Origin of the sequence: Rhodococcus sp. AD45-ID, from assembly GCF_003023755.1 — a bacterium.
GTDB classification, from domain to species: Bacteria; Actinomycetota; Actinomycetes; order Mycobacteriales; family Mycobacteriaceae; genus Rhodococcus_F; species Rhodococcus_F globerula.
Genome location: NZ_PYHL01000001.1, coordinates 2,891,513 through 3,122,198, shown reverse-complemented (window position 1 = coordinate 3,122,198; position 230,686 = coordinate 2,891,513). Strand labels below are relative to the sequence as shown.

General features: G+C 61.4%; 208 protein-coding genes, 3 tRNA genes and 2 pseudogenes (1 of these 213 only partly in view). 98 read left to right on the top strand and 115 right to left on the bottom strand.

What is annotated here, in order from left to right; all coding sequences use genetic code 11:
- From C7T36_RS14355 to C7T36_RS14345, 3 genes are all read right to left on the bottom strand, one after another.
- Nucleotides 1–1,369, bottom strand: the start of a protein-coding gene (locus C7T36_RS14355; protein ID WP_033235397.1) for a carboxyl transferase domain-containing protein. 1,817 nt of this gene lie to the left of the window's left edge; only the first 1,369 of its 3,186 coding nucleotides appear in the window; it begins with the start codon at nucleotides 1,367–1,369; the stop codon falls past the left edge of the window.
- A gap of 81 nt (nucleotides 1,370–1,450) precedes the next feature.
- The gene (locus C7T36_RS14350) at nucleotides 1,451–2,131 is read right to left on the bottom strand and encodes a class F sortase (RefSeq protein WP_080711780.1); all 681 of its coding nucleotides are present in this window, start codon (nucleotides 2,129–2,131) and stop codon (nucleotides 1,451–1,453) included.
- A gap of 98 nt (nucleotides 2,132–2,229) precedes the next feature.
- On the bottom strand, nucleotides 2,230–3,702 hold the full coding sequence (locus tag C7T36_RS14345) for a hypothetical protein (RefSeq protein ID WP_051730604.1): 1,473 nt from the start codon (nucleotides 3,700–3,702) through the stop codon (nucleotides 2,230–2,232).
- Between the two features lie 640 nt (nucleotides 3,703–4,342).
- Here C7T36_RS14345 and C7T36_RS14340 point away from each other — a divergent pair.
- A complete protein-coding gene (locus C7T36_RS14340; RefSeq protein WP_045066225.1) occupies nucleotides 4,343–5,698 on the top strand; it encodes a M20/M25/M40 family metallo-hydrolase in 1,356 nt (451 codons plus the stop codon).
- A complete protein-coding gene (locus C7T36_RS14335; RefSeq protein ID WP_033235396.1) occupies nucleotides 5,695–7,257 on the top strand; it encodes a YfcC family protein in 1,563 nt (520 codons plus the stop codon). Before C7T36_RS14340 ends, C7T36_RS14335 begins: the two co-directional genes overlap by 4 nt.
- A gap of 7 nt (nucleotides 7,258–7,264) precedes the next feature.
- On the opposite strand, the gene C7T36_RS14330 is transcribed toward C7T36_RS14335, so the two are convergent.
- The gene (locus C7T36_RS14330) at nucleotides 7,265–7,852 is read right to left on the bottom strand and encodes a DinB family protein (RefSeq protein ID WP_033235395.1); all 588 of its coding nucleotides are present in this window, start codon (nucleotides 7,850–7,852) and stop codon (nucleotides 7,265–7,267) included.
- Nucleotides 7,853–7,944: 92 nt separating this feature from the next.
- On the opposite strand from C7T36_RS14330, the gene C7T36_RS14325 reads away from it, so the two are divergent.
- The 3 genes from C7T36_RS14325 to C7T36_RS14315 all read left to right on the top strand — a co-directional run bounded on the left by C7T36_RS14325 (nucleotide 7,945) and on the right by C7T36_RS14315 (nucleotide 9,960).
- Nucleotides 7,945–9,159: an ABC transporter permease gene (locus C7T36_RS14325; RefSeq protein ID WP_033235394.1), complete on the top strand. Its 1,215-nt coding sequence runs from the start codon at nucleotides 7,945–7,947 to the stop codon at nucleotides 9,157–9,159.
- An 82-nt stretch (nucleotides 9,160–9,241) separates the two neighbouring features.
- Nucleotides 9,242–9,679 (top strand): DUF6325 family protein, encoded by a 438-nt coding sequence (locus C7T36_RS14320; protein WP_033235441.1) that lies wholly within the window; start codon nucleotides 9,242–9,244, stop codon nucleotides 9,677–9,679.
- Nucleotides 9,676–9,960, top strand: coding sequence for an SHOCT domain-containing protein (locus C7T36_RS14315; RefSeq protein ID WP_033235393.1), 285 nt, complete (start codon nucleotides 9,676–9,678; stop codon nucleotides 9,958–9,960). Before C7T36_RS14320 ends, C7T36_RS14315 begins: the two co-directional genes overlap by 4 nt.
- 74 nt (nucleotides 9,961–10,034) lie before the next feature.
- Here the strand turns inward: C7T36_RS14315 and C7T36_RS14310 are convergent, their stop codons facing one another.
- The 4 genes from C7T36_RS14310 to C7T36_RS14295 all read right to left on the bottom strand — a co-directional run bounded on the left by C7T36_RS14310 (nucleotide 10,035) and on the right by C7T36_RS14295 (nucleotide 14,363).
- A complete protein-coding gene (locus C7T36_RS14310) occupies nucleotides 10,035–11,132 on the bottom strand; it encodes an NAD(P)-dependent alcohol dehydrogenase (protein ID WP_033235392.1) in 1,098 nt (365 codons plus the stop codon).
- 75 nt (nucleotides 11,133–11,207) lie between these two features.
- Nucleotides 11,208–12,044, bottom strand: coding sequence for an SDR family oxidoreductase (locus C7T36_RS14305; protein WP_033235391.1), 837 nt, complete (start codon nucleotides 12,042–12,044; stop codon nucleotides 11,208–11,210).
- Between the two features lie 59 nt (nucleotides 12,045–12,103).
- A complete protein-coding gene (locus tag C7T36_RS14300; protein WP_033235390.1) occupies nucleotides 12,104–12,895 on the bottom strand; it encodes a maleylpyruvate isomerase N-terminal domain-containing protein in 792 nt (263 codons plus the stop codon).
- A 13-nt stretch (nucleotides 12,896–12,908) separates the two neighbouring features.
- Nucleotides 12,909–14,363 (bottom strand): aldehyde dehydrogenase, encoded by a 1,455-nt coding sequence (locus tag C7T36_RS14295; protein ID WP_045066833.1) that lies wholly within the window; start codon nucleotides 14,361–14,363, stop codon nucleotides 12,909–12,911.
- 115 nt (nucleotides 14,364–14,478) lie between these two features.
- On the opposite strand from C7T36_RS14295, the gene C7T36_RS14290 reads away from it, so the two are divergent.
- Nucleotides 14,479–15,483 (top strand): AraC family transcriptional regulator, encoded by a 1,005-nt coding sequence (locus C7T36_RS14290; protein WP_033235388.1) that lies wholly within the window; start codon nucleotides 14,479–14,481, stop codon nucleotides 15,481–15,483.
- Nucleotides 15,484–15,546: 63 nt separating this feature from the next.
- On the opposite strand, the gene C7T36_RS14285 is transcribed toward C7T36_RS14290, so the two are convergent.
- From C7T36_RS14285 to C7T36_RS14265, 5 genes are all read right to left on the bottom strand, one after another.
- Nucleotides 15,547–16,524 carry an ABC transporter substrate-binding protein gene (locus C7T36_RS14285; RefSeq protein ID WP_033235387.1) on the bottom strand — a complete coding sequence of 326 codons (978 nt, stop codon included), beginning with the start codon at nucleotides 16,522–16,524 and terminating at the stop codon, nucleotides 15,547–15,549.
- Nucleotides 16,521–17,315 carry an ABC transporter ATP-binding protein gene (locus tag C7T36_RS14280; protein ID WP_033235386.1) on the bottom strand — a complete coding sequence of 265 codons (795 nt, stop codon included), beginning with the start codon at nucleotides 17,313–17,315 and terminating at the stop codon, nucleotides 16,521–16,523. Before C7T36_RS14280 ends, C7T36_RS14285 begins: the two co-directional genes overlap by 4 nt.
- Entirely contained in the window at nucleotides 17,312–18,379 is a 1,068-nt protein-coding gene (locus tag C7T36_RS14275) for an iron ABC transporter permease (RefSeq protein ID WP_045066224.1), read from the bottom strand. Before C7T36_RS14275 ends, C7T36_RS14280 begins: the two co-directional genes overlap by 4 nt.
- A gap of 84 nt (nucleotides 18,380–18,463) precedes the next feature.
- A complete protein-coding gene (locus C7T36_RS14270; RefSeq protein ID WP_045066223.1) occupies nucleotides 18,464–19,705 on the bottom strand; it encodes an MFS transporter in 1,242 nt (413 codons plus the stop codon).
- A gap of 31 nt (nucleotides 19,706–19,736) precedes the next feature.
- Nucleotides 19,737–20,669: a hypothetical protein gene (locus C7T36_RS14265; RefSeq protein ID WP_045066221.1), complete on the bottom strand. Its 933-nt coding sequence runs from the start codon at nucleotides 20,667–20,669 to the stop codon at nucleotides 19,737–19,739.
- Between the two features lie 54 nt (nucleotides 20,670–20,723).
- On the opposite strand from C7T36_RS14265, the gene C7T36_RS14260 reads away from it, so the two are divergent.
- The gene (locus C7T36_RS14260) at nucleotides 20,724–21,362 is read left to right on the top strand and encodes a TetR/AcrR family transcriptional regulator (protein ID WP_033235382.1); all 639 of its coding nucleotides are present in this window, start codon (nucleotides 20,724–20,726) and stop codon (nucleotides 21,360–21,362) included.
- On the opposite strand, the gene C7T36_RS14255 is transcribed toward C7T36_RS14260, so the two are convergent.
- The 3 genes from C7T36_RS14255 to C7T36_RS14245 form a co-directional block, all read right to left on the bottom strand.
- The gene (locus C7T36_RS14255; protein ID WP_045066218.1) at nucleotides 21,363–21,803 is read right to left on the bottom strand and encodes a PAS domain S-box protein; all 441 of its coding nucleotides are present in this window, start codon (nucleotides 21,801–21,803) and stop codon (nucleotides 21,363–21,365) included. It lies immediately after the preceding gene.
- Nucleotides 21,804–21,912: 109 nt separating this feature from the next.
- Nucleotides 21,913–22,653: an ABC transporter ATP-binding protein gene (locus C7T36_RS14250; RefSeq protein ID WP_033235380.1), complete on the bottom strand. Its 741-nt coding sequence runs from the start codon at nucleotides 22,651–22,653 to the stop codon at nucleotides 21,913–21,915.
- Entirely contained in the window at nucleotides 22,650–23,696 is a 1,047-nt protein-coding gene (locus tag C7T36_RS14245; RefSeq protein ID WP_045066832.1) for an ABC transporter permease, read from the bottom strand. Before C7T36_RS14245 ends, C7T36_RS14250 begins: the two co-directional genes overlap by 4 nt.
- A gap of 114 nt (nucleotides 23,697–23,810) precedes the next feature.
- Here C7T36_RS14245 and C7T36_RS14240 point away from each other — a divergent pair, with 114 nt between their 5' ends.
- From C7T36_RS14240 to C7T36_RS14225, 4 genes are all read left to right on the top strand, one after another.
- Nucleotides 23,811–25,013: a sensor histidine kinase gene (locus C7T36_RS14240; RefSeq protein ID WP_045066216.1), complete on the top strand. Its 1,203-nt coding sequence runs from the start codon at nucleotides 23,811–23,813 to the stop codon at nucleotides 25,011–25,013.
- Complete coding sequence (locus tag C7T36_RS14235) at nucleotides 25,010–25,627, top strand: response regulator transcription factor (RefSeq protein WP_033235378.1); 618 nt, start codon at nucleotides 25,010–25,012, stop codon at nucleotides 25,625–25,627. Before C7T36_RS14240 ends, C7T36_RS14235 begins: the two co-directional genes overlap by 4 nt.
- Nucleotides 25,628–25,697: 70 nt before the next feature.
- The gene (locus tag C7T36_RS14230; protein ID WP_045066212.1) at nucleotides 25,698–27,038 is read left to right on the top strand and encodes an HNH endonuclease signature motif containing protein; all 1,341 of its coding nucleotides are present in this window, start codon (nucleotides 25,698–25,700) and stop codon (nucleotides 27,036–27,038) included.
- Between the two features lie 80 nt (nucleotides 27,039–27,118).
- A complete protein-coding gene (locus C7T36_RS14225) occupies nucleotides 27,119–27,934 on the top strand; it encodes a siderophore-interacting protein (RefSeq protein WP_045066210.1) in 816 nt (271 codons plus the stop codon).
- 9 nt (nucleotides 27,935–27,943) lie between these two features.
- Here C7T36_RS14225 and C7T36_RS30555 read toward each other — a convergent pair whose 3' ends face one another.
- Complete coding sequence (locus C7T36_RS30555; protein WP_239654670.1) at nucleotides 27,944–28,402, bottom strand: hypothetical protein; 459 nt, start codon at nucleotides 28,400–28,402, stop codon at nucleotides 27,944–27,946.
- A gap of 116 nt (nucleotides 28,403–28,518) precedes the next feature.
- Here C7T36_RS30555 and C7T36_RS14210 point away from each other — a divergent pair, with 116 nt between their 5' ends.
- Nucleotides 28,519–29,460 (top strand): proline dehydrogenase family protein, encoded by a 942-nt coding sequence (locus C7T36_RS14210; RefSeq protein WP_045066206.1) that lies wholly within the window; start codon nucleotides 28,519–28,521, stop codon nucleotides 29,458–29,460.
- Nucleotides 29,461–29,505: 45 nt separating this feature from the next.
- Here C7T36_RS14210 and C7T36_RS14205 read toward each other — a convergent pair whose 3' ends face one another.
- From C7T36_RS14205 to C7T36_RS14195, 3 genes are read right to left on the bottom strand one after another with little or no spacing between them, the layout of a single operon-like run.
- Nucleotides 29,506–29,949, bottom strand: a complete 444-nt coding sequence (locus C7T36_RS14205; protein ID WP_045066205.1) for an SRPBCC family protein — start codon at nucleotides 29,947–29,949, stop codon at nucleotides 29,506–29,508.
- An 8-nt stretch (nucleotides 29,950–29,957) separates the two neighbouring features.
- The gene (locus C7T36_RS14200) at nucleotides 29,958–31,511 is read right to left on the bottom strand and encodes a succinic semialdehyde dehydrogenase (RefSeq protein WP_033235373.1); all 1,554 of its coding nucleotides are present in this window, start codon (nucleotides 31,509–31,511) and stop codon (nucleotides 29,958–29,960) included.
- Nucleotides 31,512–31,544: 33 nt separating this feature from the next.
- Entirely contained in the window at nucleotides 31,545–32,870 is a 1,326-nt protein-coding gene (locus C7T36_RS14195; RefSeq protein WP_045066202.1) for an MFS transporter, read from the bottom strand.
- Between the two features lie 70 nt (nucleotides 32,871–32,940).
- On the opposite strand from C7T36_RS14195, the gene C7T36_RS14190 reads away from it, so the two are divergent.
- Nucleotides 32,941–33,912, top strand: a complete 972-nt coding sequence (locus C7T36_RS14190) for a GlxA family transcriptional regulator (RefSeq protein WP_045066200.1) — start codon at nucleotides 32,941–32,943, stop codon at nucleotides 33,910–33,912.
- A gap of 31 nt (nucleotides 33,913–33,943) precedes the next feature.
- Complete coding sequence (locus tag C7T36_RS14185) at nucleotides 33,944–34,321, top strand: DUF5313 family protein (RefSeq protein ID WP_045066197.1); 378 nt, start codon at nucleotides 33,944–33,946, stop codon at nucleotides 34,319–34,321.
- 31 nt (nucleotides 34,322–34,352) lie between these two features.
- Here the strand turns inward: C7T36_RS14185 and C7T36_RS14180 are convergent, their stop codons facing one another.
- The 5 genes from C7T36_RS14180 to C7T36_RS14160 form a co-directional block, all read right to left on the bottom strand.
- Nucleotides 34,353–35,561: a lipase family protein gene (locus C7T36_RS14180; RefSeq protein ID WP_371851343.1), complete on the bottom strand. Its 1,209-nt coding sequence runs from the start codon at nucleotides 35,559–35,561 to the stop codon at nucleotides 34,353–34,355.
- Between the two features lie 46 nt (nucleotides 35,562–35,607).
- Entirely contained in the window at nucleotides 35,608–36,432 is an 825-nt protein-coding gene (locus C7T36_RS14175; RefSeq protein ID WP_033235369.1) for an ABC transporter ATP-binding protein, read from the bottom strand.
- Entirely contained in the window at nucleotides 36,429–37,349 is a 921-nt protein-coding gene (locus C7T36_RS14170; protein ID WP_239654669.1) for an ABC transporter substrate-binding protein, read from the bottom strand. Before C7T36_RS14170 ends, C7T36_RS14175 begins: the two co-directional genes overlap by 4 nt.
- A 146-nt stretch (nucleotides 37,350–37,495) precedes the next feature.
- Nucleotides 37,496–38,416, bottom strand: a complete 921-nt coding sequence (locus C7T36_RS14165) for an ABC transporter permease (protein ID WP_084702584.1) — start codon at nucleotides 38,414–38,416, stop codon at nucleotides 37,496–37,498.
- Nucleotides 38,413–39,159 carry an SDR family NAD(P)-dependent oxidoreductase gene (locus C7T36_RS14160; protein WP_033235367.1) on the bottom strand — a complete coding sequence of 249 codons (747 nt, stop codon included), beginning with the start codon at nucleotides 39,157–39,159 and terminating at the stop codon, nucleotides 38,413–38,415. The genes C7T36_RS14165 and C7T36_RS14160 overlap by 4 nt, the downstream gene beginning before the upstream one ends.
- A gap of 301 nt (nucleotides 39,160–39,460) precedes the next feature.
- Here C7T36_RS14160 and C7T36_RS14155 point away from each other — a divergent pair, with 301 nt between their 5' ends.
- The gene (locus tag C7T36_RS14155; protein ID WP_045066189.1) at nucleotides 39,461–40,813 is read left to right on the top strand and encodes an aspartate aminotransferase family protein; all 1,353 of its coding nucleotides are present in this window, start codon (nucleotides 39,461–39,463) and stop codon (nucleotides 40,811–40,813) included.
- Nucleotides 40,810–42,069, top strand: a complete 1,260-nt coding sequence (locus tag C7T36_RS14150; RefSeq protein WP_045066188.1) for a Glu/Leu/Phe/Val dehydrogenase — start codon at nucleotides 40,810–40,812, stop codon at nucleotides 42,067–42,069. The genes C7T36_RS14155 and C7T36_RS14150 overlap by 4 nt, the downstream gene beginning before the upstream one ends.
- Here C7T36_RS14150 and C7T36_RS14145 read toward each other — a convergent pair.
- Nucleotides 42,059–43,570: a PLP-dependent aminotransferase family protein gene (locus C7T36_RS14145; protein ID WP_052683446.1), complete on the bottom strand. Its 1,512-nt coding sequence runs from the start codon at nucleotides 43,568–43,570 to the stop codon at nucleotides 42,059–42,061. The two genes, C7T36_RS14150 and C7T36_RS14145, sit on opposite strands and share 11 nt — an antisense overlap.
- Nucleotides 43,571–43,653: 83 nt before the next feature.
- On the opposite strand from C7T36_RS14145, the gene C7T36_RS14140 reads away from it, so the two are divergent.
- Together C7T36_RS14140 and C7T36_RS14135 are read left to right on the top strand one after the other, a co-directional pair.
- A complete protein-coding gene (locus C7T36_RS14140) occupies nucleotides 43,654–44,373 on the top strand; it encodes a TSUP family transporter (protein WP_045066186.1) in 720 nt (239 codons plus the stop codon).
- A gap of 120 nt (nucleotides 44,374–44,493) precedes the next feature.
- Nucleotides 44,494–45,948 (top strand): histidine-type phosphatase, encoded by a 1,455-nt coding sequence (locus tag C7T36_RS14135; RefSeq protein ID WP_045066183.1) that lies wholly within the window; start codon nucleotides 44,494–44,496, stop codon nucleotides 45,946–45,948.
- On the opposite strand, the gene C7T36_RS30780 is transcribed toward C7T36_RS14135, so the two are convergent.
- Nucleotides 45,894–46,157, bottom strand: coding sequence for a helix-turn-helix transcriptional regulator (locus C7T36_RS30780; RefSeq protein ID WP_353805919.1), 264 nt, complete (start codon nucleotides 46,155–46,157; stop codon nucleotides 45,894–45,896). The genes C7T36_RS14135 and C7T36_RS30780 overlap by 55 nt on opposite strands.
- On the opposite strand from C7T36_RS30780, the gene C7T36_RS30550 reads away from it, so the two are divergent.
- Nucleotides 46,101–46,286 (top strand): hypothetical protein, encoded by a 186-nt coding sequence (locus tag C7T36_RS30550; protein WP_045066180.1) that lies wholly within the window; start codon nucleotides 46,101–46,103, stop codon nucleotides 46,284–46,286. The genes C7T36_RS30780 and C7T36_RS30550 overlap by 57 nt on opposite strands.
- 127 nt (nucleotides 46,287–46,413) lie before the next feature.
- Here C7T36_RS30550 and C7T36_RS14125 read toward each other — a convergent pair whose 3' ends face one another.
- The gene (locus C7T36_RS14125) at nucleotides 46,414–46,872 is read right to left on the bottom strand and encodes a hypothetical protein (RefSeq protein ID WP_033235361.1); all 459 of its coding nucleotides are present in this window, start codon (nucleotides 46,870–46,872) and stop codon (nucleotides 46,414–46,416) included.
- Nucleotides 46,873–47,025: 153 nt separating this feature from the next.
- On the opposite strand from C7T36_RS14125, the gene C7T36_RS14120 reads away from it, so the two are divergent.
- The gene (locus C7T36_RS14120; protein WP_033235360.1) at nucleotides 47,026–47,922 is read left to right on the top strand and encodes an oxygenase MpaB family protein; all 897 of its coding nucleotides are present in this window, start codon (nucleotides 47,026–47,028) and stop codon (nucleotides 47,920–47,922) included.
- Nucleotides 47,923–47,989: 67 nt separating this feature from the next.
- Here the strand turns inward: C7T36_RS14120 and C7T36_RS14115 are convergent, their stop codons facing one another.
- Nucleotides 47,990–48,286, bottom strand: coding sequence for a putative quinol monooxygenase (locus C7T36_RS14115; RefSeq protein ID WP_033235359.1), 297 nt, complete (start codon nucleotides 48,284–48,286; stop codon nucleotides 47,990–47,992).
- A gap of 133 nt (nucleotides 48,287–48,419) precedes the next feature.
- Here C7T36_RS14115 and rraA point away from each other — a divergent pair, with 133 nt between their 5' ends.
- Entirely contained in the window at nucleotides 48,420–48,896 is a 477-nt protein-coding gene (gene rraA, locus C7T36_RS14110) for a ribonuclease E activity regulator RraA (RefSeq protein ID WP_033235436.1), read from the top strand.
- A gap of 15 nt (nucleotides 48,897–48,911) precedes the next feature.
- Here the strand turns inward: rraA and C7T36_RS14105 are convergent, their stop codons facing one another.
- Nucleotides 48,912–49,139, bottom strand: coding sequence for an RNA-binding S4 domain-containing protein (locus C7T36_RS14105; RefSeq protein WP_033235435.1), 228 nt, complete (start codon nucleotides 49,137–49,139; stop codon nucleotides 48,912–48,914).
- An 87-nt stretch (nucleotides 49,140–49,226) separates the two neighbouring features.
- Between C7T36_RS14105 and lysX the strand changes: the two genes are divergently transcribed.
- The 3 genes from lysX (at nucleotide 49,227) to C7T36_RS14090 (ending at nucleotide 54,407) form a co-directional block, all read left to right on the top strand.
- On the top strand, nucleotides 49,227–52,583 hold the full coding sequence (gene lysX, locus C7T36_RS14100) for a bifunctional lysylphosphatidylglycerol synthetase/lysine--tRNA ligase LysX (RefSeq protein WP_045066178.1): 3,357 nt from the start codon (nucleotides 49,227–49,229) through the stop codon (nucleotides 52,581–52,583).
- Nucleotides 52,584–52,594: 11 nt separating this feature from the next.
- A complete protein-coding gene (locus C7T36_RS14095; RefSeq protein ID WP_084702579.1) occupies nucleotides 52,595–53,467 on the top strand; it encodes an alpha/beta fold hydrolase in 873 nt (290 codons plus the stop codon).
- Between the two features lie 61 nt (nucleotides 53,468–53,528).
- On the top strand, nucleotides 53,529–54,407 hold the full coding sequence (locus C7T36_RS14090) for a hypothetical protein (RefSeq protein ID WP_052683485.1): 879 nt from the start codon (nucleotides 53,529–53,531) through the stop codon (nucleotides 54,405–54,407).
- Here the strand turns inward: C7T36_RS14090 and C7T36_RS14085 are convergent.
- The gene (locus C7T36_RS14085) at nucleotides 54,382–55,653 is read right to left on the bottom strand and encodes an HNH endonuclease signature motif containing protein (protein WP_239654668.1); all 1,272 of its coding nucleotides are present in this window, start codon (nucleotides 55,651–55,653) and stop codon (nucleotides 54,382–54,384) included. The genes C7T36_RS14090 and C7T36_RS14085 overlap by 26 nt on opposite strands.
- A gap of 200 nt (nucleotides 55,654–55,853) precedes the next feature.
- Between C7T36_RS14085 and C7T36_RS14080 the strand changes: the two genes are divergently transcribed.
- Both C7T36_RS14080 and C7T36_RS14075 read left to right on the top strand, forming a co-directional pair.
- The gene (locus C7T36_RS14080; RefSeq protein ID WP_204368967.1) at nucleotides 55,854–57,608 is read left to right on the top strand and encodes a glycoside hydrolase family 13 protein; all 1,755 of its coding nucleotides are present in this window, start codon (nucleotides 55,854–55,856) and stop codon (nucleotides 57,606–57,608) included.
- Nucleotides 57,574–58,173, top strand: coding sequence for a histidine phosphatase family protein (locus tag C7T36_RS14075; protein ID WP_045066172.1), 600 nt, complete (start codon nucleotides 57,574–57,576; stop codon nucleotides 58,171–58,173). Before C7T36_RS14080 ends, C7T36_RS14075 begins: the two co-directional genes overlap by 35 nt.
- A gap of 6 nt (nucleotides 58,174–58,179) precedes the next feature.
- Here C7T36_RS14075 and C7T36_RS14070 read toward each other — a convergent pair whose 3' ends face one another.
- From C7T36_RS14070 to C7T36_RS14045, 6 genes are all read right to left on the bottom strand, one after another.
- Nucleotides 58,180–59,169 (bottom strand): ABC transporter ATP-binding protein, encoded by a 990-nt coding sequence (locus C7T36_RS14070; protein ID WP_033235355.1) that lies wholly within the window; start codon nucleotides 59,167–59,169, stop codon nucleotides 58,180–58,182.
- On the bottom strand, nucleotides 59,169–60,266 hold the full coding sequence (locus C7T36_RS14065) for an ABC transporter ATP-binding protein (protein WP_033235354.1): 1,098 nt from the start codon (nucleotides 60,264–60,266) through the stop codon (nucleotides 59,169–59,171). Before C7T36_RS14065 ends, C7T36_RS14070 begins: the two co-directional genes overlap by 1 nt.
- Nucleotides 60,263–61,357, bottom strand: coding sequence for an ABC transporter permease (locus C7T36_RS14060; RefSeq protein ID WP_230590249.1), 1,095 nt, complete (start codon nucleotides 61,355–61,357; stop codon nucleotides 60,263–60,265). Before C7T36_RS14060 ends, C7T36_RS14065 begins: the two co-directional genes overlap by 4 nt.
- A complete protein-coding gene (locus C7T36_RS14055; protein WP_033235352.1) occupies nucleotides 61,350–62,306 on the bottom strand; it encodes an ABC transporter permease in 957 nt (318 codons plus the stop codon). Before C7T36_RS14055 ends, C7T36_RS14060 begins: the two co-directional genes overlap by 8 nt.
- Nucleotides 62,307–62,417: 111 nt before the next feature.
- Nucleotides 62,418–64,034: an ABC transporter substrate-binding protein gene (locus tag C7T36_RS14050; protein WP_045066168.1), complete on the bottom strand. Its 1,617-nt coding sequence runs from the start codon at nucleotides 64,032–64,034 to the stop codon at nucleotides 62,418–62,420.
- A 192-nt stretch (nucleotides 64,035–64,226) separates the two neighbouring features.
- On the bottom strand, nucleotides 64,227–65,822 hold the full coding sequence (locus C7T36_RS14045; protein WP_045066167.1) for a Na+/H+ antiporter: 1,596 nt from the start codon (nucleotides 65,820–65,822) through the stop codon (nucleotides 64,227–64,229).
- A 46-nt stretch (nucleotides 65,823–65,868) separates the two neighbouring features.
- On the opposite strand from C7T36_RS14045, the gene C7T36_RS14040 reads away from it, so the two are divergent.
- Nucleotides 65,869–66,189, top strand: a complete 321-nt coding sequence (locus C7T36_RS14040; protein ID WP_033235431.1) for a UBP-type zinc finger domain-containing protein — start codon at nucleotides 65,869–65,871, stop codon at nucleotides 66,187–66,189.
- 99 nt (nucleotides 66,190–66,288) lie between these two features.
- Here C7T36_RS14040 and C7T36_RS14035 read toward each other — a convergent pair whose 3' ends face one another.
- Nucleotides 66,289–67,911: an ABC transporter substrate-binding protein gene (locus C7T36_RS14035; RefSeq protein ID WP_033235349.1), complete on the bottom strand. Its 1,623-nt coding sequence runs from the start codon at nucleotides 67,909–67,911 to the stop codon at nucleotides 66,289–66,291.
- Nucleotides 67,912–68,085: 174 nt separating this feature from the next.
- Complete coding sequence (locus C7T36_RS14030) at nucleotides 68,086–69,711, bottom strand: ABC transporter substrate-binding protein (protein ID WP_045066166.1); 1,626 nt, start codon at nucleotides 69,709–69,711, stop codon at nucleotides 68,086–68,088.
- A gap of 132 nt (nucleotides 69,712–69,843) precedes the next feature.
- Between C7T36_RS14030 and C7T36_RS14025 the strand changes: the two genes are divergently transcribed.
- On the top strand, nucleotides 69,844–70,749 hold the full coding sequence (locus tag C7T36_RS14025) for an SDR family NAD(P)-dependent oxidoreductase (RefSeq protein ID WP_045066165.1): 906 nt from the start codon (nucleotides 69,844–69,846) through the stop codon (nucleotides 70,747–70,749).
- 22 nt (nucleotides 70,750–70,771) lie between these two features.
- Here the strand turns inward: C7T36_RS14025 and C7T36_RS14020 are convergent, their stop codons facing one another.
- The gene (locus C7T36_RS14020) at nucleotides 70,772–71,476 is read right to left on the bottom strand and encodes a hypothetical protein (RefSeq protein WP_045066162.1); all 705 of its coding nucleotides are present in this window, start codon (nucleotides 71,474–71,476) and stop codon (nucleotides 70,772–70,774) included.
- A gap of 107 nt (nucleotides 71,477–71,583) precedes the next feature.
- Nucleotides 71,584–72,258 (bottom strand): hypothetical protein, encoded by a 675-nt coding sequence (locus C7T36_RS14015; protein ID WP_239654667.1) that lies wholly within the window; start codon nucleotides 72,256–72,258, stop codon nucleotides 71,584–71,586.
- On the opposite strand from C7T36_RS14015, the gene C7T36_RS14010 reads away from it, so the two are divergent.
- Nucleotides 72,251–72,517, top strand: coding sequence for a hypothetical protein (locus C7T36_RS14010; protein WP_239654666.1), 267 nt, complete (start codon nucleotides 72,251–72,253; stop codon nucleotides 72,515–72,517). The two genes, C7T36_RS14015 and C7T36_RS14010, sit on opposite strands and share 8 nt — an antisense overlap.
- Here the strand turns inward: C7T36_RS14010 and C7T36_RS14005 are convergent, their stop codons facing one another.
- From C7T36_RS14005 to C7T36_RS13995, 3 genes are all read right to left on the bottom strand, one after another.
- The gene (locus C7T36_RS14005; RefSeq protein ID WP_033235346.1) at nucleotides 72,518–73,414 is read right to left on the bottom strand and encodes a cutinase family protein; all 897 of its coding nucleotides are present in this window, start codon (nucleotides 73,412–73,414) and stop codon (nucleotides 72,518–72,520) included. It abuts the gene before it with no gap.
- Between the two features lie 66 nt (nucleotides 73,415–73,480).
- Complete coding sequence (locus C7T36_RS14000; protein WP_045066160.1) at nucleotides 73,481–74,533, bottom strand: 2,3-butanediol dehydrogenase; 1,053 nt, start codon at nucleotides 74,531–74,533, stop codon at nucleotides 73,481–73,483.
- Complete coding sequence (locus C7T36_RS13995) at nucleotides 74,530–75,696, bottom strand: LLM class flavin-dependent oxidoreductase (protein ID WP_033235345.1); 1,167 nt, start codon at nucleotides 75,694–75,696, stop codon at nucleotides 74,530–74,532. Before C7T36_RS13995 ends, C7T36_RS14000 begins: the two co-directional genes overlap by 4 nt.
- Before the next feature lie 87 nt (nucleotides 75,697–75,783).
- Here C7T36_RS13995 and C7T36_RS13990 point away from each other — a divergent pair, with 87 nt between their 5' ends.
- The gene (locus C7T36_RS13990; RefSeq protein ID WP_045066158.1) at nucleotides 75,784–76,548 is read left to right on the top strand and encodes a helix-turn-helix transcriptional regulator; all 765 of its coding nucleotides are present in this window, start codon (nucleotides 75,784–75,786) and stop codon (nucleotides 76,546–76,548) included.
- A gap of 84 nt (nucleotides 76,549–76,632) precedes the next feature.
- Here C7T36_RS13990 and C7T36_RS13985 read toward each other — a convergent pair whose 3' ends face one another.
- Both C7T36_RS13985 and gltB read right to left on the bottom strand, forming a co-directional pair.
- The gene (locus C7T36_RS13985) at nucleotides 76,633–78,084 is read right to left on the bottom strand and encodes a glutamate synthase subunit beta (protein ID WP_045066156.1); all 1,452 of its coding nucleotides are present in this window, start codon (nucleotides 78,082–78,084) and stop codon (nucleotides 76,633–76,635) included.
- Nucleotides 78,077–82,675, bottom strand: a complete 4,599-nt coding sequence (gene gltB, locus C7T36_RS13980; RefSeq protein ID WP_045066155.1) for a glutamate synthase large subunit — start codon at nucleotides 82,673–82,675, stop codon at nucleotides 78,077–78,079. Before gltB ends, C7T36_RS13985 begins: the two co-directional genes overlap by 8 nt.
- Nucleotides 82,676–83,160: 485 nt before the next feature.
- On the opposite strand from gltB, the gene C7T36_RS13975 reads away from it, so the two are divergent.
- Nucleotides 83,161–84,606 (top strand): NAD(P)/FAD-dependent oxidoreductase, encoded by a 1,446-nt coding sequence (locus tag C7T36_RS13975; protein WP_045066154.1) that lies wholly within the window; start codon nucleotides 83,161–83,163, stop codon nucleotides 84,604–84,606.
- On the opposite strand, the gene C7T36_RS13970 is transcribed toward C7T36_RS13975, so the two are convergent.
- Nucleotides 84,585–86,399 (bottom strand): TerD family protein, encoded by a 1,815-nt coding sequence (locus C7T36_RS13970; protein WP_052683445.1) that lies wholly within the window; start codon nucleotides 86,397–86,399, stop codon nucleotides 84,585–84,587. The genes C7T36_RS13975 and C7T36_RS13970 overlap by 22 nt on opposite strands.
- Nucleotides 86,400–86,422: 23 nt before the next feature.
- Nucleotides 86,423–86,905, bottom strand: coding sequence for a hypothetical protein (locus C7T36_RS13965; protein ID WP_045066151.1), 483 nt, complete (start codon nucleotides 86,903–86,905; stop codon nucleotides 86,423–86,425).
- Between the two features lie 404 nt (nucleotides 86,906–87,309).
- Between C7T36_RS13965 and C7T36_RS13960 the strand changes: the two genes are divergently transcribed.
- Together C7T36_RS13960 and C7T36_RS13955 are read left to right on the top strand one after the other, a co-directional pair.
- A complete protein-coding gene (locus tag C7T36_RS13960; protein ID WP_045066148.1) occupies nucleotides 87,310–88,752 on the top strand; it encodes a phenylacetate--CoA ligase family protein in 1,443 nt (480 codons plus the stop codon).
- A complete protein-coding gene (locus tag C7T36_RS13955) occupies nucleotides 88,752–89,852 on the top strand; it encodes a ThiF family adenylyltransferase (protein ID WP_045066145.1) in 1,101 nt (366 codons plus the stop codon). The genes C7T36_RS13960 and C7T36_RS13955 overlap by 1 nt, the downstream gene beginning before the upstream one ends.
- A gap of 17 nt (nucleotides 89,853–89,869) precedes the next feature.
- On the opposite strand, the gene C7T36_RS13950 is transcribed toward C7T36_RS13955, so the two are convergent.
- On the bottom strand, nucleotides 89,870–91,129 hold the full coding sequence (locus tag C7T36_RS13950) for a TetR/AcrR family transcriptional regulator (protein ID WP_045066143.1): 1,260 nt from the start codon (nucleotides 91,127–91,129) through the stop codon (nucleotides 89,870–89,872).
- 221 nt (nucleotides 91,130–91,350) lie between these two features.
- Here C7T36_RS13950 and C7T36_RS13945 point away from each other — a divergent pair, with 221 nt between their 5' ends.
- Both C7T36_RS13945 and C7T36_RS13940 read left to right on the top strand, forming a co-directional pair.
- On the top strand, nucleotides 91,351–91,629 hold the full coding sequence (locus C7T36_RS13945) for a LuxR C-terminal-related transcriptional regulator (protein WP_045066140.1): 279 nt from the start codon (nucleotides 91,351–91,353) through the stop codon (nucleotides 91,627–91,629).
- Between the two features lie 117 nt (nucleotides 91,630–91,746).
- The gene (locus C7T36_RS13940; RefSeq protein WP_106939724.1) at nucleotides 91,747–92,124 is read left to right on the top strand and encodes a hypothetical protein; all 378 of its coding nucleotides are present in this window, start codon (nucleotides 91,747–91,749) and stop codon (nucleotides 92,122–92,124) included.
- A 13-nt stretch (nucleotides 92,125–92,137) separates the two neighbouring features.
- Here C7T36_RS13940 and C7T36_RS13935 read toward each other — a convergent pair whose 3' ends face one another.
- The 3 genes from C7T36_RS13935 to C7T36_RS13925 form a co-directional block, all read right to left on the bottom strand.
- Nucleotides 92,138–93,466 carry a hypothetical protein gene (locus C7T36_RS13935; RefSeq protein WP_146153438.1) on the bottom strand — a complete coding sequence of 443 codons (1,329 nt, stop codon included), beginning with the start codon at nucleotides 93,464–93,466 and terminating at the stop codon, nucleotides 92,138–92,140.
- A 77-nt stretch (nucleotides 93,467–93,543) separates the two neighbouring features.
- Nucleotides 93,544–94,983: a hypothetical protein gene (locus C7T36_RS13930; protein WP_045066133.1), complete on the bottom strand. Its 1,440-nt coding sequence runs from the start codon at nucleotides 94,981–94,983 to the stop codon at nucleotides 93,544–93,546.
- Nucleotides 94,980–96,506 (bottom strand): hypothetical protein, encoded by a 1,527-nt coding sequence (locus C7T36_RS13925; RefSeq protein WP_045066132.1) that lies wholly within the window; start codon nucleotides 96,504–96,506, stop codon nucleotides 94,980–94,982. The genes C7T36_RS13930 and C7T36_RS13925 overlap by 4 nt, the downstream gene beginning before the upstream one ends.
- 339 nt (nucleotides 96,507–96,845) lie before the next feature.
- On the opposite strand from C7T36_RS13925, the gene C7T36_RS13920 reads away from it, so the two are divergent.
- Nucleotides 96,846–97,502: a hypothetical protein gene (locus C7T36_RS13920; protein WP_146153437.1), complete on the top strand. Its 657-nt coding sequence runs from the start codon at nucleotides 96,846–96,848 to the stop codon at nucleotides 97,500–97,502.
- Nucleotides 97,503–97,504: 2 nt separating this feature from the next.
- Nucleotides 97,505–100,069: a tetratricopeptide repeat protein gene (locus C7T36_RS13915; protein WP_045066129.1), complete on the top strand. Its 2,565-nt coding sequence runs from the start codon at nucleotides 97,505–97,507 to the stop codon at nucleotides 100,067–100,069.
- Nucleotides 100,070–100,088: 19 nt separating this feature from the next.
- On the opposite strand, the gene C7T36_RS13910 is transcribed toward C7T36_RS13915, so the two are convergent.
- On the bottom strand, nucleotides 100,089–100,811 hold the full coding sequence (locus C7T36_RS13910; protein WP_084702573.1) for a CHAP domain-containing protein: 723 nt from the start codon (nucleotides 100,809–100,811) through the stop codon (nucleotides 100,089–100,091).
- A gap of 178 nt (nucleotides 100,812–100,989) precedes the next feature.
- On the opposite strand from C7T36_RS13910, the gene C7T36_RS13905 reads away from it, so the two are divergent.
- The 4 genes from C7T36_RS13905 to C7T36_RS13890 are packed head-to-tail and all read left to right on the top strand — an operon-like array spanning nucleotide 100,990 to nucleotide 104,941.
- The gene (locus C7T36_RS13905; RefSeq protein ID WP_239654665.1) at nucleotides 100,990–102,846 is read left to right on the top strand and encodes an AAA family ATPase; all 1,857 of its coding nucleotides are present in this window, start codon (nucleotides 100,990–100,992) and stop codon (nucleotides 102,844–102,846) included.
- Entirely contained in the window at nucleotides 102,825–103,499 is a 675-nt protein-coding gene (locus C7T36_RS13900; RefSeq protein ID WP_045066125.1) for a 4Fe-4S single cluster domain-containing protein, read from the top strand. The genes C7T36_RS13905 and C7T36_RS13900 overlap by 22 nt, the downstream gene beginning before the upstream one ends.
- A complete protein-coding gene (locus C7T36_RS13895) occupies nucleotides 103,496–103,987 on the top strand; it encodes an FHA domain-containing protein (RefSeq protein WP_106939723.1) in 492 nt (163 codons plus the stop codon). Before C7T36_RS13900 ends, C7T36_RS13895 begins: the two co-directional genes overlap by 4 nt.
- A 30-nt stretch (nucleotides 103,988–104,017) precedes the next feature.
- Nucleotides 104,018–104,941, top strand: a complete 924-nt coding sequence (locus C7T36_RS13890) for a hypothetical protein (protein WP_045066120.1) — start codon at nucleotides 104,018–104,020, stop codon at nucleotides 104,939–104,941.
- A 5-nt stretch (nucleotides 104,942–104,946) separates the two neighbouring features.
- Here C7T36_RS13890 and C7T36_RS13885 read toward each other — a convergent pair whose 3' ends face one another.
- Genes C7T36_RS13885 through C7T36_RS13875 form a run of 3 tightly spaced genes read right to left on the bottom strand, consistent with a single transcriptional unit; the run spans nucleotide 104,947 to nucleotide 108,558 of the window.
- Entirely contained in the window at nucleotides 104,947–106,602 is a 1,656-nt protein-coding gene (locus C7T36_RS13885; protein ID WP_045066118.1) for a serine/threonine-protein kinase, read from the bottom strand.
- Nucleotides 106,595–107,365, bottom strand: a complete 771-nt coding sequence (locus C7T36_RS13880; RefSeq protein ID WP_239654664.1) for a PP2C family serine/threonine-protein phosphatase — start codon at nucleotides 107,363–107,365, stop codon at nucleotides 106,595–106,597. Before C7T36_RS13880 ends, C7T36_RS13885 begins: the two co-directional genes overlap by 8 nt.
- Entirely contained in the window at nucleotides 107,362–108,558 is a 1,197-nt protein-coding gene (locus C7T36_RS13875; RefSeq protein WP_045066117.1) for a hypothetical protein, read from the bottom strand. Before C7T36_RS13875 ends, C7T36_RS13880 begins: the two co-directional genes overlap by 4 nt.
- Before the next feature lie 202 nt (nucleotides 108,559–108,760).
- Between C7T36_RS13875 and C7T36_RS30125 the strand changes: the two genes are divergently transcribed.
- Together C7T36_RS30125 and C7T36_RS13865 are read left to right on the top strand one after the other, a co-directional pair.
- Entirely contained in the window at nucleotides 108,761–109,312 is a 552-nt protein-coding gene (locus tag C7T36_RS30125) for a DUF6226 family protein (RefSeq protein WP_181317473.1), read from the top strand.
- Nucleotides 109,313–109,382: 70 nt separating this feature from the next.
- The gene (locus C7T36_RS13865; RefSeq protein ID WP_084702695.1) at nucleotides 109,383–110,054 is read left to right on the top strand and encodes a DNA alkylation repair protein; all 672 of its coding nucleotides are present in this window, start codon (nucleotides 109,383–109,385) and stop codon (nucleotides 110,052–110,054) included.
- A gap of 66 nt (nucleotides 110,055–110,120) precedes the next feature.
- Here C7T36_RS13865 and C7T36_RS13860 read toward each other — a convergent pair.
- A tRNA-Leu gene (locus C7T36_RS13860) sits at nucleotides 110,121–110,206 on the bottom strand.
- Nucleotides 110,207–110,460: 254 nt separating this feature from the next.
- On the opposite strand from C7T36_RS13860, the gene C7T36_RS13855 reads away from it, so the two are divergent.
- The 7 genes from C7T36_RS13855 (at nucleotide 110,461) to pknB (ending at nucleotide 120,166) form a co-directional block, all read left to right on the top strand.
- Complete coding sequence (locus C7T36_RS13855; RefSeq protein ID WP_033235337.1) at nucleotides 110,461–111,873, top strand: DUF3662 and FHA domain-containing protein; 1,413 nt, start codon at nucleotides 110,461–110,463, stop codon at nucleotides 111,871–111,873.
- Nucleotides 111,874–112,061: 188 nt separating this feature from the next.
- Complete coding sequence (locus C7T36_RS13850) at nucleotides 112,062–112,526, top strand: FHA domain-containing protein (protein ID WP_033235336.1); 465 nt, start codon at nucleotides 112,062–112,064, stop codon at nucleotides 112,524–112,526.
- Entirely contained in the window at nucleotides 112,523–113,971 is a 1,449-nt protein-coding gene (locus tag C7T36_RS13845; protein WP_045066110.1) for a PP2C family serine/threonine-protein phosphatase, read from the top strand. The genes C7T36_RS13850 and C7T36_RS13845 overlap by 4 nt, the downstream gene beginning before the upstream one ends.
- Complete coding sequence (locus C7T36_RS13840) at nucleotides 113,971–115,422, top strand: FtsW/RodA/SpoVE family cell cycle protein (RefSeq protein ID WP_033235334.1); 1,452 nt, start codon at nucleotides 113,971–113,973, stop codon at nucleotides 115,420–115,422. The genes C7T36_RS13845 and C7T36_RS13840 overlap by 1 nt, the downstream gene beginning before the upstream one ends.
- The gene (locus tag C7T36_RS13835) at nucleotides 115,419–116,885 is read left to right on the top strand and encodes a penicillin-binding protein 2 (protein ID WP_033235333.1); all 1,467 of its coding nucleotides are present in this window, start codon (nucleotides 115,419–115,421) and stop codon (nucleotides 116,883–116,885) included. Before C7T36_RS13840 ends, C7T36_RS13835 begins: the two co-directional genes overlap by 4 nt.
- Before the next feature lie 3 nt (nucleotides 116,886–116,888).
- Entirely contained in the window at nucleotides 116,889–118,238 is a 1,350-nt protein-coding gene (locus C7T36_RS13830; protein WP_045066107.1) for a protein kinase, read from the top strand.
- Nucleotides 118,235–120,166 (top strand): Stk1 family PASTA domain-containing Ser/Thr kinase, encoded by a 1,932-nt coding sequence (gene pknB / locus C7T36_RS13825; RefSeq protein ID WP_033235331.1) that lies wholly within the window; start codon nucleotides 118,235–118,237, stop codon nucleotides 120,164–120,166. Before C7T36_RS13830 ends, pknB begins: the two co-directional genes overlap by 4 nt.
- Before the next feature lie 15 nt (nucleotides 120,167–120,181).
- Here the strand turns inward: pknB and C7T36_RS13820 are convergent, their stop codons facing one another.
- A complete protein-coding gene (locus C7T36_RS13820; RefSeq protein WP_045066105.1) occupies nucleotides 120,182–120,853 on the bottom strand; it encodes an aminodeoxychorismate/anthranilate synthase component II in 672 nt (223 codons plus the stop codon).
- Between the two features lie 22 nt (nucleotides 120,854–120,875).
- On the bottom strand, nucleotides 120,876–121,517 hold the full coding sequence (locus C7T36_RS13815; RefSeq protein ID WP_080711785.1) for a DUF881 domain-containing protein: 642 nt from the start codon (nucleotides 121,515–121,517) through the stop codon (nucleotides 120,876–120,878).
- Between the two features lie 222 nt (nucleotides 121,518–121,739).
- On the opposite strand from C7T36_RS13815, the gene crgA reads away from it, so the two are divergent.
- From crgA to C7T36_RS13800, 3 genes are all read left to right on the top strand, one after another.
- Nucleotides 121,740–122,003: a cell division protein CrgA gene (gene crgA, locus C7T36_RS13810; protein ID WP_033235329.1), complete on the top strand. Its 264-nt coding sequence runs from the start codon at nucleotides 121,740–121,742 to the stop codon at nucleotides 122,001–122,003.
- 107 nt (nucleotides 122,004–122,110) lie between these two features.
- On the top strand, nucleotides 122,111–122,602 hold the full coding sequence (locus C7T36_RS13805; RefSeq protein WP_033235328.1) for a PH domain-containing protein: 492 nt from the start codon (nucleotides 122,111–122,113) through the stop codon (nucleotides 122,600–122,602).
- Between the two features lie 9 nt (nucleotides 122,603–122,611).
- Nucleotides 122,612–123,199 carry a TetR/AcrR family transcriptional regulator gene (locus tag C7T36_RS13800; protein ID WP_051730599.1) on the top strand — a complete coding sequence of 196 codons (588 nt, stop codon included), beginning with the start codon at nucleotides 122,612–122,614 and terminating at the stop codon, nucleotides 123,197–123,199.
- On the opposite strand, the gene C7T36_RS13795 is transcribed toward C7T36_RS13800, so the two are convergent.
- Together C7T36_RS13795 and C7T36_RS13790 are read right to left on the bottom strand one after the other, a co-directional pair.
- Entirely contained in the window at nucleotides 123,192–124,040 is an 849-nt protein-coding gene (locus tag C7T36_RS13795; RefSeq protein WP_045066100.1) for a TauD/TfdA family dioxygenase, read from the bottom strand. The two genes, C7T36_RS13800 and C7T36_RS13795, sit on opposite strands and share 8 nt — an antisense overlap.
- Before the next feature lie 107 nt (nucleotides 124,041–124,147).
- Nucleotides 124,148–125,584 carry an FAD-binding oxidoreductase gene (locus tag C7T36_RS13790; RefSeq protein ID WP_371851342.1) on the bottom strand — a complete coding sequence of 479 codons (1,437 nt, stop codon included), beginning with the start codon at nucleotides 125,582–125,584 and terminating at the stop codon, nucleotides 124,148–124,150.
- A gap of 61 nt (nucleotides 125,585–125,645) precedes the next feature.
- Between C7T36_RS13790 and C7T36_RS13785 the strand changes: the two genes are divergently transcribed.
- Nucleotides 125,646–127,511, top strand: coding sequence for a GAF domain-containing protein (locus C7T36_RS13785; protein ID WP_045066095.1), 1,866 nt, complete (start codon nucleotides 125,646–125,648; stop codon nucleotides 127,509–127,511).
- On the opposite strand, the gene C7T36_RS13780 is transcribed toward C7T36_RS13785, so the two are convergent.
- The 8 genes from C7T36_RS13780 to C7T36_RS13750 form a co-directional block, all read right to left on the bottom strand.
- Nucleotides 127,502–128,845 (bottom strand): MFS transporter, encoded by a 1,344-nt coding sequence (locus C7T36_RS13780; RefSeq protein ID WP_045066093.1) that lies wholly within the window; start codon nucleotides 128,843–128,845, stop codon nucleotides 127,502–127,504. The two genes, C7T36_RS13785 and C7T36_RS13780, sit on opposite strands and share 10 nt — an antisense overlap.
- Before the next feature lie 132 nt (nucleotides 128,846–128,977).
- Nucleotides 128,978–129,931, bottom strand: coding sequence for a rhomboid family intramembrane serine protease (locus C7T36_RS13775; RefSeq protein WP_045066090.1), 954 nt, complete (start codon nucleotides 129,929–129,931; stop codon nucleotides 128,978–128,980).
- Between the two features lie 17 nt (nucleotides 129,932–129,948).
- Nucleotides 129,949–130,476: a peptidylprolyl isomerase gene (locus C7T36_RS13770; RefSeq protein ID WP_033235424.1), complete on the bottom strand. Its 528-nt coding sequence runs from the start codon at nucleotides 130,474–130,476 to the stop codon at nucleotides 129,949–129,951.
- A 95-nt stretch (nucleotides 130,477–130,571) separates the two neighbouring features.
- Nucleotides 130,572–130,760 (bottom strand): hypothetical protein, encoded by a 189-nt coding sequence (locus C7T36_RS30120; protein ID WP_155276690.1) that lies wholly within the window; start codon nucleotides 130,758–130,760, stop codon nucleotides 130,572–130,574.
- Between the two features lie 69 nt (nucleotides 130,761–130,829).
- Complete coding sequence (hydA, locus tag C7T36_RS13765; RefSeq protein ID WP_045066088.1) at nucleotides 130,830–132,227, bottom strand: dihydropyrimidinase; 1,398 nt, start codon at nucleotides 132,225–132,227, stop codon at nucleotides 130,830–130,832.
- The gene (locus C7T36_RS13760; RefSeq protein ID WP_033235322.1) at nucleotides 132,224–132,610 is read right to left on the bottom strand and encodes a gamma-glutamylcyclotransferase; all 387 of its coding nucleotides are present in this window, start codon (nucleotides 132,608–132,610) and stop codon (nucleotides 132,224–132,226) included. The genes hydA and C7T36_RS13760 overlap by 4 nt, the downstream gene beginning before the upstream one ends.
- A gap of 32 nt (nucleotides 132,611–132,642) precedes the next feature.
- Complete coding sequence (locus C7T36_RS13755) at nucleotides 132,643–133,818, bottom strand: FAD-binding oxidoreductase (RefSeq protein ID WP_239654663.1); 1,176 nt, start codon at nucleotides 133,816–133,818, stop codon at nucleotides 132,643–132,645.
- Nucleotides 133,808–134,776: a dihydrodipicolinate synthase family protein gene (locus tag C7T36_RS13750; RefSeq protein WP_045066086.1), complete on the bottom strand. Its 969-nt coding sequence runs from the start codon at nucleotides 134,774–134,776 to the stop codon at nucleotides 133,808–133,810. Before C7T36_RS13750 ends, C7T36_RS13755 begins: the two co-directional genes overlap by 11 nt.
- Before the next feature lie 158 nt (nucleotides 134,777–134,934).
- On the opposite strand from C7T36_RS13750, the gene C7T36_RS13745 reads away from it, so the two are divergent.
- The 5 genes from C7T36_RS13745 to C7T36_RS13725 all read left to right on the top strand — a co-directional run bounded on the left by C7T36_RS13745 (nucleotide 134,935) and on the right by C7T36_RS13725 (nucleotide 139,076).
- Complete coding sequence (locus tag C7T36_RS13745; RefSeq protein ID WP_045066085.1) at nucleotides 134,935–135,957, top strand: LacI family DNA-binding transcriptional regulator; 1,023 nt, start codon at nucleotides 134,935–134,937, stop codon at nucleotides 135,955–135,957.
- Nucleotides 135,958–136,175: 218 nt separating this feature from the next.
- On the top strand, nucleotides 136,176–137,036 hold the full coding sequence (locus C7T36_RS13740) for an ABC transporter substrate-binding protein (protein WP_045066083.1): 861 nt from the start codon (nucleotides 136,176–136,178) through the stop codon (nucleotides 137,034–137,036).
- 76 nt (nucleotides 137,037–137,112) lie between these two features.
- Nucleotides 137,113–137,853 (top strand): amino acid ABC transporter permease, encoded by a 741-nt coding sequence (locus C7T36_RS13735; protein ID WP_045066081.1) that lies wholly within the window; start codon nucleotides 137,113–137,115, stop codon nucleotides 137,851–137,853.
- A complete protein-coding gene (locus tag C7T36_RS13730; RefSeq protein ID WP_045066079.1) occupies nucleotides 137,850–138,635 on the top strand; it encodes an amino acid ABC transporter ATP-binding protein in 786 nt (261 codons plus the stop codon). Before C7T36_RS13735 ends, C7T36_RS13730 begins: the two co-directional genes overlap by 4 nt.
- 12 nt (nucleotides 138,636–138,647) lie before the next feature.
- Complete coding sequence (locus tag C7T36_RS13725) at nucleotides 138,648–139,076, top strand: hypothetical protein (RefSeq protein ID WP_033235316.1); 429 nt, start codon at nucleotides 138,648–138,650, stop codon at nucleotides 139,074–139,076.
- A gap of 64 nt (nucleotides 139,077–139,140) precedes the next feature.
- On the opposite strand, the gene C7T36_RS13720 is transcribed toward C7T36_RS13725, so the two are convergent.
- The 14 genes from C7T36_RS13720 to dnaA all read right to left on the bottom strand — a co-directional run bounded on the left by C7T36_RS13720 (nucleotide 139,141) and on the right by dnaA (nucleotide 157,007).
- Nucleotides 139,141–140,418 (bottom strand): lipase family protein, encoded by a 1,278-nt coding sequence (locus tag C7T36_RS13720; RefSeq protein ID WP_045066077.1) that lies wholly within the window; start codon nucleotides 140,416–140,418, stop codon nucleotides 139,141–139,143.
- Nucleotides 140,419–140,546: 128 nt separating this feature from the next.
- Nucleotides 140,547–142,214, bottom strand: coding sequence for an alpha/beta-hydrolase family protein (locus C7T36_RS13715; protein WP_033235315.1), 1,668 nt, complete (start codon nucleotides 142,212–142,214; stop codon nucleotides 140,547–140,549).
- 130 nt (nucleotides 142,215–142,344) lie between these two features.
- Nucleotides 142,345–142,417 (bottom strand) — tRNA-Ala (locus C7T36_RS13710).
- Between the two features lie 175 nt (nucleotides 142,418–142,592).
- Nucleotides 142,593–142,666, bottom strand: a tRNA-Ile gene (locus C7T36_RS13705).
- A 75-nt stretch (nucleotides 142,667–142,741) separates the two neighbouring features.
- Nucleotides 142,742–143,986: a DUF3566 domain-containing protein gene (locus tag C7T36_RS13700; protein WP_045066074.1), complete on the bottom strand. Its 1,245-nt coding sequence runs from the start codon at nucleotides 143,984–143,986 to the stop codon at nucleotides 142,742–142,744.
- Nucleotides 143,986–146,517 (bottom strand): DNA gyrase subunit A, encoded by a 2,532-nt coding sequence (gene gyrA / locus C7T36_RS13695; RefSeq protein ID WP_033235313.1) that lies wholly within the window; start codon nucleotides 146,515–146,517, stop codon nucleotides 143,986–143,988. The genes C7T36_RS13700 and gyrA overlap by 1 nt, the downstream gene beginning before the upstream one ends.
- Nucleotides 146,518–146,610: 93 nt before the next feature.
- On the bottom strand, nucleotides 146,611–148,647 hold the full coding sequence (gene gyrB, locus C7T36_RS13690) for a DNA topoisomerase (ATP-hydrolyzing) subunit B (RefSeq protein ID WP_033235312.1): 2,037 nt from the start codon (nucleotides 148,645–148,647) through the stop codon (nucleotides 146,611–146,613).
- Nucleotides 148,648–148,844: 197 nt separating this feature from the next.
- A complete protein-coding gene (locus tag C7T36_RS13685) occupies nucleotides 148,845–149,768 on the bottom strand; it encodes an alpha/beta fold hydrolase (protein WP_045066071.1) in 924 nt (307 codons plus the stop codon).
- A 27-nt stretch (nucleotides 149,769–149,795) separates the two neighbouring features.
- Entirely contained in the window at nucleotides 149,796–150,815 is a 1,020-nt protein-coding gene (locus tag C7T36_RS13680) for a PDR/VanB family oxidoreductase (protein WP_267951286.1), read from the bottom strand.
- Between the two features lie 104 nt (nucleotides 150,816–150,919).
- Nucleotides 150,920–151,813, bottom strand: a complete 894-nt coding sequence (locus C7T36_RS13675; RefSeq protein WP_045066069.1) for a metal-dependent hydrolase — start codon at nucleotides 151,811–151,813, stop codon at nucleotides 150,920–150,922.
- An 87-nt stretch (nucleotides 151,814–151,900) separates the two neighbouring features.
- Nucleotides 151,901–152,434, bottom strand: coding sequence for a DUF721 family protein (locus C7T36_RS13670; RefSeq protein WP_033235309.1), 534 nt, complete (start codon nucleotides 152,432–152,434; stop codon nucleotides 151,901–151,903).
- On the bottom strand, nucleotides 152,427–153,665 hold the full coding sequence (gene recF, locus C7T36_RS13665) for a DNA replication/repair protein RecF (protein WP_045066067.1): 1,239 nt from the start codon (nucleotides 153,663–153,665) through the stop codon (nucleotides 152,427–152,429). Before recF ends, C7T36_RS13670 begins: the two co-directional genes overlap by 8 nt.
- Nucleotides 153,666–153,687: 22 nt before the next feature.
- Nucleotides 153,688–154,872, bottom strand: coding sequence for a DNA polymerase III subunit beta (dnaN, locus tag C7T36_RS13660; protein WP_033235307.1), 1,185 nt, complete (start codon nucleotides 154,870–154,872; stop codon nucleotides 153,688–153,690).
- Between the two features lie 581 nt (nucleotides 154,873–155,453).
- Complete coding sequence (gene dnaA, locus C7T36_RS13655; RefSeq protein WP_033235306.1) at nucleotides 155,454–157,007, bottom strand: chromosomal replication initiator protein DnaA; 1,554 nt, start codon at nucleotides 157,005–157,007, stop codon at nucleotides 155,454–155,456.
- Nucleotides 157,008–157,823: 816 nt separating this feature from the next.
- Here dnaA and rpmH point away from each other — a divergent pair.
- The 6 genes and pseudogenes from rpmH (at nucleotide 157,824) to C7T36_RS13620 (ending at nucleotide 161,792) form a co-directional block, all read left to right on the top strand.
- Entirely contained in the window at nucleotides 157,824–157,967 is a 144-nt protein-coding gene (rpmH, locus tag C7T36_RS13645) for a 50S ribosomal protein L34 (protein ID WP_003942540.1), read from the top strand.
- A 26-nt stretch (nucleotides 157,968–157,993) separates the two neighbouring features.
- Nucleotides 157,994–158,374 (top strand): ribonuclease P protein component, encoded by a 381-nt coding sequence (rnpA, locus tag C7T36_RS13640; protein WP_045066064.1) that lies wholly within the window; start codon nucleotides 157,994–157,996, stop codon nucleotides 158,372–158,374.
- A complete protein-coding gene (yidD, locus tag C7T36_RS13635; RefSeq protein ID WP_045066062.1) occupies nucleotides 158,371–158,724 on the top strand; it encodes a membrane protein insertion efficiency factor YidD in 354 nt (117 codons plus the stop codon). Before rnpA ends, yidD begins: the two co-directional genes overlap by 4 nt.
- A gap of 4 nt (nucleotides 158,725–158,728) precedes the next feature.
- Nucleotides 158,729–159,844: a membrane protein insertase YidC gene (yidC, locus tag C7T36_RS13630; protein WP_033235304.1), complete on the top strand. Its 1,116-nt coding sequence runs from the start codon at nucleotides 158,729–158,731 to the stop codon at nucleotides 159,842–159,844.
- 20 nt (nucleotides 159,845–159,864) lie between these two features.
- Nucleotides 159,865–160,437, top strand: coding sequence for a protein jag (locus tag C7T36_RS13625; protein ID WP_033235303.1), 573 nt, complete (start codon nucleotides 159,865–159,867; stop codon nucleotides 160,435–160,437).
- Nucleotides 160,438–160,830: 393 nt separating this feature from the next.
- Nucleotides 160,831–161,792, top strand: a pseudogene (locus C7T36_RS13620) (IS481 family transposase).
- A 13-nt stretch (nucleotides 161,793–161,805) separates the two neighbouring features.
- On the opposite strand, the gene C7T36_RS13615 reads toward C7T36_RS13620, so the two are convergent.
- Nucleotides 161,806–162,441, bottom strand: a complete 636-nt coding sequence (locus C7T36_RS13615; protein WP_045066059.1) for an SMI1/KNR4 family protein — start codon at nucleotides 162,439–162,441, stop codon at nucleotides 161,806–161,808.
- A 328-nt stretch (nucleotides 162,442–162,769) separates the two neighbouring features.
- Between C7T36_RS13615 and rsmG the strand changes: the two genes are divergently transcribed.
- From rsmG to C7T36_RS13595, 4 genes are all read left to right on the top strand, one after another.
- Nucleotides 162,770–163,450, top strand: coding sequence for a 16S rRNA (guanine(527)-N(7))-methyltransferase RsmG (rsmG, locus tag C7T36_RS13610; RefSeq protein ID WP_033235301.1), 681 nt, complete (start codon nucleotides 162,770–162,772; stop codon nucleotides 163,448–163,450).
- A 60-nt stretch (nucleotides 163,451–163,510) separates the two neighbouring features.
- Entirely contained in the window at nucleotides 163,511–164,566 is a 1,056-nt protein-coding gene (locus tag C7T36_RS13605) for a ParA family protein (RefSeq protein ID WP_233363932.1), read from the top strand.
- A gap of 1 nt (nucleotide 164,567) precedes the next feature.
- On the top strand, nucleotides 164,568–165,656 hold the full coding sequence (locus C7T36_RS13600; protein WP_045066057.1) for a ParB/RepB/Spo0J family partition protein: 1,089 nt from the start codon (nucleotides 164,568–164,570) through the stop codon (nucleotides 165,654–165,656).
- A gap of 256 nt (nucleotides 165,657–165,912) precedes the next feature.
- Nucleotides 165,913–166,596: a hypothetical protein gene (locus C7T36_RS13595; protein WP_033235299.1), complete on the top strand. Its 684-nt coding sequence runs from the start codon at nucleotides 165,913–165,915 to the stop codon at nucleotides 166,594–166,596.
- A 12-nt stretch (nucleotides 166,597–166,608) separates the two neighbouring features.
- Here C7T36_RS13595 and C7T36_RS13590 read toward each other — a convergent pair whose 3' ends face one another.
- From C7T36_RS13590 to nox, 5 genes are all read right to left on the bottom strand, one after another.
- Nucleotides 166,609–167,796 (bottom strand): N-acetylmuramoyl-L-alanine amidase, encoded by a 1,188-nt coding sequence (locus tag C7T36_RS13590; RefSeq protein WP_033235298.1) that lies wholly within the window; start codon nucleotides 167,794–167,796, stop codon nucleotides 166,609–166,611.
- A 128-nt stretch (nucleotides 167,797–167,924) separates the two neighbouring features.
- Nucleotides 167,925–168,248, bottom strand: coding sequence for a thioredoxin (gene trxA / locus C7T36_RS13585; protein WP_033235297.1), 324 nt, complete (start codon nucleotides 168,246–168,248; stop codon nucleotides 167,925–167,927).
- A gap of 38 nt (nucleotides 168,249–168,286) precedes the next feature.
- A complete protein-coding gene (gene trxB, locus C7T36_RS13580) occupies nucleotides 168,287–169,294 on the bottom strand; it encodes a thioredoxin-disulfide reductase (protein WP_045066055.1) in 1,008 nt (335 codons plus the stop codon).
- A 110-nt stretch (nucleotides 169,295–169,404) separates the two neighbouring features.
- Nucleotides 169,405–169,986 (bottom strand): TetR/AcrR family transcriptional regulator, encoded by a 582-nt coding sequence (locus C7T36_RS13575; protein WP_033235295.1) that lies wholly within the window; start codon nucleotides 169,984–169,986, stop codon nucleotides 169,405–169,407.
- Between the two features lie 56 nt (nucleotides 169,987–170,042).
- Entirely contained in the window at nucleotides 170,043–171,227 is a 1,185-nt protein-coding gene (gene nox / locus C7T36_RS13570) for a 4,4'-dithiodibutanoate disulfide reductase (RefSeq protein ID WP_045066053.1), read from the bottom strand.
- Between the two features lie 98 nt (nucleotides 171,228–171,325).
- On the opposite strand from nox, the gene C7T36_RS13565 reads away from it, so the two are divergent.
- On the top strand, nucleotides 171,326–171,889 hold the full coding sequence (locus C7T36_RS13565) for a helix-turn-helix domain-containing protein (protein WP_045066051.1): 564 nt from the start codon (nucleotides 171,326–171,328) through the stop codon (nucleotides 171,887–171,889).
- A 1-nt stretch (nucleotide 171,890) separates the two neighbouring features.
- Here the strand turns inward: C7T36_RS13565 and C7T36_RS13560 are convergent, their stop codons facing one another.
- From C7T36_RS13560 to C7T36_RS13540, 5 genes are all read right to left on the bottom strand, one after another.
- Nucleotides 171,891–172,601 (bottom strand): hypothetical protein, encoded by a 711-nt coding sequence (locus C7T36_RS13560; RefSeq protein ID WP_045066049.1) that lies wholly within the window; start codon nucleotides 172,599–172,601, stop codon nucleotides 171,891–171,893.
- Nucleotides 172,602–172,664: 63 nt separating this feature from the next.
- Entirely contained in the window at nucleotides 172,665–173,246 is a 582-nt protein-coding gene (gene sigM, locus C7T36_RS13555) for an RNA polymerase sigma factor SigM (RefSeq protein WP_033235291.1), read from the bottom strand.
- A 49-nt stretch (nucleotides 173,247–173,295) separates the two neighbouring features.
- Nucleotides 173,296–177,204: a murein biosynthesis integral membrane protein MurJ gene (locus C7T36_RS13550; RefSeq protein ID WP_045066047.1), complete on the bottom strand. Its 3,909-nt coding sequence runs from the start codon at nucleotides 177,202–177,204 to the stop codon at nucleotides 173,296–173,298.
- Complete coding sequence (locus C7T36_RS13545; RefSeq protein ID WP_375128916.1) at nucleotides 177,201–179,540, bottom strand: DUF6049 family protein; 2,340 nt, start codon at nucleotides 179,538–179,540, stop codon at nucleotides 177,201–177,203. The genes C7T36_RS13550 and C7T36_RS13545 overlap by 4 nt, the downstream gene beginning before the upstream one ends.
- Nucleotides 179,541–179,542: 2 nt before the next feature.
- A complete protein-coding gene (locus C7T36_RS13540) occupies nucleotides 179,543–180,022 on the bottom strand; it encodes an NUDIX hydrolase (RefSeq protein WP_080711774.1) in 480 nt (159 codons plus the stop codon).
- A 192-nt stretch (nucleotides 180,023–180,214) separates the two neighbouring features.
- Between C7T36_RS13540 and C7T36_RS13535 the strand changes: the two genes are divergently transcribed.
- Nucleotides 180,215–181,660 carry a CCA tRNA nucleotidyltransferase gene (locus C7T36_RS13535; protein ID WP_045066042.1) on the top strand — a complete coding sequence of 482 codons (1,446 nt, stop codon included), beginning with the start codon at nucleotides 180,215–180,217 and terminating at the stop codon, nucleotides 181,658–181,660.
- Between the two features lie 2 nt (nucleotides 181,661–181,662).
- Here C7T36_RS13535 and C7T36_RS13530 read toward each other — a convergent pair whose 3' ends face one another.
- From C7T36_RS13530 to C7T36_RS13520, 3 genes are all read right to left on the bottom strand, one after another.
- Nucleotides 181,663–182,958: an MFS transporter gene (locus C7T36_RS13530; RefSeq protein ID WP_045066039.1), complete on the bottom strand. Its 1,296-nt coding sequence runs from the start codon at nucleotides 182,956–182,958 to the stop codon at nucleotides 181,663–181,665.
- A 26-nt stretch (nucleotides 182,959–182,984) separates the two neighbouring features.
- Complete coding sequence (locus C7T36_RS13525) at nucleotides 182,985–183,419, bottom strand: SRPBCC family protein (protein ID WP_033235285.1); 435 nt, start codon at nucleotides 183,417–183,419, stop codon at nucleotides 182,985–182,987.
- A 100-nt stretch (nucleotides 183,420–183,519) separates the two neighbouring features.
- A complete protein-coding gene (locus tag C7T36_RS13520; protein ID WP_045066038.1) occupies nucleotides 183,520–184,461 on the bottom strand; it encodes an NAD-dependent epimerase/dehydratase family protein in 942 nt (313 codons plus the stop codon).
- A gap of 153 nt (nucleotides 184,462–184,614) precedes the next feature.
- Here C7T36_RS13520 and C7T36_RS13515 point away from each other — a divergent pair, with 153 nt between their 5' ends.
- Together C7T36_RS13515 and C7T36_RS13510 are read left to right on the top strand one after the other, a co-directional pair.
- A complete protein-coding gene (locus C7T36_RS13515; RefSeq protein WP_045066036.1) occupies nucleotides 184,615–185,310 on the top strand; it encodes a TetR/AcrR family transcriptional regulator in 696 nt (231 codons plus the stop codon).
- Between the two features lie 12 nt (nucleotides 185,311–185,322).
- Nucleotides 185,323–185,928, top strand: coding sequence for a YqgE/AlgH family protein (locus C7T36_RS13510; protein ID WP_033235282.1), 606 nt, complete (start codon nucleotides 185,323–185,325; stop codon nucleotides 185,926–185,928).
- Between the two features lies 1 nt (nucleotide 185,929).
- Here the strand turns inward: C7T36_RS13510 and C7T36_RS13505 are convergent, their stop codons facing one another.
- Entirely contained in the window at nucleotides 185,930–186,910 is a 981-nt protein-coding gene (locus C7T36_RS13505) for a bile acid:sodium symporter family protein (RefSeq protein WP_033235281.1), read from the bottom strand.
- 4 nt (nucleotides 186,911–186,914) lie between these two features.
- Complete coding sequence (locus tag C7T36_RS13500) at nucleotides 186,915–188,048, bottom strand: MFS transporter (RefSeq protein ID WP_308811199.1); 1,134 nt, start codon at nucleotides 188,046–188,048, stop codon at nucleotides 186,915–186,917.
- A gap of 175 nt (nucleotides 188,049–188,223) precedes the next feature.
- Between C7T36_RS13500 and C7T36_RS13495 the strand changes: the two genes are divergently transcribed.
- Entirely contained in the window at nucleotides 188,224–188,892 is a 669-nt protein-coding gene (locus C7T36_RS13495; RefSeq protein WP_045066034.1) for a FadR/GntR family transcriptional regulator, read from the top strand.
- On the opposite strand, the gene C7T36_RS13490 is transcribed toward C7T36_RS13495, so the two are convergent.
- On the bottom strand, nucleotides 188,889–189,845 hold the full coding sequence (locus C7T36_RS13490; RefSeq protein ID WP_045066032.1) for a DUF1648 domain-containing protein: 957 nt from the start codon (nucleotides 189,843–189,845) through the stop codon (nucleotides 188,889–188,891). The genes C7T36_RS13495 and C7T36_RS13490 overlap by 4 nt on opposite strands.
- A 5-nt stretch (nucleotides 189,846–189,850) precedes the next feature.
- Nucleotides 189,851–190,330 (bottom strand): SdpI family protein, encoded by a 480-nt coding sequence (locus tag C7T36_RS13485; protein ID WP_045066030.1) that lies wholly within the window; start codon nucleotides 190,328–190,330, stop codon nucleotides 189,851–189,853.
- A 102-nt stretch (nucleotides 190,331–190,432) separates the two neighbouring features.
- Between C7T36_RS13485 and leuS the strand changes: the two genes are divergently transcribed.
- The 8 genes from leuS (at nucleotide 190,433) to C7T36_RS13445 (ending at nucleotide 200,097) form a co-directional block, all read left to right on the top strand.
- On the top strand, nucleotides 190,433–193,279 hold the full coding sequence (gene leuS / locus C7T36_RS13480; protein ID WP_045066028.1) for a leucine--tRNA ligase: 2,847 nt from the start codon (nucleotides 190,433–190,435) through the stop codon (nucleotides 193,277–193,279).
- A gap of 265 nt (nucleotides 193,280–193,544) precedes the next feature.
- Entirely contained in the window at nucleotides 193,545–195,050 is a 1,506-nt protein-coding gene (locus C7T36_RS13475; RefSeq protein WP_045066027.1) for an MFS transporter, read from the top strand.
- A 63-nt stretch (nucleotides 195,051–195,113) separates the two neighbouring features.
- The gene (locus tag C7T36_RS13470; RefSeq protein WP_045066026.1) at nucleotides 195,114–195,794 is read left to right on the top strand and encodes a hypothetical protein; all 681 of its coding nucleotides are present in this window, start codon (nucleotides 195,114–195,116) and stop codon (nucleotides 195,792–195,794) included.
- 65 nt (nucleotides 195,795–195,859) lie between these two features.
- Entirely contained in the window at nucleotides 195,860–196,234 is a 375-nt protein-coding gene (locus tag C7T36_RS13465) for a nuclear transport factor 2 family protein (protein WP_045066025.1), read from the top strand.
- A 1-nt stretch (nucleotide 196,235) separates the two neighbouring features.
- Entirely contained in the window at nucleotides 196,236–197,192 is a 957-nt protein-coding gene (locus tag C7T36_RS13460; protein WP_045066024.1) for an alpha/beta fold hydrolase, read from the top strand.
- 33 nt (nucleotides 197,193–197,225) lie between these two features.
- The gene (locus C7T36_RS13455) at nucleotides 197,226–198,182 is read left to right on the top strand and encodes an SMP-30/gluconolactonase/LRE family protein (protein WP_045066023.1); all 957 of its coding nucleotides are present in this window, start codon (nucleotides 197,226–197,228) and stop codon (nucleotides 198,180–198,182) included.
- A 56-nt stretch (nucleotides 198,183–198,238) separates the two neighbouring features.
- Nucleotides 198,239–199,306, top strand: a complete 1,068-nt coding sequence (locus C7T36_RS13450; protein ID WP_095888072.1) for a Dyp-type peroxidase — start codon at nucleotides 198,239–198,241, stop codon at nucleotides 199,304–199,306.
- Complete coding sequence (locus tag C7T36_RS13445) at nucleotides 199,303–200,097, top strand: family 1 encapsulin nanocompartment shell protein (RefSeq protein ID WP_033235271.1); 795 nt, start codon at nucleotides 199,303–199,305, stop codon at nucleotides 200,095–200,097. The genes C7T36_RS13450 and C7T36_RS13445 overlap by 4 nt, the downstream gene beginning before the upstream one ends.
- Here C7T36_RS13445 and C7T36_RS13440 read toward each other — a convergent pair.
- The 6 genes from C7T36_RS13440 to C7T36_RS13420 all read right to left on the bottom strand — a co-directional run bounded on the left by C7T36_RS13440 (nucleotide 200,086) and on the right by C7T36_RS13420 (nucleotide 203,947).
- Nucleotides 200,086–200,421 (bottom strand): hypothetical protein, encoded by a 336-nt coding sequence (locus C7T36_RS13440; protein WP_045066820.1) that lies wholly within the window; start codon nucleotides 200,419–200,421, stop codon nucleotides 200,086–200,088. The two genes, C7T36_RS13445 and C7T36_RS13440, sit on opposite strands and share 12 nt — an antisense overlap.
- Nucleotides 200,418–201,242, bottom strand: coding sequence for a DUF692 domain-containing protein (locus C7T36_RS13435; RefSeq protein WP_045066022.1), 825 nt, complete (start codon nucleotides 201,240–201,242; stop codon nucleotides 200,418–200,420). The genes C7T36_RS13440 and C7T36_RS13435 overlap by 4 nt, the downstream gene beginning before the upstream one ends.
- A complete protein-coding gene (locus tag C7T36_RS13430; RefSeq protein WP_045066020.1) occupies nucleotides 201,239–202,114 on the bottom strand; it encodes a TIGR04222 domain-containing membrane protein in 876 nt (291 codons plus the stop codon). Before C7T36_RS13430 ends, C7T36_RS13435 begins: the two co-directional genes overlap by 4 nt.
- The gene (locus C7T36_RS13425) at nucleotides 202,111–203,010 is read right to left on the bottom strand and encodes a TIGR04222 domain-containing membrane protein (protein WP_045066018.1); all 900 of its coding nucleotides are present in this window, start codon (nucleotides 203,008–203,010) and stop codon (nucleotides 202,111–202,113) included. The genes C7T36_RS13430 and C7T36_RS13425 overlap by 4 nt, the downstream gene beginning before the upstream one ends.
- A complete protein-coding gene (locus C7T36_RS30115) occupies nucleotides 203,007–203,156 on the bottom strand; it encodes a hypothetical protein (RefSeq protein ID WP_162487729.1) in 150 nt (49 codons plus the stop codon). Before C7T36_RS30115 ends, C7T36_RS13425 begins: the two co-directional genes overlap by 4 nt.
- A gap of 116 nt (nucleotides 203,157–203,272) precedes the next feature.
- Nucleotides 203,273–203,947: an SDR family oxidoreductase gene (locus tag C7T36_RS13420; RefSeq protein WP_045066016.1), complete on the bottom strand. Its 675-nt coding sequence runs from the start codon at nucleotides 203,945–203,947 to the stop codon at nucleotides 203,273–203,275.
- A 77-nt stretch (nucleotides 203,948–204,024) separates the two neighbouring features.
- Here C7T36_RS13420 and C7T36_RS13415 point away from each other — a divergent pair, with 77 nt between their 5' ends.
- Genes C7T36_RS13415 through C7T36_RS13405 form a run of 3 tightly spaced genes read left to right on the top strand, consistent with a single transcriptional unit; the run spans nucleotide 204,025 to nucleotide 206,612 of the window.
- Nucleotides 204,025–204,948: a metal ABC transporter substrate-binding protein gene (locus C7T36_RS13415; protein WP_045066015.1), complete on the top strand. Its 924-nt coding sequence runs from the start codon at nucleotides 204,025–204,027 to the stop codon at nucleotides 204,946–204,948.
- Entirely contained in the window at nucleotides 204,945–205,676 is a 732-nt protein-coding gene (locus C7T36_RS13410) for a metal ABC transporter ATP-binding protein (protein ID WP_033235265.1), read from the top strand. The genes C7T36_RS13415 and C7T36_RS13410 overlap by 4 nt, the downstream gene beginning before the upstream one ends.
- A gap of 3 nt (nucleotides 205,677–205,679) precedes the next feature.
- On the top strand, nucleotides 205,680–206,612 hold the full coding sequence (locus C7T36_RS13405) for a metal ABC transporter permease (protein ID WP_204368964.1): 933 nt from the start codon (nucleotides 205,680–205,682) through the stop codon (nucleotides 206,610–206,612).
- On the opposite strand, the gene C7T36_RS13400 is transcribed toward C7T36_RS13405, so the two are convergent.
- From C7T36_RS13400 to C7T36_RS30375, 4 genes and pseudogenes are all read right to left on the bottom strand, one after another.
- Entirely contained in the window at nucleotides 206,536–207,219 is a 684-nt protein-coding gene (locus C7T36_RS13400) for an ABC transporter ATP-binding protein (RefSeq protein ID WP_033235264.1), read from the bottom strand. The genes C7T36_RS13405 and C7T36_RS13400 overlap by 77 nt on opposite strands.
- Entirely contained in the window at nucleotides 207,216–208,346 is a 1,131-nt protein-coding gene (locus C7T36_RS13395) for an ABC transporter permease (RefSeq protein ID WP_045066014.1), read from the bottom strand. The genes C7T36_RS13400 and C7T36_RS13395 overlap by 4 nt, the downstream gene beginning before the upstream one ends.
- A gap of 143 nt (nucleotides 208,347–208,489) precedes the next feature.
- The gene (locus C7T36_RS13390; RefSeq protein ID WP_045066818.1) at nucleotides 208,490–209,206 is read right to left on the bottom strand and encodes a cyclase family protein; all 717 of its coding nucleotides are present in this window, start codon (nucleotides 209,204–209,206) and stop codon (nucleotides 208,490–208,492) included.
- Nucleotides 209,207–209,608 (bottom strand): annotated as a pseudogene (locus C7T36_RS30375) (TIGR03668 family PPOX class F420-dependent oxidoreductase); the annotation flags it as partial.
- Nucleotides 209,609–209,668: 60 nt separating this feature from the next.
- On the opposite strand from C7T36_RS30375, the gene C7T36_RS13385 reads away from it, so the two are divergent.
- Nucleotides 209,669–210,670 (top strand): PHP domain-containing protein, encoded by a 1,002-nt coding sequence (locus tag C7T36_RS13385; protein WP_045066013.1) that lies wholly within the window; start codon nucleotides 209,669–209,671, stop codon nucleotides 210,668–210,670.
- Between the two features lie 88 nt (nucleotides 210,671–210,758).
- Here the strand turns inward: C7T36_RS13385 and C7T36_RS13380 are convergent, their stop codons facing one another.
- Nucleotides 210,759–211,472, bottom strand: coding sequence for a YoaK family protein (locus C7T36_RS13380; protein WP_080711773.1), 714 nt, complete (start codon nucleotides 211,470–211,472; stop codon nucleotides 210,759–210,761).
- 63 nt (nucleotides 211,473–211,535) lie between these two features.
- Nucleotides 211,536–213,131, bottom strand: coding sequence for a hypothetical protein (locus C7T36_RS13375; protein ID WP_045066011.1), 1,596 nt, complete (start codon nucleotides 213,129–213,131; stop codon nucleotides 211,536–211,538).
- A 287-nt stretch (nucleotides 213,132–213,418) separates the two neighbouring features.
- On the opposite strand from C7T36_RS13375, the gene C7T36_RS13370 reads away from it, so the two are divergent.
- Nucleotides 213,419–214,801, top strand: coding sequence for an MFS transporter (locus C7T36_RS13370; RefSeq protein ID WP_045066009.1), 1,383 nt, complete (start codon nucleotides 213,419–213,421; stop codon nucleotides 214,799–214,801).
- Nucleotides 214,802–214,803: 2 nt separating this feature from the next.
- On the opposite strand, the gene C7T36_RS13365 is transcribed toward C7T36_RS13370, so the two are convergent.
- Nucleotides 214,804–216,501 (bottom strand): CdaR family transcriptional regulator, encoded by a 1,698-nt coding sequence (locus C7T36_RS13365; RefSeq protein WP_239654662.1) that lies wholly within the window; start codon nucleotides 216,499–216,501, stop codon nucleotides 214,804–214,806.
- Nucleotides 216,502–216,674: 173 nt separating this feature from the next.
- Here C7T36_RS13365 and C7T36_RS13360 point away from each other — a divergent pair, with 173 nt between their 5' ends.
- The 8 genes from C7T36_RS13360 (at nucleotide 216,675) to C7T36_RS13325 (ending at nucleotide 223,548) form a co-directional block, all read left to right on the top strand.
- Nucleotides 216,675–217,121: a heme-binding protein gene (locus C7T36_RS13360; protein ID WP_033235260.1), complete on the top strand. Its 447-nt coding sequence runs from the start codon at nucleotides 216,675–216,677 to the stop codon at nucleotides 217,119–217,121.
- Between the two features lie 136 nt (nucleotides 217,122–217,257).
- A complete protein-coding gene (locus C7T36_RS13355) occupies nucleotides 217,258–217,977 on the top strand; it encodes a TenA family transcriptional regulator (RefSeq protein WP_045066006.1) in 720 nt (239 codons plus the stop codon).
- A gap of 87 nt (nucleotides 217,978–218,064) precedes the next feature.
- On the top strand, nucleotides 218,065–218,415 hold the full coding sequence (locus C7T36_RS13350) for a Rieske 2Fe-2S domain-containing protein (protein WP_033235258.1): 351 nt from the start codon (nucleotides 218,065–218,067) through the stop codon (nucleotides 218,413–218,415).
- The gene (locus C7T36_RS13345) at nucleotides 218,412–219,653 is read left to right on the top strand and encodes an NAD(P)/FAD-dependent oxidoreductase (RefSeq protein WP_045066004.1); all 1,242 of its coding nucleotides are present in this window, start codon (nucleotides 218,412–218,414) and stop codon (nucleotides 219,651–219,653) included. Before C7T36_RS13350 ends, C7T36_RS13345 begins: the two co-directional genes overlap by 4 nt.
- A complete protein-coding gene (locus C7T36_RS13340) occupies nucleotides 219,653–221,092 on the top strand; it encodes an aldehyde dehydrogenase (RefSeq protein WP_045066003.1) in 1,440 nt (479 codons plus the stop codon). Before C7T36_RS13345 ends, C7T36_RS13340 begins: the two co-directional genes overlap by 1 nt.
- A gap of 38 nt (nucleotides 221,093–221,130) precedes the next feature.
- Entirely contained in the window at nucleotides 221,131–221,520 is a 390-nt protein-coding gene (locus tag C7T36_RS13335; RefSeq protein WP_033235411.1) for a Rieske 2Fe-2S domain-containing protein, read from the top strand.
- A complete protein-coding gene (locus tag C7T36_RS13330; RefSeq protein WP_045066002.1) occupies nucleotides 221,517–223,106 on the top strand; it encodes a gamma-glutamyltransferase family protein in 1,590 nt (529 codons plus the stop codon). The genes C7T36_RS13335 and C7T36_RS13330 overlap by 4 nt, the downstream gene beginning before the upstream one ends.
- On the top strand, nucleotides 223,099–223,548 hold the full coding sequence (locus C7T36_RS13325; RefSeq protein ID WP_258190609.1) for a RidA family protein: 450 nt from the start codon (nucleotides 223,099–223,101) through the stop codon (nucleotides 223,546–223,548). The genes C7T36_RS13330 and C7T36_RS13325 overlap by 8 nt, the downstream gene beginning before the upstream one ends.
- Before the next feature lie 46 nt (nucleotides 223,549–223,594).
- Here the strand turns inward: C7T36_RS13325 and C7T36_RS13320 are convergent, their stop codons facing one another.
- The gene (locus tag C7T36_RS13320) at nucleotides 223,595–224,506 is read right to left on the bottom strand and encodes a cation transporter (protein ID WP_033235253.1); all 912 of its coding nucleotides are present in this window, start codon (nucleotides 224,504–224,506) and stop codon (nucleotides 223,595–223,597) included.
- A 127-nt stretch (nucleotides 224,507–224,633) separates the two neighbouring features.
- On the opposite strand from C7T36_RS13320, the gene C7T36_RS13315 reads away from it, so the two are divergent.
- The 3 genes from C7T36_RS13315 to C7T36_RS13305 all read left to right on the top strand — a co-directional run.
- Nucleotides 224,634–225,971 carry an amylo-alpha-1,6-glucosidase gene (locus C7T36_RS13315; RefSeq protein WP_045065999.1) on the top strand — a complete coding sequence of 446 codons (1,338 nt, stop codon included), beginning with the start codon at nucleotides 224,634–224,636 and terminating at the stop codon, nucleotides 225,969–225,971.
- 62 nt (nucleotides 225,972–226,033) lie between these two features.
- Entirely contained in the window at nucleotides 226,034–226,780 is a 747-nt protein-coding gene (locus tag C7T36_RS13310) for a glycoside hydrolase family 25 protein (RefSeq protein WP_045065998.1), read from the top strand.
- A gap of 967 nt (nucleotides 226,781–227,747) precedes the next feature.
- Nucleotides 227,748–230,686 (top strand): isopeptide-forming domain-containing fimbrial protein (locus C7T36_RS13305; protein ID WP_258190608.1); only part of this gene is annotated, 2,939 nt, incomplete at its 3' end.

Genomic DNA, 230,686 nt, shown 5'->3' with positions numbered 1-230,686 from the left:
CGATATCGACGACGCCGTCACGGAAATCCTTCTCCGACAGGATCGCCCGCAGGAAAAGAAGGTTGGTCGCAATCCCTTCGATCGCAAACTCGTCGAGTGCGGCAATCGACTTGCGCACCGCCGCAGCAAAATCTGCCCGACGGGTGTGTGTGATCACCTTCGCCAGCAAGGAGTCGTAGCGGGCACTCGGCGACAAACCCGCCGCACCGAAGGTGTCGACTCGAACTCCCGGTCCGCTCGGCGGCGCAAACACGTCAAGCGTTCCGGTTTCCGCGCGCGCACCGCCGTCGCGCGTCATGGTTTCCATGTTGACCCGCATCTGGATTGCGATACCCGACGCCGCCGCAACGGTTCCCTGATGCCCAGGAACTCCTGCTGCACAGGTAATCCCCTCAGGAAGATGCAATGATTCGAAACTCACGCCGTCGGCGATCATCAACTGCACGGCAACCAGGTCGACACCGCTCACCTCTTCCGTGACGGTGTGTTCCACTTGGATACGCGGATTGACCTCGAGGAAAACGAATCCTCGCTCCTCCACGAGAAACTCCACTGTTGCGATCCCACGGTAACCGACCTCCGCACACAACCTCGCCGCGGCGGCATGCAAACGCTCGCGCAGTGGTTCGGAAAGACCTTGCGCGGGAGCAATTTCGACAAGTTTTTGATGCCTGCGCTGAACGCTGCAATCGCGATCTCCCAGTGCCGTCGCACAGATACCCGCCGCGCCGGGCGCCGACACAACCTGGACCTCGATATGGCGAGCACGTTCACTGAGCACCTCGGCAAACAGTTCGGCACTGCCGAAGCCGGCCCGAGCCTCCGCCGCACACACGCGGTAAGCGTCGTCGAGCGAGGGCAGATCGCGCACGACACGCATGCCCCGACCGCCGCCACCCGCAAGTGCCTTGATCATGATTCCCCGCGAATGCCGCGCGAAGAACTCCCGCACCTCGTCGAGGCTTGCATCGCCCGCCGTGGCCGGCAACACCGGAACGCCGGATTCCACAGCAGCGCCGCGCGCGCGTGACTTGTCCCCGAAGATACGGAGCACCTCAGCGCTCGGACCCACGAATACAAGGCCCGCACTGGCACACGCCCGTGCGAAATCCGGATTCTCACTGAGGAATCCGTATCCGGGATGGATATGCGTGACCGATGAATCGAGGGCGATCGACAACAGCGAGTCTTGATCCAGATACGCAGACGCGCCGCTGCCTGGCAGTGGAAACGACTCTGTCGCAGCTTCGACGTGTGGGCTTGTTGCGTCATCTTCGGCGTAGACCGACACGGTCTCGATCCCGAGTTCGCGGGCTGTTCGAATGATGCGCAGAGCAATCTCGCCTCGATTGGCGATCAGCAGTCTCATTCCGAGGTTTCGCAGTCAGTCACCGCCACAGTGTGTTTTGACGTTGACGTCAATGTCAAGCATGGGGGATCGCCCGCGCCACTAGATCACGTCGGCGTAGAGATACACGTTGTCCTGGTAGTTGCCGACCCCGTCCGAGAACTCCAGCTCCCCACCACACGTCACCACGGCAAGCTTGCGCGGACCGTCCGGCCCGGCCAGAACACTCTCCTCGATTCCGTCCGCCTTGGCTCGCGACACCACCGCCGTCACCCGCCACCGTGTGCTGTTCCCAGCGGCATCCGACGTACGGATCTCCTGCCCAGGCTCGACTGTCCCGAGATCGAACAACGCACCGTTACCCTGACCGGCAAGATTCACATGCCCGGCGATCAGTGTTGTGCCCGTCTGCGAATCCAATGGCGCACCGTCCAACCAGATGCCGACCTCGCTGACGTCGCCGGGAGGGGTCAAGGCTCCATCGATGACACTCGCGTCGACGATCGGTGCCTGCACCCCGAGCGGATCGAGGGACAAAGTAGCAGGCGACATCTGCGCATCAGCAGTAGCGAGCACCGCCGGCGCCGATTGGCCGGCCGTGGGCGCCGGCGGTATCGCCGTACTCTCACCCGACCGAGAGCCGAGGTATGTCATGAGTAAGCCCACAGTTACCGCGATAATTATTGCCGCAGTAGCAAATACGCGAGACTTGCGCCTGCGCACAGGTTCCGCGGAACTGGTGCCTGGCTCGTCCGGTACGGGATTCGGATTCATCGACGTCATCAGAGATGTTCCTTTGTCGTGAACGAGCATCGTCCGGTGCTGACGGGGAGAGTCGGCACCGGACGCTGCTCGATCGAAACTGGTTCAGATTTCCGCTGCTACGAGCGGCGGCGGCGGACGGCGATTGCTCCGCAGGCAGCCAGCCCGATCAGGCCGAGTCCCGCAATCGCAATTCCGACGTGCGGACCTGCAGTCTCGTCAGCTGCGCCACCGTCGATAGAGGTCGGACGCTCACCCGTCGGAGCCTTCGGGGTCGTTTGCGTGACCACACGCGGGGTGGGTACCGCAACCGTGGTCGGAGCGGGAGCAACCGGCACTCCGGGGATCACCGGAATGATCGGGATAATCGGAATGATCGGAACGATCACGTTGGGCTTGGTGGTTGTCGTCGGAACAGTCGTCGACGGCGTCGTGGTCGGAGCTCCCGGCGTCGTGGTCGGAACAGTCGTGGACGGCGTTGTCGTCGGAGCCGCATCGAAGGTCACCGTCGCATCACCCTGGAGCTTGGCCGGGGTGACGGTGTTGAACGTTGCAAAAACCTGGCACTCGGCGCCGGCGTTGTTCCAGTGGATGCTTTCGAACGAGCTGGGTGCGCCGGCGACGGATACCTTGACCGCGCCTGCACCCGGGGACGTGACGCACAGCGCCACGTCAGTCGGATCATTGCCCTCACCGGTGACAACCAGGGTGTTTCCGGTCAGCTTCACATTTGCGTTCGGCTCACACAGTTCCAGAGTTGCGCCTGCGGGAGCGCTCACGGTGAGTGGCTTGCCGTACATGTTGGTGGACACCGTGAACGTTGCCTTGCCGCCGCTGGCGAGAGTGCCACTGGCCGGGTCTGCGAGCGAAATACTCAGGGCGGGTGTCACATTCATGACCCCGAGAATCCGAGCCTGCTCAGCCGGACCGAGATCGGCGTCGCAATCGACTACGGCGTTCGTTTCCTCGAGATAATCCTTGTCCGATACACACCAGATAAGAAGCTGACGATTTACCCTGTTCGCAGCCGTCGAATCATCAGCGACGCCACCCGGCGTGAACGGGTGGGGATTCTGAATCAGGTAGCTGATGAGCAGTTCCTGTTCCTGAGTCAGACGATCGTTGCCGCCGACCGGAAGCGTCGGTCCTACTACGTTGAACTGCCCGCCATCGCTGTAGCCAGGCTCGCCATCAGGCGAGATCTCATCACACGTCTCTTCCTTCATGTCGGTGCAGTACATCCACTCCGACTGTGGACCACTGGCCTCGGGGACGTCGCGCACACCACAGATAGGCGCAGGTGACCGCTGGTCGTTGTTGTAGTACAGCGGCACCACATTTCCGGCGTTGTAGTAATCCAGGCGCACACCATCGATAACCATGTCGTCCGCGTAGGGATAGTCAGCGGACGTCTGCGTGCCTTCGCACATCGGCGCAGTGAAGGCGGCCGCCGACGCCGGCGCAGCTGTTGCCGGCCCTGCCAAACCGGCGACAATTCCACCGACCAATGCAAGCGTCGACACAGCGGACACGGATGCCAGCCCGACCTTTTTCCGCCGCACCACGGCTGATGACGATGACGATGTGTTCATGGACGATCTCCTCGAGAAGTAACAGTTGGGGCACCCAGCAGGCCAACATGGCATTAGCCATGTGATTGCCAACACAGTTCGACGATTGAAACTTGCTGCGCGCTTGCTGTCAAACGTCACTATTCGGCGGAAAGCGCTCATAGCGTCGCAAAACAGCCAAAAGGTTTGTTATGTGACACTCTGTCACAGATACACGGAGAAACCGGCGATAAGCTGCGCATTTATCCACAAGGTCGAACAGTTCCCGAAACGATTTGCCGACCCGGAAGAAAATCGTCACAAATTCAACAATCGGCACAGTTACAAGACGATAGCTGTGCGTACTGATAGCTGAATGGTGACAAATCAACCAAACGACTATCTGTTGATCGACACCCGGCACGTCGCGATCCCATAGCGCACGCGGCCCGAGAATGAATGGAATCACGCAATTCGACCCGCACCATTCGCGTGCTGCCGCCCGGTACCGACGTGCGCAATGTCTACGCCGACCGCACGAAATCAACCAGACAACCGTAATCTTTCCGACTAAGGACTGACCGGTCTGAAGGGTGCTCGGCTCGACTTGTCGCAGAGCTAGGTACCCACTGTCCACTTTGCTCCAGAAGGAGATCAAGCGATGCCCGAAAACGCTGGGCCAATGACGCCTCTTCAGATCAAGAACGCTGCGGCAGATTTGATGCCTGCGCTTCGATCGGAATTGATCGAACTGGTACGAATACCGTCGATCGCGACCGATGGCTATCCCGCAGCACCACTCTTCGAAGCCCACGATTTCATCGTGTCGCTCTTGGAGAAATCCGGGGTCACCCAGATCGATCGTCTCGAAATTCCGGGTAAGACGGCACCTGTCATCATTGCGACCATTCCGGGTCCGGTCGGGACGCCCACGGTCCTCATGTACTCGCATTACGACGTCGTTCCCGCCGAAGACCTCGAACTGTGGGACACACCGCCCTTCGAGCCCACCGAACGCGACGGCGCGCTCTACGGCCGCGGGACGGCGGATTCCAAGGCAAACGTGATCGGCATGATCGGGGCGCTTCGCGTCTTCGACGGAAAACCGCCTGTGACAGTCAAACTCGTCATCGAAGGCCAGGAAGAATTCGGCAGCCCCTTCGACAATTATCCGCCCGAAGCCCCGGAACTCTTCCAGTCCGACGCCATGGTGATCGCCGATGTGGGAAGTGTTCGCCCCGGATCACCCACCCTGACCGTCGCATTGCGCGGATCCGCCCAGGTGATCGTGGAACTGACCACTCTCGGAGCCGACAAACACAACGGCCTCTACGGCGGCGCCGCTCCCGACGCGCGCCTCGCGCTCATCCGCGCACTGGCATCGCTGCATGACGACAACGGTGATGTCGCCGTCGACGGTCTGCTGCGCGAGGAATGGACGGGAAGCAGCTACACCGACGAAGAATTCCGCACCCTCGCCGAAGTACGTGACGGACTCCCCCTCCTCGGCACCGGCGGAATCGGTGAACGAATCTGGTCCGGTCCGGCGATCACCGTCACCGGAATCGACGCACCGCCCGTCGACGGCGCAGTCAACGCCGTCGCGAGCACCGCACGCGCAGTGATCAACCTGCGCGTGCATCCGCGTCAGCCTGCATCCGAAGCGCAGACAGCACTGGTCCGGCACTTACAGGCACTACGCCCGTTCGGCCTCGAACTCGACGTCAAAGCCGGAGAAACCGGGGACGGCTTTGCTGCAGAACAGGGCGGCCCCGCATTCGACGCGGCCATGTTCGCGCTCTCGGAATCCTGGGACGGCGAAGCCGGACAGATGGCCGGCGGCGGTTCCATCCCGATCGTGATGGCTCTCGACACTGCCGTGCCCACCGCCGAGAAACTGCTCTTCGGCGCAACCGACGGGTACGCAAACATTCACGGCCCCAACGAGCGTGTGCTTCTCGACGAATTCGAAAAGGCCGTTGTCGCGAAAGCTCTGTTCTTCCAGGAGTACGCCCGCACATTCGAAGGAAAGAAATGAGCACCAAGACCGAAGAAGGCGCCGCGCACACCCCGGCGAAGAAGAAGTTCGAGTTTCCCGGCGCCGTCACGATGCTGGCCATCGTCACGGTACTGGTATGGATTGCCGCGCTGTTCATTCCGGCCGGACGCTTCGGTGTCGACGTCGACGGATCACCCGTCCCCGGTAGCTTCGAAACCGTCACGTCCCCGCTGACTTTCTTCGAACGCATCCAGCAGCTGATTCTCTCCCCCGTCAACGGCCTCTACGGTGTTCAGGATCCACTCACGGGATTTGTCGACACCGATAACATCGGTCGGCTTTTCGGATCTGTCGGTGTCGTTCTGTTCATCATGGCCCTCGGTGCATTCATCTCCGTCAGTTTCGCCACTCGCAGCCTCGAAACCGCTGTCTCGCAACTAGCTACCAAGCTCAGCGACAAGGGTTGGCTGCTCATCACCGTCATCATGGTGCTGTTCTCGCTGCTCGGATCGACCATGGGGTTCTCCGTCGAGACGTTCGGCTTCTACGCGCTCCTCATCCCCCTGATGACGGCTCTCGGCTACGACCGCATGGTCGCGGCGACGATGATCATCCTCGGCGCACTCGTCGGCAATATGGCGTCGACCGTCAACCCGTTCTCGATCGGCGTCGCGTCCGGTGAAGCCGGCGTCTCCATCGGCGACGGTATCGTCCTGCGCGTCATCCTGTGGATCGTATTGACCGCAGTGGCAGTGGTATTCGTACTTCGCTACGCCGCCAAGGTGAAGAAGGATCCGGCCACCTCGCTCGTCGGATTCGACATCGACGACGACGAGGAAGAAGAGGCAGCACCACCTGTCGACATCGACAGCAAGCTGACCGGAATTCAGAAACTGGTCCTCGTCATCACCGGACTCACCTTCGGTTTGATGATCTTCTCCGTCATCCCGTGGTCGAGCATCTTCGGCGGTACCACCGGGCCGGCCGAGTACGACGCGTACCACGTCACCGCCACCGAGCCATACTGGTTCGAATTGAACTGGTGGTTCCCGCAACTGGCGATGCTGTTCATCCTCGCAGCCGTCCTCGTCGGCATCGTCGCCAAGATGGGCGAGAAGAAGACCGTCTCACTGATCACCCGTGGCGCCGGCGACATGGTGGGGCCCGCCATCGTCATCCTGCTCGCGCGCGGCGTCTCCGTGATCATGACCAACACCGAAACCCTCGACACCATCCTCAATGCGATGGAACAGTTGGTGTCCGGCGCGTCCGCGGGTGTGTTCGCGATCCTCGTGATGCTCGTGAACATTCCACTGGCCTTCCTGATTCCGTCCAGCTCCGGACACGCCACCCTCGCAATGCCACTGCTGGCACCGCTGGGTGATTTTGCCGGAGTCAGTAGGTCTTTGGTGATCACGGCCTTCCAGATGGGCCACGGCCTGATGCTGATGGTTGCACCCACCAACGTCGTCGTTGTCGGTGGACTCGCAATGGCCAAGGTCGGTTACGACAAGTTCCTGCGCTTCGTCTGGCCGCTACTGTTGATCAACTTCGTGATCGTGGTCGTCGTGATCGGCGCCGCCGCGGTTCTCGAGTAGAAATGGGTCAGGCGTGGTCGGCGCTGCGCGCTGCCTGTTCGAGGCGGTCTCGATATTCGGCCCACCACGCCTGATCACCCGGCGCCACGTTGGCGTTGTCGGATCGCAGACCTGCAGCGCCGTCGATCATTTCGCGCACGATGTCGGCGTGGCCGACATGACGATGAATTTCCGTGACGACGTGCACGAGTACCTGGTGCAGGGTGACGTCACGGAGTTTCAGCGGCCACGTCTTCACCTCCCCCGCTGCATCCAGATCCAGATCATTGATCGTGGCATCCGAAAAGACCCAGGTGCGACGGTACGTGTCGAGTATGAAATCCCTGGATTCGTCTGCGCGGGCCCACATATCGACATTGGGCTCGTCCGAGCGCAACCACTGCGGCAGGTCCGGCACCCGGCGTCCGAACACCGGGCCGAAGTACCCGAGTTCCACGCCGATCATGTGCTTGACCAACCCCAGCAGGTTGGTGCCTGTATGCGTCATCGGTCGCCGGATCTCGTACTCCGACAACCCTTCGAGCTTCCAGAGCAAGGCGTCCCGTGCCGACTGAAGGTATCGCTGCAGATCGTCCTTGTCTTGCGCGCTTGTCATGCCTGTCAGTGTTGCACCGATGCCTGCCCTTGCGTGAGATAGTGCGCAGGAGAGCTGATTTCCCCATAACAACTACCGAGTGGAGTGAGCAGTTGACCGCGGTCGAAGATCTGGCCGAAGTGGCGTCGCGGGCCCTCGCGGCCGAAGCCGAAGTACGTTCGGTCCGATGGCAGAGCCGAACTGCAGTGGAAAAGGCTGCGATCGGTGCCCGGGATGTGTTGGACAAGGATCGAGCGGCACTGAACCAACCGACGTACAGCGGCCTCTCGCCGTCACCGCACATGGCCCGCCAACTCGAACTGATCACCCGCCTTCAGCCACCCCTGCCGGCCGACGCCAGCATCGGCGCTGCAGCTCAAGCAGAAGCTGACGCGGTAGCAGCGGTCACCACCGCCCGGATTGCGCTCGAAGCAGCACATCTCGCAGTTCTCGAAGCTCGTGTCGCCGCCCTCGATGCCGGCGACAGTGACGACGTTGCCGCTGCGATCCGCGGCTATGTCCCGCTCGCGGCCGGTAACCCCGCGGTTCGGCACATGCAGGACCTCGGCAGCCGTATTCGCGAGGAATTCCGACACGTATTCAACGGGAAACCTCGATCCATTGCGTTCCGTCTGGGCCTGAGCCTCGGGCTAGGGTTCGCGTATCTGGCGTTCATCCGACTTTTCCAGTGGGACAGCAAGGAAGACCGACTGCCCTATCTGGCTCTGTACGCATTGTCAGGGGTCATCGGCAGTGTGGTCTGCACCAATGCACTGAGCTTCGACGCCGGTCGGGTGCGCGCCGCGCTCTCCGGTGGTACCCGCCTGTGGCATGTGCTGGTCGCCAAGAACATCGTGATGCTGATCCTCGTCGGCGCCGCCGGCTTTGTTCTCAGCGTCGTTCTGTCATGGCGCGCCGGAAACAGCACCGAATTGTTGAAAGCCTGCGGGCAGGTCCTGACCATGATCCTGCTGTGGCTCGGAGTCGCCAACGTCATGTCGGTGAGCTTGCCGTTGCGCGCCGAACCGATTCTCGAACGTCGCTACGACGGCACGTGGAAACCCTTCATGCTCTCCTTCGCCATCTCGTACGGTGTCGGGTTGGTCGTCAATCTCATGCTGTACTGGCGTGTTTGGGCCAAGACGACGCTGCTCGAGCAGATGGGTGGGCCGTGGATTCCGGTGCTCATGCTGGTTGCGAGCGCCGCCGCGACGTGGTTACTCCTGACGGTGCTGGCAGTGCTGCTGGCCGAGCAGCCGCGGTTCCGTCGTGCGTTGCAGCGCGAGATGATCGTCTATCGCGACGCTGCCGAAACCGTGAAAGCGTAGAAACCAGACAGTCGGACTAAAGTTGCAGATGATCATTTCACCAGGCCGGAACACCGACCTCGAAGAAGGAACAAGAGAACTGATGGCCAGTCAAGACCAGTTCGGTCCTATCGAATATGTTGCCGTCGAGTTTCCCGATGGCGCAGTAACTGCCGACGGTTTCGAGCAGTTGCTCGAGATCGTCGACAACGGAACCATCCGCATTCTCGATCTCGAGTTTGTTGTCAAAGCTGCGGACAACTCGCTGCGCGTGGTTCCGGCATCCACGTTCGACCTCGCAGACTTTGATCTGTCCCAGTTCGACGGTGCCGCGTCCGGATTGCTCGACGCCGGCGACATCGCCGCCGTGGGCGAGGACATCGCCGCCGGAAGTGTTGCAGCGGTTCTCGTCTACGAGGAGTTGACTGTGCTCCCCGTTCTGGATGCGTGGGTTCGCAGCGGTGCCCGAGTGATCACCGAAGGTCACATTTCAGTCGACGAACTGGCCGATGCCTTGAATGAAACGGAGAACAACGAATGAGCTTCCTCAGGCGGGCCAGCCGAGTAGCTGTCGCGAGCTCCATCCACGGAAATGTTCAGCGCCGCCAGCGAACTCGCTGGGCAGCAGAAGATCAGGCCAAGGCAGCAGCACAGGCTGTTCCACCGATCCCGGATCTGCCGCCGCTGCCGCCTCAGGTTGCGCCGGCAGCATCGATGGACGCGAAGATCGAACAACTCACCAAGCTCGGCGAGCTCAAAGCCGCCGGCATCCTCACCGACGCCGAGTTCGACACCCAGAAGGCCCGGGTTCTCGGGAACTGAGCGTCATCGTGCTCATCCCCGCCGATTGCGGGGATGAGCACAGCCCTTACTTCGAGACCTTATGCGCGAGCGAACTAGATGCCCGGGAGAAGTATCGGTTTGACGATTTCCCCCGCGAGAGCGCGCTTTTCGGCGGCATTGATCTCGGAGAGAGGGAAAGTAGTGACGAGGCGGTCGAAGGGGAATTGTCCGGCCCGCCACAGTGCGATCAGGGTGGGGATGAAGGTGTGCGGGTTGGCGTCACCTTCGAGGATGCCGGTGATGGTGCGACCGGCAGTCAGAGCAAGTGGTGCGATCATCAAATCGCCCTGTTGCACGCCGACCAGTCCCAGAGTGCCGCGCAGAGCAAGGGCATCAAGGGTAGCCGCGATGACGGTGGGTAGCCCGGTGGTGTCGAGGCCGTATCGGACTCCGGCCGGAGCAATCGCGCGGATCTGTTCTGTCAGATCACCCACTCCGGGAACGATCGTGTCCGTGGCACCGAGTTCGCGGGCCAGTTCGAGCCTGTCGCTGTTCAAGTCGACAGCGATGATCGGTCCGGCGCCGGCGACCTTGGCGGCCATGACCGCGGACAGGCCGACTGCACCCGCGCCGACGATGACGATGCCTTCACCGGGACGCACCTGGAGCACTTCGAGGACTGCACCGGCGCCGGTTTGAATTCCGCATCCGAGGGGGCCGAGCAATTCCAGCGGCAGTTCTTTGTCGACGACCACGGCGTTACGTGCGTCGACGACCGCGTGGGTGGCGAAGGACGACTGACCGAACCATCTTCCGGCGACGGGTTTTCCGGCGGTGTCGGTCAGCGGGGTGGAGCCGTCGAGGGCGTTGCCGACGAGATTGCGGGCCAGGAAGGTGTCGCAGTACGCCGGGTGAGCGTCAAGACAGTTGGCGCAGGTGCCGCAGGAGTCGAAGCTCAGGACAACGTGGTCACCGACTGCGACGGTCTGCACCGCGGATCCGACGGCTTCCACGATTCCGGCGCCTTCGTGTCCGAGAACAATCGGTGGGGTTCCGAACCCTGCTGCGGCCCTGGGTAATACATCGGTGTGGCAGTGGCCGGCACCGACGATCCGGACAAGGACCTCATGCGGGGTCGGGTCGGCCAACTCGAGGTCCTCGATACTGAAGGGGGCTTCTTCGCCACGGAGGACGGCTGCTTCGATTTTCATTGCTTTCCTGCGTCTTTCGAGTCAGTGACAGTGGTGAGACAGATCGATTTGGTCTGTCGGCGTTGTGAGCGCCCGTCAGTACAAGTAGTCCTCGCCGCTGGCGCGGACGGTAATGTCACTGATGCTGATGCCCCACGGTTGATCGATGACGTGAACAACAGCATCGGCTAGATCGTCGGGCTTGATGAGCCAGTATTCGATCGAGTCGACGTCCTTCTGCTCGGGACGCATGGTGCCCTCGGTCAGGTGACCGACGTTCTCCATGTAGATGCCGGCGCGCTGACCGGTGAGCCCGAGGATCGCTTTCTCGTTGACGATCCAGCTCGCCAAGTTGGTGCCTGTCACGCCAGTTGGCTTGACCGTGGTGACCTTGATCTTGCCCTTGGCCTCGATTCGCAGCGAATCCGAGATCGTGGTGACTGCAGCCTTTGTCGCACTGTAGACGCCGGATCCGTCGATGCCCGCGTTGCCGAAGATCGACGAGATGTTGACGACCTGGCCACGACCCTGTTCGATCATCTGGTCGTAGACGGCGGAGATTCCGTTGACGACGCCCTTGATGTTGATGTCAATTGCCTTGTGCCACTTCTGCCATGCACGCTCGTGGTCGGCAAAGTAGGCGAGAGGCATAACCCCGGCGTTGTTGACAAGTACGTCGAGCGCTCCGAATTCCGCAATTCCGTGCTGTGCTGCAGCAACGACCTGGTCCATATCGGTGACGTCGGCAACCTTGTAGGTGCCAGTGAACCCCGCTGCCGCGATACCGTCGAACACAGCCTTCAAGCCGGCTTCGTTGATGTCGACGCCGACGACCTTGGCACCCTGCGCTGCCACCTTCTCGGCGATGAGCTGACCGAACCCCCCGCCCGCGCCGGTGATGAGAATGACCTTGTCCTGCAAGTATTGAGACATAATTTTCCTGTTCTTCGAAATTGAGTTCTCTGTGGATCACACCGAAAGTTCTGTGTGGATCACACAATGTTGATGGCATCGAGGACCGCCGCGACGGTCCTCCGATCGCCGGAAACATCGACCGCGGACCGCCATGCAGATCGGGTGGTCCCCCATCGCAGGAAATCGGTGGCCTGGGTCGTCGCGATGTTCTCGGGCACGTCACCGGTTTCGGTGACGGTGACTCCTTCGCCGCCACGAGCCAGGACGAAAGTGCGCTCGGTGGCACCAGTAAGTCGAAGTGCCACAGGCGATGTCAATGCGGCGGCGACGGCTTCGCCGCACATCTGTGGGAGTCCTGAGACCATCCAGTCGATCGCCGGGTCGATAGCAGCCGCCACGTCGACATCCCCGCGAGAGATCGGTCCGAACGGTGCCAGAAGATCCGACGTCAGATGAACGAGATGGTCGAACGACACCGCATCGCTGAGCTGATGCAGACGATAGGTCCCGAGGTCGAGCATCTCGAGTGTGTTGTTGCGAAGCTCTTCGCCCTGCAGCGCGGCTAGCGTCGCGAGACCTGCTGCGGACTGTTCCCGGTAGTAGTCCAGAATCTGCTCGTGCGGTAGATCTGCGCGCTCGCGAACAGCAGCGTCGTTGAGCCGCTCGGACATTCCACTGGGGTTCGGCGGGAACACGAGGTCCGGATCGGCGATGAAGTTGAAGAAGAACGCCATGTGGCCAACGAGGTCGTGAACGCGCCAGCCGTGGCACGCACTGTCGGCTTCCCATTCGGCGGTCCCGAACTGCTCGGCGATTTTGACTGTGTTTTCTGCCAGCGCGCGGGCGCCGGCGAGTCCTGCGTCGGACATGGTGACTCGATTCTCAAGAGGATGCGAGGAAGATGGATTTGAGCTGCTGGTACGACGCGAGTCCTTCTGGACCGAGTTCGCGGCCCACACCGCTGGCTTTGACTCCACCGAACGGTGAACCCCAGTCGAGGTTGAAGGTGTTGACGCCGAACGAGCCTGTCTCGACGCGTCGGGCAATTTCGATTCCGCGTTCCTCGTCGGAGGTCCACACCGTCCCACCGAGGCCGTACTCGGAATCGTTGGCAAGTGCGAGCGCATCATCGACGTCGTCATAGGAAATGACGGACAGCACCGGCCCGAAGACCTCCTGCCGTGCGATTGTGCTGGCGTTGTTCACGTCGGCGAACACGGTGGGCTCCACAAAGAATCCCGTGTCGAGGTCGGTAGGACGTCCACCACCGGTTGTGATGGTTCCGCCCTCGGAACGACCCTGCTCGATCAAGGACAGCACGCGATCGCGTTGCCTAGCGCTCACCATCGGGCCGACAAAGGTCGACGGGTCCATCGGATCGCCGACCTGCAGGCCCGCCGCCATGGCAGTGATGGCATCGATGTAGGTCCGACTGTGGCTGCGCGGGACCAAGATTCGAGTCGACATGTAGCAGGTCTGCCCGCTGTTGAGCAAAGATGCCGTCGCGAGACCGGTTACCGTCTGCTCGACATCCGCGTCGTCCAGAACCAGGGCTGCCGACTTACCGCCCAACTCCAGGGTGACGGGGCGAAGCATTCCGCCACACACCTCGCCGATGTGTCGACCGGCTGCGGTGGATCCGGTGAACGCGACCTTGTCGATCCCAGGATGCGCCACGAGATACCGGCCGATCTCCGGTCCACCCGTCACGACGTTGATGACGCCCGCAGGAAGATCGGCCGCAATGGCAGCTTCAGCCAATACGTAAGAGTCCAAAGTTGTTTCGGGCGACGGTTTCAATACGACGGTGCAACCCGCCGCTAGAGCCGGAGCGATCTTGAACATCGACAGCACCGCAGGGAAGTTCCAGGGCGCGATGGCAGCGACGACGCCGATGGGCTCGCGTCGCACGATCGTCGTGCCCGGCATCGGTTGGCTGACGCGTCGTTCCTCGGGGGGCGTCGACTCGGCGAGGTTTGCGTAATAGCGCAAGAGTTGGACGGGTGCGGCGCCCTCGGCGAATCGGGCAAGCTCGATGGGCATGCCGTTCTGGTGAGTGACCGTCGTCGCGCGATCCTCGGCTCGTTTCTCGAGTTCGTCGGCGAATCTGCGAATGGCGTCTGCACGTTCGGTGGGGGAAAGTTCCGCCCAGTCGCTCCGCCGCAACGCGTTTCGAGCCGATGTCACCGCCGCGTCGACGTCCGTCGTCGTGGATGCGGGGAACGAACCTATCTCCTGCTCGGTGAGAGGTGAGACAACCGGGATGGTTTCCGAACTGTCCGGTGTCCTCCACGCTCCGTCGATGAACAGAGCGGTGTGGTCGGTGCGCGATGTCATTTTCTGGCTCCTCCGAGGATGGCGTTCGACGCTGAACAAGTCATCTGTGTCGATCATCACTGCCCACGCGAGGATTAAATTGACTTCACGCGCCAATTTATTTACATTTCGACACATGGCGGATCTCATCAGTGCTTCGTCGTTGACGCGATTGCCCGAGTTGATCTCCGAACTCGGGGGTGATCCCCACGAGTTCTGTGACCGCGTGGGCATCGATCCGGCCATGATCGGCACCTACGACAGCTTCGTTCCGTTCAGTGCGTTGTCCACCTTGCTCGGACAATGCGCACAGGAGCTTGGGGTTCCGGATTTCGCCCTCAGGCTTGCGAGCAGACAAGACCCGGACATCCTCGGTCCGGTGGCCATCGCGGCCCGCAGTGCCGAGACGATCGGCGACGCGTTGCACGACGTCGCCCGCTATGCCCACGTGTACAGCCCGGCGTTGGCCGTCGATCTGACGATCGGCGACACCGACGTGTCCTATGGACTCGACACCGTGCTGCATCGACTGCCGTACCGTTCGCACGTCGTGGAACTGGCGATGGGAGTGACGCTCCAGACGTTCAGGATGATGGCGGGCCCGGATTTTCATCCGACGCACATCTCATTCCAGCATCCGCGCATCTCCGAACTACACAGGTACATCGAATATTTCGGGTGCTCGGTCGAGTTCGGCTCAGACCGGAATCTGTTGACCTTTCCGCGCGGAGTCATGCATCGTCAGCTGCCCCGGGTGGATCCGTTGGCGTACGGCGTTGCTGTGCGGTTCATGGCGGGTCGAGATCCGAATGTGGCGTTTTACGACGCGGTGTCCGCGTTGATCGTGCGGTCTCTGCCCGCAGGCGTGGCCACACTGAAGCAAGTCGCGACATTGATGATGCTGCACCCGCGAACACTGCAGAGACGGCTGGCCTCTGAAGGCAGAACTTTCGAATCACTCGTCGATGATTCGCGGCGCGAACTCGCTCTCAGCCTTCTCGCCAACCCGAACGTCCCGGTCTCCGCAGTGTCACGGCAACTTGGCTATTCCGAACCGAGCACCCTGACCCGGAGCTGTAAGCGGTGGTTCTCCACAACGCCACTCGCGAAGCGGAGGGAATTGACCGGGCGCAGCAGTTGATTGCGCGAAAATATGCACGTAGGCAACATGACGACGTCGACCCACTCGTGCGCGATCATGGACTCACGAACCCGGGTGCAGCAGGCGAGACACCTCGGCGGCCCCGTCAATTGAAGCAAGTTCACCGGCGAACCACGCCTCCGGAACAGCAAAAATCGCGTTCGACGTCGCGGCCGGAGTCCCGGCAAATGCCGTGCGGGCAGCCTCGAGCGTGGATTCGCGAGTCGACTCGGTGGAGTAGACGACCAAGATTGCCTGCGGCAACTTCGCCAGGACCGATTCCGTGGCTACCTGGCCGAAGTACTTGCCGTCGGGTAGGTCGTCCTCGAAGAGGTTGCTTCCCCCTGCAGCCTCGAGCACGCTGCTGTACAGCCCCCTCGCCAATGCGTAGGACTGCCCCTCCGAAACCTGAACCATCACCGTAGGAACCGGAGCCTTTCCGGCCACGAATACCTCGGTGGCCGTCAGTGACTTCTTGCCGCCAGCCACCAATGTCGCTGCCGCGTCACTTGTTCCGGTCAGGGCACCGAGACCGTCGATGTCGGACCAGACGTCGTCGATCCTGCCCTCGGTGACTGCCTTGTGGCAGTAGCCACTGTTCACGAAGATCGGGATGCCGAGATCACGCAACTCGTCCATGGTCTGTAGCCGGTCACCGTCGAACCAGTACTCCCCGTCGGAGACGATCAGATCCGGCCGGGCGTCGAGTAGCGCTTCCTTTGCCGGCACCCCAGTGCTCAGAACCGGCACGGCTGCAAACTGCTCCGCAAGCTCGGGATCAGGCGGTGACAGGTCGGTATTTGATTGTCCGACAATACGGTCCGCGGCACCGAGCTGAATCAGCAGTTCCGTCATCGACGGATACAGCGAGACAATCCGTTCCGCCGCCTTGGGCAACGTGACGTCCCGATCGCAATTGGTGACGGTGATCGCGCCCGAGGACGCTGCCGCCGAATCCGCAGTCGAGTTTCCGCACGCGGTCAGCACTGCAGTGGCGACGGCCGAGCACAACAGTGCGGCAGTACGTATCGAGGTTTTCACGTCACAGCTTCTTTCGTATGGGTGAGCGGAGGGGCAAACGCGAGCAGCGGTCGCCCGGTCAAGGGGTGCGTTCCGAGATGCACCCGGACTCCGAATACTTCGGACAACAGGCCCTCGGTAAGAACTTCGGCCGTGGGTCCTGATGCGACGACGGCTCCATCAGAGAGCACGCAGACGTAGTCGCAATACGCAGCGGCCAGCGCAAGCTCGTGGATCGCGACAACGGTCGTGGTTCCGAGTTCGGTTACCAGTTCCATCAATTCGAGTTGAGCACGGATGTCGAGGTGGTTGGTGGGCTCATCCAGCACCAGCACCGACGGCTGCTGGGCGATCGCCCTGGCCAACATCACCCGCTGCTTCTCCCCGCCCGACAGCTCGGCGAAGAGTCGTGATCCGAAGCCCTGCATACCGGTTCGCGCGAGTGCGGCGTTGACGATGTCCCGGTCGATCTCACCGAGTCGCGAAAACGCGCCATGGTGCGGTGTCCGGCCCGTTGCCACCACCTCGCGGACAGTGAAGGAGAAGTCCGAGGAATGTTCTTGCCCCACAACGCCGATGATTCGTGCCGCTGATCGGGGCGAGAGATCGTCCCACACGTTCACCTCGTCCACCCGCACGATTCCGCTGCTCGGTTTTCCGGAGCGATACAGCGCCCGCAGAAGCGAGGACTTTCCGCTACCGTTCGGTCCGACGAGCCCGACCACGCTTCCCGCGGGTGCTTCGAGATCTACGCCTGAAACCACCAGGCGTCCGCCTCGAACGACGTGAATTCCACTGGCCGACAATCTCATGACTGCGTTCCTCCGTCGCGGCGCAGTAACCAGAGGAAGAATGGGGCGCCCAATCCGGCCGTGATGATCCCGAGCGGCAATTCGTTGGGAGCATCCAACATTCGAGCCGCAAGATCGACAATCACCAAGAAGGTTGCGCCGACGAGCGCGGTCGTGGGGAGAAGTTTGCGGTGATCGGATCCGACCACAAGCCGTACCGCGTGAGGGACAAGCAATCCCACAAAACCGATCCCGCCGGCCACGGCTACGACAACCGCAGTCAGCAACGACGCGATCACCAGCAACAGCAATCTGGTGCGGCGCACGTCGACGCCCACCGATTGTGCACTCTCGTCCCCCATTGCCAGGGCATTGAGTTGGCGGGACTGCGTCAACAGCACACCCGCGCACACGGTGATCACCGCGGCCGGAATGCCGAGGTCCGACCAACTTGCCCCACTCACCGAACCGAGCAACCAGAAGAGCACGCCCGAAAGCTGACTCGGGTCGGCGCGCAACTGTACAAAACTTGTTGCAGCCGAAAGCAAATAGCCGATGGCCACACCAGCGAGGACCATGCGCAGCGGGACAAGCATGCCCTCTCGCCTGCCCAGGACCAGGACTGCGATCAGGGAGACCATCGCTCCCAGGAAGGCTGCCACCGGGACTCCGATCGACAGACCGGTTCCGACGCTGGTTGTCATGATCAGCACCGCACCGAAGGACGCTCCCGAACCGACACCCAGGATGTACGGATCGGCAATCGGGTTGCGTACCAACGCCTGCAGCACGGCGCCGGCCAGTGACAACCCGGCACCCGCCATGGCCGCGATCAGAATGCGCGGGACCCGCAATCCCCACACGATCCGGTCGAGCAGCGGATCGACCGGCGGACCACCGACGTGCGCATACAGCACCGCGAAGACGTCACCGACGGATACCGACGCGGCACCCGACCACACCGCGACGACGGACACCGAGGCAAGACAAACCGTCGTAACCACGAGAAACGGGACGTACCTGCGGGAGTCGACGGGATGCGAACGTGTCTGCGCGTCAGGTGCTGCTTCGCCGGTCAGCGTCATCGCACTCCTGATCCATTGGGGTCCACGTACATGAACACACGCATTTAAGCATAACGACAGTCGTTTTCATTAATAGCGAAGTGCTTATCTATGGGGACACGGATCGGTCCGCAGGGCGCTCACCCACGCGAACACCGCCGAGACCAGCGCAAAGGCGCAAGCAACGAGGTAGGCCGCACCGACGTCCCAGCTCCCCGCGATCGCTCCCGCAACCAAGGCGCCGACCGGTGAACCGCCCCAGGCCACCATCCTCGCCGTCGTATTCACACGCCCCTGAAGATGATCGGGAGTCAGGCGCTGACGCGCACCGATGCCGTTGAGGATGGTGATCGTCGCACAGCCCGAATAGACGCCCAGCGCAGCAATTGCAACAACGGTGCTCTCGGTGGTCGCCACGAGGAACAACACCACCGGGGCGACGGTCAGCGAGCCGATCGTAATCGACCCGACCGGCCACTGCGCCGGCAAGCGTGGGAGCACGACGGCACCGACAACCCCACCGATGGAGACGGCCGTCCACAGTGCGCCGATCATCGGACTCGACGTCGAAATCCCCAACCTCTCGGACGCGTAGACCACCAGGAGTGCCGTAACAGCGCCCTGCGTCAGGGAATTCACGAAGCCGACACCAGTCAAGGCTCGCAAGAGCCGCGACCGCCAGAGGAAGGTCAGCCCCTCCCGGATATCACGTGCGATGCTGGATCTCGAGGTTGCGCTCGCCACCGGCGTGACCGAAAACGACGCACCGATCGAGCCCATCGCCAATGCCGCCACTACATAGGCCAGTGCGTCGGCCCCCAAGGCATAAGCGGGGCCGATCGACGCCACGAGCACCCCGGCGACCGCCGGGAACGCCACGTCGATCAAGGTGCCCGCCGTCCACAGAGCACTGTTGGCGGCCGGTATTCCCTGCCGACCTACCAAGGCAGGCAATGCGCCGAATGCTGCGGCGTCGAACCACACGAAACATGTTCCGATGCAGATCGATACGCCGACGGCGTGCCAGGCAGTCAATACGCCTAGCGACTGCGCCGCCGGAATGCTCGCCAACGCGATAGCGGCTAAAGCCTGCGCACACAGGATGACCGTCCGCCGATTGACACGGTCGGCCACGGCGCCCGCCACCAAGCCGAACACGAGATAGGGCAGGACTGTTCCGGCGGCCGAGAGCGAGGTGAGAAACGGTGACCGACTGATGTCGAACACCAGAACGGGCATCGCTACGCCGGTGACCGCCGCACCCGCGACTGCAACAGTGCGGGCCGTGAAGAACAGCCGAAAGGACCTGTCTCGAAATACATGTCGGTGCGTGTCTGAAGTTTGCACAGCGACATAGTAATGGAAATCATTTCCATTACTATGTCTGCCTGACCACCAATGCTGGAATACCCGCCTGTAGCGACTCAGTCGACTCCACCGAATGAAGCCACGTCGGTCGCGCAATCGGAGACTGACGAATGACGTCCACGGCGCGCGCAGCGATCATGGCTGTCGCAGCCGATTGACTCCGGCCGGACGCCCACAGCGTCGGGCCGGTTTCGGTGCGGGCCATGACAATCCAGCGATCCGAACCCCACATCTTCTTGGGAACTACTTTCTGCAAGGGCGGTGCCCACGTCATCGCGGCCAAACCGAGCGTCGCCGCCGAGGTATCCAGACGCAAGTAGGTTCTCACCGACACGCCGAGATCACGCGTCAAAGCATGTTGATCGGAGAAGTCCGCGCGCACCGCTGGACCCTTGCGGTAGCCAGGCGCCTCGGCCGGGACGTCGAATACCTTCATTCCCGTGTAGTTGCGGACGAGTTCACCGCTCGGATCACGAAACCTGGTGCCCAACATTCCGTACGTCCACGCCGTGGCTGCAGGGCCGTGAAGTTCGCCGCCGCCAAGACCTACCATGATGTCCACCGGTCCGCTGCCGAGTCGATGTGCCTCCGCCGCAAGAACACTGGTCAATCCCGGCGCTAATCCGACACCCAGCAGCACGGGACCGTCGACGTTTTCCAATGCATCGCAGTACGCCGACGTCGCGGTGATGTCCACAAACGTAGCTCCACCGCGAACTGCTTGCTGCGCCAACCGGACGTCTTCGAATCCCGACGCGTTGACCACCACGTCGTAGCCCGATACGGCCCGAGAGTAGGCGTCCTGATCGGTCAGATCGACAGCCACGTCGGCGCGAGCGGCGTTGCGCCCGGCAGAAAACGCTGACACGGCGGGGTCCGTACGGAACTCCTCCATCAGCGGGACACCCACTGCGCCATAGCCGCCCAGAACCAGGACCTTCATTTTCTTGTTCCCTCCGAGTAGCTGGAGCTTCACTCTAGAGCTAAACTCCAGCGCATGGTGGGGGTAGAAACAGTGGCACAGGCGACCGCACGATCGAAGATCATCGCGGCGGCGCGGCATGTCTTCGTCAATCCGGGATACGCGGCAGCGACTATCAAACAACTGGCCGATGCGGCCGACGTTTCGGTCCAAAGCGTCTACTTCGTGTTCGGCAACAAGCCGAGCGTATTGTCGGCGCTGCTGGAAGTCGAGGTCGCCGGCGACGAGGCTCGGATAAGCACTCTGGATCGGCCGTGGGTGGCGGCGGCACTCGGTGCGCCACATCCCCTCGGACAACTACGCATTCAGGTTCATCACGGGCGACTCATCCTCGAACGAACCGCAGACATCCTGCTGGCCTTGCGCGCCGCCGCATCCGCTGACGAGGACGCGGCACTGCTGTGGCAAACCAATCTCGCTCAGCGGAGAACCGTGCAACAGCACCTCATGATCGGGCTCGTGGAGAAGGACCCGTCCGTCGATCTCGAGACCGCGATAAACGTCGCGCTCACTTTGACGAGTGCCGAAACCTATACCGATCTCGTGGTCGAGTCGGGGTGGACCGGCGAGCAATACGAAGAATGGGTGGTCGGCACACTTGCCTCCACCCTCGGCCTGGACCAAGCGAAGAAGTCCAGGCCGCGCCGCGTGTGATCAGGCGTTTGGTTTGTCCAAGGTATGACGCGGGTTGTTCCACAATCGCTCTGTCAGGTCGTGGAAAACTGCCAGAGTGATTGTGTCGTCGTCACGCCGAAGCAACGATTGACTGACCGTCGCGCGAACCAAAGTGCTGTCGGCGTGGACAAATTCCTTGATCGAACCCGGCTCGGAACTCAACTCGCGGTGAGCCTGCTCCGCACTGACGTCGTCGGCATCCTTGTCGTACATGATGTCCTGCAGACGCAAGGCGGCGACGGCTTTCTTCGGGTAGCCGAGCATGTCGGCAAAGGACGGATTGGCAAAAACAATGCTGCCGTCGCGGTGCACGGCCATCACCGGGACCGGCAATCTGTCCAGCAGGATCAACGGCGGCATCTGCTCGAGATCTGCGATCGGTGATTGCGTCGGCGGCGCAACATTGCGGCGGCGTTCCATAACACGTCCTCTCATGTTGCCCAGTCGCAACAGTCTAGCGTCCCAGCTAATCGTCGGTTGACTTCCGGTTGGGGAATTTCGACGGTCACTGGAGACCACGCCCCCGCAGTCAGGCCGCGAATACCTCCCGATCGACTGTCAAGGATCCATCAACCACACGATAAACATTATCCATCCGATGCAGGTGTCCGCGGTCGTGTGTCACGAGAAGAGTTGCAGCATTGTGTTCTCGCACGACTCCGATGATCAAATCCATGACCGCCGCGCCACGTTCCTGATCCAGCGCGCTCGTGGGCTCATCCACCACCAACAGTTGCGGATCGTTCATCAAGGCGCGCGCGAGATTCACCCGCTGACGCTGACCACCGGACAGTTGCCCTGGACGCTTCCCGCTGTGATCTGCCAATCCAACCGCATCGAGCAAATCCATCGCTTTCGCTTTCGCGGCTTTGCGACGCGCCCGCGACGTGAACACGGACTGCCCCAGATGCGCCATCACCTCGAGCTGTTCGAGGGCGGTCAACGACGACACCAGATTGGATTGCTGGAACACGATGCCGATGGACGTGCGTCGAAGTTCGGACGCGTCGCGGCGGCCGAGTGTCGCAAGATCCGTGGCTTCGCCGCCGGTGCGCAGGTAGACATGGCCCGAGTCCGGGCGAATAAGCGTCGACGCCACCGCGAGCAGGCTGGACTTTCCCGAACCCGACGGGCCGGTGATCGCGGCAATCTCCCCGCGATCGAGTCGCAGGGACACGTCGTCGAGAGCTGTGACGCGGGATTGTCCGTCGGGAAATGTCAGGTTGACGTTTTGGATGTCGAGAACGGTGCTTCCGGCTGCAGAGGTCATCGCGAACTCCCTAGTGCTGTGAGCGGATCAGTGGTGAAGAGGAATCGAAGAGCAAACGCGGCGCCGAGCAGGCCGAGCCCGATGAGCGCCACTGCGGGCACCAGAGTTGTGGACGCGTCCAATACGAAAGGCATCGAATCGCCGATCACCGAACCGGCGATCGCAGTCAAGCCGATTCCGAGCGAAACGCCGACAACAAGCACGATGAACGCCTGGCCGAGCGCGTCGCGGACCAAGGAACCCGACGTCGCGCCGAGCGCTTTCAACGTTGCGATATCCGGCATGCGCTGGATCGTCCACACCGTGAAGAATGCGCCGATCACGAGAGCCGAGATCGCGAGCAACATCACCGTCATCAAGGTCAACGACCCGTTCTCGGACTTGTACGACCCGATGGCATCGAGCGAGCCGGTCACCGTCGTCGACGTGGTTGATGCCGCATCGTCGATTGCCGAAGGATCCGACGCGCCGGATACAGCCAGAATTGTTGCTACCCCGCCGCGCGGATTCAGGTCCTGCCAATCCGCGAGTGTCGTCCAGACGACGGGAGTGTGGCTGTACCAGTCATCGCCGCGAACTGCGGTGACGGTGAACTCCTCCGAGCCGATGCTGACTCGGTCACCGTCGGCTGCGCCCAGTTCCCGGGCGGCGCCCTCGCTGAGGACCACCGTTCCCGGAGCGTCGGGCGTCCGGTTGCCGAAACCGCCGTCAGCGCCGAACAGCGCCACCGACTTCTGGTTCGAGCCCACCACACCGGCCTTACCGCGGCCGATGCCGACGGGATCCACAGTCTGTGCGCCTGCCGTCCAGGCCGCGAGTTGATCAGCGGTGAGTGCCGACTCGTCGAACGACGCACCCGCCCCGGTATCGGCGAACACGACGGTATCCGCCGTCATCGACTCGATGGCAGAAACATTCTGATGGCGTAGCCCGGCGGTCAAACCGCTGAGAAAGCTGACCAGCAGTGCAACCAACAGAACCACCGCCGAGATCAGCGCGAAACGACCTCGCGCTGCCCGTAAGTCCTTCATTGCGACAAACACTGTGAATTCCTTTCCTGTGCTTGCCTCTACACTCCCGCTGATCCACACTCTTTCCATCGCACCTCGGACGGACATCGCGGCCAACCGAAGTAGGACCCGCGATTACAACTTTTGATGGATGGCGCGGCGCCGAACCTGGTTAAGCTGGGCGAGATGCACCGATCACCGCTCACACCTGTCTTTGCCGGCCTCCAACTCGGCCTGCACATACTGGTTGTCGCGCTGGCCGGCGTTGTTTTCCTGAGGGCGATCGTCGACGAAACCGCGGCGACGCCGTACATCATCGCCTTGACGGTGATCTTCACCGCGATCTACCTGTTCGGGGTGGTCAAGCGCCTGCGCGGGAATGCCGCGCGCTGGTGGCTGGCCCTACTGAGCCTGGTGTGGGTAGTTCTGATGGCGTTGTCCGCCGAGGCGGCCTACCTCGTTTTCGGTCTGTTCTTCCTCTACGTTCATCTGCTACGACGCCCGTGGAGCCTGGTAGCGGTAGTGACCGCGACGTCGGTCGCGGTGATCGGAACAGGTCTGCACCGGGGATGGTCCATCGCGGGGGCCATCGGGCCGATGATCGGTGCCGCTGTCGCGGTTGCCATCGGACTCGGCTATCAAGCGCTGTACCGGGAGGCCGCCGAGCGCGGTCGCCTGATCGACGAGTTGATGAACACGCGTGAGGAATTGGCGTCGACGTCACGAGATGCCGGCAAACTTGCAGAACGCGAGCGACTGGCCGCCGAAATTCACGACACTGTTGCACAAGGTCTTTCGAGCATCCAGATGCTGCTGCACGCCGCAGAACGCGCCGATCCGAACAGTCCTGCCGTGCGTCAGATCAGCCTCGCCCGCGAAGCTGCAGCAGACAGCCTTGCCGAAACCCGGCAACTGATAGCGGAATTGACACCCGCAGCGCTGGATGGTCAGTCGCTGTCCGACGCCCTTGGCCGAATCTGCGAGCGCGCGTCCAGCGCTCACATCGAGGCCCGTGCCGTAGTCGAAGGCGAGCCGATCGCGCTACCGATGCCGCTCGAGGCAACCCTCGTCCGGATCGCTCAGGGCGCGGTGGCGAACGTTCTGCGCCACGCCCACGCCACTCGAATGGCCGTGACACTCACGTATTCCACGGACACCGTCAGCCTCGACATCGTCGACAACGGTGTCGGCTTCGACATCTCGGTCCTGGATCGCGGGCCCGCCGAATCTTTTGGACTCAATGCAATTCGGCGACGTGTCCAACTGCAAGGCGGCACTTTCGACATCGAGTCGGAGCCAGGGCACACTGCAGTCACCGTGACCTTCCCCCTCGAGATCGGCGACGAATGATCCGTTTACTGCTGGCCGACGATCACGCCATCGTACGAGCCGGTTTGCGCGCTCTCCTCGAGAGTGAACCCGACATCGAAGTAATCGGCGAAGCGGGAACAGCCGAAGAAGCCATCGCATTCTGCGCCACCACACCAGTCGACTTGGTACTCATGGATTTACGGTTCGGCCCTGGAAAATCAGGCGTCGACGCCACCCGAAGCGTCTGCGCACTGCCTGACCCGCCACACGTACTCGTGGTGACGAATTACGACACCGATGCAGATATCCTCAGCGCCGTCGAAGCCGGAGCCAGCGGATACCTACTCAAGGACACTCCGCCGCCAGAACTCCTCGCGGCGGTCCGCTCTGCCGCTGCGGGCGACAGCGTTCTTTCTCCCGCAATCGCATCCAAGTTGATGACCCGGGTCAGAAAACCCGAAACCAGCCTCAGCCCACGAGAAATCGAGGTTCTGAAGCTGGTAGCGGCCGGAAAGTCGAACCGCGAAATCGGCAAGGAACTGTTCCTCAGCGAGACTACGGTCAAATCTCACCTGGTCCACATTTTTGGCAAGCTGGGCGTGAAGTCACGAACCTCCGCGGTCGCCCGGGCTCGGGAGTTGGGCTCGATCTAACCTGTCCGAAATGCCTCTTGATTCGAATAGGTGTTCGAGTATAATTGAGGTCACGGGTGGGGAGGCCTTGATGCCGACGGTTTTCGATTCAACTGTGGTGGGGGATGTTGTAGCCGGTCCGGCGGCGGGTGTGCGTGGCAGGTTGTGGCGGTTGCGTCCGTCCGAGGTTCGTGACGTTGCAGTCTGTGTTTCGGCGGAAATTCTTCGGTTGGAAGCGATTCGGGTTGCCGCAGTCGACGAATTGGCACTCAACCCGGACGAGCAGGTGCTGTGCTACCGCGGTGTGGGTCGGTGGTTGGCGGCGAACACGATGCTGCAGAACGCGGCCGGTAACAAGGTCGCCGCACTCGGTGCCGCACTGCGGGTATTCCCGGATATAACTGCCCAATTCGAGGCCGGTGATCTCTCGCTCGACCATGCGGCAATAATTGCCGCATTCTGTGAATCTCCACCAAAAGGCATGCCTGACAGGGCGTTACCGTCCTGCATGAAGACTCTGTTGGCTGCCGCATCCGGGGTGGAGGCGACCACTATCAAACTCCGCTACGCGATTGCAGTTCTGGAGCGGATTTTCGAATCCGACCAGGCGCCGCCCGGTGAGGATGATGACCTCAATGTCTTGCGGATTGCTCCGACGCTCAACGGTCGGGTGGCGATCAAGGGTGATTTCGATGCACTCACTGGTGAAATGTTGTTGTCGGCTCTGTCGGGTTTGTCGATGCCGAAACCGGCTGCTGACGGGACCCCGGATCAGCGGTCGGCTGCCAAACGCACCGCCGACGCCTTCACGGAATTGATTCGCCGGTATCTCGACAATGCCATGACCGGTGTTGATGGCGGTCAGCGTCCGCACGTGAATGTGCATATCACCGCGAAAGATCTTGCCGAGCATCGGGAATGCGCCACCATGCGTAGCGATGTCGCGGCGGATTTCGATGAGCCTGATTTCGAGGATCTTGACGTCGGGTACATGCCCTGGATGGGGCCACTCAGTGTGAGCCTGACCCGGATGCTCGCGTGCGACTGCATGCTCTCCACCGTCCTGATGGACGGCAACGGCGCACCGCTCGATGCGACTCCACATAAACGCCTCGTCACGCCAGAACAGCGAACGGCACTGATCGCCCGCGACAAAGGCTGCGCCTTCCCCAACTGCGATGCCGTACCTGCTTGGTGCGACGCCCACCATATAAAACCGTGGTCGGTCGGTGGACTGACGGTGATGGACAACCTCACCCTCCTCTGCCGCAACCACCACCGATTGATCCACAGCACCAGCGGGTTCCGCGGTATCTGGGAAGTCAAGATGGGCGATGATCACAAACCGTGGTTCATCCCACCGTCCGCGATCGACCCGAAACAGCGTCGCCGCCGCTCCACCACCCGCCAGGGCCCCGTCCACCGAGACTGAACCCGATAATCGCGGGATTGTGTCCTCCTTGCGACAGCATCTGTCCCCACATCGACAGGCCGAAACCCTATGGTCGAAGCATGTCTTTCTGCGAGCCCGCCCGCGTCGTATCCGTCGTGTCCCTGACTCCGCACATGCGACGGATCAGCATCGAGGCCGAAGGCGACTGGCATTGGCCGACCGGCGGGCAGGGTGACGAGCGAATCGACCTCGCCTTCCCCAAACCCGGCGAAACAGAGGCGAATTACGAATTCTTCAACAATCCCGACTACGGCAAAGCCGAACTGGGGACCGAGCCGCCGTGGCGGCACTACACAGTGCGCAAAGTGCACGACGGCGGTCGACGTCTCGACATCGACTTCGTCGTGCACCCTGGCGGTATTGCTGCGGATTGGGCCCTGCGGGCCGAACCCGGACACCTACTCGGCGTTTTCTGGTCCGATAGTTCGCGCTCTCATTACCAAGCCCCGGCCGGCCCACGCTGGCAACTGCTTGTCGCAGACGCAACGGGACTCCCGGGTTTGGGCAGGATTGTCGAAGAACTCCGCGAAGGCGATGTCGCACACGCGATCATCGAGGTGGAAACGGAAGACGATCGACAGGAATTAGTCACTCGCGGCGAAGTCACGTACACGTGGCTTACGGGGAGTGGTCTCGGAAAGGCGCCGAGCGCACTTTTCGATGCTGTCGAGAAGGTGGAGTTCCCTGACTCCGATTCAGAGAATACCTACGCCTGGGTGGCGTGCGAAAGCGCAACAAGCCGACGAATTCGTAAGCATCTGAGGGAAGTTCGTGGAATCGCCCGCGACAAGCACAATGTTGTCGGTTATTGGCGAGAGGGCGCCGACGGTCATGTCTCCGGCATGAACAGCGAGGACGTTACCGTCGGCGCCTGAGCGCGGTGATCACTCTGCCGAAGTCTCGGCAGATTCTTCAGCGGACTCACCGGTAGATTCTTCAGCGGGCGCTTCAGCCGGCTTCTGGGCCAGCAGTTCGAACAGCGCGCGTCGCGCCTCAGCAAGAATCGCCTGCGCCTGAGCTACCTGCTCGGGTGTTCCGCCAGCGGCTACCGCAACTACGGCGCCTCGGAGAAGACCCGTCTCAGTGCGAAGTGCGGCACTTGCCTCGGTGAACTCCGGGCGTCCGCCACGGCCGCGTCGGCCTTCAGGATTTCGGCCGCGTCGGCCTTCAGGATTTCCGCCGCGTCGGCCTTCGGGACGACCTTCAGGCCAGCCTTCGGGGCGACCGCCGAATCCGCGACCTTCACCGAATCCGCGGCGTTGACCGCGATCCCGGCGCTGGTGTCCACGTCCGCAGTCTTCGCGGCGTTCTTGCATTTCTGGGTTGTTGTGTGGGGCGTACATGTTGTCCTCCTGGACTGTTTGTGTTTGTTTGACGTATCGACGATATATCGACAATAGATCGAACGCAAGGGTTTGAAGAAAAATTCCTGCGACGTCCGGGAACGTAGGCTGACATCGTGAATCCCGACCCCGCAGCCCAGGCCGCCGACGTACTCCGACGGATGGCCCTCGACGAAACACTCAAAGAGCGCACGATGGCCGATCCGGCATCCGCAGCAATTGCGCGCAGAGTCGCCGATCGCTACATCGGTGGCGAAACGATGGACGAAGCCTTCGATCGCCTGCCGGCGATCTTTGCCCGTGGGCATAAGGGCAGCATCGAATACACCGGGGAGAGTGTTCGTGACGCTGATGTCGCGAACGCCGAAACCGACGTGTTCGTCGAACTGGCGGAGCGCATCGGCAAGACGGGCGTCGACAGCACGGTGTCATTCGACCTATCGCACATCGGTCTCGTCGTCGATCCGGAGTTGTGTTACCGCAACGTCGTTCGGCTCGCCGAAGCAACCGAGCGTGCCGGAGCCGAACTGATGATCTCGGCCGAAGGCTCCGACCGTACCGATCTTGTACTCGACATTCACGGCCGACTAGCGGAACGGTTCACTCACGTCGGTGTCACCGTTCAGGCGAGACTGCACCGGACGGCGCAGGACATCGCAACACTCCTCGATCGGCCCGGGCGCATCAGACTGGTGAAAGGCGCGTTCCTGGAACCGGATTCAATTGCATACCCACGCGGAAGTGCCGAGTTGCAGGACGCATACCTGACGTACGCGTCGAAGATCGTCAAGGCCGGACATCTCGTAGCGATCGCAACACACGACCGCGACATCCTCGAAACACTTCGAGCAGAACATGGTTCGGCATTGGCTGCGGAACACGTCGAGTTCGAGATGCTGCTCGGCTTGGGAACCGAGCAACTGGACGCTTTGCATGCCGACGGTTTCACCACTCGCGAATACGTGATCTTCGGGACCGAGTGGTGGCTCTACGTCCTCAATCGCATTGCCGAGGAACCAGCGCGCGTCTACACAGCAATTGCCGACGCCGCAGTCTGATCAAAACATGCAGTGGGGCCGCACTGGCCCCACTGCATGTTCTCCCTACTGCTCGAGATGCATCTTGATACGCGCGAGGGTGGTGTCGATCCCGGCCGCGATGATCTGATCTCGGCCGCGGCCGAGAACTCCACTGCCGGACAGAATCCGCACATATCGGGGCGCAGCCGCAAAGATTTCACGAGTCTCGGTGAGCAGAGTCCCCGTTCCCGACGGCTCGACCAGAAAGCTCCATCGCGCCTTCGACTCAGCTACTTCGAAGGCGAACTTCTGCCCACCAACAACTTCGGTAATGGTGCAGCGGGTACTCCACCGCACCAGACCATGCTTGTTGGTGCCCTTGAATGTTGCGCCCACCGTACCCGGCTTTCCGGAAGTCCAGGCACCACCGGTATTTTCGGGACTGAAACGACCCATCCCTTCGAGGTCGCTGACCAAGGTCCAGACGGAGTCGGGCGTGGCTTCGATGTACGCGCTCGAGCGATCCACCTGGACGCCTACCGACCCGGAACCCAGGACATGATCTTGATGGCATGGGGCATGATCTTGGCCCACAGCTTGGCCGGAACTCCGCGTGGCCCACCAAGATTCATGACCCGAGTGGTCGCAACCGTCTGCGGCTCGGTGTACTTGATCAGACCTTCGGCACCGTGACGGCGTCCGACGCCCGAAACTCCCATGCCGCCCATCGGCGCAGCGGTGCTGCCCCAGGTAGGTGCGTAGCCCTCGTCGACGTTGACGGTTCCGGCGCGGACTCGTGCGGCAATCGCTTCACCGACGGCCTTGCTTCCCGCCCACACACTGGCATTGAGACCGTACTCGGTGTCGTTTGCAGCGGCGATTGCCTCTTCGGCGTCCTTGACGGGGTAGATCGAAACGAGGGGACCGAAAGTCTCGTCGCGGTAGCACTCCGCATCCTCGGGCACACCGGTGAGGAGTGTGGGCTCGTAGAACAGCGGTCCGATATCCGGGCGCGCCTTTCCACCGGCAATGACGGTGGCGCCCTTCACCACAGCGTCGTCGACATGCGAGGAAATAGCCTTGACCTGGGCTTCGGAGACGAGGCTGCCCATCTCGATTCCGAATTCGTACCCGGCGCCGATGTTCATCTTCTTGACGCGGTCACCGAACATCCGGATGAACTCGGGTGCGATGGACTCTTCGACGTAAATGCGCTCGATGGAAATACACAACTGGCCGGAGTTGGAGAAACACGCGCGCACCGCTGCGTCGGTGACCTCACGCAGATCTGCGCCGGCCAGAACGATCATCGGGTTCTTGCCACCGAGTTCTGCGGAGAATCCGATGAGACGGCGGCCGGCCTGCTCGCCGAGTAACTGTCCGGTGGCAGTGGAACCAGTGAACATGAGGTAGTCGGTGTTCTCGACCAGCGTTGTTCCGACAACGCCGCCCGGCCCGGGAACAACGGCGAAGAGATCGCGGGGAAGCCCTGCCTTGTAGAGCAATTCGACGCAGGCAAGAGCGCAGTACGGAGTCTGGCTGTCGGGCTTGAGAACAACACCGTTACCGGCGAGAAGCGCGGCAATGGCGTCGGACACCGCCAGCGTCATCGGGTAGTTCCACGGCGAGATGACGCCGACAACACCCTTGGGCTGGTAACGCACAACCGTCTTGGTCAAGCCGGGCAGCATTCCGGATACTCGGCGCGGACGCAGCAGCTTCGGGGCGACGCGCGCGTAGTGCCGCGCCGTCATCGAAATGTCGAGAACTTCTTCTTGCGCAGCCGCGCGGGACTTGCCGGTCTCCGCCTGTGCCATGTCCATGAGTGCGTCGCGGTTCTCGAGGATGAGGTCGCGGTAGCGATGGAAAATCGCGGCACGCTCGAGGACGGGGCGCTTTGCCCACTCCTTCTGCGCGACGCGGGCGCGAGCGATAGCGGCAAGTGCGTCGTCGGCGGTGCCCACGGGGATGGTCGCCAGCTCCTTGCCGGTGAACACCTCGGTGATGGACTTCGTCGGGCGATCGGCAGCATTGTCGATGGCGATCAGTTCGGCGAGCCGCGAGAAGGTCGCAGCGGACGGAGCTGGCATTTCGGTACCCCTACTGGTGAGTAGTTCTTGGAGTTACGTATAACTTACCCCGTCGGTGGTGCCGATCACAGTACGGCGTTTTGCAATCGTCAGCGACATCACAGCGGCGATCGCGCACAGAGCGCCTGCCACGTAGAAGGCCGCGTCGTACGAGCCGATCTGATCACGGACCAGGCCCGCCAGGAACGCCACCAGGCCGGCACCGATCTGGTGCGACGCCAGCACCCAACCGAACACGATGGGAGCGTCGGCGCCGAAGTGCTGACGACACAGCGCGACGGTCGGCGGAACCGTCGCCACCCAGTCGAGTCCGTAGAAGATGACGAAGGCGATCATCGGCGGGTTCACCGTGTTCGCGAGGAGCAGCGGCAGGAAGAGCAGCGAGATTCCGCGAAACAGGTAGTAGATGCCGAGCAGTTTCCGCGAGTCCACCCGGTCGGTGAACCACCCCGACGCGATGGTTCCGACCATGTCGAGGATTCCGATCAACGCCAGCAGAGACGCGGCCGTGGTGATCGGCATGCCGTGATCGTGCGACGCCGGGACGAAGTGCGTGCCGATCAGGCCGTTGGTGCTCGCGCCGCAGATCGCGAAAGTGCCCGCAAGAAGCCAGAACACCTTGGTCTTCGAGGCCATGATCAGCACGGAGATTGCACGACCCCCGGCGCCGCCACGCTGATGAACCGGCGCAGCGGGCGCGACGTAATCGGCGGGTGCACCGTACGGCGTCGTCCCGACGTCCGACGGGTAGTTGCGCAGGAACAACAGCACAAACGGCACGACGGCCAACGCGGCGAACGAGACCGTGAAGGCGACGCTCTTCCAGTCGTAAGTTTCGGCGATCTTTGCCAGGACGGGCAGGAACACCAATTGGCCGGCCGCACCACCGGCTGTCAGGATGCCGGTGACGAGCCCACGCTTCTCGACAAACCAGCGGTCGACGACGGTGGCGACAAAGGCCAGTGCCATCGATCCGGTCCCCAAGCCGACAAAGACGCCCCACAGCAGGATCAACTGCCAACTCGACGTCATGAAGATCGTCAAACCACTGCCGAGCGAGATCAACGCCAGCGCGGAGGTGACAACAGCGCGGATACCGAAGCGCTCCATCAGGGCCGCCGCGAACGGCGAGGTGAGTCCGTACAGGACCAGGTTCACCGATACGGCAGCCGAGATACTGGCACGTGACCAGCCGAAATCCTCATGTAGGGGGTCGATCAGAATGGATGGTGCCGCTCGGAAACTGGCAGCACCGACCAGCGCCAGGAAGGCCACGATCGCCACCGACCAGGCACGGTGAAAGCGCGGCGGGCGCACCCGCTGTCGGCCCGATTCAGGGAGAGCGATCTCAGAAGTCACAAGAGGATTCTGCTGTACATCGCCAACCCGCGACAGTGGCCAGATTGCCAATATATGAAAGAATCAGGCCATGAGCGGACCGCATCGCGTTGTTGTCCTTGCCCTCGACGGTGTCATTCCCTTCGAGCTCGGCATCCCGGCGCGTATCTTCGGACGCGCGGTCGACGCCGAGGACAAGCCTCTGTACGAGATCCTCACCTGCACTGTCGATGGCCGGCCCGTGCGAACGGATGCCGATTTCAGCATTACGGTCGACCACGGCAGTGAACTACTCGCCACAGCGGACACCGTCGTCATTCCGGCGTCGTACGAACTTGGTCCCGCCTACGAGGACGGTTACCTCTCCCCCGAGTTGGCGGCGGCATTCGAACACATCCGCCCCGGGACGCGGCTTGTGTCGATCTGCACCGGCTCGTACGTTCTGGCTGCGGCCGGCCTGCTCGACGGCTTGAGGGCCACCACTCACTGGCGCAACACTGATCACTTCCAGCGCATCTACCCCAAGGTGAAGGTGGACCCCGACGTCCTGTTCGTCGACGAGGGCCACATTCTGACCTCCGCCGGAGTGGCCTCAGGAGTGGACCTGTGCCTACACATCGTGCGGCGTGATCACGGCATGGAAGTGGCGAACACCGTCGCCCGGCGATGCGTCGTACCGCCGTGGCGCGACGGTGGGCAAGCCCAGTACATTCGACGCCCACTTGCCGACAAACCTTCCGAATCGACTGCCGCCGCTCGGCATTGGGCTCTCGAGCATCTCCGGGAACCGATCACTCTGACGGACCTGGCGAATCGCGCCAACATGAGCGTCCGCACCTTCAGTCGCAGATTCCGCGACGAGGTCGGGACAACACCGAACCGCTGGCTCACCGCTCGGCGTATCGATCACGCCCGCGAACTACTCGAAGAAACCGATCTCTCGATCGACACGATTGCGACGCGCACCGGATTCGGGACCGCCACATCGATGCGTCAGCACCTCAGTGACACGCTCGGCGTCTCGCCGAGTGCCTATCGCCGCACTTTCCAGGCACCGGGGTAAATCTGCCATTCCCGGCAACTACCCTGGAGGTATGGCTGAATCGACCCGCCCGAATTTCCTCCAGTACTGCGGCTACCTTCTGGGCAAGACACTCCCTGACAAGTACCAGGATTGGGTTCGGAACGATCTGGTCGGACCGGGCGCCCAGGTTCGCTACATCGTTCGTTTCACGGTGCCGGCGACGCTCATCCTCCTGCTGTTTCTCCTGATTCCGGGACCCATTTGGATCCCTCTCGCCATGATGGCGCTACTGCTCATCCCGCTGGCCTATTTTGTCGTGGCGCTCGGCAACATCTACCGCCGTCACCGCCTTCAGAGTCACGGCCTCGATCCCGACCTGATGAACGAGAAAGCCCAGCGCCGCGCCGATCGCACCCGCGAGGACTACGAAAAGCGTCACGGCCGCTGACAGCCTCACGAGTGCGATCGGCCTAGCGAGGTCAACAAGCCCCGGGGTTCACCTCTCCGCCCGCGAGCATTCTTGTCGTGAAGTCCATCGCGTCGTTGTAGGACGCCGCGATTGCTCCGCGGTGATCGGCACCCTCGTAGGTCTTGAACTCGATGTCCGAGCCCTTGGCGCAGTAATCCTTGACTGCGCCGGACGTACTCGCCACCGAGACAAGAACATCCGTGGTTCCCTGCGCGAACAAGGTGGGCACCTTCGGGGTTACGGTCGACAGTTCCTGCTCGTTCAGGTTTGCTGTCAACGCCGTCAGATCTGCACCCTCACGGAAGATCTGATCAACGGGGACAGTCGGTACCGCACGCACTGCCGCCAGGCACCCCGTCCGGGCAGCCTCGAGGAGCGGCTGGGCCTGATCCGACAGCAAGTCTTCAGGAACTACAGACGGATCAACTGCCTGTACGCCCAGCAGGATGACCGGAACAAACGGCACTCCCCCTGCCATAGCCTGATTTCCCGTAGCAACCATTGCCGGAATCTGGGCCGTGCCGTTTCCGGGAGCTATCGATACCGCACCCTTCAGATTCAGTTCCGGTGCGCGGTCCTTGCCGATCTGCGACGTGAAAGCGGCTGCCTGCCCACCTTGGCTGTGGCCCATCGCAAACCAGTCCTTGCCAACCTGATCGTCCACCTGCCGAGCGGCTCGAACGATATCGGTCACGGTATTGGCAGCGCTGGTCCCGTTCATGTACGAGTGACCGCCGGGGGTACCGAGACCCTCGTAGTCGGTTTGGACCACAACGTACCCACTGCTGACCCACTGGTCGAGAGTTTGATCGACCACCGACAGGTAGTCGTGAACCGGACCGGCGGGAGTATCCGCCGACGGCGCACAGGCGTCGGCAACTCCGGTTGTGCCGTGTGCCCAACTGATCACCGGCCAACCACCTGCCGGGGCAGGCGTCTTGGGGATAGCAACAACTCCAGAGACGAGAATCGGTTCACCTGAGGCACTTTGGGACATGTAGGTGATGCGTTCGTTCTTCGCCGCGCTGGGCAGCGCGGCAGATTCCGTGAGATTGTGCGCGGTGATCAGAGTTCCCGGCGACAGTTGTGGTGCCTGCGGATCTCCGAAGGACAATGACCCTTCGGCCGACGCCGGGGCAGCAAAAGCTGCTACTGATGCAGCCGCACACAGTGCCAGAGCTCCACTGGACACTCGGATCAGACGCTTCTTGCGGTCGATCTTCACGAAAACTCCTCCAGATGAGTGAAAGTCAGTGCAGTGAAAGTCAGTGCAACGCAACCGTTGCACCGATCAAACCTTGTGCCTCGTAGATCTTGGCTGCGACTTCGTCTCGCATAGCCACGAACTCGGGGGTCGAACGGACAGCGGTGTCGACGGGTTCGCGATTGTCACCCTTGAACCACACCTTGCGGTCGTAGATGACGCGACCCGGCCTGGCGCCCATCACAATCACTCGGGTTCCGAGGAAGATCGCCTCTTCCACACTGTGAGTGACGAAGAAGACCGTCTTACGACGCTCGCGCCACAAGTCGAGCAGTTCGAGCTGCAACTTCTCGCGGGTCATGGCGTCGAGTGCACCAAAAGGCTCGTCCATCAGGATAATTCGCGGGTCTGTGATAAGTACACGCGCAATCTGGCAGCGTTGCTGCTGGCCACCGGACAGCTCGTAGGGCTTACGGTCACCATACAACTCCAAGCCGACCATTTCCAGCATCCGATCGGCCTCGGCGGCACGCTCGGCGCGAGGAACTCCCCGCATCTTCAGCCCGAACTCGACGTTCTTCCGCACCGACAACCACGGGTACAGATTTGCTTGCTGGAACACCACACCACGATCCGGGTCCGGCCCCTTGATGTGAGTGTTCCCGACCATGATGGTTCCCTCGGTCGGCGCTTGGAAACCGGCAAGCATTTGGAGGAGCGTCGTCTTGCCACAACCGGACGGTCCGACTACGCAGACAAATTCTTCCGGTTCGAAAGTCAAGCTGGTGGGGGCCAGCGCGAGTACCGATTCACCTGCGGTGACGTACTCCTTCCGAACTTCGGTGAGTACGACGCGAGTGCTGAGGTCTGTAGCCGTGCTTGTCATGACTGGCCCACTTTCGTCACGGCGTCCGTGTAGATTCCCTCGGCGTAGGTGCTGCTGGGGCTTACTGCGTCGATGTTTCCCTGCTGAAGCAGGAATTCCGCAGTGCCGAAAAGACTTTGAGTGAACTCGCCGCCGAGGAAGGCGGGGCCGGCTTGCTCCGCCGCCGAGAGGTACGTGTAGCCCGCCAACTGCGGCTTGACGACGTCGGGGGCAATACCCAGTTGAGCAGACATCGATACTGCGGCACCAGTGGGATCGGCATTGATCCGGCCGCCTGCGTAGTCCTGCAGCTTGGTCCACATGAGCATGAATTCCGGATTGGCGGAGACGAATTCAGTGGTAGCACCCGAGAGATCGAACGTCGGCGCGCCCTGTGCCGCAACATCAGCGCTACTCATGATGATGTGACCGTCGGCCGTCAGCTTCGACAGCGTCGGATCCCACACCCAGGCCGCATCGATCTGTCCACCCTGCCACGCTCCGAGCATTGCGTCCGGTTTCAGGCTCATGAGGGTGACATCAGCAGTCATGTTTGCCGCTCCGAGGGCTGCAAGCAGACTGTAGTGCGACGTACTGCCGAACGGTGTCGCGATTTTCTTGCCCTTCAACCCTTCCAAGGTATTGATCGACGGGTCTTTGACAACGAGCGACTCGGCTTCGCCGATCACGTCCTGGATCCAGACGACCTGCATGGGGATATTCAGCGGTGCCGACAACGCCATTGTTGCCGGACTCGACCCCAAAGTTCCCAGATCCAGGCTTCCGGAACCGAAGGCCTGCACTACATCCTGCCCCGAACTGAACTTGCTCCACGTGATATCCGCATTGGGCATGCACGCCTCGAGCAGCCCCTGATCCTTGACGATCAGGTCACCGTTCGGAATGTCCTGATACCCGATCCGTGCCGACGTAGTCACCGATTCATCCACTGTGACAGGACAACTCACTGAGCTGTCCATCGAGCGGCTCATCTCACCTCGACCCGTTTCCACACACGCGGTCAAAGTTGTCCCCAGAGTTGCAGCGGAAACCACCGCGATTGCAATTCGCCTCGACTGACCGGTCATGCTTTACCCTTCCATGGTGCTACGAGTGTTCCGATTGCCTTGATCGCGGAGTCGAGAACAAGTGCGGCGCAACCTATGACGATGATGCATGCGATTGTGAGTGGTGTATTGAGCTGCGTGCCGGCAAGATAGGCCAACCCGCCGATACCGGGTATGCCGTTGTTGAGTTCCGCGGCCACCACGGTGGTCCACGCAAAGCCGACCGCGATTCGAATACCGTTGATCACTTCCGGCAGCGTCGACGGAAAGACCACATTGGTCAGTACCTGAGTTCGGCTCGCACCCAGAGCTCGAGCGGCGTTGATCTGATCGACCTTCACCGAGGTGACGCCGTTGAGTGTGGCTATCGCGATCGGCGGGAAGGCAGCGAGGAACAGCAGCCAGATCTTGGAGGTGTCACCGATACCGAACCAGACGATCAGCAGGCCGATATAGCCGAGTGGCGGCAACGCACGCAGAAAGTTCAGGTACGGCTCCACGAAGGTTCTGATCGGGACGGACATTCCCATCGCAAAACCGATCAGCGGACCCACGATCACGGCCGCGCCGACGCCTGCCGCTATGCGCTGACCGCTGGCGATCAAGTGTTCCCAGAGAAAGTAATTCTGTTCGCCGAGCACTTCGCGGTCGACACCGGGCGCCACCTGATGCCAGGTGTTGGCCCGAATGAACGCATCCCACACCGAACCTGGTGAAGGAAGGAATAATTCGTCGATAACACCGGCTGCGGTAATACCCCACCACACCACGAGGAACGCAACCAGAGCCGCAATCCGGACTCCGATGGAGCGCACCCGTTCCGGTGTGAAAATCGGTGTGCGCTTCTTCGCGGACACTGCGGGCGGAGGAGGGGGCGCTGGCGCGACTTCGGTAGAACTTGCTGAAACAGTTGAACTCGGTGAAGCAGTGGTGGTCATGCCGTCCTCCTGTGCACTCGCTGAGCTGAGGTCTGGTCGCGAGCCAGTACAAGCATCGAGTCGACGTTGACTCGGCTCGGGCGGGTCACAACCCAGGCAACGCATTCCGCGATGTCGTCCGCGGTCAACGGATCGGCGCCGGCGTACACCGCATCGGCGCGCTCCTTGTCGCCACCGAAGCGCACCATGCTGAACTCCGTCTCCACCATGCCTGGGTCGATCTGGCAGACACGGATGGGTTCACCGAGCAGTTCGAGGCGAAGAACCCGAGTGAGCGCTGTCACAGCATGTTTCGCGGCGTTGTACCCACCACCGCCGAGGTAGGGCTCGCGTCCGGCAATCGACCCGATGGTGACGACAGTAGCGTTTCCGCTCTCACGAAGGCGCGGGAGAAGCCGCTGTGTGACGCGCAGTACACCGAGCACGTTGACGTCGAACATCGCGGACCAGTCGGCTTCGTCGGTATCGGCGATACTGTCGGCTCCCAATGCGCCGCCGGCATTGTTGACCAGCACGTCACACCGCTCGATCGACGCGCAGAAGGCGTCGACCGATTCGACGTCCGTCACATCGAGAGACAGAGCGCGAGCACCTGTTTCGCGCGCCAACTCCTCGAGTCGATCCATTCTGCGTGCACCCATCACCACGTCGAAACCCTCTTTGACGAGGTGGCGCACCGTAGCGGCACCGATGCCGCTGCTGGCCCCGGTGACCACGGCAACTGGAGCTTTCATGACGGACATAGTTGTGAACTCCTCGATGAATGATGTTTCGGCCCTGAGAGATCCGCAGACACGAGATCCCGACGGCGGTGAATGAACTGCTCACCAGTGTGCTCGTGATCTGGCCCCCACTCCAGTGCCACCTGCGTGGTGAATTTCTCGGGCCAGTCGTAACGTAGCCGTCTCGTGTTAACGCGAAGGTTCCATCGTGTAACTGGCCCCAGGAGATGCCCTCGAATCTGGATCTGGCGCAGGACCACAGCCATTCCCCATCCTTGAGTGGACTGAAGAAGTTCCAACCCTCGATCAGGAGGTTTCTGCCATGGCAGCTCCCGCAATCAGCACGTCACAACGCACGTACGAGTTGGATCGCGCACACGTCTTTCACTCATGGTCGGCACAGAAATCCTTGCAGCCCATGGTGGTCGAGCGCACAGACGGCTGCTACCTTTGGGACGGCGACGGCAAGGAATACCTCGATTTCTCGTCGCAACTCGTGTACACGAACGTCGGTCACCAGCATCCCAAGGTTGTCGCGGCGGTACAGGAGCAGGCTGCAAAGCTCTGCACCATCGCGCCGGCGCACGCAAACGAGGCTCGGTCCGAGGCAGCGCGTCTGATCGCCGAGATTTCACCCGAAGGAATGGACCGGGTGTTCTTCACCAGCGGCGGCGCAGACTCCAACGAGCACGCAATTCGCATGGCGCGCTTGCATACCGGTCGCTACAAGATCCTTTCGGCGTACCGCTCGTACCACGGCGCTACTGCCGAGACGATCAACCTGTCGGGCGATCACCGCCGGTGGCCGAACGATTACGGAAACTCGGGCGCCGTTCATTTCCACGGACCTTTCCTGTACCGATCCGAATTCCGTTCCGAGACAGAGGAACAGGAATGTGAGCGAGCTCTCGAACATCTCGAAACTCTGATCCGCTTCGAAGGTCCGGCCGCGTTTGCCGCGATCATCGTCGAATCCGTTCCCGGCACCTCCGGAATCATGCCGCCGCCGCCCGGATATCTGAAGGGGGTCCGTGACATCTGCGACCGATACGGCATCGTCATGATCTGCGACGAAGTCATGTCCGGCTTCGGCCGCACGGGCGCCTGGCTGGCAATCGACCATTACGACGTTGTCCCCGATCTCATCACGTTTGCCAAGGGTGTGAACTCCGGTTACGTGCCACTCGGCGGAGTCATCGTCGGCGAGAATATCTACAACTCGTTTGCCGAGCGTCCGTACCCCGGCGGCATGACGTACTCCGGCCACCCGCTCGCCTGCGCCGCAGCAGTGGCCACCATCACCACGATGCATGAGGAGCGCATAGTCGAGAATGCCGAGTTCATCGGTCGCACGTCACTCGGACCGGGCCTACGCGCTCTCGCGGACAAACACCCGAGCATCGGGGACGTCCGCGGTCTCGGAGTCTTCTGGGCACTCGATCTCGTGACGAACCGCGAGACGCGCGAACCCCTGTCACCGTATGGCGGCACCAACGCCGCGATCGGCCAGACGATGGCCGCCGCCCGCGACGCCGGACTGCTCGTCTTCAACAACTACCACCGCATCCACGTCGTCCCGCCGTGCACCGTGACGCCGACGCAGGTCGACGCCGCACTCGCCATGCTCGACACTGCCCTCGACGTGGCCGATTCCTATTACGACGGTCCCCGGTGACAGCCTCGGCCGTCCACGCCAGTGCGCTCGACGACGCGCGCACGCAACTCGCAGAGGCAGTGGCGGCCCTGGGCTACCCGGACGGCCTGCACCGCATCCTCGGGTCCGCCAGACGTGAGACGACGGTCAGCGTTCCGCTGGTCCGCGACAACGGCGACGTTGAAGTGTTCACCGGATACCGCGTGCAGCACAGCATCGCGCGCGGACCGGCGAAGGGTGGGATCCGGTACAGCGCCGGAGTGAATCTTGACGAAGTGCGGGCTCTCGCAATGTGGATGACGTGGAAATGCGCGCTCCTCGATATTCCGTACGGCGGGGCAAAAGGTGGGGTGGACGTCGATCCCCTGACTCTCTCCCCGGCCGAACTCGAACGACTGACCCGGACGTACACCCAGGGAATCTCACCCGTCATCGGGCCGGACAACGATATTCCCGCTCCGGACGTCGGCACCGACGAGCAGACGATGGCCTGGATGATGGACGCCTACTCCGCAACTCGGGGCCGTGGTGTCCCGGGCGTGGTGACGGGCAAGCCGCTTGATCTCGGCGGTTCGCTCGGCCGCCGGACGTCAACCTCACGCGGTGTTGCGCACATCGCGTTATTGGCTCTGAAAAAGGCAGGCATAGAACCGAACTCGGCCACCACCGTTGTCCAGGGATACGGCAAGGTGGGAGCCGACGCTGCCGACTACCTCGCCGACGCGGGAGTCCGGATCATCTCTGTCAGCGACAGATTCGGCGCGGTGCACAACGCCGACGGATTGAACCTGCCCCTTCTGCGAGCCCACGTCACCGAGCACGGTTCCGTCGCAGGCTTCCCCGGAGGTGAGCAGATCGAACCCGCTGCCGTTCTCGAACTGGATGTCGACCTCCTGGTTCCCGCTGCGGTTGAAGGAGTTATCCACGGCGGCAACGCACATCGCATCCAGGCACGTATTGTCGTGGAGGGTGCAAACGGGCCAACCACCGCCGAGGCCGACGCCGTACTCGAGCGGGCGGGAGTGTTGGTGGTCCCGGACATCCTGGCCAACGCCGGCGGAGTGGTCGTGTCCTACTTCGAATGGGTTCAGGCACAACAGGGTTACTGGTGGACTCTCCCCGAAGTAGAACGGGGACTCGATGATCGGATGACTGCAGCCTGGGCTGCGGTACTGGATCAGGCTGGTGCTACCGGCACCACGCTCCGACGCGCCGCAATGACCCTGGCAGTCGGTCGCGTCGCTCGGGCCCACCGCGCGCGGGGCCTCACTCACTGATCCGGCGAGACTCATCCAGTAGTCGGTGAGCAATTCCTCCAAGCAGTGCGATGCCCGGTTCGATCGAATTCTGATCTATCGAACCGAAGCCCAGTCGCAGGCAGTTTCGGGAGCCTGTCCCTGGAAAGAAGTAGCGGGAGCCGTCGGCCACCAGGATCCCTTGCAGGGCTGCACGTTCCGTGAGTTCGGCAGCGTCAAGATCCTCCGGGCCGGTGTACCAGACACTGACACCGCCCGGAGGAAACGACGGCGTCTCAACTCGTGGCATGTACTTGTTGATCGACTCGGTAATGATTTCCCAGTTCTGCTTGAGTCGGCGACGATGCGAGCGCAACACCTTGTGGTAATCCCCGGACATGACGAACAACGCCAGCGACCGCTGAATATGCCCCGGAAGATGTTTGGTTCGATGGTGCCGTTCCGCTCGAAGTGCCGCAATGACAGGCGGATCCGCCACGATGTACCCGATGCGCAGGCCGGCCGAGAGAAACTTCGAGAAGGAACCGAGGTAGATCACCCGGCGGTTGTCCCCCAAGGATTTGAGGGACGGAGTCGGCCTCCCACGAAAGCGGAATTCGCTGTCATAGTCGTCTTCGATCACAAAACCGTTTCTCTCCTCCAATAATTCCAGGAGCAGTTTGCGGCGAGGCAAGCTCAATGTGACGTTGGTGGGGTGGTGATGACTCGGCGTGAGATACATGGCGTCGAAGACAGTCGATCGGTCGAACACCGCCCCACGCCCGTCAACGGGAATGGGAGACAGTTCCACACCGGAGCGCTTGAAAATGTGCATAGCGTCGAGGTATCCGGGGTTCTCGAAGCCCATGATCTTGTCGGGTCGCAACAGGACGTCGGCAATCAACGACAAACCCTGCTGGGTTCCACTCGTCACCAAGATCTCGTCAGCCGCTGCTTCGATGCCACGGGACGGAAGAATCTCCTTGCGCAGCGCCTCCACCAGCAGCGGATCGTCCTGATCGACGGCGTCACGCACGCTGTATCGCAGATGCGGGCCCGTCATCGCCTCACTCGCCGCGCGCAACCAACCGCGGACCGGGAAGGAGCGCAGTTCGGGCTGAGAACTGATGAACGGATACGGATAGTCGAAGGCGTCGGGATGGCCCAGAGTTCGGGTGAACTCGACGCTCTCGCGGGGCTGTAGCAATGTCGACCAGTCAACTGGCGGAGCGGGTGGCGACGACTCTGCAGAAGGTGTTCGAGTGAGCGGGGCTGCCGCGTAAAGACCACTGCGAGGACGACTCTCGATAACTCCGAGCGCAATCAGCTCGTCGTAGGCCGCTGCCACCGTATTTCGGGAAACGCCAAGTTCCTGCGCCAAGTAGCGCGTCGACGGCATGGGTCGACCACCGTCGAACACTCCACGTGCAAGCAGGTCTTCGAGCATGGCCCGCACGCGCCGGTACATCGGCGTGTTGGTGGCCGAGTCGAGATACGCCGACCTGCCCTCGAGGAACTCTCCGAGATTTTCGTGTGATCGCAACCTGCTCCTCCTGATTCTGGCCCCATTAATGCTCCCACGATCTGGATCTTCCGTCAGTGCCAGATCGCCCAGAGAATGGGATTGTGATTCTTCTCCTGGTTGCCTGCGTACTTGTTGCCTCCTCGGCGATTCAATCGGCAACCGGCTCGGGTTTCGGCTTGATCGCCGGACCCGCCCTTATTCTGATTGCCCCGTGGCTTGTTCCAGCCCCGCTACTGATTCTCACCATTCCGATGATGCTGATGGTGGCGGCGCGAGAACGCGGGCATTGCGACACACGCACGGTCGGAATCGCGACCGCCACAATGATTCCCGGTATCGCCGCAGGCCTGTGGGTCATACAGCGCGTTGAAACGGCGTCCGTTCAACTCCTGGTGGCCGTTCTCGCGCTGGCAGCAGGGGCGGTGATGCTCGCGGGTAAGTCCGTGACCGGATCACGGCGAACCCTGGCCGGCGCCGGGGCCGCGGCCGGGTTCATGGGCGCATTGGCCGCGATGCCCGGCCCACCGCTGTCGCTGACCTATCGGCCGGACGATGCTGCCGCCCTGCGATCTACGTTGTCGACGATCTTTCTTGTCATGGCTGCGGCGACGCTTATGGCACTCCAGTTCCAGATCGGTGTTACCGGAAGCGAATTGCTTGCCGCACTCGCATTGTCTCCACTGCTGGTGTGTGGACACCTGCTCGGCTCGTACCTGGCGCGGCGGATCTCCCTGGCGGTCTTGAGTCGCACAACCACCTACATCATCCTCGCCGCGGCAACCGTGCTGTTGGCCAAAAGCGTAGCCGGACTGGCCATGTGAATCCGAGTTTTAACCCTGCGGCCACCTGGACGTCTGTCCTATGGCCACCTACGGACGCTTAGCCGATCTAACTTCCTGTTCGTCGTGCCATTTCGGCGCGAGCAGAAAGGACTCATCACCATGCGAAGCCCCCGCTTCGGATTGCTGGCGGCCGCAGGCGCTGTCGGACTCATGCTTGTCACGACCGGCACCTCTGCCGTTGCCGACGCATCACCATTCAGTTCATTCGACACCGGTTCTCTCGACACCGGTTCTCTCGGGGCCCCGGGCACACCTGCCGTCGGGGGCTTCACGTCCAAGACTCCGTATTCACCCGGCCAGGCCATTGGCGGACTCCAGGCCGTGCCCGCCGGTTTCACGCCCGTGTACACGGAAAACGTTGCACGTCATGGTTCCCGCGCGCTCTCGAGCCTGAAGTACGACGACCTGAGCCTGCAACTCTGGGAGATCGCCGAAGCCGAGAACGCTCTGACTCCCGTCGGCAAGGAGTTCGGCCCCGTACTTCGTGAACTCATGGCGGCCAACCAGACGTTGGGCTACGGCAATCTGAGCGGCCTCGGCATTACCGAGCATCGCGAGATGGGTGCCCGTGTGACGGAACGCCTTCCGCAGCTGTTCGACGCAATTGCCAAGCAGGACGGCTCGATCACCCTGACGTCCTCGGGTGTGGACCGCGCAGTGGACAGTGCCGCCAACTTCGCCCAGGGCGTGAGCACCGCATTCCCGGCGATCGCCGGAAATATCGGAGCTGTCACGTCTGATCCTGACGTCCTCTACTTCCACGATTCCGATCTGAACGCGGACTACAAGGAATACGAGGATTCCGATCCTCGCCTCGAAGCCGTGGACGAGCAGATCGAGAACCTGCCTCGCACTCGCGACGTGTCACGTCACATGATGGAGAAGCTGTACTCGAAGAGCTTTGTGGATCGTCTTGTCGCCGGCGAGTTCTCACTCGTCGACCGGGGCAAGGGCTCGGAAGAGATCAACAACGAGGTCGACGCCGCGTACATGCTTTACAACACGTACATCATCACCCCGGGTATGTCGGAGGAAGGTGACTGGAATTTCGGTCGCTTCATCGACCAGGACGACGCTCAGTGGCTGGCGTACACCAACGACGCAGAGGACTTCTACGCCAAGGGACCGGGATTTGCCGGTGAGGACGTTACCTACCGGATGGCGACGGTGCTCCGCGACGAATTCCTGGCGGGGCTGAAAGAACATTCAGGTGCAGATTCTTTGCCCGGGGCCGACTTTCGGTTTGCGCACGCCGAGACGATCATCCCCTTTGCTGCACTGCTGAAGCTGCCCGGCAGCACGGTCGCACAGCCTGAGGGCACCTTGTACACGTATGACAACAACCCGTGGCGCGGCGAGCAGGTCAGCCCGATGGGCGCCAACATCCAGTGGGACGTCTTTGCCGGACCGGACAACGCGCAGCTGGTTCGCATGCTCTACAACGAGCGTGAAACCGCGTTTGCAGCGCCCTGCACGCCGGTAGCAAGCGGAAGCTTCTTCTACACGCCGGCGGAACTCGAGCGCTGCCTGCCGGAAATCTCCCCTATAGCTTGAGGCCGGGCCCCCGGACGACGCGGACGCGCCCATGCTTGGTGCAACGCCAGCATGCGCGCTTTCTCGTCGTCTTCCATCAACAATGCATCGCAGATACGAACCATGACCCGAGACGAAACACCCACGGACGTACCCTGTTCCAGCCTTTGATAGTGATTGAAACTGATGTCGGCGATCTGCGCGACCTCACGTCTACTGAGGCCGTGCATGCGACGAGCACCCTCGCATCGAATACCGACCTTCTCGGGCGCAAGGCTATTGCGCTTCTCTACGAGCAGCCGGCTCATCAACTGACGTGCACTCGACCCGTTCACGCCGCAGCCTCCTCCCTCACCTGAAATATACTTTTACCGAACATGTTTCAGAATATGGGACAGCAAGGTCGTGGCGGTATCTCCGAGATGACAGATAATCACGCGATACCGCCACTGCTGCGGCGTCAGGCTAGAACATCAGGCCACAAAGTCAGGCTATGAACCGTCCAATCGTCGGATTGCTTTGGCAGATAGGGCTACTGCCCCAGTTGATGGAACCGAAAGCGGTCGCAACAACGTTGCCGACACCGGTATTCACCGTCGCCGACAGATAGGGGTACGTCCCCATCAGATCGACGATTCCGGCCTTACCGGTGTCGGTGTTGACCCACGCGACCGTGACCTGCCCGGCGGCCGGTATCGGTGCTGCCGCCGGAAAGGACTCGAAGCGTATGTCACCCTTGGCAATCGGCGGATTCGCTTCAGGCCCGGACTGCCCGGTGAGGCCGGTCATCGACGCCAGTGACCCCTGATTGGGACAACCGATGGTCACTGCAGCACCACCGAACGGATGGGGTGGATCCGCCGAAGCGGTGCCCACGTATGCGAGTGACGCAACGATCGGCAAACCTACGGCTGCCAGGATTCGGGCAGTACGGGAGATACTCATTGAAACTCCTCGGGTCGACAACTCCCTGATCGGATACCCCTGGTACAACACCCGAAACGACCGAACAGTGGCAATTCGACACCTCTAGACAACATGCGTTGTCAGAACTACTCTCGGTGGCACAGCTCACACCGAAGCCATGGGAGTGTTCACATGAAGCGCTACGACCTTCGCGCGCGCACAGATCAGCTCGATCCCGAGACCGACTACGAAGAGATGTCTCGCATTCTTGCTGCTCAAGAGTTTCCCTGGGACATCAACCAGGCCCTCAGTTTTGCGCTGTTCCGCACCTATGCGGTGCCGTCGATCGGCAAACTGCTCTTCTCCACGGGTGAATTCACCGACCGGGTCCAGAAACGGTACGACGACACCAGCCTCATTCTCGACGCCGTCCTCGAACACGGCCTGGGCAGCGACCAAGGTCGATCGAGTGTTCGCCGGATGAACCAGATGCACGGCTCGTACGACATCTCCAACGACGACATGCGATACGTGTTGGCTACTTTTGTCGTCACTCCGGTGCGCTGGCTCGAATCGTACGGTTGGCGCCCGTTGACGCCCAACGAAATAGCCGGATCCACCTTCTATTACCGCGAACTCGGCCGTCACATGAACATCAAGGACATGCCAACGACCTACGACGGATTCGCGAAGCTCTTGGACGAGTATGAGCGCGAACACTTTTCGTTCGATCCGGGTGCCAGGGCGGTTGCCGACTCCACACTGGAACTCATGTGCACGTTCCCGCCCAACAACCTAGCGCCGAAGCCCCTGATCAAGGCATTCGCCTACTCACTCATGGACGATCACCTTCTCGAGGCGTTCGGGTACAAGCGCCCACCTGCGGTGGTTCGTGCGCTCTCCAGGGGCGCACTCAAAGCACGCGGCCGCCTGCTGCGATTCTTCCCACCGCGCACCGCCCGGAAATTCGCCCGCGATCTTCCGAATATCCGCAGCTACCCAGCCGGCTACAAGGTCGACCAACTGGGAACCTTTCCCACGGGGTGCCCCGTCAAGCACGTGAAGCCGAGTGAACAAGCCCAAGCGTGACGTGGCGGTAAGACAAGAATGGGGCGCTTCCTTCGGCACAGTTCGCGAAGGAAACGCCCCGAAAAAATCAGATCGCGGATTCCAGTTCGTACTTACCCAGACCGGGCGCACCGGCAAGAAGTGGTCCCAAATCCTTGATAGCTCCCGGACCCGCGCGCCATTCGCGGTAAGCGGCATCAGCCTCGGCAGACGCCCACTTCTCGACGCACAACCAGTGCGTTTCGTCCTCGGCATCGATCACCACGTCGACGCCTTCGCAACCCTCGAAAGCACGGGTTTCAGCCAAAACTCGCCCGAACACCTCGCGCGCGGTATCAAGGCTCTCCTTCTTCAACCGCACATCCAAAATCGCGAAAATCGTCACAGAACACTCCTAGTCGTCAACTGCAGTGAATCGAATAATTCAAGGCCACGTTATCGGAAGCACATTCCGCTGACGGTGTGATCGCGTGAAGTTGAAGGAAGCTTTTGTCGCTCTGCCGACTATTCTGTCGTGCATGACCGAGCCTGTAGCCACTGCTGACCTTGCCGACGAAATTGGACCAGACATCCGTAGCTGCGACACGCAGTTCACTGCGTTCGGTGGGCGTGAGGTTTTTGCCGGCCCCATCACCACGATCAAGTGCTTCCAGGACAACCTGCTGGTGAAGCAGACCCTCAGCGAACCGGGCAACGGCGGTGTCCTCGTCGTCGACGGTGATGCGAGCATCCACACCGCACTGGTCGGCGACATCATCGCCGGACGCGGAGTCGACAACGGCTGGGCCGGAGTGATCGTCAACGGCGCCGTCCGTGACTCCGCAATCCTGCGCACCCTCGACATCGGCGTCAAAGCGCTCGGCACCAACCCACGCAAGAGCACACAGACCGGTTCCGGCGAGAAGAACGTGCCCGTCGAAATCGGCGGCGTCACCTTCAATCCCGGTGAGATCGTCTACAGCGACCAGGACGGGGTAGTCGTCCGCGAAAGCTAGAAGTGGAGCTCGAGATCAGGCGGGAGCTTCCACCTTGGCGGCCATCCCGCCGATCTCGACTACATCACCGTCGCGCAGCTGACGACCACGACGGTCCTCCACCTCCCCGTTGACCGACACCATGCCGTCGGCGATGACTTCCTTGGCTTCTGCGCCGGATTCGATGAGGTTGGCGAGCTTGAGGAACTGGCCGAGACGGATCATTTCGTCGCGGATCGGTACTGCGGGGATGTTGGCGCTCATGGCAATCATTCTGCTCCTCGCACAAAACCGGACACGAACGGCCACACTGAACAGTGAGACTGATCGACCGGTATGGGAGGACGCTCGATGGCACCTATCAGCGAGATAACGGATACAACCGCGGAGTTGGTTGAAACTCCGCCGGAGAATCCGCGAAAGGCACGCCGCTTCCAGTCGGGGCGGCTGAGCCAGGTCCCGCATATCTCGGGCTTGATCCTCGGAGTCTTCTCCGTCCTCGTCTTCTTGTGGAGCCTGTCGCCGACGCTGCGTCATATCGTCCGGGTCCCACGCGAATACATCGACAACTACTACTTCGACGCACCGGATACGAGCTTGTCGTGGGCGCTCGTCGTCGGTCTTCTTGCTGCCGCACTAGCCAGCCGCAAGCGCATCGCGTGGTGGCTGTTGACGGTCTACCTGTCCGTGATCGCTCTGAGCAACATCTTGTTCACGTTCACCGACAAAAATCCGAATAATGCCGTAGCTGCTGTCGTACTGCTGGTCGTCATCGGAATTCTGATCGCGGCCCGTCCCGAGTTCTACACCCGCGTACGACGCGGAGCCGGCTGGAAAGCTCTCGGCGTACTGATCGGCGGGTTGGCGATCGCCACCCTGTTGGGCTGGGGACTGGTCGAACTTTTCCCAGGCACACTTCCGGAAGATCAGCGTTTTGCGTGGGCGCTCAACCGTGTCACCGCTGCAGCGGCGGTCGACAACGAAGTCTTCGACGGTCATCCGCATGCCTTCGTGAACACGATCCTCGGTCTCCTCGGTGCTATCGCACTCCTCGCTGCCGTCATCACGCTCTTCCGCGCCCAACGTTCCAACAACGCACTCACCGGCAACGACGAGTCGGCGATCCGCGGGCTCATCCAAGGTTTTGGCGCCGACGATTCCCTCGCCTACTTCGCCACCCGACGCGACAAAGCCGCGATCTTCGCTCCGAGCGGCAAAGCCGCGGTCACCTATCGCGTCGAGATCGGCGTCTGCCTGGCCAGCGGCGATCCGATCGGCGACCCCGAAGCCTGGCCGCACGCCATCGAAGCGTGGCAGGACCTGGCCTCGAAGTACGGCTGGGCAACAGCCGTCATGGGTGCCAGCGAAACCGGTGCAACCGCCTACAAGCGGGCCGGACTCAACGTCCTGCAGCTCGGCGACGAGGCCATCCTGCGTACCCGCGAATTCAATCTCAACGGACGCGACATGCGCCCCGTTCGACAGGCAGTCACTCGCGTACGACGCGGCGGCGTGACCGTCCGGATGCGACGCCACCGCGACGTGCCCCAGGTCGACATGTCCGCCGCCATCGTTCGCGCCGACGACTGGCGCGACACCGAAACCGAACGCGGCTTCTCCATGGCACTCGGCCGACTGGGCGATCCACTCGACGGCGACTGCCTCCTCGTAGAAGCCGTGATGGACGAAGGTACCGACGACGAGTCCGTCGTCGGCATGCTGTCGCTCGTCCCGTGGGGGGCAAACGGAGTCTCCCTCGACCTGATGCGTCGTAAGCCGACGGCACCCAACGGTGTTGTCGAGTTGATGGTCTCCGAGCTTGCCACGCGCTCCGACGAATTCGGCATCGTTCGGGTCTCACTGAATTTTGCAGTGTTCCGCTCCGTATTCGAGGAGGGCTCGCGCATCGGCGCCGGACCGATCCTGCGTATCTGGCGATCGGTGTTGGTCTTCTTCTCCCGTTGGTGGCAACTCGAGGCTCTGTACCGCTCCAACGTGAAGTATCAGCCGGACTGGGAACCACGCTTTTTGTGCTTCGAGGACAATCGCGAACTCCCGCGCGTCGGATTCGCGTCGGCGATCGCCGAGGGTTTTGTTGTTCTCCCCACCTTCAGTCGCAGATCGAGCAAAGCCACCAAGCACACCGGAATTCACGAAACACTGCCTGCGGCACTGGTCACCGCCGAAGGCATTCACGCCGACGGCAGCCTGCCGGACTCCGCACCGGCGATGGCAGCACCGGGACCGCGGCGACCCGAGCAGGTTCGCGTGCGAATGAACAAACTGGCGACGCTCGAGGGCGAAGGCATCAGCGCATATCCCGTCGCCTACCCTCCGACTCACACGATCGCCGCGGCAGCACAGTCACCGGAAGGCACCCGCGTACGCATTGCCGGACGAATCCTGCGGGTCCGCGACTACGGCGGTGTTGCATTCGCCGACGTGCGCGACTGGTCCGGCGACATTCAGGTATTGGTGGACCAGGATCACGTCGGGCGCGAGAAGTTGACGGAGTTCGCTGCCGAATTCGATCTCGGCGACCTGATCGAGGTCAGTGGAACCATTGGTCGCAGCCGTAAGGGTGAACTGTCGCTGATCGCGCTCGAATGGCGCATGAACGGCAAGTGCCTGCATCCGTTGCCGGACAAGTGGAAGGGCCTGTCGGATCCCGAAACTCGCGTTCGTCAGCGGTACCTCGACATCGCCCTCAACCCGAAGGCCCGCGACCTACTCGAAGCCAGAAGTGCCGTCGTCAAGTCGCTGCGTGATTCACTCGGCAACCGTGGGTTCCTCGAAGTGGAGACGCCGATCCTGCAGCAGGTTCACGGCGGCGCCAACGCCGCACCGTTCCTGACGCACATCAACGCGTACAACCTCGATCTGTACCTGCGCATCGCGCCCGAGCTGTACCTGAAGCGGTTGTGCGTCGCCGGTATGGAGAAGGTGTTCGAGATCGGTCGCGTGTTCCGCAACGAAGGTGTCGACTTCAAACACAACCCCGAATTCACGATCCTCGAGGCGTACGAAGCGCACAGCGACTACGAGGGCATGATGCGGATGTGCCGCGAGCTCATCCAAGCTGCGGCTGTGGCGGCTTTCGGGCGCGAGATCATCATGCGGCCAGGACCCGACGGCGAACTGGTCGAGGTCGACATCTCCGGCGAGTGGCCCGTCAAGACGATGCACGGCGCCGTTGCCGAAAAACTCGGCGTCGATGTCTCTCCCGAGACAAGCCTCGAAAAGCTGCAAAAACTGTGCGACGACAACGAAATCCCGTATCAGTCCAACTGGGACGCGGGCGCCGTGGCACAGGAAATGTACGAGCACCTGGTCGAGGACTTCACCGAGTTCCCGACGTTCTACACCAATTTCCCCACCTCGATGTCGCCACTTACCCGTCCGCACCGCAGCATTCCCGGTGTCGCCGAGAAGTGGGACCTGGTGGCGTGGGGAGTGGAACTCGGCACGGCATACAGCGAGCTGACGGACCCCGTTGATCAGCGCAATCGCCTCACCGAGCAGTCGATGCTCGCGGCCGGCGGCGACCCGGAGGCCATGGAGTTGGATGAGGAATTCCTCCAAGCTCTCGAGCACGCAATGCCGCCGACGGGTGGACTCGGAATGGGTGTCGACCGTGTTGTCATGCTGATCACCGGCGGCAGCATCCGCGAAACCTTGGCGTTCCCCCTCGCGAAACCACGCCAGTAATCGAGGCACTGATGCCGGGACTGTTCCACGTGAAACCACCGGGCGAGTTGATGACGGTCGGCGGGGACAGCCTGCATGTGCTCGTGGAGGGCGACGGACCTGCCGTCGTCCTCTGCGGCGGACTGGCCGGCAACTGGTTCGACTGGGACGACTGCGCGCGCAACCTCAGTCTCGACCGCACCGTAGTCCGGTTCGATCGGCCCGGCTTCGGACTCAGCGAGCCTTCGGCCCAAATCCCAAGCGTTCGCGGCGAAGCGCAGCGTATCGCCGACGTTCTCGATGCCGTGGGAATCACTGAACCAGCTGTGGCAGTGGGTCATTCGATAGCCGGTTTCTATGCCGAGGGTTTTGCGAGGCTGTTTCCCGAGCGAGCAGCGGGCATCCTGCTCCTCGATTCTAGCGCCGAGAAAAACCCGAAGCGGCTCGTCCCGCGCAACCTCTTGCTCACGGCCTCACACCTGGCCGCTGCAACCGCCAGTATCGCTGGGCTGCAACGACTTCTGGGCACCACCACGCGAAAGATCCTCAACCAATCCGTGCCCCCGACAGGCCCGTCTCACACAATGGCCGAATGGGTTGGGCACATCTACCGCGAACCGCACTATCTCGAAGCCGCCATGATCGAATATGTCGCCTACACCGATATGGCGATGGAGCTCAACAAGTTACGCGAGTCCGAGGATCACCGACTGCCGGACATCGGCATCAGCGTCGTAGCTGCTCACACCGGCCACTCGACCCCGTGGTCGGTGTCCTGGATGGCCAAACAACAGCGGCTCGCAACATACCTGGGCGGGCGCTTCCACGTCCTGCGTCCCGCCCACCATCACGCGATGATCGATCAGCCCGAAAAACTGGCGGAGCTGATCCGGTCCGTCACATGAGAATGATATTCTCATTTTCATGGTCCTCGCGAACGGCTCGTCGCCACAGGTGCTTGCAAGCATGAAAACCTTCACCTCCGACTTCGGGCTGGCCTCGTTCCAGCCGACGCGGGAGCGCTCGCTGATGCGCGCCGATCTCACCGACAAACTGCGGTCACACGGGGGCCAGGCTTCCCTGGGAGTCCTGGTCACCGTGGCGGATTATGTGACCTCCGACCCGGCATTGGTGGCCTGTCGGCCCGATTGGACTGCAACCCAAGATCTCTCACTTCATTCGGCCGGTCCACTCACCGAGGGGCCGATCGTCGTCGACAGTAACCTCGTGCGCATCGGCAAGAAGACGATCATCGTCTCCGCCGATGTCTACGACGGCCACGGCCTTACCGACCTCCGTGAGTTGGCCGACGCAATCGACTCGGGCAGCGGTCCCACCCTCGCAGCTCGCGGACTCGTCACCTTTGCCCGCATTCCTCGTTCGGCCGCTGGGGACGCGGATTCGTACACCCCGGACCAGTGGATCGGCACACTCAGGGAGCATCCGACCCAAGCGGTCGAGGGAACGATCTACTCCCGATTGGGAATGCGGGTCATCGATGCTTCGGCCGGCGTGCTCGAACTCGAACTCACTCCGTTTGTGGTCAATCAGATCGGCACGATCATGGGCGGCGCGCAGGCCCTGCTCGTAGAGTCGGCGGCCCAGGCCATGCGGCCCGAGCTGGTTGCAACAGATATGCAGATGCACTACCTGTCGCAAGTCCGAACTGGACCAGCGCGGTCCTACGGCACGGTGATCCGCGACGCCGCGGATCACGCAGTACTGAGCATCCAGCTCGTCGACGCCAGTGCGGACGACCGGCTGCTGGCATTGGCAACGGTGACGCTCCACAAGCCGCTGCATACGCAGCCCAACCGTCTTACGCAGCCCAACCGTCCAGAATGACGCTGACTGCGTGATTCAGGCGGAGAGCGTCGCCGCCCCAGTCGGGCACTATCGCATCGTCGGCGATCTCACCGCTGAGCAATCGATCCGCGAAACCCACTGACGGCGGCGCCGGTTCCATCACCGAACCGCCACGAAGCCGGAACTCGAATTGTTGCTCTCCAATCGCAGTAATCATGAACTCATCGCGGTGCAACGCCCGATGGCACGTGCCGCACAACATGATCAGGTTGTCGAGATCCGTCTTCCCACCAGCACGCCAGAATCGAACGTGATGAGCGTGTAGGAAGCGCGTGCGTCCGCATCCTGGTGTGCGGCAACACCCGTCGCGGTACATGAGCGCAGTCATCTGCTTTGCACTGGTAATGCGGGTGCGCCGACCCAGACTGAGCATGCACCCCTGCTTGGTGGTTGCGGCCCGCACCCGTGCGTCGCACAGCACTTCGTCGGCGTCAGCGTCCTCGAGCGCGGGCCCACCGGACACGCGTACAACCTTCTCCTCACGTAGAAACACCACTTCGGCTGGGCGGGTACGTTTGCCGGCATCCGTTGCTACCGCGAGGATGTCAGCCATTGCGACCAGCGCCGGACCGATGTTGCGCAGTGGGCGCCGCACCGTATTGGCAACCTGTGGTTCTTGTGGTTCTTGTGGTTCCCCAGCTGCTTCCGTCGTGCGCGTGCGATCTCGTTCCGCATTTGTCAACGCCGCCAATACCTTTGCACCGTCTTGCGCTGCGAGGCGTCCCTGGAAAACGAAGTCGCCAGTATCCGGATCCCAGTGCCACCGGGTTTCGAACCGGTCCAGTTTCGGCTTGCCCTGATCATCGCTCGTTGCCTTACGTAAGCCGGCAACAAGACGGTCGATCTGGCCGGACGGAGCACTCGTGCCGAGGCGCACCATCTGTTTGTCGTTGAGCGGCGTGGCGACACGAGTCAAAGATCGGACTTTGGAATAGGACAAGCGACCTTCTTCAAACGCAGCACGCATGTTCGGCAGCGTGGTGAGAGCTTTTGCAACCCGGACATATTCGCGCCCGGTATGCTGGCTGAGCCCACACTTCCAGGACAGCCAATGGGCGCACGAATGCAGGCCAGGCCCCGTCCAGCCGCGAGTCTCGTCGAATCGCGCCACCAAAGTCAGAAATCTGGCGGTAGCTGCCGCAATGTGCCCGGCAAGTGCGCAGATTTCGGTACCGAGCCGGTCGGCTGTATCCCTATCTGTTGCCGCAACACTATCCCTGGTCACGCCACTATCCCTGGTCACGCCTCTGTCTGTTTTCGTCATGATGTCCCCCCACCGTTACGAATGTGCGTCGACAGTAGACGCGGGTACCGACAGGTTTGCCGAAAACGTCCCCGCGGGGACGTCTCGACCTCGAAACCTCGAACTTCTCACTCAACAAGACTGCCGAAATTTGGCCGCACTCAACCTGTTAGAACGGAAGGGTGCCCCACGAATCCCCGAATCTCACCCTGCCCGACAACACCTTCCGCGACAACGAATGGTGGCGCAGCGCCGCGATCTACCAGGTGTACATCCGCAGCTTTGCCGACGGCAATGGTGACGGCGTCGGCGACATCGCCGGAATCCGAAATCGCTTGAGCTATCTGGCAGAGTTGGGCGTCGATGCCATCTGGGTCAACCCGTGGTACCCGTCGCCGATGGAGGATGCGGGCTACGACATCTCCGACTACCGCAGCATCGAACCGTCATTCGGCACGATGGAACAGGCCGAGGCCATGATCGCCGAAGCCCATGATCTCGGGATGCGCGTCATCCTCGACCTGGTGCCCAACCACGTCTCCGAGGCGCATCCGTGGTTCCAGGAAGCCCTGCTCGCGCAGCCCGGATCGGCCGAGCGCGGACGGTTCCACTTCCGCCCGGGCAAAGGTGCGGCAGGCGACGAGGCACCTAACGACTGGGTCAGCTCCTTCGGCGGTCCCGCGTGGACGCGCGTCAAGGATTCGGACGGCAATCCAGGTGAGTGGTACCTACACCTCTTCACACCCGGACAGCCGGATGTGAACTGGCGCAACGCGGATATCCGCGGCGACTTCGAGACGACGTTGCGGTTCTGGTTCGACCGTGGTGTCGACGGATTCCGCATCGACGTCGCCCAGTCACTGTGCAAAGACGCGGATCTGCCCGACCTGAACGGGCTGACCTACCCCACGCCGGTCCCCGCCGACGGTTCCGAACCGGTGGAGCATCCGCACTTCGACCGCGACGAAGTCCACGACATCTACCGTTCCTGGCGAGCGGTGGCCGACAGTTACGATCCGCCGCGCGTATTTGTCGCCGAAGCCTGGGTGGGCAACCCCGCACGCCTCACCCGTTACCTGCGCCCGGACGAACTCCACAGCGCCTTCAACTTCAACTTCCTGCTCGCGCCGTGGAACGGAGCGACGCTACGCAGCGTCATCGACACAACGATCACGTCGCATGCTGCAGTGAATGCATCTCCCACCTGGGTACTGTCCAACCATGACGGCGTCCGTCATCTTTCCAAATATGCGAGGCCGCAGACAGATTCGCGCACCTGGTTCCTCAGCCAGATCCGCGACATCCCCGGCGACTTCGAACTCGGCGAGCGGCGGGCACGCGCCGCGGCGATGCTGATGCTTGCACTCCCAGGCGGGGTTTACATCTATCAGGGCGAAGAACTCGGCCTGGCCGAGGTGGAGGACATCCCGGACGATCAGTTGCAGGATCCGATCTGGGAACGGACCGGGCACCGCGAGCGTGGCCGCGACGGCTGCCGAGTTCCGCTGCCGTGGTCGGGCGACACCGCCCCATACGGCTTCAGCCCCCCGAACGCCAACCAGGCTCCCTGGCTGCCACAGCCGCAGGGTTGGAGTGAGCGCACCGTCGAGTTCCAGACGGGCAAGGCCGACTCCACTCTCGAGCTCTACCGCAGCGCGCTGTCCCTACGCCGCAGCCTGTCGGCGCTGGCCACCGAGCCGCTGACTACCGCGACGCTGACCTGGATGAGCGACGACAACGATCAGGTGCTGGACTTCCGGCGCGGCAGTGCGCTGCGCTGCGTCGTCAACACGTCTTCCAAGCCAATCGCGCTTCCCGACGGTGACGTTCTGCTTGCCAGTGGTCCACTACCCGGCAACGGCACGATCCCCGCCGACACGGCCGTCTGGCAAGGTGTCCCGTGTGCAACTACTCCTGATCCGACACGCGCTCCCTGAACTGGCAGAGGTCACCGAGGGTCGTGCTGATCCCGCGCTGACAGACGAGGGCCACGCCCAGGCACACCGACTGCCTGCGGCGTTGGCCCCGTACCGGATCACGGGGCTGTTCAGCAGCCCACAAAAGCGCGCTCTGGAAACCGCGGCTCCCGTATCGAAAGTTCTAGGACTCCCGGTCACCGACCTTGCGGGTCTGGCCGAGTACGACGCCGAGCAATCCCACTACATTCCGATGCACCAGGTCTTGGAGCGAGCACCACAGACCTACGAGCGCATCAAAGCCGGTTGGCTACCCGAATCGATCGACGCCGACGCATTCCGCACTCGTGTCCTCGGAGCGATCGACGACATCGTGGCGTCAACGGACAACGACGCCACCGTGGCGGTGTTCTGCCACGGCGGCGTCGTCAATATCGTTCTGCAGGAGTTACTCGGCCTGGAGCGTCCGCTGACGTTCCCGATCGAGTATGTCTCCGTCACTCGTATTCTCGTGTCCCGCAACGGTAATCGACGGGTTGCGTCGGTCAACGAAACAGGTCACGTCCGAAACATGTTGCGCGTCTAGCTCAACTCACACGTTGTGGCACGCCACCTGGTGTCCGCCGTCGACGAGTCGTAGCTCCGGAACTTCCTCGGCGCAGCGATCCGTGGCGAGAGGGCACCGGGTGCGGAACCGGCAGCCGCTCGGCGGGTTCAGCGGCGACGGAAGCTCCACGACCTTCTGGTCGACGTTCTGCGCCGCAGTCACCGTTGCGTCGGGATCGGGGATCGAGGACAGCAGCAACTGCGTGTACGGATGCAGCGCACGGTTCTGCATGTCTTCTGCGGGAACGATTTCGCAGACGCGGCCCAAGTACATGATCATCACGCGGTCGCTGATGTTCTTCACAACGGCCATGTTGTGCGCGATGAAGAGCAGTGACAGCCCGTGCCGCCGCTTGGCATCCTCGAGCAGGTTGAGGATCTGTGCCTGCACCGAGACGTCGAGACTGGAGACGGGTTCGTCGCAGATCAGCACCTTGGGATCGAGCATCAAAGCTCTTGCGATGCAGACACGTTGGCACTGACCGCCCGACAATTCGCGAGGGGTGCGATCCCAGACCACGTCGGGGTCGAGGCCGACCTCGGCAAGGACGGCGCGAGCGCGGGCCTCGATTGCGGCCTTGTCCTCACCACCCCAGATCGACGGTCCTTCGGTCACGAGCGCCTTGACCTTGCGGCGCGGGTTGAGCGAGGAAATCGGATCCTGGAAGATCATCTGCAGCTGAGTACGGCTGCGACGCAACTCTTCCGATCCCAGCTCCGTCATCTCCACGTCACCGAGCCGGATGGACCCCGATGTCGGCGAGGGCAACTGCATGATGGCTCGCCCGGCGGTCGATTTACCGCAACCGGATTCGCCCACCACGCCGAGGGTTTCACCCGCAGCGACGGTGAAGCTGATTCCCGAGACGGCGTGAACTGTCTGTCCCTTGCCGACATTGAACTCGACAACCAGATCTTCGACCGTCAATGCGTCGTCGAGCTTTACCGGCTTCTTGGTATCGGTTGCTGCAGTCATCAGACCATCTCCTTCACTGCGAGCGAGAGGCCCGCTGCGGTCTTGCCGGCCTTCTCGTTGGCTACCAATGCCGCTGTGCCCTCAGGGGTGTCGACGGGGAAATGGCACGCAAACGAGTGGCCGTCGGACGTGTTGTCGCCCGGTCCGCCGAGCGCGAGTGCCGGGTCGCCGGTCAGGCAGTCGTCCTGCGCGTACTTGCAGCGAGCTGCAAAGCGGCAACCGGTCATCGGCTTTGTCATGTCCGGCAGTCCGCCCGGAATGGTTTGCAGCACCGTGTGCGTCGGCGATTCGAGGCGCGGAATCGCGGCCATCAGCGCTTCCGTGTACGGATGCCGTGGACGCGAGAAAAGCTCTTCCGTCGCCGATGTTTCCACGACGGAACCGGCGTACATGACGGCGACGCGATCGGAGCGTCCCGACACCACGCCCAGGTCGTGACTGATGAGAATCACGGCCATGTTGAGCTTGTCGTTGAGCGAGGCGAGCAGATCCAGGATCTGCTTCTGCACCGTCACGTCGAGAGCCGTCGTCGGCTCGTCGGCGATCAGCAGCTTCGGCTCGCAGGCCAAAGCCATTGCGATGACAACTCGCTGGCGCATACCACCGGACAGCTCGTGGGGGTACTGGTCGAGGCGACGCTTGGGCTCCGGAATTCCCACCATCGACAGGAGTTCAGCGGCGCGGTCACGGGCCGCGTCCTTCTTGAGTCCGAGATGGAACTTCAAGGATTCGGTGATGTGCGTGCCGATTCGCTTGAACGGGTTGAGCGACGTCATCGGATCCTGGAAGACCATGGCGATCTCCGGGCCCCAGAAGTGCTTCATCTCCGACTTTTTCATCGTCGACATGTCGCGGCCCGCAAACGTGACCGTTCCGGTGATGTCGAGTGCCGGACCCTTCTCCAGCAGACCCATGATGGTGCGGCCGAGAACCGACTTGCCGGAACCCGACTCACCGACGATGCCAAGAGTCTCACCCTCGGAAACGTGGATGGACACACCGTCGACGGCCCGCAGTTTGCCTCGGGGAGTCGCAAATACGGTTCGGATGTTGTCCGCTTGCAGCAGCGGTACGCCATTTGTCACTGAAGTGGTCACAGCTTGCTCCGATACTTCTCACCGATGAGGTTGAACGAGAACACCGTCAGGAAGAGGAAGACGCCGGGCACCAAAACGATGAACGGGTGCTTCTCCACGATGCCGCCCTGGCCTTCTGCAATCATGTTGCCCCACGTGGGATCCGGCTGAGCGATACCAAGTCCGAGGAAGCTGAGCGATGCTTCCGCGACGATCAGGCCGGACACGGCGACGAGGCCGAGTGCTGCGACGGGAACCAGAACATTGGGTACCAGTTCTCGCCAGATGACTCGCCATTTGGTGGCACCCATTGCCCGGGCAGCGAGCACGAACTCACGTTGGGCGACCACTATCGTATTGGCTCTTGCTATTCGAACCATGCTGGGAATGCAGAGAATCGACAGTGCCAGGGTGATGTTGCGCAGGTTCGACGTAAGGACAGCAGCCAGCGCGATCAGCAGAACCAGGGACGGAATTGCGAGCAGCGAGTTGGTGAGGATCCCGACTACCGCGTCGATCTTGCCGCGGAAGTACCCGGCCATGACGCCGATCGTGCCGCCGATGACGATGCCGATGAGCACCGCGCAGATTGCGACGGTGAGCGAGGCACGCGCTCCGTACAGCGCGCGGGCCAGGAGATCGAGACCGAAGTTGTTGGTACCGAGCGGATGCTCCGAGAGCAGGCTCGGAGGTGCAAAGCCGGGCTCGGCCAAAGTCTTGACCGTGTCCTTGTATTCACCGAGCGGCAGGAGCGGCGCGACGATGGCCGCAACAACCAGCGCTACGAGCCAGATGCAGGCCAGCCAGTACGACAGGTCGAATTGGCTCCCCCACCTGGCGATACCGATCTTCCCCAGTCCCTTGAACAGGAACACGAGCGAGGCCAGGCCGATGACGATACGAACGATCATCATGATGCCGGACCCGAAGAGGGCGGTGCCGAGCAGAGCGATACCGACGACGGTCAGGATCGTGCCGATCAGGACCAGGTTCTTCGGCTTCTCCAGCGTTTCTATCGGACCGGGCGCAAGCAGGACGGTCTGCTGCCGATATGTCATCACCTCGGACGGGGCCGGCGCGGGGGCCGCTCCGTCGGGCGTCACTTCAGACATGGACACGACGACTCCTCGGGTCAAGATAGGTGTACAGAACGTCGATCGCACTGTTGACGACCACGTAGATGACGGCAATCACGACCACCGCACCCAACAGCATCGGCGAATCGCCTTGTTGTGCAGCCCGAACGATGAGTGTGCCCATACCGGGCAGCGAGAACAGTGTCTCGACGATGACGGTGCTGCCGATCATGCCGCCGAGTGCCAGACCCATCATGGTGATGAGCGAGAACGACGACGGCCGCAAGGCGTCACTGAACAGGACGCGCAGCGTGGGCATGCCCTTGGCCTTCGAAGCGAGGATGTAATCCTCACGCAAGGTGGTCACGAGGTCGCTGCGCAGAACGCGGGTGAACATCGCCATCTCGAGCAGACTGATGGTGATTGCGGGAAGTATTGCGTGCGATAGGTTTCCGGAGATGCTGTCCCCGATTCGCACCCACTGCGAGCGCGGGAACCAACCCAACCAGTTCACCGTCACCATGATGAGGAGCAAACCGGCCAGGAAGCTCGGAATCGAGAGAACACCGAACGTTGCGGCGCTGATGACGCGGTCGATGACGCCACCCTCGTGATGTGCCGACCACAGTGCGAGCGGAACGGCGACAACAAGAGCGATGACAAGGCCCATCACTGCAAGCTGAACGCTGACCGGGAGAGCCGAGCCGATTGCGGAGAGAACTTCCTGCTGCGGCGGGACCAGCGAGGTACCGAGATCACCGGTAAGGGCGCTCGTCAACCAGTCCCAATAACGAACCAGGAGTGGATCGTTGAGTCCGAGCTGCTGGCGCATTTCCTCGTATTCGGCGGGGGTACGACCCTCACCCAATACCGCGACCGCCGGGTCACCGGGGATCAACGACGCCAGCACGAAGGTTCCGAAACTGACGATGAGGAGCACAATGACGAGCTGGCCCAACTTCTTACCGATTGCGCCGATGTTCATAGATTTCGTCTCCTTCGGGCAGCCAACTCGCAATTCACAGCAATTCCTCGTATCTCATTCGTCTCGGTTAACGTGTCCGGCCCCGCGAGGGCCGGACACGTGTAGGTCGAGTCAGGACTTCCAAACGCTGTCGAACAGCATGATTCCGTCGATGCTCTGCTTCAGGCCGTGAACGTTCGTGTTCCACACGTCCAGCGTCGGGACGTTGCCCCAGACGATCCACGGCACCGTCTCGGTGGCGCGTTCCTGAATCTTTGCGAGAACAGCCTTCTTGTCCTCGTCGTTGGTGGCAACACCGAGCTGATCGAGAAGGACGTCCATCTCGGCGTCGGCGTAGTTGGTGACGTTGTTACGGCCACCGGACTTGATGCCCGTGTACAGACGCTCGAACGGGTCTGCCTCGGACAGTGAACCGGCTGCGGTGCTCATGTCGTAGTCACGGTCGACGTACATCCGCTTGACCAGATCGCCTGCGCCGGTGACGTACTCGATCTGCGTGTCGAAACCGACTGCGTTGAGCATTGCCTGCACGCCGAGCGCAGTCGACTGTGCGGACGGCTCCTGGATGGAGAGGAAGGTGACCTTGCCGTCGAAGCCGTCTGCCTTGGCCTGATCGAGCAGTTCCTTGGCCTTGGCCGGATCCACACCGGTCGGAGCGACGTCGTTGTGCCAGCGGGAGGTGTCCTGGAAGATCACCTGTCCGGGAAGGCCCTTGCCGTTGTTGACGCGGGTGTTGAGGGTTTCGGGGTCGATCGCCATTGCCATTGCCTGGCGCACACGAAGATCCGAACCGGGGCGACCTTCGGCCATGTTGACGTTCGCGATGTAGCCGAGCGACGGGATGTCGATGAAGCCAGGGTTGCCGTTCTCGATCAGATCGAGGATCGGGGTGAGCGTACGCATGTACGCCGCGTCGATGCCACCGGTCTTGAGAGCCTCGGCAGTGGGCTGAGCTCCGACGATGCTGATGAGCTTGAGCTTGTCGACCTTCGGTGCGCCGCCGAAGTAATCGGGACGGGCAGCGAGCAACAGCTCCTCGTTGGGAGCAAAACGCTCGAGTGTGAATGCGCCGGCGCCGATCGGCGTGAACTGATCACCCTGCTGCGCAGCCGGAGCGACGATCATGCCGGGACCAGTAGAGAGCATCGATTCGATACCCGTCCACGGGTCGACGAGGTTGAAGACAACCGTCGACGCGTCCGGGGTGTCCATCGAGGCAACCTTGGCTGCCCACAGGCTCGACTGCGCTGCCTTGTTGTTGACGTAGCGGTTGATGCTGTCGACAACTGCCTTGGAATCGAGAGATGTTCCGTCACTGAACTTGACGCCGTCACGAAGCTTCAGCGTCCACGTCTTGCTGTCCGAGCTCGGCTCGAGGGACTGCGCCAACTGCGGAACGAACGTCTTCTCGATGGGGTCGTAGCGCATCAGCACGTCGTAGATCGCGCTGAGCTCACTGCCACCTGTTGCGCCGGCAACCTGGATCTTCGCCGGATCGAGCGATGTCACTGCGGAATAACCGCTGAACGTCAGCGTGCCACCCGTGGTCGGGGTGCCGGGATCAGCCTGTTCGTTGACCAATCCGATCTTGAGCGCGGAACCCGACTCGACAGATTCACCGCCGCCGCTCGACCCGTTGTCGGCGCACGACGCCAGGAACATACTTGCGGTGATCGCCAGCGTGACCGCAGCTAATCTGCGATGCCCGCGGCGGGAACTACGACTCATTCTGATGCCTCCAAGGCAGGAAAAACTGTGACTTCTTGTTGAACAAGAAACAGTGTGTGATGCGACGCACAGAATGGTTCGAACGAGTCCCGCTCAGTGGAATTGGTTAAGTTGCGGTCCTCAACGGTTATCTAAATCGCCCTGGCCTGCGCATTCCGCCAAACCAAAGAGACCTATCGGTCTAGTCCCGATCTAGTCCCGATCCAAGGTCGCTTCCTCCAGATCCAGCTCACGTAGCACCTTCCGTAGGACCTCGTCATCGATGCGGCCGCCATCGCGTTCGGCAATGAACACAGTCCGCTCGGCGTCGATCATCTCGAGACGCAGAGCCCGGAATGCCGCCGACGGGCTCTCCCCCAGATCGTCGTCGCTACGCCCAAGCCGCTCCCACGCCGAATTGGCTCGGTGCGTGTTCCAGGTCCGCAGGATGTCCGCCGCTCGATCCCGCACCGCGGGCACACCTCCGTCCTGCTCGGCAACCAACTCGTCCAGCCGCGCTGCTGCTGCCCGCGCCGCCTTGTCCTGCGCGGCCGCCTCCGCTCTCGCGTCGGACTGCGCTTCCTCCCCCTGAACACCGAGCGTGCGGATAACCCACGGCAACGAAAGACCGTGCAGGAGCAATGTTCCGACCACGACGACAAATGTCAGGAACAAGATCAGCGAACGCCCGGGGAACTCCTCACCACTGTTCACTGTCAAGGGAATGGCAAATGCTGCTGCCAGCGACACGACTCCGCGCATCCCTGCCCACGACACGACAAATACCGACCGCACCGACACGTCCGGTTCCCGCGCGCGGATCCGCGGCGACAACCACCGCGGCAGGTACGTGGCCGGAAAGACCCACGCGATCCGCACAACCACAACGGTCGCGAGCACCGCGATGGACGCCCACACCACCATCGAGGTGCTGTACCCCTGCAATCCGCTCACAACACTGGGCAATTGGAGCCCGATCAACAGGAACACAAACGACTCGAGGATGAGGTCGACGGCCTTCCACACGGCCGTATCCTGCAGGCGTGTCGCATAACTGGCCCGAGTGGAACGCTGACCCAGGAAAAGGCCGGCCACCACTACGGCAATGACGCCCGACGCATGGATCTCTTCCGCAGCCAGGTAGGTGAAGAACGGCACCACCAAGCCGATTGCACTCTCCATCACCGGATCGCGAAGTTTGCCACGCACTTTGGAGATCACGAACCCCACCGCAAGCCCGATCGCCGTTCCGCCGACAGCGGCGATCACAAACGTCTCGAACCCGCTCGCCAATGTGGCACCCGTGCCAACGGCCGCCGCCAAGGCAACCTTGTAGGCCGTCAGGGCGGTGGCGTCGTTGAGCAGGCTCTCACCGCCCAGGAGTGTCATGATCCGACGCGGCAGTCCGAGCCTACGTCCGATTGCGCTCGCCGACACCGCATCCGGCGGCGCCACAATCGCACCGAGAACCAACGCCGCGGCAATCGAGAACTCCGGCACGATCAGATACGCGACCAAGCCGACCGCTGCGGTCGTCGCGAGGGGCAGACCCACCGCGAGCAACCCGATGGGACGCAGATTCGATCGCAATGCCAGATATGAACTGTCCAACGCCGCCGAGTACAGCAACGGTGGTAACACCACGAACAGAACAAGATCCGGATCGAGCTCGAGATCCGGTACGCCGGGTACCTGACACGCGATCAACCCGAAGACCACCAGTATCAACGGCGACGACAAACCGAATCGACGCGCAACCGCTGCGACCAGCAAAGCCGCTACTACAACCCCCAGTAATATGCCGTTCACTCTGGCAGCATGCAGGATCGGCGGCCACCGTGCACTATGGATGGTGATGAAAAAAATCCTGAAGCGCGTCGCCGCCCGCACACCGGCACCCGAACCGGTGGCAAGCGGTTGCGAAGAATTGGCTGAAACGCCCGAAACCGACCCGGCCGCTTTAACTCCCGGCGTCTGTCAAGAATGCGCCAAGCTGGGCGAGGACAACTGGTCACACTTGCGAATCTGCCTCACCTGCGGCCACGTCGGATGTTGCGACTCCAGCCCGCACCAACACGCCACCAATCACTATCGCGAGACCGGACACCCCGTGATGCGGTCCCACGAACCTGGCGAGTCCTGGCGCTGGTGCTATGTCCACGATCTGATGGACTAGATACCGCGAAATACCTGGACACCCCGAAATACACCGAAGCCGGAGATGCAGTGCGCATCTCCGGCTTCAGCTTTGCCGTACTCAGTTATTCACGTTCCGTCAGTTGGTCTTCCACGCCTCGTCGAAGAACATGATTCCGTCGATGCTCTGCTGGACACCGTGAACGTTCTTGGCCCACACGCCAAGCCACGGCGTGTTGCCGAGGATCTGCCACGGCACAACCTCAGTGGCGCGTGCCTGGATCTTGGCCAGGACCTCTTTCTTCGCGTCATCGGACGTCGCGACACCCAACTCGTCGAGCAGCGTGTCCATCTGAGCGTCGGAGAAGCTTGTTGCGTTGTTACGTCCACCGGTCTTGAGGTTCGAGTACAGACGCTCGAACGGATCGGCTTCCGGAAGGTTGGCGGAGCCGGTCGACATGTCGAAGTCGCGGTCGACGTACAAACGCTTGACGACGTCGGCAACCGAGTTGACGTACTCGATCTGGAAGTCGAAACCAACGGCATTTGCCATCGACTGCAGCGCGAGAGCCATCGCCTGAGCCGAATTCTCCTGCATTGTCAGGTACGTGATCTTGCCGTCGTAACCGTCAGCCTTGGCCTCGTCGAGAAGCTGCTTGGCCTTGGCCGGGTCGACACCGATCGGAGCCTCGTCGTTGTGCCAGCGCGAGCTGTCCTGGAAGATGACCTGCCCCGGTAGGCCCTTACCTTCGTTGAGTCGGTTGTCGAGTGCAACGGGATCCGTTGCCAGAGCCAGTGCCTGACGCACGCGCACGTCGGCGCCCGGGCGACCCGGAGCCGTGTTGAGCAGTGACAGGTACGACAGCGACGGGATGTCGACGTAGCCCGGGTAGCCGGAGTCGATGAGGTCGAGCACGTTCGGCAGTGATCGCATGTACGCGGCATCTGCGCCGCCACTCTTGAGCGACTCGCTCGTGGCCTGCGAACCGACGATGCTGATCATGCGCAACTTGTCCACGTTCGGGGCACCCGCGAAGTAATCCTCACGAGCGTCGAGAATCAGCTCCTCGTTGGGAGCGAACTTCTCGAGTGTGAACGCACCCGCGCCGATCGGCGTGAACTGATCACCCTGCTGCGCGCTGGGCGCAACGATCATTCCGGGGCCGGTGGCGAGCAGCGACTCGATACCCGTCCACGGGTCGACGAGATTGAAGACAACCGTCGACGCGTCCGGCGTGTCGACCGACGCGACCTTCGACGCGTACAGGCTGGACTGCGGTCCCTTGTTGGTGACGTATCGAGCCAGGCTCGACGACACTGCCGCAGAGTCGACCTGCGTGCCGTCACTGAACTTCACACCATCGCGCAGCTTGAGCGTCCAGGTCTTGAAATCCGAACTCGGCGACATCGAGTTGGCGAGCTTCGGAACGAACTTCTGCGACGTGGGATCGTAACGAAGCAGGGTGTCGTAGATCGCCCCGAGCTCCGAGCCGGCCACCGAGCCGGCAATCTGTGTCTTCGAGGGATCGAGACTTGTCACCGCGGAGTATCCACTGAATGTCAGCGTTCCCCCCTTGACCGGATCGCCCTCGTTCGTCGATGCGTTGACGGGACCGATCGTCAGAGCTGAGCCGGACTCGGGTGCGTCGCCGCTGCCGCCGTCCGCTCCACTGTCGGCACACGAAGCCAAGAACAAACCGGCGGAAACAGCCAGTGCGACTGCTGCGACCTTTCGACTGCCGCGCCTAGAACTGCGACTCATTTACGAACCTCCAGATCGGACCTTCAACTGTGATGTGATGCGAAGCTGTCACAGTTTGTGACCTAAGGCACAAGTATTAATTCTCAGTCCCACTCAGTGGAAAGTACGAGGCCAATGGCCTGTGCGCCTTTCTGGCAGTGGGGGCTACCAGAAAGGCGCACGGGGGCGTAGCCCCTACTTCTTCCACACCTCGTCGAAGAGCAGAATCCCGTCGATACTCGGCTGAAGTCCGTGCACATTCTGGTTCCACACGTCCAAAGCCGGTCCGGTGCCCCACACCTGCCACGGCAGGGTTTCGTTGGCGCGTTCCTGAATCTTCACGAGGACGGCCTTCTTGTCGTCGTCGCTGATTGCAACACCCAACTCGTCGAGCAACTGATCCATTTCGGCGTCCGAGTAACCCGTGGTGTTGTTACGCCCACCGGTCTTGAGACCCGTGTAGAGACGTTCGGAGGGGTCCGCCTCGGTGAGGTTGAGAGCAGCGGTCGCCATGTCGTAGTCGCGATCGGCGTACATCCGCTTGACCAGGTCACCGACGTTGTTGACGTTCTCGATCTGGACGTCGAACCCGACGGCGTTGAGCATGGCCTGCACAGCGAGTGCCGTGGCCTGCGCCGACGGCTCCTGCATGGTGAGGTAGCTGATCTTGCCGTTGTAACCGTCCGCCTTCGCCTGATCGAGCAGTTCCTTGGCCTTGGCCGGATCCACACCGATCGGAGCGACATCGTTGTGCCAGCGAGACGTGTCCTGGAAGATCACCTGACCCGGAAGGCCCTTGCCGTCATTGGCCCGGACATCAAGGGTGGCCGGATCGACGGCGTATGCCATCGCTTGGCGCACACGCAGATCCGCTCCGGGTCGACCAGCGGCCATGTTGACGTTTGCGATGTAGCCGAGCGAGGGAATGTCGATGAATCCCGGGTAGTCGGACTCCACCAGATCGAGGATCGGCCCCAACGTTCGTATGTACGCGGCGTCGATCCCACCGGACTTCAACGCCTCGGAGGTGGGCTGTGCACCGAGAATGCTGACCATCTTGAGCTTGTCGACATTCGGCGCGCCGCCGTAGTAATCGGGACGAGCAGCGAGCAGCATTTCCTCGTTGGGAGCAAACTTCTCGAGCGTGAACGCACCGGCGCCGATCGGCGTGAACTGATCACCCTGCTGCGCAGCCGGAGCGACGATCATTCCGGGGCCGGTGGAGAGCATCGGCTCGATTCCCGTCCAGGGATCAACCAGGTTGAAGACGACCGTCGTTGCATCCGGCGTGTCCATCGAGGCGACCTTGGCAATCCACAACCCCGACTGCGGTCCCTTGTTGGTCATGTACCGGTTGATACTCGCCGTGACGGCCTGCGCATCGAAAGGTGTTCCGTCGCTGAACGTCACACCGTCGCGCAGCTTCAACGTCCACGTTGTGCTTTCTGCATTGGGCTCGAGCGACTCCGCCAGCTGCGGTTCAAACGTCTGCTCGATGGGGTCGTATCGCATCAGCACGTCGTAGATTGCACTGAGCTCGCTGCCACCGGTGGAGCCGCTCACTTGAGCCTTGGCCGGATCGAGCGTCGTCACCGGCGAGTAGCCGCTGAACGTGAGAGTACCGCCCTTGGTGGGCGATCCGGGATCGGCCTGCTCGTTGACCATTCCGATCTTCAACGACGACCCGGAATCAGCCGACTCGCCTCCGCCCCCGCCCTCGTTGTCGTCATTTCCAGCACATGATGCAAGGAACAAACTTGCGGTGATCGCCAGTGCGGCAGCTGCCGCGCGGCGACTACCTGATCGGGAATTGCGGCTCATCGAAACCTCCAGGTCGGTCGTACAACTGCGGTGTGAAGCGAAGTTCTCACAGTTTGTGACCTGAGACACAGTGTTTCGCAAAATAGCCTAAGCTGCGCAAAACGACGGGGGAAACACATGAGACTGAACCGCATGGGACTACTGAAGGACATCGGGAGCTGGCGACGCGGAGCAAAGCTGCAGCGACGCCTACGCGACCTCACCGGAACACTCGTGGTTGTCACCGGAGCCGGCAGTGGCATCGGCCGCGAGACCGCGCTCGCTTTTGCCGCCGAGGGCGCAATCGTCGTTGTGTGCGACGTCAACCTCGAAAGTGCCCAGGACACAGCCGCACTCGTCAACTCACCCGCAAGTGCCGGCGGAGCCGAAGCCGTCTTCGGTGGAGGCGCACACGCGTATCACGTGGACGTTTCCGACGAGCACGCCATGACTCGATTCGCGGAAACCGTAGCCGCACACCACGGAGTTCCCGACATCGTCGTCAACAATGCCGGTATCGGTTTTTCGGGAACCTTCGCAGACACCACTGTGGCCCAGTTCGAGCGAGTCATGAACATCAACTTCTGGGGAGTTGTGTACGGCTGCCGCGCCTTCTCACCGATGATGATCAAACGCGGCTCCGGCGGACACATCGTCAACCTCTCGTCCGCCGCGGCATACACACCCCAAAAAGCGTTGACCGCTTACTCGACCAGCAAAGCCGCAGTGTTCATGCTTTCCGATTGCCTGCGCGCAGAACTACTTCCGCACGGAATCGGCGTCAGCACCATCTGCCCGGGGATTGTCGACACCAACATCGTCAAGACCACCGAGTTTGCCGGAACCACTGCAGCGGAACAACTTCGAAACCAAACGAAGGCGGACAACTTCTACCGTCGACGAAACTTCACGCCCGACCGGGTGGCAAGCGCAATCGTCAAGGCAGTGCGAACCAACAAGGCAATTGTGCCCGTCACCCCCGAAGCGAAACTCGGGTACCGACTCAGCCGGTTCTACCCGAGTTCCATGCGCGTCGGAGCCCGCATCAATGCTCTATGAGGCGGGCTCTATGAGGCGGCTGTTAGCTCCCGAATGAAAGACTTCCCGTAAATCCTTGTCGGACGTCGTCTTTCGATCGGGGAAGCACTTCATACGTGTCCGCGTACTGCCCACTGAAGCCGGTCACGGTGATCGGTCGGCCAACCAGAATGGACGCCGGGTCGAGACCCGCCTGCGTGTTCACGAAGATGACAGTGTTTCCTCCCGCTCCCGACACCAAGATCTTGTGTCCGTACGGCAGATCGTCGATGACCGGCGCGCTGACGATGCCGGACACCGTGACAAGCCGTCCCTCACTGCTCTCGCCGATTACACTGAGCGGCAACCGCTCCGGCCGTACCGCCGGGGCGGAACCAAGACGCGTGACCACGCTCGGACGAATGACAAGCAGGCCCTCCTGATCCGCGAGAACACCACTGACCTCGACCTGGTCACCAACAGTCACAACCGAGTTGTCAGGATCACTGACATAAATGCCCGAATTGCCGCTCTGGAGACCAAATCCCTTGTCATAGAAGCTGGATTCGAAATCCCCGGATGACGTAGTCGCAATTCCCGACACCGTAACCTCGGCGCCGATTGGCAGCGAGCGAACGAGCTCGATCGAATTGACCGCTACCACCGATGGCACCGGAGGCAAAGGTTCGGCAACTGCAGGTGCGCCAGCGAATATTGCTACTCCCACAGCACCTGCAGCCGCCCAAGTCAGAACTCGAACATGATTCATCGATGAATCTCCCCCGTATGTAGTGAACAGCAGACAATGACTTCCGCTGACAATACTGAGCTACGGGCAAATATGAGGCAACCGAAGCCGAAGCGCGGCAAGAACGGTCAGGAACCCGAGCTACCGCTCGACCCGAGTGAGCCTGTTCCACCACCGAGGTCGTCGAGCGGATCAGATCCGTCGATACCGCCCGGGAACAGGTATGCCGTGGACACCGTATTGAGCGACGTACCCGAAGTTGCCGGCGCCTTGGCGCGCCAATTGACGATCGGATTCAACACTCCGAACGGGCCACAACCACTGGCAGACGGAATAGCGAAATCGGTTGTCGCACTCTTGACGGGGCTAACCTTCAACGCCCCCGACGGCGCTACTTCGAAAGCCGGACTGGATTCAGCCGTAGGCGTGAGGTGGAAGTTCACCGGCGCCGTTTCGGATCCCAGGTAGCAGTTGTTGCCGAGGAAAGCGTTGTTGATCTTCATCCGAACCGGGAGGCTGATATCCATGTTGGTGATCAGATCGTTGAAGACGGGCACGCCCACCGCCTGCACTTCAGCCGTGACGCCCGCCAAACCGAATAGATTGTTGAACGGAAGATCGATACCGAGCACACCACCCGGCACGGTCATCGGCTTGGCGTAAACACCGAAATGACCGTCATCGCGTGGCAGAAGAACAGTACTCACACCCTCGCCCGCCCCAGCTTCTGCCGCGATGATCATGTCACCGTCACCAATGGGCAGGTTGAACCCGTTGTTGTTGAAGGTCCCGCTGTTGACCACAACGGACACACAGGATTCGGCGGTCGCCGGACAAACAGCCGCGCCGGGAATCGACGCGGCCATCCCCCCGAGCGGCATGGATTCCGCCGAGATCCTCTATGCCGACGGAACCTGCAACGCCATCGCCCAGGGCATGCCGCGATCCGAGGTGCTCGCAGAGTTCAAGGCAGTTGGCGACGTGTATGCCCAGGTCACTCCGATGCCGTCACAGCGAATCGCCGAAATCTATGTGGAGACAGCAGAAAACACGTATTGCTGATCAGGCTTTACCGGCCAGCCAGTTGTGCAGCCACGATGTAGCGGTGGTGCCCGAACCGTCGACTACGTAACGGGTGTAGTCGGTATGAACCTGTGACCCGTAGAAATCGACCAACTGATCGACACGCCGATCGTTGGCGCCGGGATCAAGTTGCGCCATGAGAGCGGGAAGCCCACCCGCAGTGATCAAGTCACGCACGATCACAGCCGCCTCGTCGCGCAACGAGAGAGCCGTTGCCGGAGTGGGATCGGAAACTTGCGCCATGAAGCCGGCCAGACGCATCACAAAATCGTCTTCGGGCGTCGAGCAGTACAGATCGCCCGCAGCACACAGAGTGACGGTATCGGCTGACAGCCAACCGAATCCGCCGATGCGAGCACCACTGGCGCCGTTACCTCCAACCCACGGACCGATCAACACATCGGACTCGGCGCGACGCGGATCGGACAGCAGACCGACTCCCGCAACACGATTGGGCGGAACGACGCCGATGCCTGTCCCGATTTCGGCTGCGAGGTCGCCGGCCGCGTCGGCGCCCTGGCTGTACCCGACTATCGCGAATCGAGTGTCGCCGCACGACGCCGCCATCGCCCCGATCATGCCGCGCGCATTGTCGACCGCCTGCCTTTTCGACCTGGCGTAGACATTCGATTCCCATGGGAAAGCGGTGGCCGAGTACGTGACGTAGTCGGTTCGCACCGACGACGGGAGGCCACTGGTGACCGGCGCGAGCATGCCTGCACCGGGCGAAGCGCCTGAGGGCTCCCACGTTCCCGGAATCGCTACGACATACAGTTCGGGGCAGGGCGCTGCGGACGCCGTCGGTGCGCCGACGGCCTGCACTACACCAGCGGCCGCAACAACCGACAACATCGCAACAAAGCGCTTTGCACCCATCAAACACCCCGCATCCGATCGGGCAGACCCCTGTAGTCACCGCAGATATTTGAGCAGCATACTTGGTCAGAGCCCTCCTGTGGCGACCTCAACCAGTACTTTCATCCGGCGACCAGCGGACGCCGCCTCAACTCCTTCGACCACGATGTCCGCAAGGGGGACACATTCCACCCAGTGGTCGAGTGGATAAGCGCCCGACGCCATCCGGTCGATGACGCTCTCGAATTCCTTACGCGAACACGAGAGAGACGACATCACTCGTGCCTCGGTCAACATCAGCGCATACGGGTTGAACTGGAGCGGTTCCTTGTACGTCGCTACCAGGACGACTGCGCCGCGCGCTCGCACCGATGCCAGTGCACTCTCGACTGTCGCTGCGACACCGGCACATTCGAACACCGCGTCGGCGCCGTTCCCGTCCGTTCGCTGGGCGACGGCCGCAGCCAGATCATCGATACCGGGATCGATCACGTCGAACCCCATCTTCGTGGCCACGGATTGGCGTACCGGCGACGGCTCACTCAGCAGAATCCGGTCCACTCCACCGGCCCGGAGGTTGAGGGCAGTCGCGATACCGATGGGCCCCGCTCCCAGGACGAGCGCAAACTGACCTGCCGCCGCGCCGGAGAGCTCTACCGCATGCAGTGCGACGGATAGCGGTTCGATCACCGCGCCCTGCCTGAGAGTCACGGAGTCCGGAAGAACATGCACGGCACTTGCCGGAACTGCGGTGCGCTCCGACAATCCTCCGCCATGCGCGTTGATCCCATGGAAGGCCGCCATTACACACAGATGCTCGAGACCGCTACGGCATCGCGCGCATTGACCACAGTAATAGTTGGGCGCCACCACTACTCGGTCTCCGACAGCCACGTCCACGACACCGGCACCGATCTCACAGATGATTCCGGAGAATTCGTGGCCGAGGACCTGCGGTCCACACGCGCCAGTCAAGGGATGCGGCTGATCGGAAATCCCGTAAGCGTGAATCAAGCCGAGGTCGCTGCCGCAGATGCCGTTGAACGCCACCTCGACCATCACGTAGCCCTCGCGAAGTTCCGGTTCCGGAACATCCTCGACGCGAAGGTCGTCGACGCCATACAGGACAGCCGCCCTCATGCCTTTGCCGCCAATTCGTCTTCGTACTTCTTTGTCATGTGCGCAATCGCGGCATGTTGTGCCTCGTTGTGACTTTCGCGTACCTTGCCCGCCCTGGTCGCCGCGTCGAATGTGGGCTGCGATTGTCCCTGGAAGTGCGGCGCCACTTGCTGCGCGATCAACTCGAACGAGCGCCGAGTTGCGGCGGGGTTCGCCCAGTCGGTACCCATGATCAGCATCGATCCGAACCCACCTGACTGCTCGACGAGTTTGCCGACCAGTTCCCGCGCCTGAGCCGGAGTTCCGATAACGCCCATGCCGGAGTGGTTCATGTACGCGATCATCTGTTCCATGTCGGCGCCGCCGGAGCCGAAGTGCGGGAACGCCGCGACCTTGCCGAAGTAGTCGATCCACTCCCCGAGCCCGAACCGCACATCTTCCTGCGCTTGCTCTTCCGTCTCCGCAATGTGCATGGGGCACACCAGTCGCCACTGGTCACGATCGACGACGGTACCGAACTCGGTGGCACGTTCCTCCATGATCCCGAAGTGATGACCGAGCGCGTCGAAGCCTTCCGGCGTGAGGGTCGCACCGATCGAGAGCAACCCCAGACCGTGCTTACCGGCCAACCGGGGTCCGGTCGGCGAGGCCACGCCGGCGACCACGATGTCGAACATCGGGTGCGAGTACGGACGAAGCTGCAGTTGCGCGTCGACCAGATTATGCGTCTTGGTCTTAGCGGTGACGCGCTCACCGTTCAACAGTCGTACCACGATGTCGAGGTTGTCCTCGAGCAGTTCGCGGCACTCCGTGGGATCGAGTCCGATCATCGACGAGTCGGTCGGCAGTGAACCTGGACCGACACCGAGCATTACGCGGCCACGAGTGAGGTGATCGAGAAGCACCAACCGGTCCGCGACCCAAAGTGGGTTGTGGTAACTGAGCGACGTCACACCGGTGCCGAGCTTGATCCGTTTGGTGCGTTCTGCCGCTGCGGCGATGAAGATCTCGGGGCTGCCGATGATCTCACTGCCCGCGCTGTGGTGCTCACCGATCCACACCTCGTCGAAATCGAGACGATCGAGGTGCTCCACCAGCTCCAGGTCACGTTGCAACGCCAGCGTCGGGTTCTGTCCAACCGCATGATGCGGTGCTACGAAAGCACCGAAACGTAGCCTGCCCATGGAAATACTCCTCAATATCGATTGAACCAGTCGATACGACGCTAGAATTAGTTCTAGCTCAGCACCAGTGCACTTTGGGGGACATCAGTGAGTGACATCGCGTTGACCGCCGTCGAATACGAGCGGGTTTTCGCAGTCCTCGATCGCTGCGATTCGGTGCGAACGGTGACGGAGTTCCGGGACGTCATAGTCGAGGCGATACCCGCAGCATTCCCCATCCGGCACGCATCCTGTTTCGTAGGCGACACCTTCGAGAGCCAGTTCACCGACCGGAACGCCACGGTCACAGCTGCCGGCTCCGGCTCCGGCAGCTGGGAGACGATCAAGGCGAATTACCAAGAACATTGGGCACGCCACGACGTATTCAATCTCCCGCAAGCACGGCAGCAGCTCCAATCGACAAGAGTCGCGTCACTTTCCGAGTTGGGCGGGCTACCCAAGCCTGCGGCGGTTTACGTTCACGAATATCTTCATCCGCACCAGATGCATTCGATCACTGCGATGCACCTCGATCTCGCGGCGGGCGGGCATGCACTGATCGGGCTGTTCGATCCCGACAAAGATGCGATAAGGCCGAAAGATCTTCTGGCTCTTCGACTCTTGGCCCGGCAGCTCTCGATACTCACTCGCGGCCTCCAGACCCTGCCAGGACTCGACCTGTTTGCAAAGCTCACGGCACGCCAACGAGAGGTAGCAACATTGGTCGCCGACGGCCGCAGTAATGCCTCGATCGCCGGGCAACTGAATCTCACCCAGGACACCGTCAAGAAGTACGTCAGCCGAATCCTTGCTGCGACCGGATGCGCGTCCCGCACCGAGCTGGCGATCGATGTTCGACGCCAATCTTTCTGATCAGTCGCCACTCGGATAGACCGGCTTCACGAAAAACCGCACCCCACCGTCGTGGTGGGGTGCGGTTTTGTACGTCTCGTGCGACTAGCGCTGCGGAGCCGCCGTCGGGAGGATCGGAGCCGGAAGCGCCGTCTCACCTTCGAGGTAGGTGTCCACAGCAGCTGCTGCGGAACGTCCCTCGGCGATGGCCCAGACGATCAGGGACTGACCGCGGCCCATGTCTCCGGCCACGAAGACACCGTCGACGTTGGTGTTCCACTTGGACGTGCGGGCGACGTTGCCGCGCTCGTTCAGGTCGACACCGAGATCGGTGAGCAGACCCGGCTTTTCGGGTCCGACGAAGCCCATCGCCAGGAACACGAGGTCGGCTTCGAGCTCGAAGTCCGAGCCCTCGACCTTCTCGAAGCGACCCGACTTCATCTCGACCTCGTGAGCCTTGAGGCCGGTGACCTTGCCGTCTTCACCGACAAACTTCTCGGTGTTGACGGAGAACAGGCGCTCGCCGCCCTCCTCGTGAGCCGAAGCCACGCGGTACATCAACGGGTAAGTCGGCCACGGAGTCTGCTCGGCGCGAGTCTCCGGCGGGCGCGGCATGATCTCGAACTGATGGACGCTGGCAGCGCCCTGACGGTGCGAGGTACCGAGGCAGTCGGCTCCGGTGTCGCCGCCACCGATGATGACAACCTTCTTGCCCTTGGCATCGATGGTCGGAGCATCGAGATCACCGAGCTGAACGCGGTTGGCGATCGGGAGGTACTCCATTGCCTGGTGGATGCCGTCGAGTTCGCGGCCGGGGATCGGCAGGTCGCGAGCTGCGGTAGCGCCGCCGGCCAGAACCACTGCGTCGAACTGCTCGCGCAGCTCGTCAGCCGTGATGTCCACGCCCACATTGACGTTGGTCTTGAAGACGGTGCCTTCGGCTTCCATCTGCTCGAGACGGCGGTCGATGTGGCGCTTCTCCATCTTGAACTCGGGGATGCCGTAGCGCAGCAGGCCACCGATGCGGTCAGCCCGCTCGAAGACCGTCACTGCGTGACCGGCGCGGGTCAGCTGCTGCGCTGCAGCCAGACCGGCCGGACCACTGCCGACAACTGCGACGCGCTTGTTGGTGGAACGCGCGGCGCGAACCGGCTTGACCCATCCTTCGTCGAAGGCCTTGTCGATGATCTCGACCTCGACCTGCTTGATGGTGACCGGATCCTGGTTGATGCCCAGGACGCAGGACGCCTCACAGGGTGCGGGGCACAGGCGACCGGTGAACTCCGGGAAGTTGTTGGTCGCATGCAGACGCTCGATTGCGTCGTGCCAGTGGTCCTTGTACACCAGGTCGTTCCACTCGGGAATCAAGTTTCCGAGAGGGCAACCGTTGTGGCAGAACGGAATTCCACAGTCCATGCAACGGCTGGCCTGGGTCTTGAGGTTTTCCTTCGGGAACTCCTCGTACACCTCTTTCCAGTCGAGCAAGCGCAGTGGAACGGGACGACGGACCGGCAATTCGCGCGAACCGTGCTTCAGGAAACCGCTTGGATCACCCACGAGCTGCCTCCATAATTGCCTCGTCGACGTTTGCGCCGCGGATTTCGGCGTCCTTGATTGCCATCAGTACCTTCTTGTAGTCACGCGGCATCACCTTGGCGAAGTGGGTCACCTGCTGGGACCAGTCCGCGAGGATCCGCGCAGCAACCTCGGAACCTGTTTCGTCGCGGTGCCTTTCGATGACACTCTTGAGCCAGACGTACTCGTCGCCCTCGAGGTCCTCGATATCCACCAGTTCGCTGTTGACGTTGGCTTCGAAATCACGGTCCGGATTGAAGACGAACGCGACGCCACCGGACATGCCGGCACCGAAGTTACGTCCGGTCTTACCGAGAATGACCACCTTGCCGCCGGTCATGTACTCGCAGCCATGATCGCCGACACCCTCGACGACGGCAGTGGCGCCGGAGTTACGGACTGCGAAGCGTTCGCCGACGATCCCACGCAGCAGAGCCTCGCCGCTGGTAGCGCCGAACAGGATCACGTTGCCACCGATGATGTTGTCCTCGGCGACAAAGCCTTCCGCTGCGTTGAGCGGCGGGCGTACGACGATGCGTCCACCCGAGAGACCCTTGCCGACGAAGTCGTTGGCGTCGCCGTTCAGGCGCAGGGTCATACCGCGGGGCACGAATGCACCGAAGCTGTTACCGGCGGAACCGGTGAACGTGATGTCGATCGTGTTGTCGGGCAAGCCCTCTCCACCGAACGCCTTGGTGACCTCGTGGCCGAGCATGGTGCCGACCGTGCGGTTGACGTTGGTGATCGCGGACTCGAATACGACAGGCTCACCCTTGTCGAGTGCATTGCGAGCCGAGACGATCAGCTGCTGATCGAGCGCCTTGTCGAGGCCGTGATCCTGCGTGCCGGTGCAGTGGACATCCTGATCCATGAACGCGGACTCGACCTGGGTGAGGATCGGCGACAGATCGAGATTGCCTGCCTTGCTTCCCTTCCAGTGATCGAGAGCGCGTGTGGTGTCCAGCATGTCGACCTGGCCGACTGCTTCGAGCAGCGTGCGGAAACCGAGTTCCGCGAGAAGCTCGCGAACCTCTTCGGCGATGAACATGAAGAAGTTCTCGACAAATTCCGGCTTGCCACTGAAACGCTTGCGCAGCACCGGGTTCTGCGTCGCAACACCAACGGGGCAGGTGTCGAGATGGCAGACGCGCATCATGATGCAGCCCGAGACCACCAGCGGTGCGGTGGCGAAACCGAACTCCTCGCCGCCGAGCAGAGCAGCAACAACAACGTCGCGGCCCGTCTTGAGCTGGCCGTCGACCTGCACGACGATGCGGTCACGAAGACCGTTGAGCAGCAACGTCTGCTGGGTCTCGGCGAGGCCGAGCTCCCACGGTGCGCCGGCGTGCTTGACGGAGGTCAGCGGAGTGGCACCGGTGCCACCGTCGTGACCGGAGATCAGAACGACGTCGGCATGTGCCTTGGAGACACCGGCCGCGACGGTTCCGACGCCGACCTCGGAGACCAGCTTCACGTGGATGCGGGCCTGCGGGTTGGCGTTCTTCAGGTCGTGGATCAGCTGAGCGAGATCCTCGATCGAGTAGATGTCGTGGTGCGGCGGCGGCGAGATGAGTCCGACGCCAGGCGTGGAGTGCCGAACCTCGGCCACCCACGGGTACACCTTGTGAGCCGGAAGCTGGCCGCCCTCACCGGGCTTGGCTCCCTGCGCCATCTTGATCTGGATGTCGGTGCAGTTGGTCAGGTAGTGCGACGTGACACCGAAGCGTCCCGAAGCGACCTGCTTGATCGCACTGCGGCGCGAATCACCGTTCTCGTCCGGCGTGAAGCGTGACGGATGTTCGCCGCCCTCACCGGAATTGGAGCGAGCGCCCAGACGGTTCATCGCGATGGCGAGGGTCTCGTGAGCCTCGGCGGAGATGGAACCGTAGCTCATCGCACCCGTCGAGAAACGCTTGACGATCTCGCTGGCCGGCTCGACCTCGTCGATCGAGATCGACGGCCGCTTGCCGATGTTGAAGTCGAACAGACCACGCAGAGCCGCAAGGCGCTCCGACTGGTCGTTGACCATGGTCGTGTACTCCTTGAACACCTCGTACTGACCGGTGCGAGTTGCATGCTGGAGCTTGAAAACCGTGTCCGGGTTGAACAGGTGGTACTCGCCCTCACGACGCCACTGGTACTCGCCGCCGACCTCGAGCTCGCGGTGAGCGCGCTCCTCCGGACGATCGAGGTACGCGACGCGGTGACGTGCAGCTACATCGGCTGCGATCTGATCGAGGCCGATACCGCCGAGCTGCGACTGCAGTCCGGTGAAGTACTCGTCCGTCAGCTCCTGCGACAGGCCGATGACCTGGAACAGCTGAGCACCGGTGTACGACGCGAGCGTCGAGATGCCCATCTTGGACATCACCTTCAGGACACCCTTGCCGGCTGCCTTGATGTAGTTGGCGATGCCCTTCTCGAGGGTCAGACCCTCGAGTTCCTTGTTCTGCAGGAACTCGTCGATGGTCTCGAAAGCCATGTACGGGTTGACCGCGGCAGCACCGAAGCCGATGAGGAGCGCCATGTGGTGCACCTCGCGGGCGTCGCCGGCCTCGACGATGAGACCGACCTTGGTGCGCGACTTCTCACGAACCAGGTGGTGGTGAACAGCCGAGGTCAGGAGCAGCGACGGGATCGGTGCGTAATCCTCGGTGGACTCGCGATCCGAGAGCACGACGAGGCGTGCGCCACCCGCGATTGCCTGCGAAACCTGGTACTTGATGCCGTCGAGCGCACGACGGATACCGTCGCCGCCTTCCTTGACGGGGTACAGGCCACGGATGACAACGCTGCGGAAGCCGGGGAATTCGCCGTCGTCGTTGACGTGAACAAGCTTCGACAGATCGTCGTTGTGCAGGATCGGCTGCGGGAGCGCGATCTGCTTGCAGGAATCAGCGCTCGGGTGCAGCAGGTCACCCTCGGGGCCGAGTGTGGCACCGAGGCTGGTGACAACCTCTTCACGAATAGCGTCGAGTGGCGGGTTGGTGACCTGAGCGAACAGCTGCGAGAAGTAGTCGAACAGCATCCGCGGGCGTGCGGAGAGCACGGCGATCGGAGTGTCGGTACCCATCGAGCCCAGAGCCTCGGCACCGGAGAGGGCCATCGGCTTGACGAGGAGGTTGACCTCTTCGCTCGTGAAACCGAAGAGCTGCTGACGCAGAACGACACGCTCGTGCGACATGTACGTGTACGGGCGATCCGGCAGATCGTCCATGTGGATCAGACCTTCGTCGATCCACTCCTGGTACGGATGCTCGGCAGCGAGTTCCGACTTCAGTTCGTCGTCGCTGATGATCCGGCCCTGAGCCGTGTCCACGAGGAACATGCGGCCGGGCTGGAGGCGGACCTTCTTGACCACGGTGGACGGATCGATCGGCAGAACGCCGACCTCCGACGCCATGACAACAAGGCCGTCCTCGGTGATCCACAGACGCGACGGACGCAGACCGTTGCGGTCCAGCACTGCGCCGATGACGGTGCCGTCGGTGAAGCACACCGACGCCGGTCCGTCCCAAGGCTCCATGAGAGCCGAGTGGTACTCGTAGAACGCCCGACGAGCGGGGTCCATGCTCTCGTGCTTCTCCCAGGCTTCCGGGATCATCATGAGAACTGCGTGCGGCAGGCTGCGGCCGGCGAGGTGCAGCATCTCGAGCACCTCGTCGAAACGAGCGGTGTCGGATGCGCCCTGGGTGCAGATCGGGAAGATCTTCTCGAGGTTCTCGCGGCCACCGAAGACGTCGCTGTCGATGAGGGACTCGCGAGCGCGCATCCAGTTCTCGTTGCCGGTGACCGTGTTGATCTCACCGTTGTTAGCGACCCGACGGAACGGGTGCGCCAGCGGCCACGACGGGAACGTGTTGGTGGAGAAGCGCGAGTGGACGAGGCCCAGCGCGCTCTCGACACGATCGTCCTGCAGATCCAGGTAGAAACCCTTGAGCTGCGGGGTGGTGAGCATGCCCTTGTATACGAAGGTCTGGCCGGAGAGGCTGGGGAAGTACACCGTCTCGCTACCCGGGCCGCCCTTGCCTGCGCCCGCGCTGCCGAGCTCGTGCTCGGTGCGCTTTCGCACGACGTAAGCACGACGCTCCAGGTCCATGCCGGTGAACTTGTCACCCTCGGAACCGATAAAGATCTGACGGAACGTCGGCATCGCGTCGCGCGCCAATGCGCCGAGCGACGAGTCGTCGGTTCCGACCTCACGCCAACCGAGAACCGTCAGGCCCTCTTCGACGACGATCTTCTCGACCGCGGCAGCAGCCTCGTGAGCTTCGGCGTCGCCCTGGGGCAGGAATGCGATACCCGTTGCGTACGCGCCTTCGGCGGGCAGCGAGAAGTCCACGACAGCTCGGAAGAACTTGTCGGGAACCTGCAGCAGGATGCCTGCGCCGTCACCCGTGTTGGGTTCGGATCCGGCAGCGCCGCGGTGCTCGAGGTTCACCAGAGCGGTAATCGCCTTTTCGACGATGTCGCGACTGCGGCGACCCTTCATGTCGACAACAAATGCGACTCCACAGGAGTCGTGCTCATTGGACGGGTGATAGAGGCCCTGGGGGCCTGGAAGTTGCTTCATACCCAGCCTTCGTATGCCATAAATATGCACCGACGACCAGCAACGCTGATGGTCATCAACTTGCAATGCAAGTTCGTAAGCACCGGCACGACGATGTGTCCGGCACAGTCGGTTGAAACTTCTGCGAGTCAACCGTGTAACGAAAACGATAATTCAGAACCCCAGCATGCGCGCAACTAAGGTAGCCCTATATTTGCTCTGAACTGCGGCGATGCAGGACGCCCGAGAGCGCCTCGGAAAGATTCAGGGCTGCGTTCGTGCAGAAAAGTTCCGCTTCACAGGATACCGAATCCCCAGGCAACCGGCCTAAAAGTGCGACAAATGCAACAACTGGCCGCAGCGATAAAGATCAGCTGCGGCCAGTGTGTCTGAAACTGTAGCAAAAGTTGATCGATCAACCAAGGGCTGCTGCGGCATCAATTGTTAACGGAATCTCATTCGTGTGATTTCCCTACGCTCCCTGCGATTTCCGTACGCTCAGCCGCATGACAACAGCGGTGGTCGTGGGCAGCGGCCCCAACGGACTGGCAGCGGCAATCGAACTCGCCCGACACGGTATCGCGGTCCACGTCATCGAAGGCGCCGACAAGATCGGCGGCGGCACCCGCAGCAGTGAATACATTGTCGACGGACTCATCCACGACGACTGCGCGGGCTTCCATCCCACCGCGCTGGCATCACCGTTCTTCCGCGGACTCGACCGGGAATTCGGTTTCGCCGATCACGGATTGGAATGGCTCTGGCCCGAAATCGATCTGGTCCATCCACTCGACGACGGGACCGCCGGGGTTCTGTGGCGCGATATCGACCGAACTGCCGACGAGATGGGCGTCGACGGTAAGCGGTGGCGCTCGGTATTCGGGTATCTGTCGGAGCACTTCGACGCGTTGGTCGAGGACGTCTTTCAACCAATCGTCCATATCCCGAAACACCCGCTGATACTGGCCAGGTTCGGCGCCGGCGCGATTCTCCCCGCAGCTGGTTTCGCACGTATGTGGAAGACCCCACAGGCCCGGGCGCTGTTCGGTGGCAGCGCCGCGCACATGTTCGGTGCGCTGACTACCCCACTGTCCAGTGCGGGCGGACTCATGCTCACCGCAGGCGCCCACGCACACGGCTGGCCAGTCGCCCGCGGCGGCTCCGGCTCTATTGCCGCTGCTCTGACCTCCATTCTGCGCAGCCTCGGCGGCACCGTCGAAACCGGAAACCGGGTCACCGACTTCTCCTCGTTGGCCGGCTACGACATCGTGATGCTCGACCTCGCACCCGACGCCGCGGCACGACTCCTCGACGGTCATCAGCCCGATCGCATTGCGCGCGCCTACCGTCGCTACCGCTACGGACCAGCCGCCTACAAAGTCGACTACGCCGTGCGCGGCGACTCCGACGGAACCGTCGTACCGTGGACGAATCCACACGCCCGAAAAGCCGGCGCCTTGCATCTCGCCGGATCGATGCCGGAAATCGCCGCCGTCGAACGTCAGACCGCCCGGGGTGAAATGCCCTCAGCACCATTCATTCTCGTGGGTCAGCAATTCCTGGCCGACCCATCACGATCAGTGGGAGACATCCACCCACTCTGGTCGTATGCACATGTCCCGCATGGATATTCGGGTGATGTCACCGAGTCCGTCACTCGGCAGATCGAACGCTTCGCACCCGGTTTCCGGGACCGGATCGTCGGCGTGCATGTTCGCAACGTCCCGCAGATGGAGGCCTACAACCCCAATTACGTCGGCGGGGACATTTCTGCCGGAGCAAACACACCGAGGCAGCTCATCGCCCGCCCCAGGTTCGGGTTGGATCCTTATGCCACCGGAGTTCCTGGTGTCTTCCTCTGCTCGTCAGCAACTCCCCCGAGCGGCGGCGTCCACGGGATGTGCGGCTACAACGCGGCGCAGGTGGCACTTCAGTCCACGTTGATTCCGTAATCCGTTGCGACACCGCGCAGACCAGAGGCATAGCCTTGCCCCACTGCCCGAAACTTCCATTCACCGTTGCGGCGGTACAGCTCTCCGACCACCAACGCGGTTTCAGACGTGAGTCCGTCAATCGGAAAGTTGATCACAGGATGACCGGTACTCAGATCGACGACGGTCGCATGGAGACCACGAAGACCCGAGAACTGCCCACGGTCGATCGATCCGACAATCACGATCTTGTCGGTGTACGTTGCCGCGCGGGGTAAGTCCATCCGGATGGAATCACAACCGGGAACACCGTTCGCTACCTGGCGAGATTCGTAGCCCACAGCACCGGTGGCATGAACCGGCTGGTTGTAGAAGACAAAATCACTATCCGATTGCACCCTCTCGTTTGCTCCGAGAAGCAGTGCCGACGTATCCACATTGGCTTCGGCTGGGTTGCCGTGCCACGCAAGCGCAACACGAATCAGGGGCGCCCGGACGGGAGTGTTCGCACCTTTGGTCAACGTCAAGATATCCGGCACACTGGATGTCTCGCTCGAGAACAGGAACCTCGCCCGGTCGAGGACACGCTCCGTCGCAGCCTGCACGTCCGACAACGAGGGTGACGAATACAGCGGTTTGATCAAGGTGATGTGTTCGTACTCGACGCCGATCTGGCAGTCGTCCAGATCGACACCGCGCAAGTTCTCGGGAATCTGCCCGTTCTCCGAAGGCCCGAGCACGAGAAAGACGCAGTGTTTATCTCTCCACGGCGCAAAATACACAATCGACGAACCCTCCGGAGAAGGTACGTCCTTCTTGTAGTTGTCACCGTCGAGAGAGTCCCACCCGGCCCCCGCCAGCCGGCGCTTGAAATCCCACGAAAGCTCAATCGGTCCGTGATCGTGTGGTCTGAGATGTTCGAGACCTGGAAGGTGCCAAATCCGACGATGAACCGACCTGCCGAAGATATCGGCAAAGGTGCTGGGCACCAACGTTTTCTGCGCCAAGGCGGTGAACCATGACCCATCCAGAGCGCCGAGTGGATTGACGAATTCACGGAGCACCCGCCCAGAGTCCGCATCCGGCAGAACGGTAACGATGATCGCAGAACTGTCTGCGCTCTCGATCCCGAACCACAACACATTCTCGATGCTCGAGAACGATCCAAGCCATCCACCCTCCGTCGCAGAACCGCGGAACGCGGGAATCACGCCGGCGACGGCAGTGAAACAACTCGCCAAATCCGACGGACCGTAGACGACGAGGCTCAGACCAACGCTGGACATCAGCCCGAACGCTATCTGTATCGGGTCATTCTCACCGAGTCCCGGGTCACTCAACGTTGTCGTGTCACTCGAATCCGGAGACAGAATCGGTAGGCCTTCAGGAGTGACATTCCCGGACTTCGAGAAATGTCCTTCTCGGGCCATGGTCTCGAAAGTTTCGGCCATTTGTGGTCCGACCAGAATCCCGCCGATATGTTCCGACACCGCAACACCTTTGGCAGCGCAATGAGTGAAGTAATTCCAGATGTCGTCGCGTTCAGGCCCGGGACGACGCACGATTGCGCTGATCGCATCCGCGTTGCCCGGAAGGTGTTTTACAGCAATAGATTCCACAATGTTTACGATGGCCTGGACAACCTTGTCCACGTCGATGGCGTTGAAACTTCCCGAGTGGCTGTCGACCAATTCCTGTGCCACGTCGGATAGTCCGGGCCGCAGGCTTTGGTGGGCCGCCCAGTTGGGAACTGCCGCAATGCGTTCAGTGGTCCAGTCGGTGGTCGGCGCCTTGGTTCGGGAGAACATTCCCATGATGCACAGCCCTTCTAATCCTGCTACAGCCGAACCTCGGACTCACCTTCGAGTGCAGCGAGTTTCCTGAGCAAAGTCCATCGCTTGGATACAACTCTGTCACAGGAAGAGACAATCCCCGTTCGAGTCATCCACTCCGACATCCAGATTGACACTTCAGTACCGCCGTCGACAGTCGGCGAAAGGCTGACTGACACCACGGGGTTCTTCGAGTTCCACGAATTGATCCCGATCCCTCGCGACTGGAAGTTCATCAAACCGTCACCCTGGACGTTCTTCCATCCAACCCCACTGAAATGGCTTTCGATTACTTGTTGGATTGTCGGGGGATCAGCGGAATGCGCTAGATCTATCTGCCGTTTGGCGTATGCGCCGAGAACCAAACTGAGGATCACCAGGCCCACAAACCATGCGATGGCAAACCAGAATGCCGCCCCGCCGCCAACTGCAAGTGCTGAAACAAAACCCACTATCGTGACGATCAAAAAAGCCAGGAAAATCTGCACGAAGCTTCCTCTCATGAAGATACGGGGCGGCCCTCCGAGGGCTCTACTTCCAGTAGCCGCCGTGTTCATTGCATGTCGAGCCGGTGTTGTTGCACTTGCTGCATGTGAGCTTTCCGAACATGCCGCTCGCTCGTCCTCCGTTGCACGCCGAGCAGTCATGAACCGGCCTGTGACACTTCCTGCATTCCGCCATGTCGAACTCCTTCGTTTGTGGTTGCTGCGTCAAAAAACCTTGCACCACAGTTGACCGTCCGTTCAATAGTCCGATCGACTGACATGGGCGATTTCCGGTCCTGACTACCTCACGATTCTCGGCAACCATCGGCTCCCGGTGATGCTCCGGGGGTTCGGTCTCTCGTGTGCACGGCGACATCAGAACTCGCCACACGAAAGGACCCGCCCTGATGCATCCGACCAGTTCGTCACCCACTTCACCAGGCGCCGATCACGCATTGGCCATTTTCCGGCGTGCGGTTGACGTCGTACCCGCCTACACACAATTCTTGTCAGAACAAGGATTCGATCCAGACGAGATCCATGGCGTGGACGACTTCACGAAGATTCCCACGACGTCGAAAAGTAACTACATTGCTGCGTACGAGCTGAAAGATCTCATGCTTGGCGGCGATGTCACAGGAGCACGAATCTGGTCGTCGAGCTCGGGATCCTCCGGTCGGCCGACGCACTGGCCACGGTCCGCTGCATCTCTGGCACACAGCGTTGCGCTCCATGGGCGCATCATGCGGCAATTCGATGCTGACAAGCGTTCGACGTTGCTCGTTGTCTGCTTCGCGATGGGCAACTGGATCGGTGGAACATATACATTGCGCGCGGCGGAAGAACTGAATCAGCGTGGGTTCCCGTTGTCCGTCATAGCTCCAGGGGTGGACATCGAGACGGTTCGTGAGAACATCGCAACGCTCGGCAAACACCACGATCAAGTCGTAATCGCAGGCTATCCACCATTCGTCCGTGACGTTCTCGACGGCGCGGATCCGGTGGTCCTCAACCAGGACCTGAAGTTGCTGCTTGCCGGCGAGAGCATCGGAGAATCCTGGCGCGACGGCGTGCTGGATCTGATCGGCAAGTCCGGTCGCCCGCAAGACATATGCCTTGTCTACGGCACCGCCGACGCGGGGATGATGGGGCACGAGACGCCAACATCGATTTCCTTACGCCGTCTTGCCCTCGAACATCACGATGTCGACGAGGCGCTGTTCGGTGGTGCTGCCGCGTCGTCGACTCTCGTCGAATACGACCCTTCGTATCGCTACACGGAAATCGACGAGGAGGGTCATTTGCTGTTCACGGTCGACAATACGATTCCGCTGATCCGCTACCGAATCAATGACATCGGCCGAATTCTGAGCCAGCACGACACCAGTCGATATCTGACCGAACTCGGGCACGACCTGGATCTTCGAACATCTTCCGCAAGAGCGGGTTTCATCGTCCTGAAGCGGCGTGCCGACGTCGCCATGTCGTTCTACGCGGTCAATCTGTATCCCGAACCCATCCGTGCCGCGCTGTCGCACCCGCAGTTGGTCGACACGATCACCGGAAAATCTGTACTCGCTCGGCGACCCGGCGCCGACCTGCGCGACACATTGGAGCTGCGAGTCGAATTGCGACGCGACAAGACTCTGGACACGCGTGGGAATACCGCATGCGCTGAACTGATTCGCCGAACGGTGGTCGAGGCTCTTGCTGCCTCGAGCAGCGAATACCGCGAACTGGTGCAGATTTTGGGTGACCGCGCAAAGCCGAAAGTGCACTTTTGCCTGTTCGGAAGCACCGACTTTCAATACGAAATCAAGCAAACACAGGTGGAAAAGGTAGGCGCATAATGATCGAAATACTGCATCCCACACAAGACTCCGACCGCATTCGAACTCTGCTACGACCCGAATCGGGTCTACGATTTGTCGACGGTTGGAAATCCGCGCGCTCGGAGTTGACCGTCATCGATTCGTTCGGAGATGGCGATCCGAACAGGTGGAACGACGAGCGCACCATCGAATGCGCAAGTCGGTACGTCGTCTACCCGTGGCGGTCGGCAATCGTTCGGTTGCCTGACGCCGAGAACTTCTACCGCCTGCGAACCACTCGAAACCGATATCTCCTCGACGACGACGAGCAACACGCGTGGGGTCGGGCATTGATCGGGGTAGCCGGACTCAGCGTTGGATCGTCGGTCGTCTCCGTCTGCTCCTTGACAGGCGCGCGTCGGTTTCGCATCGCAGATCCTGACACATTGGGGCCCAGTAATCTCAATCGCCTCGCTGCGTCCGTCTGCGACTTGGGAGAGTCGAAAGTGACTCTTGCGCAACGCCGTCTACTCGAAACTGATCCCTACACCCACATAGATTCCTTCCCGCGCGGGTACTCGGAAACCGAATCGGACCGATTCTTGGGAGGCATCGATGCCGCATCCTTGTCGGTACTCGTAGAGGAAATGGACGACCTCGCGATGAAAGTCGCCATTCGCCTGCGCGCACGGGCAAAGGGCATACCGGTCGTGATGGCTACGGATAACGGCGACAACGTGATTCTCGATATCGAGCGCTACGATCTGGATCCCGACTATCCCCCGTTTCACGGCAAAGCCGGAGAGCTGATCGGATTGACCGACGACCAACTTCGCGATCCCGAGAATCGGGCACGGATAGCCAATGCGATTGTCGGAAGCAAGGTCACTCCGAGAACTCGCTACTCACTCACACAGGTCGGTCGGACATTGCCCTCATGGCCGCAGTTGGGCACCGCTGCCACTGCAGCAGGGTCCGTCGCGGCATTAGCGGCACGGTTGTTGGTATGCGGGGCGGACTTACCGTCGCGTCGATACCGCTTCGATCTGGACCAGGTCTTGCTCGGCGACGGCGCCAACTCAACTCGTCGCTGGAATGAACTCGACGAACGCACATTCACGGCACTCATGGCCGAATGATCGGCGTACGGATACGTTCAGGGTCTGGTCAACCCGCGCAGCAGCAGACCACCGACAAAAGCGGCGTTGTCCTCAGGCGTCTCGGTCCGCCGGGTGAAACAACGCAGCAGGAGAGCGTTCGTCAAACCGGCGGCGATGTCTATCGGCGTGCCGATAGTCGAGAACAACCCGTTGTCCTGACCTTGCTGAACAACCGGTGCGATGATGGCCGGAAGGTTGAGTTGCGTTTTCAGTGACAGCAAACTTTCCGGCTCGCCGTACGTGTCGTGGGCGACTGCGACCAACAGGGCGTCCATGAATTCGGTCTCGTCTGTCGCGAGTTGCGCACAGCGAAGCATGTAATTCTCGACGATCGTGATCTCGTCCAGGCCGATCAACACATCGTCGGCAACGGTTTCTCGAAGAATGTCCACCCTCCCCTGTAGCGCTGCAACAAGAATATGAGGCTTGGTTGGGAACAGTTTCTTGACGGTCGGGCGCGGAACACCCGCGTTGTCTGCAATGTCGTCTACCTGAGTCATGAAATATCCGCGTTTCCCGAATTCACCCCGGGCAGCGGCAAGAATAGCTGCCCGGGGATCTCGGGGCAGCGGTCCGAGCGAGGGAGGAGCATCAACATTGCCGACCATATCGTCGAGATGTTGGTGACGCCCGGAAGTGTCGACCACTGCCCCGAGAAAGGCGAACAGTGCATCGGAGACAACCGTGGCGGACACGGACTCGGGGTCAGCCAGACTCCGAATCCGGAAGCCATCGAGAATGGCATTGAATGCCGCTGCAAAGGATCTTGCGGTAAACGGCCTCCGGAATGCGGCGTCGGCCTGTTCGAACAAGCCTTCATATGCGGCCAAAACCAGAGCGTCCCGCTGAACGTAATCATTCTTCACGGCCTGCGCAGTACCTCTGTGATTGTGCGCAAACACATGAGACAAGAGATTCTCGGTTACGGAAGATCGGTCCACCAACGGGCGGAACGCTTCGGCAACCAGTGCGGTGACCGCCGGGCGGAGCGAATTGCCGCAGGCCTGCAACTGGCCACGCACCATATCCCTGACCTCGTCAGTCGAGTTCCAATTGGATTCGCTCAACCGCGCAAGCACGGCCTCGACAAAAACCGCCTTACTGTTGAATTTTCGAAAGAACGTTGCCGACGACGAACCTGCCTGATTGACAACGTCGTCAATTCGCAATCCACGTCGGAGGAAATCCCGCGAGTTCTCTGTCAACGATGCCACTCCGGCATCGATGAATTGCACGGCCGTGGCATCGTCCGACATGTCTTGCCCTTTCGGTGTCCAGTAACAACTTTCCACGGCTATATCCCGAAGAACACTTTACCCAGCTACAGCCCATTTTCGCCCCGAATTGAGAGTGTTCACTATCACGTGAATGAACCTGCAATCACCAGAGGGAGTGACCTCCCGAAAAATCTCGCTTTTCATAGGAGTCAAGAAACCATCGCCACCAAAGGTGGCGCCCGGACACCAAGGACGCCCACATGATCTCCAGTGACTGCGACCCGAACAACAATGACAATCGTCCACGCCGCATCGATCCGGGCCTCAGTACGCGCGAGAAGGAGGTTTTACTCGCGTGGATTCAGTGCGACTCCAAATCCGTAGTCTCGCGAAGGCTGTACATCGCACCGGGAACGGTCAACACTCATCTCACTCGAATTCGCGGCAAGTACGACGAGGCTGGGAGAACCGCTCCGACCAAAGCCGCGTTGCTTGCGCGGGCACTCCAGGACGGACTTATCGGGATCGACGAGCTCTAACAGACCCCGCGCCTCCCACGCATCTGTCGGTCGTTCACTCGATACCCGATGCGAAAATCGAAACCTAGAGTGAGGCGCGCGGCGTTCGCTGACGCCGCCTCACTCGGGGGGTCTTCGATGGACGACGGCGATCCACGATGGTCGATCTACATGATGGTCGCCATCCCGGAATACGCCACCGTACGCGACGAGATTCTCCGCTTGTGCCGATCACCCAGGGAGAACATCGACGAGGATAGCCTATTGCGGGCAATAGAATCGGCGTCGTGGGAGTTGTTGCACGAGTTAACGATCGGACGTGAAGACATCACTTGGGCAGAGTTGCATCAGCTGGGCAGCGCGCCGAACTTCGATCACGCAAAGTTGGCTGCGTATCTGAGCACTGCGGGGGCAGTGGGAATCGCGGTCAACGACAAATTGCGGAACTACCTCACCCACACAGTTCCTCAGGAACTGAGTGCTTCGGTCGACTCGGGAAAGTTCAATCGCTCCTAAGATTCAACCCCCTCTATGATTCGGTGGACTCCACCTGTCGAGCTTCAGCAACAGTGTGCGTAAGCGATGCCCACACAATCGGTGAATAAGCCAGATCACCCGAGTTGGATTCCCACAAGCGCAATTGTTCACGTTGCCAATGGGTCACGGCCTCCACCGCGTTGGGCCCACCATGCGCGCGATCGACAACCAGCGCTAATTCGACTGTGGGAAGCGTTGATCGCCGCACTTTTCCGATGCTGTGGAAAGCACTATCGGTCGGAAGCGTCCAGCGGGTAGTGGTCACCAGCGAAGCCCCAGAGTCCACCAACGCAATCACCAAACCGAAAGTCTCGGCCGATCGGAAATCCACGCCACCCTCACACGCTATGAGAGCTACACGACATGGAATAGGCCAGATTTCGAAGCCGTAATTCCTTCGATCCGATCCGTACCGACTCCACACGCGCTCGTCCGAACACTGCTGAGTACCAAGAAGGAAATCCAGTGCGCACAAGGGTAGGTGACGGTCTTGGCTGGGCGACGCCGCATGACCGGGTGCCGTCGCCGATCGAAATGGCTCTGCCATTCCCCATTGCCCACGCCCAGAAGTCCGGGGGCCAACCGTATCGAACAGGTGAATAGACGCAGACCCTGGTTCGTCGGGACTCGAGGATACATGCCCGAAATAGAACAACCGAGATCTCCCGTTCTTCAGAGCGTCTGACAACGCAATTCGGTCGAATTTTCTCGGCACGTCCATCTTGACAGCTTGATCCCCGAAAACCGATTCGAGTTCTTCCGAAATGCCATCGAGCAGTGCATTTTTCGACAAACCCGACAAAGTTTGCCGAAAGCCGCGTTCGAGGGCACTCGGGGGCAGACGTGGATCGAGGACATGAAGTGGAGGAAGGTGACGCACATCTTCCCAGTTCGGGGGCAGCACACTTCGACGAGTGTGAACTGTCGCCGGCGGGTCGAAGGTCACCAGCGCAATGTCCAGCAATCTCCGATCGGCGTCCGCGAAAAGCAATTCCCAGGGAACACGTGCGATCCGAGGACTAGGGGTGATCCTGACGTGAACTGTTCCGTGGGATTCGAATCGCTCACAGATCTGTCGGCGCAACGTCGTCGGAAGCGCAGCCTCGGTGAGCAACGCAGCCAATTTCCGTTCACCGTCGAGGCTGGCGAACGCACCCTGCAACAGCGCCCGACTCGCCGCATCCTCTTTGGACTCGACCTGTGACTGTTCTCCCCGGCCCAACGGCAATGGCGACAACAGGGCTTGATCGAGCATTGTCATGGCTGCGGAAAGGTTCTCGCTGTCCAGACGTTCGGCATGGGGAACGTCTGGAGTATCCATCCACGTCCATGACATGTACGTGGGGCCCGCATCGGCGGCTCGCACAAGAACAACCGAGCGATTCTCGAACCTGAGAGTCACGATCGCCCGTCCGAGCGGTCATTGTCGTCATCCGACGGCGTGATCAACAATTCGGCCAATAGCGGCTGCGTGCCTGGTGGTTCAGCCCTGTCATCCTCCACAGCTGCCATGAAGCGCTCGATTGCCTCGATTCTGCTTTCCAGCAGGGCACCCCACGACTGACTGTCGCGACCGAATTCATCATTCAGCCAAGTCAATTTCTCCACCGCTGATTCAGCCGCATCCAATGCCTCCCGAGTGAATCCGCGCGCTGCCGACGTCACAGCTCTACGAGCCTCCGACTCCGACGTCGAGTTCGCGACGTACAGGGCGGCCAACTTCGCGCGTTGCAATCCCCACGCTTCCAGCATGAGCCGATCGACATCGACCAGCACACCGGCCGAATCGCCGGCACGGAGATCGCGAGGATCGCTAGAAGCACAAAAGATCCCGAAACATATGTCGGAAAGGGAATCCTCGTCGATCTCCATTATCCCGATCAGGCTGGTTCCATCGGCCACCATCGGAACGCTAACGAGAAGCTGCCCTGATCTGCGATTTGCAGCGTACGCCAACATCTCTCCGGCTTCGCGGGAGTGGGGATCGATGCCTTGCGCCAATTGTGCGGACAAAATCACTCTCCCCGTCTCCCCCTCCACGCGATAAGTCGCTTCGATTTCCGGCGTGCTCGCACCACGCCACGCGAGAATCCGCGGAGGTACCACATGCGGATCGATGTACCCACTGAAGACCGAAGCACGAGAGCGAGTTCCGCCACCGGCCATATCCGTATCCACCAAGCTCAACGATTGTGTTTCCACCAGATCTTCGATCCACTGCCGCAGCGTGTCGTCGTCGAACGCGGTGGCGGCCTGCACTCGGGCAGCGAGGTCCATCAGAACGTAACCCCACGTCGTTTCGGATACCGCTTCTGCCGCTTCCAGCGTCACGATCGCCATCTCTTTGGCTGCGCTGCTGGACATCTCACCGTTCAAACAATCCACCCCCAACCCTTCGAGAGTTGCAGACGCAACCGCAAAAAGGCGAGCAGCCGCGGTGGTATCGCCGATTCGGTGTCGTGCAGCAGCGCCGTCCAACACCAGTACGCTCTCGTTCATCCGAACCATCGACCAGCGACCACAGGCCGCGGTCAGACCCAGACGAGTCCACCGTGCATCGAGATGAACAGCGTCACATTCGCTTTCGATGCCACTGGCCGCACGTTCGAGGATTCCGCCAAGGCCAGGTTCCACACAGGCCGCGGCCAGCGCCCTGATCCCACCGCCCTCGGCCACATGCCAACGCAGGACCGTCGACGTGTCCGCAGCGTCGACGACTACTACAACGCCGGGTGCGATGGACACCGCAACTTCTGCAACCGCGGGAGCAACGTCACTATCCCAAGAGAGATCGCCGCCATCGCGTCGTATCGAGCGCGGGTATTTCGATGCACTCACTTGTTCGTCTCCGTCAACTCGGTCCATTCGTCGCGGTGTGTCCGAAGCCTCCGAATGATTTCGGCAGATTTCTGCGTCCAGGTTTGTCCTGCGGCCTTCTTTCCGACGAGTTCGATACCGTCGCCGGCAAAGATGTCGTCGTCATTGATTGCCATTGCCAGGGCCCCCTGTAAGAGTTGCATGACCAGCGCAACCGATTTGGTCGGACTAGGGGCGAGGGTGTTCGTGGGTCTGTGTACTTCGAGCAGGTGACGCACCATTGGCCGAACTGCACCTCGATCTATGAATGCTGCGACCTCGGGGACGGAACCATCGACCACGGTCTCGGCATCAGATTGCAGTATGCCGAGAACTACCTCGCGTTCCCAACACGGCAGCGGCCCTTCGTATTTTTCGCCCCACGGATGACTCGACTCGATCGAGCTGTCCATCACGTACGTACGCGCGCGGGCGAACAGAAGCCTCATCAACGCACCTCGGTAGCCGAGCGCAAGTTCAGTGTGTTCAAGACCATAGCTCTCAGGGTGTTGCGCGTGGGCCGTCCGATCAGCTGACCGGAACAGTTTCCGCCGCAGATCCTGCGTCGCACGGTGGCGATTCGATTTGTAGACGCGTGTCACGAGGTCATCGGTCAGTTCAATTTCGGCGATATGAAGCTTCAACATATTTCGACGTGCACGGCGCCATGTCTCGCCCACGACGTCGGAGCTGGTGTACAGGTTGCTTCCTTGGATCAGTGGCCTGTCGAGATCTCCGGTGTCGACAATTCGTCGATTGAGATAGGACTCGAGAGTTCGCTCGACAAACTCGATTTCCTCTGCTGACGGGGAGCGATCCGCAACGTCGGGTTCACCATATCTGATGGTCATATCTTCGATTGCGCTGCTGAGGATTTCGAGGTCTTCATTGCCGTCATCGTCGGCGATTCGATCCAGATAGTCCACCAACTTTCCGCTGTACCCCCGCATAGCTGCGGCCACGATCTCACTCGTGAACGACTGCGGGGTCTCGACAAAGCGATCGGCATGATCTCGAGTTGATGTCACTGTGCCGCACTGCTCGGTTGCGATCATGGCGTTTCGCGCAGCGGTGCGTGGATGGTTTTCTTCGAGCGGCCGAATGGAATCAACCATTGCAGTGGACAGACCTCTAGGACGCTCTGCCCTCACGTCCCGAACAACATTGGCGGAGCATCGCGCGAAGGGATCCGCATACTCTGCAGCAATCATGCTCACCATGTCCCAAATTTCGACACCTGTTGCCACTTCGTTGACACCCTGACGCATACGCCGCGCAACCTCGGGTGTGGTCATCGTCTCGACCCATTCAGTGGCTCCCAGTTCGTGTGTCCACGTCGTAAGATCCTCGGCGAAGTGCCTGATATTCGGTTTCGGTGACGCCGAAGCCTTAACCCATAATTCGATCAGGTCATTTCGTGTCAGGGTTGCCTCGGCACGACCACCACGGCCGAGTTCACGGCCGATCCACCAACCACTGACGGCCCAGTCACTGCTCCCCGACATGTCACCAACTCCCTATTGAAACGTCTTCGTAGATTAGTCTCATCGAATGACTTTCGGCCGGCGCTGAACTCCTTCATCATTATCCGACAAGCAGGTGATCGTCCTCCTATTCGAAACCTCGCCAATATCGGATCGGACGGAAGGACTGGTCGCAATGTCTACTCACTTCCCATTATGACTGCGATCGTCATCGTTCTAGCCTTCCTGATGATGGTGGTGTATTTCGTGCTCGGCGGGCGAGCATCGCGCGCTGAACACCCAGGTGGGTCAACCTTCCCATTGAAACCGTCATCGAATTCAAATAGATTTGGACGTTCATTTCTGGCAGGGTTCATAGCAGTGAGTGCGCTTGTGCAACTGTCAGCGTCCGAGAGTCCGACGTTTGGCTCTCCGGCCGAAGTGGGAGTGGCAGTTGGCATCTTCGCCCTGGTCGTTGCCCTGCTCGGCTCGTTGCCAGGGGTATCCATCGGGGCTGACCTGCTCTACTCCGTGATCGGACTTATAGCCCTGGTGCCGGCGATGTCAGAACTCACTGAGCCAAGTATTTGCGGAATAGATACGAATGTACCGCTGCGGATAAGCGCAGTTGCACTGTTCGTCGCGATCGCATTCCTCAGCGCTGCGTGCGGGTTCGTTATCGGGGGTATGAATATAAACGGCGCAGCAGTCGCCGGCCTGGCCTGGTTCGGCGCTATTGATGTCGTCCTGTTTCTCACCTCTCCTGTCGGGGTCACCTCGGGTTCCACTCCACTTGCACTCGGTATTATTGCGGCTGTAATTCTGGGAAGCACGATCGGAGCGAGGCCTGAGACGGGACTCTTGATCGTCGGCACCGCATTGGGACTTATCGTGCTACTTTCGTCGGCATCTGGAATGTCCACCAATTGCGACGAGGTTGATTCTGTGGGATCACTGACAGTGTTTGCCACGTATGCAGTTGTATTCGGAATAGGTCGATGGACGATCGGCAAATTCATGCCCGACCGAGTGCGATGAAAATGAAACACCACCCTTGGCCGAGCCGTCTGTATCTAGACGGACTCGATCTTCTTGCCGATGGCAACGCCATCGACGCGCTGGAACTTCTTCGGGCCGCACAGCGCGAATGTGTCAGAGAAGGCGAACTTCACGGCATTGCACACTGCCTACGATTGATCGGCATTGCACAGGCGGACATCGAACAATTCGCAGATTCGATCAAAACGTTGCACCAGGCACTGGAATTGCTGACAGATCTCGACGATCCGGAATTGACAGCAGACTGTGCCGGCGAACTCGGCCTCGTTCTCGCGGACACAGGTGACAAGCGCGAGGCGATCATGTGGCTCCAGAGATCATGTGACCTCTTCGAATCCTGGGGTGATGTCGAGACCGGAGCCGCATACTGCGGTGTGCTCGCCGAACTGTACGAGGACAGTGGCGCTGTCGCGCATGCGTACGCTGCGTTCAGTCGGGCGGCACGCGGATTCTTCGCCACCGGGCAGATAGAGGAGTCCGCCCGCTGCCACGAAGGTGGTGGATCGTGTCTCCTCGAGATGGAGGACATCACTTCCGCAAAGGCGCAGTTCACCATCGCGCGGACACTCTACCGCGAAGTCGACAAAGGTCCGGAAGCTGCTCGGTGCCAGTACCTCATCGGAATCACGTCAACTGTCGAGGACCTTGCTGACGCCGAAATCGAATTGCACGCGGCAATCGATTTCTTTCGAACGGCTGAAGTCCCTGATGCAGAGGGAGATTGCTGGGAACAACTCGGAGACCTCTACTTCGAGGCTAAACGTGTGACAGACGCAGTCGAGTCCTACCGAGCGGCGATCGCGCTGCACTCGCACACAGACCGTCCAAGTCGCAGCGCACACTGCCACAGGCAGTTGGGACTCTTGCTGTTGCATCTCCGAATGATCGACGACGCAATCACATCCTTGGTATCCGCGCGCAATCTGTTTGCCGACGAACATCCGGACGACGCAGCAGGTATCGACGTCGGCCTCGGAATGATCTACGAAGACCAGGGAAGGCATTCCGATGCAGTTGACGCCTATAACCGTGCGCGACAAGCTCACACACGCCTTGGTGACATCGTTTCTGTGGCCACGTGCGACATGCACTTGGCCACAGTCCAGATGCAGCTCGGTGACTTGGTCTCCGCCGAGCGACTACTGATCTCGGCCTTGGCAGAGTTCAGCGCCGCGGAAGAGCCGGTACTTCGTGCGACATGCCTACGATACTTCGGCGCGCTCGCGCGAGAAAAGCTCGAATTATCCAGAGCGGAAGACTTTGTCAACCAATCGCTCGCACTGATCGTGGGATTGGGCGAGTCCGAGTTGGAGGCGGATTGTCGGCAAGAGTTAGCTCTGGTGTTGATGCAAAACGCTGAATACGAGGCGGCAATTGACGGGCTCGAGTTCGCTCGAGCCGCATTCGTGAACGGGGAGAATGTCGAGAAGTCTGCCGCATGCCAACAGAGTATCGGCGTGTGCCTCCTCTCCTTGGGTCGATACGACGATGCCGAGCAAGCACTACTCGAATCACGAAAAGCCTTTTCGAACAGTGGCATTCGCTTCGGCGTTGCGACCAGCGATTCCCACCTCAGTCAGGTCTATCTTGAGGCCGGAAGGCTCGCCGACGCGGAGAATTCGTTTGTCAAGGCTCGCGCGGCGTTCGACTCGTTCGGCTCGACCGATCGAGTCGCGATGGTCGACCAAAATGTGGGTGGCCTTCATGTCGCGAGAGGAGACTTCGACCTTGCCGAGGCGGCGTTCTCCAGTGCAGCGGAACTTTTCGCCGGTCTGGGGCAACACGCGCGAGCGGCCGTCTGCCGGTGCAATATCGGGGTCGTTGCTTTCATGACCTCGGATTTCGTTCGAGCCAAGAAGGTGCTTACCGAGGCCATCGAAGACTTCGGTTCCGATCTCGCCTACAGACGCAATGTCGGCTGGTGCCAACGTAACCTTGCGTGCGCCGAAATCATGGAAGGAAGTCCCGGCACTGCACTGGTGCACCTAGGTGCCGCACGGGAGCTGTTCCTGGCGCTGAGGACCATGATCGATGTTGCCAAGTGCGACTTCCTGGCCGCCGTATCGATTATTGCGGCCTCCGGTGGCGAACGCTACCGTGAAGCACTCGAACTCGCACTGCCCGCAGTTCAGTACGTCAACGCGCAGCGATTCCAGTTCGAGATCGCCAGTAGTCGACTCTCCTGGGAGAAAACGGCTTCGCAGTGGATGGCGGAGATATTCGTGTGGGCGGACAAATTGGGCGATCGACAGCTCTTGAGCGAGCTCGTCGAGTCGACGATCAACTCCGGAACGCACGTGGCCGAGATTTCGGCCGATCGGTTCCTGACCGATGTCGACATCGAATCGCCGACACCTCAGATCGCCGACGACGCTGGTCTTGGCATGGGCGGTGCAAGTGCCCTCGTCGCCGGCGCGGCACTCCCCATGCGCCCACCTCCGCTACTGCAGATGCCCGGGGGGCAGATCGCACTCGAGCGCTACCTGCGCTCGATGGATACGCGTTACGGCACAGTCTCGGGACCCACCGTGGTTCCGGTGATCTGACGACCTGTGGGCGCGTCAATCACGGTGCGAGTATGTAACTCATCCCTGGAACGTCCTTCAGCACGAAATTCCCGTAACCGTTCATATCACGACCCCGGATGTACCGACCGTCAGCACGATTCTCGACGGAATCGACCCACCCCACGTGGCCGAAGTTGCGGTCGGCACCATGCACGCCCGGCTGGAACACGACGATGCTCCGTGCCTGAGCGTCGGCGACCACCGTCCACCCGTTTGCACGTGCATCGTTGGCCCAGGCCTTGGCATCGCCGTGAATATTGGGGTAATAGCCGGTTGCTTGCTTCCAGTAATTCTTTGCACCCCAAGTGCATTGACCCGGAGTAGCGTCGTTCACTGTCATGCTGCGTCCCATGGCCCGACCACCCGCAAGAGCGGGGGCGGAACACCGGGGAGTCACAGCAGCGTTGGAACCGGTCTCGAGGTAGGAGTCAGTGACATAACCACCGCCGTCGATGGTGTACCAGATCGTAGAAGTTGTCCGGTACGGTCCGGTGATTGCCTGTCCCGGTACCCAACAATTGATTCCGACGTTGGTTCCCGCAGGAATCGTCCGAACCGCCGGTCCGTTCGTATTCGGAGCATTGCGGACGTTAACCTGCTGTATCACCTTGCCGGTCCGTATAGCGGCGCCGGCCTCCGGAGCATGCAGTGCCGTCAGTGCGGTGAGTACAAGTCCCGAAGCGGCAAGTGCCAGAACGGCTGTACGTGTGCGAACTGTCATGAGGGTCTCCTTGGTTGTCGAGAGCTTTCATGTCATGGACCGAACCCCCGGATCATTTGCGCGTGTAGGTCAAACGAACGACAGCCGATTTCCATCAACGATGAAATACTCCGTTCCTGGACAATTTTCGGCACAAGAGGAGAACTGCCATGGCCGGCTCAGGAAAATGGTTGCTCACGTGACTGCGCCTACTCTTACCCCTGAGCACATCAAGAATCTCCCCAACTGGCTCCGAGAAATCGATGTGGCACTCGCCGCAAATCCCCAGGTTGCGATTACCGGCAATCTGCGCGATTTTGTAATACTCCCGCGCCCGGGCACTCCACATCCACGATTTGCAACTGTCATCGAGGCATTGAGCACCCTGTTGTCGATCGCCGGCCACTCATGCCAGATCACTTTCGACATCGTCAGCGGAGCACGCGTACTACACGACAACGAAAGCGGCAGCGCTGCAGCTGTACTGTCGCAGCTGGATCGGAAGGCCTCTGCCCCCGGAACGAGCCAGCTTCCCGCACTTCAACAACTCCTTGAATCAGTTGCCGTCTCCGAACGACCGATGTGTCTCGTCATCGACAACGCCTCCCGCCTGACGCCTGGACCCGACTTCAGTGATCCTGAGTTTCATCGTGTCCTGGTAGTAGCAGAGAAACTGTTGTCCACCGCGCGCCGGAATCCAGTTCCGGGGCCACACATCACGCCGCTGTACAACACGGTCTTCTGGCTTGTCGACCAAGAAAACGATCTACCGCATTGGTTAGTCGCCACAGATGCGGTCCGGGTCGTGTCCATCCCCGCACCTACATTTGGTCAGCGTCGGACAGCAGTGACCAGCCTTGTTCCTTCCCTACCTGGAGGTGTCGACCTAGATCCAACTGCCCGTGAAGCCGTAATCGACAGTTACGCCGCACAAACCAACGGATTGACTCTGCGGTCCATCACCGAGGTCAACCGACTCGCAATCGATCGTCGAATCGCGGCCACGTCGATCGAGGACGCAATCCGCACTTTCCGGGTAGGGGTGCCCGACAATCCCTGGCAAGATCCCGCGCTCAAACAGCGAATTCGTGAGGGTGCCAAGTATCTCGGGAGCAGAGTTCTCGGTCAGCAGGCGCCGATTCGGAAAACGGTTGACATCCTGATTCGATCGACGACCGGCCTGACCGGCGCACAAGGGTCAGGCGACAGCTCCCGTCCGCAAGGCATTCTGTTCTTTGCAGGCCCGACCGGGGTAGGAAAAACGGAGCTCGCGAAGTCGATGGCCGAGTTGGTATTCGGACGCAAGGATGCGTTCATTCGCTTCGACATGAGCGAGTTCTCATCCGAGCATGCCGAAGCCCGGCTGATCGGCGCACCACCAGGGTACGTCGGCTATAACACCGGGGGCGAACTCACGAATGCCGTGCGGCACAATCCCTTCAGCCTGCTCCTATTCGACGAAATCGAGAAGGCGCATCCGAGGATCCTCGACAAATTCCTACAGATTCTCGAGGACGGCCGACTGACCGACGGAAACGGCTCGACCGTGTACTTCTCCGAAGCGTTGATCGTCTTCACGTCGAACCTAGGTGTCTACCGGACCGACAGTCAGGGCGAACGGGTACCCGTCGTCTCCCGAGGTCGGCCATATACCGAGATCGAGTCGACCATCAGAGCTGCTGTCTCCGAGCACTTCACAAAAGACATCGGCAGACCTGAACTACTGAACCGCATCGGCGACAATATTGTGGTCTTCGACTTCATCTCACCGAGAACAGCAGAAGATCTGGTGCCGATGTTCGTCGACAACGTCACGCGGCGCGTGCACAGCATCAGTGGGACACACATCTCGGTGGCCGACTCCGTAATTCAGCAACTCGTCGAATCAGCTTGTGAAAGACTGGATTTCGGCGGTCGTGGGGTCGGAACAATTGTCGAGACAATGCTAGTCAACCCCCTCTCTCGCGCTCTGTTCGAGATGGATATTTCCACAGCCCACGCCACGGTCACCGCGATCACACAAGATTCCACCGGATGGATGGTGACACTGTCGTGACGACGATGCTGCTTTCGCGCCTTCACTATCCGGTAACCAGTCTCGGTTTCGGACGGCGCGCCGGCATCTGGGTCCAAGGTTGTACCGTGCACTGCCGCGGCTGTGTGTCCCGCGATACCTGGCCGGCTGACGAAGCGATGCGCGTTGAAATCGACAGCGTACTGGACTGGTTGAGGGAGCTCGATGACGTCGACGGGATTACGGTCTCGGGCGGTGAACCGACAGATCAGCCTGATGCACTTCGGATACTGCTCAACGGGATCGAGATGTGGCGCGCGACCCGCGCCAATGATGTGGACGTGCTGCTCTACTCCGGCCGTACAACCGATGAACTCGCTCAGTCCCTACCCTGGTTGAGCAAAGCGGTCGATGTTGTGGTCAGCGGTCCGTACATTCGTGAACTAGCTTCCGACAGTGCATTACGCGGATCGTCGAACCAAGTCGTCGAAGTCTGTTCGAAATTGGGCGCCATGCGATATCCGGCGGAAAGCCGTGAAGAAACGTACGCCGATCAGCGTCGGGAAATCGGAGTTCACGTGGACGAACACACAATATGGATGGTTGGAATTCCATTGCAGAATGACATGACGCGTTTGCGTGGGGCACTCGCGGACCGCGGCGTCACTCTCGATCGCACCTCGTGGCTGTCATGACAACCGACCTCGTCACCTGCGGGTGCAATGCGGTTGCCGATCGTTCTGTGTTCGCGCAGTGCCCGGGTTGCGGTATGGACCTGTGGGATCTCGTAGCACCGACCGAACCGACGTCTCAGGATACGCACGAGTCGGAATCTGCGATGTCCCCAAGAACTGTCATCGACCGTCCGAGCACTCGGCGTCGCGTCGGCCATGTTGTCATCGGGAGTCGCGACACGCTCGACATCACCGCAGACGACGTACTGCTGTTGGGCCGAGATGACGACTATCCGCAAGCAGCGATATTCGCGCAATACCCGAATCTCTCACGACGACACGGTATTTTGCGATTCGACGGTAGCTGCTTCCATGTTACGGACACCGGATCGGCAAACGGCATCTTCATCGAAGGGGTTCGAATCAACCCTCAAACCGAATACGAGGTCCGACCCGGTCAAGTTGTACGCCTGGCCGCTGACGTAAGCCTCGACCTGCAGATCGACTGAATTTTCGTACCACCTCGAGGAGGACCCAGGATGAACAACAACGTGGTGGCACAGGCTCTCCTGTTGGATGCGACACTCCCACGCGCCGAGGAAGAGGTACGGGAACGGCAGGCCGCCCAGGACGCGGCGGAAATTCAACAAACGGCGGATCGACTACAGGCCGAAGCCGCCGCAGAACAGGCAAGACGCACTTCCGCCGCGCAGCGCAGCCGCAGGATCGACGGTACAGCTGTACGGCTGGGCGCCCTGGCCGCAATGAGCATCGTTATACCTTGGGCAATAGGACATTTCGTGTTACGCGGCCGAATCTTCTCGGAGGACCCGGGGGTTTTCGAGCCTGAGATCCGGGCACTCCTGCCGTACTTCTGGGCGGAGTTGGTAGCCGGTTGGTCTGTGATCGCGTTGATCGTCGGAGCCGTTCTCGTATGCCGCCCCTGGACGGCGCGAGTGGCGTTCGGATCAGTCGGTGTTGTGCTGCTCATCGGCGGAATTTGGGCTCTCAACACGGGGAAATCTCTCTTCGCCGGCGCCGAGGAGGACTCGATAGCCAAGCTGTCCTCGACAGCATTTCCCTTCACCCAAAGATATCTCGAGTGTGGCCATGCACTGGAATTGACTGTCCGCGCACCCGAGGGGACGACTGTCCCGGACCAGCTGTGGCAGATGTATCTGGGATCGGACAAGGGATACACAGGCGAAGGGTGCAACCGTGTCTCCGTCTACAAAGGATGGATCTATATGGGTTACCTATCCCTCACTGACGGTGACGAATTCGATGACTCGTCTGATGCCCGTTGGACATACGTCGGCGCCAATGATGAGGTTCTCGCGTCCAACTCGTGGGTGCAGAATCACGACCCAGCAGAAGTGTGGCTCAACGTTCGCACCGAATGGGGGCGCACCGTCTCGACAAATCTATTGGACGCGGGGAACAATGGATTGGCCATTCGCTGAGAACCTCACTGACCGAATCCCCGTCTGATCGAAGCGAACCAACCGGACGTCTCACGCGCCGCTACTGATTGCTCGACTCGCTTTGCCACCGACGCGATGTACTTTCGGGCAACCGCATCGTCCGACGCCGCGATCAACAGCGCATTGGCAGTGAGTCCGGCTCGCTCGTCGGAAGAAATCGAAACCCTCGCAGACCTGGCCTGATCGTCCGCCTGCTCGACCATGTCATGCCAGTTCGCATCAATCATCCTGTATCTTCCACGCTCCGCGGAAGAACCGTCGATGCCCGCAAGAATATGGGTCTCGAATAGTCGGCTCACGACCGTCACCGTGCTGGCTGACTGAGCTAACTTCCGTAAATCTCCAGGAGTGGAGATCGGATGATCGCGATACGTCAAAGTAGCGGCCGGCGCTAGCTGAGATACGAAGTAGACCGCAATCTCGTCGGGTCCCCACAGGTCGCTGTACGTTCGCAACTCCGCATAACTGGCCCTCGTCTTCACCTCGTCCTTCAGCCACGCCAGCAATACTTGCGCTCGACGACCACTGACGGCACGTGCGGCAGCTTTGGGATCTGCGGCCATTGCCTCCCCCAATTCGCGAGGGTCTCGAAACTCCCCGACACCGGCGAGTGCAAAAGGCGGTATGGAATGCTGATTCTCCTGGGTTGTGCCGGTACCGAATTCCGAATCGGGAACCTTTGATACGTCGATTAGTCGATGCACCTTCGGTGCACCACCTCCGCACCATTCGCCGACTTCCCGCATCGACCAACGGAATTCACGGTCACGGGTGAGCAATCCGGCAAGCAGAAGCTGCCACCGCTTCTTCTCGTGCTCGGTGAACGGCAATTCATTGATCTCACCCAATGCGATGTCTCGCACGGTGAGTTCGTTCTCGATCCGATCGTCGCTGATCCAATGCCCGTCCGACCGTTGAAAGTAGTTGCGCCCAACAATGATTTGGTACATCGTCATGCCAACACTCCACCAGTCGTCGGCCTGGGTGTAGTACCGCATCGCACCAGGAGCGCTGTAAGCGAGAGTTCCCTTTCCCGTGTTCGACAGCCTGGACCGTCCGGCGAGGTCGACGCTCAGGCCGAAGTCTGTGAGAACCAAATCCAAGGGCCGATCGGTACGCACCAGGATGTTCTTCGGGTTGATGTCGCCGTGTACCAATTTCATGCCCGTGTCAGGCCCTTGCATTCCGTGCAGCGCCCCGGCCAACTCCCTCAGAATGTCGACCGCATCTCCGTGAGTGATCTTGCCCGAGTGTCGGTTCATGTGATCTTCGAGTGTCCCGAGAGCACAGAACTCCATCACTTCGTAAGAGACACCATCGTCCTGTCCACGGGCGAATACCTGGACCGTGTGTTCGGCTCGGAATCGATCACGATATGCGGCAGAACCGAAATCTGTTCTGTAGGTCGGAGGATGCTGGAACATCTTGATCGCGACTTGATTGCCGACGGTATCCGTGCACAGCCACACCGTCGCCTCGCCCCCGCGGCCCAGTTCGCGAACGATACTGTATCTCTGCGCGAGAGTTGTTGGCAGGTTCTCGCGAATGTAGTTTGAGGGCTGCGCAATTGGAGTTGCACCGTCAAGCCTGGTGGCAGGTGCGGGAACTCGTCCGCCGTCAAGACGCGTCACATCAGCCATGCATTTCTCCGTTCGCGGTGCGCTTGTGCGCGGTGATTCGCGCCAAGGTGATGTTGTCCCCTCCGCCGCCGGACAGGGCCAGATCTCGGAGTTCACAGAGGATGTTGTTCGAATCGCCTGCCATCAACCGCTCTATGTCGAGTTCGTCGGCGTAATCGTCAAGACCGTCGGTGCACAGCAGTAGCCCAGGTTTGCCCGGTATTCGGCATTCGAAGAACGCGGGCTCGAGGACCACCCGACGCCCACCTCCGAGCGCTTGAGTGAGTGCATTCGTATCAGCTGATCGGTGATCAACGGTCAACTGACCTAGGTAGTCACCATCCATGCAGTAAACACGAGAATCTCCGACGTTGAATACCAACGCACTTCCGTCGGGGAACACCACCACCCCAGCAACCGTGCAACCCATGCCCCGCAGATACGGCTGTTGATCGGACAGATCGTTAATGGAATCCGATGTTCGCTGCACCAACACCCGAACTGCCTCACGCGCGCTCTGTGCATCCGCAATGTGATCGAAATAGCCTGGAGTGGTGAGCATTTCACAGGCAAGTCGGCTGGCTTCCTCACCTGCTGCGTGACCGCCCATGCCATCGCATACGACAAGCGTCACAGGTGCGGTCACGAGCACGTCGGTTTCCCACACCGTTGGGCTCATACCCCGGAGCGACCAGCCGAGCCAGCCGATACCGTCCTCGTTGTTCGTGCGCACCGCACCATGATGCGTCAGCCCGGAAACTCGCACGGCCACCACTTCCGTCACAGCCCTGTCTCCCGGACTTGCGCACGAGTCGATCTACGCGCGGTTCGGATTCCTTCCCCATGAGGTTCGACAACGCGAACAAGCGACACCGGGAGAACACCAGCCGGGATTCTGCGGACCCGCCCCGGCGACACACCACGGCGTTCGAGTGCTCCCAACATCGGATCGAGGTCGCCACACAGCGCTTGATCGGCGGCCGTATCCGCCGCTTTGTCGTTACGGTCTGCGAAACCGATCGAGTGCAGGTCGACCTCCCCTTCGGATACTCGGGCGCGAACTCCATGAGTTGTCGAGCCGGCGCGACTCAACACCACGCTGTCCGGACCACCACCGTCAACTTCGGTGGTGACGTATCCCAGTTCCTCGAGTGACTCTCGTACCGCTTCGAGCACGTACTGGCGCTCCACTTCTGCCGTGACGCGGGCAGTCGCCGCATCTACGAGATTCGTCACTGCGTCCAGAATCGCAGCAGCGGAACGTTGACACTCGATCTCGTTGGCTGCCTGCGCCAAAAGGCCGCCGACTGCTGCGGCATCCTGCAAAGCAGCCGCCTTCACTCGCAGCGCGTCGAGCCGAGAATTATCCGCACCGACCCGATTCGTGATGGCGTTCCGTTCGGAAATCTGCGCATCAAGTTCGTCGAGGAGCATCGGGGCACGATCCAGCGGTGCCGTCACGACAGCCACTGCAAAATCTTCGATTTCGGATGCCGGTTCGACAAGTCGACCGAGACGGCGGGACACCTGATCCGACAGCCGCTTACGACGCTCGGCAGCAGTGCAATCCGACGCATTCCTCGAGGTATCGACAGACTTGTCAGCGTCGACCGGTCTCGCCACTCGCGCCGCTTCCTCGACTGCCGCGAGGTCCGTTAGAACGGCTTCCAGATCGTGATCGAACCGTCGTGATCGATTCTCCCGCACCTTCGCGTCCAACTGCCGATTCGACTGATTCACTTCATGTTCGAGCTGATCCGCGAGAGCTTCCATCTGCGCGGTGTCGTCGGCAGCCACCGTCGGAATCGCTACTGCGAGGATGGGAAGATCGTGTGCGTGGCAACGTGCCGACAAGCGAATCGCCGCAGATTCGATCTGCCGCCATCGTGCAAGTAACTGTCGGCTTCGCTGCTCCTCGGCAAGACGACGCGCCACTTTCGGGTCAACTCGGTACTGAATTCCCTTCGGACCGCTCATCGAATTCCTCACCGCGCATGAAACCGCTGACCAAAACAACGCAACGAGATATTTTTGCACTGAAAATGGTCCCGTGTCTGTCGCGTGATCGACCGACAAGCCACCTGGGCTGAATTGCTTCTGAAACGTCCCCGCGGGGACGATATTTCAGGCAAGAAGTGACGGAGCGTGAGCACAGCGGTCATGACGGAGGGATACAACGTTGGACGATCCACCCGAAGAGGCATACGGGCGAGTGACGAACCCGGAACGGTTTGCTCCGTTGATACCGGCTGCCGAAGAGTTGATCAGCGATCTCGCACGCAGGTTCGACGTGACGATTTCCCGCGGTCCGGCGGCACCGTCGAAGTCCAAGACCGTCGCGACGTTGGAGTCTGTACAGATAACTCCAGTTCACGTGGACCAGGCACCGCTCGCGATCACCTTCACCTCGTTTCCCGGGTTGTATCTCGACGTCGGTGCGTGGCAGCACATCGCGCTCCCCGCATGCGGATGCGACGCGTGCGATGAGGATGCCGAAGACGTTGCGCGGGAACTGGCAAACTACGCCGAAGCTCTTACCACCGGGCAGCTGTCCGAACGCATCACGGGCAGCATCCCACCGGTCCTCGAACATTCCTGGGAAGGCAATGACTGGGGGCGTAGCGGCAAAACACCTCTGTCCAAGGAGCGAGCCGCTGAACTTCGGGCCGCACCGGTGCAACCGCCGCAGGATGGCCACTGGAAACCATGGTCGACGACACTGCCCTCCTGACGACACTGCCCTCCTAGACTGAAAACTCAGACGCGAAAGACAGGAGGCTGAGGTGGCCGATAAAGCTGAGGTGGCCGATACGACAGTGGCCGAGGTAATCGCCGAACTGGCCGCACTCGAGGATCCGAAAGCCCGCGCGGTGAACGAGAAGCACGGCGACGATCACGGCGTGAACCTCAGCAAATTGCGCGCCATCGCGAAGCGACTGAAGACGCAGCAGAAACTCGCACAACAGCTTTGGAAGACGGAGGACACCGCAGCGCGCCTGCTGGCGATCCTGATCTGCCGTCCGAAGGCGTTCGACCGCGACGAGTTGGACGCCATGTTGCGGGAGGCCCGCACTCCCAAGGTTCACGACTGGCTCGTGAACTATGTAGTGAAGAAGAACCCGCACTCCGAGGAACTGCGCCTCGCCTGGTCAGGCGATTCGGATCCAGTGGTCGCGAGCGCCGGTTGGGCACTGACCACCGAGCGCGTGGCGAAGAAACCCGAGGGCCTCGACCTAGCGCGTCTGCTCGACGTCATCGAGGCGGAGATGAAGGACGCCCCCGATCGCTTGCAGTGGGCGATGAACCACACCCTGGCTCAGATCGGGATCGAGCACGCCGAGTACCGGGCGCGGGCAATCGACATCGGTGAACGACTGCGGGTACTCGAGGATTACCCGACTCCCCCGAACTGCACATCTCCGTTTGCACCCATCTGGATCAACGAGATGGTCCGACGACAGAACAACGCGTAATTTCCGGACTACCTCAACCAACAAAAAACGAGGCCACAAACTCGAAAGAGTTTGTGGCCTCGTCTGTGGTGGGCGAAGGGGGACTTGAACCCCCACGTCCCTAAGGACACTGGCACCTGAAGCCAGCGCGTCTGCCATTCCGCCACTCGCCCGAGCAACGTCGAAACATTATCACGACAACATTTGAAACTTCTATTCGTACTGGTCACGGCATGAAACGAAGAACACAGGGTACTTCAGTGGGAGGAACCGATATCATGCAGGAACCAGAGGCAGATACTGCCGAACAGCCGTTTGACAGTACCGTGGAACCTGACAGTAGTTCGAACGACACGCGAGTGGGCGATGCCGGCGCTAGTTGCCGAGCATTTTTCCACCGGGAAATGCGAAGCGAGAGGAGACCCCGATGGGCATCGTTCAGCGTTTTGAGCGAAAGCTTCAAGGAGCTGTCGGCGACGCATTCGCGCGTGTCTTCGGCGGCGGCGTCGTACCGCAAGAAGTAGAGGCTGCGCTCCAACAGGAAGCGCGCGACCGCGTCGAGCACCTCGGCGGCGGAATTCTCCTTGCCCCCAACCACTATGTGATCACGATCAACAATTCGGATCACGAGGAGTTGGCGGCCGACCGCGACCTCACTATCAAGGCTTTCAGCCGGCATCTGCAGGATTTCATCCGAGATCAGGGCTGGCAGACGTATGGCGATATTTCGGTGACTTTCGAGCCCTCGCCTACATTGCATACCGGTCAGTTCCGCACCCGCGGCACTGTCGACCCGGACGACGATGCCGACCAAGCATCGCCCCGGTCCAATGTTCCGCAGGTATCGTCTCGACCGCCACAATCACCTGCACCTATTGTTCCCCCTGTTTCGAATCCAGTCCCGTCACAACCAGGAGCCGGCACCATGACGCAGAACTCAGGCTACGAGTCCAGCCGCGAACCGGCTGGTCGCCAGCCCGATCAGCAGCCGGCGCGCAACGGATACTCACACGACGACGGCAACTACCCGGCACCACGGGGCCAGGAAGCGCCGCCGCAGAACGGGTACGACCGCGGCGACGGTTACCGCACCGGTGACGATCAGCCGCAGCAGCAGGCGCCCTACGACCAGGGCGGGTACAACCAGCAGGGCTACCAGCAGCAGCCGTACAACAACAACCAGCAGGCGTACCAGGGCAGCTACGACCAGCAGGGTTACCAGCAGCAGCCGTACGACGCTCAGCAGGGCGGCTACCAGCAGCCTGCCTACGATCAGCAGTCCTACGACCAGGGCGGTTACAACCAGCAGGCGTACCAGGGTGGTTACGACCAGCAGGGTTACCAGCAGCAGCCGTACGACGCCCAGTCTTACGATCAGGGCAGCTACGACCAGCAGGGTTACCAGCAGCAGCCGTACGACGCCCAGTCTTACGATCAGGGCAGCTACGACCAGCAGGCATACAACAATCAGGGCGGCAACTACGACCAGACACAGTCGTACGCCCAGCAGGGTTACAACCAGGGTGGTTACGCGCCCGCAGCCCCGCAGGCTGCTGTGACGGCAACCCTCCAGCTCGAGGACGGCAGTGGACGCCACTTCCAGCTCCGCGATGGCAGCAACATCATCGGCCGCGGCCAGGAAGCACAGTTCCGTCTTCCCGACACCGGTGTTTCACGTCGTCACATCGACATCCGCTGGGACGGCCGGACGGCAATGCTGTCCGATCTCGGTTCCACGAACGGCACCACAGTTAACGGGGCGCCGGTTCAGGACTGGCAACTCGCCGACGGCGACATCATTCGCGCTGGTCACTCCGAGATCTTGGTCCGTATCCTCTGAGTGTGACGAAGGTTGCTGGCGAATATTCCGATAACAATCGAACATAGGGCGGTCCGTCGGCGCGCCTCCGGCACTCCATGTCAGTATCGTGATCTTTCGGGGCCCCGTGCCCCATATGATGCTGCCAGTCGACAACGCTCGAACCCTTGCTGCGGCGGGGATCGAGCCATAGAAGGAGGTGGACAGCCGTGCAGGGCCTGATTCTGCAACTCACACGGGCAGGCTTTCTGCTCCTCTTGTGGCTGTTCGTCTGGGCAGTCCTGCGCACGCTGCGGTCGGATATCTACGCCGGCTCCGGAGTGCGTGTTCCTCAGCGGTACACACGCGCCGGGAAAGTCCTCCCCTCCCTCGGTAAAACGAAGGTGCCTCGCTATCTGGTTGTCACACAGGGCGCTCTCGCCGGCACTCGCATCACGTTGGGTTCGCAACCCGTCATGATCGGTCGCGCCGACGATTCCACGCTGGTCCTGACCGATGACTACGCGTCGACGCGCCATGCGCGGCTCTCCCAACGCGGGGCCGACTGGTACGTCGAAGATCTTGGTTCCACCAACGGCACGTACCTGGACCGCGCCAAGGTCACCACGGCTGTGCGGGTCCCGTTGGGTACCCCGGTCCGTGTCGGCAAGACGGTAATCGAGCTACGCCCGTGACCCTTGTTCTCCGCTACGCGGCGCGCAGCGACCGTGGTCTGGTGCGCTCCAACAACGAAGATTCCGTGTACGCGGGTGCTCGCCTCCTGGCTCTGGCCGACGGTATGGGCGGCCACGCGGCCGGTGAAGTTGCGTCGCAGCTGATGATCGCGGCGCTTGCGCATCTCGACGACGACGAGCCCGGCGAGGATCTGCTCGGCAAGCTAGAGGTGGCAACGCGTGAGGGCAACGACTCCATTGCCGATCATGTCGAGGAAGAACCTGAACTCGACGGCATGGGGACAACGCTCACCGCGATTCTCTTCTCGGGCAGCAAGCTCGGCCTGGTGCATATCGGTGACTCGCGCGCGTATCTGCTGCGCGACAACCATCTGACGCAGATCACCCGCGACGACACTTTTGTTCAGTCCTTGGTCGACGAGGGCCGGATCACAGCAGAACAGGCACACACTCACCCGCAGCGGTCGCTGATCATGCGCGCGCTGACGGGCAACGAGATCGAGCCGACGCTCACCATGCGCGAAGCCCGCGCCGGCGATCGTTATCTCCTGTGCTCCGACGGATTGTCCGACGTGGTCAGCGACGAAACCATCGAGAACACGATGCGCGAGGGCTCGCAGGAAGAGTGCGCGGACCGACTCATCGAGTTGGCCCTGCGCAGCGGCGGTCCGGACAACGTCACCGTCGTCGTGGCCGACGTCATCGACCTCGATTACGGACAGTCACGTCCCATCGTCGCGGGCGCCGCGTCCACCGAGGAAGAAGAGTTCACTCCTCCTCCCAATACCGCTGCCGGACGCGCTGCCGCTATGCGTCCACCGCGCGCGACACCCAAACGTGTTGTTTCCCAACCTGAACCCGAGCCGAAGAAGAAGCGGAACCGGTTGTGGTGGGTGGTTATCGCCGTTGTGCTGCTCGCGGTGATCGGAGTTGGCGCCGTCATCGGACGCACCGTTATCCGCAACAACTACTACGTCGGAGCCGACGAGGGCCGCGTCACGGTGCTGCGCGGAATTCCCGGTTCAGTCCTCGGTTACTCTCTGCAGGAAGCTGACCTGATCGGGTGCGTCGGCGACGACGACGTCCTGACGCTTGTCTCCCCGAACGAGATCCCGAGCGATTGCAACGTCCTCGAGGTGACCGATCTGCAACCGTCGGCGCAGGAACAGGTCAGGGCCGGGCTGCCGTCTGGCAATCGTACGGACGCGCAGAGCCAGATGATCCGGCTCATCGGCGGCGACCTTCTGCCTCGTTGTGAATCGATTCCGTCCACCACGACTTCGGCGACTCCGACGCCGCCGCCGGTGGGAACAGCGGTGGTTCCGACTACCGAAGCGCCGCCGCCACCGGTAGAGCCTGTGCCTCCCGTGGCAACAACCACCACTCCGACACCGGCACCGACCCCGACCGGAATCCCCGGTCAGACTTGCAGGACGGTCAACTGATGTCGTCCAACGCCACTGCTGGGACGGCTTTTCCGAGCCCGCCCGGAGGTTTTGCTCCGGCGCCGGTCCAGTCCACTCGGCGCAACATGGAACTGATGCTGCTCGGGTTTGCCGTCATCATCACCACGGTGTCACTGCTCCTGGTGGAGGCAAGCCAGGAGCAGAAGATCACTCTGGATCTGGCGAAGTACGCGCTCGCGTACACGGGTCTGTTCCTGATTGCACACTTGGCGATCAGGCGATATGCGCCGTACGCGGATCCGTTGCTGTTGCCGATCGTGGCATTGCTCAACGGCCTCGGCCTGGTCCTGATTCACCGTCTGGACCTGGCCGACCAACAGACTGCGCTGTACAACGGCGTCGAAGCGCCATCGCCGGACGCTAACCAGCAGGTCATGTGGACGGCCTTGGCGATTGCGGGTTTTGTTCTGCTGCTGGTGTTCTTGAGGGACTACCGGTTGATGGCCCGGTTCAGCTACACGCTGGGTCTGGCCGGACTGGTGTTTTTGGCGATCCCGGCAATCCTGCCGGCGAAGTTCTCGAGTGTGAACGGCGCGAAGATCTGGATTCGCCTGCCCGGATTCAGTATTCAGCCTGGTGAGTTCGCCAAGATCCTGCTGATCATCTTCTTTGCGTCGGTCCTGGTTGCCAAGCGCGATCTGTTCACCACGGCCGGCAAGCACTTCCTCGGCATGGACTTTCCGCGTGCCCGCGATCTCGGTCCGATCCTGCTCGCCTGGATCGTGTCCGTCGGGGTGCTCGTGTTCGAGACCGACCTCGGTACGTCGTTGCTGCTGTTCAGCACGGTGCTGGTGATGCTGTACATTGCCACCGAGCGCGTGGGGTGGCTCGTGATCGGTGGCGGACTGCTCGCCATCGGATTCTTCTTCGCCTACAAGATGTTCGGCCACGTCCGCGTGCGCGTCGACACGTGGCTCGATCCGCTCGGCGACTACGCCAACACCGGTTATCAGATTTCGCAGTCGCTGTTCGGCCTGGCCACGGGCGGTATCGCCGGTACAGGCTTGGGCAGTGGCCGGCCCAATCAGGTGCCGTTCGCCAAGACCGACTTCATCATCGCGACCATCGGCGAAGAGTTGGGGCTCATCGGCCTCGCTGCTGTCTTGATGTTGTTCCTGATCCTGATCGTTCGTGGACTGCGCACGGCACTGGCCGTGCGTGACAGCTTCGGCAAGCTGCTTGCCGCCGGCTTGTCGTTCACCATCGCGATCCAGATCTTTGTCGTCGTCGGCGGCGTCACCAAGCTGATTCCGCTCACAGGTTTGACGACGCCATTCATGTCGTACGGCGGTTCGTCGCTTCTCGCGAACTACCTCCTGATGGCCATCCTCATCCGAATCTCCGACGCGGCCCGCGCGCCGGTAGTTGCCAAGAAGAAGGGTCCGCCCCCTATCGCCGACGCCAATACCGAGATGATGCCGCGCGTATGAACATTCCCCTACGCCGCGTCGCGATGGCCGTCATGTTGATGGTTGTCGCACTCCTCGCCAACGCGACTTACGTTCAGGTCATCAAAGCCGATGACCTGCGGGCCGACCCCCGCAACTCGCGGGTGCTGCTCGACGAGTACTCACGCCAGCGCGGTCAGATCTCGGCTGCCGGTCAGGTACTGGCCTCGTCCAGCATCACCGAGGATCGGTACAAGTACCTGCGCGAATACCCCAATCCGTACCCGTACGCGCCGGTGACCGGCTTCTACTCGATGCAGTACGGCAGCACCGGCCTCGAGCGCACCGAAGATCCGATCCTCAACGGTTCGGACAACCGGTTGTTCAGCCAGCGATTCTTCGATCTGGTGTCCGGTCGCGATCCGCGCGGCGGAAACGTGGTGACAACTCTCAATCCGGCAATGCAGCAGGTTGCCTACGACCAGTTGACCAGCAAGGGCTACACCGGTTCCGTCGTTGCGATCGAGCCGAGCACCGGCCGAATCCTGAGCATGGTGAGCACACCGAGCTACGACCCGAACCTGCTTGCGGGCCACGACGGCGCCGAGACGACAAAAGCGTGGGACGAACTGAACGCTGACCCAGCCGATCCGTTGGTGAACCGGGCGATTTCCCAGACCTACCCGCCCGGCTCGACGTTCAAGGTGATCACCACCTCGGCTGCGCTCACGAACGGTGCTACCCCAGAGGATCAGTTGACTGCGGCGCCGCAGATCACGCTGCCCGGAACCAGCACCACGCTCGAGAACTACAACGGAAGCACCTGCGGATCCAATCCGACGGCGTCGCTGCGTGACGCGTTTGCGCGTTCCTGCAACACCGCATTCGTCGAGCTGGGTATCAAGGACGGCGCCGACGCCATCAAGGACGAGGCCAAGGCATTCGGCATCGGCCCCAACACTCCCGCCATCCCGTTGTCGGTCGCAGACAGCACCGTCGGCGACATCCCCGACGACGCGGCCCTCGGACAGACCAGTATCGGTCAACGCGACGTCGCTGTGACGCCGCTCGAGAATGCCGTGATCGCCGCGACCGTCGCCAACGGTGGTGTGCGGATGGCTCCCAATCTGATTTCCCAACTGCAGGCACCGGACCTGACCGAGCTCAGTGCACCGGCCCCGGTATCGATGGGCCAGGCGATTTCACCGACGGTGGCGGCAACTCTGACCGATCTGATGATCGGCTCGGAGAACTTCACCGGCGGCGAGGGCAAGATCCCCGGCGTCCAGATCGCATCCAAGACAGGCACCGCCGAGCATGGCGTGAATCCGCGCGAAACACCGCCGCATGCCTGGTACATCGCGTTTGCACCGGCTCAGAATCCGACGGTTGCAGTCGCCGTCATCGTCGAGAACGGTGGCGACCGCGGACTTGCCGCTACCGGTGGCTCGGTGGCTGCACCGATCGGTCGAGCAGTTATCGCAGCCGGAATACAAGGGGGCTGAACCATGGCGTTGAACAATGGCGCTTTGATCGCCGATCGTTACCGACTGAACCGTCTCATCGCCACCGGCGGTATGGGACAGGTCTGGGAAGCCACGGATTCCCGGCTCAATCGACGCGTTGCCGTCAAGGTACTCAAGTCCGAGTTCTCGTCCGATCCGGAGTTCTTGGAACGTTTCCGGTTCGAGGCGCGCACCACAGCGCAGCTGAATCATCCTGGCATTGCCGGTATTTACGATTACGGCGAGACTCGGGACAGCTCAGGCGATTCCACTGCCTACCTGGTGATGGAACTGGTCAACGGCGAACCGCTCAATGCCGTGTTGGCGCGCGTCGGCCGCCTTGCGGTTCCGCATGCGCTGGACATGCTCGAGCAGACCGGTCGGGCGCTGCAGGTTGCGCACGATGCAGGTGTGGTGCACCGGGACGTCAAGCCGGGCAACATCCTCATCACACCCGCAGGTCAGGTCAAGATCACCGATTTCGGTATCGCGAAGGCCGTCGAGAGCGCGCCTGTCACGCGCACCGGAATGGTGATGGGCACCGCCCAGTACATCGCTCCCGAGCAGGCCCTCGGGCAGGACGCCACGTCGGCCAGTGACGTGTACTCGCTGGGAATCGTTGGTTACGAAGCACTTTCAGGCCGTCGCCCGTTCACCGGCGACGGCGCTTTGACCGTCGCAATGAAGCATGTCCAGGAGATTCCGGCTCCGATGCCGGCCGACCTGGCGCCCAACATCCGCGAACTCATCGACATCACGTTGACCAAGGACCCGGCCGGTCGCTACGCAAACGGTGGCGAATTCGCCGACGCCGTCGCAGCCGTCCGCGCTGGAAGGCGTCCGCCGCCACCAGGATTGGGCCAGGGCGGCACGCTGCCGCCGACGGGCGCCACTCAGATAATGCCCCCGACCGCCGGCTACGCGGATCCGGCCGCGATGGCCGCTGACGATGCGGCCGCAGCAGGTGGACTGACCAGTGGCCAGAAGGCGATGGCGTGGGCCGGCGGTGGATTGATCGCTCTGGCGTTGATCATCGGCGGCGTGTGGATCGCGACGGACGGACCTGACAATTCCTCGCCGGCCGTCGTGACGTCGTCGACAACCACGCGTCCCACGACAACAACAACGCGGCCGACGACAACAACGACGCGTCCCACCACCACCACAACCGTCGAGCCGACCACCACGACAACGCGGCCGACGACAACAACGACCGAGCCGACCACCACGACAACAACGGTGCCGACTACGACGACCACCACCGAGCCGACCACCACAACGACCACAACCACCACGACAACTACAACCACCACGACAAACGCTGCAGAAGAACCGCTAGGACAAGACGAATGACGACACCTCGTAATCTCTCCTCCCGATACGAGCTGGGTGAGATTCTCGGCTTCGGTGGAATGTCCGAGGTTCATCTGGCACGCGACCTCCGCCTCAGCCGAGATGTAGCCATCAAGGTCCTGCGGGCCGACCTCGCGCGTGACCCTACGTTCTACCTGCGATTCCGTCGTGAGGCACACAATGCTGCCGCACTGAATCACCCGGCGATCGTGGCTGTCTACGACACCGGTGAGGCCGAGACCGACGCGGGACCGCTGCCGTACATCGTGATGGAGTACGTCGACGGCGACACCCTGCGTGACATCGTGCGCAGCAACGGCCCGATGGCGCCGCGTCATGCGATGGAAGTGATCGCGGACGTCTGCGCCGCACTCGACTTCAGTCACCGCAACGGCATCGTCCACCGTGACGTCAAGCCGGCCAACATCATGATCAACCGCGCCGGCGCCGTGAAGGTGATGGACTTCGGTATCGCCCGAGCGATCTCCGACGCGTCCAGCCCGATGACGCAGACGGCTGCCGTGATCGGCACCGCCCAGTACCTCTCACCCGAGCAAGCTCGCGGCGAGCAGGTCGACGCACGTTCGGACGTCTACTCGCTCGGCTGTGTGCTGTACGAGGTCCTGACCGGTCAGCCGCCGTTCTCCGGCGACTCTCCCGTTGCCGTGGCGTACCAGCATGTCCGTGAGGATCCGCCGACGCCGTCGGAGATCAACCCCGACATTCCGCGCGAGCTGGATTCGATCATCCTCAAGGCGATGAGCAAGAACCCCGCCAACCGTTACCAGAGCGCGGGCGACATGCGAAGCGATCTGGTTCGGGTGCTTGGCGGCCAGCGTCCGAGCGCGCCGATGGTGATGAACGACGAGGATCGCACCACGATTCTCGGTGCCGTCGGCAGCGAGACCGGAAATCTCCGCACCGCAGCTGATCCCGTTGCTCCCGTCACCACCGCCGCCGCGAGTAGGCGGGCACCGGAGCCGCCGGCCAAGAAGAAAGGTCTGCGCTACGCGTTGATGGGCTTCGCCGCCGTCATCGTCATCGCGTTGATCGGAGCCTTCCTGTGGCAGGTGAACTCGCCGAAGACGGAAACCGTCGCCGTGCCGACTGGCCTGACCAATCAGCCCGCCGATTCCGCGGAGGCGACTCTCCGCAACGCCGGCTTCAACGTCGAGCGGCAGAACAAGACCGACAAGGTTGTTGCGCCGGGCAATGTGATCACCACGCGCCCGGTCGGCGGAGTCAACCTCGAAAAGGGCAGCACCGTCACGCTCGACGTCTCCACCGGACCGGAACAGGTCGCCATCCCGCGCTTGACCGGATTGAGCCAGGACGACGCCGAACGCAAACTCACCGCCATCGGCCTGCGACTCGATCCCACGATCGGTCAGGCCGCGTCGACGATCGCCGAGGTGGACAAGGTTGTCGGTCAAGATCCGGCGGTCGGGGTTTCGGTTGTTCTCGATTCGGCTGTCTCGATCACCGTCGGTTCCGGTCCCGAACAGGTCCGCGTTCCCGATGTCACTGGCCAGCGTGAAGAGGTGGCGCGACCCAACATCGAAGGTGCCGGATTTGTCGTTCAGATAACCGAGATCGACTCAGGCCTGCCTGCAGGCCAGGTCGTCTCCACTGATCCCGTCGGTGGAACGTCTGCCACCAAGGGCTCGACGGTGACGCTTCGGGTGTCAAACGGCAACAAGATCGCGATTCCCGATCTCACCAACAAGACCGTCTCCGAAGCGTTGACCACGCTGCGTGCAGCCGGTTGGGCGGGAACGGCCGGCCAGTTGGTGCAGACGCAGACCACCACACTGATACCGGAAATGGTCGGCAAGATTCTCTCGCAGACTCAGCCCGCCGGGTCCGAGATCTCCAAGGACGCGGTCGTCACGGTCAGTGTGGGAGCGTTGGGAATTCCCAACCGATAGGTCAGAGTCGGTAAATCAGAGTATTGCCGGCAGGGCTCCACCGAGCGCCGACGCGACCTCAGCTTCGAGGGCAGCGACAAGCGCTTCCGGTGGAGCCTCGCCGCATACCGTCAACCAGTTGGCCAGCATCCGATGCCCACCCTGCGTGAGGACGGATTCGGGGTGGAACTGCACGCAGTGAATGGGAAGTTCGCGGTGGCGCATCGCCATCACGACGCCACTCTCGGTGTGCGCGGTGATTTCCAGTTCGTCGGGAATGGTGTCCTCGAGGACCGTCAGCGAGTGGTAGCGCGTCGCAGTGAACGGATTAGGCAAACCGGCCAGAACGCCGACGTTCGTGTGAAGAACCTTGCTCGTTTTTCCGTGCAACAACTCCGGTGCACGGTCCACGGTGGCACCGAAAGCCGCGCCGATCGCCTGATGGCCGAGGCAGACACCGAGTACCGGCGTCTTGGTTTCGGCACATACCTTCACCAGGTCCATGGTGACTCCCGCACGCTGCGGAGTGCCGGGGCCGGGGCTCAGGAGAATGCCGTCGAACTGCTCTGCAGCCGCATGAAGCCCGCCCGGAGCGGTCAGTCGCGGATCGTCGTTACGCCACACCACGGCTTCGGTTCCGAGCTGACCCAGGTACTGAACCAGGTTGAACACAAAGCTGTCGTAGTTGTCGACGACGAGAATCCTCATAGGAGCAGGGTAAACGCCCGAGCTAACCGCCGGTGTACGCGGGCACTGTGATCTCGCCCGAACTCGCCTGGGTATAGCCGAGACCGAACCTGGTGGCGTACTGCTTGAACACGCGAATTCCCGGTTCGCCGGCCAACGCCGCCTCGAGCTGTTCGGTGTTGCCGATCGCTCGCATCACGTACGGCGGGCTGTACGTCCGACCATGCAGGAGCAGCGTGTTGCCGATACACCGCGGCGCCGACGTGTTCACGATTCGCTGGTCCTGCATCCCGACCGCTTCGGCTCCGCCCGCCCACAGAGCGTTCAGGACACTCTGGACGTCCTGCTGATGGACCACGAGGTCGTCCGGGGTGGCGTCGACGGGATACTTGCCATCCGCATTGCGCGGAGCGTCGGTCATGGTGACGACTACACCGGGACCGGTCATGGCCGTCAGACCCGCGTCGACGGCCATCGCGTCGAGTTGCGCAAGCGCCTCGGCAACGCCGTCGTCGGACCGCGCGGCCTCCACTTGCAGTTCATTCAGTTGCGCCGAGAGTTCGTCGCGCGTCGAGGAGATACCGTCGGCGTTTGCCTGTGCGCTGCGCACAAGATCGGAGAGCCTGGTGCTGTCGGTGACCTGAAGCTGATTTTCTTCGGCCGAACGCGAAGCGGTGGCGACCATCAGTCCCGCCACGAGGCAGACAACAAGGACACCGACGCGCCAGAAGGTGCGTGACCCGGTGTTGCGTGACCCGGTGGACCTGACGGTTTGTCCCACGTCACTCTCCTAGTTCCTGTCCTGGTTCTTCCTCTGTCATGCCCAGTCGGCCCGTGACCGGCCGGACCCAGCTACGTTAGCGTGTAGGTACACATATGCAGGTCACACCGTAAGAGCGAGGACGTTATGCCCAAGTCGAAGGTACGCAAGAAGAACGACTACACGATCAACCCGGCGAACCGCACTCCGGTCAAGGTGAAGATGGGTCCGTCGAGCACGTTGTACGTGTCGGTGATGCTCGGTTTCATGCTTGTCGGATTGGCATGGTTGATTGTGTATTACTTGGCCGCAGATTCGATCACATGGATGAACGACTTGGGAGCGTACAACTTCCTGATCGGCTTCGGTTTCATGGTTGTCGGACTCATCATGACCATGAAATGGCGTTGACCTGCGCGTTCTCGATTTAGTCCTGATCGTGACCGGCTTTCAATTACATGGGTGTCATTCATCCCCAGTGTGGATAACTCCTGTGGACAACCTAGGAAGTTATCCACATGCTCGAGGATGAATTTCATCCACAGCCTCGTGACAACGGCTCGGACGTAGTCTCGTGGGCCACTCCGATGGGTGCTGTCTACGCGATGTTTGCGGGTGGAATCGCGCTTGCGATCGCCGCGATCGTGGTGCCGACGGAGACTGCCGGACGGTTCCTTCTCGCCCTTGCCGTGATCGGATTGTTCGTGATGGCCGGGCTCGCCCTGAAGCAGCGTCCGCGACTCGCCGTGATCGACGACAACGGCACCCCAGCTATCGCCGTGCAGCGTCTACTAGCGCGCCACGTGTTTCCCCGGCCACAGATCGACCGGGTGCGCCTGGTGCGCTACCCGCGTCTGGGTCGACGCGTCCCCATGCTCGAGATCGACATCGTGGACCGTGCGACCGACACCGAGAAACTGTTGATCTTCGGACGCTGGGATCTGGGCACCAACCCCGAGGATGTCCTCGAGGTGCTCACAGTCCACGGCTTGGTGCCGCCCGAGAAGTAGAGTCGAGCGGTGAGTAGTCCGGAGAGCGCAGAGCGCGATCGCCTTCTCGACCTAGCTGCCGACTACGTGCTCGAGTTCGGCGTCTCCTCTGCAACGCTCCGCGGGTTGAGCCGCGCCCTCGGCTCCAACAATCGCATGCTGCTGTACTACTTCGGGAGCAAGGCCGGTTTGCTCCTCGAGGCACTACGCCGCGCCGGGCTTCGCTTTTCCGGAATAGCCCACCTCCTCGATCTGATCCGCGATTCCGAGATCCCCATCGCGGACCGTCTCCACGGCGCGTGGGACATCCTCGCCGACCCCGAACTTGTTGCCTACCATCGGCTCTTCTTCGAACTCTTCGGAGTGGCCGCATTCGACTCGGAGCAGTACCGACCACTCCTCGAGGGCGTCGCAAACGAGTGGGCCGACGAAACCGCCCGTGCCATAGCCGAAACCGGCGTCGACGCCGAACTTGCCGAAACTTTGGGACACGAAATCGTGGCCGCGTGGCGCGGGTTCCAGATGACGCTGATCGGCGGTGGGGACAGCACACTGGTCAATCGCGCCGCTCGGCATCTGACGGAGTCGATCATCGCTGCTGCGGAACCGATTACATAGCCAGCGCCGCAAGGTCCGGTTGGATGATGTCGAGGGCCTGCTGCGGAACCGCGACGGCTTCGGTCGACCATCCCCAGATCGAGTACAACTCACGGTTCGGATCGGTGTATCCGTCACGGCCGTGCAGCACGCGGTAGTTGTCGATGCAGATCATCTCGCCGGCCTCGGCGCGAAACATCGGTCCGCTGTCACGCACGTGAGTCACCGTCTCGCTCCATCTACGGACCATCGGCCACTGCGCATCTTCGGATTCACCCTCGATCGGCGCGAGGAAGGGGTGGTATCGCGCCTGCTCACGACCACTGGCAACCGTCCTGGCGATGGGCGAGAACGTGGACTGCTGAAAGTTCGGTTCGGAATGGTCGATGTCCACGCTCCAGCAGAAGTCCGCGAGCTCCGCCGTGGACGGATCCAGTTCCAGCAGTCTGGTGAGTTTGACCGCATCGATCAGGAACGAATCTCCACCACTGGGAAGCGCCGGCTGCTTGCACCACAGGAACAGATAATCGGGCGCGTAGTCGCCAAAGGCAAAGCCGTCGTTGTGTGCCGTCATACGGTCCGGCGACATGTCGAAATACCGCTTGCGGCCACGCTTGTCCACCGGCTGCTCGTCGACAACAGCAGCTTCCGCGTCCTGGCTGCGGGCTGTTGCCTCGAACTGGCGTCCGACGCGAATGTACTTGTCACCGAGCAACTTCGACGCAAACGCAATGGCGTCGGTTTCCGTATGCAATCCGCCGAACACCGCGGCGCCGTCAAGCGCGATGGCTGCCCGAACTGCCGCCACGGTGTCCACGCGCCGGGGAACGATACTGGCCGTGGTCAGTTGAGAAGAGAACATTCGTGACTCCCTACGTCGAGTTGAACCAAGTGGTTCAACTCGAGAGTAGGGAGGTGGGATTTCGCCGATGTAACTCCGGAAATCGATTCGGTTACGACTGGCGGCGCTCAGATCACCTTGCCGGGGTTCATAATTCCGTGCGGATCCAGAGCATTCTTGATCGCGTGGTGCATCGCGACCACGGCCGGCGAGAGTTCCTGGGCCAGACCACCCATCTTGAGGAGGCCGACGCCGTGCTCACCGGTGACGGTTCCACCCAACTCGAGGGCGTTGTCGATGATCTCGGCAAAAGCGGCCTGGGCACGCGCACGGGCCGCCTCGTCGTCGTGCGGCGTGATCAACAAGGGGTGCAGGTTGCCGTCACCGGCGTGAGCGATATTCGCGATGTGGGTGTCGTGCCGAGCCGAGATCTGTTCGATGCGGGCCAACATTTCCGGAACCGCGGCCTTCGGGACGCAGATGTCCTCGGTCAGCACTGGGCCCAGTCGCTCGAGCGCCGGATACGCGAGACGACGAGCCGAGAACAGCGCGTCGGCTTCTTCCTGGTCAGTGGAGCGGGCACTCCACGTAGCGCCGGAACGGTTGAAACACGCCAACATTCGCTCGGCTTCGGCGTCGCCGATCTCACCGGGAGTGTCGATCCGTCCGAGGAGCACCACCTCGGCATCGGCGGAGAGGCCCATGTTCTTCCACGCGTCGACGGCCAGCAGGCATTGCCGATCGATCAGTTCGAGGGCTGACGGTGTGAGACCTTCTGCGGCAACGGCTTCGACAGCTTTGCCGGCGGCAACAATGGAGTCGAAGTAGCCGACGATGGTGCGTTCGGGATCGCGCTGAGGGCGAAGTTTCACGGTTACCTCGGTGATCACGCCGAGAGTGCCCTCCGATCCCACCATAAGTGCCGAAAGATCGAATCCTGCAACACCTTTGGCTGTACGACGCCCAAGGCGAACGAGTTCGCCGGTGCCGGTGACCACCTGCATCCCCAACACGTAGTCCTTGGTGACGCCGTATTTGACGCAGCACAGACCGCCCGCGTTGGTCGCGACGTTACCGCCGATAGTCGACCACGGGGCGCTGGCCGGGTCCGGCGGGTACCAGAGGCCTTGCTCGGCGCAGGCCTCACGCAGGTGATCGTTGACCACGCCGGGTTCAACGACAGCCAACCGCTCGAGAGTGTTGATCTCCTTGATGGCGTTCATCGCGTCGAAGGCAATCACCACACCACCGGAGACGGCATTGGCTCCACCGGACAGCCCCGTTCCGGCGCCACGCGTCACCACCGGCGCACCGTGCGCGATGCAGGCGCGGACAACGGCCTGGACCTGCTCCGCGGTGCGGGGACGCACAACGGCAACAGGCATGGCGTACGGAGCCCATTCGGCATCATCGTGCGCGTAGCTCGCCATGATGTCCGGATCGACGATCAGGCGATCCGCATCGATCTGCGAGCCGATCGCCTCGAGGAGCGCGGCGGAATCGACGGTGGCCTGATCAAGCGGAGTCATAATTCCACGATAGTGACACCCGAAATGCCAGCCCATGTAGATTTACTCCAGGAAATCGGCGAATGCATGGGCTATTTCTCCATGCGCGGGAGTGACAATGCACGAACAATGGCTACAGATGCTCCTGACCGAGGCATCAACGGATGAACTGATTGCTCATCGTGATCAACTCGCCGAGGCCGCACCTCTCGGCGCGGTTCACGACATCGAACAGGCAGCACGATCCGCTCTCCAACTGCGCAGCCTCCTCGCCCAGCGCCGCCAGCGCGCCACCGAACTGTCCGCTCTCAACGACATCGCAACACTGTTGACCACGATGCACGACCATCACGCGCTACTGCAGGAAATCGTAGACCAGGCAAAACGACTACTCGGAGTAGATCTCTCGTACCTCGCGCTCATTCACGGCGACATCCTGATCATCGAAGTGACCAGCGGCGCGTATACGTCACAGCTACTCGGACTCACCGTCCCGTTCCGCGAAGGCCTCATCGGACGCGTTGTCGAAAACTCCTCTCCCGCATGGACACCGGACTACCGCAATGATCCGTCGTTTGCGCACATCGGCCCCGCCGACGACGCCGCTCGAGCCGAGAACATGCGCGGACTGCTGGCCGTTCCATTGCAGGTCGACGGCAAGATCCTGGGCGCGTTGTGTGCCTGCAAGCGCCAGGAGCGACGCTTCGGCAACGAGGAAGTTGCACTACTGTCCGCACTTGCCGCTCATGCGTCAGTGGCTATCGAGAATGCCCGCCTCCTCGAGCAGTACCGCACGACGGTCGCGGAAGTCAACGCCGCCAATACCGAACTTGCCAAGCGCACAGCACTTCTCGAACAGACTCTGACGTGGGACCGCTCGCTTACCCAAGTTGTGTTGCGCGGCGGAGGAGTTCGCGAACTGGTGCAGGAGGCATCGTCGTCGACGCGATGCCCGGTGTTCTTCGTGACCGGCACGGCCGAAATCCCGTCAGGACTGCAGCACCTGCGTGGCGCTGTGGTGCGCGCCTTCGAAATTCTGGCCGCAGATCGACGTGAACAAGCGCTGACTCTGATCGACGGTGATCAGTTCCTGTTTGCCGTCGAGGTCCGCAGCGCCGGCGATCGCCTCGGCGTGCTGTTCCTGACTTCACGCCAAGATCCTACTGCGGCAATGCGATTGGTTCTCGAACGCTCGGCCCCGGCCGTAGCGCTGGCGCTGGTCGGCGAACGTGCAGCCCGGGAAGCCACCCGCCGCGCCCGCGACGCGTTCCTGGTCGACCTCATCACCCGGCCGGCACCGACGCCGGCCGAGGTGACGGGGCAGTTCCGGCTGGCCGGTCTCAATCCGGACCGCTCGTACACCGTGGTGGTGGCCCGCCCTGCCGACGCCGTCGAACGAACGCGTCGGAGCATCGAGGAGATCATCTTTCCTCCGGGAACTGTTGTTGCCGAACATGGTTCCCGCGTCATTGCCATGATTCCGGGGATGACACCCGCCGAGGTCGCTGCCGCCTGGGTACAACCACCTGAGAATCCCACCGTCGGTATCGCCGATCCAGCCGTCGGCGGAGAAGGTCTGGCGCGGGCATACGTGGAGGCACAGCGCACCGTCGACGTTCTCGAGACTCTGGGCCGAGAATCACAGGTCGAGGCCGCGAATTCGCTCGGCATCTATCGAATCCTGCTAAGCCGCACCGGCCGAGACGAACTGGAAATGCTGACGCAGCGGTCCCTGGGGCCGCTCCTCGAGGAGGAAACCCGGCGTGGTGTTCCGTTGCTGGACACCCTTGCGTCGTACCTGGCTCACAACTGCCGGCACTCCGCGACGGCAACTGCCCTCGCGATCCACGCGAACACCCTGTATCAACGACTCGAATCCATCGACCGATTGATCGGCGCCGAATGGCGTCAGCCGGACCAGGCGCTCGATCTTGCGCTCCTGATCCGACTGCGTGCCAGTGCGGGGAAGCTCGGTCAAATCTGAGCAGGATTGTCCGATCGCTTTGCCAACATCACAACAAGGGTTGCAGCACAGAGCATCACGCCGCCCACCACCCACAGGCCCGCCTTGGCGTTTCCGGTCACATCGGTGAGCCATCCCGTGATGTACGGAGCGCCGAAGCCCGACGCGTTGCCGATGGAGTTGATCATCGCGATACCGGCGGCCGCACTCGCTCCCGTGAGGAACGTGGTGGGCAGATACCAGAAGACCGGCAGCGCGCACAGTACGCCCACAGCGGTGAGCGATACGGCGATCATGACGGTGAACGGCGAATCCAGGTACAGCGCAATCGGAATAGAGACGGCACCGAGGAGCGTCGGCGCAGCCACGTGCCACATCCGCTCACCGGTCTTGTCGGAGTGACGGCTCCACAGCACCATCGCCACGGCACCGATTGCGTAGGGAACTGCCACGATCAGGCCGGTCTCCATGAGCGAGAAGTCGGTATCGAATGTCTGCTTGAATCCGGCGACGATGCTGGGCAGGAAGAAACTCAGGGCGTACAGGCCGTACGTGATGCCGAAGTACACCAAACCGAATCCGATAACCCGCGGATCACGCAGTGTCTTGGCGGCCGACTGGTGACCGGCGTCGCCGAGTTCTCGTTCCTCGTCTTCCATCGATCGCATGAGCCACGTGCGCTCTTCCAGGGTCAACCACTTGGCGTCGGCGGGTCGATCGGTGAGATAGAACCACACGACAAACGCCAGGATCACCGCGGGTAAGCCCTCGATCAGATACATCACGCGCCACCCGGCCAGGCCGAACAAGCCGTCGCCGTACTGGATGATCGCAGCGGACAGCGGTGCGCCGAGGGCCGACGACAGGGGAAGTGTCAGCAGGAACAGGCCCATCAAACGAACGCGGTACTTCTTGGGGAACCAGAATGTCAGGTAGAGCAGCACGCCGGGGAAGAAGCCGGCCTCGGCGATACCCAAGAGAATTCGCAGGAAGTAGAGACTTCCCACATTCGGTACAAAGGCCAGAGCCGCGGCCAGAATGCCCCAGGTGAGCATGATGCGCGCGATCCACAAGCGTGCGCCGAAACGGTGGAGGGCCAAGTTACTCGGCACCTCGAACAGGAGATAGCCGACAAAGAAGAGGCCGGACGCGAGCCCGAACATCGTCTCGGTCATGCCGAGGTCGGCGCTCATGGTGAGCTTGGCAAACGCGATGTTCGTACGATCCAGATAGTTCACGAAATAGAGCAGGATCAAGAACGGAATGAGCCGCCTGGCTACCTTCTTCACCACACGAGATTCGATCTCGCTTGGCGCAACTCCACCGTCAGGGGTGGCGCGATCGGTGGAGGTCATTGCGGGTGGTACTCCTAAGAATGGCCGGAAGCATCGCTTCTACTTACGTGACTCGAGCCACAGTAGAATTCATTGCTTCGTCGCACTATGTGGATTATCTCCACAGAAGAAGTACCGCTATGTGCACTATCTCTAGCCGCTGGTGAGGAACAGCCCCTGCTCGCGCAGTTGCACGACGCGCATCACGATGATTCCGATCGTGACCACGGTGACGGCGCCAAAAGCGATCCAGCCGATCCGGACTGCTTTCAGCCGATCTTGACCCGCACCCAACCACTGCGGCACGTACAGGAATGCGGCAGCGGCAGCAGCGCCTGCCAGCAGACCACCCGCGTGTCCCCAGAACGAGATGCCTGGCAGCGAAATGCTGATGATCACATTGATCGCGATCACCGAGATGATCGGGACCGGGCTACGACGCAGACGCAACAACAGAACGGCCTGCGCGCCCATGATGCCGAAGATCGCACCCGAAGCACCCGCGGTCCACGACAGCGACGTCACCGACGCAAAGACCGGTTGAAACGCCATCACCGACGCGCTGCCGCCGACCAGCGACACGAGATAGATGCTGATGTACCGGGAGCGGCCCATCACGATCTCCGTGTCGCGGCCCAGGATGTAGAGCGCATACATGTTGACGGCCAGATGCAGGATTCCGAAGTGCAGGAATCCCGACCCGATCAGACGGAACCACTCGCCGCCCGCAACCAGTGCGGGGTTGAGGGCCCAGTTGGCGAAGATCGACGAATCGACCTGATTGTTCATGATGCTGCGCGACTGCACGAGCGTCGCCAGGAACGCCAGGACGTTGAGGCCCATGAGCGTGTACGTCACGACCGGCACCGGCCGCGCCTGCGTCACGGTATTACCCGCGACGCCACGCACGGGTCGAACATCGCGTTGACCGGCAGCTACACAGTCAACACATTGGTAGCCCACCGCAGCCTCACGGAGGCAATCGGGGCACGCCGGGCGGCCGCAACGATTGCAGGAGAGAGCAGTGGGTCGATCTGGATGGCGGACGCACCGCGGTTGGGGCGGGAGGCCCTCACTCGCACCGCCGCCCCAACCGGGGTTAGTCATCTTCGTTGTTTACCTGTTCAGGAGATGGTGATGCTGTTGATGACGACCGGCTCGACCGGGCGATCGGAGCGATCGACCGCGGTGGAGGAGATAGCGTCGACAACCTTGCGCGACTCGTCGTCGAGAACCTCACCGAAGATGGTGTGGCGACGGTTCAGGTGCGGCGTCGGGCCGGTGGTGATGAAGAACTGCGATCCGTTGGTGCCCGGGCCGGCATTAGCCATGGCGAGCAGGTAGGAGCGGTCGAACTGCAGTTCCGGGTGGAACTCGTCGCCGAACTGGTAACCCGGGCCGCCACGGCCGGTTCCGGTGGGGTCGCCACCCTGGATCATGAAACCGTCGATGACGCGGTGGAAGACTGCGCCGTCGTAGAACGGTCCGGTCTTGGCGCCGGATGCGTTCTCGGTGGAGTATTCCTTCGAGCCGTCGGCCAGGCCGACGAAGTTCTCGACGGTCTTCGGCGCATGGTTGCCGAACAGAGCGATCTTGATGTCGCCGCGGTTCGTGTGCAGCGTTGCGGTTGCGGTCTGATGAGTTGAAGTCACCACCCCATCGTGCCATTGTCTGGCTTCCGATGGATGTGAGGCTGCCAAACCGGGGCAAAAGCCAGCGTTCAGGCTTTCCCAGGCGATCGCCAGTTTCACGGAACCTCGTTACCAGGGAGCGCTGGAATCATTCGAGATGCGCACATCAGCGCAATCACCAACGAAAGGCACACACCATGGACCTGAGCTACCTGACTGATCTTTTCGGCGCCTTCACCGATCTCTTCAGCGCCCTCGATTTCTTCAGCGGATCGCTCGGCTGACACCACACCTGCACTGACCACGCGCTGTTGAACTGTGGGGCTGCGCTCCCGCCCGACTGTGGCTCCACAGCTCAACTACCGCAACAAGATCTAACACATCGACGTGAAATCCAGCGGCGCGGCGGGTAGATGGCGTCCCCGTGGAGTGTCGTCCACCAGAATCCCGTCATGGACGACGACGTGACCACCGACAACAACGGTCACCGGCTTTCCGCGCAGCCGCCGACCTTCGTAGGGCGTGTAGTCGGTGGCCATGTGCAGGTCGGCGTCCGAGACGGTCCATTCCAGATCCGGGTCCCAGATAGCTACATCGGCATCGGAACCCGGCATGATCGAACCCTTGCGCGGATAGAGCCCATTGGTGCGAGCCGGATTGGCAGCCGTCAACTGCACAAAACGAGTCGGCGACAGACCGTTGGCCGCAACAAACTTCGAGAATACGACGGGCAGGCGAGTCTCGACGCCAGGCAAGCCGTTCGGCATATGACGAACATCGTGGCGGTGTTGACGCTTCTGAACGGTGTCGTAGCAGCAGTGATCGGAACCGATGGTCGTGATGTGACCGGTGAAGAGGTGCTTACCCAATCCGTCGACGGTACCGCGTGAACGCAGCGGTGGGCAGCACACAAATCGTTCCGGTTCTGAGCCTTGGTACTCCGAATCATCCAGTGTCACATGATGTGCCACGACCTCGGTGAAGGCTACCAACCCACGCTTGCGAGCATCGGCAACCAGTTCGACAGCCGCCGCCGACGATTGATGCACAAAGTACACCGGCGCCCGTTGCGATTCAGCAATAGCCAATACTGCTGCTACCGAGGCTGTTTCAGCTAATTCCGGACGCGTGGTCGCCATCCCGGCCGCATCGATGTGCCCACAACTGGCGGCGGCATTCTGCGCGTCACCGACAATGGCGTCCGATTCGCAGTGAATGATCACCATGCCACCAAGATCACGCGTGGTTTGCATGGTGCGCAGAATGGTGTGTTCGTCGGCCATCGACTCGCCGGCATAGGTCGTGAACATCTTGACCGTGCGGATTCCGGCGGCAGCCATCGTAGCCAGTTGATCGGCCGTCGTATCGTCCCATTCGACAACACATCCGTGTAGAGCCGAATCACACAGACCCTCAGTAGATTTGGTTCGGAGCTTGTCCGCCGCATCCAGCGGATCCTGACCCGGCCTAGGTATCGCAAAATCGATGATCGTAGTGGTGCCGCCGAACACTGCGGCGGTGGTGCATTCGGCGTAGGAATCGAGCGACGTGAATTCACCCGACGTGAACCCGACGTGGCAGTGCGGATCCACCCCACCCGGCATAACCAGCTTCCCCGTAGCGTCGAGCACCGTCGCACCGTCCGGAATCAGCCCGCCCGGCTCTACTATTGCGATGATTTTGCCGTCGCGCATCACCAGATCGGCAAGCCCGCTCCACGACGACTCCACCAGCGTTCCGCCCCGCACAACAGTGAGTGGGGAGGTGGTCACGACTTACTCGCAAGGTACGCACGCCAGCCGCCGCGGTCGCTGATGTCCACCACCTCGGGACGATCCAGCCACTCGGCCCGCATGCGCATGGACAACGACCCTCGTCCGTCGGCAAGAAGAATCACGCCCAGTTCCAACTCCTCCGGCTCACGGGGCAGCAGTTCAAGTCGAAGGAGGTCGTAGTCGACCTCGTACAGCTCACCGGGCACGGTGAATCCACCTTCGGCCACCGGGTGCAATCCGGGGAATTCGTCTCGCACGGAGAAGAACTGGTAGTTCGGCGCGGTATCGGCCGCACCCAGGAACGTTGCCCCTGCCAGCGCGTCGTTCAGTGTTCCGCCGGACAGTGCTTGCCCGTTCACGAACATCGTCACGGTTGCCATTCTTGTCTCCTCTAGTTCGAATAACGTTGGTATCAGTGAGAGGCGGTCAGTCGCGCCGGCCCGAAGGAACTGACATCGACAGCCGGTTCCTTGCCCTGGACCAGAGCTGTGAGGACGTCGGCCCACAGCGACGCAAAGGTGAACGAATAGGTTCCACCCGCAACAAAAACGCCTGGTGCACTCTCGAGTTCACCGATGATCGGCAATTCGTCCGGTGTGGTCACAACCGGGCCGGTCCAGACGTCGGACAGCTCGATCTCACCGAGGCCCGGCATCAACCGCCCAGTCTGGGCGAGATTGCCCGCGATGCTCTCCTCGCGGATCGGTGCCGCACCTGCAGTCCGGAACTGTCCTGCGGGCCATCCACCGCCGAGCACTATGCGATTGCGCCTGTCCTGCTTGATCGAAATACCCTCACCGACGTGCTGTACCAACACATTCAAGGTTTCGGGCGGGGCGGCAAGGGTGTGCATTTGCAGCGACAGAGCCCGCAGTTCCAGTTGCACGTCGACCATCGCGGCGACCTCTGCCATCCACGGACCCGCAGCATTGACCACGTGGGGTGCCTGCCACGTCCCCTTCGCGGTACTGACGTTCCAGGATTCACCGATCCGCTCGATTGCCGTGACCTTGGTATCGGTAGCCAGCTGCGCACCACGAGCGACCGCTTCCGCCAGGAGAGCCGGGCCCGCGATATCGGGTTCCGCGTAACCGTCCAAGCCGCACCAGCTGGCACCGGCAATGGTCGATCCGAGCAACGGAAGCTCTTGGCGTACTTCGTCACCGGTGAGAAGACGGGTCGGAATTCCAACTTCCCGTTCCCATTCGTGCTTCTGTACCAGAGCGGCACACTGCTCCTCGGTCTCGGCAACCATGTAACCGCCGCAGCGGACCAGGCCGACACCGCCGGGAACATCGTGCTCGAGCTGATCCCACAACTGACTCGCCGCTAGCTGCAGTGGAAGCAGACGACGCACATCCAGTGCCACACCCTGACCGGGTCGACGCGTGTGAATCGTCTGAATGTGCAAATTTCCGGCCGTCGTTCCCGATCCGGCGCAATTGGGTACCGACCGATCAAGCACCACGACACGGAAGCCTGCGTCGGTCAGTCGAAATGCCGCTGCAGCTCCCACGATTCCGGCACCGATGATCACGACATCGACCTCGCTGGTCATGAACTCAGTTTGCATGGGCTCAGTGGACATGTGTGAACTCCTTCGACGTATGTGCGCTGGCTTCGGCTATACCGGATCGATCGATGATCGACTGCAGGGCTTCGATGATGTTCGGGTCGGTGACCGGCAGCAGCGGTTCCCGCACGTGACCGCCTGGCTGCCCCAGCAGGTTCATGACCGCTTTGAGCTGGGGAATCGGTGACGCGTGAATGCCGCTGTAGTCACCGTTGATCAGCGCACCGGACAGTGCGCGGTAACGGTCGGCCCATTCCTGCGCTGCCGCAGCATCTTTTGCGACAACAGCGCGATAGAAGGGGACACCGAAGGGAGCGCCGACGCCACCGCCGTCGATGTTGCCGTCACCACCGAGTTCGAGAAGCGCGGCCAGTCCGCGGCGATGCAGGAAACTACCGAAAACCCTTACCTGCGAAGAGAACTGCTCGACGGTGTCGAGCATGCTCAGCCAATCGCCGGTGCTGTCCTTGATCGCCACCACATTCTCTAGATCCGCGATGCGGGCGAATAATCCGGGAATCTTACCCATGTCCACCGAGACCCCGCGCGGCCAGTTGTACGCCATGAACGGTAGATCTGTTGCTGTGGAAACACTTTCGTAGTACGCAACCGTCTCGTCGGCCGACGTGTGAACGTACGGCGGCGGGGTCGCAAGAATTCCGTCCGCACCGGTGCCAGCCGCGTGCTTCGCGAGTCGCCGTGATTGGTCAGCCGTGTATGCGCTCACTCCGATCAGCACGGGGAAGCGACCACTCACGGCGCTCACTGCCACCTCGGCGACAAGTTTGCGCTCGGCATGGGTCTGGGAAAACCACTCACCGGTGCTGCCGTTGATCAGAACTCCGTCGACGCCCATACGTGCGTAGAGATCCATGAGCTCGGCAAATGCATCGACATCCACCGCTCCAGCAGCGTCGAACGGGGTGGGAGACGCGGGCCAATAGCCCGACCAAGCGACATCGTCGCGATTCATAGAAGTAGACCTCTCGATGGAGATGCACAGACTGTGCGAATGGGATCGATTCCATACATTGCTCCGAACCGGTAAAATCGTCAAGCCAGGAAACAGACTCGTAACACGGGCATAGTCGAATGAAGCAACCACGCAGTCAATGAAGCCAAGAGGACACGATGACAGTCACCCTGATCGATGTCGCAAACGCCGCCGGTGTTTCGCGAAGCACTGCATCACGCGCATTGAGTGGATCGGCGTTGATCTCTCCGCAGACCAGGGCGGCCGTGCAGGAAGCCGCGCGCAAGCTGCAGTACCGCCCCAATCGCGCCGCGAGCGCGCTGCGCTCCCGGCGGTCACACCTCATCGGTCTCGTGATGAACAACCTGCTCAACGCGTCGTTCCACACGGTCGCCGAAGTAGTGCAGAAAAGAGCGTCGGACAAGGGTTTTCAAGTCATCCTCTGCATCACAGACGCTGATGTGTCGCGTGAACGTGACGTGCTCGAGATGCTGGCCGAGCACGGCGTGGACGGGACGATCGTGATCGGTAGCGGCCGTAACGCCACCGCGACCAACGACCTGCTCTCGGGAAGCGCCGTCGTCAACCTCATTCGGTCTGTGGAAGGCAGCAAAGCACCCAACGTTCTTGCCGACGACATCGACGGTGCCATGTTCGCTACCCGTCATCTACTCGCACTCGGCCACCGCAACATCGGCTATATCGGCGGCACCGACGACGCGACGTCCGGCCGTGAACGGTTCGAGGGATACCGCCGCGCGCTGGCAGAGTACGGCGTCGAGGTGGATGAATCACTGGTCAGAAAAGGTTCTTTCACAACGTATTTCGGAGCCGAGGCAATAGGTTCCCTGCTCGATCACGCGCCGAAGATGACTGCGTTGTACGCCGCCAACCACGAAGCGGTTTTCGGCATTCTTCCCACCCTCGTCGGCCGTGGCGTGAGCATTCCGAACGAGTTGTCCCTGGTGTGCCACGAGGACATGCCGTGGCTAGAGATGTGGCAACCCGCGATCACCACGATCGACAACGGTGCAGTACAACTGGCCAATGTCGCAATGGATCTTCTTTTCCAGCAAATAGATTCGGGGAAACTCGGCAAAGAAGACCAGGGCCGTACCTACCGGATCGGCTCGACGCTGATCGAGCGAAATTCCTGCGCGCCACATGACGGAGGTCACTGAAAACAGCAACGATCGTGGCGCACGACACGCTGTTTCGTTAACAGTTCGTTTCGTCGGTATCTCTCGCGTTAACGGCGTTGACCCTTCATCAATCGCGTGCCAAGCTCAGTGCAATCGATCCCATGAAACTGATTCGGACGATTCAGAGCCTCCCGAAAATGTGCTTTGGAGCCCGAAAAAATGTAGGCGGAAGCCACTCCCGAAAGGCAACTCGAAAAATGCGCAGAATCCTCGCAGTCGCAGCCGCCACCGCTTTGGCAGCCACCCTCACAGCCTGTGGATCGGGAAGCGACGACACTGCCGCTCCCACCGACTGCACTCCCACACTGGGATCATCGGACCTCGCAGAAGAAGGCACCCTCACCATCGCCACCAACGCCACGCTCCCACCGATGCAGTACGTGGACGAGTCGGGCAAGGTCGTCGGAATGCGCGTTGACCTGGGCAAAGAGATCGCGAACCGCCTATGCCTGCGCGCCGACTTCGTCAACATCGAGTTCGACGCCCAGATCCCCGGCGTGCAGAGCGGCCGTTGGGACATGATCGACACCGGGATGTTCTACACACCGGCTCGCGCCGAGACCATCTCGCTCGTTCCCTACGAGGTACAGGCGGTATCCGTCTCGGTACCGGCAGGAAACCCCGAGTCCATCTCGTCCGTCGACGATCTGGCCGGTAAGACCATCGCCGTCGAGGCACCGGGATACGAGTTCGACACGCTCAACGCATTGAACGAGACATTCAGCGCCGCCGGCAAGCCGACCATGAACGTGCAAACCTTCAAGACGAATGCTGATGCTTACCAAGCACTTTCGGCAGGACAAGCGGACGGGGCGGCGATCGTGAGCTCGGTAACCTCCTTCTACCAGAAGGACGGCCGCTTCGAGACGGGCGTCGACGGCATCAACAACTCACCCTTGGCCCTCGGATTCTCCCAAGACAGCAAAACTGCCGTCGAGGTGGCGCGCGTCCTCACGGACATGCGTGCCGACGGGTACCTCACCGCTCTGTTCGCGGAATACGGCGTCGACGGTTACGACGGCGATATCTCCGTCAGTACCGGCCCGCTGCAGCCCTGAGCTCCGCTCATCTTCAGCCCTGAGCTCCGCTCATCTTCAATGCTGAGCTCCGCTCATCTAGCCGAAAGGTAACCCCATGTGGTCCTGGGATGCATTCTTCTCGATCTTGACCAGTAAGCAGCTGGTCGAGGGCGTATGGGTCACCATCTGGCTCACTGTCGTCAGCATGGTTCTCGGCCTGATGCTGGCCGTCGTCGTTGCTGCGGCACGCTCCTCCCGCTGGTGGATTCTGCGGGCAATCGTCGGCTTCTACGTGTGGTTGATGCGCGGCACTCCCCTACTGGTGCAATTGGTCATCATCTATACCGGCTTGCCTCAGGTGGGAATCAAGCTCGGAGTCATCGAGTCCGCCCTCCTCGGGCTTGTTCTCAACGAAGCCGCCTACCTGTCCGAGATCGTCCGGTCCGGACTGATGTCGGTGCCGGCCGGTCAGACCGAGGCGGCCCGGGCGCTGGGCATGTCGCCGTTCAAGGTATTCCGAGTTGTAGTGCTACCCCAGGCATTTCGCGTCATGATTCCTCCGCTGGGCAACAGCTTCAACGGATTGCTCAAGACCACAACCTTGGTATCGGTCATCTCGGTCCAAGAGTTGTTGCGGCGCACACAGTTTCTGGTACAGGTCAACTTCCGAGTACTCGAAGGCCTGTGCGCGGCGGCCCTGTACTTCCTCGTCCTGACCACTGCCTGGGGAATGATTCAGCGTGTCCTCGAATCCCGCGCCGGCCGGGGATACGACCGTAACTACAAGCGCAAGAACACTTCCGGCGATGCAAATGTCGCCGAGTCGGCTCAGCTAGCGGAAGCAGTGAACAGATGACCACCACCGACATTGCCGCCGCCACAACGGTTGTTCGCGTCGAGAACATGATCAAGTCCTTCAACGACGTCCGGGTACTCGACGGCATCGATTTCAGCGTCGCCGAGGGCGAAGTTGTACTGCTGCTCGGACCGTCCGGTAGCGGCAAGAGCACCCTCCTGCGCACCCTCAACTGCCTCGAGATCATCGACTCAGGGATCGTCGAAGTATGTGGCGAATCGATGGGCTACGTCGACAGCAACGGCAAACGGCGCTTGCGCAGCGAAGCACAGATCGCGAAACAACGGCAGGGCACCGGGATGGTGTTCCAGAATTTCAACCTCTTCCCGATGATGACCGCTGTGGAGAACGTCGCAGCCGGCCCACGTCACGTACAGGGAGTACCCAAGGACAAAGCCCAGGCGCAGGCGCGCGAACTCCTCGCCCTCGTCGGGTTGTCCGACAAAGCCGAGAACTACCCCTCCCAGCTCTCCGGCGGACAACAACAACGCGTTGCCATCGCCCGAGCACTGGCCATGAAGCCGAGCGTCATGCTTTTCGACGAGCCAACCTCGGCGCTCGACCCGGAAATGGTCAAGGAGGTGCTTGACGTGATGGTCCGGCTTCGCGACGAAGGTATGACCATGGTGGTGGTCACCCATGAAATGGCATTTGCCCGCGCTGCCGCGGATCGCATCGTTTTCATGAGTGACGGCAAGATCGTCGAAGACGCTGCTCCGGATCAATTCTTCGACAACCCTCGGAATCCTCGCACCCGGGCGTTCCTGGGACAGATCCTGTGACAAAGTGGAGTCATGACACGAGTGACCGAGTCCCTCAGCAGCCAGCTTCCCGACACGTTCGACCAGGCCGTGGCCCGCGTCGAAGACTCTTTCGAGGAAACAGCAACCCGCATCAAGGAATCTGACGCAGCCGACAACGCCCGTCGCATCGCCGCTGTTGTCGCCACGGCAACTGCCCGTGGCGCCGGACAGCTCGGCCTGTTCCTGGGCCGTCAGAGCGCTGTTCTCGCCAAGAAGGGCGTGGAGTGTGCAAAGTCCCTCCCCGCCAAGTCAGCGGCGCGTGCAGAGCGTGAACCGAAGCCGCGTGGACGTAAGCGCATCGGCCTGTTCGTCATTGCCGGTGTGGCTGTGATCGGTGGAGCTGTTTTCTACAAGAGCCGCCACCGCGAGCACCCGCCGGTGGCGTCGGCTCCGCCGCGAGTGGACGAACAGACTGCGTAGATCTTGAAGCAAAGAGGCCCGGAACACAGTGTGTTCCGGGCCTCTCTTCGTTGGTGAGCGCCAGTCAGCAGTTCGACGGCGCCGGAACGTTGTTGAACCGATCGATCATGTAGCCGATGGATTCCGGGGTTCCCGTGATGTACGGGGCTAGATGGCCCAGTGCAACACCCGGAGCGACAGAGGGCAGCTCGTTGACGGAGAACTGCACCGTCGCGCCGTTGCTGCACCATTCCCGCGCGAGTTCCTGTCCCTGGCCGAACGGCACGATGTCGTCAGCTCGCCCGTGCTGGATCAGGACCGGCGACGTCGGCGTCAGGTTGCCGATCTTCTGTTCTGCCAGGATCCCCTGTGCAACGGGCAAGCGATCGAGCACAACCGACAACGATTCGCCCGATTTCGTGAACTCCGACGTCTTCTGGAAGGCAAATTGCAGGCCCGTCTCGCCGACGCACTGATTTTTGGTCGCCGCGAGCATCGCGCGTCCACGATCGTTGATTTCCGCGTCGAGTAGCGGCTCCACGTCGGGGTACTGAGCCACGATTCCGTTGAGCGCGTATCCGATCAAGCCGGTGAGAAATGTGCCGTCGATCTGCTCGAGGGTGGCTTCCAGATCAGCCGGAGGAGCGCCCGCGTACGTGCCCTTCAGATCGAGCTCCGGGGCGTACGACGGCTTCAGCTCCGTTGCTGCAGCGGCAGCGCCGCCACCCTGCGAATAACCCCACAGGCCGACGGGCCCGTTGTCGGGAATGCTGGTGTTCGGAAGTTGCTGCGCAGCCCGCACCGAATCGAGGACGGCGTGCGCTTCGGCGGCGCGGTTCACGTACGTGTGGTCGCCCGGCGTTCCCAGCCCGTCGTAGTCGGTGACCACAACGGCAATGCCGTTGAGCAACAACATATTCACCCAGATGGACTCGTAGCCGACCATCACGTCCGTCGGAAACCTGTATTCCAGTCCGGTGTTGAACAGCTTGGACGGGGCACACTGGTCACCTTGTCCGTGAGTACCTACTGCGCTGGCAACCAGTGGACGCGCCCCCTGCCCGGTCCACGGGTTTGTCGGCTCGAGGTACGTGCCGGTGACTGCAACGGGAGCACCAGTGGCGTCTTCACTGCGGTACATGATCTTGGTGGCGGTAGCCGGCCACGGACCATTCGATCCCGGCACGCTGAGAAGCAAGGGCGTCGGCTCACTGCGAATGAGGTCGCCGTTGTCCCCGGCGGGCAGTTCAGTCGGCGGAGTGTAGAAATCCGCCGGCTCAGCTGCTGCGAACGGCGCCGTTGCAGCACTGACCACCAGTGCTGCAACGGACAGGCCGGCTGCCCACCACATTCGGTTCTTCACGTTCACGTTCTCCCCACGTCGTTTGCACTGTGCTCTGACACACAGTGAACGCAGGGTAACATATACCGTAAAACAAACTTACCGGTAAGGAAAGAACCTTAGAGTCGTTGCTGTACAGCTACTTTCACCTATTTCGTCGGCTCCACATTGTTGGTCAGGAGCGCACGCAACTGCTCGGTGTTCTCCGGCGTCCACGTCGTCGGATGCAAGATGTTGGCCCACATGTCCGCGGCATCTTCGCCGTAGTTGTGCCCATGACCCGACGGAACATCCGCCGAGAACACCATGTCGAGCGTGACCTGCCAGAACGTCACGAGAGGAATCCACGTCATACCCGGATCCACGTCGCGGCCCTCCGGCTTTTCGCTCAACCAGTCGGGCTTGTTGAGGAGGAGGTCGAACGACCACCACGTGATGGGGTCACTGGCGTGCTGCCAGTAGACGATTCGATCGTCAGCCCAGTCGGCCTCGAGCTCCAAGTCGATCGGATCAGCGGCAAAACGGATCGACTCTCCGCCGTCGATCACGGGAAGAATCTCCCGCGAACCAGAGTCACGATTGTTCGTGATCTCCTGCCACTGCTCCGTGAAGTTGGGTGTGCCCACCCACAAAGCTCCGTCGACGCGCGTCATCATGTCCTGGTCCCCGGCAAAAGCGGCCTGGCCGCCGTACGAACCGAGGCTCTCGCCGAACACGACCAGCTCGGGACGCGTCTCCACGGGCAGGTTGATCCACTCCGCAAAAACAGCATTGAACAGTGCGCGGCCGGCAACCATCGGAGTTTCGCGGTCCGCGATGAAGGCCAACGGACTCGGCAGGAACGAGTACTGCATCGACGCAATGGCGGTGTCACCGTCCTCGACATATTCGAACGCCGACGCCACATCCTCGTTGACCCAACCACGACCCGTGGTTGTCACGACGGCCAGAGTTCCGCGGTCGAACCCACCGGTGCGCTTGAGTTCGTCCACAACCCGGTTTGCCACGCCGCGAATCGAATCCGAGGACTCACGCCCGGCATACACGCGGATCGGCTGCTTCGCCTCACGCCCCGTCAGCGCCGTGATCTCCGCCGCGGTGGGGCCACTACCCATGAAGGTGCGCCCTTCCTGCCCCAGCGAGTCCCAGGCTTCCGCAGACATCGGTGAACCACTGCGTTCGGCAATGAGCGGCTGTTCGATGCCGTCCGGAGTTTCGGTATCCGCACCCGAGAAGCTCCAGTTCGCGAACGCGATCAACCCGTTGTACAGCGCACCGTTCACGACAAAGACAGCAAGAGCGAGAACCACAACAAGGCTGGCGACCTTCGCCGCTTCCTTCGGGACAAACCGCAATGCGAACTGCGAAAGGCGGTTCGTGGAATGGCGAATGCCCCGCGATGCCTCGAGCAGAATGAACCAGATGAACAGCGAAATGAGCGCAACCAGAAGGTAGTTTGCCGCACTGTCACGCGGCATACCGACAAGTTCACGGACGATCCGCTGCCACCGCGCCCCCAAAATCAAGAAGAGCGGAACTGCGATCACGGCCACCACCGCCATCGTCCGCCACGCGATCTTCTTCGTGCGCTCCGACCACTGCGGTTCGACGCCACACTTGCGAACCGTCCACGCGACCAGAGTTCCGATCGCATAACCCATTGCCAGCGAAATGCCCGTCGCAACGCCCTGCAAGTACCACACTCGGGGTAGGAGCGACGGGGTCATCGACCAGGTGAAAAACACCAGCGCAAAGGCAAGGCCGACAGGATGAAGCGTCCCGCAATAGCGGCGGATGCGGTCCCACACAGATCTCATGCGGGAATCGTAAGCGCCGAGCGTCCGATTTCAGGCGCCGTACCGCCCAGTCGGCATGCTAATTCTCACGATCTGGGTGCGCACAGACAAAAACACCCTCCCAGTTTCCCGGGAGGGTGTTTTCTTACTGTGGAGCCTAGGAGATTCGAACTCCTGACATCTGCCTTGCAAAGGCAGCGCTCTACCAACTGAGCTAAGGCCCCGTTCGGTTTTCCGACCGGAGTCAGAGTACCTATGTTCTAGCTTGTTTCCAAATCGTGCCAAACCTTGTCTCCGCGCTGACTTTTGATCAACTTGGTGACTACGAGAGACACCAGAATGCTAGCCCCGACAAGCAGGAAAACTTTCATTCCAGCAACCCTTCTTCGGCACAAGGAGTGGGCCTAGGAGGACTTGAACCTCCGACCTCTTCATTATCAGTAAAGCGCTCTAACCACCTGAGCTATAGGCCCCTGAACCGGTTTCAAAGATTACCCCACCGGCCCGCTAACACCAAAACGGGTCCGGTGGGGCAACGTTTATGCAGGTCAGTCGCGGTCTGCGAGAGTTACCTCGACGCCGCCAACCAAGTCACTGCAGAGGTTGTAGATGAACGATCCGATCGTGACGAGCGCGGTGAACAACACCATGTTCGCCAAACCGATCACTGCGGAATAGCCGAAGACTTGCCCCGCTGTCACCAGTCCGTCGGATCCGCCATCGGACACGATGTCCGTAAAAGCGTTGTTCAGGCGGTCCCAGACGCCCATGCCGTCCAAAACGACGTACAGAAGACCGACAGCCACCATCCACACGAAGAAAAGTGAAACCGAGATCACAGAAGTGATCTTGAGCGTGGACCACGGATCGATACGACGGATCTGCACCGTCGCCCGTAAAGGCCCCCCACTGGACGCAGCCGCAACGGCAGCGACGTGATTTTTGTCACCAACGGCCGCCTGCGGCAGGGGATGCTTCGCCTCGGAGAGGTCCGGCATGTCCTTCGGCAGATCCTTGCGGCTGATATGCCGAGTCGGACCGTCGATCGCCGCAGCCTTGGCCCGGGGACCGGCCGGAGCATTTCCGGCCGGTGCGTTGGGCCCCTTCGGCGGGGCAACCGTCTTATTCGCAACCGTCTTATTCGCCACAGTCTTGTCGGCGACGGTCTTGTTCGCGACGGTCTTGTTGTCGACCGCGTTGTTCATGGCCGCGTTGTTCGTGACCTTCGGAGCAGCCGTTCCCGTGACCACCGGCCGAGCCGGCGGCTGCGACGGAGATCCAGGACCTGTTGGCCGCTGGTTCGGCGGACCGACCGGCGGTTTCCCGGCAGCAGGTGCAGGCCCCTTCCGAACATCAGGTCGCGGCGCAGCCGGACGGGTGATGTTGGTCTGGGGTTCGCGCTGCTGCACCCCAGGCTGCTGCGTAACAGGCTGCTGTGCCCCTGCCTGCTGCGTAACAGGCTGCGGACCTGACTGCTGCTGACCACGCTGCCACGGCGGCGCCTGATTACCCCGTGCCTGATTAGCCGGTGCAGGCGCGTCAGGTGCCTTCGGGGCAGCGGGAGCAGCCGGTGCACTCTTCCCAGCCGCAGGCTGTGCCGACTTGTCGGCCACAGCCTTGGAATCGGCGGCAGAGCCGCTTGGCTTACCAGCGGCCGGAGGTTTCGAAGCCTCAACGGGAGACTGCGAGCCCCCTGCACCCGCCGGAGCAGCTGGCTGCTCCGCCTTTGGGGGCGTCGAACCGGAAGTGCTCGTGCTCTTCTGGTCACTGCCCGGCTGGTTGGGAGTGCTCACTAGGACTCCTTAGCTCCATCGGCATTGTCTGCACTGTCGGTGTTTGCGGCAGCGATCTCTTCGGGTTCGTCGGCGTTGCGCGCAATTGCGAGCAAGGTGTCGCCTTCGCCGAGGTTCATCAGACGCACGCCCTTGGTCTGGCGTCCGGCCTTACGAACCTGCTTGGCAGCTGTCCTGATGACGCCGCCGCCCGAGGTGATCGCGTACAGCTCGTCGTCGTCGTCGACGATGAGCGCTCCGACCAGAGTGCCACGTTTCTTGTCGTACTGAATGGTGAGTACGCCCTTGCCGCCGCGACCCTGGACCGGGTAGTCCTCCATGCCGGTTCGCTTGGAGTAACCACCGGAAGTGGCGACCAGCAGGAACTTGCCTTCACGGACGACGTTGAGCGAGAGCAGCTCGTCCTCGCCGTTGAAGCGCATGCCCTGGACACCGGACGTTGCGCGACCCATGGGCCGTAGTGCTTCGTCGGTGGCCGAGAAACGGATCGACTGGCCCTGTGCCGAGACGAGAAGCAGATCGTCGTCGGCGGAGCACAGAACAGCTCCGACCAATTCGTCGTCGCCGCGCAGGTTGATGGCAACGATGCCGCCGCTGCGGTTGGAGTCGAAGTCCGTGAGCTTGGACTTCTTGACCAGACCGTTGCGGGTGGCTAGTACCAGGTAAGGCGCGTCGTCGTACGTCTTGATCTGGATGACGGACTGGATGCGCTCGTCCGGCTGGAAGGCCAGCAGGTTGGCGACATGCTGACCTCGAGCGGTGCGGCTGGCCTCGGGCAGTTCGTATGCCTTGGCGCGGTAGACGCGGCCCTTCGTGGTGAAGAACAGCAGCCAGTCGTGCGTCGAGCTGACGAAGAAATGCGAGACGATGTCGTCCTGCTTGAGGCCGGCACCCTGAACGCCCTTGCCGCCGCGCTTCTGCGAGCGGTACAGGTCGGTCTTGGTGCGCTTGGCGTAGCCGGTCTCGGTGATCGTGACAACAACGTCCTCACGGGCGATGAGGTCTTCGTCGTTGACGTCGCCGTCGGCGGCGATGATGCGAGTACGACGGTCGTCGCCGTACTTGTCGACAATTTCCTTGAGCTCGTCACGAACGATCGCGCGCTGACGCTCAGGCTTGGCCAGAATGTCCTTGTAATCGGCGATTTCGATTTCGATTTCGGCCAATTCGTCGACGATCTTCTGACGCTCGAGGGCGGCCAGACGTCGCAGCTGCATCGCGAGGATCGCGTCGGCCTGAATCTCGTCGACGTCGAGGAGGTTCATCAATCCGGCCCGGGCGACGTCGACGGTCTGCGACGCACGGATCAAGGCGATGACCTCGTCCAAAGCGTCGAGCGCCTTGACCAGACCACGCAAGATGTGAGCGCGCTCTTCGGCCTTACGGAGCAGGTACTGGGTACGACGGACGATGACCTCGAGCTGATGCGTCGTGTACAGACGAATCATCTGGTCGAGGCGCAGCGTGCGCGGCACACCGTCGACGATGGACAGCATGTTGCAGCCGAAGCTGGTCTGCAGCTGCGTGTGCTTGTACAGGTTGTTCAACACAACCTTGGCAACCGCGTCACGTTTGACGGTGACAACGATGCGCATGCCGACGCGGTCGGAAGACTCGTCGTGAATATCGGAGATGCCGGCGATCTTGGCGTCACGAACCTGATCCGCGATGGAGGTGATCAGGTTGTCCGGGTTGACCTGGTAGGGCAGCTCGGTGATGACAATTGTGGTGCGGCCCTTGGCATCTTCTTCAACCTCGACCACACCGCGCATACGGACGGAGCCGCGACCGGTGGTGTAGGCGTCCTGAATACCCTGGCCGCCCACGATGAGGCCGTGCGTCGGGAAGTCCGGTCCCTTGACCCGCTCCATGACGGCAGCGAGAGTGGATTCCTCGTCGGCTTCGTAGTTCTCGAGTGCCCAGTAGATGGCTTCGGCAACTTCACGCAGGTTGTGCGGCGGAATGTTGGTGGCCATACCGACGGCAATACCGTTGGAGCCGTTGATCAGCAGGTTCGGAACGCGGCTGGGGAGAACCGTCGGTTCCTGCGTCTTACCGTCGTAGTTCGGTGTGAAATCGACTGTGTCGTGGTCGATTTCGCGCAGCATCTCCATGGCGAGCGGCGTGAGACGGCACTCCGTGTAACGCATGGCGGCGGCGCCGTCGTTGCCACGGGAACCGAAGTTGCCCTGACCGTCGACGAGGGGGTACCGCAGCGACCACGGCTGGGCCATACGGACCAGGGTGTCGTAGATCGAGGAGTCGCCGTGGGGGTGGTAATTACCCATGGTCTCGGCGACCGGACGGGCAGACTTCACATATCCGCGATCGGGGCGATTGCCGGTGTCGTACATCGCGTACAGCACGCGGCGGTGCACGGGCTTGAGGCCGTCGCGCACATCCGGCAGAGCGCGACCGACGATGACGCTCATGGCGTAGTCGATGTAGCTGCTCTGCATTTCCTGCTGGATGTCGACCGGTTCGATGCGGTCGTGCTGCGGTCCGTCCGGTGGCAACGTGGTGTCGGTCATGAGTTCACTTTCTTAAGAAGAAGATGGGGGCGAGCCCCTTGTGCGCCTTTGTGGTTGTCGGAGCTACCGGAAAGGCGCACAGGGCCGTAGGCCCTACACGTCGAGGAAACGGACATCCCTGGCATTGCGGATGATGAAGCTGCGCCGGGCCTCGACGTCCTCACCCATCAACACGCTGAACAGTTCGTCGGCGGCAGCGGCATCGTCCAACGTCACCAAGCGCAGAACGCGCACCGTCGGGTCCATCGTGGTTTCCCACAGTTCCTTGGCGTTCATCTCGCCAAGGCCTTTGTAACGCTGGATGCCGTCGTCCTTGTTGATCTTCTTGCCGGATTCGAGACCAGCCTTCACCAAGACGTCGCGCTCACGATCGGAGTACGCGAATTCCGGCTCGCTGCGCTGCCACTTCAGCTTGTACAGCGGCGGCTGGGCCAGGTAGACGTGACCGTGCTCGACCAGCGGGCGCATGAAGCGGAACAGCAGCGTGAGCAGCAGCGTCGCGATGTGCTGACCGTCGACGTCGGCGTCGGCCATGAGCACGATCTTGTGATAGCGCAGCTTCGCGATATCGAACTCGTCGTGGATGCCGGTGCCGAAGGCGGTGATCATCGACTGGATTTCGGTGTTCTTCAACGCGCGGTCCAGACGGGCCTTCTCGACGTTGAGGATCTTGCCGCGCAGCGGCAGAATCGCCTGGTACATCGAGTCGCGGCCGGACTTGGCCGAGCCACCTGCGGAGTCGCCCTCCACGATGTAGATCTCGGACTTCTCCGGATCGTTGGAGCGGCAGTCCGCAAGCTTGCCTGGCAGGCCACCGAGATCGGTCGCGCTCTTACGGCGAACCAATTCGCGGGCCTTACGGGCAGCGATACGGGCCTGCGCCGACGAGACCGCCTTGTTCACGATGGTCTTGGCGTCAGCGGGGTTGGCCTCTAGCCAGTGCTGAAGATGCTCGTTGCACGCCTTCTGCACAAAGGACTTGACCTCGGTGTTGCCGAGCTTGGTCTTGGTCTGGCCCTCGAACTGCGGCTCACCGACCTTGACCGACACGATGGCTGCGAGACCCTCACGGATGTCGTCACCGTTGAGGTTCTGCTCTTTTTCCTTGAGCAGCTTCTTGTCACGGGCGTACTTGTTGACGACCGTGGTGAGCGCCGCGCGGAAGCCCTCTTCGTGCGTTCCACCCTCATGCGTGTTGATGGTGTTGGCGAAGGTGTGCACGGACTCCGAGTAGCCGGAGTTCCACTGCATTGCTACCTCGAGCTCGTGGCCCGTGCCCTTGGCCGTGAATCCGACCACCGAGTTGTGGATGGGGCTCTTGGATTTGTTGATGTGACGGACGTAGTCCTCGAGTCCACCCGGGTAGTGGTAGACGCGGGTCTTGGCCTTGCGCGGAGCGGCAGCAGCCGCTTCCTGCGTCTCGGCTGCCGACTTGGGTGCCTCCGCGACGTCGATCGATTCCTCGTCGACATCGATGACCTCGGCGCGCTCGTCGGTGAGCGTGATCGTCAGACCCTTGTTGAGGAAAGCCATTTCCTGCAGGCGACGCGCAACGGTCTCGAAGTTGTATCGCGTGGTCTCGAAGATCTCGGGATCCGCCCAGAAGCTGACCGTGGTTCCGGTCTCCTTGGTGGCGGGACCTTGAATCAGCTCGCCGGGCTTGGAGTCCGTGTACGTCTGATGCCACTCGTAGCCGTCGACCTTGATGTCGACGTCGAGCCTGGTGGAGAGCGCGTTGACCACCGAGATGCCCACACCGTGCAGACCACCGGAGACTGCATAGGAATCGGAGTCGAACTTGCCACCGGCGTGCAGCTGAGTCAGCACGACCTCGACGGTGGGAACTCCGGACGCGTGCATTCCGACCGGGATGCCACGACCGTCGTCGACGACGCGAATTCCGCCGTCTTCGAGGAGGGTGACCTCGACCTTGGTGGCGTGTCCGGCCATCGCCTCGTCGACAGAGTTGTCGACGACCTCCCAAATCAGGTGGTGCAGGCCGCGCTCACCGGTGGAACCGATGTACATGCCTGGGCGCTTACGTACCGCTTCCAGTCCTTCGAGGACTGTGATGGACGACGCGTTGTAGTCCTTGCTGGAAGTGCTTGTATCTGACTTCTGGGCAGCCACGGGTTGGTAGCTCTCCTTCTCCGTCAATACTCGAGCGCAGCCGTCAGCAAGCCCTTGCGGGTGTCGTCGGAGCGGGTTCGAGAATGTTGCCGCTAGTTACCGGAGACCATCTTACTGGTAAGCGCCGACAGGAACCGCCCAATGACACCCCTGGCTGCGCCACAGGCGAATTATTTTGGTCCTGGGAGGGTGAATCGCTAGGACGTTTGCTTCTCCCGGCGACGCTCTCTCAGGCTCGCAATAAAGGCCTGCGCATGTTCGGCAACCTCGCCGGCGTGTGAAATCGGCGACCAGTGACCGGCCGCAATTTCGGTTCGCCGCAGGTCGGAGACCCATTTTTCCGTATCTTCGAAGCCCACCGGGCGAACTGCCTTGTCGTACTTGTTCAGGATCAACTGAACGGGAACGTCCGTGTACCGTTCACGCGGTTTGCCTAGAGCAGGCCGAATATTTGCTCGGTACAACTTGAGACCGTTAACCATGTCGTCGGCAATTGTCGGCGCGGTCACCACCGATTTCGGGTCGAGACCGTCGAAAAATCCCAGAAACGCCGGCCAGTGCTTGGAAAACCACAGCCGCAACGGCACCGTGCACAGACCTGGAATCTGAAACAGCACCGTGTACGCCGACGCCACAGCTTGCGCGGCCGGCCCGCGGAACCGCCGCCTGGACGCACTGGAACGGATCCATTTACCGAGATGGTCGAGATTCGGTCCCGATATGGAACTGAAGGATGCGATCTTTTCCTCGGCGCCCGGCTCGCAGACGGCCTCCCAGGTTTCGACGGATCCCCAGTCATGAGCAACGACGTGAACCGGCTCGTTCGGACTGACGGCGTCGATCACGGCAAACAGATCACCGGCCATCGCACTGAGTTGGTAGTCCTGCACTCGCGACGGGATCGTGCTCTCGCCGGCCCCACGGCTGTCGTAGGTGACAACACGGAAATTGTCGGCCAGCAGCGCCGCGACGCGGTTCCACAGTTCGTGAGTGTCCGGCCACCCGTGAACGAGGACGATCGTCTCACCGTCCACCGGGCCCTGCTCGAATACGGCAAGGCTGACGGCACCGTTGGTGACGCTGCGTGCAGTTACGGTATGGAGAGGCGCGTGCTTGGTCATCTGCAGACCCTTCGTAGGTGAGTAGAACTAGAGATCGAGTACCAGTCGTCCGCCGTCGGAACGCGACACACAAATCAGCATCTCGTTTTCGCGTTCGGCATCGGTCAGTCGGTTTTCGCGGTGATCCGGAGTGCCGGCGAGGACCTTCACCCGGCAGGTCCCGCAGAAGCCTTGCTGGCACGAGTAGCCGACACCGGGCAGGGTTTTCCGGACAACGTCGAGTGCCGACTGGTCGGCATTCACGGTCAACACTTCACCGGAGCTGACCAATTGAACTTCGAACGGGACCCCGCCAACTACCGGCGGAGCTCCAAATCTTTCGAAATGCAAAGCCGTGGAGGAGGCTTCACGAAAACTCGTGCGCACTGCGTCGAGCATGAGTGTCGGGCCACAGCAATACACGGCTCCACCTTCCGGAGCCTTCTCCAGAAGATCTGTGGCAGTGGGTAATCCGAATTCATCGTCAGGCCGCACGAATACTCGTTCCGGCTCCCAGGTAGCGATCTCCTCGAGGAACGGCATGGACTCACGGGAGCGGCCCGAGTACACGAAGTGCCAGTCCATTCCCAATTCCCTTGCAGCCCTGACCATTGCGATGATCGGTGTGATTCCAATACCACCGGCAATGAAGAGCGCACTACCTTCACCGACAAAGGGAAACCCGTTGCGCGGACCACGAACTGTCACGTGCTCGCCTGGTTGCAGTGCATGCATTTCGACCGAACCACCACCTCCATCGGGAATTCGGCGCACAGCGACGGTATATCCCCAGCGATCAGCGGGGTCACCGCAGAGCGAATACTGTCGACGCAAACCGGAAGGCAAATGAAAATCCAGATGAGAGCCGGGCTGCCACGGGGGAAGCGGCGAGCGGTCTGCAGACTCGAAGCGCAGGCGGACAACATTCTCGTCTGTCGCCACCACTTCACGGGTACTGACCACCATGTTCAGCGCGGTATCCGGGTTGTGACCGGCGATCTTCGGGTTGTAGTCATAGGCCGTCAGAACGCGAAGGTACTTGTCCGCCAACAACTCTGTGATCCGCATAGCCCGATCGGGGTGAGCGCGGCCCGCGAGATCTGGCGGCGCCGGATGCCGCGGAAGACCGTCGTGCCCGATCAGGACGTCCTTGATCCTGGCGATCGACGGAATCACCGTGCCGCCGCCTGCGCGGCCGGCGAGGATGCCAGATACTTCACTGCCTGAGCCGTCGAACCTTCTTTGCCGGGGTGATACGACTTGGAGAAGTACGTCGACATCCGCTTGACCAGTTCGAAACTGGTGGGGACGGTGCCGCGCTTGCCAGCTGCCACAAAATCCGACAAGTGCGGGCGACGCCGACTCGGCGCCTGGTTGGCAAGTTCGGGATCGTTGCGCATCAGGAATCGGGTTCCGCGGATCCACAACCACACGATGACGGGCGTGACCATGATCTGAGTGCGGATACGGCGGGTTTCACGCTTGTCGAAGTAGCGCATCACGTCGTACGCGACGGAGCGGTGTTCGACTTCCTCGGCTCCGTGCCAACGAAGCAGGTCGAGCATCGTCGGGTGCATACCGGCCCGATCCAGACCGTCGGCGTTGAGAACCCAGTCACCGAGAAACGCTGTGATGTGTTCGATGGCTGCGATGATCGCAAGACGCTCGACCAGGTGATTCTCGGCTCGCAAGCCTGTCAGGGGACGGGGTCCGAGCAGTTTCGAGAAAGCCCATTCCATCTGCTGCGTGTACGGCGTCGGATCAAGTCCGTTTTCTTTCAGATGGACCAGCACACCGGTGTGAGCACCGGCGTGCATGGCTTCCTGGCCGATGAAGCCGACAACGTCGTCACGAAGTTTCTCGTCCTCGATGAGAGGGAGTGCTTCCTTGAACGTTTCGACAAACCACTCTTCACCGGCCGGGAGCAGCAGATGCAGCACGTTGAGTACGTGAGTACTGAACGGGTCACCCGGAATCCAGTGCATCGGCAGGTCGGACCAGTCGAATTCGACATTGCGTGCCTGCAACAAGATGTGATCAGGCTCGGCATGTACCTTGCTCGGCATCTGACTACCCCTTCATGCTCTGTGACACAGTTCACCCAGTAACGGGGGTAACTGTAACATGAAGTAATAGGTACAACCAGGCCCTACTCAGCCATACGTATCGCGAGGTCCGCGGCCTTTGACGTGCCTTTCGCCTTTACGCCAACTGGGTGCGCTCGGTCCTGTAATTCGTAGTGTCTTCACGACGCCGTCACCCACAGCAACTGCGATTTTCGCGAGAATCTGGGACTGCATCATCCGCAACTGAGTCGCCCAGGCCGTCGACTCCGCCGAGATGCTCAGAACCCCTTCACGAAGGGAAATGGGCTCGGCGTGCGCCGAGATGTCTTCACCGACAACCTGCGGCCACCGGCCGAGAACCGTCCCTTCGGACACTCTCGGGGACCAGCCACGTGATTTGGATACTGCGCTGGTCAGCGCACCGAACGGTTGTGGGTCGCGGGCATCGGGGCCGGGGCCGGACCACCCTCCGCGTCGACGCGGCCTACCGCTACCGAACTTGGGCGACGACCGGCCCTGGCCGACAGCTTTGCCGTTGGCCTTAGCCGCAGCGCGGGCCTCCTCGAGGGCTCGGCGAGCCAAATCGATACCCCGAAGTTCGGGCTCTTTTTCGTCAGTCACGATTCTCGACCCCCTCGGACAAGTCCGTCGTCGCAGACCAGTCTTTCGAGACTATCCGTGAAATACGACCTTCGGGTGTTTCCGATGCTTCGACGCCGAACTTGGCTGCCTCGAGTTCGTCCGGAACGTCCTCCGGAACTGCGGCGGTGACAATGACCTGTTCAGCGGTGGCGGCGACCGCAGCCAACGCACGGCGACGGCGCCGATCCAATTCCGCAAAAACGTCGTCGAGCAGTAGTACTGGGTCACTGCCTTCTGTTCGCAGCAACGCAAACCCCGCGAGCCGCAGCGACAACGCAAACGACCACGATTCCCCATGACTGGCAAAACCCTTTGCGGGGCTGTCCCCGAGAATCAACTCGAGGTCGTCACGGTGCGGACCGACCAGACATACACCCCGATCGATTTCCTTGGTTCGCATCACCGACAGTTCGTGATGGAATCGCTCCTCGAGGTACGCGACGTCGTCGATTCCGGGAATCCTTGTGGGGTCGGTGAATTCAGGATCCAAGGACGTTCCGAGGCTGCTGCGGTATCGCATCGACGCTGGCCTCGATTCCGGCGCTATCGAGCGATACGACTCGGCAAGGTGCGGCGCGAGATCGTGAACCAACTCGAGGCGTCCGGCCAATAATTGTGCGCCGTGCGCCGCCAAATGCCCGTCCCACACCTCGAGGGTGGAGAGAACATTCTCGCCGCTACCGGAACCGCGTCGTAGTGCCCCGCCCGCCGTTTTCAGCAGCGCTGAGCGTTGACGTAACACCTTGTCGTAATCCGCACGTACAGCGGCCATTCGAGGGATGCGGAACGTCAACAGTTCGTCGAGATATCGCCGGCGGTCACCAGGATCACCGCGAACCAACGACAGATCCTCCGGCGCAAACATCACGGACTGAAGGATGCCGAGTACTTCGCGGGGACGCCGCGCCGGCGACTGATTTATCCTGGCGCGGTTGGACTTTCCCTCGATCAGCTCGACGTCGATGGTGAGTTCACGACCGGAATTGACCACCGTTGCACCGGCAAAAGCGCTGGCGGAACCGTTGCGAATCATCGGGGCATCGGAAGAAACCCGATGAGAGGACAGCGTCGACAAGTAGCCGAGCGACTCGAGGATGTTGGTTTTACCGTGCCCGTTGGAACCGAGGAACACAGTGGTTCCCGGTACCAGATCGAGTGTCAGGGAATCCCACGAACGGAAGTCCCGCAACGAGAATCTACGAACGAACACTCATGCCGCCCAACAGCAATTATCAGCCTGGAAGTCGAACCGGCATCAGCAGGTAGGTGTATTCGCTCGAGGGCGCAGCGAAGTTACCCGACTCGTCCGGTGTCGGATCTTCGTCGGTAGCCGGACGCAGAACTGCGGGACGGCTGGGCGTCGTGAAGCCGAACAGGACGTTCTCGCTGTGCAGCGAGTTCAGTCCATCCGTGAGGTATCCGGGGTTGAACGCAATGGTCAACGGCTCACCCTGGAATGTTGCGTTGAGAGTTTCCTCAGCGCGGCCGGCGTCGTCGCCACCAGCGGAGAGCAGCAGTCCCTCGGAAGAGAACTGCAAACGCACCTGAGCGCCACGCTCTGCCACGAGAGCTACACGCTTGATGGCTTCGATCAGCGGAACAACCTCGACGGTTGCCATGGCCGTGTGCTGCGCCGGCAGAAGCTGGCGGAACTTCGGGAACTCGGCATCGAGGAGGCGAGTCGTTGTGCGACGACCGTCGTTGACGATACCGAGGAGGCCGTCGTTGCCGATGCTCGAGCCTGAACCGAGGGCCAGCTCGACCGGTGAACTTGCGTTTCCGGCAAGCGTTTTCGCGGATTCGGACAGGGTCTTTGCCGGGATGAGAACCGCAGCCTCGACATCGGGGTTTGCCGGCATCCATTCGAGCTCACGGACAGCAAGACGGAAACGGTCGGTCGCAGCCAGAACGATGGAATTCTGGGCGATCTCGACGCGAATACCGGTCAACATCGGCAGGGTGTCATCTTTACCGGCTGCGATGGCAACCTGACTGATTGCTTCGGAGAACAGATCTACCGGGATGGAACCCGACTGCTGCGGAAGCGTCGGAAGCTGCGGGTAGTCCTCGACCGGCATCGTCGGCAGGGAGAACTTTGCACTTCCGCAGGAGATCAGAACGCGAGTGCCCTCGAGGGTGACATCGACAGGCTTGTTGGGCAAGGACTTGGTGATGTCGGCAAGGAGCCGACCGGAAACCAGGACCTGACCGACAGTGGTGACATCTGCGGAAACGCGAACCTGAGCTGATACCTCGTAGTCGAAACCGGAGACCGTGAGTCCCTGTTCGGTTGCATCGAGAAGAACGCCACCGAGAACGGGAACCGGCGGCCTCGAGGGGAGGCTACGGGCAACCCATGCAACTGAATCTGCGAACTCTTCCCGGGATACGCGAAACTTCAGGCTTCCAAGCTCCATCGCCGGGTAATTCCTCTCGGTAGGCATGTTCTGGTGACAGCAAGTCTGGCACAGACGTCAGATGACAAGTTTGGCACAACGGGGTGCGACGCCAACCGTATGCCCTCGAGGGGCGATCAGGAAAGCCGAGACGGGGACGAGCGAGGCCCGTTCCGAGGTTCCTCACAGGAGTTGTCCACAAATCTACTTTTAAAGAGCTTTTCCTAGAAATTTCTCAGTAGTAGTAATAAGTCCTGTGCAATCTGTGGAGTAACGGTTGTCGATGCAGGTCTGCCCCCTCGAGGGCTTGTGGACTTCTCGAGGACAGACTCGAGGAGCGATCAGGCCCCTCTGTGCACAGACAAGAAGTTTTCGGATTACTCCTCGAGATCTCCACAGACTTTCGAAGTTATCCACACAGTTATCCCCAGATGTGAATACTTTCCAGAAGAAACGAAAGGTTTAACTAAATCGGCGTGTCGAACCCTGGCGTGTCGTGGGTTTGGAGGAATGACGCGCCCTCGAGGGCCGCAGTCGACACAGCGGTGCCCCCTCGAGGGAAGGACTTTCCCCCTCGAGGGGGCACCGGTAAAAAATGCAGGTCAGCGCTTGGAACGCTGCTTGATCCGAGCCGTCAGCTCTTGCACCTGGTCGTACACCTTGCGACGTTCGGTCATTTCCTTACGGATCTTCTTGTCCGCGTACATGACCGTGGTGTGGTCACGCCCGAACGTCTGACCGATCTTCGGCAATGACAAATCCGTCAGCTCACGGCACAGATACATAGAGATCTGGCGTGCCTGAGCGAGCGGACGGGCCTTACCCGGCCCGCAGAGGTCGTCGATCGACATATTGAAGTATTCGGCCGTCACGGCCATGATCGTCGCCGCATTGATCTCGAGGCTCGACGAATCAGGCATCAGGTCCCGAAGGACAACTTCCGCCAACGTGAGATCCAACGGCTGCCGGTTGAGCGAGGCAAACGCGGTGACACGAATCAACGCGCCCTCGAGCTCGCGGATGTTGCGCTCGATCCGGCTGGCGATCAGCTCGAGGACGTCGTGCGGCACCTCAAGGCGATCCATCCGCGCCTTCTTGCTCAAGATCGCGATACGCGTCTCGAGTTCCGGCGGCTGAACGTCGGTGATCAGGCCCCATTCGAATCGCGTTCGCAGACGCTCCTCGAGGGTTGCCAACTGCTTGGGCGGCCGGTCGGAGGAGACGACGATCTGTTTGTTCGCGTTGTGCAAGGTGTTGAAGGTGTGGAAGAACTCTTCCTGGATACCTTCCTTGCCTTCGATGAACTGGATGTCGTCGACGAGGAGGACGTCCGTCTCGCGGTAGCGGCGCTTGAATGCCACCTTGCGGTCGTCGCGAAGGCTGTTGATGAAGTCGTTCGTGAATTCTTCCGTGGAGACGTACTTCACGCGCATACCGGGAAAGAGCCGTTGCGCATAGTGGCCGGCCGCGTGCAGCAGATGCGTCTTGCCGAGCCCGGACGCGCCCCAGATGAAGAGAGGGTTGTAGGCCCGGGCGGGCGCCTCCGCGATCGCGACCGCGGCAGCGTGAGCAAATCGGTTGGACGAACCGATGACAAACGTGTCGAACGTGTACTTCGCGTTGAGGCTGTTTGCACCGGAATTCGACGAGGACGGCGTCGACGGCGGTTTCGTGAAGTACGACGGCCACGATTCGTGAACGCTCGCCAATGCTTCCCGGTCGTCGTCGACCTCTTCGCTCTCAGCGGTCTCGGAGTCGGATGGTTCTCCGTCGCCTTCGGTGAATCGGCGTCGACGGTAGGCGCCGGAACTGCTGACCGATTCGAACTGCCGGCTTCCTGTGCGCTCTTCCGGTTCTGCTGAATCTTCGTCGGGAGGAGCGATACGGACGCCGAGGCCCTCGACCTGTCCACCGAGATGTCGTCCGAGTGCTTGCAGAATCGGTTCGCGCAGATCGCGCTCGATGGTCTCCTGAGCGAAGGACGACGGAACCGAGAGGAGTGCAAATCCTTGCGCGAGTGTGAGTGGTCTCACCAGGCGGACGAATGCCTTCTGCTTACTACTCAGTATCGGAAGATCGTTCCCGGGGTCATCACTCGTGAGTTCTGCAACCACGTCGACCCAGGCACGTTCGAGCGCGTTGGGATCGTCGTTCACGTGGTTCCTTCCGTGTTTCACCGACAGCGAGTGCGCTGGCGCTACCGAGCACGTTGCTGCGGCATGGATGTTCGGTGGTGGGGATGTGCGCTGGTGTGACACTTTTGTTATGTCTGTTGGTGTGTCTGCCACCCGAGGTGAGAAACCTCGTAACAGCCTACGAATATGCCACCTGAACTGTGTTTCCACACAATTATCCACAGATGTGGACAAACGTGCACCGAGTCGGTTTATTTGTGGGATTTTTCCTGAGAATCCAACCCGAAGTCGATCTACCTGGCCTTTTGATGTAACTCGAGGCGTTGGACACTCGGCGGTAGCGGTGCGTTGATACTCACAGCCCTGTGGATGAATGCCAAAACTTGGGTTTCCGCGTCGCAACCTGACCCCCGGACCGAACGTGCAGATGAGGCCTTGTCGAGTGCTCTTCCGCCGGAATTGCGTACACCGGGTTTTGTATGCTCTGAGCACCGTTGCGAAAATGTTGCCAAGGTCACACTCGGTGCCTCGCTCGAGGTCAACGTCCTATGCACATCCGGGTTCGAAAATCGGGGATTCGAGGACATTCGGCGTGTCGCTTCTGCTTCGGAGGAGTGGCCGCCGAATGCGCTGGTTTGACCTTGGCAACGGTGGTAAGTAACCTCGAACAGTCACCCGCTGGTGGTGATCGTTTCGTGCTGACTACATATGTCGGGTCGGAAGGATTATCCAAGCCGCTTGCCGGGTGGAGAAGACCGTTAGATCCAAGGCGCTCAGGTGGCGCCGATCAATTAGAGGGCGCCGGGAGGCGCCAATGAACTTCGAGGAGTGTTGACCGTGGCCAAGGGCAAGCGGACGTTCCAGCCGAATAATCGCCGCCGCGCGCGTGTTCACGGCTTCCGTCTTCGTATGCGTACCCGTGCGGGTCGTGCAATCGTTTCGGCGCGTCGCCGTAAGGGCCGCGATTCCCTGACAGCCTGATCTGATTCTGAGATCAGGAGCTCGGGGTGTTGCCTGAGCCGTACCGGTTGCGCCGCCACTCGGATTTTTCCGTGGCGGTGCGACGTGGTCGTCGTATGGGAAGACGCGACCTTGTCGTGCACGCGTTCGATCGCGAGCAGGTAGAGGCGTTGGTAGTAACAAATCACGGTCCCCGATTCGGGCTGATCGTGAGCAAGGCTGTCGGGCCGGCGGTGATTCGACATCGAGTCGCGCGCCGGCTTCGTCATATATGTGCAGACCTCGCACAACAGGTTTCACCGGAAACAGACGTGGTTATTCGTGCACTTCCGGGTAGCGCGAGCGCCAGTTCCGATGAGTTGGCCAAGCAGTTGCGCGCAGGTCTGGGCAAAATGAATCTATTGGTGTCGGTAAGTGAAGAGCCATGAGTACTCCGCTCGATGAGCAGATCGAAACTCCCCAAGCCTCCCGTTTTCTGACGGTTTTGAAGGCTGTGCGTCGCGCTCCCGCCACTGTTCTCATCTTCTGTATCGAGTTGTACCGGACGTATGTGTCGCCCCTGCGGATGCCGACCTGCCGGTTCACCCCCACGTGTAGCGAGTATGCGGTGGATGCCCTCCGTACGCACGGGGCGATCAAAGGCCTTTTCTTGACTGTGGTGCGGTTGGCGAAGTGTGCCCCCTGGCATTCTGGAGGGTGGGACCCCGTTCCGCCCCGTCGTGGCCGTGATGCGGGTTGCCGCCACCGCGGTCCTATGGACGAACAGAGGAGTACTTAGAGCCGTGCTCAATTTCATTTACTATCCGGTCTCCGCGATTCTGTGGGTCTGGCACAAGGTCTTCGGCTTTGTGTTCGGCGCAGACAGCGGTTTCGCCTGGGCACTCGCAGTGGTGTTCCTGGTGTTTACGCTGCGTGCGGTTCTGTACAAGCCGTTCGTGAAGCAGGTCCGCACCACCAGACAGATGCAGGAACTGCAGCCGCAGATCAAGGCTCTGCAGAAGAAGTACTCAGGTGACCGTCAGCGTCAAGCTGTCGAGATGCAGAAGCTCCAGAAAGAGCACGGATTCAACCCGATCATGGGTTGCCTCCCGGTCTTGGCTCAGGCACCCGTCTTCATCGGTCTGTTCCACGTTCTACGTTCGTTCAACCGAACCGGAACCGGTATGGGTCAGCTGGGTATGGATCCCGCTACGAACGCCAGCACGCCTAACTACGTGTTCAGCGCTGCGGATGTGCAATCCTTCCTGGACGCACGTCTGTTCGGTGCACCGATCTCGGCTGCTATCACAACCCCCGTCGCACAGCTTCAGGCTTACGTCACCGAGAACGTTCCCGAGTTGCCGTCACGACTGAACATCATCCTGGTTGCAGCTCCGCTGATGATCATCGCGAGCATTGCTACGCACTTCAACTCCCGCGCATCCGTCGCCCGCCAGTCCGAAGCTGCCGCAGCGAATCCACAGTCCGCGATCATGAACAAGCTCGCGCTCTACGTTTTCCCGCTCGGTGTTCTGGTCGGTGGACCGTTCCTGCCTATCGCAATTCTTCTGTACTGGGTTGCCAACAACATCTGGACCTACGGTCAGCAGCACCTCGTCTTCCGCAAGATCGACGCCGAAGAAGAAGAGAAGAAGCAGGAAGCGATCTCACGTCGAAACGACAATGCTCCCAAGCCCGGTGCTCGCCCGAATCCCGCCAAGAAAAAGGGATCTCCGGCCGCACTGAGTGCGACGGAATCATCAGACGAATCCGAGTTGCCCGAGGTATCTCTCAACAAGGCCGACAAGCCAGCGACCAAGCCCACCGGCTCGGGGGGTGGCGGCGCTTCGTCGAAACCGAAACAGAACCGGCCACAGAGCAATCGCGGTAACTCCCCCAAGCGCAATAAGCGGCGCTGATCGAGGAAAGAGAACGACCAATGTCCAGTGATGCTGACACCGCTTTGGATGGAGAAAACGCAGACGTGAGCACTGAAATCGCTGCGCCCGTTACCGACGTCGACGTCGAAGATTCAGACATCGACGATTCTGACGACGACCTGATCGAAGAAGGCGAAATCGCCGGCGATTACCTAGAGCAGTTGCTCGATGTACTCGACTTCGACGGTGATATCGACCTGGACGTCGAGGGCGATCGTGCGATCGTCAGCATCGACGGCGGGGACGATCTGACCAAGCTGGTTGGCCGTAAGGGTGAGGTTCTCGACGCTCTCCAGGAATTGACCCGCCTTGCCGTCCAGCAGTCCACAGGCGAACGTAGCCGCTTGATGCTCGATATCGCCGGGTGGCGTGCCGGCCGTCGTGAAGCACTCAGTGCCCTCGGTGCCGAGGCTGCTGCACGTGTTCTCGAAACCGGTGAGCGTGAAGAACTGGCGCCGATGACGCCGTTCGAACGCAAGATCGTGCACGACGCCGTCGCCAAGGTGAAGGGCGTATCGAGCGAAAGTGAGGGCGCTGAGCCGTCACGTCGAGTGGTTGTCCTGAAGGACTGACACTCCCCCAGCAGTACAAGAATGCGAGCCCCGGATTCGATCCGGGGCTCGCATTCTTTTTGCATTTTCCGGCAATCGGTTTCACGTGAAACGGTCGCGAAAACGGCAACCTCTTCTGGTATCTCGTGAACGATCACGTCGTTGCCGATACCCGTCACCACGGCAACGAAGGTTACAGTCCGTGTGTCGAGCCCGAGGAGCCAACCGACCGAGACACCTCGTTGGCGGGACACTTGGCGGTAGATCGCTGTACAACCGTCGATGATTGCTTTCGGATACGACGCCTAGGTGTACCCGGCCAGGACGTTGGTAGCGGGCGTGTCGGCTTGATGTGAAGAGAACCTCCGGTTGGGGTGTGGCTTGTCGAAGGCCCACTTTCCACCGGAGGTTCTCGTGTCCCACGGTAATGCCCGCACCACGTATCTCGGGAGAATGCTCATCGTCGAACGCCACCGGGACGGCTGGCCCAAGGCCCATATCGCCAGCGCGATGGAGGTTTCCCGTAAATGTGTGTCCACTTGGGTGGACCGCTTCGCGGCCGAGGGTGAGGCGGGATTGCACGAGCGGTCTCTCGTCCGCACATGATGCCGACCCGAACCGCGGCCACAGTCGAGACGCGGATCGTCGAACTACGCATGCGTGAACGACGCGGACCGGACTGGCTCGCAGCGGAACTCGGGGTGCCGGCCCGCACCGTCTCCCGCGTCCTGCGACGACACCCGGTGCCGTATCTGGCCGACTGCGACCCGTTGACCGGTGAGGTGATCCGCTCGTCGAAGACCACCGCGGTGCGCTACGAACGTCAGCGCCCCGGCGAGCTGGTGCGCATGGACGTCAAGAAGCTCGGCCGGATCCCCGACGGCGGCGGCGGATGGCGTGCCCGCGGCCGCGAGTACCGGGAGCGGGACTACTCGACGAAGGTTGGATTCGACTACGTTCACTCGCTCGTCGACGACCATTCCAGGCTCGCCTACTCGGAGGTCCTGCCGGACGAGAAAGGCGCCACCTGTGCGGGTTTCCTGATCCGCGTGATCGACTACTTCGCCGGCAACGGGATCACCAGGATCGAACGGCTGATGACCGACAACGCCTGGGCCTACCGTTGGTCATTGCGTGCGGTCTGCGCCGAGCACGGCATCCGTCAGAAGTTCATCAAACCGCACTGCCCATGGCAGAACGGCAAGGTCGAACGACTGAACCGCACCCTGCAGGCCGAGTGGGCCTACCGGCAGGTGTTCACCAGCAACGCCGAGCGCACCGCCGCGCTTGCGCCCTGGATCGAGGACTACGACACTCGACGACGTCACAGCGCACTCGGAGGCCTGCCGCCGATCAGCCGGCTGTCACCAACCTGATGGCCGGGTACAACTAGGCCGTGTCGATGATTGCTTGCCTGACGACGTCGAGATCGATCAGGTCATCTTCGGGACCGATCTGTGACGGCAGAAAGGTCGTCAGGGCGAACGGTATTCGAATCACAGTCGGTTTCGGCGGAGGTACCGGCGGAGGGCTGTCGCTGTAGTCGACGTCCCATATGAGCGCGCCTTCCTCGAAGGTCGGAAGCAGGCCGGAATGTTCGGTGCCCGATTCGATACTGATCCGAACCGAATCGACATAGTCCGTCAACGACGCCGATACAGGATCGCAGTCATCAGCGACCTCCCAGCCGAACTCGCGAACGAAACCTTGTTGCTGACCCCCGCGGATGTCGACGTATAACAGGTCGCCGGATCCGTTCTCTGCGAACGGAAGATAAGTATCGAGGAACATGTGCGCGACTTCCCCGGCTTGTTGCTGCCGAGCGACCTGAATCCGGTCGTCGCCGAGTCCTTCAGTGTCATGGAGTGTTTCCGGATCTCGGCAGTATTTATGGTTGGCGACTAATTCGTCGAGACCGAGCAATCCGAAGTTCGGGAACAGGCTGCCGATTAAGTCCCCTCCCCCGGTCGGCTGTTCCTGGCCGTCATGAAGTGAGTAGAACCCGCACCCATGTACGTGAGCCATGAGTCGGTAATTGTCATTTTCAGAATGTCTGGGGCGGGATGAATGCGCCGGGTGGTTTCACGTGAAACGCCTCACCTCAAGTTCAATGAATGGGACAATTTCCGGGACGAAATTTTCCCATATAGGAACCCTGCTTAGTTTCGTCACTGTGATGATACTGCTCGAAGGGATCTCTCTTTGAATGAGCATGTTTCACGTGAAACCTGGCGCGACCGCGAATGAGTTGGCAGACTCACAGCGAGTCGACGCGTAGAAGTGAACACTTGTCGGCGATAACACGGATAATAACTTTGGTCTTGATTGTTGATTTCGCGGTATACGCGGGAGGATGTTTCACGTGGAACAAAATGGTGCGGCGTCGGTTGACTGGGATGAACAAGCGACTGCGCGCGCTGTGTTCGGCGATCGATACGACATTGCAGAACGCTACTACCAATCTCTAGCGACGGACGGTGTTGAGCGCGGGCTCATCGGACCTCGCGAAGTGCCGCGACTCTGGGAACGCCACTTGCTCAACTGTGCTGTTATTGGTGAGTTGATCGCCGAAGGTGAGTCTGTTGTCGATGTGGGAAGTGGAGCGGGGCTGCCGGGAATTCCTCTCGCAATCGCGCGACCGGACCTCAAAGTGACTCTGGTCGAACCGCTTCTACGACGGTCTGTGTACCTCGCCGAGTTCATCGAATCCAACGGATTGGATGTTCTGGTGGTCCGGGGGCGCGCCGAAGAATCTGGCGTAGTGAAGGAAGCGGGCGGTGCCGACGTAGTGACGTCGCGTGCTGTTGCGCCGTTGGAAAAGCTGGCCCGTTGGTCACTCCCCCTCATTCACGAGCACGGTCGGATGCTTGCGCTGAAGGGTTCGAGCGCTGCGGAAGAGATCGAGCGCGACCGAACCGCGTTGACCAAACTCGGCGCGGGCAAGTTCGAAATACTCGAGTGTGGATCCAAATTTCTCCGGACGCCCACCGTCGTGGTCAAGGCCGAGCGTCTCCCCAAACGGCGTCAGCGATGACGAAGGAAGTACACATGATGAGAGCACGCAGTGGTCGATTCGCAATCGAAGGAGCAGTCAATGTCGGGTCGATCTGAAGCCGTGGTTTCACCGGAAATTGTTACTACGTCCGAAACCGCTCCGTCGCCGGAGACCGCTGTTTCACGTGAAACAGCAACACCGCAGCCGAGCGTGAACGCGGACCCGGTGATCAATGACGACGAGAATTTCACGGCTCCCTATTCCGAGATCTCCTCGGAAGAGACTCCGATCGGCGCTGCCGCGCATCGCGCAAGCCAGGTGCTGCACCCGCACTCGGTGACCCTGCCCAAGCCCGCTTTCCGTCGGGTCATCACGATTGCCAACCAGAAGGGTGGCGTCGGCAAGACAACAACAACCGTCAACCTCGCTTCTGCGCTCGCCCTTCAAGGGCTTACCGTCCTCGTGGTCGATTTGGACCCTCAGGGCAACGCCAGCACCGCTCTGGGCGTCGTTCACACCTCGGGTACCCCTTCGAGCTATGAGCTCCTCATCGGCGAAGTGAAGGCCGTTGACGCGGTTCAGACAAGCCCGCACAGTGAACGGCTTCTCTGCATCCCCGCGACAATCGACTTGGCCGGCGCCGAGATCGAACTGGTGTCGATGGTGGCTCGCGAGAATCGTCTCAAGGGCGCGCTCAACGACAAGGTGCTCGCGGAGCTGGACGTGGACTTCGTCCTCATCGACTGCCCGCCGTCTCTCGGCCTTCTGACCGTCAACGCGATGGTCGCGGCCAAGGAAGTTCTGATCCCGATTCAGTGCGAGTACTACGCCCTCGAGGGTGTCGGCCAGTTGCTGCGAAACATCGAATTGGTGCAGGCACACCTGAATCCCGATCTGCATGTCTCGACCGTTCTCCTGACGATGTACGACGGCCGCACCAAGCTCGCCGACCAGGTGGCAGAAGAGGTGCGTAAGCACTTCGGCGACACCGTTCTCCGGGCTGTGATTCCCCGAAGCGTCAAGGTTTCCGAAGCTCCGGGCTACGGCATGACCGTTCTCGATTACGACCCGGGTTCACGCGGGGCGATGAGTTACCTCGATGCCGGCCGCGAATTGGCCGGACGCTCTGTCACCACTACGACGCAGGAGCAGTGAGATGAGCCAGGCACGTAAAGGCGGATTGGGCCGCGGCCTTGCCGCACTGATTCCTACCGGTCCGGCCACGGCACCCGGACTGGGGGCGGCAGCAGCGGATCTCATCATCGGCGGTGAGGTGGGAAGCGGTGACATCGGAAGCCGTGAAAACGGCGGCGAGAAGGCCAACCCCTCCCCTCCCCCACCGAAGACAGCGGCCCCCAAAACGGCAAAATCGAAAGCTGGCGCCGCAAAGACTGCAGTGCCCACCGCGGATGAACTCGAATCCGAACTGACATCCGCCGGCGCTGTCTACCTCGAGATCGAACCGAGTCTGATCGAGACCAACCCGAAGCAGCCGCGTCACGTTTTCGACGAGGAAGCACTTGCGGAGTTGGTGCATTCCATCCGTGAGTTCGGTTTGATGCAGCCGATCGTGGTTCGCCGCAACGGCGACAAGTACCAACTTGTCATGGGTGAGCGCCGCTGGCGGGCGAGCCAGGAAGCCGGCCTCGAGAAGATTCCGGCGATCATTCGTGAGACCGACGACAACTCGATGTTGCGTGACGCGCTCCTCGAGAACATTCACCGTGTTCAGTTGAATCCCCTCGAGGAGGCTGCCGCGTATCAGCAGTTGCTCGAAGAATTCGAAGTGACGCACGAGGAATTGGCGAACCGCATCGGTCGCTCGCGCCCCGTCGTGACCAACATGATCCGTCTGCTGAAGCTGCCGGTGGCTGTCCAACGACGCGTCGCTGCTGGCGTTCTGTCGGCCGGGCATGCTCGTGCATTGCTCTCCCTCGACGCGGGTGCCGACGCTCAGGAAGTGATGGCGGCGCGCATCGTGGCGGAAGGAATGTCGGTCCGAGCGACAGAAGAAGCTGTCACTTTGGCCAACCGCGCGGACAGTGAGCTTGCTCCCCCACAGAAGCGGAAGCCGATCGTGATGCCGGGTCTGCAGGATGTGGCGGAGCGGTTGTCCGACTCGTTCGACACCCGCGTGACGGTCAGTTTGGGTAAGCGGAAGGGCAAAATTGTGGTCGAGTTCGGCTCGGTGGATGACCTTCAGCGCATCGTGGGCATGATGGAAGCGCAGAAATCGAACAAGTGACGAAACATCGACATCCATCCATACCAGCTAGTTTTGTCACTGTGACAAAATGTTGATGCTGAGCGGTTCCCGGAAGTGAAATACTTTGAACCGCAACAGTTTTGATGTGGCGGGTGCAGCGGCAGCGCAGACGGAGTTGTGGTGGCTTATTCTGGAGAAGGAAAACGCGTCGGGTAGGGCAAAAATGTGCGGCGGAGACCTAAATGTTCGGCAGATACCAAAATTGAGATCGCGACCTACGGAAGTGAGTTAGCCAGTGTCGACTCACGTCATCACATCGCTGCGGCTTGACGGTCTCGATCAACTTTCGGCACACGCTCGCCGCTGCGTGTTCTGGGAGATGGATCCGGCGGCCCTTCACGATGCGCGGGGATTCTGCGATCAGGAATTCGAAAAAGAAGCGTGGCTGTCGATGGTTATGCTCGAGTGGGGATCCTGCGGCCAGGTCGCGGTCAAGGACGGCAAACCACTCGGCAGCGCTCTCTACGCCCCTCCCCGCACTATTCCGCGCGCCCAGATGTTCCCCACCAGTCCCGTCAGCTCTGACGCCGTTCTGCTGACCAGTCTTCGGCTGGAGCCGTCGGGCGTCGAGGAAAGCCTCGGGCCGGCCCTCATTTCCGCTGTGGTGACCGATCTCGTTCGACGCGGTGTCCGTGCCCTCGAAGCTTTTGGTATCCGCGCACATGAGCAGGAGTCGGCGTCGGATATCGCGTCGGCAACTGCAGCATTGGAATGTTCACCGGAGGAATGCATGATCAGCGCAGATTTCCTCGAGGATTACGGCTTCGAGGTTGTTGCGCCCCATCATCGGTATCCACGCTTGCGGCTCGAACTCGATCGGGACCACGAGTGGAAAGTCGACGTCGAGGAAGCCCTCGATCGACTCCTGCAGGCCGCGGCCCTCGAGATGATTCAGGTCGGTGAACTGACACGCGTGTGAGTAACGCGCGTGTCAGTTGCGGTCGGATACCGAAAGTTCTTCTGCGAGAAGCTCGGCAAACGTGAACGTGCCGGTGGGCTGATCGTCCTGCCCAAGCAGGTACAGGCGTTTGACCGAAATCAGGATGGCCTCGGCGATGGTGTCACGCATGCGCGGATTAGTAAGCACCGCAGCATCATTCGCGTTCGAGAGGTATCCGAGGTCGATCTGTACCGTCGGCATGTTGGTCAGTCGCAGCAATTCCCACGTGCGACCATGAGTCCTGTTGTCCTGCAACGGGGTTCGGGCAACGATCTCGCGCTGGACGAACCCGGTGAGAATCTGACCGATCTTCGAGACCGAACCGTGTGAATTTCCGAAATGGAAACTCGCCACACCGTTTGCGGACGGGCTGGGATTGCTGTCGCACCGCAGCGAGATCATCAGGTCTGCGTCGAATGCGTTGGAAGTTGATGCCCGATCAGCCTCTGACGGATCGACATTGTGCGGCCGCGAGAGGAACGTCTCCATCCCGGTTGCAGCCATACGCCCCTCGAGGCGCATCGCAAGATCCCACAGCACATCGGACTCGGAGATACCGTTCACAATCGCTCCGGTGGACGGGCCGCCCAGACCGGGATCGATGACGATCCGCTTTCCGCCCAGCTGCGGGCCCTTGCGCCGCACCAGTTCTTCCTCGCTGATCGCGTGGGGTGAACCGCCAGTGACACGAGTTCCGAGAAGGTCGAGCGAGCGCAGAGTCTGGGGGCCGCAGATGCCGTCGGCGGCGATGCCGATCTCACGCTGGAAGGACGACAACGACTCGTGCGTCATCGGCCCGAAGAAGCCGTCGACGCGCCCCGAGTAGAAGCCGAGATCCTGGAGTTTGGTCTGTAGTGCTGCCACGTCGTCGCCGTACAGCGGAGCGGACAGCTGGTAGATCAGAGTGCGGGCGCCTAGGCGGTACGACGCCTCACGAATGGACCGATACGTTGCCGGGCCCACGATGCCGTCGACAAGTAGCCCACGTTGCTGCTGGAAGGCACGAACGGCGCTGTCGAGGTGATGATCGAAGATGACGTCCGGCGCAACCCAATGGGCACCGTCGCCGCTTTCACGTCGAATGCTGGACGGGATGTGGTGCAGATATCCCAGCTTCGTCAATGTGCCCCGAATCTCGGCGACGGCCGGGCCGTGATCACCGTGTCGGAGTCGATGCATGCGTGAAAACCTCTCGGATCGGCAAAAGAATTCGATCGATGTGCCTGGAAGTGGATCTGATCAGGCACATCGATCGATTATCTCAGAAAACCTGGGGATTGCGAGAATCCCCTACGTTCACAGGGTACTCAGAGTACGTCCGAGAGTTCCTTGAGCAGCGCGGCCTTGCCCTTTGCGCCGACGATGGTCTTGATGGGCTGTCCGTCCTTGAACAGGATCAGTGTCGGGATCGACATGACCTGGAAGTCGCGGGCTGCGGCCGGGTTGGCGTCGATGTCGAGCTTGGCGATGGTCAGCTTGTCGCTGTTCTCACCGGCGATTTCCTCGAGAACCGGGGCGACCATCTTGCACGGGCCGCACCAGGTTGCCCAGAAGTCGACGAGAACGGGCTTGTCGCTGCCCAGGACGTCCTGCTTGAAGGAATCGTCGGTGATGGTGACGGTATTCGACACTGTTACTCCTCGAGGGTTGGGTACGACAGCTGGGTGAATCAGGGGGCGCCGACGACGTCGACCGTGTGACCGGCGGCGTCGAGGGTGTTTGCGGTGATGTCGCCGCGGTCGGCGAGCCAGCGTTCGGCGTCGATCGCAGCGGAGCATCCGGTGCCGGCAGCGGTGATGGCCTGACGGTACGTGTGATCGACCAGGTCGCCGGCCGCGAAGACGCCGTCGACCGAGGTTGCGGTGGAACCGGGTGCAACGCGGACGTAGCCGGCGTCGTCGAGGTCTACCTGGCCCTTGACGAGTTCACTGCGGGGATCGTGGCCGATGGCGACGAACATGCCGGTGATCTCGAGGGTGGAGGTCTCGCCGGTCACGGTGTCGCGGACCACGAGGCCGGTGACACTGTTCTCGCCAAGGACCTCGAGGGGTTCGGCGTTGGTGAGGAAGCGGATCTTCTCGTTGGCCTTGGCGCGCTCGAGCATGATGCGTGAGGCGCGGAACTCCTCGCGGCGGTGCACCAGGGTGACCGAGCGGGCGAAGCGGGTGAGGAAGGTTGCTTCTTCCATGGCGGAGTCGCCGCCGCCGACCACGACGATGTCCTGGTCACGGAAGAAGAAGCCGTCGCAGGTGGCGCAGGCGCTGACGCCGCGGCCGAGGAGACGCTCTTCACCGGGAATCCCCAGGTAACGCGCTGCGGCGCCCATCGCGAGGATGATCGCGTGCGCGGCGTAGGTTTCGCCGTTCGCGACGACGGTTTTGATCGGGCCGCTCAGGTCGATCTCGTCGACGTCCTCGGTGCGGATGTCGGTGTCGAAGCGCAGAGCCTGCTCACGCATCTGTTCCATCAGGTCCGGTCCCATGATTCCCTCGCGGAATCCGGGGAAGTTCTCGACCTCGGTGGTGGTCATGAGGGCGCCACCGAACTGGGTTCCCTCGAAGAGCAGGGGCTGGAGCTCAGCGCGCGCGGTGTAGACACCAGCGGTGTAGCCGGCCGGTCCGGAACCGACAATGATGACGTCATGGACCGCGGGCGTGGTTTCCAGCTGGGTGGTCATGCGAGCCTTCCAATAGTGAGTGCAGACCCTCCGCTTCTTGGAGAGCCGTACCGATCAACACCAGGATAAGGGGTGTTGTTCCCGGGCCCGGCGCAAAAGTGGTCAGGCGCTCAGCTGGGGTCGTGTGCATACGGTGCGACCAGGGCGCCAGCACTGCGGCGCACCTGATCCGGATCGGTGCCGCGTTCGATTTGCCGGACACCGGTGTGAACTATCGCGTTGATCAGTTCGGCAGTGACGGCCGGGTCGCGTGCGCCGAGTTCCTGCAGCGTGTGCAGCAGCGGAGTGACAAGATCGCCGTGCAGTGCCCGGCTCTTCTCATCGAACTTCGGGCCGGGTGCGATCTGGCTCAGTGACGCCGCGATCGCGTGCTCACCGTCTGCGGCCAGGATCAGATTGGCGTCGACGTACGCGAGGATGCGACCGGCGGGGCCGTCGGCCTCCGCCATGGCCTCAGCCAACTTCTGCGACCACCGCGGGAATGAATCCTCGACCAGTGCGTCGAGTAGGTCCTGCCGGGAGTTGAAGTACTGATAGACGCTCGATCGGGCCAGTCCGGCGCGCCTGGCTATCTCACCGAACGACGGGATGTCCGCGGTTCCTTCGGCAAGAACCTCGCGGGCAGCGTTCAGGAGCGCACGACGCTGCGCTGCGCGATGCTCGCCGACGGTAGCGGCGTTGATGCGTGGCATGTGAACTCCTTTCGTACGCTGCTCGGTCGTCGAACAGCCTAGTGGGGAGTTGCGCGCTATGTGGTCGCTGGGCGCAGAGCCTCTCGGACGACGCAGCGCGTGCCGGTGTAGATGGTGGGCATGCACTTGTTGCAGTGGACGCACAGCCCTTCGGAAACCGATTCGGACTGAAACTTGTTGACCAACTGCGGATCTCGAAGCAGTGCCCGAGCCATGGCTACAAACTCGAAACCTTCACCGAGTGCGCCCTTGATGGTGTCGACGCGATTGATGCCGCCGAGCAGGATCAGCGGCAGACTCAGCGCCTCGCGGAACTGGCGGGCGAATGGAAGGAAGAACCCTTCCTCGAAGGGGTACTTGGGAAAGAGCGTCGGGCCGTACAACTTGAGGCCGTAACCCACGAGTTTGGGCTGGGACGCAACAAATTCCGCCATCGGAACGTCGCCGCGGAAGAAGTACATTCCGTTGAGAAGTGAACTGCCGCCGGTCAATTGCATGGCGTCGAGATGGCCGTCGGCCTCGAGGATCTTGGCGATGGGCAGGCTCTGATCGAGCCACAGTCCTTTGGGGACGCCGTCGGACATGTTGAACTTCGCCGTGACGGCAACCGACGGTCCGGCTGCCCTGCGGACTGCTTCGATCACCCGACGCGGATATTCGGCGCGCCTGGCGACGGTTCCACCGTATCGATCGTGGCGTTTGTTCAGATTGGGGCTCATGAACGAACTGAGCAGATAGTTGTGGCCGAGGTGCACCTCGATGGCGTCGAATCCGGCGTCGACGGCAATGCGCGCGGTGCGCTCGTAGTCGGCGACAACGCCGTCGAGTTCCGCGAGTGTCGCTCCCTTGACGAGACCCATCGCGGGCGGACTCAATCGCGTCGACGGGGCCAGGGTTTTCGTTTTGTTGGAGAGGGTGTTGGCCACTAGTCCGGCGTGGCCGATCTGTGCTGCGGCGAGCGCTCCTTCGGCGTGGACCGTCTCGGTCAGACGGCGCAGTCCGGGCAGCGCCTGTTCGTTCATGACGAGGGTGTCGCGGTGGACGCGGCCACCGGGTGAGACTGCGCAGTACGCGACGGTGGTCATGGCGGCACCCCCGCGAGCGACCTCGGCGTGGAAGTTGATCAGGTCGTCGGAGATCGCTCCCCGCGGCATCACGCCTTCGAAGGTGGCAGCTTTGATGATGCGGTTCTTCAAGGTCAGCGGCCCGAGACGGGCCGGTTCGAAGATCGTGGGGGTCATGTTCTTCTTCCTGCTTCGGCAGATCCATTACGATGCCAGTGGACTCGTATCTACGACGATATAGCGCCGACGCCAAATCTGTTCGACAATTCGAGACGATGAACACCACAGGATCTGGTCGCCCCCGAGACCCACGCATCGACGACGCAGTCCTCGAAGTCACCCGCACCATGCTGCTCGAGGTCGGCTGGGAGCAATTGAGCGTGCGCGCCATCGCCGCCCGAGCCGGAGTCAGTAGGGCGTCGATGTCGCGTCGATGGTCGTCCAAAGCGCACTTGGTTCTCGGATCGATCCTCGGCGCCACCCCGGATCTGACGCCCTTCGAGGGAACGGATCGCGACGGGTGGATCCGCTGGGTGGTGGCCGGTAGCGCGCAGTTGTTCGCCCGCCCCGAGGTTCGTGCCGCGGCGCCCGGACTATTGGCGGCATTGCGCGATCACGACGATCTACGTAACGAGCTGTGGCGCGGGTTCAGTGGGCCGAGTACCCAGTTGTTCCTGGAAGATTCGGAAGACCGCGACGCCGCACTGTTGGACGCAAAAGCTGTGCTCGTGATGGCGGCCGGCGCTGCGATGTTCTCGAGTCTTATTGCGGTGGAAGATGATACGGAGGAACTCCGCGAGCGCATCCTGGCACTGCTGTTGCCGGTCGCAGAAAAGTGAACTAGCCGATAGTGTTGACGGACAGCGTGTTCGGTTTGTCAGCGCTACATTCCGGGCCGACGGCAAGGATGGTGATCTGACGTGGCTGCGTGCCGCGCAGTAGGAGCACCACGGCTGGGTTGCCGTCGACGCTGACCTCGCCCGATCCGAGAAGTGGCTCATCTTGCGAGAATCCGTTTGCCTGCAGGCAACCTGCCAGTTTGAGTGGATCCTCCAATGGGCCAAGATCTTTGGACCCGATCAAGGTGAGGAATCTTTCGGGAGTCGGGTTTTCGCTTACGGTAGGAGTGGGTTGCGCAGTGATGACGGCGTTCGGTTCGGTGGGGCGTACCGCAATCAACACAGCCACAACCGCTACGGCTGCTGCAGCAGCGGCACCACCCATCAGTAGTCGGCGTCGCGAGCGGGCGATGGAGATTACATTCGAATCGGAATCATGTTGCGTCTGTTGCTGTTTCCACTCGCTGTCCAATGTGCTGTGGATGCGCGCTGCCAACTCGGGCGGCATGGGCTCGTGCGGGGCGATGCGCTCGTCCCACGTCCGCAGTGAATGACTGACGTTGTCGAGTTTGCTGACGAACGCCAGTGCGTCAGGATCGTCGTCGACGAGGACCCACAAGGCAGCACTGGTTTCCGGGTCGAGAACACCGCCGTGAAGATCGGCCAGCAGGTCTTCGGAGAAAGGTGGGGCAGGAACGTACGAATCGTTCACGAGCCTCCCCTTTCTGCGCGCGGCTACCTGTTCTGGTGCTCACAGAGATTAGACGCGTCGATATCACGATCGGTTCCCCTGGCCACCCAACTCGGCCAATTCGGCGGCTAGACGCTTGCGCGCGCGAGCGCAGCGACTCTTCACCGTTCCCACAGGGATGCCGAGCCGAATTGCGGCCTCTGCTACGGGATAACCCTCCATGTCCACCGCAACGACGGCAGCGCGCTGCTCAGGCGGCAGCAGGGCCAAGGCTTGATCGACGGTCATCCTCATGTCCACGGCTTCGACATGATCGTGAGAATCGCGAGGTTCCTCCACATTGTCGGCGGAGAGCGAAAAGGCTTGGCGTGACTTGTTTCGCCGAATTCGATCCAGGCATGCGTTGACAACTATCGCGTGGAGCCAACTTCGCACAGCGGCATCGCGACGGAACTTGGACGCGTTGCGGTGCGCAGACAGCAAGCCTTCCTGCAAGGCGTCACTGGCGTCCTCGTCCGAATAGCTGGTACGCCGGGCGACGTGCCATAGATGATCCTGATGCCGGGTCAGCAATTCACGGAAAGCATGTGGATCGCCCGCCACATGTGCTGTCAGTAATTCGACATCCGTTACCTCGCCCCCGGTGCCCCCCCGATAAGTGTGCACCGGCGGATGTTAACCCAGGAGCGGGCCATCGGGAGGGGTCAGGGACGGGCTATCGAGCGGCGTTGAACGTTATGTCCGAGATGGCTGTTTGGTTTTGTCCGGATTGCGTGCTGAGTTCGGTAATCCAGATGAGAACGTACTGACTCGGGCTGTCGGTGGTGACCGGAATATCCGTGACACCGTTCTTCAATGTTCCGGTCCCGATTTGCTTCGTCTGATCGAGAGTTGTTCCGGCAGAAGGGGCAGAACGGATTTCAACGACGCTACCCGGCGAATCGGACGTGATGGCAACGTTCTTCAGAGTCGCGGCGTCGTCCAGCGTGACCATCAGGCCGACGCCGTTCTTCAGCGCCGGGAACGGCTGGAAGTACGAGTCCGTCGACCACTCCGTTGTGGGGTTTCCGTCGATGGCGTTCTTGGCCGTAGCCGGCTGATCCGGGGTGCCCTGCGGCGAGAACACCGCGACCGTCGACGCACCGACAGGGGCCGTGGCAACCGGCGGGGCGGCGGGAGCCGAACTTTCCTCGGGTGCAGCAGCTTCCGAGGTCAAGCCGAAGCTCTGTTCACTCAAGGGAGTGTTGGAACTGCTCCCGGAGAGGAAGCTGGCAACCCACACGCCGAGCAGGATCAGCACGATGACGGTGAATACGCCCAGCGCGGTCAACGCGGCGAGCATGCGCGTCGACTTCTTCTTCTCGGCTTCGATGGCCTCGGGATCCGTCAGTGCGTGTCCGGAGTTGCCGGGGTCGCGATGTCCGAGGCGCAGGGCGGGAATCAGTTCCGTCTTGTCGTTGACGACGGATGCCTGATCGAGAATGTGTTGCACCGTTGCGGCAGTGCGGATTCCGCTCTCTGCTTGCAGTGCGCGCGTGGCAACGGCCGAGATGTCGAACGGCACCTCGGGACGAATTCCTCGCACCTCGACGGGATTCCCGGAGGCGTCGCGGCCGGCCGGGAGCAACCCGCCGACGGGTCCGGCTGACGGCTTTGCCAGCGGCCACCGAGCCGTGATGAGGGCGTAGAGCATGGCGCCAAGACCACGAACGTCGCTGGTGGAATCGGCGTCGGCAAGCGTTGCGGGGAACGCGAGTACGGCGTCGCCGTTGATGCTGATGCGCACCCGATCCGGGTGATCGATGGACAGCGCGCCACCCGAGCGGTGAGCTGCCTCGGCAGCGGCCGCGAGGCTGCGGATCGCGCGTGCGGCGCCGATGGGCGACGGCGTCGTCTCGGCCATTTCACGCAGTGATCGGCCAGGCGTCCACTCGGCGACGACGATGCCGCCCGAGCTGCCGCGGACGACGTCGAGGACCCGGGCCAGGCCCGGCGAGTTGATCCGGCCAAGGCGCAAGGTGCGGGAGAGCACGGCCTGCGGACCGGACTGGGCGTTGTCGTCGCCGCGCTGTTCCGCGTCGACAAACGTCAGGGCTACTTCGCGATCGAGTTTGACGTCGAGTGCTTCCCAGAACTGCAGTCCACGAGTGCCACCGTGCGGGGCGAGCAGGCGGTAGCGACCGCCGGCGACGGATGCACCCGGAATGAGCTTCGGTCCGCGGGGAGAGGGCCGGGAAGTAGAGGTGGGTGCAGCGGGCGGCGTCTTGGCAGATCCGGCGGGCGGCACAGGGTTGGGGGGCGCAGCCTTGTTCGGCACAGCCTTTTGCGGCACCGCCTTGTTCGGCACAGCCTTGGGCGGCTCGGACTTGATTGCCTGTGTCTGCGGCGCCTGTTGCTGTGGTGTTTGCTGCTGTGGTGTTTGCTTCCGGGGAGCCTCTGCTCGCGGCGCACCCGTAGGCGCTGCCCCAGCCGACGTGGACTCTTTCACGGCAGAAGTTCCGGCATTCTTGTCGTCGGAGACCTTGTCGTCGCTCACCCTCGCTCCTTCACTTTCGGTTGCCCATCCCCGTGTCTGTGCGGGTTGCGACCTTGTGGTTCCAGGACCAGGGTACGGCAGCGCACCTGGTCGTTCGTGCTGGTTCGATTCCGTTCGCACGGCGGGGATCAGCTCGGTTACAGCATCGTCGTCGCGCTGCGCCGAATTACCGGTGGCGGACTTCGAGGCTGGTTCGGGGCGACCCAACACAGAACGAATCTTGCGGGAGACCGCAACCGTTACCGAGCGCACTTCGGGGATCTTCTTGAAGTACAGGATCGTGAAGGTGATGGCGAGCATGAGAATGCCGCCGACGGCTACGCGAATGAAGGATCCGGGACCGCCCAGGTTCTCGGTGAGTTTGTGGAATCCGAGTACCCGGTCGACGGCAATCATTGTCAGTGAACCGGCCAGGGAGGCGACGACGACGGACCATACGGTCTTACCGACATTGGCCATCTGGAGGTTGCCGAGGCTGCGGTGCAGAAGGTATCCGCCGATGACCGCACCGGTGATGTAGCCGAGTCCGTTGGCTGCACCGAGCAGGATCACGACCTGATCGGTATCGGATGCAACCAGTGGGACGAGAGCGGAGAAGGCGATCTTCACAGCGGTGATTCCGAGAACGATCCACGTCGGCGTCCAGGCTTGTTCGCGGGCGTAGAACACTCGGAGTTGGATCAGCACCAGCGCGTACGGAATCAACGTGAATGCCGACCAGCTCACGGCAGTGCCGAGACGTTCGGCCTGTTCAGGTCCGAAGCGGCCGTAACCGTAGAGCGCTTCACCGACCTGGGGGCCCATGAAGGTGAGGAACATGATGATCGGAACGAGCGTGATCATGGTCAGACGCGTGGCGACCGACAGATCGTCGACGACGGCCGGGGTGTCGTCGGCTGCGGCGTTGCGGCTCAGGCGCGGCATGATCGCGGTCAGAACCGTCACACCGAGGACGCCGTACGGCAACTGCAGCAGCAGCCAGGCCTGGCTGTAGATCGCGGGGCCGGCTTCGTCGGCGTGCGAGGAGATTCGCGTCGCGAAGATCATGCCGATCTGACTGATCAGGACGTACAACACGATGGCGACGGCCATGCCGCCGAACTGACGTAGGCGGTCGTCGAGACCCCACAGCGGCTTGAGGGAGATGTTCTCGCGTCGTAGCGCGGGAATGAGGCTGGCAGCCTGCACGATGACGCCGACGGTGATGCCAATGCCGAGGGTGAGCAGTTTTGCGTCACCCATCGAGACCGGATTCAGCGAGATCTCACCTGGTGTCAGGCGGTAGATCACGAGCACCACGAGGACGACCATGTTGTTGAGCACCGGCGCCCAGGCTCCGGGTTTGAAGACCTGACGGGTATTGAGGAACGCCGTGAACAGCGCAGACAGTCCGTAGAACAGGATCGCCGGCAGTAGCAGGTACGACAGGGCCGTCGTCAGGTCGGTGCTGACCTTGCCGTCTTCGGACAGGAAGACGTATTTGGTGAGCACAGGTGCGGCGAGGGTCGCGAGTAGCGCGGCCATGCCGAGAAGGACAAGGGACGCCGTGAAGAGGCGTCGGATGAAGGCTTCGCCTTTGTCTTTGTCTTCGCGTTCGGCGCGGACGAGGACCGGCACGACGATCGCGGTCAACACTGCGCCGAGAACCAGCTCCGCGATCATGTTCGGGATCTGGCTGGCGACTGTGAACGAACTGGCGATGGCCGGACCGAGAACCATCAGGATCATCAGCTGCTTGGCGAATCCCGTGATGCGGCTCGTCAGTGTCGCGATGGCGATGGAACCCGTCGCCGCGAGAAGTCGGGAGTTGGATTCCTTGCGGTCTCCTGGCAGGACATGCGAGTCGGGGTCGACGTCACCGGACTCGGAGACGGGACGGTTCGCCAACTCCATTTCCGCTTCCCGGTACCGCGGGTAGTCGCGGATGACCGGAATGGTCATGGTGGGTGAGTCGTCGAAACGTGCGTCCGGGTTGACCGGCTGGATCGGGTACCCGCGTTCCCACGGTGGCATGCGCGGATGTGACGCGGTTGCGGTGCTCCGGCGCGTGATCGCGGACCGTTTGCCCTCAGGCGGATTCCCGGTCATGAACGTTTGTACCCTTCATCAGCTGGGTCGGGCTGACCCCGATATCGATGCCACAGCCGTCGTCCGGCCAAGAACAACAACAATCCTCCTGCTGTGGCTGTCACAGCGGCCAACGGACGACCGTATGCATTCGACCGTACGGTCACGCTGGTCGGGCTGCCCAATTGGAACCCGTCGGTGGTGGTGAGCGAGAAGCTCACGACCACCTTGCGGGAATCGTTCATTTCCGCTGGCACAGTCAATTGTCGGCTACCGCGCGGCGGCAATTGTTTGGGACCGATGTCACTGATCTTCATCTCCGGCGGCGCGTCCACCCGCAGGTTGACGTTGATGGCGATCGGCAGTTCGTTGCGGGCCACGAGGAGCAGCGGGCTTTGACCGGACGCCAGTGTGTACACGCCGCCCGGCGATACGACGCTGACGGCTTGATAGAGACCGTTGACGCTGGTGGTCACGTTGCCTGCGCGGATGCTTGCGGCACGTTCGGCATTCCGGACGGACAAGATACTGGTATCGCGCCGGTTGGCCGAACTCATCGCGCGCAGCAGATCCTCACGCAGCGGGGCGGTGAAGGAGCGCGGCGTGAGCAGAACCTGCGGGTCGTCGACGAGTGAGAGTTCGAGAGCATCGATTCGGGGCAGTTGAGCCTTCGCCGTGTCGATGACCGCTGTTTGCGGACCGTCCTGAGTTGCCCGCTCCGGATATTCGAGAGTTGCCGTGTCCGTAGCGCCGGGTTGTGTGCCGAGCAGCGCCGGAAGGGACTGTGGTGTCGCCAGGCCGGAGCGGATGAGCGTGGCGAGCATCGACAGCATCGCGCCGGCGTCCTCCGCGTCGGCGCTCCACAGTTGCGGCGGCGCCAGAATCTGATTGCGCGGCACGGCGGTGGGAGTCAACGCGGACCACGCCATCGCGCCGAGTGCGTCCTGTCTCCGGGCAACCCGCGATTCCGTCTCGAGTTGCGGCGCGGTGTCCTCGTCGATGTACGACGGCGTCGACGGGTTGGATCCGGTCGCGGCAAAAGCTGCGGCCGCCGCTGTGTCGAAGGCAAGTGCGTCGACGGTGTCGGTGATGCGCGAGGACAGTTGTGCCTCGCTCGAATCCACGGACGAGGCCGCTACGAGGGTGGTTGTCGGCCTGGTGCTCAGAGTGTCAACGGTGACGGAATCGAGGACTCCGGAATCCGGCCACACGAAATTGCGGAGCGAAGTCACGCCGAGAATGGTGTCGACGATGTCGGCCGGCCGGTCGATGGCCGTCGCCGTCAGTTCGGGATGGGCGACGGTACCGACTGCCGCGAGATCTGCCTGCGCAAACGGAACCGACGTCGTACACATCGATGCTGCCAGCGTCTTGATTCGCGACAACCAATTGGACGCCGCATCCTGTCCGCGACCGTCGTGGGCTGCGCCGGTGGGGTCTGCCGCGTTGTCGACGACCAGATAACCGCGGGTCATGTTGTCGACCGTGATCACGAGGTCGGGGTCGATGGCGAGGCACAGCGAATCCCGCACCTTGTTGTCGGCGTCGATCTCGGGTTTCGTGGCATTTTCGACGGCGTCGACAAGCGCGTCGAGGCGTCCGCCGTCCGAGAGTTCGGTGGCGAGGTCGTCGTTGATCAGTCGAACGGGGTCATTGACGGATCCGGGGATTCCGCCGACCAGGCTGGGAGCGGTAGCGAGCGGCCACATCATCGTCACGCCGACGGGGTTGGACGTGTCGGGTGCGACGACGGCTGAAGCCGAGGTGCTTGACGTTCTTGTGTTGGTCGCGCTGGGAACGCCGAGAACCGGGAGGAGGAAACGTGCGTCGTCGAGCCGGGCTGCGCCGCCGTATTCGGGGGTTCCGTTGACATTGACAAGCATCGGGTAGACGCCGGGCTCGGAGATCTCGAGTGAGGTTCCGGTAGTGCTGCGCAGTGGCAGCGAGAGGGTGAACGGTCTGGATTCGCCCCGCTCGAGGCTGGTGGCGACGGTGTCGAACTCGCCGACTGTGTCGAAGATGGCTTGGTCGAATTCGAGGGCATCGCGTACGTCGGCTGCATTGTCGATGGCCGGCGCTCGTTGCAACCGCACTCCGACGTCTTCGACGGGGCGGTCGCCGACGTTCTTGACCGTGCCCTTCACCACGACGGTGGGCGTGCTGGTTGTCGTGACGGTGGTCGGTGTCGTGGATTCGATGGACAGCTCGAGGAACTTGCCGTCGGTGCTGGTGCGTGGTGCCTGAACGTGTTTGTCGTGCGAGGCGGGGAGCGCGTGTGCCGGGCCCGCCCCGAGCGATCCCGTCACACCGACAGCGGCCATCACCAGAGCGGCGATGCCCGCTCGCCGTAGAGCCATTTTCATCCTGCGTCCGGTTCCTTCGGAAGCATGGGTGCGTGGGGCATCTCGGCGATCATCTGTGCGGCAAGTTCGGCTAGTTTTCGTTCGTCCGCGTACGCCAGGCGTGAGTGCAGTTCCGCGAGCGGTACCCAGGCCACTTCGGTGACCTCGACGTCTTCGTCGGACAGTTCGCCGCCGAGGAACCTCAGGAGATAGTGGTGCACCGTTTTATGGACGCGTCGGCCCTCGGTGACAAACCAGTAGTCGATGCTGCCGAGTGGCGCGAGGACGGTTCCCTGAATGCCCGTTTCTTCCTCGACCTCACGCATCGCCGTCTGCTCGGCCGTCTCGCCCTGCTCGATGTGTCCCTTGGGCAGTGACCACAACAGACGACCACGGCGGTCGGTTCGTCCGATCAGTGCAGCACACAGGCGTTCGGGCGGGCCGCCCCAGCCGTCGACGACCAATCCGCCCGCCGAAGTTTCGCGGACTGTACGCATCGGGGATCGTTCAGGATTGCCGACGGCAGGACGACGCCGCGAGTTGCGGCGGCTCCTGTTCGTTCGTTCGGCACCTGACACCCCATCGATACTAGTTGGCATCGTCTGGTTGGCCGGTAACCCGCGCAAACCGGGTGCTCGCGTTGATATGCGCGTTCTGCTATTTGCGCACCTTAAGTAAGCTCAATCGACGTGACTGCCCCTACCTCCGATGCCGATCGCCGTGCACGGCTCCTTGCCGACGCTTCCGACACATTGCGCACGCTCTCCGATGTGTTGACCCCGCTGGGTGAGCGCTTCGCAGCGGCCGGCCACGAGCTGTACCTGGTAGGTGGCAGCGTGCGCGACACAATCCTTGGCCGGTTCAGCGGTGATCTGGATTTCACGACGGACGCGCGCCCCGAGAAGGTGCAGGCTCTGCTCAAGGGCTGGGTCGACAAGCAGTGGGATACCGGGATCGATTTCGGCACGATCAGCGCGATCAAGGACGGCCAGGAGATCGAGATCACGACGTTCCGGGCGGATGCCTACGATCGTGTGTCGCGTAATCCGGTAGTCCGGTACGGCGAGAATCTTGCCGACGATCTGGTGCGGCGTGATTTCACGGTCAACGCGATGGCCATGGCGATAGGCGCCGACGGTTCGTTCACGTTTGTCGATCCGCTGAACGGCATGGACGCTCTGCTCGCCGGGGAACTCGATACGCCGTCGGCTCCCGAGAACTCGTTCAACGATGATCCGCTGCGGATGCTGCGCGCGGCACGGTTCGTATCTCAGCTTGGTTTCACGTTGAACAATCGCGTTTTCGACGCCATCAAGGACATGGCTTCGCAGATCGAGCGGATCACGGCCGAACGCGTGCAGACCGAGCTCAACAAGCTCATGCTCGGCATGTACCCGTTGGACGGCATCAACGTCATGGTCGATTCCGGTTTGGCGGATTACGTGTTGCCCGAGATCCCGCAGATGAAGCTCGAGATCGACGAGCATCACCAGCACAAGGACGTCTACCAGCACTCTCTGACGGTGCTGCAGCAGGCCATCGACCTCGAGGACGGCGACCCGGATCTCGTATTGCGTTGGGCCGCACTGCTTCACGATATCGGCAAGCCGGACACCAAGCGTAACGAGCCCGGCGGCGGCGTCAGCTTCCATCACCACGAGGTTGTCGGTGCCAAGCTCGTGCGCAAGCGTTTGCGTGCCCTCAAGTTCTCCAAGCAGATGGTGGACGACATCTCGCAGCTCGTGTTCCTGCACTTGCGTTTTCACGGTTACGGCAAGGGGCAGTGGACGGACTCTGCCGTGCGGCGGTACGTCACAGATGCCGGTGAACTACTCCCCCGCTTGCACAAGTTGGTGCGCGCCGACTGCACCACCCGCAACAAGCGTCGGGCCGCGCAGTTGCAGGCCACCTACGACGACATCGAAGAGCGGATCGCCCGTATCGCCGAGCAGGAAGACCTCGCTCGGGTGCGTCCGGACCTCGACGGCAACGCCATCATGGAATTGTTGAACATTCCTGCCGGTCCCCAGGTGGGTAAGGCGTGGACCTTCCTCAAGGAGTTGCGTCTCGATCGTGGTCCCCTCGACCGCGACGAGGCCGAGGCCGAACTGTTGAAGTGGTGGGCTGCCCAGTAGTCCTAGCCTTCTCGCTTTTTGCGGTTGATCAACACCGCCGACAATCCGGCGGCGTAGACGCCCGCACCGGCAAGGGCTAATCCGACGCTCTTGCCGTCGGGTGCGATCACCGTCGACGCGGCGGCGATCGCACCGATGAACGCGACGTTGAACACGGTGTCCTGCAAGGAGAAAACCTGGCCACGACGGTTGTCGTCGATGTCGATCTGCATCGCCGCGTCGCCGGCCAGTTTCACGGTTTGGCCGGCAATGCCGAGAAGGAATGCGGCGATCAGGAGCGATCCCTGCGTCAGTGTGGTGACAAAAACGAGTTGGATGATCACGGCGGCCGTCAGTGCGTAGGTGACGGTTCGCGAGCGACCGAGCCGCGGAATCACAAACGGTGTGATCAGTGCGGCGATCAGCATGCCGATGGCCGTAGCGCCAACGGCAACACCGAATCCCGCCATCCCACCAGGGAGCGCCGAGCCGTTGGACGTGTCCCGAAGCACCAGCACCATGATCAGTGTGTTGATGCCGAAACAGATTCTGTGCGCGCCGATTCCGATCATCGTGGTAGTGACGCCGGGAGCCTGCCAGACGGCAGTGGCTCCGGTCTTCAGGCCCGTCAGAACGGAATGAAGAGCGCCCGTGTTGGTTCTTTCCGAGGTGGTGGGGCCAAGTGATCTGGCGGTGAACCGTGCAGCTGCCACAGCTGCGACCGCCGATCCGATGGCAGCGCACGCCACGGCGATTGCGGACGCCCGATCACCGGCACCCACAATCCCGATAATGCTCACCGCCGCGGTTGCGCCCAGTGCCGACACCACTGAACCTGCGGTTGTGAGAACGGAATTGGTGGCCACCAACCAGGATTGCCGAACCACTTTCGGTAGTGCAGCCGAGACTCCGGCGCCAACAAATCGGCTGACCCCGATAGCCGCCAATGCGCACAACAGCAGCGGCGTGTCCCCTCCCCCGCTGGCGAGCAGAACAGCGGTCGTGAGGATCAGCAGACCGCGCAGAACACTTGCCCACAGCAGGACGAGGCGCCGGTCGAGGCGATCGAGTAGCGCACCCGCAAAGGGTCCGATGATCGAATAGGGCAGCAGCAGTACGGCAAACCCCGCCGCAATCGCCACGGGATCCGTCTCGCGTTCCGGGTTGAACAGGATCGCGCCGCCCAGCGCGGCCTGAAACAACCCGTCGCCGAACTGGCTCGAGAAGCGGACAAGCGCCAACCGTCCGAGGCCCGGGGATTCCCGCACGGTGTGGAGCGTCCGGGACCAAGCCTCGCGGCGGTTCGAGGCTGGGGTCATGTAGTGAAACTCTAGCGGGAACCGAACTATCGACCGTCGAACCGGTCCCGCAGTGCATCGAGGCCAACCAGGTACACGTTGTCGCCGAAGGCGTTCTCCACGACGGGGATGATCTCGTCGCCTCCGTCGTAAGTGGCGGTCCACCTGACTTCACAGCCGTCAGGCGTCGGAACTACTTCGATGCGCGCAATGTAGTTCTTGACCGGAAGCGGTTGGTCGAGTACCTCGTAGCTGTAGGTTCGGCCGCTGTTGTCATGCTCGATCAACTCTTCACGTGCTACGACATTGCCGTCGACGATGAATCGGCGTACAGCACCTGGCGTGGTCGGGTCTGCGCTTTCTTCCATTTCGGAAGGGGGGACGCGCGGGTGCCACGAGGCGAGTTCGTCGAATCCTTTGATCACAGACCAGATCTGGTCCGGCTCGACGGGCAGAGTGGTTGTTCGTAGAAGCGTGGGCATAAGTACCTCTCTAGTGCTTCGCTCGGTGTGACGTGGACACTAGGGAGCTCGTGGGCCGGGTGGGAACGCAAATCCCATTCATTGGAAAGGTGCGTGCTCTTCAGGCTGCCGCGGTGCGGGCCTGTTCTGCTCGCCACCAGCCGACAGTTTCGCGCGCTGCCTGATCGAGTGGCGTCGGCGACAGCGCGAGGAGGGCTTCGCTGGCAGTCGAATCCATCACGAAAGGCTTGGTGAACTGGTAGTTCATCTCTGCCAGTTCGCGGGTATCGGTGTGTACCTTGCCGACGGTATCGAGAACCCAGGCCGGGAGTACGCCCACCTTGGCGGCGGGGGCTCCTGCGGCGTCGGCAAACGCCTCGGCAATGGTGCGTTGGGTGAGCGCGGGTCCGGTGGGTGCGTGCAGGACGGAGTTCCACAGTTCCGGGTTGTGTGCCGCGGCGATCATCGCTGCCGCAAGATCGGGTACGTACGTGAAGGAGTGTGGCTGATCTGCGGATCCGATTACCCGAATCTTCTTTCCTGCCATCACTTTCGGAGCCATGCGTTCGCCGGCGTGAGCTGTGCGCACGTAGGGGCCGAAGAAGTCCGACGCCACCACGCTGACGGTGGGTGTGGCAGAGGCTTCGCGGGCGCGCAGTAGCATCGCGCGCACTCCGCGCTTACCGCCGGTGACGTTGCGGGGGTCGGATTCCGTCATCACGGTGTCGGAGTTGTACGCGTAGAGGCTTTCGGGGAACACCACAACGGCATTCAACGAGGCTGCGACGTCGAGGATGACTTTTTCTGCGGCAGGGAGTTCACGTTCCCAGTCCGCGGCGTTGTAGGCGGCATGAATGCAGTGGTAGATCGCGGTGGCGCCCTCGGTGGCGGCGCGCAGTGCGTCTCGATCCGACACATCGACGCGTCGACGCTCGATCCGTGGGTGCGCAGGTCCGCTTCCGGATCTGGTCAGGAGACGGACGTTGATCCCCTGCTCGGCGAGTTGTAGCGCCACGGTGGATCCGACTGGTCCTGCGCCGGTGACGATTTCGAGGTTCGACATGATGTCTCCTACCTGAGGTTCGTGGTTTAGAGAGCACTGCTCTCGATTTCTAGGATGCGCCACGTGGATGACTATGTCAAGAGCACTGCTCTCTTTTATCGACACTGCTCTCGTTTGTTGGCTCTGCTCTCGGAATTGAGGCAAGCTGTTCCCATGGCCGGTACCCCCCGCGAACGCGCGCGTGAACAGACCTTGCAAGACATCACCCGGATCGGCCGCGAGCATCTGGCAGCGGTCGGCGCTGCGGCTCTGTCGCTACGCGCGGTGGCGCGAGATCTGGGCGTCGTATCCTCGGCGGTCTACCGGTATGTGGCCAGCCGCGACGAACTGCTCACCCTTCTTGTCGTGGATGCTTACACCGAGCTGGGCGCCGAAGTGGATGCTGCAGTGGATGCTGTTGCGGCAGAAGATTATCGGGGGCAGTTTTTGGCGTTGGGCCGAGCCGTGCGGGCCTGGGCGATACGCGAACCCGCTAGATACGGACTGCTGTTCGGCAGTCCGGTGCCCGGCTACAACGCACCGGGTGAGCAAACCACCGGGCCGGGCACGCGGGTGGTCACCAGGCTGATCGCAATAGTCGACAGCGCGCATCGGGCGGGTGCCCTCACATCGTTCCCCGACGCAGCAGTCGGTGAACCCTTGAAGGCGGATCTGGAACGTGTGCGCGCGGAGATGGGCGTCGAATTGCGGCCCGAGGCAATCACCCGCGGAACCTTGGTGTGGGTGTCGCTGTTCGGTTCTGTGAACTTCGAGGTGTTCGGGCAGTATGGATCGGACACCTTCACCGAACCGGCCGAGCTTTTCGAGCGGCACCTCGCCTTGCTCGCGGGAATGGCGGGCTTGGAGTGAGATGATGTAGGTGTGTCGCACGCAGAAGAACCCGAAGACCGTATGGCCTGGATCGAACCCGAGGTTGGGCCAGGCAGCTTGTTGGTGTCGTCCACCGACCTCGTTGAACCTGCGTTCCGCCGCACCGTCATCTACATGATCGAACACAACGACGCGGGAAGTCTTGGGGTCGTGATCAATCGGCCGAGCGAGACGACTGTGCAGAACGTCCTTCCGCAGTGGGCGCCACTGGCCGCCAATCCGTCGGCCCTCTACGTCGGCGGGCCGGTGAAACGCGATTCCGCACTGTGTCTCGGCACCGCGCGCAACGGGGCAATCATCGACGGTGTCGCGGGTTTGCGGCGCGTCGACGGCAAGGTGGTGATGGTGGATCTGGATTCCGATCCCAACGTGATTGCTCCGCTGGTCGAGGGAATTCGTATCTTCGCCGGGTATTCGGGTTGGACTGTTGGGCAGCTTGATTCGGAACTCGAGCGCGACGACTGGATGGTGACCGCTTCCTTGCCGTCGGACGTTGTGACGCCGTCGCGTATCGATGTGTGGGCCCGGGTGCTACGACGCCAACCATTGCCGCTGGCCATGTTGGCCACTCATCCCATCGAGGTTGAGCGGAACTGATCTAACCAACTCTGATGGGATCCCGGTTCGCGAAGCGTTGCGCCAGCGCGGCACACACGATCAGCTGGATTTGATGGAAGATCATCAGCGGCAACACGATCAGGCCGACAGGTTGACCCGCGAACAGGACAGCCGCCATCGGCAGGCCCGTCGCCAAGGATTTCTTCGATCCGCAGAAGATGATGACGATCTGATCGGCTAGATCGAAACCGAGCCTGCGCCCCGCGAAGGTTGTCACCGCAAGCACCACCGCGAGGATCACGCAGCACACCGCCACCAGGATCAGGATCTGCCAGATCGTGATGGTGCTCCAGATGCCTTCCTTCATGCTCTCACTGAAGGCGGCAAAGACAACCAGAAGGATGGACCCGCGGTCGACGAACTTTGTTGGCTCTGCGTACTTTTGAAGCCAGCCGATTACCAGTGGCCGGATCAGCTGGCCAATGATGAACGGGATCAGCAACTGCACGACGATGTCGAGGATCGCCGAGAAATCGACGGTTGCCTCGCCGGTGGTGTTCATCAGGAGAACCACCAACAGCGGGGTGATGAAGACGCCGATCAGGTTGGAGAACGACGCACTGACGATCGCGCCCGCAACGTTTCCCTTGGCAATTGACGTGAAGGCGATCGACGACTGAACCGTCGACGGAACCAGGCACATGTAGAGGATGCCGGTGTACAGCTCGTCGCTGATCAGCGTCGGCGACAGGAATCGCAGTGCCAGGCCGATCAAGGGGAACAAGATAAACGTCGACGCCAACACGACGCTGTGCAGCCGCCAGTGTTTGACGCCCTTCCAGGCTTCCTGCGGCGAGAGGCGGGCGCCGTAGAGCAGGAACAGGAAGCCGATGGCGATCTTGGTGGCCCAGTCGAGCACTGTCTCAGCGGTGCCCGATACCGGGAACACACTTCCGAGCACTGCGGCGATGATGATGCCGAGGATGAACCCGTCGATGTAGAACCTGCTGAGAAACTTCACCTGGCTAAGGATAACGACGTGCTGCGCGGGCGTTGAAGGTCATCATGACCAGGCACAAGAGTGCTCCGATGATCGACAGTTCGATTATCGCGGTCTGCATCCCTTGGACGGTGATGGCGATGCCCGCGAGAATGGACGGTATCGCCAACCCCGCGTAACTGACGGTAAAGAACGCCGCGAGGATCGCGCCGTGGCTTTCGCGGGCGTGTGCTCGCGCCGCGGCGTTGACTCGTTTCATGCCGCCGGCAAACACCAATCCGTGCCCGGCGCCGACCACAATGGTGACAACGCTCAGCAGTGCGAGGCTCGGAACGATATCGACAACAAGTAACCCGATCATCCCGAGAGCCAGAATTCCGAGACCGACGATCGTGGACGCGCGGGGGTCCATCCGGCTGCCACCGAGTTGAGCGATCACGGAGCAGATCATGACCAGTGCGGCAGCGCCGCCGGCAAGTAGAAGATTGTTGATCCCGAGCAAGCTGGTCATCCAGGACGGGACTACGGATTGGAACAGGCCGACCGCTCCCCAGGAGAGCGCCACAGCAAGTGAACTGAGCCAGAACGTTTGCTGGATTACCGCGGGAACTCGGGGAATCTGGAACAGGCTCTTCGGGCGAGCGGTCCTTGTGCCGCGCGGCAGCAGCAACAGAACGATCAGGGCGGGAACAAACGCGACAAGGAAAATCAGGTACGGCAGGCGCAGCGGTTGGGGCAGGTATTGCGCAATTGCGCCCGAGACGAGCGGTCCCAGCGCGCCCCCGAGCGCACCCGTCACAGTGGAGACGAGAGCTGCGCGACGGTGATCGAACGTCGGTTCCTGTTCAACGAGCGCCGCGCTACCGGCCGCGCTGACTGCGCCCACCGCAATTCCTTGTGCGATTCGACCGAGAAACAGCCAGACGGTGGCGTCGGCAAAAGCGAGGACAAGCGTTCCGGCGACGCTCAAAGCCAGTGACATCAGGAGCACGGCGCGTCGGCCGAGAAAGTCGGAGAGTGGGCCGAAGAACAGCAGCGCCGGCACCAACCCAGCGACGTAGACGCCGTAGATGAGCGTCTGGATTGTGGGCGTGAATCCGAACTCGCTGCGGTAGAGCCCGTAGACGGAGGTGGGCATGTTCGCGCCGAGCAGGATCACGGTGAGGACGTAGCCGACACCGTAGAAGTGTCGATTGGTCCGGCGGGTTGCGGTTTGCGCGGTGAGTGCTGTCGTGGACGTGGGAAGCCCCTCCTCAAATACATGGGTCGTCCTACGTATCGTAAGGGAGTGGAACGAATGGCGCGAATGGCGCAAAAGCTGTGAGGATGGGCAGATGACAGTGGTTCGCAAGGAATCGGCGTACGAACAATCCCTCGAGTGGATACGTGCGCAGATCGCGGATGGTTCGTGGACCGTCGGTAATCGCATCCCGACGGAGCCGGAGCTGATGAGCGTCCTGGGCGTCGGGCGGAACACTGTCCGAGAGGCAATCAAGACCCTGACATCCACCGGGGTGCTCGAGATCAGGCGGGGATCGGGCACCTTCGTCCGGGCGCGGACGGATATCGGCGGTCTGCTGGGCCGCCACGCCGCGGTCGAAGAGATGACGTACGTCTTCGAGGTGCGTCGGGCGCTCGAGGTCGAGGCGGTCCGATTGGCGTGCGAGCGGCGCACGGACGAGGACGTCCGGATTCTGCGTGAGCTGGCGGAGAAGCGAGACCACGCCGGGGACGATTTTGTCGAGGTCGATCTCGGCTTCCACATCGCGGTTGTCGAGGCCGCACACAATCCGGTTCTGAAGGAATTGTTTGCCGGCATCCTCGAAACCGTTCGAGCCACCTACAACGTGACGGAAGGTGTGCACCCGCCGTCATTGACGTCGCTGCATCACCGAGGAGTCGCGGCAGCCATCGAGGACCGAGACGTCAACAGAGCCCGCAGCGCCGCGTGTGGCTATCTCGAGAAGACGAAGGAAGCGATCGGGTCGAGCGCGATCGATTAACTGCTCCGGGCGTCGGCGAGGCTGTTCAATGCGCCGGCGATGTCGTCGGCTTTCGGGGTGGTGATGGTGAGCTTGTCGCCGCCCGCAAAAGTAATGACGACCGCGGGGCCGGTGCGCGTGACGATGCCGTAGTTGCGACGCCCCTTGCTCTTGAGTCCCCAGCCGCCGAAATCCGCAAATGGTTTGATCTCCGCGACCTTGGCACCGACAACCTCGTCGACGCCGTAAGTCATCGCAGGCATGCCCATGTTGAACACCTTGATCTCGGTGGTGTCGACAACAACACGGAAGCGAACGAGGGTCACGCAGAACACGGCAAGCACGAGGAACAGTGCCAAGAACCAGGCAGAGCTGACCAAGCCGAGGAAGATTCCGGGCGCCGCCATGATCAGTCCGAAGATCACGGAACCCTTGGTAGAGAACCCGACGTCGTCGGTGATGGGCAGTGCAGCGTCGCTTCGGGGCAGAGCGCGGTTCGGAGCTTCTGTCGCCGCGGTGCGCTGGCGATAGTCGCGTAGCAACGACGCTCCGAGCAGGCCGACGACGCATCCTCCGAGCGCTCCAGCCGCGAGGGCTCCGATGGGCGCGGGAACGGACGACGGGTCGACCACGTCGAGTTGAGCGTGGAGCGATGCGACCTGGCCACCGGTGATGATGCCCACCACGATCAGGCCGAGGACGATCATGAATCGACGCATCATCAGCATCGCGGGTGCGAGAGCTGCGATTGCCGAGAGTCCGGCGCCGAACAGAATGGTCAGCAGAGCAAACGTCCACGCGCTGGTCGTGGGTGTCGCAAAGCCGTCGGCCGACGTCATGGACCAGTGCGTGGCGATCTTGTCGGGGAGCCGGGTGTCCCACAGTGTTGTGAGTACAACGCCACCGAGCGCGCACAGCACGGGGATAAGGAGACCGAAGAATGCCCCGGCGGGATCGATTACACGATGTTTCACGTGAATCAATGAGTCGGCTGGCAAGCATCCTTGAGCGAGCAGGCACCGCAGGAGCCGGTGCCGCAGTCGGCGGCATTTGCCTTGGCTTCGGGGGTTTCGGCCGCGGGTTCTTCGGTGTGTCCGCAGTTGCAGTCGTTGCCGCAACCGCTCTGCTCGGGCAGGGCTGCGGCCGCTCGGGCGCCGATGCTGCCGCCGAAACCAGCGGTGAACACTGCGCCCACCACGGCGACAAGAGCGATGCCGAGGCCCATGGCGGTGCTCATCGTCAACGCGCCGATGCCACCGAGAACGAGGAGGCCTGCCGCAGCGGCCATCGTCGGGCCTGCCACCTTGTTGGCGAGCGCAAACGATTCTTCGCTTCGCAACGTATCCGGGGTCCGGATGCCCGCCCAGCGGTTACGCGGAAGCTTGCCGATCAGTCCGGCAACAGCGACTCCACCAACGGCAAGAGCGAGCACGAACAGCACTACAGCAACAACGATCACCCATACAGGATAGGCGCGAGTGGAGTTGATGGTATGCCCGGGTGGCGCAGGCTCTACCCTGGTTAACGGTATTCAACGGCAGCCAAGTAGATAGCGACCACAGTGACCGAGTCTCCGCAGTCCCCCGATTCACCAGTCGACGCCACCCCGCAGCACCGCTACACCGCGGAGCTTGCCGGCCAGATCGAGCAGCGCTGGCAGGACCGCTGGAGCGAGGAGGGCACGTTCAACGCGCCCAATCCGGTCGGTCCGCTCTCCTCCCCCGACGGCGTGCCCGCCGACAAGCTGTTCGTTCAGGACATGTTCCCGTACCCCTCGGGTTCGGGTCTGCACGTCGGCCACCCGCTCGGCTACATCGCCACCGACGTCTTTGCGCGCTTCCATCGCATGCACGGCCGCAACGTCCTGCACACCCTCGGCTACGACGCCTTCGGTCTGCCGGCCGAGCAGTACGCCGTGCAGACGGGTACCCACCCGCGCACGACCACCGAGGCGAATATCGCCAACATGAAGCGTCAGCTCCGACGCCTGGGCCTGGGCCATGACGAGCGTCGTAGCCTGGCGACGACGGATGTCGACTTCTATCACTGGACGCAGTGGATCTTCCTGCAGATCCACGGCGCGTGGTACGACAAGGCAGCCGGCAAGGCCCGTCGTATCTCGGAGCTGGAAGCCGAGTTCGAGTCCGGTGAACGCGCTGTCGACGACGGCCGCGACTGGGCTTCGCTGACCGTGGCCGAGAAGGCCAAGGTTGTGGACTCGTACCGCCTTGTCTACCAGTCCGATTCGATGGTGAACTGGTGCCCCGGTCTGGGTACCGTGCTGGCCAACGAAGAGGTCACTGCCGACGGTCGTAGCGACCGCGGCAACTTTCCCGTCTTCCGCAAGCACCTCCAGCAGTGGATGATGCGCATCACCGCGTACTCCGACCGCCTGGTCGACGATCTCGAATACCTGGATTGGCCGGACAAGGTCAAGGCCATGCAGCGCAACTGGATCGGCCGCTCGTACGGCGCCGAAGTTACCTTTGCGGCAGGTGAATACGGCATCGACGTGTTCACGACGCGTCCCGACACGCTGTTCGGTGCCACGTACGTGACGCTGGCTCCCGAGCACGATCTGGTCGACAAGCTTGTTGCCGACGAATGGCCGGAAGGCGTCGACGCACGCTGGACCGGTGGCGCCACCACTCCTGCGGAAGCTGTTGCGGCATACCGTAAGTCGATCGCTGCCAAGACGGACCTGGAGCGTCAGGAAAACAAGGAGAAGACCGGCGTCTTCCTCGGTTCCTACGCGATCAACCCCGTCAACGGCCACAAGGTTCCGGTCTTCATCGCCGATTACGTTCTGACCGGCTACGGTACCGGCGCGATCATGGCTGTTCCGGGACACGATCACCGTGACTGGGAGTTCGCCAACGCTTTCGGTCTCGATATTCTCGAAGTTATTGCCGGCGGCGATGTTTCGGAGGCCGCGTACTCCGGTGACGGCGCTCTGGTGAATTCCGACTACCTCGACGGTCTGGACGTGGCTGAGGCCAAGGCCACCGTCATCAGCAAGCTCGAGGAGTCCGGTCACGGCAAGGGCACCATCCAGTACAAGCTGCGCGACTGGCTCTTCGCGCGTCAGCGTTACTGGGGCGAGCCTTTCCCGATCGTGTACGACGCTGCCGGAAACGCGCATGCTCTACCGGATTCGGCTCTGCCGGTGGTTCTTCCGGAGGTCGAGGACTACGCACCCGTGTCCTTCGATCCGGACGACGCCAACTCAGAGCCCTCTCCCCCGCTGAACAAGGCAACCGACTGGGTCAACGTCGAACTCGACCTCGGCGACGGCCTGCAGACCTACCACCGCGACACCAACGTCATGCCGCAGTGGGCCGGTAGCTCGTGGTACCAGCTGCGCTACATCGACCCCACCAACCAGGACACATTCTGCGATCCGCAGAACGAGGCCTACTGGACGGGCCCGCGTCCGGAGCTGCACGGCCCCAACGATCCCGGTGGAGTCGACCTCTACGTCGGCGGCGTCGAGCACGCGGTGCTGCACCTGCTGTACTCGCGGTTCTGGCACAAGGTGCTCTTCGACCTGGGCTACGTGTCCTCGAGCGAGCCGTACCGTCGCCTGTACAACCAGGGCTACATCCAGGCCTTCGCGTACACCGATGCCCGTGGCGTCTACGTGCCCGCCGAAGAGGTCGTCGAGAAGGACGGCAAGTACTTCTACGACGGCGCCGAGGTCAACCGTGAGTACGGCAAGATGGGCAAGAGCCTGAAGAATGCCGTTGCGCCGGACGAGATCTGCGCCGAATTCGGTGCCGACACGCTCCGTGTGTACGAGATGTCGATGGGTCCGCTGGACACCTCGCGTCCCTGGGCGACCAAGGACGTCGTCGGTGCTTCGCGCTTCCTGCAGCGCGTGTGGCGTGTTGTCATCGACGAGGAGACCGGCAAGCCCCGCGTCACCGACGAGGCCCCGGGCGAAGAGACGCTTCGTGCCCTCAACAAGGCAATCGCCGGTGTCAGCGAGGATTACACCGCACTGCGCGACAACACTGCGGCCGCCAAGCTGATCGAGTACAACAACCACCTCACCAAGGCCTTCCCCGGCGGCGCTCCGCGCTCCGCCGTCGAACCGCTGGTGCTGATGCTCGCTCCCCTGGCACCGCACCTGGCAGAAGAGCTGTGGTCACGCCTCGGTCACACGGAATCCCTTGCGCACGGGCCCTTCCCGGCTGTCGAGGAGAAGTGGCTCGTCGAGGACACCGTCGAGTACCCGATCCAGGTCAACGGCAAGGTGCGTAGCCGCATCAGCGTCCCGGCCGACGCCGATCGCAAGGCTGTCGAGGAGATCGCGCTGGCCGACGAGAAGATCGTTGCCCTGCTCGAGGGCAATGCGCCCCGCAAGGTGATCGTCGTGCCCGGCAAGATGGTGAACATCGTCCTGTAGGGCCTTCGGCCCTGTGCGCCCTTTTGGTAGTTCCGGCTACCAGAAGGGCGCACAGTCGTATCTGGGGGCCGTTCAGTCGTTGTCCTGATTGTCCCGCTCCGCGGAACATGGCGTAGCGCGCGTTCGACGCGAGGGCTGTGATGCAGGTAACACGTTACCGAGATCGGTAGCTGTCGTTCACCGCACTTCCCAGCAAGGCCCCCGGTTGGCTGTATTCGACAGGGGGTCAATCGAATTCGCAGATTTCCCGAAAGGATCTCCAGCCATGGCGTCTGATGTCCACAGCTCCGGTTCGTCTCCCAGTCTGTCCGAACCGACATCGATACCGGAGCGGTGGACTCCGCGACTGGTGTTCTCGCTGGCGTCAATCGTTCTACTCCTGGAAATGCTCGCAGTGAGCTACATGATGATTTCCACGGCGTTGCCCGCAATTTCGGTGCACTATCAAACGACGCAGGGAGCCTGGCTGCTGACGTCGTTCCTGCTGCTGGGTGCGGTTGCGTCTCCACTGCTCGGCAAGCTGGCAGACATGTACGGCAAGCGAAAAATCCTGCTCCTGGCGGTTGCGGGTGCAGCAGTCGGATCCTTCATCTCGGCGATCGCGCCGAGCTATGCCGTCCTGATTCTGGGCCGGGCGCTGACGGGTCTGCTCGTTCCGTGCTTGTTCTTGAGCTACTCCCTCATTCGAGATGTGTTTCCGCCGAAAACTGTTGCGCTGGCAGTCAGTATCGCAACTTCCGGTATGGGTCTGATCGCTATTCCGGCGCCGTTCCTCACGGGTTGGTTGATCGACAACCACGGTTTCCGGAGCATCTTCTGGTTCTTCTTCGTCGGGTTGATAATCCTTGGCGGCATGATCTTCGCTTCGACGGCGGAATCTGCTGTGCGACTACGCTCGTCGGTCGATCTGATCGGTGCGGCGCTCCTCGGATCGGGTATCGCAGGAATTCTGATCGGCGTCAGCTTCGGTCCGACCTGGGGCTGGAAGAGCGGTTCGACGCTGGCTTATCTGATCGGCGGCGTCGCGCTACTGATCGCGTGGGTGGCCTCTGCTCGCGCAATCCGTGAGCCGCTGATCGACCTGCGCTACTTCGGTAAGCGTTCGGTGATGCTCACTGCCGTCGGCGCAGGGTTCTGCTACGGCGCTTCGGGCGTATTCACGATTCTGCTACCGATGATGGTGATGACCCCAGCAGTCCTCGGGTTGGGATACGGATTCGGCGTCACGGCAGAAGGATTCGCGATCTTCCAGGCGCCTCTGGGCGGCATGGTAGTGGTCGGTGGCTTGATCGTCGGCTTCCTCGTTGGCCGCAACATCCGACCTCGTCTGCTGATGATCATCGGCATGACCCTCATGGCGGTCGGGTTCACCTTGACAGCGACCATCCACGACAACAAGCCGCTGCTCATCATCTTTGCCGGAATCTTCGGTGTCGGTATGGGTATGGGTTACGCCTCCATTCCGAACCTGCTCATCGAAGCAGTGCCGCCGCAGTTGCAGGCAACCACGGCGAGCATGGTTGCGGTCTTCCAGAGCATCTTCCCCGCTGTGCTTCCCGTCATCGCCTTCACGGTCTTGAACTCGCACATCGCGATGGCGATGGAGGGCGCTGTGTTCTACACCGACGAGGGCATGCGTATCGCGTTCCTGATCGGCGCTGCTGCAGCAGTTCTCGGCGCGATCGCAGCTGTGTTCCTGCCGCGAAACATCGTCCAGATCGGCGCAGAAGACGGCGCGGCGCAGGAGACGTCCCTCCTCCCTGCTCACTGAGCGGACACGCTGCGCGTGTAGATCCGGGCTGACAGGATTGGGTGTACCGACGAAAGGACTCCCATGACATTCGCGGATCTGGACGGCGATGAACTGTGGAGTTATCTGCAGGAGCGTTCAGGCTTGCCCGGCCCGCGCGCGAACCTCGCGCTCATGCTCGAGTTCGCGCGCGGCGCCGACAGCGACGACATCCTGCAGGCGGTGGAGTCCGAAGACGAATACATCCGCTGTTGTGGGATCGTCGGGCTCGGATTCATTCTTGTTCGTTCGCGCGACGAGGCTGTCCTGGACAGTCTGACGGAGGCAACCACCAGTGCTTCGTGGCGTGCACGTGAAGGCGCCGCGATGGCTGTTCAGGCGATAGGTGACACGGATCCGGAATTGTTGCGGGCGATCATCGAGCAGTGGGCACGTTCCGCCCATCCATTGACGCTGCGCGCAGCGGCTGCCGGGATCTGCGAGCCGCGGCTGCTGAAGGACAAGACCAACGCTGTGCTGGCCGTCCGGGTGTGCCGAGACGCTACCGAGTGGATCGTCTCGCAACCAGCTGATTCCCGTCGTGACGCCGACACACGTACTCTCCGGCAGGCGCTCGGATACTGCTGGAGCGTCGCGGTCGCGGCGGATCCGGAGAATGCCCTGCCGGCATTCGTCTCCCTGGGGGCGTCGGACGACACCGATGTCGTCTGGATCGTCCGGGAGAACCGGAAGAAGGCTCGCTTGCGTAAGGTGCTCGAAACCTGACTCGCGGACGGGAGACGTAGGTTATCCTCAGAATTAGAACCTGTTCTAACTACGAGGGGTAGACCATGGCACCGTCCGCAGAGGTAATCCGCAAGACCGTCGACGCCTACATCGAGACAGTTGCCACGGGCACTGCCGCCCAGGTTGTGGCCCTGTATGCCGAGGGTGCAACGGTTGAAGACCCGGTTGGTACCGACGTGCGCACCACCCGCGAGGCCATTCTCGAGTTCTACTCCGTGATCGAGAACTTCGACCAGGAAGCTCACCTGCACACCCTCCGCATTGCCGGAAACGAAGCGGCCTTCCACTTCTCGCTGATCACCAAGCTCGGTGAGCAGACGCTGACCATCGCACCCATCGACGTCATGACCTTCGACGACGACGGAAAGATCCTGTCGATGCGCGCATTCTGGAACCAGGAAGACATGATCAGCGCCTGACATGACGGTGAAGACGATCGATGTCGACGGATTCCGTTGGCAGATGGACGATTCCGGTTCAGGGACAGCTGTGGTTCTGTGTCACGGCTTCCCTGGCCTCGGCTACAGCTATCGACATCAGTCGACGGCCTTGGCAGACGCGGGTTTTCGGGCGATTGCGCTCGACATGCCCGGTTACGGCGGTACTACACGTCCCGATGCGATCGACGAATACACCAACGACGCGGTCGCCGCCCGGATGATCGCGCTTCTCGACGCTCTCGGAATCGACAAAGCCGTCTTTGTCGGTCACGATTTTGGCGCACCGGCTGCGTGGACCACAGCTCTGCGCCACCCCGATCGTGTTGCGGGGCTGGTCTCCTTGGCGGTTCCCTATGCGCCGGACCGCTTTCCGGCCAGGCCGTCCACAATCTACGCCGCCATGGCGCGCAAGCACTTTCTGCACATCCACTACTTCCAAGAACCAGGTGTGGCGGAGCGGGAACTCGACGCCCAGCCGCGTGAATTCCTGCAGCGACTCTTCCACGCTTTGTCCGGTGCTTATCGATACCTCGATGTGTGGGATCACCCCTCCGAGGGAAACGGCTACCTGGACGTACTCCCCGAGGCGCCCGCGTTGCCGTGGTCGTGGCTCACGGAAGAGGACTTCGATGTCTACGTAAAGTCTTTTACTGCAACAGGATTCACCGGTGGCTTGAGCTGGTACCGAGCCTACGACGCCAATTGGGAACGCAGTGCGGATTTGGACGGCGCTCACATCAACGTCCCGACGCTCTTCGTCGCGGGCGCCGAGGATCCGGTCATCGCGATGAGCGGCCCCAAGGCATTGGACCGCATGAAGGACACCGTCCCCGACTTGCGAGGTGTGCACCTTCTCGGCGGCGCGGGGCACTTCGTACAACAAGAACGTGCTGCCGAGGTCAATGAACTTTTGATCTCTTTCCTTCGGTCTCTCTAGGCGAAATCGGGCCGAAGGTCTAGCGTTGCGCAGATGCGCACCAGGATCTTCGATCGCGGTATTCGAGTGGGTATCACCGGTGCTCTTGTTGCCGGTTCGCTTCTGGCTCTGGGTGTGTCCGGTGCCGCCGCCGCTCCGCCCTGCCCTGGATCGTCCCCCGCAATCCTCAGCGCCCAGATTCCGGGCGCGGCCCTCGAGGGTGTCACCGTGGACGGGCAGGGTCGCCTGTACGCGACAGACCTGGTGAGTGGGCGCATCTTTCGGATCGACGCGCCGGGTGCGGCAGCAGTCCCGATTGCGACGGTTCCGGGCGGGGCGGGTGCGTTGGCCTGGGATACGGACGGTTCGCTGCTGGTGGGCACGGGAGCAAACGTGAGCGTGTTGATCGGTGATCTGACGCGGGGCGCTTCGGTTGCGCGCGTTGATGTGAACTCAGGCGCGGTGACCCCCGTTGCCGGTGGTCTGAGCGCTGCAAATGGTCTTGCCGTGGCACATGACGGAACGATCTATGCCACCAACGATTTTGGTTCGCTGATCGGAAAGGTCAGCCCCAACGGCGCCGTAGACCCGGCGTGGGCGAGCCTCCCGAGTGCTAACGGCGCCGCATTGAGTGCCGATAATCGGTGGCTTTACGTGTCGCGCACGTTTGCCAATCCGGGAGTCAGCCGCATCTCCGTCGACAACCCGGCCTATTCGGAATCGTTGGTCGATCTCAGTGGTCTCGAAATATTCTCAGCCCCAGATGGTTTGACGTTGGATTCGCAAGACCGCTCGATCGTCCCCACGGACATCAGCGGTGAGGTGTGGCGTATCGACGGCCCCGGTCAGTACTGCGCGCTCACCAGTGGACTTCAGGCATCGAGCGTGTTGACCTACGGGCGCGGTAATTCCGGATTTGCGGCCGGACACCTCTACCGGGCCGGGTTCGACGGAAAGATCTTCGAGATTCCGGCGGGATTCGACGCGGGTGCTCAGGCGGCGACACCGTAAGTCGGACTTCTCGACTACTGCTGCCGGGAGTGTCCAAATCGGCCATACTGGTCTGCATGGCGGAAACGAGTGCGATCGACGAGGCCGAGAGAGCTGGGACAAGCCTGCCCGCGGTACCCCAGCCACTGCTGACGCCGCTCACGGAGGCTGCGATCTTCCTGGTTTTCACCATCGACGAGGGTGGTGAGCAGGCAGTTCACGACGTTCTGGCTGATATCTCGGGGCTGCAGCGATCCATCGGATTCCGGGTTCCCGCAGGTGGCTTGGCCACCGTGGTCGGCATCGGTTCGGATGCCTGGGACCGATTGTTCGAGGGCCCGCGACCTGCGGAACTGCATCCGTTTGTCGAGCTGACGGGTGACAAACACCACGCTCCCCGCACGCCGGGTGACCTGCTGTTCCACATCCGGGCCCGTCAGATGGATCTGTGCTTCGAGTTCGCTTCGGTTGTGACGACGAGGTTGGCCGGGGCGGCTTCCGTGGTCGACGAGGTGCACGGATTCAAGTATTTCGAGCAGCGCGATCTGATGGGGTTCGTGGACGGCACCGAGAACCCGTCCGGACAAGCGGCATATGTCGCGGTCACAGTCGGCGACGAGGATCCGGAGTTCGCGGGCAGCAGCTACGTCATCGTCCAGAAGTATCTCCACGACATGTCGGAGTGGAACGCTCTGCCCGTTGAGGAGCAGGAGAACGTCATCGGACGCTCCAAGCTCGAAGACCTCGAGATGGACGACGACACCAAGCCTTCCAACGCTCACACCGCACTTACCGTCATCGAGGACGAATCTGGCGAGCAGATCCAGATTCTGCGTGACAACATGCCGTTCGGCCATGTCGGCTCGGCGGAGATGGGCACCTACTTCATCGGTTACTCGGCATCGCCGACGGTCACCGAGCAGATGCTCCGCAACATGTTCATCGGGAATCCCGTCGGCAACTACGACCGCATTCTCGATTTCTCGACCGCCGTCACCGGTATCAATTTCTTCGTTCCGACGGCGGATTTTCTCGATGATCCCCCGGACGTGCCTGCCAGGCTCGTCCCCGAAGCGACGTTCACAAAGCCCATCTCTGACGGTTCTCTCGGAATCGGCAGTCTCAAAAGGAGTGCCCAGCAATGACAAACCTGCACCGCGACCTAGCACCCATATCGGCAGCAGCGTGGGCCGAGATCGAAGAAGAGGCCAGCCGCACCTTCAAGCGTCACGTTGCCGGCCGCCGGGTTGTCGACGTCGAGGGTCCGTCGGGCGACGATCTTGCCTGTGTTGCGTTGGGGCATCAGGTTCCGATCAGTTCACTCGCGGACGGGGTGATCGCACACGCTCGTCAGTCGCAGCCGATCATCGAACTGAGGGTGCCGTTCACCGTCAGCCGCCAGGCAATCGACGACGTCGAGCGCGGCGCAAAGGATTCCGATTGGCAGCCGGTCAAGGACGCGGCTCAGAAGATCGCCTTTGCCGAGGATCGTGCCGTGTTCGAGGGATACCCGGCGGCAAATATCACGGGTGTGCGCGCGAGTGGTTCCAACCCTGAACTGAAGCTGCCCGCCGACGCCAAGGATTACCCCGAGGCCATCAGCCAGGCTCTCACGGCGTTGCGTCTGGCCGGGGTCAACGGCCCGTATTCGTTGCTGCTCAACGCAGATGCGTTCACTCAGATCAATGAAACCTCCGACCACGGCTACCCGATTCGCGAGCACATCAGGCGGGTGCTCGACGGCGACATCATCTGGGCTCCGGCTATCGACGGTGCGTTCCTGATGTCCACGCGCGGTGGCGATTACGAGTTGCACATCGGGCAGGATCTGTCGATCGGATATCTGTCGCATGATGCCGAATCGGTGGAACTGTACTTCCAGGAGTCGATGACATTCCTCATGTACACCAGTGAAGCTGTTGTCTCACTGACGTAACCGTCGATACTGAACTGGTAACCGTCGATACCAGGGCCGGCGTGGCAGTTCGCCGCTGTCCTGCAGGTGAGCGACAAACGCTTGGGCGTCGGCATGTGACGACGTCTTCGGTCGCCCGACGGCCCAGGCCGTGAACAACTCGAGATATCGATCGCCAAGGGTGTGGCGCACCATCGGAAGGTGGTGCGCCACTTCTCCGGCGCGCTTGCGAATCAGGGCCACCGACGCGACAGCGGTGTCCGCTGCATTGAATCCCGGCGGTAATTCACCGCCCGCGACCAACGCCCGTATCAGGGCCTCTTGACGTGCTCCGAGGCTGCTCATGTGCGTGACCACTCGGTATTCGCGGTGATACGACGCAGTCCTGCAGCGTCGGCTATGGCGTCGAGTTCGCCCAGAAGTTCGTGCGCTGGTGGGTAATTACCGTCCCGCTCGAGCATGATCGCGGGATGGTGCCCCGCCGCGGTGAATTGCTCGAGCAGTTCCACGACCTGCCGGGGAACGGGATCGGTGTGGGTGTCGTGGTACTTGCCGTCGTGCACGCTGCCACCGGCGATATGGCAATACGCAATGTGTTCCAGGGGTAGTCGGCACAATTCGGCCCATGCATCCAGGCCACGGTTGAGCGCATTCGCGTAGACATTCGCGATATCGAGTACCAACCGAACCTCGGTGCGTTCGATCAGTTCCGACAGAAACTCGGCCTCGGTGAGTTCGTCGTCCGGCCAGTCGAAGAGAGCCGCGATGTTCTCCACCGCTAGGGGTACGGGAAGACTCTCCTGGACGTGGGTGATGTTGCGCGTCAGGACATCCAGAGCCTCGTAGGTCCGGGGAACCGGCAACAGGTGCCCCGCTTCGATGCCGCCGGCGCGGACAAACGCGATGTGCTCACTGACCATCGGCACGCCGCGCAGCCCGGCTACCTGGGCCAGGTGCTCGACGCGCCGAGGATCTAGCGGGTCCGCGCCACCCAGCGACAGGGAAATGCCGTGTGGGATAACCGGAACGGCTAGCCGTTCCAGTTCGGGCGGCAGTGAACTGCCGAGGGATTCCGCAATCACCTCACAGAACGCGAGGCCGTCCAGCTGAGCGATGATCCCCGAGATCTCGGGGCGCCATCCGATTCCTAGGCCCTGGAGAGTCATCCCCCGCACCCGCCGCCACCACCACATCCGCCGCCGCCACCGCCACAACTACTTCCGCTGCCGTCGCCGCCTCCACTGCTTCCTCCGTCGGCGCCGATTCCCGCTGCGGACGCCAGCGCCGGATTGATCATCAGGAATGCCGATCCCGCGAAGAGCGCCGCGGACATGCCGGCCAATCGTGGTCCGTAGGCGGAGAACGCGGGGTTGTTGCGTGGAGCGAGGTAGTCGTGAGATTTCGTCAACGCAGACCGCGCCGCGTTGCCTGATGCTGTGCGATCGAACGTCAACCCGAGGACGGGGATCATGAAACCTGTGGCGATCACAGCGAGAAGCAGGAACTCGAAGGGCTTGTCGCCCACTACCCCGAACGCGATTCTCGCAACTCCGACTGCCACCAGGATTTTCAGGGGAAGAGTGGCGAGCCAGATCGTCCGCCGCGTACTAGGTGCCGTCAGATATCCCTTGTCCACCAGTGAGTTCCGCAGCTGAGCCGATTCCACGGTCATTCGCTCGGCGAGTTGGCGTCGACGGTGGGGTGAGGCTTGCTCAGCCAACTTGTCGTAGACCGTGCGGGTGTACCAATCGAGTGTCGCGTCACCTGGTCCCAGCGGCCGGAGAACCGCGCCGTCGATCGTGATCAGACCGGCGCCGCGCAGGATTGCCAACGATGCTGCGATAGCGCGGGCCTCACCCGTGAGCATGCCGACTTCGGGTGGGGTGAGCTGATCGATGAACTCGACGGGGACCTGGTGTGCTCGAAGCGTCAAGCGCCACAAGACGGTCAGAATAACCAGCGTAATAGCGACAATGATGTAGCCGTACAGGAATTCTCGGCTGGGAATTCCCCAGGTGTCGGCGGCGTAGGCGTTCATCCTCCGCACCCCCCGCCTCCACAACTGCTGCTGCTACCGCCACCATCCGAACCCGAGAACGAGCCGCAACTGTGGGAACTCGAGCCTCCACCGCCGGGGCTGTACGCCGCGCCGGCAGCCACAGCTCCTGCCAAGGCCGGATCAACCAGAACCAGTGCGCCGGAACCGAACAGGGCTGCCGACAACCCGGCGAGAGATGGCCCGTAGCTGGTGAACGACGGCCGCAGTTTGGGTGAGAGGTACGAGTTCTCATGCTTGAGTCGACGCAGTTCGCTTTCACCCAACGCAGTGCGTCGACGATTGATGCGTAGCAACGGAATCAACGCTGCCAACACGACGATCGTCAGAAGCAGAAATCCGACGGGCTTGCCACCGGCCACGCCGAAGATCAACCGGACCACGCCGAGGCCGATGACTGCCACCAGAGGGGTGGTTCGCAAGAGTGCGTCGACGCCCTGCTGCGGGCGCTGAAGGTAGCCCCCGTCGATCAGTCCCGTACGGAGTTGGGCGAGCGCGACATTCATCCGCCCGAGCAGGCGGACCTGACGTAGCGGTACTGTGCCGCTGCCGAGCCGCTTGTGGAGAGTGCGGGTGAACCAGTCCAGGCGGCCCTTGTCCTCCTTGGTCAGGACTCGTGCGGCTTTCCCGGCGGTGGTGATGAGATCGGCGCTGCGCAGTATTGCCATCGAGGCGAGGATGGCCTGGTAGTCGCTCGTCAGGGCACCGACTTCGGGGGGCGTCAGTGGCCGTTGAACCGCGTCGACAACTGTTGGTGACCGGCGTGCTGCCATTCGGCTGTAGAGAGACAGTCCAACAGCGACTGCAGCGGCTACGAGGTACCACTGCAGGAAGGTCTGGCTGGGAATTCCCCAGGTGTCGGCTGCGTAGGTGCTCATCCTCCCCACCCCCCGCTGTCGGTCAGGATGCTCATTTCAGCAGGCGTCAGGGGGCGGGCGATCGCCAACGCGCCGTGGGTGGCGGCGACGTATCGCGCGCGGCAAGGTTCAGTGGAAAATTCCCGCTTGTCCGTATGATTATTCATTGCGCTCCACCTTTCAACGTCCTTGTCCTACAACTGATGTCAGTATCGGGGCGCGTTGCGAGAAAGCGATATCCAGGGGTTGATCGTCACCATTCTGTTACCGTCGAACAGGAGTTTTACCGGCCGGTAGGTCGGAGAACTACCTCCGTCGGATGAGCGTCGGCGGGAGTTTCGACGGCAGTGCGCACCGCACGTGCCACAGTGGAGGCCTTCAGGAAGCTGCTCGGTTCGTAGTTTCCGCCCTCCCCGGCAACAATCTCGCGCTGCATATCGGTGTCGATTCTGCCCGGGTGGATGGACGTCACGCGCAACGACGGTTCCTCGAGCCGCAATGCGTCGCCGAACGCCCGGAGTGCAAACTTGCTGGCTGCGTACGATCCCCAGCCGGCATTGGCGCGCAGTCCGGCGCCGGAGTTGATCAGCACGACGTGACCGCCCCCGGCACGGAGAGCGGGAAGGAGTACGCGAGTCAGTTCGGCTACGGCGATGACATTGGCCTCGAATGTGCGCCGCCACTGATCGACCGAGGATTCCTCGATGGTCCCGAGATCCGCGATACCGGCATTGTGCACCAGGACATTCAGCTTGTTGACGGGAACGGATGCGGCGACGGCGTCGTAATCGGTGAGGTCGACGGGCCACGATGTGGAACCGGGCAGTTCGGCGGTGATCGCCTCGAGGGAAGCCGCGGAACGGGCGCCGAGCACCAGGTCGTGGGTCGGTGCGAGTTCGCGCGCTATCGCAGCTCCGAGGCCGCGGCTGGAACCGGTGATCAAGGCAGTAGGACGCATGGGCTGAGCTTAACGACCCATGATTGTTCGGCTACCCGAACTTGTGTATTTGATAGCCCTGACATTAGAGTTTTACTATGACGACTCGCGACGCGAAAAACTACCGCCGCCTGGGGATTGTTGCTCTGGCGGCAGTGTTCCTCGCTGGATGCTCTGCGGTGAACTCCGCCGACGATGACCGCCCGGTGGTACTGACGACGTTCACCGTCCTCTCGGACATCGCGCAGAACGTCGCGGGCGACAGTCTTCGCGTCGAGTCGATCACCAAGGCCGGAGCCGAGATCCACGGATACGAACCGACTCCCGGTGACATTCGTCGTGCCAACGAGGCCGATCTGATCCTCGACAACGGCATGAATCTCGAAGCGTGGTTCGCCAAGTTCGTCGACGGCCTCGACGTGCCGCACGTCGTGGTGAGTGAGGGCGTCGAGGGCATTCCCATCGCTGGTGACACCTATGCGGGCAAGCCCAATCCGCATGCGTGGATGTCGCCGTTGAACACACAGATCTACGTCGACAACATGGTGGCCGCGTTCAGCGATCTTGATCCGGATAATGCAGCAGCATTTGCCGAGAACGGGGCGAAGTACAAGGCGGAACTCCAATCGGTGCAGGATCGGCTGGTCAGCGGACTGGCAACGCTGCCTGCCGGTCAACGCGCGCTGGTGAGCTGTGAGGGCGCGTTCTCCTACCTCACCCGAGATGCCGGGCTCAGTGAGGCGTACATCTGGCCCGTCAACGCCGAGCAGCAAGCCACCCCGCAACAGATCATTGCGGCCATCGACTTCGTCCGGGCCAACGCAGTTCCCGCGGTGTTCTGCGAGTCGACGGTCTCGGATGCCCCGATGCAGCAGGTTGTCGGCGCAACGGGAGCGAAATTCGGCGGCACTCTGTACGTCGACTCGTTGTCCGAAGCGGACGGCCCCGTGCCCACGTACCTGGACATGATTCGTCACGACACCGACGTCATCCTCGGCGGACTCACCGGAGGGACATCATGAGCGAAGCGATCCGCGTCGAGAACGTCAGCGTCCACTACGGCGACGTGCATGCGCTCGAGCACGTCGACCTGACGCTGAACTCGGGCAGCGTGTGCGGCCTGATCGGGATGAACGGCTCGGGAAAGTCGACGTTGTTCAAGGTGATCATGGGAATGATCAAGCCGGACAGCGGTTCTGTGCGTATCGCCGGCATCGAGGCGGTGGTGGCCCGCAAGAAGGGGTACGTCGGATACGTTCCGCAGAGCGAGGACGTCGACTGGAGTTTTCCGATCAGTGTTCGCGACGTGGTGATGATGGGCCGGTACGGGCACATGGGGTTCACCCGGCGTCCACGACGCGCTGATCGAGATGCTGTTGCCCACGCTCTGGAGCGAGTGCAACTGACAGAATTCGCGGACCGCCAGATCGGGCAGCTGTCCGGTGGTCAGAAGAAGCGCGCGTTTGTTGCGCGCGGTATTGCGCAGGACGCGTCGATCCTGTTGCTCGACGAGCCTTTTGCGGGCGTCGACAAGCGTTCCGAGGCAACTATTTCCACACTTCTTCGGGAATTGGCGGCCGACGGACGGTCGATTCTGGTCTCGACGCATGACCTCCACGCGGTTCCGAAACTGTGTGACGAAGCGGTACTTCTCATGCGGAAGGTACTGGTCCATTCCGACCCCGATACCGTGCTTCGGCCGGAGAACCTTGCCCTCGCCTTCGGCCTCGACGTGATGGACAGGACCTGATCGATGAACATCGTGGAACTACTTCTCGATCCGCTCGAATACGGATTCATGGTGCGCGCCTTGGCTGTTGCCGTGGTCGCCGCGGTGGTGTGCGGCGTGCTCAGCTGCTGGTTGGTGCTCATCGGGTGGTCGCTCATGGGTGATGCCGTGTCCCACGCCGTCCTGCCGGGAGTGGTGCTGGCTTACGTCGTCGGAGCACCGTTTGCTATCGGCGCTCTGATCTTCGGGCTGATCGCCGTCGCGTTGATCGGATTGATACGCAACACGAGTCGCGTCAAGGAGGACGCCGCGATCGGGATCGTCTTCACCACCCTCTTTGCCTTCGGGTTGGTGTTGATCTCGGTCACGCCGAGCCAGACCGACCTCAATCACATCATCTTCGGTAACTTGCTCGGCGTGAGTTCGTCGGATCTTCTGCAGGTGGCAGTGCTCGGTGCTTTGGCCCTTGGCGTACTACTGGTCAAGCGCCGCGATCTCACGCTGTTTGCCTTCGATCCCGTCCACGCCAACGCAATCGGGCTCTCCCCCAAGCGGCTCAGTGCGTTGCTGTTGGGAGTTCTCGCGCTCACCGCCGTGGTCGCGCTGCAGGCCGTCGGGGTCGTGCTGGTGGTTGCCATGCTGATCATTCCCGGTGCAACGGCTTACCTTCTGACCGACAGGTTTTCGCGGATGTTGATGATCGCGCCCGCCATATCGGCAGCATGCGCGATCACCGGCATCTACATCAGTTACTACCTCGACACTGCGTCCGGCGGCATGGTGGTGATGACGCAAGGGATCGTCTTCACTCTGGTCTATCTGTTCAGCCCCAGTCACGGGGTTCTGGCCAAGTGGATTGTGCAGCGGCGCAGACGATCGCTCAGTGCGCCTGCAGGCGCCCGTCAATCATCTCCAGAACTCGATCGCAGTGACGAAGCACTTCGTGATCGTGGGTGACCATGACGGTGGCGACGCCGCTCGAGTGAGTTTCGCGGGCAAGTAGTTCGACGATGTCGTGGCTGCGTTGCCGGTCGAGCGCTGCGGTGGGCTCGTCCACCAGCAGTACGGAAGGATCGCTGATCAGAGCGCGCGCAATGCCCACTCGTTGACGCTCACCACCGGACAGTTGACCCGGTCGTCTGCTGGCGCGGTGGGTCATCCCGACGGCCTCGAGCAATTCTGCCGGCGTTTTCGATCCCTTTCGGCCGGTGATCTTCTCGACCAGACGCAACTGATCGGTCGCGCTCAACGCCGGAATGAGATTGCCGGACTGGAACACGAATCCGATGTTGTCGCGGCGAAACTCGGCCAGTTTCTTCTTGGACAGGCCGGTAATGGTGGTGCCGTTCACGGTCACGGTGCCGCCCGTCGGGGTTGTCAGTCCACCGGCAACGGCAAGCAGACTGGATTTTCCGGCACCGGACGGGCCGACGACGGCTACGATCTCGCCGGGCAACACACTCAGGTCGACATTGTCGAGTGCGGTGACGTTGTTGTCGCCGTCGCCGAAACAGAGCTGCGCCGCAGCAAGATTCAATCCGAGCGTGGTAGTTGTAACGGTCATCGGTTTTCTCCTAGCGCGGCAAGGGGGTCCACAGACGAGATGCGGGCGATGGCAACAACGGCTCCGGCAAGACCGAGGAGGGTGAGCAGTGCTGCACCGCTGACGACGGGGCCCGCCTCGAGAGCAAACGGCATCCCGGATCCGGTGAGCAGGCTACCGAGACCCAAACCTACGGCCACACCGGTCAATACGGATGCAACGAGGACGATCACAGCCTGCATCAGACCGTCGCGCAACAGAAATCCGGTGGACGCTCCCATGGCGCGCATGACTGCGATTTCACGGCTGCGCTGCACCGTCCAGATGGTGAAGAACGCACCGACCACCAAGGCTGATATTGCGTACAGGAAGGCCTTGATCATCGTCATCGTCATCATCTCGGCGCTGTAACCCGGTGAGGATTCGAAAGATTCAGTCAACGTCTTCGATGCGGTTCCGGCAGCAGCGTCGCCGGCACTCAGATCGGGAAGTACACCGTCGACGCCTTGGATGGCGATAACACTGCCCTCGTTGTAGGCGTCGGCGCGCGGTGCCTCACCGGCCTTGGTGCCGGCATGGATCTGTTGCCAGGTGCTCAGCGGAACATACGCAACGTCGACGTGGCCGAAAGTTCTTTGGTCACTGGTGAATCCGACAACTGTTAGATCCGTTCCGAGGCGGTCGACGGTGACTGTATCGCCGAGATTCACACCCTCGTCGCGGGCGGTGTTGCTGACGATGACGGTGTTCTCGCCGCTCAGCGCGGTACCTTCTGCGGCCGCAGGTTCGAGGAACGAGCCAGGCTCGATCCCGAAAAGTGTGAGGTCGACGGGGGTGCCGTTCTGGGTTTTTGCATTCACGATCATGTTTCCGAACAGGGCTGCATTGGCTACGTCGGGACGCTCACGCCAGGCTTGGGCCTGCTCTTCGGTGACCACCGAACGGCTGAATGCGGAATCGGATTTGGTGCCTTCGGCAAATGCAAAGGCTTGTGCCGGTGTGCGTTGCAGGCCCGATACGCCGTCGTTGACGAGGCCGGAAGACAGTCCGGCCATGATCACCATCAGGATCGAGATGAGGGCGATCACGGCGCCCATCAGCAAAAATCGAGTTCGCGCGAACACGAGTTCGCGCACGGCCAGAAACATGATGCCTCCGAAGTGTGTCGGCGACCTGGCCGACGGTTGTACGACAATTACGACGCTGTAGCTATTACGACACTGTGTCGTAATCATACCGACGCCCTGTCGGGAACATGTCGACAGGGTGTCGGTAAGTGTCGTTATCTACGTCAGATCAGCGCATACACCGTCGCCGGCGACCCGGAACCGCCACGATTGACAGTGCCTCCCACAAGCACATGCGCACCCGTGGTGGGGAGGGCACTCAGGTTGGCAAGATTCTCCAGACTGATGCGATGGGCGCCGTACAGCAGGGTGGAGACGGCGTAGCTGTCGTCGCTCCCGGCGTCGGGTCCGAAGGTGTCGGTACCCAGGGCGCCTCGTCGGCCCAACCGTCCGGAATCGAGGAGCCACCGAACTGCGTCGACGCCAAAGCCCGGCTGATGAATACCGGAGGCGTCGATGTTCGCGTACAGATCTGTGCCCCAACGGGATTCCCAGCCGGTCCACAAGATCACCGCAGCGCCGTCCGGTATCCGCCCGTGCCTCGATTCCCAGTCGACCAGATCGTCGACCCTGAGAATGTAGTCGGAATTCCGGGCAGACTTCTCCCGGATATCGATTTTCACTGCGGGTAAGTACAGGTCGGCAGGATCCAATTGATCCGCGGTCAGGCCGCCGAGTTCAAAATGTGCCGGTGCGCCCCAATGGGTTCCGGTGTGTTCACCCTGCTTGACGTACTGCAGGTAATAGCCGTCAGCTTCGACGGTGGTGGCCGTCTCGAGGGCGAACTCCGGGTCGCCGGGAAAGATCGGCGTGGATGCGGGGTCGTTGACATGTGAGAGCGAGACGATGCGATGCGGTGTGCCAAAGCTGTTGCTTTGCAGCGATTCCCACGAAGACCAGCGGACATTGCGTACCGCGATCACCTGCCCGTTCGGGCGGGTGTCAACGTATTGAGGATATTTCGAAGCCAGGGCGTCGATCGCGCTCTCCGCCTCGTCGGTTCCCGGCTCCAGAATTTCGGCATCACCGTCCGCCCGTACCCACCACAGCTGCGACCAGTCGTCGTCGTAGCGATCGACCAGCAGGCTGACGTGGCCCGTCGCGGCTATGTTCTTCAGCCGGCGAAGTGCGGTTGTGGTTTTCGGTTTGTGGTCGACACACGAGTAGACGGTGTTGCCGACAACAACAAACACGAGCGGCACGATGTGGGGAACACTGTTGGTATCGGCGGTCGCCAGTCGTGCTACTCGTGCTGTGGAGAATCGTGCTTTCGGATCGTCCATATCCACAGCGTAAGTGGATCAGGGGTTGCCGCGAGCGCCTGCTGACGGAACAGTGGACCCATGGAACCGGATGAAGCGCTTCGGGAGATCGCCTACTGGCTCGAACGATCGCGGGCCGAGACGCACCGAGTGAAGGCCTACCGGCGTGCCGCTGAGGTCTTCGCAGGGCTGTCGGACGACGAGAAGGAATCGCGTCGCAAGGCCGACAGTTGGAAAGCCCTCACCGGCATCGGACCCAAAACAGCGACGATCATTGCCCAGTCGTACGACGGTGTTCCCGAGTACCTCGCCGAGTTGCGGGGACAGGCGCAACCTATCGGCGACGGCCCGCTGCGGCAGTCTTTGCGCGGCGATCTGCACACGCACTCCGATTGGTCCGACGGCGGCAGCCCCATCGAGGAAATGATGCGACGGGCTGCCGCGTTGGGCCATGACTACTGCGCGCTCACCGACCACTCACCGCGTCTGACCGTCGCCAACGGGCTGTCCGCGGATCGCCTGCGAGCTCAACTCGACGTCATTGCCGCATTGAATGCGGAACTGGCCCCGTTCCGGATCCTTACAGGTATCGAGGTCGACATCCTCGAAGACGGTTCCCTCGATCAGGACCCGGATCTGCTCGACGAACTCGACATCGTGGTGGCGAGTGTGCATTCCAAACTGCGATCCGAACGCGAGGCCATGACTCGCAGAATGCTTGCCGCGGTGCGTAATCCGCGGGTAGACATTCTCGGCCACTGCACCGGCCGGCTTGTCGAGGGTGGTCGCGGTACTCGTCCCGAATCGCAGTTCGACGCCGAGAAAGTGTTCGAGGCCTGCCGCGAATCCGGTACTGCTGTGGAGATCAATTCCCGGCCCGAACGTCGTGATCCGCCGTCGCGGTTGATCGAGTTGGCCCTCGATCTCGACTGCATGTTCTCCATCGACACCGACGCTCATGCTCCCGGCCAATTGGCATGGCAGGGCTACGGGTGCGAGCGCGCCGAAAAGTGCGGCGTCGACGCCGATCGGGTGATCAACACGTGGACGGCCGACGCGCTCCTCGAATGGGCTGGCAACTGAGAGGGCTGGAAGGCAGCGGTGGTCCGCTGCGACCGCGCCGAAGACCGAGGGCTCTTACTGCTTTCCATGTTGATTACGACGGCTGATCTCAATCAACTCGGGTCAGGTAGCGGTGGCCGATAAATGAAACGGCGATAGTGATGCACGCAGCGATCAACAACGCGAGCGCAACGTGCAGCAACAGAAGTAGTGCTCCGACAATTGCGCCGACGAAAATGGTGACGATCGCGCCGACGCGCCGATTCCACAACGCGGATCCCGTTCCGAAGAACGTCTCACTTGCAAGCGAGGTCAGGGTCGAAGTGACCACGACCGTGGTCATATCCTTGACCGCGAGAGCCCTTGCTACCGCTGCCTGCTCGCCCATGACCAGTGCAATAACCGCTGCGAAGACGATCTGTTGGACTGCCGACATGGTGTCGCCGACCACGAACATCGATACGGCTAAGCCGAGGAGAACTATTCCACCTGTCGCGAATAGTGCTGTGGTCCGTGTGTGCCATCCTGCAGGCGACCCGCGAAGCAGCAGCCCGCACGTACACGCCCCAAAGGTAAAGGCAATCAGTGCGATTGCTGGCCCCAGTACGGGAAGCTCGTCGGCGCCGGCAACGGCCATACCCAGTATGACGATGTTGCCGGTCATGTTGCCGGTGAACACCCGGTCGAGGCCGAGGTATCCGACCGCATCGACTAGTCCGGTCACGAAGGTCAGGGCCATCATCGTTGCAACGCCGATGCTTTCGTGGTTGAAACTTGCGCTTGCGGTGGTGCCATCGGTGTTTTGCTTGTACGAGATTGTCATGAAGTTTCCTGAGAATACAGCTGAGACCGGGGAGTGTTGTCTCCCCGGCAACAGGAGACGGGTTCAGAATATGAGAACCGAAACAATGGTCATCAGCACGAGTCCTGAACAGACAGGGATGAAGCATTTACGGGCGAGATCGAGGACTGACACTCTGGCGAAACCTGCAACCGCGATAAGTGATGACCAGGCAACGAGAGTTCCCCCGCCAGACCAGATATTGCCCATCTGGCCAATTGCTGCGAGGGTTGCCGGATCCATTCCTACTGCCGGGCCGAGGGCTCCGGCCAATGACCCGGTAAGTGGCAGGCCGCTGAAGCCTGATCCTTCGAGTCCCGCGATCATTCCGATGATCAGGATCGCGAACGATGTGACAAACGGATTCTGCGGTAGATGGGACTGGCCTGCATTCACGAGATCGAAGAGTAGCGTCGGGCCTGCTGTATCGGCTGGTAGAGCAAGTATCTGGGCAGAGAAGTCGCCGTTCCCGATGAAAAAGAATCCTGCGATGGGAAGCACTATCCCCATCGCCTTGAATGCGAAAACGAGACCGTCGATCAGATGCTCGGAGGTCGTCTCGAAGAATCCTTGCTTGTCATTAGTGGCCGCGGCCGCGAACAGAATGAGCGCGGCGATACCACCGACCATGGCCGCGGCGTCGCCACCCTTGAGGTCCGGGACGATGTCAGTGAATTTGCCGATGAGTAGGTACACAATGAATGCAAGGTAGGCGAGCGGCACCAGAACTGCGAATGTACGTGCGGCCCTGATGCTTTTGAATACGTGGTCGACGGTTGCCTTCATCGACGAGTCTTCGGTGTCGACGCGTTCGGCCACCGACACACCGACATTCGCTCCGGCCGTCACCAGAACTTTCGACCCGCGCGCCGCTCCGGTACCAGGCAGGGTTCCGCTCGGTACCGGAGTGCCGCCGGCGGAGTCGCCGTCAGCCTGGGTCGAGCGGCCGTTCTCGTGCTCGGCTCGCGATTCCCATTCCGTGAGAAGTTCGGGCGATGGTGCTCGCATATTGCGGCGCTGCGTCAGCCACGTGATGATCAATGCGGTGAGTCCCACGATCAGTGACATGACAAGAGCGCGGTCGGCAACTACATCTGGATCGACACCGGCGGCAGTTGCGGACAGGCCAGGCGCAACCTTGATGATGTAATCGGCCGAGAGCGCCATTCCCTGCCCACAGATGGCGATCGACATACCGACTGCCATAGGCGAGAGACCCGCGCGGATCGCGACCGGAATCAAGACCGCCCCGATGAGCGGAACCGCCGGTGTGGGCCAGAAGAACAGCGAGATCATGTACGTCACGGCGGCAAGAACGAGAAAACTGCTTGTGCCACCGCGCATAACTTTCCGGAACGGCGCAACCATGAGTCGATCGGCGCCCATCTGACGCAACGCTCCGAGCATCGCAGTTACCAGAGCGATGATCAGGAAGATGTTGAACAGTTCTTTGGCGGCGACGAGACTTGCGTTGAAGATTGATGCGAGTCCAGTGACAAGGCTGTCGGAAAAGACGAATGCAGTCAGAAATGTACCCAGTACCGCCGGCACGACTATGTTCTTTCTGAGCATCATTGTGGCCAGGATGACGAGTATGCCCGCGAGGTACACCCAGTGTGCGGCAGTTAGATTTACTTCCACGTTGCGCCCCTTATGAGTTCGTGCCAAAGTCGCGATAACTGATTGAGTGATAGTGCGCGGGGCGGTTTCCAGGGTCAACGGCTAGTCTGCACACTCGAGTCCGATCCTAGATGTGCAGGATGTCCCATATTGCGCAAAACGGCGCGGCGATATGTCCGTTGAGTTAAGAATTGTTGCGCGACTGCGCTTTTCGATGACATTCTGGCCATTAAATGTGGGTACCCTAACCTTAGCTGGGCACGTGGTTCCTCTGTGCCTTGCCTTCAAACCGCAATGGAACGGATAGCATGATGAGTGCAACTACGGGCGTGACCGCATCGAGGATGAATGCGGGAGTTGACGAGGGCACATCACCCGCACTTGCCGCACTGCTGGTGGGAACTTTCGTCGGAACGGTCAGCAACAACATCGTCAACGTCCCACTCACGGCCATACTCGACGATTTCGAAGCTCCATTGAGTAGTGGAATTTTTGTTGTCGTCGCATTCTTGTTGACCTTCGCAGCGGCGATGCCCCTGGCAGGCTGGATTGGTGATCGGTTCGGGCGCAGGCGGGTGTACTGCGCAGCGTTGATCGGCACTGCGATTTGCTCGCTGGGCGCGGCATTGGCACCGTCACTCCCGGTGCTGGTGATGTGGCGCTCGTTCGGAGGTGTTGCGGCGGCCGCGTTCGCGCCCGCCGTCATGGGTCTCATTGCCTGGCTGTTCGGCCCGGCGCGGCGGGCCAGAGCAGTCGGGGCTTGGGCTGCAGTCAACGGAATCGGGCAGGCCATGGGACCTTCACTGGGCGGTGTGGTGAGTGACTTGATGGGCTGGCGATGGGTATTCGTTCCACTCATCCCAGCGGCGCTCATCGGCTACTTCGCCACCATGAAGTTCATTCCGCGTTACCCCGCGAAGAAGATGCAGCTGGACTGGGTGGGTGCGATCACGCTGACCAGTGGCGCCGGCTCCATCGTCCTCGGGATCAGTCTCGCTTCGCAAGGGAGTCGAAATGCTTGGCTGAGTGGAATTCTCGTTGTTGCCGGAATCGCGCTGGTTTCTGTGTTCGTTGCCTGGTGCCTACGGGCGAAGGACCCGTTCGTTCCGATAGATCTGGTCCTCGAATCACGTTTCCTGCGAAGCGCACTCGCGGCTTTTGCTCAGATGTTCGCGCTGGGAGCCACGTTGCTTGCGTTACCGCTCTACCTGACTTCAGGCGGCAGCTCCACGACCTCGGCTGGACTTGTTCTCTTTGTACTGCCGCTATCGATGACCGTTTCAGCACCGGTAGTCGGACGCTACGTGGACAGGCTCGGCGGCCGAATGACGATGCGCTGCGGTTTGTCGATCTTGATCGTCGGATTATGCGTTCTTGCAACGATTCTTCAGCTCGACGTCCGGAACATGTGGTCCTTGAGCGGGGTGCTGATTGTTGTCGGAGTCGGAGTCGCGATGGTGCAAACGCCTGCTGCAGCAGGCTCGACCCGTTCACCTGCCGGCGCAGTAGGTACGGGGCTCGGTCTGTTCAATCTGATCCGTTTCGGCGGGTCTGCAGTGGGAGCCGCGTGGGTCGGAATCGCCGTTAATGTGGCAGACAGTCCGTTTGCCCTCCTATTCGGGATCACCTCGGCTGTTGTTGCCGTCGGGTTCGCGGCAACCTTTGTCGGCGAGGATCCAATCGCGGTGTGATTTCAGGTGTTCCGCGTCTCTCGGTCAACACCCGCTCGCACCGTGGCCAAAAGATCCAACCTCAATGCCAACCAGATCGTGAATTGATTTTCGGCTTGCTTGATATCGAGACCCATCGACCGAGAGATCCGATCAAGCTTGGAGATCATCGTATTTCGATGCAAGCCAAGTTTGCGGGCCGCAGCGTTGATGTTTCCGGCTTCGGCGAGATAAGCAAACAGGATTTTCTCGAAGTCCGGTGGTCCGCCGGGGCCTCGTAAGGGCCCAAGTATGTCGTCGATCAACCGACGGCTTTCGTCTGACTCGGCCGCAACTGCAAGCACCCCGAATCCGCGGAGATCTCGGTACGAGACCGAACCCGACAGTTCGAGTCGCGCTGCGATACCGAGTGCAATTCGAGCGTCACGGTAGCTTGCGGCGATATTCTTCGCTCCGTGCGATCGTCGGCCATGAGTCACCGGAATACGCTGTCCCAGACGCTTTTCCAGATCAAAGGACATGGCATTGGCATAGTCGTCGATCTCGTCCTGACTCTCGCTTCGCAGTGACCTGACGACAATGAGAAAATCGCCGATCACGGTTACGTGGGAGGCGACATCCACCTGGGGCAGTACGCCTGCCGCGTACCGGGCGAGACGCACCATACTTGCGCCCGGATGCGGGCCCGTCCGGTCGACCAATCCAGGTGCGACGAAGACGATGTAGTCGAGGTCGAGATCAATTTCGTGGAGTTCGGCGCGAGTTTTCAGGTCGAGGTCACTGGCGAAGTTTCCGTGGACAAGGGCTTGAACGAAGTCGCCCTTGGCGCGCTCTTCAGCTTCGTCGACGCTTCGCTGCCGTAGCATCTCGGCACCGATAATCGAGCCGGCTTGCTCCACGACTACCTTGTACTGAGCGATGTCGTGCCGCCGTGGTTTGCCGGCGAGCGTAAGGACGACAACCCATCCCTCATGCCGACCGGCGAGATGCATGGCAGAGGCAACTGCTGTCACGGAAACTGAATTCGAATGCGCCGGAGGAAGCTCGAGAACATGCACTTCATGTGCGTGGAGAACTTCTTCTTCCGTCCTGCTCGGAAGGGCTGCCGTCAGGGACTGCACCAGCGCCGCAGTCGCTTCGCTGTCTTCGGCGGGTAGTCCGGACTGGACGATCAACCTTCCCCGGACGTCGAGGGCGAGGGCGGGGCGAGAGGTGAGAGAGCTTACTTCGCGAACGAGCATCGGTACGCCGGCGCCACGGTGAAGTAAGGCAGCAAGAGACTGATGAACCATCACCCCGTACCGCATCACATGAGCTTCCTGAGTGAGTGCGCGCTCGGCGAGGAGCTTGTTCAGCACGGTAAATCCAACGGGGAAAGCCAATTCCACCGCCGGTAGTGCCTTCGGCCAGACTGTGCTGGAAGGAGCCGTCCCGTCGACGATCACAGCACTGGCACCACGCGCGAGTAGCGATTTCAATGCCAGGGCGGCGCCCGAAAGAGCATCCGGACGGGTGTAGACAACGACGCCTACCAGCGAATCCGGCCTGCTCAACACCTCGTCCCACGGTAGGCACCACGTAACCTGGGAGTCCATCTGGTCGTAACCTGACAGCACGTGCGCCTTGTCGAAGATCGGTTCCTCGAGGAGACCCCGTAGCGATAATCGTTCGGCTTCGAATTGCTCCGAGTCCGTCATGTTCTCGGTCTGTCGATGGTTCATGACTGCGCTCCTCGCGGTGGATCAAGTGTGCAGTATGACCTACGGAACCAGCCCATGTCATGTGCAGTATGACTATCACAGTGCTGCTCGTCCGGGTTCTTTTGACCATCGTGCGGAGGGATCAGGGCTGGTAGAAATCCATCTATCAGCCCAACCAACACGACGGAGACGATATGCACCAAGTTCACCGGATCACACTCGACGATGCTCTACCGCTGCTTGCCGCCGGACGTGCGAAGGCAGAAGAGATCGGCGTCAAGCAGACACTGTGTGTTGTCGACGACGGGGGCAATGTGCTTGCACTGCACAGGTTGCCAGGTGCACGTTTGACCGGAGTCGACATCTCGATCGCCAAAGCCTTCACCGCCGCAGGACATGAGCGCGCGACGCACTTGTTCAACGAGGCCCCGGATGGTCCAGCCCTTCCCGGCAACGAAGCATTCGGCATCAGCCACATGCTCCCCGGTAAGTTCGCCGTATTCGTCGGCGGATTCCCCTTGCTGTACAACGGTCAGATTGTCGGGGGAGTGGGTATCAGCGGCGGAAATGGCAAGCAGGACAAAGCAGTAGGTGCCGCCATGCTTGCGGAGTTCGAGGCGCTCACGTCTGCCAACGTCTGACAAACTCGTTCGAAAAGTGCACAGTGCACTCGAAAGACGTTGATATTCGGATCTTTTGACCATAGTGAACCGCCGCAACGCCTATTACCGTCGGCAACGAATCATCTTCTAACATCAAGAAAGAACGAGGCAGATCATGACCGAACTCTTGAACCGCGAAGATTTCCGCGCAGCTCTCGAAGGAGCGCTGGTTGGCCGCGAGGCCGCAAACGCTTCCTTCAGCAAGGCATGGGCAGATGGAAAGCTCGAGAAGCGCCACTTCGCGCGCTGGGCCGAAAACCACTACCACTACGTCGGACCGTTCGCCGACTACCTCGCGAACATCTACTCGAATACTCCCGACACGTTCACCAATGCCAAGGACTTCACTCTCCAGAACATGTACGAGGAGGAACTGGCAGATATTCGCCATACCGATCTGTTGATCAAGTTCGGTGAGGCATGCGGCACCACTCGTGAGCAGATCGAGAATCCGTCCAATATGAGTGCCATAACTCGCGGACTACAGTCCTGGTGCTACGCCGTTTCCCAGCGTGAACACTTTGTTGTCGCGACGGCAGCGCTGGTTGTCGGGCTGGAATCACAGGTCCCGAGTATCTACAAGAAGCAGATAATTCCGCTTCGAGAAGTATACGGATTCACCGAGGACGAGATCGAATTCTTCGAACTGCACATCACATCCGATGTCGTGCACGGTGAGCGCGGCTACCAGATCGTGCTCGACCACGCAGACACCCCGGAGTTGCAGGCCCGCTGCTTGCAGCTGGTCAAGTGGGGTGCGGAAATGCGCTTCAGCTACACCAAGGGACTCTACGACACCTATGTGGCGTCTGACCTCGAACTCATCACTGCCTGAAGCTGATTGATTGTCCCGGCGGGTGGCGGAACGGTGACTCCGCCATCTGCCGAGTCGATCGAATTCTCGAGTTGTCGAAGGGAAGACATGGATACGAACTGGACCGCCGTCGCGGCCCTGCGCGACCTCGGAAGGCGCACCAAGTTGCGCGTCGAGGTGGGCGCGACCGCGATCGCACTCTTTCAAGCCAACGGGCGTATCTATGCGTTCCGTGACCTGTGCATACACGCCGATCGCTCCCTCACAAAGGGCACGATTCTGCATGGGCGGGTGATCTGCCCAGGACACCAATGGGCTTTCGACCTCGAGTCCGGCTACGAAGAAGACCAAGACCTCTGCCAACCGACCTATCCCGTAACCGTCGCAGACGACGTCATCTACGTGGATTTGACACCGCGCACCGTTGTGGCGTCCGAACGAGAACAGGCCTTGTCATGACCGCAACCCTCGGCACCATCGTCTCCATCGGTGCGGGACAGACTGCCGCAGTTGCAGCACGTACGCTGCGCCGCAGGGGATTTGACGGCCGTATCGTGTTGATCGGCGACGAGAACCATGCGCCGTATCAACGGCCACCTCTGTCCAAGGAATTTCTTGCCGGCACGGAGTCGCTCGACTCCCTCATGCTGCTGCCGCCGTCCTGGCGTGAAAAGAACCACGTGGAATTGTTGACCGGCACTGCGGCGAGTCGCATCGACACAGGCGCGGGCGTCGTCGAGTTGGCTGACGGCCGTACGATCGCGGCGGACGCGGTGCTGATCGCAACCGGTGGTCGGCCACGTACGATGGCCGTCACCGGACCTGCCCCGGAACGTACGCACTATCTCCGCACTATCGACGATGCACAGCGCTTGTCGACCCACCTTCGTCCGGGAACACACGTAGCGCTCATCGGCGGCGGATTCGTGGGTCTCGAAATTGCCTCGACAGCAAGAAGTCTGGGGTGCGAGGTTACGGTCATCGAACGAGCGCCGATCCCGCTCGCTCATATCGTCGGCGCAGAAATGGGCGCCGTCTGCACCCGATTGCAGCGCGACAATGGAGTGCACGTCGTTACCGGCGTCGACGTCACGGCGGTCCACACCGAACAGTCGGAGGTTCGCATCTCGCTGAGTTCGGGTGAGATCGTGAGCGCCGATGTTGTTGTCATCGGAATCGGAATCGAACCGAATGTGGAGATCGCACGTGCATCGGGACTGGCCGTCGACAATGGAATAGTTGTTGACGTGCAAGGACGTACAGCAACGCCCAACGTTTTCGCAGCCGGGGATGTCGCTTCACGCTATTCCGACAGGGCGGGACGCCATATGCGGGTCGAGCACTTCGACAACGCCAGCAGGCAGGGCGCAGCGACGGCAAACCTGATGCTGGGTCGCGAAGGCGTCAACGATGCACCGCACTGGTTCTGGTCCGACCAGTTCGGCGTCAATCTTCAATTCACCGGCCGCGCCGAACATACCGAGATCGTCACGAGAGGCAACGTGCACGACGGAGAGTTCACAGCATTCTATCTCGATGACGGAATTGTGCGTGGGGCATTCGCGCTCGACCGCGGCGACGACATCGGGGCAGCGCGTGAGCTGATCGGCAAACAGTGTAGCGCAGACCGGTTGCGAGACATCGACATTGACCTTTTTGATCTGCTGGATGACGAAGAATTGGCGGCGAGCAACTGATGGGCCTGAACTATATCGACGGTAGATGGGTCGCTGCACAGTCCGGCGCGACGTTCGAGCGTCGTAATCCGGCTGATCGATCCGACGTAATTGGCACATTCCCGGACTCCGGACACGATGACGTCGAAATTGCCGTCTCCGCATTGATCAAATCAGCCCCGGCGTGGGCTGCGACCGCACCCGAACGTCGTGCAGAAATTCTGGAAGCTGCTGCGGCGAACCTTGAATCGAATGCGGCGGCTCTCGTCGACGAACTCGTTCGAGAAGAAGGCAAGACTCGCGCAGAAGCGACCATGGAAGTCGGGCGTACCCCGATGAACTTGCGCTTCTATGCGGCCGAGGCTGTTCGCACTACCGGAACCACATACCCGTCGCCGGGAGAAGGTCTCGTGTTCACCGTCCGTGAACCGGTCGGCGTTGTCGGGGCGATCACGCCGTGGAACTTCCCGCTGAACATACCGTCACGAAAGATCGGACCGGCACTTGCCGCCGGAAACGTGCTGCTACTCAAGCCATCCGAGTTGACTCCCTTGATGGGGCAGCGTCTTGTCGAGGCACTACTTGCCGGTGGATTGCCTCCCGGGGTTATCGCGTTGGTACAAGGATCAGGAAAGGCAGGCGCAGCCGTGGTTGCAGACAGCCGCGTCGATGCCATCACCTTCACGGGGTCCACCCAGACCGGACGGGCGATCCACGCCGCCGTCGGTCCGGAACGCCGCAGTCAGCTCGAGATGGGCGGTAAGAATCCGGTTGTAGTGCTGGAAGGTGCCGATCTCGACAAGGCAGCCTCATTGATTGTGAAGGGCGCCTTCGGGTTATCTGGCCAAGCCTGCACCGGAACAAGCCGCGTTGTTGCGGTTGATGCCATCCATGATGACCTACTCAGCAGAGTTGTTGTACTGGCACAGAAGTTGGTCGTCGGGGCCGGCGGCGACGAGGGCGTCACGATGGGTGCGTTGGCAAGCGCAGGACAATACCGAAAGTTCTTGGACTATGTTCAGGTAGGTCTGGACGATGGAGCTGAATTGATCTGCGGTGGAACGCCGCACGATGACAATGCTGATGGTTTCTTTGTTACCCCAACGGTTTTTTCTGGCGGAACACCCGAAATGCGCATCGTAACCGAAGAAGTATTCGGTCCACTATTGGTCTTCTTGCGCACCGAAAACTTCGACAGTGCAGTCGACCTCGCAAACAATACCGAATACGGCTTGAGCTCTTCGGTCGTAACCAACGACATTGCAACAGCGTTGGCTTTTGCCGCTCGGACGAAGACGGGACTGGTGAAGATCAATCAACCCACGACAGGCATGAGCATGAACGCGCCGTTCGGTGGATTCAAGGCGTCGAGCACGCAGACCAACAAAGAGCAGGCCGGCGAATCGATGATGGGTTTCTACCAGTGCGAGAAGACGATTTACCTGAGCGGGCTCGCATGAGCGCCGCCGACCACAGCACAATCGGAGAGGGGACCGTCATGGAACCAGAGAAGACCGCAGCAGATAATGTCGAGTTCGTCCGCGTAGCTCGGTCGGGTCAGGTGACGGAAGGACTTGTCCGTCGATTCTTTTCGGGCGAGCACGAATTCGCCGTCGCCCGACTCGACGGTAAGGCGTACGCGACGTCCAACTACTGCACACATCTTGACTGTCTCCTGTCTTCCGGCAAACTCGTAGAGGACGGCATAGGTTGTTCATGTCACGGCAGTGTGTTCGATCTCGAGACGGGTGAGCCGGTATATCCGCCGGCCACGGTGGCTATCAAGACATACGCCGTCGAAGAACGAGAGGGAGAGATTTTCGTCGGGTTCGACCCATCGGACACGACATCAGCTCCCCGCCGACGTGCAACCCGCGGCCTGACATGACCACAAGGCCACCAACCCTCTCGACCAGGGGCATGGTCTCTTCCAGTCATCCGGCAGCCAGCACGATCGGTGTGCAGGTTCTCGCCGACGGCGGCAATGCGATCGACGCGACACTCGCCATGGCGGCGATGACATGGCTGGCACTGCCAGGACAATGCGGAATCGGTGGAGACGCCTTCGCTGTAGTGCGTGAGCCCGACGGACGAGTCTGGACGGTCGGAGGAAGTGGATTCGGGCCAGACGGTGGAGAGACGGATTTCTACACAGATCAAGGTTTGACCTCGATTCCCTTGGACGGACCCCTTGGTGTTGCCGTACCGGGCGCCCCTGCGGCCCTGGCAGCACTTCATGCCAATGGGGCGACACGTTCTCTGTCTGACTTGTGGGAACCGGCGGCAGGTAGCGCCGAACGAGGTTTACCGTGTTCAGCCAAGACCCTCCAAGACATCCGGGAAGCCCATCTGGCGATTGCGCTGGATCCCGGCCTCGCCGCTGTCTATCTTCCCGGCGGCGGGTTACCTCATGTGGGGCAACAACTCCCCCAAATTGATCTAGCTCGAACGATTCGCTCACTTGCGTCCGATCCCGCGGACTTCTATCTCGGATCCTTCGCTCAGAAAGCTGTGTCGACACTGCGTGAACGTGGGGCGCCTTTCAGCGGTAACGAGTGGGCGGATGGATTCAAGGTCGACCCGGAACCCGCCATAGCCGGCACGTACGCGGGTGCGGTGGTATATCAGACGGCGATGCCGACGCCAGGCTGGATGGTTCTTCAGCAAGCCGCTCTGTGCGACCGTGTAGTCGGGTACTCGCCATGGATGGCGGCACCCGCGATCGACCGATTGGCATCGGCGGCCCGCCTCGCCTTCGAGGATCGCTTTGCACTGTGCGGTAGTGACAATGACGAATGGAGAACACTGCTGCTACCCGACACAGTGGCCCGATCGAGAGCATCATTGGATGCGAAGTCGAGGCGACGGGAGTTCAGTGTGGCCGGCGGGGACACCACGTCGATCGTCGCCGTCGACTCCGACGGAAGAGCGGTCAGCTTCATTCATTCCCTTGCCTTCACTTTCGGTTCCAAGATCACGGTCCCGGGTACGGGGGTAGTACTCAACAACAGGTTCGGTCGTGGTGCGTATCTGATTCCAGGGCATCCAAATTCGGCTTCGCCGCGACGTAAACCGGTGCATACTCTCAATGCTTGGATAGCAGCAGACACCGCGGGGGCACTGCTTCACGTGGGTAACACCCCGGGTGGAGACGGGCAGGTCCAGTGGAACATGCAATTGCTGTCCCATTTGCTCGACCACGGACTCGACCCGGCAGAGGCTGTGGCGGCACCGCGATTCACGGTTTACCCGGGCAGTGATTCAGACGTGATCGGTCGGCCCGCTGAGCTTCGGTGCGAATCAAGGATAGGAAAGTCCACGTTGTCCGAATTACGTAGTCGAGGACACGATGTGACGCTTCAGGGAGCATGGGATGGTGGTGGCAGCGCTCAGGTGATTTCACTCGATCGTGAGCGTGGGCTACTCAGCGGCGCAGCCGATCCTCGACAGGAAGGGATAGCTCTCGGTGTCTGATATTTCGTTTGTGCGAGGGCCCGTGCCGCAGGGACAGTACATGGCGGCAACAGTTCACGACTCGATTGCTTACAGTGCGGGGATGACACCGCGGATCGACGGAGTCCTCCAAGTGTCCGGAGTTGTCGGCGAGGCGGTAGACATTGCGGATGCGGCTACCGCTGCGGGGATGTGCGCTCGGAATGCGCTCACCGCAATTGCTTCGGTCGCAGGAGGGATGGATCGAGTCGAGCGCTGTCTGCGCATGACGGTGTATGTGGCTTGCGCAGACAACTTCTTCGATCTGTCGGCAGTAGCCGACGGTGCGTCGGCGGTGATCGCTGAAATACTCGGTGGGGAAGCACTTCCCGTTCGTGCCGCGATTGGCGTCAAGAACCTTCCGTCAGGTGCTCCGGTGGAAGTCGACATCACGGCCGTGGTCGATATGAAGCCTCACGCATAGTCGGTTTGGCTCCGTGAGACCTCGCATCGAGCGAAATATGATAGGTCTACAGCATCAAGGCAGGATCTGTGGTCAGTTCGATGTTGAGCCATGGTTCGTACGGCAGATCGGCGAGGTGTTTGGCGAATGTGCGTCGTACCGCATCTTCGTCGTCGATCTCCCACGTATGGGGAGGGACCATGAACATGGCTTCGATGTACAGCTTGCGGCCGACCTTGCTCATCGTCAGGGCTGGTTCATCCAAATCGAATTCATCGCGAACAGCTGCGATCGCGTCGTGGACATGCGCCTGAACCTGTTGACTGGGAGCGCCTTCGAGCAGTTCCACCAGAGCAGTTCGCAACAGAGCCAAGGGTTGTGGGACCAGCATCGCACAGCCGATCAGGACGAGCACGGAGTCGACGTATCGATCGGCATCGGAGAAATCGGTGCGCCCCAGGATCATTGCGACAACGGCGCCTACGGCAACCAGCGCGCTGAAGGCGGCCGAGGCTCCCCACTGCCTGGCCTCGGCCACCAGGAGATCGGATGTGCGGTCGACCTTTCCGACGTAGCGCCAGATCAGTACGGACACTGCTGCACTGATCGCGCCGTAAGCTGCGAGCGACCCGGCCGTCACATCGGCTCCGCCGGCCAGGATGACCCGTACGGCCTCTACGGCGGCGTACGCGAGAGTTGCCAACAATGCCATGCCCTGAATGGCGATCACCACCGGAATCAGAGCTTCCTTGCCGAACGGGAAGCGCGCCGTCGGGCCTGAATCTGCGATCCGGGAGACGCGCAGCGACATCCAGGTCAGAACCATGCCGATCAGTGCGTACACACCGTCGAGCAGGATTACCTGAGACTGCGAGATCCACCCCCACACCGCGGCCAGGACTGCCAAGGCTGTCGCAACCATCAGCGAGTACCGCAGGGTCTTGCGCTCGCGCTCCGCTGACTCTTCTTTGATGCCCATGACCCGCAACCGCCTTGTCGGTTTAGTAACTTCTTCCCGTAGGAATACCAGCAAAGTGGTTCCGAGAAAGACTCACCGCGCCACTCCGATGAGCGCAGAAGCCGTACTCGACGCAAAATAGACTTCTATGGCCGACCGTGGATTCACCCCGACACAGCTCGCTGCCCGAGCCGCCTATCTGCTGCGCGGTAATGATCTGGGCACGATGACTAGCGCTGCTCCCAAGCTTTATCCACATATGTGGAGTTGGGACGCGGCGTTTGTTGCTGTCGGATTGGCTCCGTTGAGTGTGGAACGAGCCGTTGTAGAACTCGATACCTTGCTCGACGCGCAGTGGAAGAACGGAATGATCCCGCACATCGTTTTTGCAAACGGCGTCGACGGCTATTTTCCCGGTCCGACGCGGTGGGACGTCAATGCGTTGGCTGCGCATGCGCCGATAGGCACGGCGACATCCGGGATTACCCAACCGCCGGTACATGCGATTGCCGTGCAACGAATCCTCGATCATTCACGTCGTCACGGCCGTACGACGCGAGCGGTTGCCGAGGAGTTCTTGGATCGGCGGTGGAATGATCTGGTTCGGTGGCATCGTTGGCTTGCCGAGGCACGAGATCTCGACGGTAATGGTCGGATAGCGCTCTATCACGGCTGGGAATCGGGGATGGACAACTCTCCACGTTGGGATGCGGCGTACGGGAATGTTGTTGCGGGACAGGTTCCTGCGTACCAGCGAGCCGACCTTGCTGTTGTAACGGACCTGACGCAACGTCCCAAGGATCACGAATACGATCGCTATCTGTGGCTGCTCGAAGAAATGAAATCGGTGCGCTACGACGACCAACAGCTTTCTACCGCAATGAGTTTTGCAGTCGAGGACGTATTTGTCTCAGCCGTCTTCTCCATGGCCTGCGATGTCCTGGCGACCATTGGCGAGGAACATTCGCGGCCGAACTCCGATGTGCGAGATCTGCGCGGTTGGGCAGACCGATTCCGTCGAGGTGTCATAGCCACGACGGACGAAAGAAGCGGCGCGGCAAAGGATTTTGATCTCCGTACGGGACGCTGGGTGAATACCGAGACCATCGCAATGTTTGCGCCATTGTTGTGTGGTGGACTTAGTCGCGATGCTGAACGTTCGCTGTTACGAACGTTCGAGGGGCCGAAGTTCTGCGGGCATCCGGACATGAGATTTGCCGTCCCGCCGTCCACTTCCCCGGTGTCCGGCGATTTCCGTCCGCGTGAGTATTGGCGTGGACCTGTCTGGCCGGTGATCACCTGGCTGTTCTCATGGGCGTTTGCGCGTCGTGGATGGGCTGAACGATCGTATGTTCTCCGGGCGGAGGGACTCAGGCAGGCCAGTGACGGCAGTTTTGCCGAGTATTACGAACCCTTTACGGGTGAGCCGTTGGGCAGCATGCAGCAATCCTGGACGGCGGCAGCGGTTCTCGATTGGTTGGGATGACCAGCGTCTGAATAGTTCGTGAAACAACAGACAAATCCGGCAGCAGTCCCTACGCTCGGGGAATGGCCGAGCGACGCACCGTCAGGACCTTAGGCAGACTAACCCCGATCGTGATGGCTGCGGCCGTTGCATTGACGGCCCCGGGTCTCGCTGCGGCTGATGCTCCCCGCGGGCCGGACGTTTCGTCTTGGCAGCATGTGGATGGAACCGGTATCGACTGGTTCCAGGTGCGGGCGTCGGGGCATGAGTTCGCGATGGTCAAAGCGACAGAGTCGCTGAACTACGTGAATCCGTATTTCGTCCAGGATTGCCTTCGCATGCGCGTTGCGGGCGTTGCGCGCGGCGCCTATCACTACGCAGACGTGCGAGCGTCGCCGGAAGCGCAAGCTGCGTTCTACGCGGCGATGGTCCTCGGTATCAACGGTCCTGGAGATTTGCCTCCCGTCCTCGATCTCGAAGACGCAAAAGGCCTGCCGGCATCACAGGTGATCGACTGGACTCACCGGTACCTGAACACCGTCCAGGCGTTGACGGGACGGCAGCCGATCATCTACACGTATCCCAACTTCTGGTACACGCAGATGGCGAACACAACCGAGTTCAACCACTACCCGCTCTGGATTGCTGACTACAACGGTCAGAGCGCTCCGGGACCCTTGCCTGGTGGGTGGTCGAATTGGACCTTCTGGCAGTACACGAGCACAGGACGCATACCGGGGATTGTCGGTAACACCGATATCAATGTCTACAGCGGAGCCCAGGGTGACTTCGGCCGTTACTCCAACAGCGTGGGGCTCGGCAGCAGCTAGGCGTGTGCGACTGCTTGCGCTCTTGCAGTGTCCTTTTCGGGCCCTCTGGCCCTATTCAGGACCTGGAAAGTTGTTTGCTGTGTCCCGTGATGCGTGACCGATTGGTCCGCATGTAGCTCTGTGGTTACGAGAAATTCAGCGGAGCGGTAGCCAAAATCGGGGAACACTTTGCTAGCTACGTGGGCTCAGATGATAGCTATGGTGGGAAATTGGCTGAAATCCCCCGTGGAAATTTTCACAAAACGGACTTGAAGTTTGGTCTTACCGGGTGGTTACAGGCACGTACCAGTGGCGTTTTGAGCCCCCTGCCATCCGTCTATCGGGGCTTCCCCTCACTTCGTTACCTACGGCCCTGAATGAATTGATTGCGATCGTTCATTCGATTTCGGCGCGTTCGGGCTGCCGACGGAACCATCGTCGGTTGTAAGTGTTCCGGGTCGAAGTTCATACGCTGTGGTGCATCCAACAGCGGTTATGCGCACTGGTCATTTGTCTAGATCTGCCAGGACACCCCATTATTCCAGCGACCCGGCGTATCCAGCCAAAACGCCGCTTCAAGTCGTGTGTGACCCAGCGACGGCCAATTTTGTCAGATTGTCCGGTTGGCCAAAGCTACCCAGCGGACCTTGTTCGATCAACGAAGGAAAGCGACTATCAGTCTGCTTTATCCATCTTTCGGTGGGCAAGCTCCCGGTTATCTGTTATCTTGATCGAGATAACTGGAAGATTGCTCTCGATTTGCATGGATTTCGAGGGCCAAAGTCCTGCACAGGACGGCTCTTCCAACACGCAGGTGTTACCCGAAGAGGAGCTCGAATGGCAGGACCGGCAGCAGCGTCCGGTGCGAGGTCGATCAGCCGAAAACCGGCGCACCGACCCGAACCAACCGATCAAACGGGAGTTCGCGCAATCGCTCTCGCATCTCCGTCCACCGAATATCGATCAGGCACATCCTGGGGAGCTAGAAATGCCTAACGACTTACCGCCGACAAGGTCGGCTTTATTCACCGCAGGGCTACCGCCCTGGGTGCGAGCGTGGACGGTGGTGTGGACCACCATCGCGTTGATTCTCGGCCTCTCCGGCGCGACGGCAGTAGCTGCATCAGCACAGCCGGCCGCGACGCTCGGCGGTCCCGTTCAGGCTCAGACGCCGGCTCGCGCCGCTGTTCTGCCGGACGAGCAACCGCCCACTGGTTGTGCGTTCAGTGCGCCCAACACCGGCAATCTCTCGCAGAACATCTGCTGGATCGATATGTCGACGTTCAACCAGGCTGCCGCAACCTCAGCAGCTGGACAGCCGATGACAGTCAAGCTGACGGATATCTACTCCATCAGCTTCAATGCCAAGCTGGTCAACTCGATTGACGGATCCACGACAAAGCCGCATACGGGCGTCACTGCGCGTCCCTTGCCTGCCGAGGCGAAATTCTCGTCGCTCGGCACTGTCGCGTATACGGGTGTTCCCAACACGGTCAAGCCTGCTTTGTACCAAACGGTTCCGGACATGAACGGGTCGACGAGGGTCCAGTCCGGCGGAACAATCAAGCTCGACAATATCGTGATGAATGGGCCTAACGGATCCGTCAACAATTACGGGCTTGTTGTGGCGGATGCCGAATCGACGGACCCTGTTGCCGATAACAACAAGGAGTTCCTGTCCTTCCAGTCGGACAAGAACTTTCGTCAGATCGATCGCACCATGGGTATACCCGGAACTGCCGGATGGCCGCCGATTCGGGCCTGCAACGGCACGGTCGGGGGCGCCGATGGACTGACCGGGTTGGGAACGAACTCGGTTCGGTGCGACTCGTGGTGGGACAACGATTTCAGCAAGAATTACTCACCTGGAGCGGTAGTACTGGCTGCGACAGCGCCGACTTCCTTCGCGGGCACTTTCGGAAACACCACGGATTCAACGTCCCGACAGGGTGTTGCGTTCGGCATCTTGTTGCCGAGGGTCAAGATCGACAAGGAACTTACGCGAGTCAGTCCTGGCGACGACTTCACCATCGGAACAAGCACCGGTACTTTCGCCGATGCAAATGCTGCGAGCGGACAGGTGCTCAAGACCACCGATACCGGAGCTACGGATACCACCGCGTCCACCGGTTGGCGGATGCTCCTCGCTGACACGACGCCTACCCCCGTCACGTTCTGGGAGAAGCCCACTACTTCGGCGACCAAGACCGCGAACTACGCGACGAAGTGGGACTGCCAGGTCAATGGTGTGGCCAAGAATCTTCAAGCTGGTGGAGTTGCGCAGACAGCATTGGCACCTGGTGACAACGCGTACTGCAAGATCATCAATACCCCGGTTCTCGTGAAGAAGTCGTCGTCACCACCTACCGGTGAGACTGTCAATATCGGCCAAACAATCACCTACACTCTGAATTTCGAGAATCCCGGCACTGCGCCGGCAACGATCGACTACACGGACTTCCTTGCCGACGTCATTGATGACGGAACGGTTGCGGTCGGTGCTGCTACAGGCGGACTCACCGCTGCATTGGATGGCGCCGACAAAATCAAAGTCGGCGGCACATTGCCAGCCGGCGGCAAAGGGACAGTCACCTACACCGTCACGGTCAAAGACGGTGGTAACAAAGTCCTGAACAACTACCTCGTTCCGGGGACAACAACTCCTCCCACAACATGTGATCCTGCAACCAATCTCTGCACGACGCATCCCATGCCCGGGTTCACAGTCGCGAAGACCGCTGTGCCCGCGACAGGTTCGACGGTTCAGGCCGGCGATACAATTACGTACACCGTCACCGGTGCTAACACCGGCAAGACGGCCCTAACTCCCGCGACGATCAAAGACGATCTGAGTGCGGTTCTCAACAATGCTGCTATCGTTCCGGGCTCGCTGAAGGCGACCGTCGACGGTGCTGCTGTCGCTGCTCCGACCCTGTCGGGCAGCATTTTGTCGTGGTCCGCCAATCTCCAGGCTGGTAAGTCTGTTGTTCTGAGCTACCAGGTGAAGGTCAATGCCGGCGTTGCCGCGGGCACGGTTCTGAACAACAAGGTCACGGGTACTGCGAAGCCGCCGACCGGTCCGGACATCACTCCTCCTACGGTGGAGACGAATCACTCGGTTCCCGGCTTCAAACTGGAGAAGACTGCTGATCCGATTTCCGGTTCGACGGTTCAGGCCGGCGAGTCGATCAAGTACACCGTCACCGGAACCAACACCGGCAAGACGAACCTTGATCCGGTAAAGATCAACGATGATCTGGGTGCGGTTCTCAACAATGCTGCTGTCGTTCCCGGTTCGCTGAAGGCGACCGTCGACGGTGCTCCTGTCGCCGCCCCGACGCTGTCGGGCACCACGCTTTCCTGGACCGGACTTCTCGAAGCCGGTAAGTCCGTTGTTCTGACCTATGAGGTGAAGGTCAACGACGGCGTTGCCGCGGGCACAGTCTTGAACAACAAGGTCACCGGTACTGCGAAGCCGCCGACCGGTCCAGAGATCACTCCTCCTTCGGTGGAGACGAATCACTCGGTTCCTGGGTTCACGGTCGCGAAGACAGCGGATCCGGCGCCGGGTACCGGCGTCAATGCTGGTCAGACGATCACGTACACGGTGACGGGTGCGAACACCGGTAAGACGACCCTTGATCCGGTGGTGTTGACCGATGATCTGTCGAAGGTTCTCGACAACGCGACGCTCGTGGCCGGTTCGCTCAAGGCGACGGTCGATGGTGCTCCTGCCGCTGTTCCGACTCTGTCGGGGACCATGCTCTCGTGGACTGGTGCGCTCGAAGCGGGTAAGTCGGTTGTTCTGACCTACCAGGTGAAGGTCAACGACGGTGTTGCCGGCGGCACACTGATCAACAACAAGGTCACGGGTACTGCGAAGCCGCCGACCGGTCCGGAGATCACTCCTCCGCCGGTGACGACCGA

Bases quoted from the DNA above. Each gene is read 5' to 3' on its own strand.
- C7T36_RS14350 (WP_080711780.1), bottom strand. From the start codon at position 2,131: ATGACGTCGATGAATCCGAATCCCGTACCGGACGAGCCAGGCACCAGT.
- C7T36_RS14345 (WP_051730604.1), bottom strand. From the start codon at position 3,702: ATGAACACATCGTCATCGTCATCAGCCGTGGTGCGGCGGAAAAAGGTC.
- C7T36_RS14340 (WP_045066225.1), top strand. From the start codon at position 4,343: ATGACGCCTCTTCAGATCAAGAACGCTGCGGCAGATTTGATGCCTGCG.
- C7T36_RS14335 (WP_033235396.1), top strand. From the start codon at position 5,695: ATGAGCACCAAGACCGAAGAAGGCGCCGCGCACACCCCGGCGAAGAAG.
- C7T36_RS14330 (WP_033235395.1), bottom strand. From the start codon at position 7,852: ATGACAAGCGCGCAAGACAAGGACGATCTGCAGCGATACCTTCAGTCG.
- C7T36_RS14320 (WP_033235441.1), top strand. From the start codon at position 9,242: ATGGCCAGTCAAGACCAGTTCGGTCCTATCGAATATGTTGCCGTCGAG.
- C7T36_RS14315 (WP_033235393.1), top strand. From the start codon at position 9,676: ATGAGCTTCCTCAGGCGGGCCAGCCGAGTAGCTGTCGCGAGCTCCATC.
- C7T36_RS14310 (WP_033235392.1), bottom strand. From the start codon at position 11,132: ATGAAAATCGAAGCAGCCGTCCTCCGTGGCGAAGAAGCCCCCTTCAGT.
- C7T36_RS14305 (WP_033235391.1), bottom strand. From the start codon at position 12,044: ATGTCTCAATACTTGCAGGACAAGGTCATTCTCATCACCGGCGCGGGC.
- C7T36_RS14300 (WP_033235390.1), bottom strand. From the start codon at position 12,895: ATGTCCGACGCAGGACTCGCCGGCGCCCGCGCGCTGGCAGAAAACACA.
- C7T36_RS14295 (WP_045066833.1), bottom strand. From the start codon at position 14,363: ATGACATCGCGCACCGACCACACCGCTCTGTTCATCGACGGAGCGTGG.
- C7T36_RS14290 (WP_033235388.1), top strand. From the start codon at position 14,479: ATGGCGGATCTCATCAGTGCTTCGTCGTTGACGCGATTGCCCGAGTTG.
- C7T36_RS14280 (WP_033235386.1), bottom strand. From the start codon at position 17,315: ATGAGATTGTCGGCCAGTGGAATTCACGTCGTTCGAGGCGGACGCCTG.
- C7T36_RS14275 (WP_045066224.1), bottom strand. From the start codon at position 18,379: ATGACGCTGACCGGCGAAGCAGCACCTGACGCGCAGACACGTTCGCAT.
- C7T36_RS14265 (WP_045066221.1), bottom strand. From the start codon at position 20,669: ATGAAGGTCCTGGTTCTGGGCGGCTATGGCGCAGTGGGTGTCCCGCTG.
- C7T36_RS14260 (WP_033235382.1), top strand. From the start codon at position 20,724: ATGGTGGGGGTAGAAACAGTGGCACAGGCGACCGCACGATCGAAGATC.
- C7T36_RS14255 (WP_045066218.1), bottom strand. From the start codon at position 21,803: ATGGAACGCCGCCGCAATGTTGCGCCGCCGACGCAATCACCGATCGCA.
- C7T36_RS14250 (WP_033235380.1), bottom strand. From the start codon at position 22,653: ATGACCTCTGCAGCCGGAAGCACCGTTCTCGACATCCAAAACGTCAAC.
- C7T36_RS14240 (WP_045066216.1), top strand. From the start codon at position 23,811: ATGGATGGCGCGGCGCCGAACCTGGTTAAGCTGGGCGAGATGCACCGA.
- C7T36_RS14235 (WP_033235378.1), top strand. From the start codon at position 25,010: ATGATCCGTTTACTGCTGGCCGACGATCACGCCATCGTACGAGCCGGT.
- C7T36_RS14230 (WP_045066212.1), top strand. From the start codon at position 25,698: ATGCCGACGGTTTTCGATTCAACTGTGGTGGGGGATGTTGTAGCCGGT.
- C7T36_RS14225 (WP_045066210.1), top strand. From the start codon at position 27,119: ATGTCTTTCTGCGAGCCCGCCCGCGTCGTATCCGTCGTGTCCCTGACT.
- C7T36_RS30555 (WP_239654670.1), bottom strand. From the start codon at position 28,402: ATGTACGCCCCACACAACAACCCAGAAATGCAAGAACGCCGCGAAGAC.
- C7T36_RS14200 (WP_033235373.1), bottom strand. From the start codon at position 31,511: ATGCCAGCTCCGTCCGCTGCGACCTTCTCGCGGCTCGCCGAACTGATC.
- C7T36_RS14190 (WP_045066200.1), top strand. From the start codon at position 32,941: ATGAGCGGACCGCATCGCGTTGTTGTCCTTGCCCTCGACGGTGTCATT.
- C7T36_RS14185 (WP_045066197.1), top strand. From the start codon at position 33,944: ATGGCTGAATCGACCCGCCCGAATTTCCTCCAGTACTGCGGCTACCTT.
- C7T36_RS14175 (WP_033235369.1), bottom strand. From the start codon at position 36,432: ATGACAAGCACGGCTACAGACCTCAGCACTCGCGTCGTACTCACCGAA.
- C7T36_RS14165 (WP_084702584.1), bottom strand. From the start codon at position 38,416: ATGACCACCACTGCTTCACCGAGTTCAACTGTTTCAGCAAGTTCTACC.
- C7T36_RS14160 (WP_033235367.1), bottom strand. From the start codon at position 39,159: ATGTCCGTCATGAAAGCTCCAGTTGCCGTGGTCACCGGGGCCAGCAGC.
- C7T36_RS14155 (WP_045066189.1), top strand. From the start codon at position 39,461: ATGGCAGCTCCCGCAATCAGCACGTCACAACGCACGTACGAGTTGGAT.
- C7T36_RS14135 (WP_045066183.1), top strand. From the start codon at position 44,494: ATGCGAAGCCCCCGCTTCGGATTGCTGGCGGCCGCAGGCGCTGTCGGA.
- C7T36_RS30780 (WP_353805919.1), bottom strand. From the start codon at position 46,157: ATGCACGGCCTCAGTAGACGTGAGGTCGCGCAGATCGCCGACATCAGT.
- C7T36_RS14125 (WP_033235361.1), bottom strand. From the start codon at position 46,872: ATGAGTATCTCCCGTACTGCCCGAATCCTGGCAGCCGTAGGTTTGCCG.
- C7T36_RS14120 (WP_033235360.1), top strand. From the start codon at position 47,026: ATGAAGCGCTACGACCTTCGCGCGCGCACAGATCAGCTCGATCCCGAG.
- rraA (WP_033235436.1), top strand. From the start codon at position 48,420: ATGACCGAGCCTGTAGCCACTGCTGACCTTGCCGACGAAATTGGACCA.
- C7T36_RS14105 (WP_033235435.1), bottom strand. From the start codon at position 49,139: ATGAGCGCCAACATCCCCGCAGTACCGATCCGCGACGAAATGATCCGT.
- lysX (WP_045066178.1), top strand. From the start codon at position 49,227: ATGGCACCTATCAGCGAGATAACGGATACAACCGCGGAGTTGGTTGAA.
- C7T36_RS14095 (WP_084702579.1), top strand. From the start codon at position 52,595: ATGCCGGGACTGTTCCACGTGAAACCACCGGGCGAGTTGATGACGGTC.
- C7T36_RS14090 (WP_052683485.1), top strand. From the start codon at position 53,529: ATGAAAACCTTCACCTCCGACTTCGGGCTGGCCTCGTTCCAGCCGACG.
- C7T36_RS14070 (WP_033235355.1), bottom strand. From the start codon at position 59,169: ATGACTGCAGCAACCGATACCAAGAAGCCGGTAAAGCTCGACGACGCA.
- C7T36_RS14060 (WP_230590249.1), bottom strand. From the start codon at position 61,357: ATGTCTGAAGTGACGCCCGACGGAGCGGCCCCCGCGCCGGCCCCGTCC.
- C7T36_RS14055 (WP_033235352.1), bottom strand. From the start codon at position 62,306: ATGAACATCGGCGCAATCGGTAAGAAGTTGGGCCAGCTCGTCATTGTG.
- C7T36_RS14050 (WP_045066168.1), bottom strand. From the start codon at position 64,034: ATGAGTCGTAGTTCCCGCCGCGGGCATCGCAGATTAGCTGCGGTCACG.
- C7T36_RS14040 (WP_033235431.1), top strand. From the start codon at position 65,869: ATGAAAAAAATCCTGAAGCGCGTCGCCGCCCGCACACCGGCACCCGAA.
- C7T36_RS14035 (WP_033235349.1), bottom strand. From the start codon at position 67,911: ATGAGTCGCAGTTCTAGGCGCGGCAGTCGAAAGGTCGCAGCAGTCGCA.
- C7T36_RS14030 (WP_045066166.1), bottom strand. From the start codon at position 69,711: ATGAGCCGCAATTCCCGATCAGGTAGTCGCCGCGCGGCAGCTGCCGCA.
- C7T36_RS14025 (WP_045066165.1), top strand. From the start codon at position 69,844: ATGGGACTACTGAAGGACATCGGGAGCTGGCGACGCGGAGCAAAGCTG.
- C7T36_RS14020 (WP_045066162.1), bottom strand. From the start codon at position 71,476: ATGAATCATGTTCGAGTTCTGACTTGGGCGGCTGCAGGTGCTGTGGGA.
- C7T36_RS14005 (WP_033235346.1), bottom strand. From the start codon at position 73,414: ATGGGTGCAAAGCGCTTTGTTGCGATGTTGTCGGTTGTTGCGGCCGCT.
- C7T36_RS14000 (WP_045066160.1), bottom strand. From the start codon at position 74,533: ATGAGGGCGGCTGTCCTGTATGGCGTCGACGACCTTCGCGTCGAGGAT.
- C7T36_RS13995 (WP_033235345.1), bottom strand. From the start codon at position 75,696: ATGGGCAGGCTACGTTTCGGTGCTTTCGTAGCACCGCATCATGCGGTT.
- gltB (WP_045066155.1), bottom strand. From the start codon at position 82,675: ATGAAGCAACTTCCAGGCCCCCAGGGCCTCTATCACCCGTCCAATGAG.
- C7T36_RS13975 (WP_045066154.1), top strand. From the start codon at position 83,161: ATGACAACAGCGGTGGTCGTGGGCAGCGGCCCCAACGGACTGGCAGCG.
- C7T36_RS13970 (WP_052683445.1), bottom strand. From the start codon at position 86,399: ATGGGAATGTTCTCCCGAACCAAGGCGCCGACCACCGACTGGACCACT.
- C7T36_RS13960 (WP_045066148.1), top strand. From the start codon at position 87,310: ATGCATCCGACCAGTTCGTCACCCACTTCACCAGGCGCCGATCACGCA.
- C7T36_RS13955 (WP_045066145.1), top strand. From the start codon at position 88,752: ATGATCGAAATACTGCATCCCACACAAGACTCCGACCGCATTCGAACT.
- C7T36_RS13950 (WP_045066143.1), bottom strand. From the start codon at position 91,129: ATGTCGGACGATGCCACGGCCGTGCAATTCATCGATGCCGGAGTGGCA.
- C7T36_RS13945 (WP_045066140.1), top strand. From the start codon at position 91,351: ATGATCTCCAGTGACTGCGACCCGAACAACAATGACAATCGTCCACGC.
- C7T36_RS13940 (WP_106939724.1), top strand. From the start codon at position 91,747: ATGGACGACGGCGATCCACGATGGTCGATCTACATGATGGTCGCCATC.
- C7T36_RS13935 (WP_146153438.1), bottom strand. From the start codon at position 93,466: ATGGATACTCCAGACGTTCCCCATGCCGAACGTCTGGACAGCGAGAAC.
- C7T36_RS13925 (WP_045066132.1), bottom strand. From the start codon at position 96,506: ATGTCGGGGAGCAGTGACTGGGCCGTCAGTGGTTGGTGGATCGGCCGT.
- C7T36_RS13915 (WP_045066129.1), top strand. From the start codon at position 97,505: ATGAAACACCACCCTTGGCCGAGCCGTCTGTATCTAGACGGACTCGAT.
- C7T36_RS13910 (WP_084702573.1), bottom strand. From the start codon at position 100,811: ATGACAGTTCGCACACGTACAGCCGTTCTGGCACTTGCCGCTTCGGGA.
- C7T36_RS13900 (WP_045066125.1), top strand. From the start codon at position 102,825: ATGGATGGTGACACTGTCGTGACGACGATGCTGCTTTCGCGCCTTCAC.
- C7T36_RS13895 (WP_106939723.1), top strand. From the start codon at position 103,496: ATGACAACCGACCTCGTCACCTGCGGGTGCAATGCGGTTGCCGATCGT.
- C7T36_RS13890 (WP_045066120.1), top strand. From the start codon at position 104,018: ATGAACAACAACGTGGTGGCACAGGCTCTCCTGTTGGATGCGACACTC.
- C7T36_RS13885 (WP_045066118.1), bottom strand. From the start codon at position 106,602: ATGGCTGATGTGACGCGTCTTGACGGCGGACGAGTTCCCGCACCTGCC.
- C7T36_RS13875 (WP_045066117.1), bottom strand. From the start codon at position 108,558: ATGAGCGGTCCGAAGGGAATTCAGTACCGAGTTGACCCGAAAGTGGCG.
- C7T36_RS13855 (WP_033235337.1), top strand. From the start codon at position 110,461: ATGGGCATCGTTCAGCGTTTTGAGCGAAAGCTTCAAGGAGCTGTCGGC.
- C7T36_RS13840 (WP_033235334.1), top strand. From the start codon at position 113,971: ATGTCGTCCAACGCCACTGCTGGGACGGCTTTTCCGAGCCCGCCCGGA.
- C7T36_RS13835 (WP_033235333.1), top strand. From the start codon at position 115,419: ATGAACATTCCCCTACGCCGCGTCGCGATGGCCGTCATGTTGATGGTT.
- C7T36_RS13830 (WP_045066107.1), top strand. From the start codon at position 116,889: ATGGCGTTGAACAATGGCGCTTTGATCGCCGATCGTTACCGACTGAAC.
- pknB (WP_033235331.1), top strand. From the start codon at position 118,235: ATGACGACACCTCGTAATCTCTCCTCCCGATACGAGCTGGGTGAGATT.
- C7T36_RS13820 (WP_045066105.1), bottom strand. From the start codon at position 120,853: ATGAGGATTCTCGTCGTCGACAACTACGACAGCTTTGTGTTCAACCTG.
- C7T36_RS13815 (WP_080711785.1), bottom strand. From the start codon at position 121,517: ATGGTCGCCACCGCTTCGCGTTCGGCCGAAGAAAATCAGCTTCAGGTC.
- crgA (WP_033235329.1), top strand. From the start codon at position 121,740: ATGCCCAAGTCGAAGGTACGCAAGAAGAACGACTACACGATCAACCCG.
- C7T36_RS13805 (WP_033235328.1), top strand. From the start codon at position 122,111: ATGCTCGAGGATGAATTTCATCCACAGCCTCGTGACAACGGCTCGGAC.
- C7T36_RS13795 (WP_045066100.1), bottom strand. From the start codon at position 124,040: ATGTTCTCTTCTCAACTGACCACGGCCAGTATCGTTCCCCGGCGCGTG.
- C7T36_RS13790 (WP_371851342.1), bottom strand. From the start codon at position 125,584: ATGGGCTGGCATTTCGGGTGTCACTATCGTGGAATTATGACTCCGCTT.
- C7T36_RS13785 (WP_045066095.1), top strand. From the start codon at position 125,646: ATGCACGAACAATGGCTACAGATGCTCCTGACCGAGGCATCAACGGAT.
- C7T36_RS13780 (WP_045066093.1), bottom strand. From the start codon at position 128,845: ATGACCTCCACCGATCGCGCCACCCCTGACGGTGGAGTTGCGCCAAGC.
- C7T36_RS13775 (WP_045066090.1), bottom strand. From the start codon at position 129,931: ATGACTAACCCCGGTTGGGGCGGCGGTGCGAGTGAGGGCCTCCCGCCC.
- C7T36_RS13760 (WP_033235322.1), bottom strand. From the start codon at position 132,610: ATGGCAACCGTGACGATGTTCGTGAACGGGCAAGCACTGTCCGGCGGA.
- C7T36_RS13755 (WP_239654663.1), bottom strand. From the start codon at position 133,818: ATGTCCACTGAGCCCATGCAAACTGAGTTCATGACCAGCGAGGTCGAT.
- C7T36_RS13750 (WP_045066086.1), bottom strand. From the start codon at position 134,776: ATGAATCGCGACGATGTCGCTTGGTCGGGCTATTGGCCCGCGTCTCCC.
- C7T36_RS13745 (WP_045066085.1), top strand. From the start codon at position 134,935: ATGACAGTCACCCTGATCGATGTCGCAAACGCCGCCGGTGTTTCGCGA.
- C7T36_RS13740 (WP_045066083.1), top strand. From the start codon at position 136,176: ATGCGCAGAATCCTCGCAGTCGCAGCCGCCACCGCTTTGGCAGCCACC.
- C7T36_RS13735 (WP_045066081.1), top strand. From the start codon at position 137,113: ATGTGGTCCTGGGATGCATTCTTCTCGATCTTGACCAGTAAGCAGCTG.
- C7T36_RS13730 (WP_045066079.1), top strand. From the start codon at position 137,850: ATGACCACCACCGACATTGCCGCCGCCACAACGGTTGTTCGCGTCGAG.
- C7T36_RS13725 (WP_033235316.1), top strand. From the start codon at position 138,648: ATGACACGAGTGACCGAGTCCCTCAGCAGCCAGCTTCCCGACACGTTC.
- C7T36_RS13715 (WP_033235315.1), bottom strand. From the start codon at position 142,214: ATGAGATCTGTGTGGGACCGCATCCGCCGCTATTGCGGGACGCTTCAT.
- gyrA (WP_033235313.1), bottom strand. From the start codon at position 146,517: ATGACCGACACCACGTTGCCACCGGACGGACCGCAGCACGACCGCATC.
- C7T36_RS13685 (WP_045066071.1), bottom strand. From the start codon at position 149,768: ATGACCAAGCACGCGCCTCTCCATACCGTAACTGCACGCAGCGTCACC.
- C7T36_RS13680 (WP_267951286.1), bottom strand. From the start codon at position 150,815: ATGCGGATCACAGAGTTGTTGGCGGACAAGTACCTTCGCGTTCTGACG.
- C7T36_RS13675 (WP_045066069.1), bottom strand. From the start codon at position 151,813: ATGCCGAGCAAGGTACATGCCGAGCCTGATCACATCTTGTTGCAGGCA.
- dnaN (WP_033235307.1), bottom strand. From the start codon at position 154,872: ATGGAGCTTGGAAGCCTGAAGTTTCGCGTATCCCGGGAAGAGTTCGCA.
- yidD (WP_045066062.1), top strand. From the start codon at position 158,371: ATGAGTACTCCGCTCGATGAGCAGATCGAAACTCCCCAAGCCTCCCGT.
- C7T36_RS13625 (WP_033235303.1), top strand. From the start codon at position 159,865: ATGTCCAGTGATGCTGACACCGCTTTGGATGGAGAAAACGCAGACGTG.
- C7T36_RS13615 (WP_045066059.1), bottom strand. From the start codon at position 162,441: ATGGCTCACGTACATGGGTGCGGGTTCTACTCACTTCATGACGGCCAG.
- rsmG (WP_033235301.1), top strand. From the start codon at position 162,770: ATGTTTCACGTGGAACAAAATGGTGCGGCGTCGGTTGACTGGGATGAA.
- C7T36_RS13605 (WP_233363932.1), top strand. From the start codon at position 163,511: ATGTCGGGTCGATCTGAAGCCGTGGTTTCACCGGAAATTGTTACTACG.
- C7T36_RS13600 (WP_045066057.1), top strand. From the start codon at position 164,568: ATGAGCCAGGCACGTAAAGGCGGATTGGGCCGCGGCCTTGCCGCACTG.
- C7T36_RS13590 (WP_033235298.1), bottom strand. From the start codon at position 167,796: ATGCATCGACTCCGACACGGTGATCACGGCCCGGCCGTCGCCGAGATT.
- trxB (WP_045066055.1), bottom strand. From the start codon at position 169,294: ATGACCACCCAGCTGGAAACCACGCCCGCGGTCCATGACGTCATCATT.
- C7T36_RS13575 (WP_033235295.1), bottom strand. From the start codon at position 169,986: ATGCCACGCATCAACGCCGCTACCGTCGGCGAGCATCGCGCAGCGCAG.
- nox (WP_045066053.1), bottom strand. From the start codon at position 171,227: ATGACCCCCACGATCTTCGAACCGGCCCGTCTCGGGCCGCTGACCTTG.
- C7T36_RS13565 (WP_045066051.1), top strand. From the start codon at position 171,326: ATGAACACCACAGGATCTGGTCGCCCCCGAGACCCACGCATCGACGAC.
- C7T36_RS13550 (WP_045066047.1), bottom strand. From the start codon at position 177,204: ATGACCGGGAATCCGCCTGAGGGCAAACGGTCCGCGATCACGCGCCGG.
- C7T36_RS13545 (WP_375128916.1), bottom strand. From the start codon at position 179,540: ATGGCTCTACGGCGAGCGGGCATCGCCGCTCTGGTGATGGCCGCTGTC.
- C7T36_RS13540 (WP_080711774.1), bottom strand. From the start codon at position 180,022: ATGCGTACAGTCCGCGAAACTTCGGCGGGCGGATTGGTCGTCGACGGC.
- C7T36_RS13530 (WP_045066039.1), bottom strand. From the start codon at position 182,958: ATGACCCCAGCCTCGAACCGCCGCGAGGCTTGGTCCCGGACGCTCCAC.
- C7T36_RS13525 (WP_033235285.1), bottom strand. From the start codon at position 183,419: ATGCCCACGCTTCTACGAACAACCACTCTGCCCGTCGAGCCGGACCAG.
- C7T36_RS13520 (WP_045066038.1), bottom strand. From the start codon at position 184,461: ATGTCGAACCTCGAAATCGTCACCGGCGCAGGACCAGTCGGATCCACC.
- C7T36_RS13515 (WP_045066036.1), top strand. From the start codon at position 184,615: ATGGCCGGTACCCCCCGCGAACGCGCGCGTGAACAGACCTTGCAAGAC.
- C7T36_RS13495 (WP_045066034.1), top strand. From the start codon at position 188,224: ATGACAGTGGTTCGCAAGGAATCGGCGTACGAACAATCCCTCGAGTGG.
- C7T36_RS13475 (WP_045066027.1), top strand. From the start codon at position 193,545: ATGGCGTCTGATGTCCACAGCTCCGGTTCGTCTCCCAGTCTGTCCGAA.
- C7T36_RS13470 (WP_045066026.1), top strand. From the start codon at position 195,114: ATGACATTCGCGGATCTGGACGGCGATGAACTGTGGAGTTATCTGCAG.
- C7T36_RS13465 (WP_045066025.1), top strand. From the start codon at position 195,860: ATGGCACCGTCCGCAGAGGTAATCCGCAAGACCGTCGACGCCTACATC.
- C7T36_RS13460 (WP_045066024.1), top strand. From the start codon at position 196,236: ATGACGGTGAAGACGATCGATGTCGACGGATTCCGTTGGCAGATGGAC.
- C7T36_RS13455 (WP_045066023.1), top strand. From the start codon at position 197,226: ATGCGCACCAGGATCTTCGATCGCGGTATTCGAGTGGGTATCACCGGT.
- C7T36_RS13450 (WP_095888072.1), top strand. From the start codon at position 198,239: ATGGCGGAAACGAGTGCGATCGACGAGGCCGAGAGAGCTGGGACAAGC.
- C7T36_RS13445 (WP_033235271.1), top strand. From the start codon at position 199,303: ATGACAAACCTGCACCGCGACCTAGCACCCATATCGGCAGCAGCGTGG.
- C7T36_RS13440 (WP_045066820.1), bottom strand. From the start codon at position 200,421: ATGAGCAGCCTCGGAGCACGTCAAGAGGCCCTGATACGGGCGTTGGTC.
- C7T36_RS13435 (WP_045066022.1), bottom strand. From the start codon at position 201,242: ATGACTCTCCAGGGCCTAGGAATCGGATGGCGCCCCGAGATCTCGGGG.
- C7T36_RS13430 (WP_045066020.1), bottom strand. From the start codon at position 202,114: ATGAACGCCTACGCCGCCGACACCTGGGGAATTCCCAGCCGAGAATTC.
- C7T36_RS13425 (WP_045066018.1), bottom strand. From the start codon at position 203,010: ATGAGCACCTACGCAGCCGACACCTGGGGAATTCCCAGCCAGACCTTC.
- C7T36_RS30115 (WP_162487729.1), bottom strand. From the start codon at position 203,156: ATGAATAATCATACGGACAAGCGGGAATTTTCCACTGAACCTTGCCGC.
- C7T36_RS13420 (WP_045066016.1), bottom strand. From the start codon at position 203,947: ATGCGTCCTACTGCCTTGATCACCGGTTCCAGCCGCGGCCTCGGAGCT.
- C7T36_RS13415 (WP_045066015.1), top strand. From the start codon at position 204,025: ATGACGACTCGCGACGCGAAAAACTACCGCCGCCTGGGGATTGTTGCT.
- C7T36_RS13410 (WP_033235265.1), top strand. From the start codon at position 204,945: ATGAGCGAAGCGATCCGCGTCGAGAACGTCAGCGTCCACTACGGCGAC.
- C7T36_RS13405 (WP_204368964.1), top strand. From the start codon at position 205,680: ATGAACATCGTGGAACTACTTCTCGATCCGCTCGAATACGGATTCATG.
- C7T36_RS13400 (WP_033235264.1), bottom strand. From the start codon at position 207,219: ATGACCGTTACAACTACCACGCTCGGATTGAATCTTGCTGCGGCGCAG.
- C7T36_RS13395 (WP_045066014.1), bottom strand. From the start codon at position 208,346: ATGTTTCTGGCCGTGCGCGAACTCGTGTTCGCGCGAACTCGATTTTTG.
- C7T36_RS13385 (WP_045066013.1), top strand. From the start codon at position 209,669: ATGGAACCGGATGAAGCGCTTCGGGAGATCGCCTACTGGCTCGAACGA.
- C7T36_RS13380 (WP_080711773.1), bottom strand. From the start codon at position 211,472: ATGACAATCTCGTACAAGCAAAACACCGATGGCACCACCGCAAGCGCA.
- C7T36_RS13370 (WP_045066009.1), top strand. From the start codon at position 213,419: ATGATGAGTGCAACTACGGGCGTGACCGCATCGAGGATGAATGCGGGA.
- C7T36_RS13365 (WP_239654662.1), bottom strand. From the start codon at position 216,501: ATGAACCATCGACAGACCGAGAACATGACGGACTCGGAGCAATTCGAA.
- C7T36_RS13360 (WP_033235260.1), top strand. From the start codon at position 216,675: ATGCACCAAGTTCACCGGATCACACTCGACGATGCTCTACCGCTGCTT.
- C7T36_RS13355 (WP_045066006.1), top strand. From the start codon at position 217,258: ATGACCGAACTCTTGAACCGCGAAGATTTCCGCGCAGCTCTCGAAGGA.
- C7T36_RS13350 (WP_033235258.1), top strand. From the start codon at position 218,065: ATGGATACGAACTGGACCGCCGTCGCGGCCCTGCGCGACCTCGGAAGG.
- C7T36_RS13345 (WP_045066004.1), top strand. From the start codon at position 218,412: ATGACCGCAACCCTCGGCACCATCGTCTCCATCGGTGCGGGACAGACT.
- C7T36_RS13340 (WP_045066003.1), top strand. From the start codon at position 219,653: ATGGGCCTGAACTATATCGACGGTAGATGGGTCGCTGCACAGTCCGGC.
- C7T36_RS13335 (WP_033235411.1), top strand. From the start codon at position 221,131: ATGGAACCAGAGAAGACCGCAGCAGATAATGTCGAGTTCGTCCGCGTA.
- C7T36_RS13330 (WP_045066002.1), top strand. From the start codon at position 221,517: ATGACCACAAGGCCACCAACCCTCTCGACCAGGGGCATGGTCTCTTCC.
- C7T36_RS13320 (WP_033235253.1), bottom strand. From the start codon at position 224,506: ATGGGCATCAAAGAAGAGTCAGCGGAGCGCGAGCGCAAGACCCTGCGG.
- C7T36_RS13315 (WP_045065999.1), top strand. From the start codon at position 224,634: ATGGCCGACCGTGGATTCACCCCGACACAGCTCGCTGCCCGAGCCGCC.
- C7T36_RS13310 (WP_045065998.1), top strand. From the start codon at position 226,034: ATGGCCGAGCGACGCACCGTCAGGACCTTAGGCAGACTAACCCCGATC.